Genomic DNA, 230,686 nt, shown 5'->3' on the forward strand with positions numbered 1-230,686 from the left:
GTGGCTGTTGCTCTTCGGCCGTGACGGAGTCCCGCTCTACCTCGGGCGCGGGCAGCGTTTGGCGTCGCGCTGGCAGCGGCTGGCGTGTGTGGCCCGTGACCGTGGCTGTACCTTCCCCGGTTGTGACGCGCCCGCGACGATGTGCGCGGTGCACCACCTGATCCCGTGGGCACACGGGGGTGACACCGATATCGACAACCTGACCCTGGTGTGCGACCGGCATCACGCCCAGGTCGCCGAGGACGCCGACGACCCCACCGGGTGGGCCACCGAACGAATGGGCGCGCACACCCGGTATCCCGGGCGGACCGGGTGGCGGCCCCCGACCCACCACGACCCGACACGCAGACACCGGGTCAATCACCGCCACCACGGCGACGAACTCCTCGGCCCCGCCATCCACCGCCTGCGCGTGAAACAAGACGCCGGGCTACCACCACCACCGTTACGGCAATAAGCCCACCACCACACCCTTTGTGGACGGGACACCAACCGTCCACCAGGGCACCTGGTATACAGGACCACCCGCACGGCCACCTGCCCGCGCGGGCCACACCCACGCCATCCGGCCACACCAACGCCCACGCCATCCCGCCACACCAACGCTCACGCCATCCGGCCACGCCCACGTCATCCGGGGAGACTCACGTCATCGGGCTCCGCCTATGGCGTCGGGCCGCGCCCACGCGTTGCGGCCACGCTCAGCGTCATCCGGCGACGCTCAGCATCATCTGGCCACGCCCAGCATCATTCGGCCACGCCTCCGCCGTCGGGCCGCGCCTACGCACATTGCGGCCACGCTCACGCCGTCCAGCCACATCCACGCGTTCCGGCCACACCCAGACCCTGCGGGCCGCACGCAAGCAACAACACGAACGGCCTGATTCACCAGGCCCAGCACGCACCCGACCTTCCAGCCAGCACCCAACCGCACCGCCGCGATCCCCAAAGCGCCCGACCCCCACCCGACCTCAACCGTCGAACAATCCCCAAACCATCAGATCTGTAAAACGCCACCACAGCCAGTCCGCAGGCCGGAATAGCAGCCAACGGCACCCAACCCGGCGTCAGCGAAAGTCAGGAAAGGCACCCAACGCCACCACATTTCATATCTCTTGCCACCTCAAAGCCCATACATTCCAGGAAAGCGCCAGCTCGATGAGCCCGCGTCGCGCCCCGCCCCCACGAGCGCAAGGAAGGCCACGGTCTCCTGCGCCACGCCCTGGCCACCATCTGCCCGAATGGCAAGTGCCCGAGACTGCCGGTGGGCAGACGCCGTGGGTGCGACTCTCCCCACGGTGACAGCATCGCCTTCGCCCAAGGTGCCCTGCGGTACGGCGGCGCGGTGCTGCCGGATTCCGGACTGGGCCCCACCGGCGGCAGTCTCTACATGATCCGAATCGGCTTCGTCGCCGGTCCGGGCGAACTGTGGGAGGCGGTGCGTCGGCTGGCGCGGGCCTGGCGTTCGTATGATCCACCCCGGCAGGCCGCCTCGGGCACCGCCTCCGTTGGCCGTGTGAACGGGGACGCTGCGCGACAGGGACCTACACGTGGGGCACCCGCTGAGTCGACAGCGCTGCGAGTTCGCGGGTGAGGTTGGCTCGTGCGGCGGACTCGTATCGGGTGCGGCCGATGTCGGTGTGGAACAGTCGCGGTAGCCGTGCCAGACCCTCCAGTACCGCGCGACGGCCGGTGCGGAACGCGTCGTCGGGGATCTGGGCGTATTCGGCGCGGACGGCGGATACGTAGGCGGCATAACCTGTTTCGTCCGCGGCGAGCACGGCCAGGTCGGCGTCGCAGAGTACCGCGCCATTGCGGTCGTCGGGTTGCGGGGCGTGCCCGGCGGTCAGGCGTACCAGCCGCGCCACCTCGGCCACCGTGCCCGTATCCACGCCGAGATCGGGCAGCGCCGCTTCCGCCAAACGCGCGCTGCGCTCCTCGTTGTCGGCGCGGTCGACCGCGTAGACGGCGTCGTGGAAGAACGCCGCGTAGCGGACGGCGTCCGGATCGTCGGCGGCGGCTGCCAGATCGTCGATGACGGCCAGCATGGCCGCCAGATGCTCGACCGTGTGGTACCGCCGGTGCGGCTCACGGTACCGCCGGACGAGATCCTCCCCCACCGCCCGCGCCCGCGGACCGGCCAGCGCCGTCCACCGTTCCATCAGCGTCGCGTCGGTACTCATGTACGCAGTGTGCCGAATCGTCGGCCCGCACAACACCCTTGGCGCACGGTGGTTTTCACCACCCGCGCTCAGGAGCGTTCGGCTTCCTCCTGATTGTGCTGGGCCTGCGCCAGCTGGGCGGGGGTGTAGCGCAGGGTCAGGGCGAGCAGGCCCATGATGGCGGTGCCGATGGCGCAGACCAGCAGGACGAGGGTGTAACCGCTGCCGAGCGCGGCGATTTCGGCGGTGCTCATATCGGCGGCCTTGCCGGTGTGCCCGCCCAGCGAGAGGGTGCGGGAGGCCGCGACCGGGCTGAGCAGGCCGACCGCGACCGGGGTGCCCATATTCATGAACATCTGGCCGACCGCCGACAGCGGGCCGATATTCCCCATATCCACGCCCACCAGCACACACAGCGGCAGGATCACGATGGTCGTGCCCACCGCGAAGCCGACCACGGACAGCAGGATCAGCAGGGTCGGGAAGTATTCGGCGGTTTGATCCAGTGTCGAGCCGAAGAAGAGCCCGGCGGCCAGCAGCAGCGCGGCGGCGAACAGCAGCCAGCGCGGCGGCACCAGCATGGCCAGTTTGGACGCGACTGCCGTGCCGACGCCCGCGCCGAGGGTGAACGGAATACTCGCCAGACCGGCCATCAGCGGGCTGTAGCCGAGCACGTTCTGCAGGAACTGCGCCACGAAGAAGGTTGTCGCGCCCAGCACACCCGAGGCCAGGAAGATGGCGGCGAAGGAGATGACCCGGTCGCGGCTGTCGAACAGCGACCACGGCAGCAGCGGATTGGCGACCGTGCGCTCGGCGAAGATGAAGACGAGCAGCAGCAGGAAGCCGCCGATGAGCGACCCGAGAATGACCGCGCTGTCCCACCCGTACACCGGCCCCTCGGTGGCGGCGAACACGATGGCCGCCACCGCCACCGTGCCCAGGATCGCGCCGCGCACATCCATGCTGATGCGGTGGTGCTCGGTATCGCGCAGCTGATAGATCGCGCCGATCACGATGAGGATGCCGATGGGGACATTGATCCAGAAGATCCAGCGCCAGTCGACCTGGGTGAGCGCGCCGCCGATCACCAGACCGCCGACCGAGCCGATACCCACCATGGAGCCGAAGATGGCGATGGCCTGATTGCGTGCGGGCCCCGGCGCGAAAGTGCTTGCCACGAGCGCGAATGCGGTGGGCGCGGCAATCGCGGCACCGGTGCCCTGCAAGGCGCGGGCGGCGATGAGCCAGGCTTCGTTGGTGGCGGTACCGCACAGCGCGGACGCCACCGTGAACAGCGCGACGCCGAGGATGAGCATGCGTTTGCGGCCGAACGAGTCGCCGAGCCGCCCGCCCAGCAGCATGAGTCCCGCGAACGGCAGGCCGTAGGCGGTGACGGTCCAGGCGCTGCCCGAACTGGACAGGCCCATCTCCTCCTGCAACCGCGGCAGCGCGAGAATCATGACGGTGCCGTCGAGCACCACCATCAGCTGCAGCCCGCTCAGGACGAGGATTGCGAGCCCGAACGCCCGCGTGGTCACCGGATACTGCATCGTCGCAGCGGGTTTATCGAGCACAGCAAGCCACTGTAATGGATGCCGGACACGGCCAACCGATCTCACCGCGCTGCCGGAGCCACGCAGCGGCCGCCCGGTAGCCTCCACACGCCCCCGACCTGAGGCGTGCAACCGGCGCGACCGACGCACGCCGACGATCGGTCCGACTGGGCGTCGCGTCGGGGACCTCAACCATCGCCCAGCCCCGGAGGCTCGCACACCGACCAAGCACAACCGGTCCGTACGCGCGAATGACCGGCCAGTCGGTTCTCGCCCGCGGGATGCATGCCTCCGATCGAACCCGACAAGACGCCGAAGAACTCGCACGACCAGCCCACGCCGACCGTCAACCTCACGCCGCCCGCCAACTCAGCCCACGCCACGCGCCAGCTCAGCCCGCGCCACGCGCCAGCTCAGCTCGCGCCACCCGCCAGCTCAGCCCGCGCCACCCGCCAACTCAGCCCGCGCCCTGGTCTATAGACACAGCCTCAGCGTCCGGCGTGCCCGCGGTGAATCCGGCGGTGGGGCCGATGACGATGATCGCGGGCGGGCGGATGCCCTCGGCGCGCACGCGCTCGGCCACGGTGGACAGGTGTGCGCGCAGGGTGCGCTGGGTGCGCAGGCTGCCCTCCTGGACGACGGTGACCGGGGTGTCGGCGGCGCGGCCGCCCGCGAGCAGGGCGGCGGCGAACTGTTCGATCCGCTCCACCGCCATGAGCAGCACAATGGTGCCGCGCAGCCGGGCCAGGGCGGGCCAGTCCACCAGCGAATCCGGATGGTCGGGGGCGACATGGCCGCTGACCACCACGAATTCGTGGGTGACGCCGCGATGCGTGACCGGTATCCCGGCCAGGGCGGGCACCGAGATGGCACTGGTGACACCCGGCACCACCGTCACCGGGACACCCGCCGCCACGCACGCCTCCAACTCCTCGAAGCCGCGCCCGAACACATACGGGTCGCCGCCCTTGAGCCGCACCACGAACTTGCCCGCCTTCGCCCCGTCGATGAGCGCGTCGTTGATGGCCTCCTGCGCCATGGCGCGGCCGTACGGGATCTTGGCGGCGTCGACCACCTCGACGTGCGGTCCGAGTTCGGCGAGCAGTTCCGGTGGGGCGAGCCGGTCAGCCACCACCAGATCGGCGCGCGCCAGCAGGCGGCGGCCGCGCACCGTGATGAGATCGGGATCGCCGGGGCCGCCGCCGATGAGCGCGACCCCCGGGGCGGTCGGTTCGGATTCGTCGGTGACCACCCCGGATTGCAGCGCCTCGAGCAGTGCGGTGCGCACGGCGGCCGAGCGGCGGTGCTGGCCGCTGGCGAGCACCCCCAGGGTGAGCCCGTCGTACCGGGCGGTGGCCGGGGTGACGGCGGTGCCGAGGCGGGCGGTGTCGGCGCGCACGCAGAAGATGCGGCGGCGGGTGGCCTCCGCCACCACGGCCGCGTTGGTATCCGGTTCGTCGGTGCACGCCATGGCGTACCAGGCACCGTCCAGATCCCCGTCGGCGTAGTCGCGCAGCGTGAGGGTGAGCTGCCCCGAGGTAGCCATTCCCTCGACCGCGGGCGTGGCGGCCCGGCTGATCACGTGCACGTCCGCGCCGGAGGCGATGAGCAGTCCGAGTCGCCGCTGCGCGACGGTCCCGCCGCCCACCACGACGACGCGGCGTCCGTTCAGATCCAGCCCGACCAGGTAGTTCGGGTCTCCCACCGGTTGGGGCGCGGTGTGGTCATCGGCTGCGGCTGACGTGTTCTGCACAAGGTTCGAGCCTACGGCCTGGACTCGCGGACCCGACATCCGACCGGCTTCCGTGTGGCAAACGATAGATACCTCACCGGGCGCGCGCCCCCGAAACCCAGGCCCGTGCCGATCCGGCACGGACGCACCGGGCTGTCGCTTCGGATTGTTCAGAAACGGCCCAGCACCTTGGTGGGGCTGATCCGCACCACCACGCGGTCGGCATCGTCGACCGAGGCCGGATTGAACTCGCGGTAGGGCTTGCCGGTGAACTTCAACGACATCTGGTCCGGCAGGGCGCGTTCCGGGTCCGGAACGGCCTTGGCCACGCCGCGGACCTGGGCGTAGACGTACGGCCGATCCGGCGGGTTGATCATCACCGTGACACGCGGGTCGCGGACGATGTTCCGGTACTGCTGGCGCGAGACCGTCGTGGAGTAGATGAGCTCGTCGCCGTCGCGGTCGAGCCACACCACGGTCAGGTGCGGCTGGCCGTCGGCTCCGATCGTGGCGACGGTGGCGTACACCTTCGCCTCGTCGATGTGGTTCTTCAGGCTCTCGGGCAGAGTGGCTGCGTTCACATTCGCTGCGAACGCCAACCCCTACGCCGAGCATTCCCGGCGGTCCCCGGCGATCTCGCCGGAGAGCGCCGGGATCACTCGTTCGGCCGTGCGTCCCTACCTCACTGCACACCGCCACTGAGGTGCGGATAATCCTGCACCAGATGGAATCCCGAACCGCGCAAGGCGAATTCGTTCTCGTCCTGCCGTATCAATGTCATGGTGACCGGCTGGCCGTCGATCATGCCGGTCAACACCAGCCGGCCGGGAGCGGGTCGCTCGTAGGTGAAGTCCGCCCAGGTGGGCCCCTCCGGGTCCGGCTTCATGACGATCGTGCCCGCCGCGGCGTCGACCGTGCCGAGCACGGGCACCAGCGTGTCGTCCATCCGCTGGTAGTGGATCACCTCGAGATCCTCGAACACCACCCGCCGCCAACGGTTCTCATCGGTGAGCACCGGCGGCTGCGGAATACCGTCGCGGGTGAACTCGTCCACATTCCAGATGCCGTACAGCTCGGAGGTCGGCCGACCACCGCCCCATTCGCGATAGCCCTCCAGATTGATCTGCGCGAAGCCGACGCACAGCCACGCGGCCAGCGCGATCTGGGCCACGGCGGCGATTCTGGCGGCGCGGCCGTGGAAGGGACGCGGAGCCGTGGACGGTCCGGCCGCGCCGCCGAGCAGCACCGCGGTCACGCGGCGTGCCTCCGGGGCCAGCAGCACCAGGCTCAGCAGCAGCAGGTGGAACGACAGCAGTTTCACCGGCACGTCGTAGGTCATGTTCAGCACCCACACCTGCGCCATGCTCACCAGGCTCAGCAGCGCACCTGCCAGCGCGGTGCGCGGCAGGAGCAGCAGCAGACCGCCCAGTATCTCGGCCGCGCCGAGCAGGATCTCGTAGGCCGGGGACGCGCCGACCTGGCTCCACAGCACCGACATGAGGGTGAAGTCGCCGTACGGCTGTAGCAGGGTCACCAGCGACGGTTCCGCCATCTGGGTGGGAATCGCCTTGGCGAAGCCGTAGAGCAGCATCTGGGTGGCCAGGCACAGGCGGAGGAAGAGCAGGAACCAGCCCGCCAGGCGACGGTATTCGGTGCGCCGGCGATCCAGCAGGGTCCAGACGACCGTGGCCGCGACCGCCAGCACCAGGATGCAGAACACCAGAACGAAGAAGTAGACCTGGTCGCCGCTGCCCGAATCGGTGCGCACGACCGCCTCGGCGTCGAAGACCGCGCGGCCCACCCATTCGATGACCGGGGCGGGCAGCTGCGCGTATCTGATGACCAGGTCGTCGGGCAGCCGCAGCGCGAGCGGCCCCAGAAACGACAGTATTATCTGCGGGAAGAGCACGCAGAACAGCCCGAAGTAAACGAAGCTGAAACGGAAGGCGATGCGGGTGAACGGATTCCACCGCGTCGCGGCCGCCGGAGGCTGATCGAGGTCGGTGTCGACGGCGACCGTCTCCACGCTCATGGTGTCCCCTCTCTTTGTCGAGAGTTCGACGCTACGAATTCCGGGCACGCGCGACCTCCAGGCTGACCCTGATTTCCACCCCGGTTCCGCCGGAGCCGACGTACCCCTCCGGGCTTACGTGCCATCCACACCGCGGCGTATTTCCCCAGTACAGCCGAGGAAGACAAGGGATCATCCCGGTGACCGGAACTACCGAATCCCATCCGCCGATTTCATGACGCACGGCAACTAGAACGCGTTACATTCCACTCACCGTCCCACTGTGTCAGGAGGATCCATGACATCGGCCGACGCCGATCCCAACCAGCGGCGGCAACTGACCACCACCGAACGCGACCTCGACGCGGTCGCCGCCACGCTGGCGCAGTGGCTCGCCACCAAGGTCGAGGCGGACCGCCCGCCCGAGGTCACGTCCATCACCCGTCCGACGGCGGGCGGCATGTCGAGCACCACCCTGCTCTTCGACGCCACCTGGACCGAGCGCGGCGCGGCGGCCGGTGGCGCGTTCGTGGCGCGGCTGCCACCGGAGGACAGCTCCTTCCCCGTTTTCGAAACCTACGATCTGGCAACCCAATTCGCGGTGATGGCCGGGGTGGCCGAGGCCACCGACGTGCCGGTGCCGCCACTGGCATGGCTGGAGCCGGATCCGAGCGTGCTGGGCGCGCCGTTCTTCGTCATGCGGCGGGTGGACGGGCGGGTGCCCGAGGACAATCCGCCCTACGTCTTCCTCGGCTGGCTGTTCGACGCCACGCCCGAGCAGCGGTATGCCGTGACCCGCAACACCATCGAGGTCATCGCCAAGATCCACGCCATCGAGGATCCCGCCGAGCGGTTTCCGACGCTGGCCGGGACCGGATCGTCGTTGCGGCGACACGTGGACGCCCAGAAGGCGTGGTACGACTGGGCGCTCGCACGCGACGGCTATCGCATCCCGATTCTGGAGCGGGCCTTCGACTGGCTGGAGGAACACTGGCCCGCCGATCCCGGACCGGATGTGCTCAGCTGGGGCGACGCCCGGCCCGGGAACATCATGTTCGGCGACTTCGATCCGGTCGCGGTGCTGGACTGGGAGATGGCGGCCATCGGCCCGCGCGAACTCGATGTGGCGTGGACAGTGCTCATCCACCGGTTCTTCCAGGACATCGCCACCCGATTCGACCAGCCCGGCCTGCCGGACTTCATGCGGCGCAGCGACGTCGAGCGGCTGTACGAGGAGTTCACCGGGCACCGGGTGCGCGACCTGGACTGGTACCTCATGTACGCGGCGCTGCGACACGGCATCGTCATGGCGCGCATCAAACGCCGCATGATCCATTTCGGCGAGGACACCGACACCGCCGACCGCGACGACTACGTCATGCACCGGCCACTGCTGCAGGCCCTGCTCGACGGCACCTACGCCTGGGATTGACCCCGCGAACCGAGGAAACGACATGATCGGTCCATTGGACGAATACCCCATCCACCAGACTCCGCTGCCCATGGCGCGGGTGGGTACCAGCGATCGGAACTTCTACGATCGCAGCTATTTCAACGCCTCCGACCGGGACGGCGGCACCTTCCTCGTCACCGGGTTCGGTGTGTACCCGAATCTCGGTGTGGTGGACGCCTTCGCGACCGTGCGACGCGGGAACGAGCAACGGGCGGTACGCTTCTCGGACGCATTGACCGAGCGCAGCCTGGATCTCGCCGTCGGCGGGTACCGGCTGGAGGTGATCGAGCCGCTGCACAAGATCCGCGCGGTGTGCGAACACGAGGATCTGTCCTTCGACATGACCTGGGAGGGCGCGTTTCCCGTGGTGCGGGAGGAGCCGCACACCATTATCACCGGGCTGAACCGGCCCATCATCGACGCGCAGCGGTTCGCGCAGGTGGGATCGTGGTCGGGGACGCTCACCGTGGACGGCACCGATTTCACGGTCGATCCGGCGGTGTGGACCGGGACCAGGGACCGGTCCTGGGGCATCCGGCCCGTCGGCGAATCCGATCCGCCGGGACGCGCGGCCGACGAACCGTCACAGGGATTCTGGTGGCTGTACGTGCCGCTGCGCTTCGACGACTTCTCCATCATCGTCATCGTGCAGGAGGAACCCAACGGATTCCGCACGCTCAACGACGCCACCCGCATCTGGCACGACGGGCGCATCGAACAGCTCGGCTGGCCGCGGGTGCACCTCACCTACAGGTCCGGCACGCGGATTCCGGTGTCGCTGCGCCTCGAACTGACCACCCCCGACGGCAAACCGCTGGAAGTGGAGGTCGAAGCCGGGACCTTCATCGCCCTGAACGTGGGCTGCGGCTACGGCGGCGACCCCGACTGGCTGCACGGCCAGTGGAAGGGCCGCCGCTGGGTCGACAGCCGCCGCTACGACCTCACCGACCCCGCCATCGCGGGCCGCATCCCGTTCGGCGTCATCGACCATGTGGGCAAGGCCCGCTGCGGTGATGCCGAGGGTTGGGGGCTGTTCGAGCACGGCAGCCTGGGCCGCCACGACCCGACCGGATTCGCGGACTGGACGTCGGTGGCACCCTGAGCAATCCGACGGGCCGGTGGTGACGAAGTACTTCATGCCACGGTTCGACGGGACCCCGCGCCCACACCCGGCGCGGGGCCTCCCTAATCACGCGGGGCGTCCCAAATCACGCGGGGCCCTCCCTGACCAAACGGCCGCCTCGCGATGCGATCGACGCGGCGGACCCGCTCGCGTCCGCCGAACACGGCCGTCGCCACCGTGATTCCGCCGACCACGCGCTTGTGCGCCACCAGCCGCCCGCCCGCCGCCGCGAGCACTGCGGCGGCCTCCGCCACACTCGGCGTGCCGAGCACGGCGGCGGTGCGCACCGAGGGGTTGGGCACCGCCACCGCCGCCAATTCGTTCGGTGTGAACGCAACGACCGGAACGCCGAGTTCGGCTGCCGCCGAGACCAATCCGGCCTCCTCGGCCCTGCGGTCCACGGTGGCCAGACAGGTGATCTCGACCTCGGCGGCCACCGCGCGCACCGCATCGAGAATGTCAGCGGCATCGGCCCCGGTCCGCATGCCCACGCCGACCACGAGAGCACCCGTCACGAGAACCCACTCCCCCCGGGCGCTACGGCACCAGCGGCCGGGGGTATGTCCACACGCACCAGGCCGCCGCGGCGATGGTCACCCACCCGGTGATCGGTCGGCTGAAGCCGATCGGGAGTGCGGTGCCGGTCGATGTCGATCGCGCCGCCGGGCACGTCAGGCACCTGTCCGGCTCCGGGCGAAATCCGCTGCGGCGGTGACGAAGCGGGCGATGGCGGCCGGATTTCCGGCGGGGTGGGTGTGCAGGTACGAGGCGTGGACGCGGTGCGGGAGAGCGCCTTCCCTGACCGTTTCGCCGGTGGGTGAGCGCCAGCCCCAGGCGGGGATGTCCGCGCCCGCGACGGTAAGCCGGGTGCGGTGGAACTCGTGGCCGCGCACCCGTTCGCCCGCCGACCACAGGGGGGAATCGTACAGCGCCACCGCATCCCGATAGCCGAGGGTGAGGCGGGGGCCGAATTCGGCTACGGCGTCGACGACTCCGGCCATCGGGTGGCCGTCGAGCGTGCGGGTCAGGTAGAGCAGACCGGCGCATTCGGCATGGATCGGCATACCCCGCCGCGCGTCCTCGGCCACGGCCTCGCGCAGTGCGATATTCGCCGACAGCTCCGCCGCATGCTCCTCGGGGAACCCGCCGGGCAACACCAGACCCGCTGTGCCGGACGGCAATTCGTCACGCAGCGGATCGAAAACCACCACCCGCGCCCCGGCCGCCTCGAGCAGTTCCCGATGCTCGGCGTAACCGAAGGTGAACGCAGCGCCCCCGGCGACCGCGACGACCACACCGGCTCGCACACCACCGAATCCGGCACCGCCCACTCCGCCACCGGTCACCCCGGCCGACGAGGCGGGCGCTTCGATTCCTCCGGCCGCGTCGCCACGTCGGGCGCCGTCCCCCATATCCGTCATGACGGCGGCAACACGATCGGCATGAGGCACCGCAGCCGCGCCGGGGGCGGCGACAGCGGGACCGGTCGCACCGTCACACCGCCGAGCACCGACGCCGATATCCCGCATGACGGATTCGCCGACGGGCTCGCGGCCCTCGCCGACAGCGGCAGCGGCATCCGCCGAGCGGATGCCGTGCGCCGCCATCGCGGTCCGCAGTTCCGCGGCGGGGTCCCAGGCGGGGCCGGTGACCCGGGAGGCGGCCAGGGACACCACGGCGGGCAGGTCGATGTGTGCGGCGATGAGGTCGGTCATGGCCGCCACCGCGGATTCGGCCGCGACACCGTGTTCGACGGCGGGGATGAGGCCGAGATGGCGGGAGGGGACGGCCAATTCGGCCATGCGGGGTAGTGCGCCGAGGACCGGGAGGCCGACGCGGGCGCAGGCGGCGCGCAACACGTGTTCGTGGCGTTCGCTGCCGACGCGGTTGAGGATGACGCCGCCGAGGCGGATACCGCTGTCGAAGGTGGCGAAACCGTGCAGCAGGGCGGCGAGGCTCTGGCTGTGTCCGCGAGCGTCGACCACGAGGACGACCGGTGCGCCCAGCATGGCGGCGATCTGGGCGGTGGAGCCCTCGGCCACCGGGGCGGTGTGGTGTTCGTCGATACGACCGTCGAACAGGCCCATGACGCCCTCGACCACCGCGATATCGCAGTCGCGGCTGCCGTGGCGATACAGCGGCGCGATCCGTTCCGCGCCCACCAGGACGGGGTCGAGGTTGCGGCCGGGGCGACCGGCGGCCAGTCCGTGATAGCCGGGGTCGATGTAGTCGGGGCCGACCTTGAAGGGGGCCACCCGGTGCCCGGCTCGCCGCAGCGCACCGATCAAACCCGTTGCGACCGTGGTCTTTCCACTGCCGGAGGCGGGCGCGGCGATCACCACCGCCGGTGTACTCACCATTCGATCCCCCGCTGGCCCTTGCGGCCCGCGTCCATCGGGTGTTTCACCTTGGTCATCTCGGTGACCAGGTCGGCGGCCTCGACGAGGGCCTGCGGGGCGTCGCGGCCGGTGATGACCACGTGCTGGTTGCCGGGACGGGAGCGGAGGGTGTCGACCACCTCGTCCACATCGACCCAGCCCCATTTCAGCGGGTAGGTGAATTCGTCGAGGACGTAGAAGCGGTGCTGCTCGGCGGCGAGGCGGCGCGCGATCTCCTGCCAGCCCGCCAGGGCGGCGGCGGCATGATCCTGCTCGGTGCCGTGCTTGCGGGTCCAGGACCAGCCCTCACCCATCTTGTGCCATTCCACGGCCCCGCCCGCACCGGTCTGCTCGTGCAGGCCGCCGAGGGTGCGGAAGGCCGCCTCCTCCCCCACCTTCCATTTGGCGCTCTTCACGAACTGGAACACCGCGATGTCGAAGCCCTGATTCCACGCCCGCAACGCCATCCCGAACGCCGCGGTCGACTTCCCCTTGCCGGGCCCGGTGTGCACCGCGAGCACCGGCTGATTGCGCCGCTGCCGCGTCGTCAGTCCGTCGTCGGGAATGCTCTCCGGCAGCGGGACACCTTTGGGCATGGAATGTGGCTCCTTTCGCGACGGCGACCCCCGGTCGCCGCCCCCAACGGTGCCACACCACGCCCCCGCGCCGACCGCCGGGCAGCGCGGCCACGCCGGTTGTCGCACCATCCGGAGAGGGTGAGCCGCCCCATCCGCGGCGGCGTCGGTGTCGAAGTCGCGGGCATCCGGCGCTGTCCGCTCAGCCGGATGTCCGGCGATCTATGGGCGCTCCTCACCCGCGCGACCGGCGGACCCGCTCCGGCTCGCCGCCCAGTCGCGGAACGCGGCGATGAACTCCTCGGGCGCGTCGGACTCCACATAGGTGCCAGCACCTTCGACGATCACGGTCCGGTGATCGGGGAAGGTCGCTTCCAGACGCTCACGTTCCCGCTGCCGGAAGGCGATATCGGCGTCACCCCACACGATCAGGGTCGGCAGCTGCGCGATATCGGCGAGACCCGCCTCGACCTCGGCGAAGAAGGTCCGGCTGGCGAGGACCCGGCCGGGCAGGACGGCCGAGGCCTGGCGGCGTTCCGGAGTGTCCAGCGCGCGGCGGTAGTGGTCCATTTCGGCCGCGGTAGGCGTGCGCCGGCGATGTCCGGTGGGGATGAAGGTGTTGACGAGCAGGTTGAACCGCCGCACCAGGAAGCGCCCCGGAAGTCCGCCGATGATGCGCGAGAACGCCTCGAAGTGCAGATCGCCGTTGGCCGGCCACGCCCAGGTATTGGCGAGTACCAGGCGCTCGAAGACGCCCGGCCGCCGCTGCGCCGCGGCCAGGCCGATCGTGCCGCCCCAGTCCTGCCCGATCAGGGTGACGTCCTCGAGGCCGAGCGCGTCGACGAATGCCGTGACCACGTCGGCGTGTTCCTCGGGCAGGTAGCGGTATCCGGGCTTCGGCGTCGACAGCCCGAAGCCCGGATAGTCGAGGGCGACGCACCGGAAGTCGTCGCGCAGCCCCCGGATCACGTCGCGCCAGAGAAACGACCAGGTCGGATTGCCGTGCAGCAGAAGCAATGTGGGCCCCGACCCCTCGTCGACGTAGTGCACGGTGTGCCCGTCGATATCGATGAATCGGCTCTCGAACGGAAACAGGGCGTCATCGACCCAGTCGGGCCGCACACTCCTGGTGATATCGGCCATGGCGGCCCCCTCTCGCCTCGGACTCCCGAGTAGCTTGAATATTTCCTACAGACTTTACTATTTCAAGCACGATTCCGGGCACAATCCAGCCAGCAGCCACCGGATTGGCAGCAGTCGGTCAGTTCAGGGCGTGCAGGACCGCCGAGAAGAGACGGCCGATACCGCTGGTGATCGCACGGAACAGGCCGGGTGCGGCGGCCTCGATCAGGGCCGGTGCGGCCTCCCCCATGAAATCGGCACCATTGTCGGCCACCTGGCCGCGCCGGTCGGCCCGCCGGTCACGACGACGAAAAATCCCCATACCTCTTCGACGTGCAAGCACAAGGTTTGGTTCCCGTGGGCGACTGGCGCCCTGCGGCCGCGCGGCGGCACCGAACGCCCGGCATCGCAGCGCAGGGGACGCACCGGCGACCCGGATCAGGCGACCCGGATCAGGCGACGCCGACTCCGGCGCGGACCACGCCCGCGACCGATTCGCCGGTGAGCTCACCCAGCCGCAGATATCCGGCGCGCAGGTCGCGGGCGATATCGCGGGCCAAGCCGAGGCGGATCATGCCGCGTTCGCAGTCCACCACCATGGCGGTGACCCCGTCACCGGCCAGCAGGCGGGCGGCGGTGCGGGCGCGCGGGACCGGATCGGTGCCGCCGGTGGCGCGACCGTCGGTGAGCAGCACGACCAGCGGGCGGCGCCGAGGGTCGCGGACGCGCTCGCGGACAAGCACCTCGCGGGCCTTCAGAAGTCCTTGCGCCAGTGGGGTTTTGCCGCCGGTCCGGATGCCCGCCAGGCGACGGACGGCGATGTCCACCGAGGAGGTCGGCGGCAGCACCAGGTCGGCGTCCTGACCGCGCACGGTGATGACGGCGACCTTGTCGCGGCGCTGGTAGGCATCGCGCAGCAGCGTCACCACCGCGCCGGTGACGGCGGACAGGCGGTCGCGGGCCGCCATGGAACCGGAGGCGTCGACCACGAAGACCACCAGATTCCCTTCGCGGCCTTCGCGATACGCGCCGCGCAGGTCGTCGACGGCCAGCGCGAGGGGGCCGGAGTCGCGGCCGCGGGCGCGCTGATGCGGCGCGGCGGCGAAGACGGTGCCGAGCAGGTGCAGGCCGCCGGTGGTGTCCGCGATGGCGCGCACCACCCGGCCCTGCCGGGTGCGGGCGCGGGAGCGGCGGCCGGGGGCACCCTCGCCGATACCCGGGACCTCCCAGCGCGGGGGCTTGGCCGGGGAGAGTGCGGGCAGGCCCGCATCGCCCTCCCGGGCGGGACGGCCGGAATTCGACTCGCCACCAGGAGAATCCGCGTCACCCGGTGGTCGGGTCGGTGAATCCGATTCGGCACCAGGGCGATCCGGTTCATCTCCGGCCGAATCCGGCTCCTGCTCGGACAGGTCCGAACGGCTGTCGCTACCGTCCGAACGGCCATCATCAAGTTCCGAACGGCCTTCGCGGCTCTCCGAATGGCCTTCCCTGCTGTCCGAACGGCCCTCGGCAGCGTCCGGACGGCTTCGCGAATCCTCGGGCTCGGGCGAATCAGCCGCTCCGCCTTCGGGTTCCGCGTCGTCGGTCAGCGGCCCCGCACCGTCGTCGGGCGAGACCCCATCGCTTTTCCCGGATCGTCCTCCTGCGCCCGCGCGGCTTCCTCCGCCGCCTGCCGCATGGCCTCGTCCAGCTGCTCCTCGCTGATACCGGGCTCGTCGAACGGGTCGCGCCGCCGTCGGTGCGGCAGTGCGAGTTCCGCCGCCACCCGCACATCCTCCTCGGTGACCGCGCCGCCGCCGCGCCAGGCGGCGTGTGCGGTGGCGGTGCGTGCCACCACCAGATCGGCGCGCATCCCGTCCACGTCGAAGCTCGCGCAGAGGGCGGCGATGCGGCGCAGTTCCACGGTGTCGAGGGTGATCTCGTCGAGGCGGTCGCGGGCGGACAGGATGCGCTCGGCCACCGCACGGTCGGCGGCGGTGTAGCGGGCCGCGAATCCGGCCGGGTCCGCCTCGTAGTCGAGGCGGCGGCGCACCACCGCCATGCGCACGTCCACCTCGCGCGAGGCGACCACGTCGACGGTGAGGCCGAACCGGTCCAGCAGCTGTGGCCGCAGCTCGCCCTCCTCCGGGTTCATGGTGCCCACCAGCACGAATCGGGCGGGATGCGAGGCCGAGACGCCATCACGTTCGATATGCACCCGCCCCATGGCGGCGGCGTCGAGCAACACGTCCACCAGATGGTCGTGCAGCAGGTTCACCTCGTCGACGTACAGCACGCCGTGGTGGGCGGCCGCCAGCAGACCGGGTTTGAACGCCTGCTCGCCGTCGCGCAGCACCCGCTCCAGATCCAGTGAGCCGACCACGCGGTCCTCGGTCGCGCCCACCGGCAACTCCACCAACCGCGCGGGCCGCGCCCCGCTCTCGTCCACGATGGGCGGCAGCAACTGCGCCAGCGCACGCACCACGGTCGATTTGGCGGTGCCCTTCTCCCCGCGCACCAGCACACCGCCGATACCGGGATGCACCGCGCACAGGATCAGCGCGAGCTGCAACCGCTCCTGACCGACCACGGCCGAGAAAGGGAACCCGGCATCGTCCCCGACGGACGAACCGCCCACTCGTACGGATTCGGGATGCGCAACACGGGAAGCCGACACGCCCCCACTGTATGCGCGCCACACACCGGCCCTCACCACGCCCCCGCCACAGCTGAGATCTGACCGTCGATGGCGGCAGCGTGACCGGTCGCCACCGCATCCGCTCGACGCCGCCGGCCACGGACGGACACGGTGAAACCCGAACCCCGTCGCAGGCCGGTTCCATCGCATCGGCATCACCAACGGCCGCCGCTGGGTGCACGCGACCGCCGTCCCGGGACAAAAGTTCGGCCCCGCACCGGGTTTCGGTGGGGGCCGAGGAAGGTGCGGCGGCTCAGCCGCGGCGCATCGGGATATGCGGTATGCCGTCCTCGATGTACTCGTCGCCGTCGGGCTTGAAGCCGTGCTTGGTGTACATGTCGACCAGGTAGGTCTGGGCGTTGAGGCGGACCGTGGCCGAACCCGCCTCGGCGAGGGCGGCCTGCAGCACGCGGGTGGTGTAGCCGTGTCCGCGGGCGGGAACGCTGGTGCAGAGGCGGCCGATGCGGAAGGACTTCACGCCGTCGTGGTGCTCCTCGAGCAGCCGCAGGGTGCAGATGACCTCACCCTCGTCGTCGAGCCAGAAGTGCCGGGTCTCCGGCAGCAGGTCGAGCCCGTCGAGTTCCGGGTAGGCGCATTTCTGCTCGACGACGAACACTTCGACGCGAAGTTTCAACAGCTTGTACAGGGTCTCGGTATCCAGGTCCTGGGCCCACGACCGTTTGAGAGCAACCGTTGACATCATCGCGTCTTGCTATCACACCGCGGCGTGCGGCGCGACCCCTTCGGTATCGGGCGTGTTCGATTCGAGACGCAGCGCCTTGTTGGACCAGTCCCACACCTCGCGGAACAGCGCCTGGTTCTCCGAGAGCTTCACGCCCAGCGAGGGCACCATTTCCTTGAGTTTCGGCTGCCACGAGGCGTATTCGTGCGGGAAGCACTTCTGCATGACGTCGAGCATGGCGCTCACGCAGGTGGACGCGCCCGGGGAGGCACCGAGCAGACCGGCGATGGTGCCGTCCTCGGCCGCCACCACGGCGGTGCCCAGTTCCAGCACGCCGCCCGCGCCCTTGCGCCGGATCATCTGCACGCGCTGGCCAGCGATGATCAGCTCCCAGTCGTGGCCGTCGGCGCGCGGAATGAACTCCTCCATCGCGTCGACCCGACCGGCCTGCGACTTCAGCAGCTCCGAGACCAGGTACTTGACCAGGCCGAGTTCGGTGACGCCGACGCCGAGCATGGAGAACAGGTTGTTGGGTTTCACCGACTTGAGCAGATCGGTGTAGCCGCCGTCCTTGAGGAACTTCGGCGTCCAGCCCGCGTAGGGGCCGAACAGCAGTCCACGGTCCCCGTCGATGACGCGGGTGTCCAAGTGCGGCACCGACATCGGCGGCGCGCCCACGGCGGCCTTGCCGTACACCTTGGCCTCGTGCTTGGCGATGAGTTCCGGATTGGTGCAGCGCAGGAACAGGCCCGACACCGGGAACCCGCCGAAGCCGGAGATCTCCTTGATGCCGGACTTCTGCAGCAGCGGCAGCGCGCCGCCGCCCGCGCCGACGAAGACGAACTTGGCGTTGACGACGCGCGCCTTGCCGGTACGGGTGTTGCGCACCTTCACCAGCCAGGAGCCGTCGGACTGCTTGGTGAGGTTGCGCACCTCGTGCCCGAAGGCGAGATCGGCACCGGACGCGCCCAGGTAGGCCAGCAGTTCGGTGGTCAGCTCGCCGAAGTCGATATCGGTGCCGGCGTCGGTCCAGTTCAGCGCGACCGGGTCGGAGAAGTCGCGGCCGCGGGCCATGAGCGGCAACCGGCGCGCGAATTCGTCGGGGCTGTCGATGAATTCCATCCCCTCGAACAGCGGATGCCGCGACAGCGCCTCGTAGCGCTTGCGCAGGTACCGCACATCCGCCTCGCCGTGGGTGAAGCTCACGTGCGGGATGGGGTTGATGAAGTTCGAGGGTTCGGCCAGGATGCCGGTCTCCACGGCGTACGACCAGAACTGGCGCGACACCTGGAAACGCTCGTTGATGTCGATGGCCTTGGTGATCTCGACGGAGCCGTCGGCGTTCTGCGGCGTGTAGTTGAGCTCGCACAGCGCCGAGTGGCCGGTGCCCGCGTTGTTCCACGGGTCGCTGCTCTCCGCGGCGGCGGCGTCGAGCCGCTCGAACACGGTGATCGACCAGTCCGGCTGCACCTGGCGAAGCAGTGCACCCAGGGTGGCACTCATGATGCCGGCACCGATGAGTACTACATCGGTCTTCTCAATCTTGGCAGCGTTCGGCACGGGTAGATCGACTTCCTTGTCCTAGATGCGGCAACCTAGCGGCGCTTAGGTTACCCGTCGTTCACCTAGTTTCGATTGTGCCCCTCAACACGTGGAATTCACGCAGCGACAGGGCCGATTGTGAGAGATCCCTCCCGGGTGTGATGCCGCGACGTCGGGGGATAGATTGGGACTGTGAGCTCCGATACGCCCACCGCGACCTCCACCGTCACCGATCCGACGGCTCCCGCCTGGCAACCGGATGTGCTGGGTGCGGGCTACGAACGACTGACCATCCCACTGGGTCCCGACCCGGACGGCGAGGGTGAGGTGGAGGCCGTCCTGGTCCGCCACACGCCCACCGAGGCGCCGGTCGCGACCAAGGCCGTGCTCTATGTGCACGGGTTCACCGACTACTTCTTCCAGAAGCATCTGGCCGAGCATTTCGCCGGGCGCGGATACCGCTTCTACGCGCTCGACCTGCGCAAGTGCGGCCGGGCCCGGAAGCCGGGGCAGACCGCGCACTATGTCAGCGACCTGACGCTCTACGACGCCGAGTTGAATCGCTCGCTGCGGACCATCCGTGCCGAGACCGGGCTGCCCACGCTGATCCTGGCGCATTCGACGGGTGGGCTCATCGCCTCGCTGTGGCTGAACCGGCTCAATCGCTCCGGCGGCGTGCGGGCGCAGGGCATTACCGGACTGGCGCTCAACAGCCCGTGGTTCGACCTGCAGGGACCTGCCTACTACCGGTCGGTCGGTACGGCGGTACTGCACGGCCTGGCCCGTTTCAGCGCCATGACCCGCCTGCCGCTGCCCGAGGGCAGCGCCTACGGCGACAGCCTGCACCACACCGTCGCCGGGGAATGGGATTACGACCTGGACTGGAAGCCGCTGACCGGTTTCCCGGTGCACGCGGGCTGGCTGCGCGCGATCCGCCGCGGGCATGCCCGCCTGCATCAGGGCCTGGATATCGGGGTGCCCGCGCTCATCATGCGGTCGAAGGTGACCAAGTTCATGCGCACGTACGGTCCGGCCGCGGATGTGTCGGATGTGGTGCTGGACGTCCGCCAGATCCAGCGCTGGTCGGGCTGCCTGGGCACGCGCACCAATATCGTGCCCATCGAGGGGGCCCGCCACGATGTGTTCCTGTCCGCGGAGACGCCGCGTAAACAGGCGTTCGCGGAGCTGGATTCGTGGCTGGACTGGCTCGACACCGCCTCGGCCGAGCCCGTCGCCACCTCACCAGAAGCTGGTGCGTAGCACGATCTCGGTGGCCAGTTCGTGGTCTGCCTCGGTGGCCACGTCGGTGACATCCATGGTGACCAGGCGGTATTCCCCGTAGACATGGCGGCCGGACGCCTCGGCCGCTTCCCGGGGCAGCGCCTTGGTGGCCAGCAGGGTGGTGGGGATCTCCACGGCGGGGCAGCTCGGATCCGGGGCCGTACCGCCGGTGACGGGCACCGCGGGGTGGGCGCGACCGGCCACGACCAGGCTCATGAACCGGCCGAACCCCCGGGCGGACAGCTGCCAGGCCAGCTCGGCCCCGGCGCCGCAGCCGACCAGGTTGGCCCACGGCACCCGCAGTTGGTCGAGCAGGGCGAGCACGGTGGCGGTGTCGAGGCCGTCGGCGTGCTCGACGACGAAGGTGCGCAGATCGGAGTTGTGCAAGCGGGCACAGACCTGGTCGTAGACGTCCGCGGGAGCGCCCGCATCGGGCAGCAGCAGAACACTGTGCCGGGATTCGGGGCCCCCGACTCGCACGGTCCACGTCTTGTCACCGACCGTGAGCTGCCGAGATTCCATGTGAATTCACGGTACACGTCACCGGGGAGACCGCATCGCGTGTCGGTGTGATTTCGATCGGGGCTCAGCGGGTGGTGCGCAGAATGGCGAGATCGGTCGGTGCGCCGCCGGTGATCAGCCCTTCCAGGGCCGCCTCGTCGAGGTGCTTCTCCATCAGGTCGGCGAGCAGGTCCAGCTGTGCGGCGCGCTCCCGCGCCACCGAAACATCGTCGGCCACAACGAAGCCCGTACGCCCGGCGCGCTCGGCGAGTTCGCGCAGCCAGGCTCGGCGGAACGCGTCGTTCTCCAGGAGGCCGTGCAGGTGGGTGCCCCAGACGCAGCCGCGCGCACTCCCTTCGGGAGCGCCGTCCAACTCCAGCCAGGGCCGGTCACCGCTGTGACGGACCCGACCGTGATGGATCTCGTATCCGTGCACGGGCAGGCCGCGGGCGTGGCCGGTGGCGCGGCGCAGCACCTTCGGGTCGGCGAATTCGATCTCGAGGTCCAGCAGCCCGAGGCCCGCGACCGTGCCCGCGTCCGATTCCACGCGGTCCTCGATGGCACGGGCCAGCATCTGGTATCCGCCGCAGATGCCCAGGATCGGCCCGCCCGCGGCGGCGCGGGCGCGCAGGGCATCGGCGATTCCGGTGCGGCGCAGCCATTCCAGATCGCTCACGGTGGCCTTGCTGCCGGGCAGGATCACCAGATCCGCGCCGGTCAGCCGGGAGGGATCGGTGACCCAGCGCACGGCCACACCCGGTTCGCAGGCCAGCGCCTCCACATCGGTGGAGTTGGAGATGCGCGGCAGCCGGACGGCGGCGACGGTCAGCCATTCCGGCCCGCGCGGCGGCAGGGAGCGGCCCACCGGGGCGTCGGCGACGGTGCCGAGCGAATCCTCGGCGTCGATCCACAGCTCCTCGGCGAAGGGGAGGACACCGAGCGTGGGGCGGCCGGTGAGCGCGGTGAGCTGGTCGATACCGGGTCGCAGCAGCTCTACGTCACCGCGGAACTTGTTGATGACGAATCCCGAGATCAGTTGCTGGTCTTCGGGTTCCAGAATGGCGACGGTGCCGAAGAGATGCGCCAGCACCCCGCCGCGGTCGATATCGCCGACAAGCAGCACCGGCAGCCCCGCCGCGCGGGCCAGGCCCATGTTCGCCAGATCGGTTGCGCGCAGGTTGATTTCGGCCGGTGACCCCGCGCCCTCGCAGATCACCACATCGAATTCTGCTCGCAGCGCGGCCAATTCGTCCGCCACCACCTGCCGCAGGTGCTGCCGGTGCCGGAAGTAGTCGCGCGCCCCCACGGTGTCGACGGCCCGCCCGCGCACCACCAGCTGGGAGCGCCGGTCACTGCCGGGTTTGAGCAGGATCGGATTGAAGCGCACGCTGGGCTCGAGTCCGCACGCCCGCGCCTGGAGGGCCTGCGCGCGGCCGATCTCCCCGCCGTCGGGGGTGACGACGGAGTTGTTGGACATGTTCTGCGCCTTGAACGGCGCGACGCGCACCCCGCGCCGCGCCAGCATGCGGCAGAGTCCCGCCACCACAACGCTTTTCCCGGCGTCGGAGGTGGTGCCCGCGACCAGCAGCGCGCCCTTCACCGGCTGGCCTTCGCGGCGGGCGGGCGGGCGCTCACGGCAGGGTGAGGATTTCCGCGCCGGTGTCGGTGACGACCAGGGTGTGCTCGAACTGTGCCGTCCATTTGCGGTCCTTGGTGACCACCGTCCAGCCGTCGTCCCAGATCTCGTAGTCGATGCCGCCCAGATTGATCATGGGCTCGATGGTGAAGGTCATGCCCGGCTCGATCTCGGCCTCCACGGCGGGCTGGTCGTAGTGCAGGATCACCAGGCCGCTGTGGAAGGTGGGTCCGACGCCATGCCCGGTGAAATCGCGCACCACGCCGTAGCCGAAGCGGTTGGCGTAGGACTCGATGACGCGGCCGATGACATTGAGGGCGCGGCCGGGGCGCACCGCCTTGATGGCGCGCATGGTGGCCTCCTCGGTGCGCTCCACCAGCAGGCGCACCTCCTCGTCCACGTCACCGGCGAGGAAGGTGGCGTTGGTGTCGCCGTGCACGCCGTGGATGTAGGCGGTGACGTCGATATTCACGATGTCGCCGTCCTCGATCACGGTGGAGTCGGGGATGCCGTGGCAGATGACCTCGTTGAGCGAGGTGCAGCAGGATTTGGGGAATCCCTTGTAGCCCAGTGTCGACGGGTACGCGCCGTGATCGCACAGGTACTCGTGTGCGATGGCGTCGAGTTGATCGGTGGTGACGCCGGGGGCGACGGCCTTGCCCGCCTCGGCGAGCGCCTGCGCCGCGATCTTGCTCGCGATGCGCATCTTCTCGATGGTCTCCGGTGTCTGCACCCAGGGCTCGTGTCCCTCGTTGACCGTCTTCTTCCAGACGTACTCAGGCCGCTCGATGGACTTCGGCACCTCTCGAATGGGCGACTGGGTGCCGGGAACGAGAGGTTTGCGGGTGCGCACTGACATGGAACAAGACTATCCGCCCGCGGGGAGTGGTTCTTACCCGGAATACTTCCGGACCATGGTCCGTTCAGCAGGTTGGTTGACGCGGTAACTACTTGCAGGAGGCACCCGCCGTGGAATTGGGATTGACCACATTCGCCGAGATGACCGCCGTCGGCGACCGCCCGGCGCCCGGTGCCGGACAGCGCTTGCGCGAGGTGGTGGCCGAGGCCGTCGCCACCGAGCGCGCCGGACTGGACGTCTACGGCGTCGGTGAACACCACCGCGCCGACTTCGCGGCCTCCGCCCCCACCGTGGTGCTGTCGGCCATCGCCGCCCGCACCGAACGCATCCAGCTCACCAGCGCGGTCACCGTGCTCAGCTCCGCGGACCCGGTGCGCGTGTACCAGGAGTTCGCCACCCTGGACCTGCTCTCCGGCGGGCGCGCCGAACTGATGGCGGGCCGTGGCTCGTTCATCGAATCCTTCCCGCTGTTCGGCTACGACCTGGGCGACTACGACGCACTCTTCGACGAGAAACTGGCGCTGCTGCTGAAGATTCGCGCGGACGAGCCGGTCACCTGGTCCGGGAAGTTCCGCGCCCCGCTCAGCGACACCGTGGTGTATCCGCGCACCGAACGTCCGCTGCCGGTGTGGATCGCGGTGGGCGGCACCCCGGAATCCGTCGCCCGCGCCGGGCTGCTGGGCCTGCCGCTGGCCATCGCCATCATCGGCGGACAACCCGCGCGCTTCAAACCGCTGGTGGACCTGTACCACCGGGCACTGGCGGAGGGCGGCCACGAGCCGCGGCCGGTGGCGGTGCACGCGCACGGCTATGTGGCGGAAACGGATTCGCAGGCCGTGAACGACTTCTACGCGCCCTACGCCGCCGCCATGAGCGCCCTCGGACGCGAACGTGGCTGGGCCCCCATGACCCGCGACCACTTCGACGCCCTGCGCTCCCGGAGCGGCTCGCTGTTCGTCGGCACCCCCGACCACGTGGCGGAGAAGATCGCCACCGTGCGCGACGATCTCGGCCTGGACCGCTTCATGCTGCACACCAGCGTGGGCACGCTGCCGCACGAAAAGGTGCTGCGCAACATCGAGTTGCTCGGCGACAAGGTGGCCCCGCAGGTGCGGTGAGCGCGACCGCGGCCGGGCCGCGCCGATCGCCGATCCGACCGTCCCGCCCGGCAAGACGCGGTGAGCAGGCCGACCAGAGGCCCGGCCGACCACGGGCTCGCGGCCGTTACCGGCGGTGCCGTGACCGACACCGATTCATGCGCACCTGGAGGCCCGGTTCCGGCGCGGTCGGCCCGCACGGTCACTGTCTACCGTTACGATCTCGGGGACACTCTCGGGTGGCGTCGACGCCGCGCGGGGCAGCACACAGCGGAGGATGCGCGCGTGGCCGAAATCAGCACCCTGACCTGGATTGTCACCATCGGTCTGATTCTGTCGCTGCTCGCGGTGGATCTGATCGTGGCGGCGGTGAAGCCGCATCGGGTGGGCTTCCGGGAGGCCACCCTCTGGTCGGTGTTCTACATTCTCGTGGCCGTCGCTTTCGGCGTGTGGTTCGCCTGGCAGTACGGCAGCGGGTTCGGGGCGGAGTTCTTCGCCGGATACGTGGTGGAGAAGAGTCTGTCGGTGGACAACCTCTTCGTCTTCGTGATCATCATGACCACCTTCGCGGTGCCGGAGGAGCATCAGCACAAGGTGCTCACCTTCGGCATCGTGCTGGCGTTGATCATGCGGGCCATCTTCATCGCCTTGGGCGCGACGCTGCTGTCGCTGTTCTCCTTCATGTTCCTGCTGTTCGGGCTGCTGCTCATCTACACCGCGGTGCAGCTGTTCCGGCACCGCGATCAGGATCCCGAGGTCGACGACAATGTGATGGTGCGGGCCGCGCGGCGGCTGCTGCCCATTACCGACGACTATGTGGGCGGCAAGCTGTCGACCCGCGTGGACGGGCGCTGGATGGTGACGCCGCTGTTCATCGTGCTGCTGGCCATCGGCAGTATCGATCTGCTGTTCGCGCTGGACTCGATTCCGGCGGTGTTCGGTGTCACCCGCGAGCCCTATATCGTCTTCGCCGCCAACGCTTTCGCGCTGCTGGGGCTGCGGGCGCTGTTCTTCCTCGTCAAGGGTCTGCTGGACCGGCTGGTGTACCTGTCGACCGGCCTGTCGCTGATCCTGGCGTTCATCGGCGCCAAGCTCATCCTGCACTGGGCGCACGTCGACATCGACGACCGCGTGCCGGAGATTCCGACCTCGGTCAGCCTGGGCGTGATCGTCGCCGTGCTCGTGGTCGTCACCGTGGCCAGCCTGATCAAGACGCGGCAGGATCCGACCGCGAAGGCGCATGCGGGCTCGCTGCGGGCGCATCCGGATCAGGAGCGCGACCGACAGGGGCAGCCGGGCTGATCTCGTCGCGGCGGGCGCGTTTGCCGCGGGCGATCTCGGTGGCGAGGGCGTCGAGCGGCTGGGCGAACGGCGTGAGCGAATCGTGCAGGGCCGCAAGCCAAAGCTGCGCCGCCTCGATACCGTCCGGGTCGAGGGCGTAGTGGCGGCGGGTGCCGTCGGCGCGGGTGCGCACCAGCCCGGCGTCGCGCAGCGCCTTGAGATGCTGGGAGACGCCGGGCTGGGAGATGGTCGCGTGGCGCTGCACCGCGGTCACGATCGCGCCCGCGGGCTGTTCGCCGGTGGCGGCCAACAGTTCGAGGATGTGGCGGCGGATCGGATCGCCCAGCGCCTCGAAGATCTTCGCCGGGGAGCGGTCCATCAGGAGTGCGCGCCGTCCTCGGGCGCACCGGTGTAGAACGCGATGGTGCGGCCCGCGGCCGCCCGGGCGGCGGCCCGGTCCTCGCCGTCGCCGATGGCGGCCTCGGCCCAGCCGCGTGCCGCGGCTTCGATGAAGGCACGGCCCTCCGGTGTCTCGTGGAAGGTCTGTGCCAGTGCCGGATCCATCGGCTGCCCGGTCGCCAGGTGCTCCCCCAGTCCCATCAGGGCGAGATCCCAGCCGACCCCGACCGCGCCCGGCCCGAACCGCTCCCAGAACTCCGGGTCGACGGGTGCCTCGTGCACCAGTTCCAGCCGCGTGCCGTCGCCGTCCGGGGTGAGGGTCACCTGCACCCACGAGGTCTGATCGTTGAACACCCAGGTGATGGCGAACCGTCGCGGTTCGTCGCATTCCTCGACGACTCCACCGGCATTGCCCTCGATCTGGTATTTCCCGCCGAGCTTCAGGTCACCCGAGACGGGTGCGAACCACCGTGGAATGCGCTCGATATCGGTCAGCGCGCTCCACAGATCGGCCTGCTCGGTCGCGTAGGTCCGGCGTGCGACAGCGATCCTGGTCGGCGCACCGGCGCGCTCGCCGCTGCGCAGTTCACGGGCCACGAGTCCGGCTACGGCGGCCGGGTCGGTCAGCAAGGGCATGACGAAACCTCCTCTATAAGTTGGTACTTATATTAACGCGCGCGAGCCCACCCCGCCACCCCGGCCGACCACAGGGATCAGCCGCGACCGGATCGTGCCGAAACCGTCGCGTTCGACTCCGGAGCACGCAGTCGCGTGGGCTCGACGACCAGGACCGGGAGGGCGGCGTGGTGGACCAGTTCGGTGGACACGCTGCCGAGCAGGCGGGTGGACAGGCCGCGGCCGCGGCGGCCGACGATCAGTACGTCCATGTCCTGGTCGGTGGCGAAGCGGCGGAGGGTCTCACCCGGGGGACCCGCCAGCACCTCGAAGCGCACGGGCATTCCGGCGGCGCGGGCCCGCTCCGCGGCGGCGGCCAAGCGGGCGTCGGCGGCGTCGATCGCGGCGTGGGTGGCGTCGTCGGTGGCGTCGTAGCAGACCACCTCGGCGAGCACGAGCATGCCGCACCCGGATCCGAACAGGGTGAGCGCCGTATCGAGCGCACGATCGGATTCCGGGGAGCCGTCCATGGCCACCAGCACCCGAGGCCCGCGAGTTTCGGCGCGCCCCAGAATGCCCTCGGGCCCCGACGCGGCCAGACGCGGGCGGCGCTCGACCCGCTCCCACGCGATCGGAACGAACAGCGGCCCCAGCGCGACCGCGATGACGAGCCACATCGGGTCGTGGCCGCGACGGATCATCCACAGGCCGGTCACCACGCCGATGAACGCCCAGGCGATGAGGAACAGTGCCAGTGTGAGAGACATGGCTCCACGGTCCCCCGGCGGACACCCGCACGTGTAGCGCACGAAGCCCCCGGTTGCGGGGACTTACGTCCCACGGCCCACCACCGAACGTACAGCCCCGACCATGCGGCCAACCCGCGCAGCGGCCGACCTGCCGCGCGCCCGAAAATCCTTGCCGCCCCAGCGCACGTGGATCGTCACGTCGGGCGAATGCCGCCTCCTGCGACGGGCAACCGCTGGAACCGACCACCGTGCGGACGCAGTCGACCTGGCCGCCTGTCCGAAGCGAACCGGATCGCCCATGCCGCTCGGGCCACCGCGCTGGCCGCGTCGACCCGAAGACGTTGCGCGCCTGAGCGGTTCCGCTACTCGCGCAGCTGCGCCTCGAAGGCGATGCGGTCGCCGCGGTAGAGGGAGCGGACGCGTTCGATGGGGGTGCCGTCGGGGTCGAGGCTGCGACGGTGGAGCAGGATCATGGGCAGTGCCGTGGTGCATTCCAGGAGGGCGGCCTCGCGGGGGGAGGCGAGCACGGTTTCGATGCGTTCGGTGGCGGCGGCGTAGGTGACGCCGAGAGCGCGGGTGGCGGCGTAGAGGGAGGTCTCCGGGTCGTAGCTGTCGCGCAGGGCGGCGAAGCGGGGCAGGGGCATGTAGGTGCTCTCCAGGCCGATGCGTTCGCCGTCGGCGAGCAGGATGCGTTCCAGATGCATGACGGGCGTTCCGGCGGGCAGGGCCAGATCGCGGGCGATGTCGTCGTCGGCGGGGATGTCGGCCCAGTCGACGAGCAGGCGGCCGGGGGCGCGGCCGAAGCTGATCGCCCCCTCGGTGTAGGAGCGCAGTGACAGCGGCTGCACCATCTTCGGGCGGGAAACCACGGTGCCGCGCCCCTTGCGCCGAATCCGGCCTTCCACCAACAGATCTCGCAGCGCCTGCCGCACCGTTTCGCGGGCGACGCCGAAGCGCAGGGCGAGTTCGCGTTCCGAGGGGACGGCATCGCCGACGGCCAGTTCGGCCAGCATGGCGTCGAGTTCGGTGCGGATTCGATACGCCTTCGGGATACGAGCGCCCGCCCCCGCCGCGTCGGATCTCTCCATGCCCCACAGCGTACAGCGAAATGGTCTATACCAATTTTTAACCTGCCGTTTGCGTACGAAACACCCTTAGGTCTAGACCAGTGACCACGATAGGGCGCATGCGATTGGTCATCATCGGCGGCGGCATCCTCGGCACCGCCCACGCCCTGGCCGCCGTCCGGCGCGGCCACGAAGTGATCCAGCTCGAGCGCGAGGTCGAGGCCCGCGGGGCCACCGTGCGCAACTTCGGCCTGGTGTGGGTGTCCGGACGCAGCGCCGGTGAACTGGAAATCACGCTGCGCTCCCGGCAGCTGTGGGAGGAGATCGGCGGCCGGGTGCCGGGCGTCGGCTTCCGCCCCGCGGGTTCGCTGACCCTGGTGCGCACCGAGGCCGAACTCGCGGTCGCCGAGGCCGCCGCGACCGCCGCGACCGCCGCCGAGCGCGGATTCGAACTGCTCGACCCCGATCGGGTGCGCGCGCTCGAGCCCGCGTTGCGCGGCAAATTCCTTGCCGGACTGCACTGCTCGACCGATGCGGCGGTGGAGTCCCGACAGGCGCTGCCCGCCCTGCGCCGGTACCTGGACGCCACCGGCCGCTATCGGTTCTTCGCCGGAACCGAGGCGCGCGCCGTCGCCGGCGGCACCGTGACCGACGACCGCGGCCGTCGCCACACGGGCGATCTCGTGGTGGTGTGCCCGGGTGCGTCGCACAGCGGACTCGCCCGGGAACTGGTGGGCGACATGCCCGTTCGCCGGGTGCGGTTGCAGATGATGCAGACCGCCCCGCTGGGCGAGGATCTCACCACCGCCATCGCCGACGGTGACAGTTTCCGCTACTACCCCGGCTACGCGAGCGATGCGCTCGATCGGCTCGAGGCCGAGGAGTCGCAGTCCTTCGTCGCCGCCCGGCACAGGATGCAGATGCTGTGCGTGCAGCGCCTGCACGGCGGCCTCACCATCGGCGACACCCACGAATACGAGGAGCCCTTCGCCTTCGACGTGGACGAGGCCCCCTACGAATACCTCACCGGGGTCGTGGAGGAACTGCTCGGCCGCAAACTCCCGCCGGTGGTGCGCCGCTGGGCGGGCGTGTACAGCCAGTCCATCGATCCGGCGGCCATCGTCACCCGGGTGCGGGCCGATGACGCCGTCTGGGTCGTCACCGGTCCGGGCGGACGCGGCATGACCCTCGGCCCGGCCCTCGGTGAAGAGACCGCCGACCTTCTGAACCTGTAGGAAATCCCATGTCCGACACACAGATCGATCTCGCCGTCCTCGATATGGCCGGGACCACCGTCGCCGACGGCGGGTTGGTGCTGCGCGCCTTCGAGGAGGCCGCCACCGCCGCCGGAATCACCGCCGAGGGTATCGAGCGCGAGGCCGCCCGCCGCTACGTCCTCGACACCATGGGGCAGTCCAAGATCACGGTCTTCCGCGCGCTGCTCGGCGACGAGGACCGCGCGCAGCGCGCCAATCAGGCATTCGAGACTGCCTACGACGAATTCGCCGCCACCGCGGCCGCACCCGTTCCCGGTGCGGCCGAGGCGATCACGGCACTGCGCGCGGCCGGTGTCAAGGTGGCGCTCACCACCGGATTCAGCCGCGCCACCCAGGATCGGCTGCTGGCGGCGCTGAGCTGGCAGGACATCGCCGACCTCACGCTGTGCCCCGCCGACGCCGGACGCGGCCGCCCCTATCCGGACCTGGTGCTCACCGCACTGCTGCGCCTGGGTATCGACGCCGTGGATCGCGTTGCGGTACTGGGTGATACGGCCAGCGATATCGCCACCGGCCGGGCCGCGGGCGCGCGCATCGTGGCGGGCACGCTGACCGGCGCGCACAACGCGGAGCAGTTGCGCGCCGCGGGCGCCACCCACGTGGTGGATTCCGTCACCGAGTTCGCCCGGCTGCTGCTGGCGCAGCGCTCCTGAGCCCCGCCGCCCGCTGTCCATGCGGACCGGGCGGCGGCCCTCCCCCGTCCCTTCGATTCAGCAGTTCCGACAAACCGAAAGTTGCTTCCCCCGTGCGCAATCCGAACAACCGCCTCGCACGCTCCCTCGCCAGGACGGCGTTGATCCTCACCTCCGCCACCGCCGTCGTCTTCGGCATGACCGCCTGCGGCGGCACCGGCACCGAATCCGCCGACGGCAAGACGGTGACCGTCTACTCCGCCGACGGCGTCGGCGAGTGGTACAGGACCCAGTTCGACAAGTTCAAGGAGCAGACCGGCATCGCGGTGAACCTGGTGGAAGCCGGTTCCGGTGAGGTCGTCAACCGGGTGGAGAAGGAGCAGTCCAACCCGCAGGCCGATGTGCTGGTCACGCTGCCGCCGTTCATGCAGAAGGCCGACAAGTCCGGTCTGCTCGAGCCCAGCGGCATCGACACCAGCGCCGTCGCCGACTCGGACAAGGACCCGAACGGCAAGTACGTCATGATGGCGGGCAACTACCTCTGCTTCATCGCCAACCCATCGGTCAATGTGGCCGGGATGACCTGGGACGACCTGCTGAAGCCGGAGTACCGGGGCAAGATCCAATACTCCACCCCGGGCCAGGCCGGTGACGGCACCGCGGTGCTGATCCTGCTGCAGCAGCTCTACGGCAAGCAGGGCGCGCTCGACTACCTGGCCAGGCTCCAGGAGAACAATGTCGGTCCCTCCTCCTCCACCGGCAAGCTCCAGGCCAAGGTCGACAAGGGCGAGATCCTCATCGCCAACGGCGACATCCAGATGAATATGGCCAATATCAAGGAGAAGGGCTCCAAGTTCACGGTGTTCTTCCCGGCGGACGCCGACGGCAAGGCCAGCACCGTACCGGTGCCGTACCTGATGGGCCTGGCCAAGGGCGCGCCGCACCAGGCCGAGGCCAAGCAGCTCATGGAGTTCCTGCTCTCCGCCGAGGCGCAGCAGGCGCTGCCCAACTCCTTCGCCATTCCGGCCCGCCAGGAACTGCGCGGCGTCATGTCCTCCGGCGGCGCGACCAATCCGGCGGTGCTGCTGCAGAACGTCCAGATCATCTACCCGGACTGGGCGCAGGTGCTGACCGATCTCGACGCCGACCTCGCCGCGTACCAGCAGGCCACCGGCCAGTAGGAATCCGCCCCACCCCGAGGAGCGCACTCATGACCACCGCGTTGACGACATCCAGGGCGACCGACGCCGCGACCGCCGAACCGGCCATCGTATTCGACCGGGTCGGCGTCACCTACGGCCGCGGCCGGAAGAGCACTGTCGCACTGGCCGATTTCACGCTCCGCGTCGCCGCGGGGGAAACGGTCGCGCTGCTCGGGCCCAGCGGTTCCGGCAAGTCCACCGCGCTCAAGGCGCTGGCCGGCTTCGTCCGGCCCACCTCGGGTGCGGTGCGCTTGTCGGGCCGCGACGTCACCCAGCTCTCCCCCGCCCGACGCGGCATCGGGGTGGTGGTGCAGTCCTACGCGCTGTTCCCGCATATGCGGGTGCGCGAGAACGTGGCCTTCGGACTGCGCTCACATCGGGTGCCGCGCAGGGAGATCGGCGCACGCGTCGCCGAGGCGCTGGCCATGGTGGGCATGGGCGGGTACGCCGAGCGCCTGCCGCGGGAACTGTCCGGCGGACAGCAGCAGCGGGTGGCCATCGCCCGCGCGCTCGCCATCCGACCCAAGGTGCTGTTGCTCGACGAACCGCTCGCCGCCCTGGACGCCCAGTTACGGCAGTCCATGCTCGGTGAGCTCCAGCAGTTGCGTAAAGCCCTGCCGGACACCGCCATGCTGTATGTCACCCACGACCAATCCGAGGCGCTGGCGCTGGCGGACCGGATCGCCGTCATGCGCGATGCCCGCCTGGTCGATATCGACAGCGCCCGGAAGCTGTGGCAGCGCCCGCCCACCGATTTCACCGCCGCCTTCCTGGGTGGCGCGAATCTGCTGCCCTGCACCGTCAATCACGTCACCGGCACCGCCGCGCTGGTCACCGTCGGCGAGCACACGCTGCGCGCGGAGGCTCCCGCGCCGGGGGTGGGGCGGCCCGACTGGGTGCCGAATGCCGATGCGCACCTGTGCGTCCGGCCGCACACCGTCTCGATTCGGCCGCTCACCGAGACCGACGTCCTGCGCGCCAGCGTGACCGGCACGGTGTGGCGGGGCGCGTCGACCCGGCTGCACCTGGATGTCACCGGTCTGCCCGGTGAGCTCACCGCCGATGTGCCCGGCCACGCGGAGTTGGAGATCGGCGATGTCGTCGGCGTGAAGTTCCCCGATCCGGCCGGGGTGCTGATTCCGCCCGGGATCGGAACCGCCGCCGCGGCGGACGAATCCGAGGTGCGGGCGTGACCGCGACCCGCACCGCACCCGCCGCCCCCGCCACCACCCCACCCGGCCCGCGCCGCTCGCTCGCGCCGCTGCTCTGGACACTGCCGCCGGTGCTGGTGGTGTTGTGCATCGCCGTCTATCCGATCGGCCGGGTGCTGCTGGAGTCGACCCGGACCGACGCGGGCCGCGGCACCGAGACCTGGACCACGGTGCTGGGCTCGGAGTCGTTCCGGAACGCGTTGTGGCGCACCGTATCCATCGCGGCGTGCTCCACCCTGGGCTGCCTGGTGCTGGGCACCTTCCTCGCCATCGTGCTGGCCTTCGTGCCGTTTCCGGGATCGGGTCTGGTGGGCCGCCTCATCGACACCGTGCTCACACTGCCCTCCTTCCTGGTGACGCTGGCCTTCACCTTCCTCTACGGCACGGCGGGCGCGGTGAACGCGCTCATCGGTGAACTCACCGGCCGCAGCGAACCGGCGCTGAACTTTCTCACCACTCCGCTGGGTGTGATCGCCGCCGAGGTCACCTTCTTCACCCCGTTCGTCGTGCGCCCGCTGCTGGCCGCCTTCGCCCAACTGCCGCGCGAGCAGCTGGATGTGGCTTCGAGCCTGGGGGCGTCGCCGTGGCGGGTGCTGTGGCGGGTGGTGCTGCCGGAGGCCTGGCCCGCCTTGGCCGCGGGCGGCAGCCTCGTTCTGCTGTTGACGCTCAACGAATTCGGCATCGTGCTCTTCACCGGGGCCAAGGGCGTCATCACACTGCCCGCGCTCATCTACACCCGGGGCATCGTCACCTTCGACCTGCCCGGCGCGGCGGTGCTGGCCAGCGTGCAGGTACTGCTGTCGCTGAGCCTCTACCTCGGCTATCGCCTGATCTTCGCCCGGCTCACCGGGACTCGGAAGGAGCGCTGACATGCTGGTGTGGACCCGGCGCGGGCGCGCCGCCGTACTCGCCGTCTTCGCGGCGGTGGTGACGGTGGTGTTCATCGCGCCCATCGCCACGGTGGTGGCGGCGGGGCTGGCGGGACGCTGGACCGGACCGCTGCCCTCGGATCTCGGCTTCGGCAATGTCGGTCGGGCACTGTCCGGAGAGCAGGCGGCCAGTCTGTCGGTGAGCCTGCAGACCGCGCTGTTGGCCGGTGCGGCCGCGCTGGTCCTGGGCACCTGGGCGGCACTGGCCGCCCGGGAAGCGCCGGAATGGTTGCGCCGCATCACCGATGCCGTCTTCCACGTGCCGGTGGCGGTGCCGTCGGTGGCCATCGGCCTCGGCGTCCTGATCGCCTTCAACGAACGTCCACTGCTGCTGGGCGGCACCAAATGGATTGTCGTCCTGGCACATACGGTGCTGGTGCTGGCCTACGCCTTCAGCGGCGTCAGCGCCGCCCTGGATCGGCTGGACCCCGGATACCGGCAGGCCGCCGAATCGTTGGGGGCGGGGCCGGTCCGGGTGCTGTTCCGGATCACCCTGCCGCTGCTGCTGCCCGCGCTCGGCGCGGCGGCGGGACTGTCGATCGCACTGTCCATGGGCGAACTCGGCGCGACGATCATGGTTTACCCCGCCACCTGGAAAACGCTGCCGGTCACCATCTTCGCGGCCACCGATCGCGGTGAGGTCTTCGACGCCGCCGCCAGCACCACGCTACTGGTACTGGTCACCTTGATCGCGCTGGTGGTGCTGGGCCGCCTGCGCGGCCGCGCCGCGCTGCGGTGAACGGGCCCCGCGTTCACCCGTCGATGCCCTCCGCGAGCGCGCGGAGGGCATCGACGGGCAAATGATCGGCTTCCTCGATGAGGCCGCCGGCGAGGAGATACACCTCCGCCATCCGTACCGCGGCATCGCGCAACTCCCCCAGCGAGCGACTCAGTTCGACGCCCTTGTGCTCGAATCCGCACCGCAACTGCCGGGCCGAATCGAAGCCGCCGAAGCCGGTGAGGCGGTGCGTGCGCGCCGCCCGGGACCGCTGCGGTTCCACCGCCGCCGCGAATCGCAGGAAGTTCGCGGCGCATCCCCGCGCCGCGTCCGTATCCATGCGAAACGCCCCGGCCGCGGCCTGCCCGCGGAATGCCGCAGCAGTCGAATCAGCTTCGTTCACCATCGAACTCCATTCGCGAGCACCGATGAATCCATTCATAAGAAACCGAATGGTGTGTAGTTATGCGGTGGGCAATTGCGGTAGCCGCCTTGCCGAAAAACACAGCGATATGGGGTATTGCAACGCAATATCGGGTACGGGCGTGCCGCGCCAGTCGACCACGCGGCACGCCGGGCGGGGCGCCCCGTTGCGCCCGCCGTCTTGTGGCGGGCGACGTCCAACGTTTCGAGCGAGCTATTGGTCGGATAGACCGCTCTATTGACGTCTCCGCTGACGACAATGGCTCTGTAGCAATGCAATCAATCGTGTCAACGCATTTCGGGAGTCACTGCTCAGGTAAACGGCGACGGCCTCCGGCCACGTCGATTACGAGATCAGTGTAGCCGTCAACGAGTTCGGCGAGGTGATACCAGTGTTTATGGGTATTGTCGCTGGCCGCACCCTCGTGGTCGATGACCTGGTTGGCCTCCACCCAGCTCCGGGCCATCCGGTCCACCACCGCGCCCAGACTCTCGGTGTGCAGGGCGGCCCCGTTGCGATGCTGCGGCAGTTCCCGTTCCACCCATTCGTTGATATCGTCAACGAGTTCGCCGCGCCGACAATCGATCTCGGCGGCAAGGAGCGGGTCGGCCACTTGCGCGCGGCGTTCGTGCAGTTCCGCGAGCGCGTGCGCCGACCGGAGCAGAACCCGGTCCTGGAAACGCCGGCCCTGGAAGGCGCAGAGCAATTGCGGGGCGGTCGGCAGCCCGCCGGCTATGGACATGGTCATCGCGACTCCCAGAACGTTCCCGACAACATCACTATTCGCACCAACATGATTGGTCTCCGGATTCAGCTGTACCGCTCATCGGATCGGTCGTACAAGAACTAGGCTAGCTGGATCATGCTCTTACAAATGCAAGAACGCAATACTGCGTTCTAACTCGTGCGCTAGGCGAAAGGGTTGGACATGGCAGGCAAGCGCACCGTGTTGACCGTCCGTTTGCGCAGACTCGCGGCGATGCTGGGCGAGCTGCGCGAGCACTCCGGACTCAGCAAGGAAGAGGTCAGCAGCCGTACCGGTATCAATGTCACCACCCTGTATCGGATCAAGACCGCCCAGGCGCGCCCGCAGCGCCGCACCCTGACGGCCATGCTCGATCTGTACGGCATCGGCGAGCCGCAGCGTTCAGATGCCTTGCAGTTGCTGACCGACGCACTGAAGCCGGGTATGGCACGGCCCTTCGAGGCCGCCGTCGGCGAGGTGTACGGCGCGTACATCAACTTCGAGGCGGAGGCCCTGTCCGCCCGCTTCTTCCAGGCCAGCTATATCCCCGGACTGCTACAGACCGAGGAGTACGCCGACGCCGTCATGCAGACCTCCTGGCCCAAGATCTCCGACGAGGTGCGCAGTCAGCGGGTGCGGGCCCGGGTGGAACGCGCCAAGGTGCTCACCAAGGAGGAGCCCCTCGAACTCTGGGTGGTGCTGGACGAGGCCGTGATTCGCCGCATGGTCGGCGGACCGGAGGTCATGATCGGGCAGTTGCAGCGACTGCTGGGCGACGCCGCGCAACGCAATGTCATCCTGCAACTGCTGCCCTTCGACGCGGGCGCGCATCCCGGCATGTCCGGATCCTTCGTGGTGCTGGACTTCCAGAACCCCGCCGACCCGGAACTGGTGTACGTGGAGGGCATCGCCAGCGACGAGATCATCGAGGGCCACAGCGAGGTGCGCCGCTACGGGGTGATGTTCGATCAGCTGCGCGCCATGGCGCTGAGCCCGCGCAACTCCGAGGAAGTGATCAACCAGGTCATCGAGGAGCTGCGCCAGTCCACGTAGACGCACCGATTCCCCCGGGTGATCAATACACCTTGGGTGAGGATTCCCGCACCCTCGGAGAGGTGATCCCCCGCACTGAGGTTGCTGTCGGATGAACTCGCCGGCCGCGAGTCTGAATACATCCCAACAGCGCCACAGATCACCACATCCGAGGGGATGATATTCATGTGCAAGCCGGTCGATTCGTCCGCAACACTGGTCGCTCTCCGCCCGGGCGCGACCGAGCCGGTCGCCGCCGCGCTCGACCCGGCTGCCATCGCGGTGACGGCGGCCGACTGCGCGCTCTCCTACGGCGAGCTGGAGCGCTGGTCCAACCGCCTGGCGCGGATGCTGCTGCGGCTCGGAGCCCGCCCCGGCACCCGGGTCGCCATCGCGGGAACCCCGCGACTCGAATCGGTGGTCGCACGTCTGGCCATTACCAAGACGGGCGCCACCCCGGTCCCGCTCGGCACCGAAACCTCCTCCGCCCGCGCCGATTTCGGCGTGACCACCAAGGAGGGCAAGCCGCGCACGGCCGACACCACCCGCTGGCTGGTGCTGGACGAGCGCTCCACGCTGGTGCAGTACCTGACCGGTTCCGACGCGCCGATCACCGACGCGGAACGACAGACGGCGAGGAAGGCGTCCTGAGCCGTCATATCTCACCAGCACGCAGGACTGTTCATGGTTTCGAGTTCCGCCCTGTCCCCCGCCCCGGTCGGCGCCGCCACCGGTCCGGCCGCGCCCTTCCCGCTGTCCGCCGCACAGCGCGGCATCTGGTTCGCCCAGCACCTCGCCGGTGACACGCCCGTCTCCATCGCCCAATACGTCGAGTTCGTCGGCGCGGTGGACGTGGCACTGCTGGCGGCGGCGGCCCGCCGGGCGGGTCAGGAGTTCGGCACCGGCTATCTGCGGTTGCTCGAACTCGACGACCTGCCCTACCAGGTCGTCGACACCACGCTCGACGACGCCATCGACACGGTCGACCTGCGCTCGGCGCCCGACCCGGAGGCGGCCGCGCACGCCTGGATGCGCGCGGAGTACACCGCGCCGCTGGACCCGCTGCGTGACCGGCTCTGCCAGGTCACCATGCTGCGGCTGAGCGAGGACCGCTGGTTCTGGTACTCGCGCTTCCACCACATCGCACTCGACGGCGTCGGCGCGCTCACCATGCTGCAGCGCACCGGCGAGATCTACAACGCCGCCGCGGCGGGGCGCGAGATCCCGCCGGGCCGGGCCGAGGATCTGCGCGGGATCGTGGACGCCGATGCGGCGTACCGGAATTCGGACCGCATCGCCGCCGACCGCGAGTACTGGCGGGAGCATCTGACGGGGCTGGCCGAACCGGTGCGGCTGGGTCGTCACAGCGATGCGGTGGACGCCCATCCGCGGCTGCTCAGCCGCGCCCTGCCCGCGGATACCGCCGCCCTGCTCGACGAGCTGGTGGCCCGGCTGTCCACCAGCGCCGCACCCGTCATCGTCGCCGCCTTCTCGGCCTTCCTGGGAGCGCTGACCGGTGCGCCGGAGGTCGTACTCAGCCTGCCGGTCTCCGGACGCACCACCGCCGCGCTGCGCCGCTCCGGCGGCATGATGGCCAATGTGGTGCCGCTGCGGCTGCGGCAGTCACCCACCCGCACCGTGGACGAGCTGATCCGCGCCACCCAGAGCGAGCTGACGGCGGCGCTGCGGCGGCAGCGGTACCGGCAGGAGGACATCGTCCGTGACCTCGGCTGGTCCATGGACGAGGTGGGCTCGTTCGGGCCGACGGTCAATCTCATGCTGGTGGACAGCCGCATCCGGCTCGGCGGTGTGACCGGGCGGCTGCACGTGCTCACCTCCGGACTCATCGAGGATCTGTTCGTCAACGTCTACCCCGGGGTGGGCGGCGAGAGCACCCACATCGACTTCCAGGCCAACCCGAACCGCTACGACGAGGCCGAGCTGGTGTCGCTGCACGGGCGGTTCCTGGCCTACCTGCGCTCGTTCCTGGCCGCCGGACCGGATACGCGGCTGGCGGGGCTCACCGTGCTGGCCGACGACGAGCGCGAACTCGTCCCCGCACGCGGACCGGCCGGGACCGCGGCCCGCACGCTGCCGGAACTGCTCGAGGCCGGGGTGGCGCTCGATCCCGCGGCCGTGGCATTGCGCGCCCACGACACCGTGCTCACCTATCGCGAGGTGAGCGAGTACACCCGTCGGCTGGCCCGGGTGCTCATCGCCGCCGGGGCGGAACCCGAACGCGCCGTGGCGGTGTCGATTCCGCGCTCGGCGGAGTCGGTGCTGGCCATGTGGGCGGTGGCGCTGACCGGGGCCGCGTTCGTGCCCGTCGACCCGGACTATCCCGTCGACCGCATCGAGCACATGCTCGCCGACAGCGGCGTGGTGGCCGGGGTGACCGTCGCCGCCGCGCGCGCGGGGCTGCCCGACCGGGTGCGCTGGCTGGTGCTGGACCACGCGGACACCGAATCCGCGCTCGCCGCAGCGGATTTCACGCCGGTGACCGATGCCGACCGGCGCTCGCCGCTGCACATCGACCAGCTGGCCTACCTCATCTACACCTCCGGCTCCACCGGGCTGCCCAAGGGCGTCGGCGTGACCCATCGCGGCCTGGCGAATCTGGCCACCGGCTCCGGCGCGGCCTTCGGTGTGGACGCGGGCGCGGTGATGGCGCACGCGGTGTCGCCGAGCTTCGACATCTCCGTGGAGGAGCTGCTCGTCGCCTTCGCGGCGGGCGCGACCGTGGCCGTGGTACCGCCCGCCGCCTACGCGGGTGAGGAGTTGGCGCGGGTGCTGCGCGCGCACGAGGTCACCCACCTGAATGTGACGCCGGTGGTGGCGGGTTCGCTCGAACCGGAGACGCTGCCCCGGGTGCGCACGGTGGTGGTCGGCGGTGAGGCGTGTCCGCCGGAACTGGTCGCGCGCTGGGTCGGACGTCGGGTGCTCAACGGGTACGGGCCGACCGAGACGACGGTGACCGCCACGCTGAGCGCGCCCCTGGCCCCGGGTGATCCGATCACCATCGGCGGACCCGCGCGCGGTGTCAGCGCGGTGGTACTGGATCCCTGGCTGCGGCCGGTGCCGCCCGGGTCGACCGGTGAGCTGTACCTCGGTGGCCCGGGACTGGCGCGTGGCTACCACCAGCGCATCGGCCTGACCGCGGAACGTTTCGTGGCCGATCCCTTCGCGGCGGGTGCGCGCATGTACCGCACCGGCGATCTGGTGCGCTGGCGGGCGGTCGCCGGAACGTGGCGCCTGGAGTACGCCGGGCGCGGCGACACCCAGGTGAAGGTGCGCGGATTCCGCATCGAACTGGGTGAGGTGGATGCGGCGGTGGCGCGGCATCCGGGCGTCGAGATGGTGGTGACGGTCGGCGCGAACACCCCGACCGGAGCCACAGCGCTGGTGTCCTACGTCCGCGCCGACCCCGCCGCGGCGGTCGATCCGGAGGCGGTGAAAGCCACCGTCGCGCAACACCTTCCCGGCTACATGGTGCCGACGGCGATCATGGTGCTGGACAGCCTGCCGCTCACCCCGGCGGGCAAGGTGGACCGGAAGGCGCTACCCGCACCCGATTTCGGCACCCGCGCCCGTGCCGGCCGCGCCCCGGACACGCCGCGCGAGCGCGCCCTCGCCGCCGTCTTCGCCGATGTGCTCGGACTGGACGAGGTCGGCGCGGACGACAACTTCTTCGCCCTCGGCGGCGACAGCATCGTCGCCATCCAGCTGGTGGCCCGCGCCAAGGCCGCTGGTCTGGGGCTGCGAGCCCGGGATGTGTTCGAGCACAAGACCGTCGCCGCCCTGGCCGCCGCCGCCACCGACGTCACCGCACTCCAGGTGCGCGAACTCCCCGGCGGCGGCACCGGCCCGATCCCTCTCACCCCGATCGTCCACGCCATGCTCGAGCAGGGCGACACCTGGCCGCGCTTCGCCCAGGCCGCCCTGATCGACCTGCCCGGAGACCTCGACCGCGCCCGCCTGGCCACGGCGATCCAAACCCTGGTGGACCACCACGACCTGTTGCGCAGCACCCTGATTCACCGCGCGAGCGACGACGCAGCGGCAACGGGCCGGGCGAACGGGTGGGAGTGGCTGGTGGAGCCGCCCGGGACGGTGGAGGCCGCGGCGCTCGTCGAGTACGTCACCGTCGCCGCCGACTCCGAGGCCGACGACGAGCAAGCCGCGTTGCGGCGGGCCGCCGATCTGCTCGATCCGGCGGCCGGGACGGTGGCGCGGTTCGTGGTCATGGAGCGTGCCGAGGACACGCCGCGGCTGTGGATGGTGCTGCATCATCTGGTGGTCGACGGGGTGTCCTGGCGGATTCTGCTACCGGATCTGGCGCTGGCGTACGCGGGGGTGCCGTTGCAGGCGGTCGGCACCTCGTTCCGGCGGTGGGCGCACGGGCAGGTGGAGCATGCCGCCGAGCGGGTCGGGGAACTGCCGCTGTGGCAGCGGATGGCGGCGACACCGCAGGGCGAGTTGGGGTTGCGGGCGCTCGATCCCGAATTCGACACGACCGCGACCATGGGGCAGGTCGTCACCGTCGTCGACACCGAAACTGCCTCCACCGCATTGGAACTCATACCGGAGCGCTTCCACTGCGGCGTGGACGACGCCCTGCTCACCGCGCTCGCGCTGGCCTGGGCGCGCTGGCGCGACCGCACCGATACGCTGCTCACCCTGGAGGGGCACGGGCGGGAGGATGTCATCCTGCCCGGCGCGGACATCTCCCGCACGGTGGGCTGGTTCACCAGCGTCTACCCGGTGGCGCTGGAGCTCGGCGAGATCGATATCGCCGAGGCGTTCGACGGCGGACCCGCGGCGGGTGCGGCGCTCAAGGCCGTGAAGGAGCGGCTGCGCACCGTTCCGGACAAGGGTGTCGGCTTCGGCATGCTGCGCTACCTCGTCCCGGAGACGGCGGCCGCGCTCGCGGACGCACCCACCCCGCACCTGAGCTTCAACTACCTGGGCCGCACCGGAGCCGGTGGTGAAGGTGCTTGGCTGCCACGGCGTTTCACCGCCACTCAGGACGATCGCGCACCGTTGGCCGCCGTGGTCGATGTCAATGCCCTGCACACCGCGGCCGGGCTGGAGGTCACCTGGGCCTACGCCGCGCGCATCCTCACCGACGCCCAGGTGCGCGAACTCGCGGACCTGTGGTCGCAGGCGCTGGCCGCGCTCACCGCGCACGCCCGCGGCACCGGGGCGGGCGGGCACAGTCCCTCGGACTTCCCGCTGGTCGAGGTACCCCAGGACCGGATCGACGCGTGGGATCGCGACTACCCCGCGCTCACCGATATCTGGCCGCTGTCACCGCTGCAGTACGGGCTGCTGTTCCACGCCCGCTACGACAACGACACCGCCGACGGCTACACGGTGCAGACCCGGCTGTCGCTGGCGGGCCGGGTGGACGCGCCCGCCCTGCGCGCCGCCGCCCAGACGCTGCTGGACCGGCACGACGTGCTGCGCGTCGCCTTCGTCGAAACCCCGGACGGGCCCCGGCAGCTGGTTCTCGGGTCCGCCGAGATCACCTGGCAGGAAATGGATCTCACCCAGCTTCCGGAGTCGACCGATCGCCCACGCGAACTCGAGCGCATCGTCGAGGTGGACGCGGGCACTCGTTTCGACCTGACCCGCCCGCCGCTGCTGCGCTTCACCCTGGTACGCACCGGCGCCGAGGCGTACACGCTACTCATGACCAACCACCACCTGATCCTGGACGGCTGGTCGACCCCGCTGCTGGTGCGCGAACTGCTCGCCGGATACCTCGCCACCGTCACCGGGCAGCAGGCCGGGCTGCCCGCACCGCACTCCTATCGCGACTTCCTGGGCTGGCTGGCCGAACAGGACGACGACGCCTCACTGGCCGCCTGGCGGGAGGCGCTCGCGGGAGTGGACGGGCCGACCCGCGCGGTGCCCACCCTCGCGGATATCGCCTCCACCGAGTCCGGCACGGTGTCGGCGGATATCGACGCGCGGGCGCTGACCCGGCTGGAGGACACCGTCCGCGCCACCGGGGCCACGGTGAACACCGCCGTCCAGGCCGCTTGGGCGCTGCTGCTCGCCATGCTCACCGGCCGCACCGACGTGGTGTTCGGCGGCACCGTCTCCGGGCGTCCCCCGCAGCTGAGCGGCGTCGAGGACATGATCGGACTGTTCATCAACACGCTGCCGGTGCGGGTGCGACTCGACCCGGCCGAACGGGTGGCCGATCTGCTGGCGCGCGTGCAGGACGAACAGGCGCGACTGCTGGACCACCAGCACATGGGGCTGGCCGCCCTGCACCAGGCGGTCGGGCTGCCCGAACTGTTCGACACCCTCACCGTCTTCGAGTCCTATCCCATCGACCGCGAAACCCTCTCGCGGGCACTGGATATCGCGGGCATGCGCATCCTGGACGTATCCGGCACCGATGCCACGCCGTATCCGCTGAACCTCATGGTGATTCCGCAGCGCGACCGCGACGGCTCCGAATCCCTGCGCGTCTGCGTGAAATACCTGGCCGACCAGCTGCCCGAGGCCGGGGCGCGGCGGCTGCTCGACCGCTTCGTCGCCCTGCTCGACCAGATCGCCACCCACCCGCACCGCCGCATCGCCCAGCTCCAGCACTGCGATGCCGCCGAACGCCGGGCGCTGCTGCCGGTGCGCGGCGGCGATCCGGTGCCCATGCGCACCCTGCCGGACATCCTCGCCGCGGGCGCACGCGTCGACCCGCGCGGCATCGCGGTGAGCGCGGGCAGCCTCACCATGACCTATCGCGACCTGGACGCGTGGTCCAACCGGTTCGCCCGGGTGCTGCTGCGCCGGGGCGTGGGCCGCGAGGTCTTCGTGGTGCTGGCGCTGACCCGCTCGGTGGAATCCGTGGTGGCGGTGTGGGCTCTGGCCAAGACCGGCGCGGCGTTCCTGCCGCTGGACCCCAACTATCCGGTGGAACGCATCGAGCACATCCTCACCGACTCCCGCGCTCCCATCGGCGTGACGGTGTGCGCGGTCGGCGAAACCCTGCCCGGGTCCATCGACTGGCTGCTGCTCGACGATCTCAACACAATCCGCCGCGCCATGACGGTCTCCGACGCGCCCGTCACCGACGCCGAACGCGGCGGACCCATCACCCTGGACCAGACCGCGTACCTCATCTACACCTCCGGCTCCACCGGCAAGCCCAAGGCGGTGCTGCTGAGCCACCGGGGTCTGGCGAATCTCGTCGCCACCCAGCGGCACTCCCTGGATCTCGACGAAACGGCGAGCGCCCTCCAGGTGGCCTCGCCCAGCTTCGACGCCTCCGTGCACGAACTGCTCATGGCGCACGGTATGGGCGGGCGGCTGGTGCTGTCGCCGCCGGAGGTGTACGGCGGCGGCGAACTGGAGCGGCTGCTGCGCACCGAGGGCGTCACCCACGCCGTCATCACCCCGTCGGTGCTGGCCACCATGGATCCGCGCGAGCTGCCCGCACTGCGCTGCCTGTCGGTGGCGGGCGAGGCGGTCGGCCCGGAGCTGGTGGCGGCCTGGTCGGCCGACCGGCGCATGGTGAACCTCTACGGCCCCACCGAATTCAGCGTGTGGGCGACCGGCCCGGGCGAGTTGCGGGCCGGGGAGCAGATCACCATCGGCGCGCCGGTGCTCGGGGCGGGGGCCATGGTGCTCGACAGCTGGCTGCGTCCGGTGCCCCTCGGTATCACCGGTGAACTGTATCTGTCGGGCCCGCAGCTGGCGCGCGGCTACTTCAACCGCTTCGCGCTCACCGCCTCGCGATTCGTGGCCAATCCGTACGGCGCCCCCGGGGTGCGCATGTACCGCACCGGCGATATGGTGCGCTGGATCGAGGTCAAGGGGCCGCAGGGTCCGACCCTGGAGCTGGAGTACCTGGGGCGCAGCGATTTCCAGGTGAAGATTCGCGGGCTGCGCATCGAACTCGGTGAGATCGACGCGGTGCTGGCCGCCGACGAGCAGGTGGAATACGCGGCCACCGTGGGACTTCCGGGGCCGACCGGTGACACCGTGCTGGTGTCGTACGTGGTGGCCGCGCCCGAGCTCGAGCGGGAGCTGGACACGGAGGGGCTGCGCACCCGCATCGCGGCGGCGCTGCCCGGCTACATGGTGCCGAGCTACCTCGTCGAACTCGACGACGTCCCGCTCACCCCGGTGGGCAAGCTGGACCGAAACGCCCTGCCGACACCGGATTTCGCGACCCTCGCACAGCGGTATCTGGCCCCGCGCACCCCGGTGGAGACCGCGGTGGCGGCCGTCTTCGCGGAGGTGCTGGGCGCCGACCGCGTGAGCATCGACCGTTCCTTCTTCGAACTCGGCGGCGATTCGCTCAGCGCCACCCGGGTGGTGGCGCGGGTCAACGCGGCGCTGGGATCCACGGTGGCGCTGCGGGATCTGTTCGACGCGCCGACGGTGGCGCGGCTGTCGGCGCGCGTCGTCCCGGCCGCGGGCACCGCACCCGACCGCCCCGCCCTGGCCCCGCGACTGCGGCCGGACCGGGTGCCGCTCTCCCCCGCCCAACAGCGCATGTGGGTGCTCAACCGCCTCGATCCCGACTCGGCGGCCTACAACATCGTCGCACCGCTGCGGCTGACCGGGGAACTGGACGTCTCGGCGCTGCGCGCGGCCGTGCACGATGTGATCGGACGGCACGAGACGCTGCGCACCATCTATCCGGCCGACGCCGACGGACCGCGTCAGGTGGTGGTGACCGTGGACAGCGCCGCACCCGAGCTGACCGTGGTCGAGACCGAAGACGGTGCGCCGCTGCGGGATCGGATCGCCGAACTCGCCGGGACCGGATTCGATCTGATCCGCGAGGCCCCCGTGCGGGTGGGCCTGTTCCGGGTGCCGACCGCCCACGTCGTCGTCCTGGTCGTACACCACATCAGCGCGGACGGCGCGTCCATGGCCCCGCTGGCCGCCGACCTGGTGACCGCCTACCTGTCCCGGATCTCCGGCGCGAACGCCGCGCTGCCCACCCCGCGCGTGCAGTACGCCGATTACGCGCTGTGGCAACGGGACCTGCTCGGCGCGGAGGACGATCCGCAGTCGCTGGCCAGCCGCCAGCTCGGCTACTGGCGTGAGCGGCTGGCCGGGATTCCGGATGTGCTGGAGTTGCCCGCCGACCGCCCGCGCCCGGCGGTGCAGAGCATGCGCAGCCGGGACCTGCCGTTCATCCTGGACACCGAAACGCACACCGCGCTCGCGGCGCTGGCGGGCACGACCGAGACCAGCCTGTTCATGGTGGTGCACGCCGCGTTGGCGGTGCTGCTGGCCCGACTGGCCGGAACCGCCGATGTGGTGATCGGCACCGCCGTCGCCGGTCGCGGGGAGGCGGCCCTCGACGAACTCGTCGGCATGTTCGTGAACACGGTCGCGCTGCGGACCCGGGTGGACGCGGACAGCGGCTTCCGGGATTTCCTCACCGGGGTGCGCGACACCGATCTCGATGCCTTCGCCCACGCCGACGTGCCGTTCGAACGCCTCGTTCAGGTGCTGGAGCCCGCGCGGTCCACGGCGCACGCACCGGTGTTCCAGGTATCGCTGTCGGTGCAGAACTTCACCGCGCCGGAACTGGAATTCCCCGGCCTCACCGTCGCCGTCGAACCGGTGCGGCGCGACGGCTCGCAGTTCGACCTCACCGTCGAGTTGCTGGAACGAAGGGCGGAGGGTGAACCGGCCGGAATCGACGGCACGCTGACCTACGCCACCGATCTGTTCGACGCGGCCACCGCCGCCCTGCTGGTGTCGCGCTGGCGGCGGGTGCTGGCCGCCGTCGTCGCCGACCCGGACATCCGGCTGTCGGACATCGATCTGCTCGACGACATCGAACGCGCGGCCCTGGTGCCGGTGCGCGGCCCGCGAACCGTCGGAATCACCTCCCTCGCACAGGTTCTCGTGGCGACCGCCACGGCGCACCCGGACCGACCGGCCGTCGTCGCCGACGGCCGCACGCTCACCTACGCGGAGCTGAACGCCGCCTCCGACGCCCTGGCCGCCCGGCTCGCCGAACGCGGAGCCGGGCCGGAAAAGGTTGTCGCACTGGCGCTGTCGCGCGGCGCGGCGCTGCTCACCGCGCTCTGGGCCACCGCGAAGACCGGGGCGGCGTTCCTGCCCGTCGATCCGCGCCACCCCGTGGACCGGATCGAGCACATGCTCGCCGACTCCGGGTGCGCGCTCGGCCTCACCACCACCGCGCACCGGCCGCTGTTGCCCGCCGCCACCACCTGGCTGCTGCTGGACGCGCCGACCGACGACCCCACCCCGAGCGGGGGCGAATACCTCGCGGCGACGCATCCCGACAATCCCGCCTGGCTCATCTACACCTCGGGCTCGACCGGCACCCCGAAGGGCGTCTCGGTCTCACACCGCGGGATCGCGGACCTGGTGGCCGCTCAGCGTGAACTGCTCGACCTGGACGAGCACGCCCGCGTGCTCCAGGTGGCCTCACCGAGTTTCGACGCCTCCGCCTTCGAGGCGCTGATGGCCTTCGGATTCGGCGGCGCCGCGGTGGTCGCCGCCCCGGAGACCTTCGGCGGGACGGCGCTGGCCGAACTCATCGCCGCCGAACGGGTGACCCACCTGGTGATCACGCCGTCCGCGCTGGCCACCATGGACCCGGAGGCGGTGACGACGGTGCGGGTGCTGGCCGTGGCCGGGGAGGCGATCAGCGCCGAACTGGTGGAGCGCTGGACGCCCGGACGCACCCTGGTGAACCTGTACGGTCCGACCGAATTCACCATCTGGGCAACGGCTTCCGAACCGCTGCGGGTGGACGCCCCGGTCACCATCGGCCGACCGATCCGCGGCGCGGGCACCCTGGTGCTCGACGACCGGCTGCGCCCGGTGCCGCTCGGGGTGGCCGGTGAGCTGTATCTCGCCGGGCCGGCCCTGGCGCGCGGCTATCACGCCCGGCCCGGGCTGACCGCGCAGCGGTTCGTGGCCGACCCGTACGGCGCGCCGGGTGACCGCCTGTACCGGACCGGCGATCTGGTGCGCTGGGTCGGCTCCGCCGCGGCGCCGCGGCTGGAGTATCTGGGCCGCACCGACTTCCAGGTGAAGGTGCGCGGCCAGCGCATCGAACTCGGCGAGATCGACACCGTACTGGGACGTGCCACGGATGTGGAATTCGCGGTGACACTGGGTGTTCCGGGTCCCGGCGGGGCCACCGCCCTGGCCGCCTACCTCCTGCCCACCCCGGGCGCGGACCTCGATGTGGCCGCGCTGCGCGCACACGCCGCCGACGCGCTGCCCGGCTACATGGTGCCCTCGGCCTTCGTCCTCCTCGACCACGTGCCGCTCACCGCCGTCGGCAAGCTCGACCGAAAAGCCCTGCCGCCCCCGGTGTTCGAGGCGGAGACGGAGTACCGAGCACCCGGCACGCCCACCGAGGCGGCCCTGGCCGGGATCATGGCCGAACTGCTGGGCCGGGAACGGGTGGGTGTGCACGATTCGTTCTTCGCCCTCGGCGGTGACAGCATCCTCGCCATCCAACTGGTGTCGCGGGCCCGGCTGCACGGACTGGAACTCACCCCGCTGCAGGTGTTCGAACACCGCACCGTGGCCGCGCTGGCCGAGATCGCCGACGCCACCGACACGGCGGTCGTGCTGGCCGAGCTGCCCGGCGGCGGGGTCGGCGATATGCCACTCACCCCGATCGTGCGGTGGATGACCGAACGCGGCGGCAGTTTCCACCGCTTCGCCCAGACCGCCGTGCTGGAACTGCCGGTCGGCATCACCCGGACACAGCTCGTCGCCACGGTATCGGCCGCGGTGGACCGCCACGACATGCTGCGGGCCCGACTGGAGCGCGACGGGGACGACTGGCGGCTGTCCACCCGCGCGCCGGGCGCGGTCGATGTCGACGCGCTGGTGCACCGCATCGAATTCGGTGCCGCCGCCGATTCCGTCGAGCTGCGCGAATACGCGGTCACCGAGGTGGAGGCCGCCCTCGACCGGCTCGATCCGGCGGCGGGCCGCGTGCTGCAACTGGTCTGGCTGGACCCCGACGCTCCGGAACGGGCGGGACGACTCATCGTGGTCGCCCACCACCTCGTGATCGACGGCGTGTCCTGGCGCATTCTGGTCCCCGACCTGATGGCGGCCTGGGCGCAGATATCGGGCGGGGCCACCCCCGTGCTGGCCGAACCGGGCACCTCCATGCGCCGCTGGGCGCACGCACTCGCCGAGGAGGCCCGCAGCGGCGACCGGGTCGCCGAACTCGACCACTGGCGCGCCGTCGCCGCCACCCCCGACCCGCCGCTGGGTGGACGTGAACTCGACCCGGCCGTCGATCGTGTGGACAGCGTGCGCACGGTCGAGATCGAACTACCGGAACCGACCACCACCGCCCTGCTCACCACCCTGCCCGGACTGTTCGACGGCGGCGTGGAGGACGCGCTGCTCGCCACCCTCACGCTGGCGGTGCTGCGGTGGCGTTCCAGCACGGAGAACTCCGTCCTGATCCGCATGGAAGGCCACGGGCGGCAGCAGGAGATCGTGCCAGGGGCGGATCTGTCCCGCACCGTCGGCTGGTTCACCAGCGTCTATCCGCTGCGGCTGGAGCTGCCGGGCATCGACATCGACGATGCCCGCACCGGTGGCCCCGCCCTGGGCACGGCCGTTCGCGCGGTCAAGCACCAGTTGCTGGCCGTCCCGGACAAGGGTGTGGGCTACGGCCTGCTGCGCTACCTGAATGTCGATACCGCACAACATCTTCCGCAGCGGGTGCCCGGGCGCATCGGTTTCAACTACCTGGGCCGCTACGCCGCCGCGGATATCCCGGCCGGGCTGGAGGGGCTCGGCTGGCTGCCCACCGACGAATTCGGGGACCTGCACGCCACCGAGGATCTGGGGGTCGCCGTCACGGCCGAGCTCGAGATCAATGCCGTGGTGGTCGGCGACCGGTTGCAGGCCAGCTTCTCCTATCCCGCAACCCTGCTGGGCAGCGATGCGGTGGCGGCGCTGGCCCGGCTGTGGAGCGACGCGCTCACCGCCGCCGCGGCCTTCGCCGACACCCCGGCGGCCCGGGAGGCAGCGGCGGACGAGGCGCGCTACCTCGCCGACCGCGCGGCCGAAGCCACTGCCGCTCGAGCCGATTCGACGCCGGGGCTGGGACTCGACGTGGTGCTGCCGATCCGGCCCGGCGGCACCGAACCGGCGCTGTTCTGCATCCATCCCTCCTCGGGTATCGCCTGGACCTACCTCGGGCTGGCCGACGCCCTGGCCCCCGGGCGGCCCATCTACGGACTCCAGGCCCCCGACCTGTCCGGGGAGCCCGCCGCCGCCGACATCGACGACTTCGCGCGCCGCTACGTGCGCGAGATCCGCCGCCTGCAACCGGAGGGTCCGTACCACCTGCTCGGCTGGTCCTTCGGCGGGCTCATCGCGCACGCCGTCGCCACCCGCCTCCAGCAGGAGGGCGCGGAACTCGGCGTACTGGCCCTGCTCGACGCCGACACCGCCGATATCGACGGCGACAGCATCGAGACACTCAGCGCCGGGGCGTTCATCGCCACCTTCGGCCATGTCTTCGGCATGACCGATATCCCGGCCGAGGCCAGCGCCGAACAGGCGGCGGAGCTGATCCGCGACCGCATGGGCGGGGTGAACCTGGTCGACGCCGCCACCCTGGAACGCATGGCGGCCTCCTACAATGCCTCCGCCCGCACCCGCACCGGCTACCGCCGACCCGTATTCCACGGCGACGCACTGTATTTCCACGCCACCGTGGACACCTCGGAGATCTTCGGACCCGACGGCTGGCGACCGCACATCACCGGCGACATCACCCGCGTGGACATCGAGGTCAGCCACGACGAACTCACCACCCCGGAAGCGTTGGCGACCGTCGCCCGCGTCCTCGACCGACATTTGGGAGGCAGGCTATGAGCAGCGGCGGAGTCGTCGTCGAAGGCGTCGAGAAATCGTTCGGCAGCGTCCGGGCCCTGCGCGGCATCGACTTCGAGGCCGCGCCCGGCGAGGTGCTCGGCATCCTCGGACCCAATGGCGCGGGCAAGACCACCACGGTGAACATTCTGTCCACCCTCATCGCCCCCGATGCCGGACGGGCCGTGGTCGCCGGGCACGATGTGGTGTCCGAGGCCGCGGCCGTGCGCCGGGGCATCATGCTCACCGGACAGTTCGCCGCCCTGGACGACGCCCTCACCGGCTACGAGAACCTGGTCATGTTCGGGCGGCTCATGGGCTTGCGCAAACGCGCCGCCCGCGCCCGCGCCGACGAACTGATCGGCGAATTCGACCTCACCGCGGCCGCCGGTCGCCGCGTCGGCACCTACTCCGGCGGTATGCGCCGGCGCATCGACATCGCCTGCGGGCTGGTGGTGCGGCCCGAGGTGGTCTTCCTCGACGAACCCACCACCGGACTGGATCCCCGCAGCCGCCAGGGGGTCTGGGATCTGGTCGGCGGCTTCCGCAAACACGGCATCACCACCCTGCTCACCACGCAGTACCTGGAGGAGGCCGACGCCCTCTGCGACCGCATCATCGTCATCGACCACGGCGTGGTCATCGCCGACGGCACCGCCGACGAACTCAAATCCCGCACCGGCGGCAGCTACTGCGAGATCGTGCCGCTGCGCATGGAGGACCTCGCGGCCATTGTCAACGCGCTCGACAGCCTGGTGCCCGCGTCGAGTCGCCAAGCCCTGACCGGTGATTCGGACCGACTGGCCATTCCGGCCCCGGACGGCGCGAAAACCCTCGCCGAGGCGCTGCGCCGACTCGACGGCGCGGGCATCGAACTGGTGGACATCGCGCTGCGCCGCCCCTCACTCGACGACGTATTCCTCAACCTCACCGGACATCTCGCCGAGGCCGACACCGCGGAGGCGCGATCGTGACCGCCGTCAGCAGCGTCCGCGCCACCCCCGCCACCCTCCAGCAGTGGTGGGTGCTGAGCGTGCGGCTCATCGTGCCCGCCGTCAAGAGCGGCGACATCCTGAACATGGTGTTCGCGCCGATCGTGTTCACCATCAGCTTCTATATTCCGCTCAACCGGCTGATGTCCTTCGCGGGCACCGGATTCAGCAGCTACGCGCAGTTCATGGCACCGATCGTGATCCTGCAGGCCGGATCCTTCGCCGCCATCTCGGCCGCCTTCCGCGCCGCCACCGACGCGGTCTCCGGACTCGACCGGCGCTTCGACGCCATGCCCATGCACCCGCTGGTGCCCACCGCGGCACGCATGTCCGGCAATATCTTCCGCCTGCTCGTCGCCCTGACCGCGGCGCTGATCGCGACCCATGCCATCGGCTTCCGTTTCCACGGCGGGCCGCTGCACACGGTCGGCTTCCTGGCGCTGGGCCTGCTCATCGGCATCGCCTTCTGCTTCGGCGCGGATGTCATCGGCACCGCCGCCAAGAGTCCCGAGGCCACCACCCAGCTGCTGGTGCTGCCACCGCTGATTCTCGGCATGCTCTCCACCGGTCTGGCCCCGGCCGACCAGTTCCCGGACTGGGTGGAGCCGTTCGTGCGCAATCAGCCGGTCTCGCAGTGGGCGTACGGGCTGCGCGCCCTCGGCGGCGACAGCCTGGGCAATGCCGGTGCGGTGACCTGGTCGCTCATGAGTCCGCCGCTGCTGTGGGCGCTGGCCATCATCGCGGTCTCGCTCGTCTGCACGATTCGGCTCAACACGCGGAGGTCGTGACATGGCCATCTCCATGCCGGAACCCACGACCATCGCCCCCGAAGCCGAGGGCTCCCCTGTCGCGCTGGTGCGCCACACGTGGATTCAGGTGCAGCGGCTGCTGCTGCGCTGGCTGCGCGATCCGGTGACACTGCTGGAAACGCTCATCATCCCGTGCCTGCTGCTGCTCATGCTCGACATCGTGGTGGGCAGCCAGATCGAGAAGTTCACCGGCAGCAGCGCCCTCTACGGCTCGGTGCCGATGGTCGCGCTGGTCGGTGCGCTGTCGGGCACCATCGCCAGCGGCGTCATGCTCGGGCGGGAACGCAATGCCGGGCTGCTCGCCCGCTTCTGGGTGCTGCCCGTGCACCGCGCCTCCGGCTTGGCCGCCCGCATCATCGCCGAGGGCTGCCGCATCTTCGGCGGCACCGTGGTGATCATCGGCTTCGGGATGGCGCTGGGCTTCCGGTTCCATCAGGGGCCGTTGGCGACGCTGGCGTTCTTCGCGCTGCCGGTGCTGTTCGGGCTGGCCTTCGCGACCCTGGTCATCGCCATCGCCGTCTTCACCGCCAAGGCCACGCTGGTGGAGAGCATCACCATCATCACCTCGCTGCTCATGTTCTTCAGCACCGGCTTCGTCCCGCTGCCCGCCTATCCGGAGTGGATTCAACCGGTGGTGCGCAACCAGCCCATGTCGGTCGCCGTCGACACCATGCGCGCCCTCGCCGAGGGCGGGGCGCTCGCCCGGCCGCTGACCCTCACCCTGATCTGGTCGATGAGCGCGATCGCGCTGTTCGCGGTGCCCGCCGCCATCGGCTACCGGCGGGCCAGTCGCCGCTGACCGTCGAACGCCGCCCCGCCCATCCAGTCCCCTTGCGCGAAAAACTTCCGCCGACGCGCGTCGAGATCACTCGGTCGCCGGTCGGGCGCACTATGCTGACCGCCGTGCTCGATCCCCAGACCCCCGTCGCACCCCATCCGGATATCGCCCATCTCGCCCCGCTGCTGGGCACCTGGCGCGGCGGCGGACACGGCGAGTACCCGACCATCGACTCGTTCGATTATCTGGAGGAAGTGCACTTCGGCCATGTCGGCCGCCCGTTCCTCACCTACCGGCAGCGCACCCGCGCCGCCGACGGCAGTCGGCCCCTGCACGCCGAAACCGGCTACCTGCGGCCCAACGGCCCCGATCGCATCGAACTCATCCTGGCCCACCCGACCGGGATCACCGAGATCTGCGAGGGCAGCCTGGTCGCCGACGGCGACGGCCTGCGCATGGAACTGGACTCGACCAGCATCGGCCGCAGCAGCACCGCCAAATCGGTGACGGCGCTCGGCCGCTCGCTGGCGCTGTCGGGCGACACCCTGGACTACACGCTGCGCATGGCGGCGGTCGGACAGCCGCTGCAACACCATCTCGCCGCGACGCTGCGTCGCGACAACTGAGACGCGACCCCTGAGACGCGAGTCGAGAGATCCTCGCGGTTCGGACAAAATTTTCCGAACCTACTTTTAGGTATGTGACCTGCATCACTGCATTTGGACGGGTGTGCGGGAGCGCACTCATGGGTTGTGCCGTCAATGAGAGCGATCTAACGTTTTGTTTCGGCGGCAAACAGTCAGCCAATCCTAAAGCAGTACCGGTTTACCGAAACGGACCGTTCGGGTCTCCTCACTCGCCCCACATCCAGGGAGTAGGACATGCAACGTTCGGCTTTTCTGCTCATCACCACGGTGGGGATCATCCTCGCCGGAACCGGAGCCAGCGAGCTACTCGGTGACGAATCCAGTCCCGCGCCCGCGGTGCGCAACCTGTCCCAGCACCAGCCCGTCGTACTCGAGGCCGACGGGGGCGTGGTGCGACCCGCCGCCTGCGTGAAGCTCGCCTCGGGCCGATATTCCATTCAGACGCAGTCCACCCGCTGATCGCTCCCGGGTCAATAACCCGGTGGCAGCGCTGTCAGCATCTCCCTGGTTACCGCCACGGCATTGTCCGAGCTGCCCGCTTTGACGAGCAGCGTCGCCCAGGCCATATCCCCGCGGTAACCGATGAACCACGAATGTGAGCCGCCCTCCACCTCGGCCTCACCCGTCTTCCCGTACACCTCACCCTGATCGGCGATGCGTTCCGCGGTACCGCCCGTGACGACCTGGCGCATCATCCGCCGCAATCCCGCCACCACCTCCGGATCGATGGGTGGCCGCTGCCCGTCGACGGTGGTCTTGTTCCCGGAGATCAGATACGGCACCGGGGCCGAACCGTGCGCGATGGTGGCGGCCGCGAGGGCCATGCCGAACGGGCTCACCACCACCTTGCCCTGGCCGATGCCGTCCTCCGCGCGCTGCACCATGTCCTGCGACTCCGGCACCTGACCGGAGATCGTCGGCAGGCCGACCACCGTGTAATCCGGTCCGATACCCAGCTGCGCCGCCGCCGACCGCAGGGCGTCTGCGGGCAGGCGGCTGGCCAGCTTGGCGAAGGAGGTGTTGCAGGAGCGCTCGTAGGCGGTGGCCATGGGTACATCACCGACGGTGAAGAGGTTGTAGTTCGGAATGGTGCGCTCGCCGATGATGATTCGGCTCGGACAGGGCAGCACGGTATCGGGCGTCGCCAGTCCGGTGTTCATGGCCGCGGCGGCGGTGACCGTCTTGAAGGTCGAACCGGGCGGATAGAAACCGGAGGTGGCCACCGGACCGTCCCGATCGGCCTCCCGGTTCTGCGCCACCGCGAGAATCGCACCGGTGGACGGCTGCAACACCACCATCATGGCCTGCTCCCGGCGCGCGTCCACGGCACGCTGCGCGGCGAGCTGCACGAAACGGTCCAGACTCAGCGAGAAGGACGGCGCGGGCTGCGGACGCACCTCGGTGAGCAGGCCGGTGTCCACGCCATTGCGATTGCGGGTGACCACACTCCAACCCGCCCGGCCGTTCACATCGTCGATAATGCTCTTGCGCACCTGAGAGAGCAGGTCGGGGGCGAAATCGCGATCGGTGGCGACCATATCCCACTGCCGGGACACCGTGACCCCGGGCAGACCGAGCAGATTCGCGCCCACCAGGTTGTACTCCCATTCGGTGAGCACCTCGACCGGATACACCCCGCCGTCGGCCTTGCGCGCCGCCTTCAGAATCCCGTCGCCGGTGAGTTTGGGCAGGATCGGATTCAGCGCGGCGGCAATGGCATCGGCGACATAGGCGGGATCGCGGGCCTGCGCCGGGGTGAAGACGATGCGGTGCACGGTGCCGGGGATCAGCACGTCGCTGCCGGAGCGTTCGTTCACGCGGGCCTGCGGAGCGGGGATGGAACGCAGTTCCAGGGTCTGGGTATCGCCCAGGCGCGGATGGATATTCGACGAGGTCCAGCGCACCGTCCAACGGCCCTCGCTGCGGCCCAGCTGCAACTGGCCGTCGTAGGTCCAGGTGCGGTCGCGGGGCAGCCGCCACGCGTAGGTGTAGTCGACGGTGGCGGTGTCACCGGAGACGCGGGTGTCGCCGGTGGTCACCTCGAGCCCCTCGGCCTGTAGCTTCTCCCAGGCGGAAGCCAATGCCGGGCCTGCCTTTTCGGGCAGGTTGGTGAGTTCGGCGGCGGCGGTCACTTCATGGCGGGCGAAGGCGTCGAAGAACGCCTCGGCGGTGGTCACCGGACGCTGTCGGGCGGTGGAGCATCCGACCGCGGCGAGCGTCACCGCCGCGGCGACGAGCAGGGTCAGCAGTCGCGTCGACATCGGCACCGAGGGTAGAGGTAACCACCCGCAAACCGGCGGTGACACACTGCACCCGAACGGATTTCGCCGGACACGTCACACCGCGGCGCGCGGTCAGTCCAGCAGCACTGTCGCGAATGTAGCGATTTGTCGGAATCCGACGGTGGCGTAGGCGCGCCGGGCGACCTCGTTGTAACAGTTCACGTACAGGCTCGCGGTCCGCCCCGAGGCCACCACCGCATTGGCCACCGCCGCCGTCCCCGCGGTGCCCACGCCCGCGCCCCGCCGCTCCGGATGCACCCAGACGCCCTGGATCTGGCCGGTGCGCCGGGACAGCGAACCCACCTCGGCCTTGTAGACCACCTCACCGTCCTCGAAACGCGCCCACGCCCGTCCGGATTCGATGAGACCGGCGACACGGCGGCGATAGCTGCGGCCGCCGTCCCCCGCGCGCGGATCGACCCCGATCTCCTCGGTGAACATGGCGATGGCGGCCACCAGGTAGCGGTCCAGCTCCTCGGGCCGCACCCGCCGCACCCGTAGATCCGGCGCGGCGCTCGCGGTGCGATCCAGGGCCAGCAGAGGCTGTTCGGCGCGCAGTTCCCGCGCTGGACCCCAGCGCTGCGCCAGCAACTCCCACAGCGGCAGCGCCAGCTCCCGGCGGCCCACGATGGACGAACAGATGCGGGGGCCGCGGACCGCACGGTCGGCGAAGGCCCGCAGATCATCGGGGGCGCCGCGCAGGGGCACCAGATTCGCCCCGGAGAAGCACAGCGAATTCCCCGGTCCGCCGCGGCTCCACAGCTCCCCGTAGCCGCCCCGGGTATCCAGGCCGTATTCCTGGAGCCGGGCAGCCACCATGCAGCTCGCCACCGGATCGGTGTCGAGCACGCGCAATACCTGCGTCAGATCGCGGTTTGCGAGTTGACGGACACCGGAGACCTTGGTCCGGCGAGTCGGCTCCAGCACACTCCGCACGTTCACAGCCTGCCACGAGTTGTGAAAATGCGCCCCACGTATGCCGAAAGCCTCAGCGTCTGCCCAGGTCCGCTCAGCTGACGCTGACCACCGGCTCGCCCGCACCGGCGGCATCGCCCATCTGTTCGGCCAACCGCATGGCCTCCTCGATGAGCGTTTCGACGATGAGGTGTTCGGGCACCGTCTTGATGACCTCGCCCTTGACGAAGATCTGCCCCTTGCCGTTGCCGGAGGCCACACCCAGGTCGGCCTCGCGGGCCTCACCCGGGCCGTTGACGACGCAGCCCATGACGGCGACGCGCAGCGGCACCTCCATGCCCTCGAGCCCGGCGGTGACCTCGTTGGCCAGGGTGTAGACGTCCACCTGCGCGCGACCGCAGGACGGACAGGACACGATCTCGAGCTTGCGGGGGCGCAGGTTCAGCGATTGCAGGATCTGGTTGCCGACCTTCACCTCCTCCACCGGTGGAGCGGACAGGGAGACGCGGATGGTGTCCCCGATGCCCTGGGATAGCAGTGCGCCGAAGGCGGTGGCGGACTTGATGGTGCCCTGGAAGGCGGGACCGGCCTCGGTCACGCCCAGATGCAGCGGGTAGTCGCACTGCGCGGCCAGCTGGCGGTACGCCTCCACCATGATCACCGGGTCGTTGTGCTTGACCGAGATCTTGATGTCGCCGAAGCCGTGTTCCTCGAACAGGCTCGCCTCCCACAGCGCCGACTCCACCAGCGCTTCCGGGGTGGCCTTGCCGTACTTGGCCATCATGCGCTTGTCGAGCGAGCCCGCGTTCACGCCGATGCGGATGGGGATGCCGGCGGCTCCGGCCGCCGCCGCGACCTCCTTGACGCGGCCGTCGAACTCCTTGATGTTGCCGGGGTTCACCCGCACCGCGGCACAGCCCGCGTCGATGGCGGCGAAAATGTACTTCGGCTGGAAGTGGATATCGGCGATAACCGGAATGGGGGACTTCTTCGCGATGGCGGCGAGGGCGTCGGCGTCCTCCTGCCGCGGGCATGCCACGCGCACGATATCGCAGCCGGACGCGGTCAGCTCCGCGATCTGCTGCAGGGTGGCATTGACGTCATGGGTCCGTGTGGTGGTCATGGACTGCACCGAGACGGGGAATTCGCTACCCACCCCCACTTTGCCCACCATCAGCTGGCGGGTCTTGCGCCGGGGCGCGAGGGTCGCCGCCGGTGCGGACGGCATCCCCAATGCGATGGCACTGCTCACGATCGGCTGCCTACTTTCGTGTTGCGATCTTGTCCTCACCCGTTCCGGTTCCGAGTCTAACGACGTCGGGTTACCGGCCGCCCTGTGACAGCGGCGACAAGCGTAGCCTGCGCCGACGCCTGCCCTGGAAGCGGTGTTGCCCTGCGGTCACTTGCAGCCGCATACAGTAAGTATTCGATTCTCGAGGGCGAAAGGTAACCCGGCGGAAGTGAAAGTGCAGATTCCTGATTCGTGGCCGGTCACCCCGGATGAGGCCATCGCCCTCCAAGACCGTCTCCGGCCGCTGGTGATCACGGAAAACCCTGCGCCACCGCACTTCCGGACGATCGCCGGACTCGACTCCGCCTACGACGACGACGGCAATGTGGTGGCCGTCGCGGTGGTCCTGGACGCCGCCACGCTGGAGACGGTCGACACCGCCACCGCCGTCGGGACCACCGATTTCCCCTATGTCCCGGGCCTGTTGGCCTTCCGCGAACTCCCCACCACCCTCGCTGCCCTCGAAAAGCTCTCCACCACACCGGATCTGATCGTCTGCGATAGCCAGGGCCTGGCCCACCCCCGCCGCTTCGGCCTGGCCTGCCACCTGGGCCTGATGGCGGACCTGCCCACCATCGGCGTGGCCAAGAACGCCTGGGGCGACTACGCCGAACCCGCCCCCGAACGCGGCGGCACCGGCGAGATCACCATCGACGGCGAACCGGTCGGCCGCGCCCTGCGCACCCGCACCGGCGTCAAACCGGTCTTCGTCTCGGTCGGCCATCGCATCGACCTGGACACCGCCTGCGCCCAGGTGCTGGCCCTCACCCCCGAATTCCGCCAGCCCGAGACCACCCGCCGTGCCGACCGGCTCTGCCGCCGCCTGCTGCGCGAGCTCTCGGCCACCGAAACAGCGTGAGCGCCCCGGCCCGGCCTACCGCGGCTTCAGCAGGTGCTCGAGATAGCGCTCCGGAGCGGCGAGAAAGTCCCTGGTCATGCGTACCGGCAGCGCGTCGTCGTAGCCGACGGTCTCGATGCCGTCGGCATCATCCAATTCGTAGATGGTGGCGCCCGGCAGCGCCAGCAGAATCGGCGAATGGGTCGCCACCACGATCTGACACCGCTGCGCGACCAGGTCCGACAGCAGCGCCAGCACGGCCAGGCAGCCACGGGGCGACAGCGCCGCCTCCGGCTCGTCCAGCAGATAGAGCCCGTCGGGGTGGAATCGGTGGGTGATGAGGTCGACGAACGATTCGCCGTGTGAGCGTTCGTGCGGTGATCTGCCGCCCATGACGGCGAGCTGTTCCGGCCCCAGCCGTTCGGTTTCGGTGGCCACGTTGTAATACGACTCGGCGCGCAGGAAGAACCTGCTGCGCGGCTTCCGGGTGCCCCACCGCAGCACCAGGTGGTCACCGAGTTCCGACTCCGACGCGCGAGTGGCGAACCGGTAGTTCTGGCTGCCGCCCTCCGCGTTCATCCCGGCCGCCACCGCGATGGCCTCGATGAGCGTCGACTTGCCACTGCCGTTCTCACCGACGAGAAAGGTCACGGTCGGTGAGAGCGCCAGCGCGCCGACCCGATCGAGATGCCGCACCACCGGCAGATCGAAGGGGTACCCCGCCGGACGCGGCGTCGGAGCCGGTACCACCTCGCGGATGAAACCGCCCGCTCCGAATCCGCTGCGCACACCCGATGGTAACCAGCCCGACCCGTCGGCTTCCGCTACGGGAACAGCGTGATCGGATTGACGATGTCGGCGGCCAGCGTGAGCAGCATGTACGCGCCGCCGAGCACCACCACCACATAGGTGGCGGGCATGAGCTTCAGGTAGTCGACCGGTGCGCCGTCGGGCAGGCCGCGACGATTGCGGAAGAGGTTGCGGATCTTCTCGTAGGCGACCACCGCCATGTGGCCGCCGTCGAGCGGCAGCAGCGGCAGCAGGTTGAAGACGCCGAGGAAGAAGTTCAGGCTGGCCAGAACCAGGATGAACATGCCCCAGTAGCCGCGTTCGGCGGTCTCACCGCCGATGCGGCTGGCGCCGTAGACGCTGACCGGGGTCTCCGGATCACGCTCGCCACCGCTGACGGCATCCACCAGGGCGCCGACCTTGGCGGGCAGTTTGGCCAGCGATTCCACGGTCTTCACACCGAGTTCGCCGGTGAAGGCCGCGGCGGCGGGGAAAGCACCGGGCAGGCTGTACTCGACCGGCGGACCCGCGGTGGCCTGGCCGACACCGATCTTCGAGACGGTCTCGGACCGGCCGTCCTTGTCGTAGACCGTCACCCGCTCCGGGGTGATGGGAATGGTGAGGGTCCGACCGTCCCGCTCGACCGTGTAGGTGAACTCACCGGTCTGCTTCTCGGTCAAGGCGCGGAAGTCGTTCCAGGTCTCGACGGGGGTGCCGTCGACCGCGGTGACCAGATCCCCGGGCTGCAATCCGGCGCGCTGGGCGGGGCCGTCGCCGGTGCACTCCTGACGGGTGCCGTCGGGTGCGTAGCTCGCCACGCAGCCCATCGCGCCCAACTGGGTTTCCGGCGGCTGCGTCAGATGCGGCAGGCCCCAGCCCACCGCCAGCACCACGATGAGCAGGTAGCCGAGCAGGAAGTTCATCATGATGCCGCCGGACATGACGAACAGGCGCTTCCAGGTGGCCTGCCGGTACATGGCCCGGTCCAGGTCCTCGGGCTCCAACTCGTCGAGGGCGGTCATGCCCGCGATATCGCAGAAGCCGCCCAGGGGCAGCGCCTTCAGGCCGTACTCGGTCTCGCCGCGGCGGAAGGAGAACACCTTGGGACCGAAGCCGATGAAGTAGCGCCGCACCTTCATCCCGGTGGCCTGCGCCGCCCACATGTGGCCGCATTCGTGCAGGGCAACCGAGAAGGTGATACCGAGCGCGAACAGTGCGAAGCCGATCGCGAACACCATGCGGTCTCGAATCCTCCTAGCTAGTTGCGCACGAAGGCGCGGGCACAGTCACGCGCCCACGTATCCGCCGCGAGCACCTCGTCCAAGGTACTGGGTTCCGCGGACCAGCGGTCGGCGGACTCGACGACCCGCGCCACCGTGCGCACGATGTCGGGAAATCGGATCACGCCGTCGAGGAACGCCTCGACCGCGATCTCGTTGGCGGCGTTGTAGACCGCGGTCACGCAGCCGCCCGCCTTACCCGCCCGGCGGGCGAGTTCGACCGCCGGGAACACCGTATTGTCCACCGGCTCGAAGGTCCAGGTCGCCGCCTGGGAGAAGTCGCAGGCCGTCGCCGCGCCCGGCACCCGGTCGGGCCAGCCCAGCGCCAACGCGATGGGCAGCCGCATATCCGGCGGGCTGGCCTGGGCCAGGGTGGAGCCGTCGGTGAAGGTGACCATGGAGTGCACGATGGACTGCGGGTGCACGGTCACGTCGATGCGGTCGTAGTCGATGCCGAACAGCAGATGCGTCTCGATGAGTTCGAGCCCCTTGTTGACCAGGCTCGCCGAATTCAGGGTGTTCATCAGCCCCATGGACCAGGTCGGATGCGCCTTGGCCGCGGCGGGGTCGACCGACTCCAGCATGTCGGTGGTCCAGCCGCGGAAGGGACCGCCCGATGCGGTGAGCACCAGTCGCTCGACCTCCTCGGCCCGGCCGCCGCGCAGGCACTGGGCCAGGGCGGAATGCTCCGAGTCGACCGGCACGATCTGTCCGGGCGCGGCCGCCCGGGTGACCAGCGAGCCACCCGCCACCAGGGATTCCTTATTCGCCAAGGCCAGCCGTCGACCCGATTCGAGGGTGGCGAGGGTCGGCTCCAGCCCGAGCGAGCCGACCAGCGCATTGAGCACCACATCGGCGTCGGTGTCGCGCACCAGCTGCGCCGCCGCGTGCGGACCGGCCAGCGGCACACCGAGTTTCGCGGCCGCGGCGGGATCGGCGACCGCCACGTTGCCGGTACCGGTGGCGGCGATCTGGCTGGCCAGCAGTTCGGTGTTGCCGCCGCGCGCGGCCAGGCCCACCACTTCGAATCGATCCGGATTGGCGGCGATCACCTCGAGCGCCTGTGTGCCAATGGAACCGGTGCTGCCCAGCAGCAGGACTTTCACAACGTCGGACACGCGTTCATTGTCTCCCGAATCGAATCCGGCCGATCCCCCGGCCGCGTCACCGCCACCCTGCTGGCTACGACGCATGGTCGTATGCCACCATATTGGCCAGCAATCAATCGAGCCATCAAGGAGCGAAAGTGGCCGCCACGGAACTGGAACCCACCCACAGCGCCGGTGTCGTCACCAAGGTCGATCCGGCCGAGGTTCCTTCCGCCGCCTGGGGTTGGAGCGGCGAGTCGAAGCGCACCTTCCGCATCGCGGGCTGGGTTGTCGTCGTCATTCTGCTCGGCATGCTGTTCGAGGGCCCGCAGGGCGCCTCGTCGGGTTCGGGCAATGTCGGTTACCTGTTCACCATCGGCTTCGCCGCGCTGCTCGCGTTCGTGCTGATTCGCGACTCGATCATTTCCCGCAAGCCGCGGTAACCGCCACGCACAGCGTGAATCGGGCCGGGTCGCCACGCGCGACCCGGCCCGATTCACGGTATTGCCCGGAAGAACTACTGGTTCTCGGGGGCGTTGATGCGGTTGTGGAAACCGATGCCCACGATGATGGCGGCGGGCACACCGGTCAGCACCAGCCCGGCGGCCGCACCCAGCGGAATGCCGATGGCCGCACCCGCGAGGCACCCGGCGATACCGGTCGCGCCGCCCAGGTCCAGCACCGGGATGCCCAGCACCAGGCCGCCGATGCCGCCGATGGCGCAGCCCGCGCCGCCGCCGACGATGGTGCCCACCAGGGTGCCGATCGAGGTGATGATGCCGAACTGGGTGGCGGCGGCGGAGACGGCGTCGTCGAACGCCTCCTGCTTGACGACCGGCTTGACCATACCCACCGGGCGGGCGTCGGCGGCGTCCTTGCTCGGGGTCAGGGTGGCGCGCAGGCCGTCGACCGCGGCGTCGATCGGGTACTGCAGATCGTCGAGCGTGTAGCTCAGCGGGAACGCGGTGACGATGTTGCCCGCGTTGTCGCGCACCGCGAACTGGCCGTTGTCGGTGGTCAGGGACCCGGCGGAGGTCTCCAGCACGATGGAGTCACCCTCCAGGTGGGTGCTCCAGTTGATGGCGGGCAGCACCGAATTCACACCCTGGTTGATGCCGTCCAGCAGCGAGGGGATGACGCCCGGGGCGGGCGCGGGGGCCGGGGCCGGCTCCGCGTAGGAGGTGCCGGTGGCGATGCCGAGTGCCGCGATGACCAGGGCCGAGGTTGCGGCGACCTTCGTGAACTTCATATGTGTGCGTCGCTTTCGAAACAGCGTTTCGCGCATCCAACTTCTGGAGCGCGGGTCCTCGGTGAGCACCCGTGGTCAAGTGTCCAGCAGATTGTTGCTGAAAAGTAACTTAGAAAGTGCTGAATGTTAGGAAAGTGTCAACGGAACCAGACCGCAGGTATGAAAAGTCCCGTAGTGGGCCAACTTTCGGCATTCAAGAGAAGGGGCATGATCTACGTCACAGAACCCTCGAAATCGGACAAAAGCGGTATAGCTCACAGGCTATAAGCGCAGCTAGCGGCCCCTGCGCCGACCGTTACGCCCACCCGCGGTACGCCCCCGTCCGGCTCCCGCGCGCTGCCCGGCAGCCGGGCGGCCACTCCCCTGCTTCTGCGGCTTCTGCGTCGACCGCTTCGACTGCTCCCCGGTTGCCTCACGTCCGGACGGCGATCGGGAGCTGCGCTCGGTCCGGCCGCGCACGATGCCGACGAATTCCTCGGTGGTGTCCGACGTCGCCTCGATCGGCCAGGCCAGCGCGATCTGGGTGTCGGGCGCGTCGGTGACCGTCCGGAACACCACATCCCGGCGGTGATGCAGACGGGCGATGGAATGCGGCACGATGGCGACCCCGACATTGGCGGCCACCAGTTCGATGGCACCGACGGCGGCATCCAGATCGGCGGTGTCCTGCACGCGCTCGTCGGCCAGGTCGGCGGTGCTCACCTCGTCGTAGACCGAGATGGGGTGATCCTTGGGCACCACCACGACCGGCACCTCACGGTAGAGCGGGATGGCGTGCATACCCTCCCGGTCGATGGGCAGCCGCACGAAGCACATGTCGACGCGTCCGGACCGCAGCGCCTCGTCCTGCTCCCCCTGGGCGACGACGACCAGTTCCAAGCGCTGTCCGGGAAACCGCTCGCCCCACTTGCGCTCCCATTTGGTGGGCGTGACACCGGGAACGAACCCGACCCGCAGCGCAGGGGCGTCGGCGGACGCGTCGTCGTTGGTCATTCCCGAAAGCGTACTGAACCGCCGGATCGGCCCCGCCGACCCGCCCGATAGGCTTGGTCGGTGAGCCCGGACCAGAATTCGCAACTGATGAAGCCGCTGACGGCGGCCGACAAACTCGGCGTCTACCTCCCCGCCACGCCGGAGGAGTTCCGCGGCACTCCGATCTCCCGCGCCCAACTCGACGAACTGCGCGAGAACCCGCCGCAGTGGCTGACCGACCTGCGCGCCAACGGCCCGTTCCCCCGCGACATCACCGCCCGCAAACTCGGCATCACCAACAGCGGCCTGAGCCGCGCCGAGGTCGCCGACGCGCTGACCGCCGCCGAGATAGCGGAACTGCTGGCGGATCCGCCGGACTGGCTGGTGCGCGAACGCGCGAACGCCGAGCAGGTGCGCGCCGAGGCGCAGCGGGTGAAGTCCCAGCGCGAGGAGCGCCGGGCCACCGGCAACCGACCCCGGCGCGACCGCGGAACAGGCTGGTAGACCGCCCGCTCCCGGTGCGGCCGATCAGGGTCCCGGTGCGGCCGATCAGGGTCCCGGTGCGGCCGATCAGGGTCCCGGTGCGGCCGATCAGGGTCCCGGTGCGGCCGATCAGGCTCCCGGCGGACCGGAGTACGGGCTACCCGCAGTGGGCGGGGTACCGGATCCGGCGTACGGTGTCCTCGGCTGTCCGGGATACGGCGCTCCCGGCTGGCCCGAATGCAGCGCTCCCGGCTGGCCCGGGTACGGCGCTCCCGATGGGCCGGGATACGGATTCGCCGGTTGCCCGGGGTACGGCCCTCCCGGCTGTCCGGGATACGGCATCCCCGCTGAACCGGCGTACGGTGCGTATCCGGCGGGGGCCGGACGGAAGTACGCCGTGGACTGCTTGTTCCACAGCAGGATCACCGCGGCGAGGCCGACGCACCACAGCACCACGCTGAACATGGTGGATACCACCGTGGTGCGCGCCTCCGGCATGAAGATGCCGATCAGGGCGAACAGCATCGACGCCGTGTAGAGGCCGAACAGGACCGTGGCCGTGACGCGGGCCCAGTTCTTCCCGGCCCGGTTGGCGAAGGCCATCCACACCCACAGCCCCACCGAGATCAGCGAGAACACCACGCCGACCCCGAACGAGACCGCCACCAGCGTGTCCAGCTCACTCTGGGTGAACACGCCCTCCGTGGTTTCGGCCATCTCCTCGCGCAGCGACGGCAGTTGCAGAAAGCCGACCAGCGTACTGAGAACGGTCAGCACCGCCCCGGCCAGCATGAGGTAGTAGGCGTTCTGCACCGGACGCGGCGGCCCCGGCGACGTGACCGCGGCGTCCGGATACGGCTGGTACGCGGCCGGATACGGCGGTGCGGCGGACTGGTGCGCGGGCGCGGCCGGGTACGACGATGGCATGCCGGGGTACTCCGCGTATCCCGCCGAGGAGGACGGCGGCGCGGCGGAGTAGGACGGTGGCGTCGCCAGGTGTTGAGTGGGGGCGTCGCCGGGCGGCGGGTACGCGCCGCCGGGCGGTGTGGACAGGTACTGCGTGGGCGGGTCGACGGGCAGCCGGTTCCCATCGGCCTGCGGACTCGCACTCGCCCACGGGTTCGCGGCGGCGTCCGGGCCCGCATCAGCGGACGGCGGTGCGGCGTGATCGTCCGCGGCCGCCGCCGAATTCCACGGCTGCTCCGGATACGGCGGGCGTAGGTCCGGGTGCTGGTTCGGCTGCGATTGTTCGCTGGTCACGGGCTCTCCCCCTGCGGTCGGTGTCCGCCGCAGCATATCCCGGGCCGGGTGGCGGAGCGGTCAGGCGTCGAGGCGGTGGGCCACGTGCTCGCGCAGCGTGAGCGGTGGTCGGCCGCCGATATCCGCGATGGCCTCGGTGACGCGGTAGAGCTGGTGGCCGGATCCGATGGCGGCGAACACGGTGGTGATCTCGCGGAGATCGCCCACGGCGACCTCCGCGCCCAGCTCCCGGAGTTCGGCGGCGCGAGCGTCGTCGGCGCGCACGAAGGCGCGGACCGGCCGATCGGCACGACGCAGTGCCGCGACGACCCGGCGACCGGTGGAGCCCTGGGTACCGCCGGCCGCGCCGGTGACGAGTATCGGTTCCATGCCGTCCTCCTCAGGATCCGGTCGGCAGGTCGACCGTGAACGCGTCCCGATCGGCCAGTGCGCCGAGGAATTCCGGCGCGTCGAAGGCTTCACCCGGGCTGACGACGCCACTCTTCACCGCGCCCCCGGTGACCCGGACAGCGGCCTCCACGGAGGCGAGCGCACCCGCCCGCCAGAGATCACGTCCTCGCAGCGTGCCGGACGCCGATCCCGACGCGCCGAGAACCTGTGCGGCAATGGTGAATTCGCTGTCGGCGCGGTCGGCGGAATCGAGGTGTTCGCTGGCGAACGCCTGTTCCTCCTCGAAGGTGCGGGCGGTGAGCTGCGCTTCCACCGAACGCACGGAGGTGTGCCGGGGCACGGTGAACGCCTCCGGGAACGGGACCGGCGCGATGACGGTGCGCGGTCCGACGGGTGGCGGGAAGGCGAAGACCGCATTGCGCGGTTCCACGAATCCGATGCGCAGTTCCCCGTTCTCGAATCCGACGCGCTCGGTGTCGGCGAACAGCAGCCGTGCCGTATTCACCGCTCCCGTGGTCATCTTCCAGTTGGTCACCGCGTACGCCACGGTGATGCGGTCGATGTCGGCGACCCCGCGCGCCACCGCACCGGCGAGCAGGTCGCCGAGGCCGCCGTAGAAGCTGAGACTCGGGATCATGGTGATCCCGGCGCGCTGCGCGGTCTCGGCGAGGGTGTCGTACAGCTGCCGCACCGGGTGCACCTCGACGGAATGGTCGATGTAGTGGCAGCCCGCCTCGGCCGCGGCCCGCGCGACCGGCATGCCGGTGACGGCGAACGGGCCCGCGCAGTTGATGATCACATCGGCGGTATCGGCAAGTGCGCGTAGCGATTCGGCGTCGTCCACGGCGGCGGTGTGCGTTGCGACCGAGCCCGGCGTTCCGATCGAATCCAGGGCGGCCAGTTTGTCGGGATCGCGGCCGGACGCGATGACGTCCTTGCCGCGGGAGAGGAGTTCGGCGGTGACCAGTCGGCCGCCGCACCCAAGCCGAACGGTCGGACACCACCACCGGCAAACTCGTCGCAGCCGCCCGAAACCTATTCGGGCACAATGGCTACGCCGCCACCTCCATTGCCGCCATCGCCACCGCGGCCGGTGTCACCAAGGGTGCGGCCTATCACCATTTCACCGATAAGCAGGCCCTCTTCCGCGCCGCGTTCATCGCCGAACAGGAATGGATGGCGGCCGAACTGGAGCAGGTCGCCGCCGCCGCTCCCGACTCCTGGACCGCCCTGCTGACCGGCTGCCGCACCTTCCTCGAACGCAGCCTGGAGCCACGCTTCCGCCGCATCGTGGTACTCGACGGCCCCGCCGTACTCGGCTGGGACACCGTGCGCGAGATCGAATCCGACCACACTCTGCGCGTACTCACCGGCGGACTGGCCCTGGCGACCGCCGAGGGCGAGCTATCCCCCGGCGACCTCCAGATCCGCCGCCATCTCGTCTTCGGCGCGCTCTGCGAGGGCGGAATGATGCTGGCGCGCACCGAGGACCCGACCGCGGCCCTGCCACTCGTCGTCGCCGAGGCGAGCCGACTGCTCGCGGGACTGCGGCACGACCAGCAGCCGTGACCAACGGCGCGTCGGCGTAATTTCAAGCAGACCAGTATGTTTCGACTCGGCCGACGATCCGACGAATGCGGGCAATTCGCGCGGAAACTTCTGCGCTCGACTCCTCGATGGCTACAGTGTGGTACTCGAAGGTGCGGGAGGCTCGTGGCGCGGGAGGGGTTCGATGCTCGATGCGCGGCCGACCCGCGTCCCGCCGAGCGGTCGGCGCGGCGGCCGGGCCACACCGAGGCCCGCACGGTTCCCGCACGCGCACAGTCGATTCGGTCCGCACTCGAATTCGGCACCGGTCGCCCACGCCTTCGCCACCGGTCACTCGCGCACCACGATCGGGTAATGAACCTAGAAGAACAGGATCGACCATGACCGATGACCGGTTGACACTGAGTGAGCGCTGCGTGCTGCTCGTGCTGATGGCCGAGGCGCGCGAGCTGACCAATGCCGAATTGTCGTCGGTCGCGGGCATCAAGCTCGACGGCCGCTACCGGCGCCACCTCAATGATCTCGGTCTGGTGAGCAGCGCCCTGGTCGGGCGGGCGTACGTGCACGAGCTGACCGACAAGGGCGCGGTGTGGTGCGCCGAGGAATTGGCGCGGCAGCGACCCGCCCGGTCCGGATGCGCCGGTGGGGCGCTCTATGCCGTACTGGCGGGACTGCGGCGGTATCTCGACGACAGCGGGCAGGTGCTCGCCGACGTCTTCCGCCCCGATGTGCCGGGTCGGGTGGAGTCGGCGTACGCCGATCTGAGCCGGGGCGGCGGCACGCCGGTGCGGCTGGCCGCGCTGCGGGAACGGCTCGCGGAACTGCCGCGCGGCGAGGTCGACCGGGCGCTGGAACTGCTGGCCCGGCGGCCACACGTGCACGTGCGCGCGGAAGCGGACCAGAAGACGCTGACCGCGGCCGATCACGCGGCCGCCGTGGTGCTGGGCGGTACCCCGCGACATCTGCTCACCATCGAGGCGGCACGGTGAACGAGGAACAGCGGCACGCCCTGGCCTCGATCCAGTTCAGCAGCGTACTCGGACCCGATCAGGTGTGGAGCCCGCTGAGCTACCACGTCGACGGCCTGCACTCCGCATCGGTCGAGGTGCTGACCCATGCGGTGCGCGCCGCCCGGAACCGGCCCCGCAGCATGCCCACCGGTCTGGTCCTCAGCGGTGAGAAGGGTGTCGGCAAGACCCATATGCTCGGCTGGCTGCGCCGCCACGTGCAGGATCAGGGCGGCGCGTTCTTCATGCCCAAGCTCATCGATGGCGAATCCTTCTGGGCGGGCGCGGTGCATGGGATCGTCACCCAGCTGCGCGGCTCCGACGGCGGCCAGCTGGGCCGGATGCTGACCGCACTGGCCGAATCGACCGGCTGCGGTCCCGAACTGGGCATGCGGCTGCGCGGCACCATGCCGGTGAGCCGTGGCGATCTGGACGAATTCCTCGACCGCGTCGAGGATCTCGACGCGCAGGTGGCTGCCCAGTGCCGCGATACCCTGCGCGCCCTGGTGCTCTACCAGGCCCGCAGGAATCTCGGTGAGATCGGCCTGAGCTTCCTCACCCTGCCGGAGGGCATCGACGAATCCGACCGGGCCACCTGGGGTTTCCGCCGCCGCGAGCGGGTGCCGCAGCTGGTGTTCGGCGATATGTGCCGGCTGTTCGCCCTCACCGGCCCGGTCGTGCTGGCCATCGATCAGATCGACAGCCTCATCGCCCAGTCCGGGCGGGGCGATGCGGACCAGCTCGCCAACCGGCTCGCCGACGGGCTGATGCGGATGCGTGAGGAAACCGTTCGGACCCTGATCGTCGCCGCCTGTATCCCCAAATCCTGGGAGCTGCTCACCGCCCGCGCGGTGAACTCCGCCGCGGACCGGTTCACGGTGCTCGAACTCTCCACGGCCATGCCCTCCGAGGCGGTTGCCACCGCCATCGTGGAACGCCATCTCGGCAGCCTGTACGCCGATATCGGATTCGAGCCGCCGTATCCGACCTGGCCGGTGCTGCCGGGTGCGTTCGATGATCCCGAGGTCGCCATGTACACCCCGCGCCGCCTGCTCCAGCGGGTGGAGGAACACGTGCGCGGCTGCCTGGCCGCGAATACCATCGGCGAACTCGCCTCGTTCGGGCTGGCCGTACCGGCGGCCGACCCCACCCGGGCGATTCCCGCGGCCGGCGGCTCGACGACGCTCGACGAACGCTTCGCCCGGCTGCGCGCCGGCGCGGACGTGGCGGGACCGTTGGATCCCACACGCGAGGACGACCTGATGTTCTCGCTGCTGAATTCGGCGCTGGCCTGCTACGTGCTGGAACAGCCGGGCGGGGGGCAGCAGCTGACGGTCGATCCGCCCACCCTGGTGCGGCCCGCCCTGCACGCGCGGCTGCGGCGCACCCTCGACGAGGCCAGCGAGGACGAGGAGCACTGGAGTTTCCGGGCCATCGCCCACGGGCACGCGCGCGCGGTCCTGACCCGACTGCGCTCGGCGTGTCTGGAGGCCGGTATCGGACCACGGGCCCGCAAGCGGCATCTCGTGATCGTGCGGAACACCCCGTACTCGTCCGGTCCGGCCACCCGGGCCGCCTTGGCCGAACTGGAAGCGGCACAGGGGCTCTCGTTGAACATCGACGAGGAGGACCTACGCACCTTCAGCGCGCTGCACACCATGTACGGCGAGGCCGGCCCGGAGTTCCACGGCTGGTTGACGACTCGGCGGCCGGCCAGCGAATCACGGTTGTTCAGGCGCGTTCTCGCCGATGCCGTCACGGAGGCCCTCGAACCGCCCGCCACCGTCGAACAGGCCGCCCCGCCACCGGCGGTCACCGAGCCGAATGCACCCCACGACGCCGAGCGGCCCATGCTCACCGTGGGCCGCCAGGTGGACACCGGTGCGGCCTTCCAGGTTCCGCTGCACCAATTGCGCAAGCACACCGCGGTTTTCGCGGGCAGCGGTTCGGGCAAGACCGTCCTGCTGCGACGGCTGGTGGAGGAGGCCGCGCTGCACGGCGTGTCCTCCATCCTGATCGACACCAACAACGATCTGGCCCGGCTGGGCGACAGCTGGCCCGCCGCACCGGATGCGTGGGGGCGTGCGGACGCGGAGCTGGCCGAGCGGTACTTCAGCGATACCGAGGTGATCGTCTGGACGCCCCGGCGGGAAGCGGGACGACCACTCGCCCTGAATCCGCTGCCCGACTTCGGCGATGTGCTGGACGACCCCGACGAGTTCCGCACCGCCATCGACGCCTCGGTCGCGGGGCTGCTCCCCCGCACCGGACTGACGGCGGCGAAGCTGCGCACCGGCACCGCGGTACTGACCGAGGCGCTGACCCATTTCGCGCGCGAGCGCGGCACCGAACTGAACGCGTTCGTGGAACTGCTCGCCGCTCTGCCGGAGGGCGTCAGTTCCATCCGGAACGCGGCCCGGCTGGCATCGGGAATGGCCGACGAACTCAACGCCGCCATGATCAACGATCCGGTGTTCGGCGGCGACGGTGAACGGCTCGATCCCGGCACCCTGCTCACCCCGGCCCCCGGACGGCGCGCCCGCATCTCCGTGATCAGCTGTATCGGCCTGCCCACCACCGAGCAGCGCCAGACCTTCGTCAACCAGTTGGAGTTGGCCCTGTTCGCCTGGATCAAACGGCATCCGGCGGGCGACCGTCCGCTCGGCGGCCTGCTGGTCCTCGACGAAGCCCAGACCTTCGCGCCGTCTCGCGGTACGACGGCCTCCACCGCCAGCACCCTCCAACTCGCCACGCAGGCACGCAAGTACGGCCTCGGCATGGTCTACGCCACCCAGGCCCCGAAGGCGCTGCACAACCTGGTCACCGGCAATGCCGCGACCCAGTTCATCGGCCTGCTCAACGCCTCGGTGCAGATCCAGGCAGCGCAGGAACTGGCCCGGGCCAAGGGCGGGCGCGTGGACGACATCGCCCGGCTGCCCGCGGGCCGCTTCTACGGCGCGGGCGAGGGCTCCGCCTTCCGCAAGATCACCACCCCGATGTGCCTGAGCCACCATCCGCCCAGCGCCCTCACCGAGGAGGAGGTCCTGGCCCGGGCCCGCCGCGAACCGCGCTGAGCCCCGCGCCGCACATGTGCGCCGATATCCGGCGCGGCACCGATTCCCGCGTATAAGTGCTCACTCGATGAGCACTTATACGCGGAGGATGGTTCTCGACACCGATCGAGAAGGAGGCGTGAAGATGACGACCGTCGTCGCGCGCAATGCGGCCGAATGGCGCGCCTGGCTGGCCGAACACAGCCACACGACCACCGAGGCGTGGCTGGTGATCCGGCACATCGGTTGCGGCATTCCCAGTGTGCGCATGCACGAGGCCATGGAGCAGGCGCTGTGTTTCGGCTGGATCGACAGCGTGCACCGCACCTACGACGCGGACAGTTCGATACTGCGATTCACCCCGAGGGGCCCGCGCAGCAGCTGGAGCAAGGTCAACCGGGACCGCGCCGCGCGCCTGATCGAGCAGGGGCTGATGACCGAGCGAGGTCGAGCGGTCATCGAGCGTGCGCGCACCGAAGGAACCTGGCAGCCGCTGCCGGATGCGGCCGCCACCGCCATCCCCACCGACCTGCGATGCCCGCTGGAGCGCAACGCCGTGGCCGACGAGAACTTCCGCCGCTTTCCACCGTCCTCGAAACGGCTGATCCTGGAATGGATCGCCAGCGCGAAACGCCCCGAGACCCGGGCTCGGCGCATTGCGCGCACGGTGGAACTCGCCGCCCGCAACCAACGCGCCAATCATCCCGGTGTGCGCATCGCCGACGACTGAGCGCGCTCACCGGTGGGCGGGGCCACGGGTCCCGGCCGTCCCGGGCGCCGCGCATCCCGCCGCGCCACCCTGAGACTCGAACGTTCGGGCTAGATCGTCTGTGCGGCTTCGGCTTCCACCAGCGACCGCAGGAATCCGTCCGGCACCTCGGGCCATTCCGGCCGCCATCGACCGGCGAGCCGATCCGCGTGCAGGGCGGCGAGCGTCGCCACCACATGCGGCCCGCCGTCGAGGATGTAGCGCACCGACCCGTGCTCCGCGCACTGCGCGCACACCGTCGCCAGCAATGCCTTCGCCGCCTCGGTGCGTCCGGTGGCGGCCAGGCAGGCGACGAGCATGCGCCGCGCCTTGAGCAGTTCCCGGGGCCGGTGCACGGATTCGAGGCGATCCACCCACTCCCGCGCCCAGACATGGGCGAGTTCGGCACGGGCGGGCGAGGATTCGGACAGGAGCAGTCGAATCGCGGTGAATTCCTCGTAGAGCACCGTGAATTCGTCGATCTCGTCGACTGGTTGGCGACGGTGCTCGTAGTCGACCACCGGCAGCGCCCCGAAGTCGGGATGCGCGGGCAGGCCGAGCCGCAGCCGCTCGTTCTCCACCTCCGCGCGTAGTCGCGGCAGCGACATCGAATGCGCTACGCGCGCACCGTCGTTCAACCGGCGAACGGCGGCGGCGCGGTCACCGCGCAGTGCCTTGATCCGGGCCCCGACCACGTAGCGGGCCAGTTTGAAGTCGACGACCCCCGCGTCCGGCCCCAGTTTGTAGCCCTCGTCCAGCAGCCGTTCCGCCTCGCCGATCTCCCCGCGCTCGTACAGCAGTTCACCGAGCAGCGATCCGGCCAGCCGGGCACCGTAGGAGTGGCTCCCACCGGACTGCTTCGCCACCTGCAGCGCGGCCCGGAAATAGTGTTCGGCCCGTTCGATATCGAGTTGCAGACTGGCCGCCAGACCGAGGAAGCACAGGCCGTGCACCTTGTTGTAGAACCCCTTGTTGCGGCGCATGTACGGTGCCGCCCAGTCCTGGATGCGCACCGCCTCGTCGAAGTCGTAGCGGTAGGCCGCCGCGAAACAGGCCACATTGGCACCGATCGCCACCACATAGGGCGATAGTTCGTCGGCGCGCGCGAAGCACGGTGCCAGCAATTCCTCCACCCCGGTCAGCACATCCCCGCGCACGGTCACGACCGCGTGCACCACCCCGGCCTCGGCGCGCAGCAGTGCGGTGGCGTCGGGGTCCAGGCCGTCGCGGTCGAAGGTCGATTCCGCCAGACGCAGTGCGCGTTCCGCGGCGTCGGCGCGGTGCAGCAGGATATTCGCCCACGCCAGATCGAGTTGCAGCCGGGGATGCGATTCGATGACCGCGGGGGGCAGTTTGTTCACCAGGCCGATGAGGCTGGCCATCTGCCCGTACTCGAGCAGTGACATGCCGTCGCGTTCCACGATGTCGACGGCGCCGGTCTCGTCCCCGGCCAGCAGCGCGTGATCCACCGCCTCGCTGACGTGCCGGTACTCGGCGAACCAGCGCGAGGCCGTCCGATGCAGCCGGTCGATGCGTTCGGGCAGATCATGTTCGAGCCGCTGCCGCAGAAAATCCCGGAACAGATGGTGGTATTGGAACCAGCGCCCGCCGTCGAGACGGCGCAGGAACAGGTCCTGCTGTTCGATCCGCTCCAGCAGCGCGTGCCCGTCGGTAACCCCGGTGAGCGCGGTCGCCAGATCGCCACAGACGCGTTCGGTGATCGAGGTCGCCACCATGAAGTCCAGCGTCTCGGGTTCCAGCGTGTCGAGCACGTTCTCGGCCAGGAACGCGCCGATGGCGTGGTGGCGGCCGGTCAGCTGGGCGATGAGGCGTCCCGGTTCGTCGCTGCCGCGCAGCGACAGTGCCGCCAGTTGCAGGGCCGCGACCCAGCCGCCGGTGGATTCGGTGAGATCCTCCACATCGCCGCGCTCCAGGTCCAGCCCACCCAGCCGCACCAGCAGGTCGTAGGCTTCATCGGAGTCGAAACGCAGGGCGGCGGGGCCGATTTCGACCAGTTCGTGACGGGCCCGCATGGTGCTCATGGGCAGCCCGGTCTGGCTGCGGCTGGTCACCACGAGGTGCAGGACGGGGCTGGAGCCTTCGATCAGGAAGCGCAGTGCGGCAACGGTGTCGGGGTCGGCGACGCGGTGCCAGTCGTCGATCACCACGGTCAGCTGCTCACCGCGCCGGTCGATATCGTTGATGAGCTCGGTCAGCACGAAACGTCCGGCCTCGTCGCCGTGTTCCTCGAGCAGTTCGCCGAGTTCGCGCGCCAGCGCGGGCCGGACCGCGCGCACGGCCTCGATGAGGTGCGAGAGGAACCACACCACATTGTCGTCGTCACTGTCGACGGTCAGCCATGCCACCGACCCGCCCTCGGCACGCACGGCCGCGCACCACTGCGCGGCCACGGTGGTCTTGCCGAAGCCGGTGGGGCCGTGGATCACCGCGAGCCTGCGGTCGCATCCGTGCCGGAGCGGTGCGAGCAGACGGGGGCGTTCGACCAGCGGCCGGGTGCGTTCCGGCGGACGCAGCCGGGTGGCGGGTACCGGCGGGGTGGTGCGGGTGGTGGTGCGGCGGCGGCCGGTCGGGGTGGTGGCGGGGCGCGGAGCGATCGAGTCCGCGGCGGGGATGGGCAGCGGCATCTCGTCGGGTGCGAGCCCGAGCCGGAGCTGAACCTCGCGCAGCGCCGCCCCGAAATCCGCTGCGCTGGGGTAGCGCTCACCGCGATCGCGGGCCATGGCGGTTTCGATCACGCCGATCAGGTCGGGCGGAAGGCCGGCGTCACCGAGGTCCGGCAGCGGCTGCCGGGTGATCCGCACGAACTGAGCGACCAACTGTTCACCGTTGCGGCGTTCGAACACCGCGTGCCCGGTACCCGCGCAGAACAGGGTCGAGGCCAGGCTGTACACGTCGGCCGTGGCATCCGGCACCTGCCCCTGTAGCACCTCGGGCGCGGTGTAGGCGGGCGATCCCGTGATGGTGCCCGCCGTCGTCTCGAAACCGCCTGTCAGCCGGGCGATTCCGAAATCGGCCAGTTGCGGCTCGCCGTATTCGGTGAGCAGGATATTGCCGGGCTTCACATCCCGGTGCAGCAGACCGCGCCGGTGCGCGGTCTCCAGCGCACCCGCGATCTTCACCCCGATACGCAGCACATCCGGCCATTCGAGCGGTCCGTGCTGGTGGATCCGCGCATCCAGCGACCCGTGCCCGTGGTACGGCATCACGATGTAGGGCCGCCCCGTCGCGGTGGACCCCACCTCGAACACGGTGACGATATTCGGATGCCCCGACAGCTTCCCCATGGCGAGCTGTTCCCGCACGAACCGTTCGAGCGCCTCGGAGTCCAGATCCGCCGTCAACACCTTGATCGCGACGGTCCGATCCAACGCGGCCTGAAAACACCGATACACCACCCCGAACCCGCCCCGCCCGATCTCCCGAGCCGCACTGAACCCGCCCGCCTCGAGCTCCGCCGCGAACCCTGCGCTCAGGTCGCGTTGCGTGGTGTGCGGATCGATATGCGCCACGACGACCTCGATACGAAACGTGCCAGTTACCACGAGCATATGCCTGTCGAGGTATTCGCGCGGCACCTCACGCGGCATGGCGGCCGAGGTGCGCGCCGAACAGCCGGTCGAGCCCACGAACGATCGCGGACGCTGGCCATCGCTGGTGTCGGTGCGGTAGGGGCCCTATTGACCGGCGGTGCGCAGCCGGGAGAACCACCACAGGTCCCGGCAACCCTTCAGCAGGTGGTCACGGACGGTCCGACCCATGGCCGGACGTCGGCCGTACTTGGTGAAGTACTCGCCGTCTTGCAGGAGATCCCGGACACAACCGTCGGCGATGTCGATGCCGTAGAACGTCGTGCTGGACACCGCGAACGGGATGATCGGGAGATATCCGACCCGTTCGACCAGCGGGGCCGGCTTGTCTCGCTGTTGCCCGGAGGCCCGGAGCTGGGCGGCCTCGGCGGTCCAAGCGGGCGGATCATACCGGTAATCCTCGTCGCTTTGCTTGCGCACCAACTCTTCTCGCCACCGAACCCCGTCACAGATGTCCTGCACCGACAGGACGTCCCCGAGGCCCCAATACGGGGTGGCAAGTCCATTCGACTCCGACAGCAGCTCCCGATGTTCGGGGTGCAGCCTGCCGCCCAGTTCACGGTCGAGCGCGTCCAGCTCCGCTACCGTCGCACCGGCCCGCAACGGCGCGGGGCGGTCAGGATTCCTGCTCTGGATCAACTCGCCGATCTTCGCGACGATCTCGGCCATTGTCGGCGGGGCGGTACGGAGGTTGCGGCCCTGCCAGGGTTCCGAATACTCGCCCAACGTGGCCTGATCGGCGTCGACGGTCATGCTGTCGAGCTGGGCGCGGACGTAGCTGTACAGATCGGGGTAGGTCATCTCCGGTGGCAGCGGAACCGCCGCACCGGTCGGCAGATCCGACGCCGGGCCGACGAACAGGAATACGTTGCCGCTGTAGCCGTTGTCCTCGGTGCCCAGCAGGCTGTAGCTGATCCAGAAGTGGTCCCACCCATTGGCCACCGAAAGCAGCTCTCGATACTGCGGGTCGAGCCGACGCCCCAGCCTGGATTCCGCCGCTCGCAGCTGCTCCTCGCTCGCCCCCGGCTTCGGCATCGTGTCCGACTCATGGTCTCCGAACGTCACAAGTCGCCGCTTCTGCTCGACGAGCCCGTCGACCAGCTCTCGCCACGCCTTCCGATCGACCGGTGCGCCCATATCAGCTCCTTGTTCGCGACGCATGCGATCAGCGGCGTGCTTGCCGATCGCGTTCGGGCCACATTCCACACTGCGATAGGATACTATCGCACACGATAGTATCGCGATTGGTAGTATCCACTCGGAGGTGTGGCTTGGTCGACTTCATCGGGCGGCAACGTGAGCTGGACACACTCGCTGCAGCACTCGCCGGGGTGCAGGCAGAGATCGGAACAGCGAGACCGGGACGTTGCCTGATCCTGCGCGGACGACGCAGGATCGGCAAGTCCGCACTGGTCGAGGAGTTCGTGGACCGGAACCGAGTACCGAACGTCTTTCACACCAGCGAGATCGGCTTCGGCACCGATCCGCTCACCGAGTTCGTCGACGCCGTGCGCAGTTCGTCGCTGCCGGACGCCGACATCTTCGCCGAGGCTCTCCCCGGTAACTGGACAGCGGCGCTGCGCCAGCTCGCGGGCATCCTGCCGGAAGACCAGCCGACTGTGGTGGTACTCGACGAACTGCCGTACCTCATGGACCCGGCAGGTGCGTTCGAGAGCATCTTGCAGCGGGCCTGGGATCGTGAGCTCTCACGCAAACCCGTGCTGCTGATCCTCATCGGTTCCGATCTCGCCATGATGCAGGCACTCACCTCCTACGGACGGCCGTTCCACCAACGCGGCACCGAAATGCGCCTGGGGCCACTCAACCCCGCCGATGTGGCGACGATGACCGGCCTGGAACCAGCCGCCGCCTTCGACGCGGCCCTGGTGACCGGAGGACTACCTGTCATCGCAGTGCGCTGGCGGGCAGGCGAGGATGTCTGGGCATTCCTCGCCCGAGAACTGGCAGACCCGGTGAGCCCTCTGGTCGTTTCCGCACAACTGTCGCTGGCAGCCGAATTCCCGGACCAAACCCAGGCCCGACAGGTGTTGGCGGCAATCGGCAGCGGCGAACGCACCTTCACGAACATCGCCAGAGCGGCCGGCGGCATCGCGCATTCGACGCTGACGCGAGCCACGGAACTATTGACCCGCAAGGGCATCGTCGCGGCGGAGTTGCCCATCAGCCTCACCCCATCCAAGGAACGCCGCTACCGGATCACCGACCCATACCTGCGCTTCTGGCTGACCTTCCTCGGCCCCCACCTCACCGAACTGGACCGCATGCGCCCCGACCTCACCCTCGAACGAATCCACCGCGGATGGACGAGCTGGCGAGGCCGCGCCATCGAGCCACTGCTCCGCGAATCACTCGCACGTCTGCTCCCCACACACGGCATCCCGGCGGTCCCCGCGATCGGCGGCTACTGGACCCGCAGCAACGACGTGGAAATCGACATCGTCGGCGCCGACCGCGAACCCGTCGCACACGAACTCGCCTTCCTCGGGTCCATCAAGTGGCTGGAGAACGCACCCTTCGACAACCACGATCTGGCCGCGCTCCAACGTCACCGTCACCGCGTTACCGACGAACCGATCCCACTCATCGCCGTCACCCGATCCGGTACGACAACCGAACACCTCGACGCCGCATTCTCCCCAGCAGACCTCCTCGACGCCTGGCGACCTCGCAATGACCAGTCCTGAGTCGACGAACGCCGCCGTTCCTCTCTCCCAGCCTACCGGTGTACAGGTACCGTGATACCGGCCAGGTGAAGGGGGAATCAAATGGTCGGACCGATCGCTCGGGAGCTGCCATGACGGATCCCGCAGAACCTTTCCCCGCCGGGTCGACCTGGCGCGAGCGCCGCGCCGCTCGCAAGGCTTCGCGGCAACGTGAGCGTGAGTCGGCACGCCTCGAGCAACAGCGCCGACAAACCCAAGCCCTCGCGGCTCAGCAGTACGCCGATCAGTTCGCTCGGTGGCAGTTCGAGCACGATGAGTTGTCGTCACTCCTGCTCGCGGCCGAGTCCGCCATCCGGCACACCGGGGGCGCCGAATACGGTGTACTCCTGAAGAAGGGCGAATCGGCGCTCTGGGCCGCCGAGGCGGTTGCGTTGATCGAACCGCGTCGACATCCCGGCACCTATAGCCGCGGGTACTCGGGGGTCAGCGTCCGCATCGCCAGAGGTGTTCGCTACCACGTCGGAGGCTCCCGCGGACGCTATCTCCCCGGACCGGAACTACAGACACCCATCGACAGCGGCCAAGCAGTGCTCACCACCTCTCGCGTCGTCTTCAAGGGCTTCAAGATGACCCGCGAATGGCGTTTCGACAAGCTCCTCGGTATCGACACCAGCCCGGACGGGGACGCGGTGCTACTCCATGTCTCGAACCGCCAGAAGGTCTCCGGCCTCATCCTCGGCAGTCTCGTACCGGCATTCGAGTCCTTCCTCGGCACCGCGATAGCCATCTCCCAGAACGGCGCCGAAACCGTTGCGCGAGAACTCGAGTCAAGCTTGTCGGAACACCTGCGACACCGTCCGTCCCTCCCGCCCGGTTCGAATCTCACACAGGAGATACGACCTTGGTGACTTCGCCGCCGATGTTCAGTCCGGTTTCCGAAACCCGATCGCGGAATTCGGCTTCGCATTCGGTGCCGATGTCGTAGTTACGGACATGCAGTCCGGAACATGCTCTGCCGGTTTCGACCAGCCGCCCCGACAGCATCACGCGTCTTCCCGCGACCTAGCACCGCTATTGCAACGATTAATGGGGTCGGCTTCGGCCAATCGTCGATCTAGGCATGCTATCGTTGCGATAATAATGATAGCGATCGAGTACTAACCACAGCATCGAAACTTCGGTCGGCGAGGTCCTGGTCAGTACGCTGGGCCCGTTCTATCTGTATCACCACCTCGATTCAGACGATCTGGTACGTGCCTTTGCCCTGTTGATATTTGTCGCCAGCCGACACCGGCTCGGCCGGTGCCAATCCTGCCGCGGTCAGGGCGGACATCGCCCGGCCGAGTAGCTCATGATCGTCCGGTCCTTCGAAGGGCGGCAACAGGCCAGCCTCTGCAATCCATCGCGGGCAGACCATGGGCAACGATCAAGCGCTGGATAGCGTGGTCGGCGGGGCCACCGAGATGGCCCCACGGACTCGACGCCAATTCGACCAGCGCGTCCGCCACCTCCATATCACCCAGCATCCCCCGCGCGGTCAGAATCGCGACGCGAGACGCCACATATCGAACGGATTCCGGATCCACACTTCGCAACCACGCAAGCAGCGCGTCAGCGTGCGGCCCGCCAACGCGCGAACACAGTTTCGCCGCTGATGCCAGGAATTCCTGGCGTCCACGATGAACTCGACCAGATCGTCGGTCGAAACGAATGCCAGCCGTCGCGCGAGTTCGTCGGGCGAGACCCGTTTCGACGGCCAGTCCTTCGTGGAACTGAATACCTCAGGGCCGAGTCCGCTCATCCTTCCGCGGCGAGCTGCCCGCAGGCAGCGGCGATCTCCTGACCACGGGTATCGCGCACCGTGCAGGGCACGCCCTGCGCCTCGACGCGGCGGACGAACTCACGCTCAACAGGTTTCGGGGAGGCGTCCCACTTCGAACCCGGCGTCGGGTTCAGGGGGATGACATTGACATGGACGCGGGAGCCCAGGGCCTTGTGCAGCTTCTTACCGAGCATATCGGCGCGCCACGGCTGATCATTGATGTCACGGATCAATGCGTACTCGATCGACACGCGGCGGCCGGACTTGTCGGCGTAATAGCGTGCCGCGTCGAGGACTTCGGCGACCGGCCAGCGGTTGTTCACCGGGACCAGGGTGTCGCGCAGTTCGTCGTCGGGGGTGTGCAGGGAGACCGCGAGGGTCACCGACAGGTCCTCGTCGGCGAGTTTGCGGATGGCGGGGGCCAGCCCGACCGTGGAGACCACCACATTGCGCTGGGAGATGCCCAGACCGTCCGGAGCCGGAGACGTGATGCGGCGAACGGCGTTGACCACGCGTTTGTAGTTGGCCAGGGGCTCGCCCATACCCATGAAGACGATATTGGACAGGCGGCCGGGCCCACCGGCGACCTCACCGTCGCGCAGCGCCGCGGCGGCGGCGCGCACCTGGTCGACGATCTCGGCGGTGGAGAGGTTGCGGTTCAGGCCGCCCTGGCCGGTGGCGCAGAAGGGGCAGGCCATACCGCAGCCGGCCTGGCTGGAGATGCACAGCGTGGCCCGGTCGGGGTAGCGCATGAGCACCGACTCGAGCAGGGTGCCGTCGCCCGCCTTCCACAGTGTCTTGCGGGTGCTGCCGTCATCGCAGGCGATATGCCGGACGGGGGTGAGCAGCGGCGGGAACAGCGCCTCACCCACCTTGGCGCGCATATCGGCGGGCAGATCGGTCATCTGCTCGGGATCGGCCTGCAGCCGCCCGTAGTACTGGCGCGCGATCTGGTCGGCGCGGAACTTCGGCAGCCCCAGGTCCGCCATGACGGCGCGCCGCTCCTCGGCATCGAGGTCGGCGAGGTGCCGCGGCGGCATGCCACGGCGGGGGGCGTCGAAGACGAGCGGCAGGGGGGCAGTCATAACCTCTCCAGTGTCCCATCCGAGCGCGGTCGCGCGGGTGCCGGGGCGGGCGGCGCTGATCACACCACCCATGAATCTCCGGCAAGTCCGACATACCTGCGACAACGGGCAATATCCGTGCACTGGTCATAGCTATCCGCAATGATCGAGTTATGACAGCCGACGCCGCACACCCCGGGGACGCTGAACACCCGGAGCCCGAGAAACTGATCGACAAGCCGACCGACACGAGAAAACCCGATCCGACCATCGACCGGGCGCTGAAAACCCGCACCGGCTACACCTGGCTGGCCCTGATCATCGCGGCGCTGCTGGGCATCGTGCTGCTGGTCTTCATCCTGCAGAATCTGGAGACGGCCCACGTCGAGTTCTTCGCCTGGCGGTTCCAGATGCCGATCGGCGTACTGGTACTGCTGTCGGTGATCATCGGGGCGCTGGTGATGGCGCTGGTCGGCGGCTGGCGCATCTTCCAGCTACGGCGCGCCGCGAAGAAAGTGGGCTGACGGGCGGGGGCTCCACCGTCGGAGCCCCCGGCCTCACAGCAGCGCCGTCAGCACCAGCCAGGACACGAATGCGGACGGCAACATGGAGTCCAGCCGGTCCATGATGCCGCCGTGTCCGGGCAGCAGGGTGCCCATATCCTTGATGCCCAGTTCCCGCTTGATCTGGGATTCGATCAGATCGCCGGTGGTGGCCACCAGCACCAGGCCCACACCCAGCAGCACGCCGATCATGGAATTCGCCTGCAAGAGCAAAGTGACCGTGAGCAGGCCGCCGATCACCGAGAACAGCAGCGAACCGCCGAAGCCCTCCCAGGACTTCTTCGGACTGATGGCGGGAACCATGGGATGGCGGCCGAAGAGCACCCCGGCGACATAGCCGCCCACATCGGAGCAGACCACCAGGATCATGAAGGTCAGCACCCGCAGATTGCCGTCGTCGTCGAGCAGCATGAGGACGGCGAAGGAGGCCAGCAGCGGCACCCAGGCGAGGACGAAGATGCTGATCGCGGTGTCGCGCAGGTAGTTTCGCGGCGTGGCGCGCAGCCCGTGGTCGAACAGCCGCCACACCATGAGGGCGAGCACGGTCGCCGCGAAGGCCCCCGCCACCCCCTCCGGACCGAACGGCCAGGCCAGCCAGATGACGGCCTGACCGCCTAGCAGCAGCGGAATGCGCGGCACCAGCACATCGGCCTCACGCAGCCGCTTGGCGACCTCCCAGGTGGCCACCGCCATAGCGACCGCGATCACGCCGACGAGAACCTTCGGCACGAACAGCAGGATCGCGATGAGCGACAGCCCCAACCCGAAACCGACCACCAGGGCGGCGGGCAGGTTGCGGCCCGCCTTGGACTTGCCGCCCTTGTCGCCGTCGGACGCCGGGACCGGATCCGGTATGGCGGCCGACGAACCCGCGCGCGCCGGATCGCCGGATGTGCCCGGGGTCGCGGGCTGCTGCGCCGCCCCCGTCACCTCCGACGGCGTCGCATTGTCTGCGGCGGCAGTATCTTCGGCCACGATTGTCCTGTCGCTCACTTGTCGTCCGTTCGTCCCTACCCCCGGCCGGCGCCGCCGACCGGCTCAGACCTCGAGCAGTTCCGATTCCTTGTGCTTGACCAGTTCGTCGATCTGCGCGACGTACTTGTGGGTGGTCTTGTCCAGTTCCTTCTCGGCGCGGCCGACCTCGTCCTCGCCCGCCTCGCCGTCCTTCTGGATGCGGCCCAGCTCCTCCATGGCCTTGCGGCGCACATTGCGGATGGAGATCTTGGCGTCCTCGCCCTTGGACTTGGCCTGCTTCACCATCTCGCGGCGCCGCTCCTCGGTGAGCTGCGGCACGCTCACCCGGATGATGTGGCCGTCATTGGTCGGGTTCACCCCCAGATCCGAGTTGCGGATGGCGGTTTCGATGGCGCCCAGCTGCGCGGCCTCGTAGGGCTTGATCACGACCATGCGCGGTTCGGGCACATTGATGCTCGACACCTGGGTGATCGGGGTGGGCGACCCGTAGTAGTCGATGACGATCCGGGAGAACATGCCCGGATTCGCGCGACCGGTCCGAATGGACCCCAGGTCGTCCTTCGCCACCGAGACGGCTTTCTCCATCTTTTCCTCGGCGTCGAAGAGCGCTTCTTCAATCACGGCGTTTCCTCCACAGCGTCATCGTTCGTTTCGGTCGGCGCGGTCCGTGCGGTTCACGTCCGCACCAACGTGCCGATCTTCTCACCGGCCACGGCACGGGCGATATTGCCCTTGGTCAACAGATTGAACACCAGGATGGGCATCTGGTTGTCCATACAGAGGCTGAACGCGGTGGCATCGGCCACCTTGAGACCACGCTCCAGGACTTCCTTGTGCGTGATCTCGGTGAACATGGTGGCGGCGGCGTCCTCGCGCGGATCCGCGGTGAAGACACCGTCGACGGCCTTGGCCATGAGCACCACCTCCGCACCGATCTCCAGGGCGCGCTGCGCGGCGGTGGTATCGGTGCTGAAGTACGGCATACCCATACCGGCGCCGAAGATGACGACGCGGCCCTTCTCCAGATGCCGTTTGGCGCGCAGCGGCAGGTACGGCTCGGCGACCTGCCCCATGGTGATGGCGGTCTGCACCCGGGTGTCGATCCCCTGCTTCTGCAGGAAGTCCTGCAACGCAAGGGAATTCATGACGGTGCCGAGCATGCCCATGTAGTCGGAGCGGGCCCGCTCCATCCCGCGCTCCTCGAGTTCGGCGCCGCGGAAGAAGTTGCCGCCGCCGATCACGACCGCGACCTGCACACCGGTGGAGACGACCTCGGCGATCTGTTCGGCGACCGTCTGCACGACATCCGGGTCGAGCCCCACCTTGCCGCCGCCGAACATCTCACCACCCAATTTGAGAAGTACTCGGCGATAGCCCTTGCGGTCGGGCGCCGTTTCCGGGTCCGTCATCGGTCTCCTTCTCCCTCGGCAGCGAGCCTGCGCACGCACATGAAAAGACCATCCCGATATGCGTATTGCACGGGACGGCGACGAGCTTTATCTATCCTGCCTCACGCGCGGGCGCGAGGGTGACCCGACCCTCGTTCCCGGTGAGAATTTCGGGGCAGTTTATCCGGTTTCCGCGCGGGCCGACAGCGCGGCCAGACGCGCCGCGGCGGTCGCGGTGGTGGGCACCTGCACGACCAGCAGCGATGCTGGATTCTCCACCGGTCGCGACTGGAACAGCTCGACCTCCACCTCGCCGACCTCCGGATGACACACCACGATGGTGGCCGGGCGGAATCGACGCACCGGATACTCCGCCCACCACTGCCGGAACTCCGGGCTGGCCTCGCGCAAACCGGCCACCAGCGCGGTCAGCCGCGGGTCGTCGGGACGGCGGCCCACCGCGTCGCGCAACTGGCCCAGCACCGCCCGCGCCGCCGCTTCCCACCGCGGCATGCGCGTCCGATTCTCGGTGTCGGTGAATATCATCCAGAGCAGATTGCGGCGCTCGGGCGGCAGGGCCAGCGGGTCGTGGCGCAGCAGCGCGTAGGCACGGTTCCACGCCAGGTAGTCGAAGGCGGCGTCGTAGACCGAGGCCGGGTTCGGGAGGACGGCGTCGACCAGGCGCTGCATCCGGGCGCGGTCGTCGGCGGCCCACTCCGTGTCCGGTTCGGTGAATCCGGCCAGGTGACGCAGGTGGCGATGCTGGTCGTGATCGAGCATCAGAGTGCGGGCGAGGGCATCGATCACCTGACGGCTGGCGGTCACGTCGCGGCCCTGCTCGAGCCAGGTGTACCAGGTCAGGCCCACACCGGAGAGCTCGGCCACCTCCTCGCGGCGCAGACCCGGGGTGCGGCGGCGCGCGGGGTCACCGTAGGCCCGCAGCCCCACGTCGGCCGGTTGCAGTTGCGCACGCCGGGCCCGCAGGAATTCGGCCAGCCGTGCCCGCCTGCCGCGCTCGGACCCGTGATCGCCCTTGGCGTCTACCATGTCGCAGCCCTCCCCGCGCGAAACCTGGGTAGCAGTATCGCTACCAGGACAGGAATCTGCCCGGCTTCGTAGCGTGATTCTCATCGGAGAGCCGAAACGGCAAGAGAATCAAGGGAGTACGACATGTCCCGACCGAACGGACCGGTACTGGTCATCGGCGCCACCGGACGCCAGGGCACCGCCACCGCCACCGCCCTGCTGGACCGCGGTCGCCCGGTGCGGGCATTCGTCCGCGACCCGCACGCGCCCGCCGCGGTCGCGCTGCGCGACGCGGGAGCCGAACTGGCCGTGGGCGATCTCGACGACGAGGATTCGCTGCGCAAGGCCATGGACGGCGCACACGGCGTCTTCCTCATGCTGACCATGATGTCCGGGGCGAATATCAGCCTCGCGGGCGTGGCCGAGGAACAGCGGCGCGGCCGCCGCATCGCCGAACTCGTGGGCGAACTCGGCATCCCGCATCTGGTCTACAGCTCGCTCAGCGGGGCGGGTGCGGGCTCCGGCATCGAGTACTACGCGTCGAAGGAGCGCATCGAGGACCGCATCCGCGAGTTGGAGCTACCCGCCACCATCCTGCGGCCGGTGCTGTTCATGGACAATTTCGCCACCTACAACCGGCCCACCCGGGATGGTGACCACCTGGTGCTGGCGCTGGCCGTCGCGCCCGAGGTGCCGATGCCGCTCATCGCCATCGCCGATATCGGGCGATTCGCGGCCGTGGTCTTCGACCGGCCCGAGGAGTTCATCGGCCGCACCATCGAGTTGGCGGGCGATGTACTGACGCCCCCGCAGATCGCCGAAAAACTCGCCCGCACAGCCGGATTGCGCCCGCGCACGGTGCAGATCCCGATCGAGCAGATCCAGGCCTTCGACGAGCAGGTGGCGAAGATGTTCGCCTTCTTCAACACCCACCCGCACGCCGACATCGACCTGGACGGGCTCCGCGCCGCCCATCCCGACCTGCACGACCTGGATACCTGGCTGCGCGCCACCGACTGGCAGCCGTGAGGCGCACGCCACCGCACCGGCACGAAGGCTGACAGCTTCCCCGGCGTAGCATCGGCCCATGTCCGTCGACGTCGCGACCACCATCGAGATAGCTCGGCCGCGGGCGGAGGTCGCGGCCTTCGCGGGCGATCCGGACAATGCCACGCGCTGGTACACGAATATCCGGTCCGTGCAGTGGCTCACCGCGAAACCGGTGGGCGTGGGCTCGCGGATGGCGTTCGTGGCGCGGTTCCTCGGACGCGAACTCGCCTACACCTACGAGGTGCGGGAACTGGTGCCCGGCGAACGATTCGTCATGAGCACCGCGGCGGGGCCGTTTCCGATGGAGACGACCTACACGTGGGAGGACACGGCGGACGGCGGAACGCGTATGACGCTGCGCAATCGGGGGGAGCCCACCGGATTCGCGAAGATCGCCGCACCGGTTCTGGTCGCGGCGATGCGTTCGGCCAATCGGAAGGATCTCGAGCGGCTGAAGGAACTGCTGGAGGCGCGATGAGGCGGTAGAGCGATCGAGGGCGCGTCATACCGCGACTCACGCCCGGCCGACCTCGCCGCCAGCTGTCGACCGGCCTCGCGGCATCCCACCCCGCCGCCTCCGCCGTTCCTGACAAATGAAACAGTCCCTCGCGCAATCTCGTTGCGCGAGGGACTGTTTCGCTGTGTCAGGCGATTACGCCTGGCCGACCTCGAAGCGGGCGAAGCGGGTGATGGTGACACCGGCCTCGTCCAGCAGCTGCTTCACGGTCTTCTTGTTGTCGGTGACCGACAGCTGCTCCAGCAGGACGACGTCCTTGTAGAAGCCGTTCACGCGACCCTCGGTGATCTTCGGCAGCGCGGCCTCGGGCTTGCCCTCCTCGCGGGCGGTGGCCTCGGCGATGGAGCGCTCCTTCTCGACCACGTCGGCCGGAACCTCGTCGCGGCTCACGTACTTGGCCTTGAGCGCGGCGACCTGCATGGCGGCGGCACGCGCGACCTCGGCGGCGGCGTCGCCCTCGCCCTGGTACTCGACCAGGACGCCCACGGCGGGCGGCAGGTCGGTGGCACGCTTGTGCAGGTAGACGGTGGTGGTGCCGTCGAAGGCGGCCACCCGGCGCAGCTCGAGCTTCTCGCCGATCTTGGCGGCCAGCTCCTGCACGGCCTGGTCGGCGGTCTTGCCACCCAGGTCGACGGCCTTGAGGGCGTCCAGGTCGGCCGGACGGGCCTTGGCGGCCGCGGTCACGACCGCGTTCGCCAGATCCTGGAACTCCTGGTTCTTGGCGACGAAGTCGGTCTCGGAGTTGATCTCGATCATGACGCCGTCCTGCGCGGCGACCAGGCCCTCGGCGGTGGCGCGCTCGGCGCGCTTGCCGACATCCTTGGCGCCCTTGATGCGCAGGAACTCGACGGCCTTGTCGAAGTCGCCGCCGTTCTCCTCGAGAGCCTTCTTGCAGTCCATCATGCCGGAGCCGGTGAGCTCGCGGAGCCGCTTCACATCGGCGGCGGTGTAGTTCGCCATCTGGGGCGAGCCTCCTGTTGTGAGTAAGTCTGTGGTGGTCACACCTTGCCGACCGCTACCCAACGGAAACGGTCGGCAAGGTGAACAAAGCCTCGCGGCTGAGAATCAGAAGTCGGCCGGGGTCTTGGTGGCCGGGTTCTCCTTCAGCTCCGCCTCGGCGGCGGTTTCGGCGGCCGGGGCTTCCGCGGGAGCCTCGGCGGTGGCGCCCGCCAGCAGCTCCTGCTCCCACTCGGCGAGCGGCTCGCCGGCGCCGGCCTCGGGCTTGGCATCACCGGTGGCGCGCGCGGCACGGGCCTGCACACCCTCGGCGACGGCGGAGGCGACGACCTTGGTCAGCAGCGCGGCCGAGCGGATGGCGTCGTCGTTGCCCGGGATCGGGTAGTCGACCAGGTCGGGATCGCAGTTGGTGTCCAGGATCGCGATGACCGGGATGTTCAGCTTGCGCGCCTCGCCGACGGCGATGTGCTCCTTGTTGGTGTCGACGACCCAGATGGCCGAGGGCACCTTGGCCATATCGCGGATGCCGCCGAGGGTGCGCTCCAGCTTGTTCTTCTCACGCGTCAGCATGAGGATTTCCTTCTTGGTGCGACCCTCGAAACCGCCGGTCTGCTCCATCGCCTCGAGCTCCTTGAGGCGCTGCAGCCGCTTGTGCACGGTCTGGAAGTTGGTGAGCATGCCGCCCAGCCAGCGCTGGTTCACGTAGGGCATGCCGACGCGGGTCGCCTCGGAGGCGATCGACTCCTGGGCCTGCTTCTTGGTGCCGACGAAGAGGACGGTGCCGCCGTGCGCCACGGTCTCCTTGACGAACTCGTAGGCCTTGTCGATGTAGGTCAGCGTCTGCTGCAGATCGATGATGTAGATGCCGTTGCGGTCGGTGAAGATGAACCGCTTCATCTTCGGGTTCCACCGACGGGTCTGGTGACCGAAGTGCGCGCCGCTGTCGAGCAGCTGCTTCATTGTTACGACAGCCATGGCTCCCGTATCTCCTCTTATCGCTGGTTGACGCAGAAATCGGCGATCTCTGCCCTGGCGCCCGCGGCCACCGGAACCCACGACGCACCTGCTGAACAATCGATGTTCAGCGGAACGCGATGGGACCAGCCGGCGACCCTCGATGCGGGCGCGCGAAGTCGGTCTGCGTACGCAAACCGCTGGACCAGTCTACGGGGGTGACGGGTCAGACAGAAATCGGGTCTCGCGAGGGAAGAGACGGGTATTCACATCGGCGCGTGTCATCCACACTCGCCGATACCGGGATTCCATCGCCGACCTGCCGATACGACGCTGGATACATGTATCGGATCACAACGCCCAGCCAGGACCGGGTCGCCCGCGACCGGCTCGCGCTGGGCGGGGTCGCTGTCCACCGGCTCGCGCTGGGCCGGGCCGTCCTCGGCTGGCTCGTGCTGACCGCCGCGGTATCGCCCACCGGATCGGCCGCGCCGAAGGACGCGTTCGACTGGCCGCTGCGTCCGCGTCCGGCGGTCGTGCGGGTCTTCGACAATCCGGAGCACGACTGGCTACCCGGACATCGCGGGGTGGACCTGGCCGGTGCCGCCGGACAACCGGTGCTCGCCGCGGCCGACGGGGTGGTGGCTTTCGCCGGAACGGTGGCGGGCAAATCCGTGGTGTCGGTGGACCACGCGGGCGCACTACGCACGACCTACGAGCCGGTGCGGGCCACCACGGCGGCGGGGCGGCGAGTGACACGCGGGACCGTGCTCGGCGTACTGGAGCGCGGCGACCACGGCTGCCCCGGAGTGTGCCTGCACTGGGGGCTGCGACGCGGACGGACGTACCTGGACCCGCTGCCCCTGGTCAGGCCCACGCCGCTGCGCTTGAAGCCACTGGCTGACATCACCGGCACCCCCGCAATCCCCACAGCCGGGCACAACCCACGATTCCCGCAGGCGGGCGCGCACCGCGATCCCCGGCGGCCACGCGTGCACCGCGACGCGGGTCACGGTTCGAGCCGCGACAGTCCGAGGGTGAACACCGCCACCACGCAGGTGACCGCGATGATGGCGAGGGATACCACGACCACCGCGAATCGACCGTCGCTCCAGTTCGCCCGGGGGCGGGTGTGCAGGGTGCGCGCACGGCGCACCCCGACCGCCACCACCAGGACGAGCGCGAGGGCCGCCGCCACCGGGGCGACGGCCGCCGGCCGCCAACCGCTGACCGCGGCCGCGTGCAGCAGCAGAACCGCATTCGCCATCGCGGCCACGGCGGTGCGCCACCACGCCAGTGCGGTCCGCTCCGCCTGAAGGCCCTGTTCGGTCGTCGGAACTCCGCTCACGACAACAGCATTCCGATACCCGACAGCACCGAGATGACGGCGATGCCCGCCGACAGGATGGGCACCATGACCGTGCGCGGCAGCGGATCGCCGCGCCGCATGGCGGCCGTCACCTGCCGCCAGCGCCCGTACGCGCCCACCGCGATGGCGATCGCGAGCACTATGCAGCTCATTCCCACCGCCGTGCGCAGCCCGTGATGCCGGAACGGTCGCACCAACTCGTGCACCGCCACACCGCCCGCCAGCAATCCCAAAGCCGTCCGCATCCAAGCCAGAAAGGTGCGCTCATTGGCGAGTGTGAAGCGGTAGTCCACCTCTTGTTCGTCGTCGTCCACGGGGGTGGGGTGACTCATGGCACCAGTCTCCCCCGGCCGCCGAGCCGATGTCGGAGCACCCGTCGGCGAGTCCGCTGCGAGCAGGCGTCTGTTCGTGCTCCCGCAGCGAGCGACCTACAGCTGCCGGTGTACGGGTCCGGGGCGGCCGACGAGGGCAGTGGCGGCCAGCGAGGTGGCGGCCAGCGATCCGTCTCGGCACCGGAGCGCCGCGCGGCAGGTACGGAATTCGGCCACGGTGGCGAGTGACATAGCTTCCCTGCCGCATTGGCCCGCCGCCATTGCCGACAGCAGGATGGAGCCATGTCGATCCGTCCCGTCCCCACCCCGTTCACCTATCCCGAGGTCGGTGCGACCAAGGGTGAGTTCCCGTCCGGCTACCATCATTTCCGGATTCGCAGCCGGATCGGGTCCGGGCGGGAGCTGTTCGAGCGGGCGGGTGCGGACATTCGGGCGTATCGCATGCAGCGGGGTACCGGGATCTTCCGGGAGGCGAGTACGCCGGTCGCCGAGGTGGGGACGCGGCTCACGGTCCGGCTCGGGGCCGGCCCGGTCGCCATCGTCGCGCCGTGCCAGGTCGTCTATGTGCTGGCGGAACCGAACCGGCTCGGCTTCGCCTACGGCACCCTGCCCGGCCATCCGGAGTGCGGGGAGGAGCTGTTCGCCGTCGAGTACGACCCGGCCGACGAGTCGGTGTACGGCGTGGTCGCGGCGTTCTCCCGGCCCGACACCTGGTACACCCGGCTGGGTGGCCCGGCGGTGCGAATCATCCAGCGCTACATAGCGGGTCGGTACATCGATGCCGTCCGCCCCGGTCAGGCCTGACCGGTCTCGAATCGGCTGATCTTGTCACCGTCCACCTCGAACCGCCAGGCGGTACGCATGGCGCCCCAGCGGCTGTTGGAGTAGTCGGCGACCAGCGCCCGCCCGCCTTCGCTCACCGACTGGATGTCCATCCGTCCGGCGGTATCGAAGATCTCGCTCGCGGTCCACTGCCGTAGATCGCGGTCGGACCCGTCGTCGGACATGGTCGCGTCGGCGGTCAGCACCCCGTAGAAGGCATCGCGGTCGCCCGCATTGAGCGCGTCGACGAACCGCCGCACCACGGGATCGAGTTGGTCGGCCATCGCAAACCCTTTCGACTCGGTGTTCACACATTCCGGTCAGGTACGACTGCACTACCTTCAGCTAACGTACCGCAACCGACGCGAGCGTTCCTATCGAGCCGCGGCGGCCTCGGCCTGTTCGCGCTCGGCCAGATCGGACTTCCACTGACGGAAGCCCTCTTCGGTGCGGCCGCGCCGCCAGTAGCCGGAGATGGAGGATGCCCACTCCGCGGAGATGCCGCGTTCCTTGCGGATATAGGGCCGCAGCTGGTGCATGACCGCCTGGGCCTCGCCGTGGATGAACACCTGCACCTGCCCGTCGAGCCACGGCTCCGCGCGCACGGCCGCCACCAGCTTCTCCCCGGGTGCGGCCGTCCCTCGGTGGATCCAGGTGAGGCGGACGCCGTCGGGGCGTTCGAAGTCGAGTTCGTCGGTGGGACCGGCGATTTCAACGAAGACCCGGCCCACGGCCGAGGCGGGCATGGCCGCGCAGGCCGCCGCGATGGCGGGCAGGGCGGATTCGTCACCGGCCAGCAGATGCCAGTCGGCGTCGGGGCGCGGGGCGTACGCGCCGCCGGGACCGAACATCTCGATGACGTCGCCGGGGCGGGCGGTCGCCGCCCAGGGTCCGGCCACACCCTCATTGCCGTGGTAGACGAAGTCGATGGCGATCTGCTGGGCCTGGGGGTCGACCGAGCGCACGGTATAGGTGCGCATGGTTTCGCCGTCCTCGCCCGGAAACAGCAGTTTGACGTAGGCGTCGGTGAAATCGTTGGGCTGGAACGTGGCGAATTCGGGACCGCCGAGGTGTACGCGAATCAGGTGGTCGGTGAGCCGGTTGGTGCTCTGGACGACGAGTTTCGTCCGAGGACGTGCGGGACGAGCCAAGTGAATCACCTCCGTATTAGGATTACCTAACAAACTGTACGCCTGGCTGACGATAGTTCGCCGATACAGTCGCGATACGACGGTGAGGGATGGATCACAGCGCCCTCAGGCGCGCGGGTGAGCTTGGTCGTGCACCTTCTTCAGACGGTCGATGGAGACGTGGGTGTAGAGCTGCGTGGTGGCCATACTCGCGTGGCCGAGGAGTTCCTGGACGACACGCAGATCCGCGCCGCCCTCCAGCAGATGGGTGGCGGCGGTGTGCCGCAGGCCGTGCGGCCCCATGTCGGGAGCCCCGGGGATGGCCGAGATCACCTCGTGCACAACGGTTCTGGCCTGGCGCTGGTCGATGCGGCGGCCACGGCGGCCGAGCAGCAGGGCACGGCCGGAATCGGCGGTGGCCAGGGCGGGGCGCCCCCGCCGCAACCAGTTCTCCAGGGCGGTGTCCGCCGGGCCGCCGAAGGGCACCGACCGCTCCTTGTTGCCCTTGCCCAGCACCCGCACCAGTCGACGCTCCCGATCGACGTCGTCGACGTCCAGCCCGCACAGCTCACCCACCCGAATTCCGGTGGCGTACAGCAACTCCACGATCAGCCGGTCCCGCAGTGCGAGCGGATCCTCCTGCGCCGCACCGGATTCCGCCGCATCCATGGCCGACCGCGCCTGCTCGCGCCCCAGGACGGCGGGCAGCACCCGATGTGCGCGCGCCGACCCCAGCCGCGGCCCCGGATCGACCGCCAATCGCCCCGTATGCGTCAGCCAGGCGGTGAACGTCCGCGCCGAGGACGCCCGCCGCGCCATGGTGGTCCGCGCCGCCCCCTTGGCCGCCTGCGCGCTCAACCACGACCGCAACAGCGCCACGTCCACCTCCCCCACCCCGGAGTCGGCCGACCGCTGCACCAAATGCTCCAGCAGCGACCGCGCATCCCCCACATAGGCTCGCGCCGTATGCTCCGACCGGTTCCGCCCCAACCGCAGATGCCGCCCGTATTCCACCAGCAACGCATCCAAATCCTCGGGCAGACCACTCATACCCCCATGATTCCCCCTCCCCCGGCCACTCCCGCAAGCGACGCGCCACCGGACCACGCGGCGGCGCGAAGCAGCACAGCGCTACGCCGACCACCAGCCGCGAAGCCAGCGGCCTTCGGCCGTGCGACGCTGCGAGTGCCGTGGCACCCCGTCGGCCGACCGTGACGCGGCCGATTCTCAACTGTCCGGTTCCTGTCGGGCCGCTCCGGCACCACGTTCGGCGGCATCATGCACCACGAGCACGACGGGCGCGACGGCCGGTCCCGACGCCGTCGGCTTCCGGCTCCGCACTCCGCCAAACATCCGGCCCACCGCGCGATCAATACACCGTAGACGGCGTCGCGCAAGTCCTCCGGGGTGAACCCGTCCGGCTCGAGGGTGTCCTGCCAGGCTTCGTATTCGCCGGTAGCACAGCAGACTAACGAGGGGATCATCGGCGACTGGTACGTCACTGCGGTGGAGCACGCGTACGCGGCGGGCACGCGCACGCGGGCGACACGACCGTGGGCGACACGGGCGACACGACCGTGGACGACACGGGCGTAGTTGATCGGATCAGCCGCGACGGCAGGGACAGTGGACCGCCGAACCACGGCGTGACCGGTATGTTCACGGCCGCGCGGCGGCGGCGAGTCGGTACCAGCCGTTCCCGTCGCAGGACACCAGACCGGCGAGTTCCAGGGCGCACAGGGCGGCGCGGACGGCGGGCACGGATAGTCCGGCGTGCTCGGCCAGCAGGCGGGGCAGGCGGGATCCGGTTGTCGGCAGGGCCGTGTAGACGGCGGCTTCGTCGCCGGCCAGGTTGTCCTCCGGGTTCGGCGGGACACTGCCCGGCAGGGAGAGCCGGAATGTGCCCACCTCGTCGACGATGTCCTCCGCGCCGGTGGTGAGCAGGGCCTCGCCCTCGCGGATCATGCGATGGCAGCCGACCGAGGCCGCCGAGGTCACCGGACCGGGGACTGCGAGGGCGGGGCGGCTCAGGCGGCGCGCCCACTTCACGGTGTTGCGGGCGCCGCTGCGCAGCCCGGCCTCGACCACCACCACACCGTCTGCGAGGGCGGCTATCAGCCGGTTTCGGGCGAGGAAGTAGTGCTTGCGGGCGGTGACGCCCGGCGGGTACTCGCTGATCACCAGCCCGGTGTCGGCGATCTCGGCGAGCAGCCGGTCGTGCTGTACGGGGTACGGGCGGTCGACCCCGCATGCCAGGACCGCGACCGTGACGCCCCCGGCCGCGAGCGCCGCCCGATGCGCCATGCCGTCGATGCCGAAGGCGGCACCGGAGACGATCGTCCACCCACGAGCGGCCAGCTCACCGGCGATCTCGCCCGTGACCTGGTTCCCGTATCCGGTGCTGCACCGCGCGCCGACCACTGCCACCGCCTGCTCCGTGCACTCCGCCAACGACCGCGGCCCGCGCACCCACAGCACCAGCGGCACCGCGCCGCCCTCGTCCGCACCCGGATCGAGCTGGCTCAATCCCAGCACCCGCCACGCGGGCCATTCGGCGTCATCGGGCGTCACTACCCGTCCACCGATCCGCTCCATGAGCTCCAGATCCCGTTCGGCCCTGTCGATTCCCCTCCGCGACTCGGTCGGGCCCCGCAGCGTGTCCGGTAACGCGCACTCCCGCACCGCCCGCGCGGCCTCCACCACTCCGACCGATTCGATCAGCGCCGAGAGCGGCGCACACGGCCCTTCGACAACCCGAGACAGGTACACCCACGCCAACCGACGGGCCTCCGAATCAACGTAAGGTACAACGGTTTCGGTGCTCAACGGCACGCCAGCAACGTCGGTTCCACCCACCGCAGCGCTTGCGCTCACCGCACCGGACACCCCCGCCTCCCGCGCCGCGCCCAACCCACCCTGCACTCCCGTGGCACCCGCCACGCCGTTCGTGCTCACCACGCCACTCGCACCCGCCACGCCGCTCATGCTCACCACGCCACTCGCACCCGCCACACCGCTCGTGCTCGCTGTGACTCTCGTGCGCAACTCGCTTGCCGCACTGGCCACGTCGGTATCGGAGGTGTCCCGCTGGCGGCGGAGCGCGGTATCCCGACCATCCGGCGCGCGAGTCTGCCACGCACCCGTATCGGTGCCCGGGTCGGCCGTACCCGAACCGGAAGCGGCTGACCCTGTATCTGGTTCGGTCGGACCCGCATCCGTGCCACCCGCGCACGCCCCTACCCCAGCGGCCGCACATCCAGACGCAGAGGCAGACGCACACGCATCCGAATCCGGCATCGGTACAGACATCGGCGTCGGCGTCGAACACGGTGTGGGAGGCGGTCCAGGCAGCGGCAACGCACACGGCGTGGGACGTGATGCAGGCTGCGGCTCGCTCATGATGTCCCCCGCTGCCGAAAGGTCAATGCCTGCAATACATCCTGCGCGGTGGGCACCTCGCCGCCGCGCAGGTCGCAGATGGTCCAGGCGACGCGGATGGCGCGGTCCGCACCGCGTGCGGACATTCGGCCGTGTTTGAGCGCGTTCTCCACCGGTGCCAGCGCCTCGCGTGGCAACCGGAAGCGTTGCCGCAGCACATGTCCCGGCACTTCGGCATTGAGCGACCAGCCGACCGCCTTCCAGCGGTTGGCCGCGACCTCGCGGGCGGCGGTGACGCGGGCGCGCACGGTTTCACTGCTCTCGGCCTTCTCGCCGCTGAACGCACCCGCCGCCTGCGCGTGCATCTGCACCCAGAGATCGATGCGGTCCATCAGCGGGCCGGACAGTTTGCCCAGGTAGCGGCGACGGGCCAAGGGGGCGCAGATGCAGTCGATATCGCGGGCCGGTGCGCACGGACACGGGTTGGCGGCCAGGATCAGCTGGAACCGCGCGGGGAAGCGCGCGACCCCGTCGCGTCGCGCGATGCGCACCTCGCCTTCTTCCAAAGGCGTTCGGAGAGCTTCCAATACAGCCTTGGAAACCTCCGCGCACTCATCGAGGAAGAGAATGCCGCGGTGCGCCCGGCTGACCGCCCCGGGCCGGGCCGAGGGTGAGCCGCCACCCACCATGGCGCTCACCGATGACGAATGATGCGGCGCGACGAAGGGGGCGACCGTGATCAGTGGGTGGTTGCCGGACAGTGTGCCCGCCACCGAGTGAATGGCCGTCACCTCGAGCGACTCACGTTCGCTCAGCGGCGGCAGCAGCCCCGGAAGTCGCTGGGCCAGCATGGTTTTGCCAATGCCGGGCGGGCCGGTGAGCAGCAGATGGTGCCCGCCCGCGGCGGCCACCTCCAGCGCCCACCGCGCCTCGTCCTGACCGACCACCTCGGTGAGATCACCACCGGTCCAGGTCGGTGCGGGCTGCACGCGGTCGGGGGCGAACAGATCGCCGTCGCCTCGCAGCCAGTCCAGCAGCGCGCGCAGGGTGGGTGCACCCAAGACCTCGATGCCGTCCACCAGTCCGGCCTCGGGCAGGGCCGCCATGGGCACCACCACCGTGGACCGTCCGGCCGTGCGCGCGGCCAGTACGGCGGGCAGTACGCCCCGCACCCGGCGCACCCGACCGTCGAGGGCCAACTCACCCAGCAGCACTGCCTTGGCGAGCCGGTCGACCGGCACCGCGCCCGCCGCATCGAGCACCGCCGTGGCCAGCGCCAGGTCGTACACGCTGCCGACCTTGGGCAGCGTCGCCGGTGACAGCGCGAGCACCACGCGCCCGTCGGGCCACCGCTCCCCCGAGTTGGTGACCGCCGCCCGCACCCGATCCCGTGACTCCTGCAAGGTGGTGTCCGGCCGCCCCACGAGGTGCAGGGACGGCAGCCCCTGCCCGATATCGGCCTCGATCTCGACCAGCTGCCCGTCCACCCCCGCCACCGCCACCGAATACGCCCGCCCCAGCGGCATCAGAACACCCCCGGCAGATGTGTGATCTCCGGTTCCCCGCCGGGCGGCAGCAGCACGGAGACCACGTCGAAACGGATGCGCAGCCACGGCCCGGTCTGCTCCCGCAACCACAGCAGCGCCAGCTGCCGGATGCGCCGCTGCTTGGTGAAGGTCACCGCCTCGGCAGGCAGCCCGAACCCGACACCGCTCCGCGTCTTCACCTCGACGAAGGCCGTGACCTCCGCATCGCGCACGATGAGGTCGAGTTCGCCGTAACGGCACCGCCAGTTGCGAGCGAGCACCTCCATACCCGCGGCCCGCAGATACCGCGCCGCCAGCTCCTCCCCGCGCGCACCCAGCACCTGATTGTGCGGCCCACCGCCTGAACCCTGACCGCACGCTCCACCGCCCGGCGGAATGCCACCCGGCAAACCACCCTCTGGCAGCCCGCCACCCGGCGGGACCGCACCCGGCAGACCGGCGGTCGGCGGACCGGCAGTCGGCGGACCACCGTCCGGGAGCAGTACCGGTGTATGTGCGCCCTCGAGCGCTGGATGCTGTGCCAGCGGATTCTGTGCCATACGACCAGCGTGGGCGGGACCGCGATGGTCCCGCCCACGCTGAGCTGGGAGAACAGAAAGTCTGGGGATATCCGGCCGGGTTGTGGACAACCGGGCCTCCGGACCGCCTACTCAGGCAGCCGCAGGTCGGGTTTCTCCAGCTCTTCGATATTCACGTCCTTGAAGGTGATGACTCGAACATGCTTCACGAAGCGGGCGGGCCGGTACATATCCCAGACCCACGCATCGGACATCCGCACCTCGAAGTACACCTCGCCGTCCGCGTTCTGCGGCCGCAACTCGACCGAGTTGGCGAGGTAGAAGCGGCGCTCGGTCTCCACCACGTACGAGAACTGGCCGACGATGTCCTTGTACTCGCGGTACAGCGAGAGTTCCATCTCGGTTTCGTACTTCTCGAGATCCTCGGCGCTCATCGGGTGGAAAATCCTCCTTCTCGCCACACTGGCCACACTGGCTTATCAGAACATCATCCCGCATACGCGGTATCGGTAGCCACCCGGCCGGTCTCTCGTACGTTTCGCCACGATCGACGGTGCTCGGACGTGGGGCCGAGCCGGTTCAGCGCCTCGGTGTGCTCGGTGGTGTTGTAGCCCTTGTGGGCGGCGAAACCGTACCCCGGGAACTGCCCGTCCAATTCCACCATCATGCGGTCGCGCGTGACCTTGGCCAGCACACTCGCCGCCGCGATACAGGCCGCCGAGGCGTCGCCGCCGATCACCGGCAGCGAGGGTACGGGCAGGCCGGGGACCCGGAACCCGTCGGAGAGCACGTACCCGGGCGCGGGATCCAATCCGGCCACCGCGCGCCGCATGCCCTCGATATTCGCCACGTGGATGCCGATGGCGTCGATCTCCCAGGCCGGGATCACCACCACCCGCCATGCCAGCGCCACCCGCTGGATGACCGGGAACAGCTCCTCCCGCACCGCTTCGGTGAGCTTCTTCGAGTCGTCGAGTCCGGCCAACGCGGGCAGCGGTTTGGGCGGGAGCAGGCAGGCGGCGACCACCAGCGGTCCGGCGGAGGGGCCGCGCCCGGCCTCGTCCACCCCGGCGACCGGACCCAGGCCACCGCGGATCAACGCCGATTCGAGGGTGCGTAGCCCACCGGCCCGGCGCATCACCACCCGCGGCGGCCAGTCACCGCCCTCCCAGCGAATCTTCTTGCCGCTCTGCGCCTTCGCGTTCTTGGAAGTCGCCCCGCCACCGGCCCGTGCAGCGGCGGACCTGCGCACACCGTCGCGCGCGGCGCCCTGGGCCGCGCCATTGCCCGAAGTCCCCACCGGTCGATTATCTCTCCGTGTTCAGTTGGTCTGGGGGTTCTGCGACCGGATCAGTCCGATATGGCTCAGGGGCCAGATCTTGACCACCGCCTTGCCGCGCACATCGTCGATCGGCACGGTGCCGTCCAGTTCGTCGTCCATATGGGCGCGGGAGTCGGCCGACTCGTTGCGGTTGTCGCCCATGACCCACAGGTTGCCCTCCGGCACGGTGACGGGTCCGAATTCCCGCCCCTGGGGGTTCTGGCGGCCGTACGGCAGACCGGGCACATACGGGTACAGGTACTGCGCGTACGGCTCGTCCAGCGGCTTGCCGTCCACGATCACCCGGCCCTGGTCGTCACAGCACTGCACGGTCTGCCCGCCGACCGCGATCACCCGCTTGACCAGGTCGTTCTCATCCGGCGGCACCAGGCCGAAGATGGAGAAGAAGTTCTGCACCCCGCGCACCACGGTGTTCTCGGAGCGGATCGACCGATAGTGCTGGTTCCACGAGTCGGTCGGCCCGACGAAGACCACTACGTCACCGGGCTGGGGATCGCTCCAGTAGTAGCTCAGCTTCTGCACGTAGATGCGGTCGCCGGTGCCGTTGCGGCCGTGCAGGGTCGGCTCCATGGACTGCGAGGGAATGACGTAGGGGCGACCGATGAAGGTCACGACCACGGCGGCGATGATGGCCGCGATACCGATGAGCAGCGGCAGTTCCTGCCAGAACGGCCGCTGCTTCTTCTCCTTCTTTCCCTTCCGCGACGACCGGCTCCTGGGCTGGCCGTCGTCGGAGGAAAGGTTCACCGAGTCGCTCTCGTCTGCCACGCGGAACAGAGTAGCCCGGCACCGCGACTAACCGTGCGGTGCCGGGCTACTCGGCAGTTCCGGTGAGCGCCGTTGCGGCTGCTCGGGAAAGCTACTTCAGCGCTTTTCCTTGATCTTGGCGGCCTTGCCGCGCAGGTCGCGCAGGTAGTACAGCTTGGCGCGACGCACGTCACCGCGGGTCACGACCTCGATCTTGTCGAGGTTGGGGCTGTGCACCGGGAAGGTGCGCTCCACGCCGACACCGAACGACACCTTGCGCACGGTGAAGGTCTCGCGGATGCCGCCGTTCTGACGCCGGATGACGACGCCCTTGAAGACCTGGATGCGCTCCTTGTTGCCTTCGATGACCTTCACGTGCACATTCACGGTGTCACCCGGGCGGAACTCGGGGATATCGCTGCGCAGCGACTTTTCGTCGACGAAGTCGAGGGTGTTCATGTCCGTCCTTTGGGAAGTTCGCGCGAGCAGAGGAACCTGGCGGCACTGGTTGCGCTCGACCGGTTCGTACTCCGGATAATTGGGCGGTGCGTCGGGCGCGATGCGCCCAAGGCAACCTGAGCATTGTGCCAGATGGTCGGGCCGCCCCGGTAATCGGGTCGCCTTCGTCACCGATATCGGCGCGCTGCACCGGCCGCGGTCCGGCAGCTCAGTCGGCGACCTTCCGGCTACCGAGCCGATGCGTCGGCGGCGGCGCGGACGGGGCCGGGAGCACCGTGTGCTCCAACTCCTCCTCGGTGGCCTGCCGCACATGGACGAGATCCGGCTTCCCGGCGATGAGATCCTGCACGAAGATCTTGGCCTGGATGACCGGCCGCCGGTATCGCCGCTCGCGAATGATGGCGCGCCGCATGGTCCTCGGACGGGACCCGTAGCGCCAGCGCGCCCACGGTGATCCGGGGCGGGCCAGGCGCAGCCAGCCGATGACCAGCAGCGGCGGGAAGAACATGCCGAACAGACCGGTCCAGATCTTCCCCTTGGCAATGACGATGGCCGCGAGCAGCAGATTCGTGATGGCGAACACGCCGACCAGCACCCGCGCCGCCGTATCCGGCTCGTGCCGGACATCGTTGAGATCCAGCAGCCACAGCGGATGGAAGCCGAGCAGCAGCAGCCCGGTCACCGCCACGGCCACGAAGACCGCGTCCACGGAGGTGCGCCCCTGCTCCTCCCAGTACACGTCGCGCAGGTAGTAGATGAGCGCGAACTCGTCCAGCACCAGCGCCGCCCCCACGCCGAACACCGCCGCCAGCGCGCTGATGGTGCCGACACCGCTCTCGTACATGGTGACCAGGCCGACCCCGGAGGCCAGCACCATGATCACGCCGAACACCATGTGGTGGATATGGGTGTCCCCCGCCCGCACGTTCCCCGGCCACCACCGCACCTTCGCCCGGATCAACCGGACGCTGACGCGGATCAGCACGAATCCGAGAATGAAGCCGAACAGCAGGCACAGCAGCGGCAATCGTCCGTTCGGGATCACGACATCATCGAGCCACCGCCGCATTTCGTCCATCAGCCCGCTGACTCTCCGCTCCGTGCCCGCCTGTGCGGCCGCCGACGGTACGCGCCGTCGTCACGATCCGTTCGGCCGCCGAGCACCGGACCGCCCTGCCCATTGTGCAGCGGTCGCGAGCCACCGGCCAGCAACGCGGATGCGGCCGACGACGCGGGCGCGATCCGCTCAGCCACCGCCGCGGTAGCCGGGATGCTGCGGTGATCCCGTGTGGCCGTAGGGCGGTACTGCGGACCCGGCTGCCCATACGGATGCGACGGATGGTGGCCGCGCGAGCGCCACTCGCGGCGGTCGCCGCTCCCGTGTGCCGTTCGACACCCGGAGCGGCGACCGCGGCCCTCGGTCCGCCGACCGTCTACCCCGGTGTCTCCTACTTGCCGAATCCCGCGCGGCGCAGGGCATCCGCCATGGCGCCGCTCGGCGCGGGCTGGTTGCGGCGGTCCTGACCGCCGCGCCCCTGACCACCGCGATTGCCGCCCTGGCCGCCGCGCTGCTGCGGACGTCCGCCGCCGTTCGAGCCGCGCTGGCCCTGGCCGCGCGGACGGCCGCCGTCGGCCTGCTTGGCCTGACCCGGCTCGTCGTCGAGGCGCAGCGACAGGCCGATGCGCTGGCGCTGCACATCCACCTCGAGCACCTTGACCTTCACCACGTCACCGGATTTGACGACCTCGCGCGGATCCTTGACGAAATTGTGCGACATGGCCGAGACGTGCACCAGACCGTCCTGATGCACGCCGACGTCGACGAACGCGCCGAAGGCGGCGACATTGGTGACGACGCCCTCGAGCACCATGCCCGGCTTCAGATCGGCGACCTTCTCGATACCGGCGGCGAATTCGGCGGTCTTGAACTCCGGGCGCGGATCGCGGCCGGGCTTCTCGAGTTCGGCGATGATGTCGGTGACGGTGGGGACACCGAACTTCTCATCGGTGAACTCGGCGGGCCGCAGTGCGCGCAGCACCGTGGTGTTGCCGATCAGCTCGGCCATACCGCGACCGGTGGAGTCGAGGATGCGCCGCACCACCGGGTACGCCTCCGGGTGCACCGCGGAGGTGTCGAGCGGATCCTCGCCGCCGCGGATGCGCAGGAAGCCCGCGCACTGCTCGAACGCCTTGGGGCCCAGGCGCGGCACGTCCTTGAGCGCGGCCCGGCTGCGGAACGGGCCGTTCTGATCGCGGTGGGCCACAATGCTTTCCGCCAGCGAGCCGGCGATACCGGAGACCCGCGACAGCAGCGGCACCGACGCCGTGTTGACATCCACGCCGACCGCGTTCACCGCGTCCTCGACCACCGCGCCGAGCGACCGGGCCAGCAGGGTTTCGGACACGTCGTGCTGGTACTGACCGACGCCGATGGATTTGGGGTCGATCTTCACCAGCTCGGCCAGCGGATCCTGGAGACGGCGGGCGATGGAGACCGCACCGCGCAGCGACACATCCAGATCCGGCAGCTCCTGGGTGGCGTACGCCGACGCCGAGTACACCGACGCGCCCGCCTCGGACACCACGATCTTGGTGGGCTTGTTCTCCGGAATGCGCGAGATCAGTTCGGCGGCAAGCGCATCGGTCTCCCGGGAGGCGGTGCCGTTGCCGATGGCGATGAGCTCCACCCCGAAGCGGGCGACCAGTGCGCCCAGCACCGCCAGGGACTTCTCGGTCTGCCCCTGCGGCTTGTGCGGGTAGATGACCTCGGTGGCGACCACCTTGCCGGTGCCGTCCACCACGGCCACCTTGACGCCGGTGCGGTAGCCCGGATCCAGACCCATGGTGGTGCGGGTGCCCGCGGGCGCGGCCAGCAGCAGATCGCGCAGGTTGGCGGCGAACACGTCCACGGCGTCGCGTTCGGCGGACTGCCGCAACCGCATCCGGGTGTCGATGCCCAGGCTCACCTGGAGCTTGGTGCGCCACGCCCACCGCACGGTGTCCAGCAGCCAGGAGTCGGCGGCGCGGCCCTGATCGGCGATGCCGAACTCGAGCGCGATCCGGCCCTCGTAGATGGTGCGTTCGCCGGGGGCGGGCTCTTCCGCATCGGGTTCGAGATGCAGGGTGAGCACCTCTTCCTTCTCCCCGCGCAGCAGCGCCAGGATCCGGTGCGAGGGCAGCTTCTCGAACGGCTCGCTGAAGTCGAAGTAATCGGCGAACTTCGCGCCCGCCTCCTCCTTGCCCGCGCGCACGGTGGAGGTGATCTGTCCCCGGCTCCACATGAGTTCACGCAGTTCACCGACCAGGTCGGCATCCTCGGCGAAGCGTTCCACCAGGATGGCGCGGGCGCCGTCGAGCTGTTCGGCGGTGTACTGGGCGGGGTCGGTGGTCGGGTCGGTCAGCAGCGCGTCGGCCACCGGCTCGTGCCCGGCCTCGCGGGCGATCTGCGCCTTGGTGCGCCGCTTGGGCTTGTACGGCAGGTAGATGTCCTCGAGCCGCGCCTTGGTCTCGGCGAGCATGAGCTGCGCGTGCAGCTCGGCGTCCAATTTGCCCTGGCCGCGAATGGATTCGATGATCGACGCCCGGCGCTCGTCGAGTTCGCGCAGGTAGTGCAGGCGTTCGTCGAGCTGCCGCAGCTGGGCGTCGTCGAGTCCGCCGGTGACCTCCTTGCGGTAGCGCGCGACGAACGGCACGGTCGATCCGCCGTCGAGTAGTTCGACTGCGGCACGCACCTGCTCGTCCCGCACCCCTAGCTCATCGGCGATCCGGCGGCTCACGCTCGCCAGCCCGACGGTGCTCGGAGTTCCGGTGCTGTCTGCGTTGACGGTTTCGGAGGCTGTCGTCACGCCCGCAGACACTACCCGCGGCGGGTGACGCCGCGTCGAGGTGCCACTCCCGAAGCGCCGTGGCGGCACGCGAAACCGGTGGGCCGAATCCGCGAGCCGACGGCACGGCGCGGCGACGAGTCAGTCCGGCGGCAGCAGATCGGGGCGGCGTTCCCGGGTGCGCCGCAACGATTGTTCGCGACGCCAGGCGTCGATCTTGGCGTGATTGCCCGAGAGCAGGACGTCCGGGACGTCCAGACCGCGCCAGGAGACCGGGCGGGTGTAGCTGGGCCCTTCGAGCAGGCCGTCGGAGAACGAATCCTGTTCGTGGGACTGCTGATTGCCCAGGACGCCCGGAACGAGGCGGACGACGGCCTCGGTCATCACGAGAACCGCGGCCTCGCCGCCGATCAGCACGTAGTCGCCGATGCTCACCTCTTCGACCCGCACCCGGCGGGCGGCGTCGTCGAACACACGCTGGTCGATGCCCTCGTAGCGGCCGCAGGCGAAGACGAGATGCTTTTCGGCGGACCATCTTCGGGCGGTCGCCTGGGTGAACGGCACCCCGGCCGGGGTGGGGACCACGAGCAGCGCGTCGTCCGGGCACACCGCGTCCAGCGCGTCACCCCACACCACGGGTTTCATGACCATGCCGGGGCCGCCGCCGTAGGGCGAATCGTCCACGGCCTTGTGCACGTCGTGCGTCCAGTCGCGCAGATCGTGCACGCCGACCTCGAGGATGCCCTTCTCGACCGCCTTGCCCAGCAAGGCCGTTCGCAGGGGCTCCAGATATTCGGGGAAGATGGTGACGACGTCGATACGCATGGCGCTCACTCCGCGTCCAGCAGCCCTTCGGGCGGGTCGAGGACGATCCGGCCCTCGGCCACCGACACCGTCGGCACGATGGCGGTGACGAACGGCACCAGGATCTCCCGGCCCGCGGGCGGGAACGCCTCGGACGCCTTGATCGACAGCAGTTCTCCGGCGGCGGAGTGCAGCACCTCGGCCACGGTGCCGACGACGGTGCCGTCGGTGAGGGTCGCGGTGAGCCCCTCGAGTTCGTGATCGTAGAACTCGTCCGGATCCGCCGAGGGCGGCAGATCGGCGGTGTCCACCACGAACAGCGTGCCGCGCAACGCATCCGACGCCGTGCGGTCGTCCACGCCCACCAGACGCAGCAGGAGCCGGCCCGAGTGCTCCCGGGCCGACTCCACCACGTACTCCTGGGTCGCCGTCGCCCGCGGCAGCCGGCCTTTCAACACATTGCCGGGCGCGAACCGCAGCTCCGGTTCGTCGGTGCGGACTTCCACGACGAGTTCGCCACGCACCCCGTGCGATTTGGCGACCCGCCCGACGACCAGTTCCATCTACTGATCCGTGTCGACAACGTCGACGCGGATGCCCTTACCGCCGATCCCGGCGACCAGGGTGCGCAGCGCGGTCGCGGTGCGTCCGCCGCGGCCGATCACCTTGCCCAGATCGTCCGGATGCACGTGCACCTCGACGGTCCGGCCACGTCGGCTGGTGATCAGCTCGACGTGGACGTCGTCGGGATTGGCGACGATGCCGCGCACCAGGTGCTCGACGGCATCGGCGACAACGGCACTCATTACTCGGCAGCCTCGGTGGCGGCCTCGGCCTCGGCGGCCTCGTCCTTCTTGGCGGCCTTCTTCTTCGGGGTGACGGCCTCGGTGACCGGCTCGTTGTCGGCGGCGGCCAGCGCGGCGTTGAACAGGTCCAGCTTGGACGGCTTGGCGGCCTTCACCTTGAGGGTGCCCTCGGCACCCGGCAGGCCCTTGAACTTCTGCCAGTCACCGGTGATCTCCAGCAGCCGCTTCACCGGCTCGGTCGGCTGCGCGCCGACGCTCAGCCAGTACTGCACGCGCTCGGAATCGATCTCGATGAGCGAGGGCTCTTCCTTCGGGTGGTACTTGCCGACGTTCTCGATGGCCCGGCCGTCACGGCGGGTACGCGCGTCGGCGATGACGACGCGGTACTGCGGGTTGCGGATCTTGCCCAGACGGGTCAGCTTGATGCGAACAGCCATGTGCTGCGCCTTTCGTTTTTCGGCAGCCCCGAAGGACAGCCTGAAGTGGTCACGGCCGCAATTCAGCAGCCCACCCGAGGGTGGACCCGGTTTTGCGTTGAGTGTTGTGACCGCCGCGCGGTACGTAACCGGAGACGGGCTGACACTGTCCTCGATGAGGACGGTCGTCCATTCTGCCAGACACCGCGGACGCCGCGGAAATCGGCCTCGCCGGCGCCCCGCGCATCACTCTACGATCCGCGCGGCCGCCCGCCGTCGACTACGGAGGTGACCACGGGCAGCCCACCGGGTCGGCGACCGCGATGGGCTGCGGGTGCGGCATCGTCAGTCGGCGCTGCCGGTCAGGAATTTCACTATCAAACCGGCCAGTACGGCCGTGAGCAGGCCTTCCACGGAACCCACGGTGTTCACCTCATCAGGTTGGAGCTACACAAACATGTGAAGCATGAATGATTCACTTCTGGTTCGTGGCGGATTCCGGAGATTTCCGGCTCAGCGGTGGCCGGTGACCGGCGTGTGACGGGCGTAGACCCGGCCGCGCAGGACCACCCAGGTCGGGTGGGCGAGGACTTCCGGATTGGTACGCGGGTCCCGCTCGTAGACGACGAGGTCGGCCGGGGCTCCGGGTTCGATACCGGGACGACCGAGCCAGGCACGGGCATTCCAGGAGGACGCGCCCAGGGCGTCGTGCGGTGACAGGCCCGCGTGCATGAGGGCGGTGATCTCGTCGGCGATGCGGCCGTGCCGAATGGAACCGCCCGCGTCGGTGCCGGTGTAGATGGGGATTCCGGCGTCGTGCGCCTTGGCCACGGTGTCGCGGGAGCGGCGGTGCAGGTCGCGCATATGGGCGGCGTAGGTGGGGAATTTGGTTGCGCTGTCGGCGATTCCGGGGAAGGTGTCGATATTGACGAGGGTCGGCACCAGTGCGGTGCCGTGGGCCGCCATCGACGCGATGGTGTCGTCGGTGAGCCCGGTGCCGTGTTCGATGCAGTCGATTCCGGCGTCCAGCAAGCCGTAGAGGGCGTCCTCGCCGAACACATGCGCGGTGACCCGGGCCCCCTCCCGATGCGCGGCGTCGATGGCCGCCTTCAGGATGGCGTCGCTCCACAGCGGCCGCAGGTCACCGACGGAACGGTCGATCCAGTCACCCACGATCTTGACCCACCCGTCGCCGCGCCGGGCCTGCTCGGCGACGATCTCGGGCAGGTCGCGCTCGTCGTCGAGTTCGATGCCGAGTTCGCGGATATAGCGCTTGGGCCGGGCGATATGGCGGCCCGCGCGAATGATCTCCGGCAGATCCGCGCGCTCGTCCAGGAAGCGGGTGTCGATCGGGGATCCCGCGTCGCGGAGCAGCAGCGCCCCCGCATCGCGTTCGATCTCGGCCTGGGCCACGGCCCCGTCGTGATCCTCGTGGCCGCCGCCGTAGCGGATGCCCACATGGCAGTGCGCATCCACCAGTCCGGGCACGATCCAGCCGCTCTCACACAGGGTTTCGACCCCGGGCACCGGTTCGGCCGCGATGCGCCCGTCGCGCACCCACAGCTCACGAACCTCCCCGTCCGGCAGCACCACGCCCCGCAGCCGCATGCCGACCTCCTGTCGAGAGCCCTCAGTTCTTCGGGAACTTCAGCTTCGACAGATCGAAACCCTCCAGCCCCGGCGGCAATTCGTTCAGCCCGGCGGGCATGTTCGACACATCGGGCATACCCGCGGGCATACCGCCGGGCAGGCCCGGCATGCCGGGGAAGCCGCCCTTGACCTTCGGCGGAGTCGGTCCGCGGCCGCCCTTCTTGCCCTTCTTCCCCTTCTTGCCCTTGCCGCCGCCACCGCGGGAGCCGGGCAGGCCGAACTGGCGGCTCATCATGCCCATCATCTTCTTGGCCTCGAAGAAGCGGTCGACGAGCTGATTGACCTCGGAGACCGAGACGCCGGAGCCGTTGGCGATGCGCAGGCGGCGGGAAGCGTTGATGATCTTGGGGTTATCGCGTTCGGCGGGCGTCATACCGCGGATGATGGCTTGGACGCGGTCGAGCTGCTTGTCGTCGACCTGGGCCAGGACGTCCTTCATCTGACCCGCGCCCGGCAGCATGCCGAGCAGGTTGCCGATCGGCCCCATCTTGCGGATGGCGAGCATCTGGTCGAGGAAGTCCTCGAGGGTGAGCTCACCGGAGCCGATCTTGCGGGCGGCCTCCTCGGCCTGCTTCTGGTCGTAGACCTGTTCGGCCTGCTCGATCAGGGTGAGCAGATCGCCCATGCCGAGAATGCGGCTGGACATGCGGTCCGGATGGAAGACGTCGAAGTCCTCGAGCTTCTCACCGGTGGAGGCGAAAAGGATGGGCTGGCCGGTGATCTCGCGCACCGACAGCGCCGCACCGCCGCGGGCGTCGCCGTCGAGCTTGGTGAGCACCACGCCGGTGAATCCGACGCCGTCGCGGAACGCCTCGGCGGTGGTGACCGCGTCCTGACCGATCATGGCGTCGAGCACGAACAGGGTCTCGTCGGGCTGCACCGCGTCGCGGATGCCCGCGGCCTGCGCCATGAGTTCGGCGTCGATGCCGAGGCGGCCCGCGGTGTCGACGATGACCACGTCGTACTGCTTCTGCTTCGCCTCGGTGATACCGGCCTGCGCCACCTGCACCGGATCGGCGGCGGTGATCCCGAGCGGGTTGTCGCCACCGCCGATGGAGGTGCCCGGATGCGGTGCGAAGACCGGCACACCGGCCCGCTCGCCGACGACCTGGAGCTGGGTGACGGCGCCCGGACGCTGGAGGTCGCAGGCCACCAGCAGCGGCTGATGCCCCTGACCCTTCAGCCATTTGGCGAGCTTGCCCGCGAGCGTGGTCTTACCGGCGCCCTGGAGACCGGCCAGCATGATGACGGTCGGCGGGTTCTTGGCGAACCGCAGCCGCCGGGTCTCGCCGCCGAGGATATTGACCAGTTCCTCGTTGACGATCTTGACGACCTGCTGGGCCGGGTTCAGCGCCGCGGAGACCTCCGCGCCCTTGGCGCGTTCCTTGACCTTGGCGATGAAACCGCGCACCACGGGCAGCGCGACGTCGGCCTCGAGCAGTGCCAGCCGGATCTCGCGCGCGGTCGCGTCGATATCGGCCGGTGACAGTCGCCCTTTGCCACGAAGGTCCTTGAGGGCACCGGCCAACCGGTCGGACAGGGATTCGAACACCGATCGCGCTCCTGATCTCGAGGGACGTCACTCGGGTACCAGGGTAGTGGGACCGGCGGAGAAGGGTTATTCCAGGTTGCGGCGCGCGGCCGTGGCGGGGCGGCACAGGTCGTGGTTCTCCTGCACCACCATGCCCACCGCCTCGCGCGCGGTGAGGCCGAGTTCGAGGGCGAGTCCGTCCAGCAGCGCCCATTCGGCCTCGGTGGGCGGCTGGACGGCGACGGTCGAGGCGATGGTCATGGCGGTCACCGCCTGCTGTCCGGTGAGGGTGCGTCCGGGCAACCAGGAAACGACCCAGCGGTCGCCGCCGACACAGCGCGCGATGTGCTGGGTCAAGTCCGACGTCATCATTGACGCCGACACCACTTCAATTGCCACCGACTGCTCCCCTCATGCTCGCGATAGCTTTCTCTAGAGGGGGATATTAAGGTGCGGAACGGGGTACCCATACCTATTCCAGCAAATTGCACGCAACGATCGGATTAACTGGCAAACGCAGGGTTTGCCAGTTAATCCAACTACATGGCGACTGGTCAGAAAACTCTGCCGGAACCCATTTCCGTGTCCGATTCGGGCGATTTCTTCGGTTGCTGCGGCGGCACCACCGCGAGCAGCGCCGCCGCGATCTCCGCCCGCCGCTGCGGCGTGTCCCCCGGGCCCAGATCCAGGCAGAATACGTCCACCACGGCCGCGCCGAGGGTCACCGCTTTCGCCCAGAGCACATTAGCGCCCACCCGGGCCAGCGCACCCGCCAATCGGCTGAGCAATCCGATTCTGTCCTCGGCGCGCAATTCCAGCAGCACCCGTCCCGGATCGGCCGTTTCGGACCAGATGATCCGCGGCTCGGCCTGCGCGTAGGGACTGCGCTGCACCCCGCCCGCCTCGCGTTCCTTGCGCGCCAGCACGCCCGCCAGATCCAAATCGCCGTTGCGGGCCCGGATCAATTCCTGGCGCAGCAGACCGGGATCCGGCGGATCCCCGAATCGGGGCGCCACCACGAAGGTGTCGATGGCCGATTCCCCGGCCCCGCCCAGCGAGGCCGACAGCACCCGCAGTGAATGCACGGCCAGCACGCCCGCCGCGTCCGACAGCAGCCCGGGCGTATCGGGGGCCACGACCGTGACCACATGGGTGTAGCGCCCGTCCCCCGCGCGCAGGTCCACGTGCACCCCGCCCGCCTCGGCCTTGGCGACCAGCTCCGCCGGAATCGGATCCGGTTCCGGCAGCTCCTCCCCCGCCATGGACAGGCGGCAGCGGCGCACCAGCTCCGCGATGAGCGACGCCTTCCAGTCGCTCCATACACCCGGTCCGGTGGCCAGCGCGTCCGCCTCGGCGAGCGCGTGCAGCAGTTCCAGCAGCTGCGCGTCACCGTCGAGTGCTTTCACCACCGTGAGCACCGTGTTCGGATCGTCGAGATCGCGGCGGGTGGCGGTCTCGGGCAGCAGCAGGTGGTGACGCACGATGGCCGACAGCGTCCGCACATCGGAGGGCCACAGCCCCAGCCGCCGACCGATCTGGGTGGCCAGTTCCGCGCCCACCACGCTGTGGTCCTCGGGACGGCCCTTGCCCAGGTCATGCAGCAGCGCGCCGAGCAGCAGCAGGTCCGGACGGGACACCCGCGTCGACAGCGCGCTGGCCCGCACCACCACCTCCACCAGGTGCCGGTCCACGGTCCAGGTGTGGATGGCGTCGCGCGGCGGCAGATCCCGCACCACACCCCACTCCGGAAACAACCTGCCCCACAGGCCCGTTCGATCCAGCGCCTCGATGGCGTCCACCGCGTTGCGCCCCGAGCCCAACAGCACCAGCAGATCGTTGAGCGCTTCCTTGGGCCACGGTTCCCGTAGTTCCGGCGCGTCCTCGGACAACCGGTTGAGCGTGGTGGCCGACATGGGCAGCCCGGTCTGCGCGGCGGCCGCCGCCACCCGCAGGATCAGTCCGGGATCGCGTTGCGGACGGGCATCGCGGGCCAGCACCACCTCACCGGCGTGTTCGACCACCCCCTCATCGAGTGGTCGCCGTACCGGCATGCGGCGCAGCCGGGCGAGTCCGCGCCGCGGCAGGGCGTTGGCCGCGGTGCGCAGCCCGACATCGACGGAGTAGCTCACCGTGCGCGCCGCGTCCGACAGGGTGCGGGCCAGATCGAAGCGGTCGCCGATGCGCAACGCCGCGCCGATCTCGTCGGCGTCCTGGGCGCGCAGCTGATCACGCCCGCGCCCGGCCACCCGATGCAATTCGGTGCGCACGTCCAGCAGCCGCCGGTGCGCGAGTTCGAGCCCGCCGCCCGGTACGTCCGGACCGAGCCCCGGCATGGCGTCGGTCAGCTGGGCGATGGCGAGGGCGTCGAGCAGTTGGATATCGCGCAGTCCGCCGCGGCCGTTCTTGAGATCGGGTTCGGCGCGGTGCGCGATCTCCCCGCTGCGGCGCCAGCGGGTTTCGGCCTGCTCGAGCAGACCGTCGAAGCGGGAGCGGATACCGCTGCGCCAATCTCGGCGCACCCCGTTGACGAGCAGATCGCTCAGCGCCTGGTCGCCGACGATATGCCGCGCCTCCAGCATGCCGAGCGCGGCGGTCAGATCGTCGGCGGCCACCCGCAGCGCCTGCGGGACGGTGCGCACGCTGTGGTCGAGTTTGATGTGGGCGTCCCACAGCGGATACCAGAGCTGATCGGCCACCTCGGCGACGCGCTGCGGATCGACGTCGTCATAGAGCAGCACCAGATCCAGATCCGAGTACGGCAGCATCTCGCGGCGACCCAGGCCGCCCACCGCCACCACCGCCAGGCCGCTGTCGGGAGTGATGCCGACCTCGGAACCCTTGGTGGTCAACCACAATTCGAACAGGTCGACCAGCGCCTGGCGCAGCGCCTCGGAGTCCAGGCGCGGGGTGCGCGCACCGCCGCCCGCGTTCCTGCCCGCCTCCCCGAGCAGTTGATCGCGGGCACGGACCAGATCCGACGCCCCGTTGGCGACCACACCACCCGCGACCTGTTCGTTTCGCGCTCGCTCGAAACCCACGACCACACCACCCATCTCAGTTGTCCTGCCGCCGCGCGTCGGCGTGCCGACCCGCCACATGAGTGCGGCCCCGTTCCCACCGGTCCGGCGGGAGCGGGGCCGCCGCTCGAGCTGCTGTCCGCTTACAGCGCGTCGGAGCCGCGCTCGCCGGTGCGAACCCGGATGACCGACTCGACGGGGGTCACCCAGACCTTGCCGTCACCGATCTTGCCGGTGCGCGCGGCCTCCACGATGACCTCGACGACTTTCTCCACGGAGGCGTCGTCCACGACCACCTCGACCCGAACCTTCGGGACGAAATCCACGGAGTACTCCGCACCGCGGTAGACCTCGGTGTGGCCCTTCTGTCGCCCGTAACCCTGGACCTCGCTGACCGTCATGCCCAGCACGCCGGCCTGCTCGAGCCCGGACTTGACGTCCTCGAGGGTGAACGGTTTGACGATTGCGGTGATCAGTTTCATGCGTCATGCCTCCTTGACGGCGGTGGTACGTGTCGTGCCACCCACAGCAGCGAAATCGTATGCCGTTTCCGCGTGCTCCGACTCGTCCATGCCCGCGGACTCGGCTTCCGCGTCGGCCCGCAGGCCGATGGTGGCCTTGATCGCGAAGGCGATGACGGCGGCGACCACGAAGGAGTAGGCCAGCACCGCGACCGCACCCACGATCTGCCGCCACAGCTGGTCGACACCACCACCGTAGAACAGGCCGTCGACAGCGGTGGGCGCATCGGCGGTGCCGACGAAGCCGACCAGCACGGTGCCGATCACACCGCCGACCAGGTGGATGCCCACCACGTCGAGGGAGTCGTCATAGCCGAACTTGAACTTGAGGCTGACGGCCAGCGCGCAGATCGCGCCCGCCACCGCGCCGACCACCAGCGCACCGACGATGTTCACCGAGGCACAGGCCGGGGTGATGGCCACCAGGCCCGCGACGATGCCGGAGGCCGCGCCCAGCGAGGTGGGCTTGCCGTCGCGGATCTTCTCCACCAGCAACCAGGCCAGCATGGCCGCGGCGGTGGCGACGACCGTTGTGACGAAGGTTACACCGGCGACTCCGTTGGCCCCGACCGCAGAACCGGCGTTGAAGCCGAACCAGCCGAACCACAGCAGACCGGCGCCGAGCATGACGAAGGGCAGGTTGTGCGGGCGGAACGGCGTCTGCGGCCAGCCCTTGCGCTTGCCGAGGATGATCGCCAGCGCCAGCGCCGCGGCACCGGAGTTGATGTGCACGGCGGTACCACCGGCGAAGTCGATGGCCTTGACCTTCTCCATGATCCAGCCGCCACCCCAGACCCAGTGCGCGACCGGGAAGTAGACGACGGTCACCCAGACCGCGGCGAACAGGATCCAGGCGCCGAACTTCATCCGGTCGGCGACCGCACCCGAGATCAGGGCCACGGTGATGATCGCGAACATGAGCTGGAACGCCACGAACACGGTCGCGGGCACGGTGCCGACCAGCGGCACCCCGGCCGATTCCTCACCGAAGCCGGACATCAGGGTCCGTAGGCCGAAGTATTCGGCGGGGTCGCCGAGCAGGCTGCCCTTGTCCGTGCCGAATGCGGCCGAGTAGCCGTACAGCACCCACAGCACCGTGACGATGCCCATGGCGCTGATACTCATCATGATCATGTTGAGCACGTTCTTGCTACGGACCATGCCGCCGTAGAAGAACGCGAGCCCGGGGGTCATCAACAGCACGAGGGCCGCGCTTGTCAGCATCCAGGCCGTGTCACCTGTGTCGGGCGCGCCGATTTCAGCGCCCGCCAGGATTACGGGATCCACCACCTTGTCCTCCTCATCTCGGGCCTCGCCGGTGTACTGCTAACGAAGCCTGCAACGAGGGTCCTCAGTCGGTGTTTCATCCGTGATCCTTCGGCGTTTCGCCTAGGTGAACGGATGAGATTGCACTGTTGCCAGCGTGTTTCCCGATCCGCACGGCTGTTACGAACACATTGTGAGGATGATGTTGGTTCCCGGCGTCACGCCAGGTCGGGGCGGGTTTACCCGAGGAGCGCGTCGACGAAGGCGCCGGGCTCGAACGGAGCGAGATCATCGGCCCCCTCGCCCAAACCAACCAGTTTCACCGGCACGCCCAATTCGTGCTGCACCTGGAAGACGATGCCGCCCTTGGCGGTGCCGTCCAGCTTGGTGAGCACCACGCCCGTGATATCGACGACCTCGCGGAAGACCCGGGCCTGGGTCAGCCCGTTCTGGCCGACCGTGGCGTCGAGCACCAGCAGCACCTCGTCGACCGGGGCCTTCTTCTCGACCACGCGCTTGACCTTGCCCAGCTCGTCCATCAGACCGGTCTTGGTATGCAGCCGGCCCGCGGTGTCGACCAGGACGGCGTCCACCCCGCCCGCGATACCGGCGCTCACGGCGTCGAAGGCGACGGCGGCGGGATCCGCGCCCTCCTTGCCGCGCACGGTCTCGGCACCGACCCGCTCACCCCAGGTCTGGAGCTGGTCGGCGGCGGCGGCGCGGAAGGTGTCGGCCGCGCCGAGCAGTACCCGGCGGCCGTCGGCGACCAGCACCCGCGCCAACTTGCCGGTGGTGGTGGTCTTTCCGGTGCCGTTCACGCCGACCACCAGCAGTACCGACGGACGGTCGTCGTGCGGCAGCGCACGGATGGACCGGTCCAGTTCGGGACGCAGGGCCTCGATGAGGACATCACGCAGCACGGCGCGGGCCTGCTCGGTGGTGCGCACGCTGCGGGCGGCCATCTCCTCGCGCAGCCGCTCCACCACCGCGACGGTGGAGGCGGTGCCCAGATCGGCCATCACCAGGGTGTCCTCGATCTCCTCCCAGGAGTCCTCGTCGAGGTCGCCGCCGCCGAGCAGCCCGAGTAGGGACTTGCCCATGGCGTTCTGCGAGCGGGAGAGGCGCCCGCGCAGGCGGGTCAGCCGGCCCGCGGTGGGCTCGATCTCGGGGACGACCGGGGCCTCGGCCACGGAGGGGGCGGAGTCGGGGACGTCCACGGGGACCGGGGCGGACTGCACCGGGGCCTCGGGAACGGGGGTGGCGGTCGGGGATTCCACGGCCGCGGCCGGTGCGGAGATGACGTCGGAAGCGCTGGTCGCGGCCTCGGCGGCGGTATCGGGCGCACCGGCCCGCTCGGGCGCGGTGGCCTGATCCGGCGCGGCCTCCTTCTCAGCCACGTCAGACGTCTCAGGTGCGACAGTCCCGGCCGCCTCGGGCGTGTCGAGCTCGGACTCGGGCGCGGGGGGAGCCTGCGGACCCTGCTCGGGCTCCGGCAGACGCACGTCGGTGATGCCGCGCCGGGCCGCGTCCCGGGGGACCGCCGCGTCGTCGCCGATATGCGGCTGGCCCTCGTCGTCGGTGCGCTCGACCGGCGGCGTCGGTGGCCGCACCGGTTCCGGGGTGGGTTTCGGCAGTGTGGACGTGCCGCCGCCCTGGCTGAAACTGAAGCCGCCCGCTGCCGTGTAACCGCCCGACTTGTCCGTGACCTCCTTGGTCTCGGTGGTGTCGGGGGTCAGCGAGATACGCCGACGCTTGTACAGCACGAAGCCGGCGACGAAGGCCACCAGCAGCACCGCGGCGATTGCGGCAATCAGAATCCAGGCGTCTGCAGTCACGGCACCATCCTTTCAGAGAGTTCACCGCCGCCCGATTCGCCCACCTGTCCGTCGAGGGCACTCCGACCGGCCCGTAAGCCCTGCCGACATGCCGAATCGGACGACGGCGTGTGCAATAACACACAGGCCGGTCCACGAACCGGAGGACACGCCGGAACGAGTGTGCGCGGAGGCTCCATCTACCGACCGGTTTGGACGACAACGTGCCGAGCCCGCGAAGCAGCGGCGAATCCGACACCAAGACAATAGGATCGGCCACGTGACCGATCGAAATGTGCTTGGGGGACCGCTGGAGGAGTGTGGCACCGATCCTCTCACCGGCTTCTACCGGGACGGCTGCTGTAGCACCGGCCCCGAGGATCTGGGCAGTCATACGGTGTGCACCGTCGTGACCGCCGAATTCCTGGACCACCAGAAGTCGATCGGCAACGACCTGCTGACCCCGCGTCCCGAGAACAACTTCCCCGGCCTGCAACCCGGCGACCGCTGGTGTGTGGTGGCCGTCCGCTGGCTGCACGCCCACGAGGACGGCGTCGCCGCCCCCGTGATCCTGGCCGCCACCCACGAGAACGCCCTGGAGGTGATCCCCATGGACACCTTGCGAAAATACGCGGTCGACGTCCCCGACGACGTCAGCGATTTACTGTGAACACCGGAGTCACCACGCACGCCACCCCGAGCCGGGATGCCGCCGCGGACACCGCGACCCGGTGATCGCCCGTCAGCGCGAGGGCAGCAGGCGGATGGCGGTATCGCGGAGCAGGATCGCGGGGCGGGAGCCGGGAACGAGGAGGGCGGCGGCCAGCCGCAAACCGCGCTGTTCACCACTGGTGACGGCACGGTGACGATATTCGTAGCGAGACAGCGCCGCTCGGGGCAGTTCGGGAGTGCGGGCCAGTTCCTCGGCGAGGGTGTGCGCGCCGATGATGGCCGAACTGGAGCCGTTGCCGAACAGTGAGACACAGGAGGCCGCGTCGCCGAGCAGCGCGACCCGGCCGTTCGACCAGCTCGGCAGCCGCACCTGGCCGACCGAGTCGAAGTAGAGGTCGGAACCGGTGCGCACCTGGTCGAGCAGATCGGCGAAAATACCGGTGCGGTGGGTGAATTCGCCGATGATTATGCGCTTGTGCGCCGCCGTCTCGCGATAGTCCAGGCCCGGGATCTCCCCGCGTCGGAACATGAACGCCGCCAAGGGCCGTCCACCCGCCGGATGTACGGAGACCGACCGGCCGGGCGTGTTGTACACGAGCACTTCACGATCGTCACCGACCAAGCGTTCCACGGGCAGGGTGGCGATATAGATCCCCCTGTGCCGCAGGAAGTTCCGCTCCGGGCCGAAGATCAGCCGCCGCACCGTGGAGTGCAGGCCGTCCGCGCCGACGACACAGTCGAAGCGCTCCGGCGGGGCCTGCTCGAAGGTCACCCGCACCCCGGAGACATCCTGAACCAGCCCGGTGATCGTATCGCCCCAGCGGATCTCGGCCCGATCGCCCGCGGCGGCGAGCAGTACTCCCGCCAGATCGGCTCGGGCCACTTCGATTTCGTCTTCACCCTCTCCGAATGCCGATGTGCGCACCGTGGCTCGCCGCCGCCCGGTGCCGTCCACGAAGGTGACCCGCTCGACATGGGTCGCGCCCGCCCGCAGCTCGGGCAGCACCCCCATCTCGGTGACCACGTCCACGGCGGCCCCGCGCACGTCCACCGGACTGCCGCTGGTCCGCGCGCTCGCCGCCCGCTCGACCACGGTCACCGCGAAACCGTACCTGCCGAGCCAGTAGGCCAGCGTCGACCCCGCGATGCCGGCACCGGAGATCAGCACCTTGGCGCTCATGACATCCACCTCACCCGCGTCGGGGCGGTCCCACCTGTCCCGCCCTTTACGAGGATGCGACGAAAAGCCGCTCGGCGCACGAACTTCGGCGATCACGGATTTCTGTCGGCGCCCCGTGCGATGATGCGCCCACAACCGATCGGTCCGGGGAGGCGCGATGACGACGTTCGACACCATCAGGGATGAGTTCTTCCGATTCACCGGTGAGATCGTGTGGTGCACCATCACCACGGTCGATGCCGACGGTCGCCCGCGCTCGCGCATTCTGCACCCGATCTGGGAGATGCAGGGTGACCGTCCGGTCGGCTGGATCTTCACCAGTCCCTCGCCGATCAAGGCGCGCCATCTGGCCGCCAATCCGACTGTGGCGTTCAGCTATTGGAGCCCGGCGCACAACACCGTCTCCGGTGAGGCCGTCACCTCCTGGGTGACGGACGACGCGGTGAAGAAGCACGTCTGGGATCTGTTCACGACAGCGCCGGAACCCCTGGGCTACGACCTCACCACCTTCGGTGTGAGCGGCCCGGACGATCCGAAGTTCACCCTGCTACGCCTGGACCCCGACCGCGTGCAGGTGCTCGATGTCGCCACGTCGTCCGGGACCTTCACCCCGACCGTGGTCCGGCTGGGCAGCCCTGACTGACGCGACCGACCGGCCCGGCTCGAACCGAATCGTAGGGGCGGCGACACGGCCGGACCTAACCCGGTGCGGTCGGCGGCCCCGTGGACCACGTCGCCGCCGATCCCCCCCGGACACGCGGCGATGCCGCCCGGCCCGGGCGGCATCGCTTCTTCGCGTCGCGGTCGGTTCAGCGATCCGCGCGCAGCGTGTAGGCCTGCACGGCGGCCATGGCCGCGGTGAAGGCGGCGATCACCAGGATGGCGGCCACCCCGAGGGCGGTGGGGTCGAGCCATCCGGCGGCCAGCACCACCAGGCTGTCGACCGCCCACAGCGCGTTCACCGCGATGATCACGGCGGCGGCGCGGCGCGAAATCACCGGGCGGGTGGCCACGATCAGGACGTCGATCGCGTAGAGGATGAAGAAGGCCCCGACACCGAGCAGCAGCGGAGTGGACAGGCCCAGGGCCGAATCGAGCACTCCGGCGAGCGCCGCGACGAGGATTCCGGAGGCCAGGGTGGCGACGCCGTCGAAGGTGTAGGCCAGGCGCAGCGGGCTCATGCCGGCGATGGTGCGGGTACCGGTGGCGGTGGTGGCGGTCATGGGATTCGGAACCTTTCCGTTGGGTTTCGTGACTGCCGATACCGTCGCCCGAAATCCACTGCCGACCCCACCACATCCGCTGCCGAATACTGCCAGCCGCAGGTCGGAGCCTTATTTCGACATGCTGCCGAATCCGGATCGCAGTTGTGCGGCGATCATGCGCGCTGCCGAGTTCTGCCAGTTGTGCAGGGTCCGCTCCGGCACCTGGTCCACGAACCAGGCGAGCGCCTTGCGCGACACCGGGTCCAGATCGGTGCGTTTGGTGCGCACGCTGTAGGGCCGAATGCCGACCACGTAGTAGAAGTACACGGCGTTGTAGTGCCGCCACTCCTCGCTGGTGCCGAATTCCTCGCCGGTGCGCGGCTTCAGCGCCGCGATGGCATCGGTGAGCAGTGTCTTGAGTTCGGCCGCACGATCGAGCGGTCCGGGGGCGCTGTCGCGTCCGGCGAGGCGGCTGTCGATGGCGGGCAGGTCGATGAGCGGACTCGACACCAGCTTGCCGAGATCGGCGTAGTGACTGAGGGCGCGCCGGGTCAGACGCGCGAACTCGTCCTCGCCGAGCGCCGCCAGACCGGACGCGTCGGCGTCGTCCGATGGCTCCGGAGTCCGCTTCCGCGGCAGGGCCTCCGCGGCGGTGCGCAATTCGTCGCGCGCCTCGCGCAGCTCCGGCGCGGATGCGAAGACCAGTCGGTCGACCGCGGCCTGCAACGGTACGTACAGCACCTGCAGCGCGATGGCGGCGGCGATGGTGCCGAAGAACAGCACCTCCAGAGCGAGACGCGGCCCGGTCAGCACGATGGCGACGGCGGCCTGCCCGCCGAACACGATGGCCGTCGCTTCGGCGACCATGAGGGAGCGCAGCATATCCGCGCGCAGCGCCTCCCCCTCCTCGAAGGCGTCCAGTACGGCGATGCCCACGCCCAGCAGCACCAGGTCCACGACCACGAGCGCCAGCACCAGGGTGGCGGGCACCAGGTCGAGACCGAGCAGGACGAGTGCGGCGCTGAGCCCGAACATGACCGCGCCCACGGTGAACAATCCCGCGACTGTCCCGCGCGCCGATCCCGCGACGAGCGCGGCGCGATGGCGCAGCAACACGACCAGCGAGCCGAACAGCGCGAGGACCGCGCAGATGCCGAGGGCGTAGGCCGCCGCGCCGACTCCGGCGGCCGCGGGCAGGGCCACAACCGCGCACACCGGCACCAGTCCGAGCCGCCACCACCGATCGACCCGCTCCCCCGGCGGCTCGGGCAGCAGCCGCACGAACACTCCGCTCCAGGCGACCGCGGGCACGCACACCAGCACGGCCCGCACCCCGTCGAACCGTTCGTCACCGCCGAACAGACAGCCGAGGGCCACCGCGACCGCGTAGCCGAGCAGTCCGGCTCCGGCCCTGCGCAGCACCGGCTTTCCCGCATCCCGCGCCAGCAGATACAACCCCAGCCACCACGCGACTCCGAAGGCGGCCGCCGACACCCACAACACGGTGTGAGCCTACTGCGCCGCGTACGACGGGCCGCCCGGGTTCCGGGCGGCCCGTCGACGTTCATGCTTGCGACCGGCTGTCAGGAGAGCGCACCGTCGTAATCGGGCAGTTTGAAGGTCTGCTGGGCATGCCCGCCCGCCAGATCCGAGGCGCTGTTGCCGATATTGGCGACAATCGTGTAGCCGTCGCCCTCGATATCGATGCGGGCGTTGGTCTTGTACTCCTGCAATCCGGCCGACCCCGCCGACAGCGTGGTGAACGGGCTGCCGTACAGGCCGTCGACGGGATAGCCCACCGCCGACAGGTTGATCTGCGTGTAGATGTTCATCAGTGCCGGTCGACCGGTGACGAAGATGATCGCCGCCCCCTGCCCCTTCGCCCACTGTGCCAGCGCCAGCATGGGGGCCATCGCCGGGGTGATCACGCTCGGGTTGTACTGCGTCTCCAGCACGGTGTTGTCGATGTCGAACACGATGGCCGGTTTGGTCGACCCGGGCAACGCCCCGGTCAGATAGTCCCGAGCCTGTGCGGCGACCGTCTGCACCTCGGAGATCCACTGGGAGTACGGCGGCAGTTCACCGCCACCGGACAATGACGACGAGCCGGAACCGCCGGAGAGCGAGGACGATCCGGACCCGCCCGACAGGGAGGACGATCCGGTATCGCCCAGCGCCGACGGCAGCGGGGCGGCCAGGGTGACGGTGATTCCGAGTGCTATACCTGCAATAGAGCGCTTCATGACCACGGGACGCTAACCGGCACAGATCGGACGCGCAGGCGTTTCACATTGCCACACCGGCGAATTCCCGCTCAGCGGGACACCTTTCGCACCGCCCTTGACGCGCGCGGTCGACGACCGGTATCAGGTCGTCGCGCCCACCAGATTCTCCCCGCGCATGCGCTGGGAGATCACCTGGGTGATGCCGTCGCCGCGCATGCTCACGCCGTAGAGGGCGTCGGCGATCTCCATGGTGGGCTTCTGGTGGGTGATGACGATGAGCTGGGACTTCTCGCGGAGCTGTTCGAACAGGCCGATGAGGCGGCGCAGGTTGGTGTCGTCGAGCGCCGCTTCGACCTCGTCCATGACGTAGAACGGGGAGGGGCGGGCGCGGAAGATGGCGACCAGCAGGGCAACGGCGGTGAGGGATTTCTCGCCACCGGAGAGCAGGGACAGCCGCTTGACCTTCTTGCCCGGCGGGCGAGCCTCCACCTCGACGCCGGTGGCGAGCATGTCGGAGGGGTCGGTGAGCAGCAGGCGGCCCTCGCCGCCGGGGAACAGGCGGCTGAAGACGCCGACGAATTCGCGCGCCACGTCCTCGTAGGCTTCGGTGAAGACCTGCAGGATGCGGGCATCCACCTCGGCGACCACGTCGAGCAGGTCCTGGCGGGCCTTCTTGACATCCTCGAGCTGGGTGGCGAGGAAGTTGTAGCGCTCCTCCAGGGCCGCGAACTCCTCCAGCGCAAGGGGATTCACCTTGCCGAGGGTGGTGAGGTCCTTCTCGGCGCGCTTGGCGCGGCGCTCCTGGGTGGCCCGGTCGTAGGGCATGGGCTGCGGCGGGCTGACCGCCTCCCCGCGCTCCTTGGCCTGCTCGTACTCCATCATCTCCAGTGCGGTCGGCGGCATGGGCACATCAGGGCCGTACTCGTCGATGAGGTCGTCGAGGGCGATGCCGAACTGCTCGGAGATGGTGGTCTCCAACTGTTCGATGCGCAGCGCCGCCTGGGCGCGCGCCACCTCGTCGCGGTGTACGGCATCGGTGAGCTGGGCGAGCTGGGTGGTGAGGGCGCGGGCGCGCTCCTTGGTCTGATCCACCTGCGCGGCACATTCGGTGCGACGACGCACCAGGTCGTCGCGGCGGGCACCGGCCTGGGCGACGACCTGTTCCAGTTCGGCGGCCACGCGTTCGGCCGAGTCGGCGACCACGGCGGCCACCGCGGCGGCCTGGCGGCGGGCGGCCTGGGCGCGTTCGGCGCGGGCCCGGTTCTCCCGTTCGGCGCGGGCGGCGCGGCGCAGCGAATCCGCTTTGCCGCGTACGGATTCGGCGCGTTCCTCGGCGGTGCGCACGGCGAGGCGGGCCTCCACCTCCATGGAGCGGGCCTCGGCCAGCGCGGCGGCGGCCTCCTCGCGGGCGTAACCGGCGGTCTCGGTGCCCGCGGCCTCGGGATCCATATCGGACTGCTCGAGTTCGGCGTGGCGCAGCCGATCCTCGAGTTCGGCCAGCTTCTCCAGGGTTTCCGCGCGGCCCGCCTCGGTGTCGTCACGTTGGGCGAGCAGGCGTTCGCAGTCCTTCTGGGCGGCGCGGGCGGTCTGGCCGAGGCGGCCGAGCCGATCGTAGATGGAGACCAGCGCCTGATCGGATTCGTGCAGGGCGAGCAGGGCGTGGTCGACGGCCTCCTTGCGGTCAGCCTGCTCGGCCAGCGCTCCCGCCAGGGCCGCCTCGAACTCCTCGGACTGTCGCTGCCAGGACGCCAATTCCTGCTGGGCGGCGTCGATCTCGGCCTGCACCTCGAGCTGGCTGGGGGCACGGTCGGAGCCGCCGAGCACCCAGCCGGAGCCGGTGAGATCGCCGTCGCGGGTCACGACCCGCAGCTCGGGCCGAACCGCGACGAGTTCCCTTGCGGCGGAGAGGTTCTCGACAACGGCGACGCCCGTGGTGAGGGCGGCGACCGCAGCGCGCAGGGATGCGGGGCAGTCGATCACGTCCAGCAACCAGCGCGCGCCACCGGGCAGTTCCCCGCTCGGCCCCGAATTCGCCTGTGCGGCATCGGAGTAGACCACGGCGGCGCGTCCGCCGTCGGCCTCCTTGAGCGCTCGCACCGCACCGTGGGCGGAGGATCCGGTGTCGGCGGTGACGGCGTCGGCGAGGGGTCCGAGCGCGGCGGCCACGGCCGCTTCGAAACCGCTGTCCACCCGCAACTGCCCGGACAGCGGCCCGAGCAGTCCCTCGGCACGGTGTTCGAGCAGCCAGGCGGCACCGTCGCGGCGCTGCAAACCCATGGTCAGCGCCTCGACGCGGGCAGCGAGCGAGGCGACCCGCTTGCCCGCCTCGCGGTCGCGCTCACGCAGTTCGGTGACCCGCTGGTCGGCCAGCTCGAGGGCCTGCGCGGCATGCTCGTACTGTGCGTCGAGCCCTTCCTCGCCCGCATCGAGTTCGCTCAATTCGGCTTGGACGGACTCGAATTCGGCGTCGGCGGCCTCGCCGCGCTGCCGCGCCTCGGCGATGGCGGTCGAGAGGCGCTGGATCTCGCCGTCCACCGACTGGGCGCGAATCCGCAGCGAGTCCACCTGCCCGGACAGGCGGGCGAGACCCTCGCGCCGGTCGGCGATGGCGCGCACGGCGGCCAGATGCGCCTGCTCGGCGGCCTTGGCGGCCTGCTCCCGTTCGTGCAGCTGTTCCCGGGCGGCTTCCAGCGTTTCCGCGGCCATTTCGACGGCCGCGACCAGCTCGGCCTCTTCGGCCTCTACCCGATCCGCTTCGCGCTCCAGCTGTTCGGGGTCGCGCCCGCTGCCGGTGGGCTGTTCGATGGTGAGGTTGCGGGCCCGGTCGCGGGCGATGCGGATGGTGGCGTTGACCCGCTCGGTCAGCGCCGAGAGCTGGAACCAGCTCTGCGCCGCCGCCTCCGCGCCCGGGGTGAGCTTGGACAGCTCGAACTCCTGCTGCGCGAGCGCCGCATTGGCGGCGTCGAGTTCGGCTTGCACGTTGATCTGCTGTTCGCGCGCGTACGCTTCCTTGCTCTGCTGCCCGTCCAGGTCGCGGCGGCGCGACACCAGATCGTCGGCGGCCAGTCGCAGCCGCGCGTCCCGCAGCTCGGATTGCACGGTCGCCGCCCGCCGCGCGACCTCGGCCTGCCGCCCGAGCGGTTTGAGCTGGCGGCGCAGTTCGGTGGTGAGGTCGGTGAGGCGGGCCAGATTGGCCTGCATGGCATCGAGCTTGCGCACCGCCTTCTCCTTGCGGCGGCGATGCTTCAGCACGCCCGCGGCCTCCTCGATGAAGGCGCGCCGATCCTCCGGCCGCGATTCCAGGATGGCCGACAGCTGTCCCTGCCCGACGATGACGTGCATTTCGCGGCCGATGCCGGAGTCGCTGAGCAGTTCCTGCACATCCATGAGGCGGCAGGAGTTGCCGTTGATCTCGTACTCGCCCGCGCCGTCGCGGAACATGCGGCGGGTGATGGAGACCTCGGAGTATTCGATGGGCAGCGCCCCGTCGGAGTTGTCGATGGTGAGCGTGACCTCGGCGCGACCCAGCGGGGCGCGACCCGCCGTACCGGCGAAGATGACGTCCTGCATCTTCCCGCCGCGCAGCGCCTTCGCCCCCTGCTCACCCATCACCCAGGTGAGCGCATCGACGACATTCGACTTCCCCGACCCGTTCGGCCCCACCACGCAGGTGATACCCGGTTCGAACCGGAGCGTCGTCGCGGACGCGAAGGATTTGAAGCCCTTCAGCGTCAGACTCTTCAGGTGCACAGTCGGCCAGGTTACCCGGTCGGCTCGGGTAGCCATGCGTATGCCGGTGCCCGAGTCCGGCGGCGGGTTCGGTGCAGCGCGGCCGGGTCGATGCCGAGCCGGTCGGTCAGCAGCACCATTCCGGATTCGGTGAGCGCGAATCCGGTGGTGGTCTCCAGGTGTCCGCGCGCACCGAGCGCATCGGTGACGGCCACGCCGAGCCGACCCGCGAGGGGTCGTAGCAGGTGCGTCCCCGAGCCAGCGTGGCCGCGACCGTACCGGCCCGCGGCCCGGTCACCGGCTCATCCGGCGCGTCGACCGCCGCCGCCACACTTCCAGCAAGACAACTCCGATCACGCTCGGCCCCACCCACGCCACGACTTGCGCGCCGCCGTACAGCGGTCCGTCGACGGCGAAGCTGACCACCACCGTCGCCGTGACCAGCGCGATGTAGGAGCCCCCGAGGCCGTGCACGTAGGCATGGGTCCACACTCCTGCTCGCCCGGCCGAATAACGCCCCAGCAGTGCGAGGGCGAAGGTCAGTACCGAGAGCGGGATCAGCCACCACAGTTCGGGCCGCCACCACAGCACGAGGGCGGTGGCCGAAAGGCAGACGGCGGCAACGGCTCCCAGGTAGACGATGCCGATATCCCGCGATCGCGGCCGATGCGAGTCGGCCCACATGAGAATGGGTCCGAGTAGCAGTCCGGCGGCTCCGACGAGGATGTGGAAGGTCAGCAGGGTCGCGTACACGGGTCTGCCCTACCTCGGGCGCGGATGCCTTCCGCAGCTGGACGATTCCCAGCCGGTGAGCATGCGGAACACCAGTACTCCGCCCCACGGCACGATGACCCAGAAGGGCCAGAAGTAGGTGGGTTCGCCTGCGGCGATGGAGATCATGGCCCAGATGGCCAGGCACAGCAGGCCGACGCCGAACCAGGCGCTGCCCTCGATGCGCTGCCAGACGGGGATGCGCGGGGTGCGCTGCCGCACGGTGGTTGTCGTGAGTTCGGGCAGGTCGGCGAGGACCACGTGCAGCCCTTCTCGGGTGGGAGTGGCGTAGACCTGGGCCGCGCGCTCGTCGTATTCGGTGGTGGTGATGCGGCCTTCGGCCATGTGGCGACCGAGCTGTTCGATGACGGCCGCGCGCTCGGCGTCCGAGGCGCGGGTGCCGGAGGCGATGTCCATGTCCAGATCCTCCCGAGTTTCTTCCATTGTGGAAGGTGAGACCCATATTAATACTCCACAGTGGAATGTCAAGGCGTTGCCGACGGCGCAAGTGATGGCAGGTGCCAGCACATTTGCCAGCAGGGCATTCGCGATGAGATGGTTATGGGCAGTTCTCAGGCAAGGAGTCATCGTGGATCTGGACTGGTCGCCCGCCGATCTGGCGTTTCGTGATGAGGTGCGAAGTTTCCTCGACGAAAAGTTAACCCCTGATCTTCGTCGGGCCGGGCAGTTGGCGACGAGTGTCTACCCGGATCACGAAGCCAGCATGCGGTGGCAGCACATCCTGCACGAACGCGGCTGGGCGGCGCCCGCGTGGCCGGTGCGGCACGGTGGCTGTGACTGGAGTCTGACGCAGCACTACATCTTCAGCCGGGAGTGCACGCTCGCCGGTGCGCCCAACCTGTCCCCCATGGGCATCCGCATGGTCGCGCACGCCATCATGGCGTTCGGCACCGAGGAACAGCAGAACTACTTCCTGCCGGGCATCCTGACCGGCGAGGTGTTCTTCTGCCAGGGCTATTCGGAGCCCGAGTCGGGGTCGGATCTGGCCTCGCTGTCCATGGCCGCGGTCGACGACGGCGACGATTTCATCGTCACCGGCTCGAAGATCTGGACCACCCACGCCACCGAGGCCAACTGGATCTTCGCCCTGGTGCGCACCTCCAAGCAGGCCAAGAAGCAGCAGGGCATCACCTTCCTGCTCATCGATATGCGCACCCCCGGCATCGAGATCCGGCCGCTGGTCATGACTTCCGGTGAGCAGGTGCAGAATCAGGTCTTCTTCGACCAGGTGCGGGTGCCCAAGAAGAATGTGCTCGGCCAGATCGACGACGGCTGGACCGTGGCCAAATATCTGCTGGTTTTCGAACGCGGCGGCGGGGCGGCCGCGCCCGCGCTCCAGGTGATGGCCGAGGAACTCGCGCAGGCCGCCGCCACCCAGCCCGGCCCGGACGGCACGCCGCTCATCGACGATCCCGGATTCGCCCGCCGGCTCGCCGACGCGCGGATCCGCGCCGATGTGCTCGAAGTGCTGGAGTACCGCACCCTGTCGGCCATATCGCGCGGCAAGGATCCGGGTTCGGCGGCGTCGACCATCAAGATCCTCGGCACCGAGCTGAGTCAGGTGCTCACCGAACTCGCCCTGGAGGCGGCGGGCCCGCGCGGCCGCGCCTATCAACCGCACGCCACCATGCCCGGCGGCCCGGTCGTCGATTTCACCGCTCCCGCAGACGGTTTCGTCAGCGGCGAGGAATGGCAGGCGGTCGCGCCGCTGCGGTACTTCAACGACCGCGCCGGTTCGATCTACGCCGGTAGCAACGAGATTCAACGCAACATCATCGCCAAAGCCACCCTGGGACTGTAGTCATGGACTTCGAATTCACACCCGAGCAGAAGATGCTCCGCGACGCCGTCACCGGGTTCCTCGCGGCCCGCTACGACCTCGAAACCAGCCGTGCCGCAGCCCGTCTGGGCGCGGGTTGGCAGCCCGAGATCTGGCGTGGACTGGCCGAGGAGGTCGGCGTGCTCGGCGCCAGCCTGCCGGAATCGGTTGGCGGTATCGGCGGCGGGCCGGTCGAGACGATGATCGTCGCCGAAGCGCTCGGCGGCGCACTCGTGGTGGAACCGTATGTCGACACCGTGGTGGTCGGCGGCGGCCTGCTGCGGCGGTCGGACGGCAAACGCGCCGAGGATCTGCTCGCCGGCATCGCCGCGGGCGAGGTGGTCACCGCCTTCGCCGCGCTGGAACCCCAGGCCGGATATGACCTCCGGCAGGTGCGCACCACCGCGCGCCGCGAGGGTGACGACTGGGTGCTGGACGGCACCAAGATCGTGGTCACCACCGCTCCCCTGGCCACCCACCTGCTGGTCACCGCCACCGTCGACGATGGCATCGCCCTGTTCGTCCTCGATTTCGATGCCGCCGCCCCACCCGCCGGGCTCACCGTCGACAGCTACCGCACCATCGACGAGCGGCGCGCCGCCGACCTCACCTTCACCGGCGTACGCCTGCCCGCCGACGCGCTGCTGCTGACCGACGCCGCCGACGCGGTGACCGCCACCCGGGACGAGGCCATCGCCGCGGTCTGCGCCGAGGCCGTCGGGGCCATGCGCAAGGTGCTCACCGACACCGTCGAGTACACCAAGCAGCGCCAGCAGTTCGGGGTGCCGATCGCCAGCTTCCAGGCCCTGCAACACCGGATGGTCGATATGCATCTGGAGTTCGAACAGGCCGTCGCCGCAACCTATCTGGTGACCATGAAGCTCACCGCCGAGCCCGCCGAACGGGCCCGGGCGGTCGCCGCCGCCAAGGCCACCGTCGCCCGCGCCGCCCGCACCATCGGGCAGGAGGGCGTGCAGCTGCACGGCGCCATGGGTATGACCGAGGAACTGGCCATCGGCCACTTCTTCAAACGGCTCACCGCGATTCAGCACGAGTACGGCAGCGCCGATCACCACATCGCCCGCTATGCGGCATTGACCCGTCCCTGACGCCACCCGTGCGGTCCGCTCCGGGGCGGGCCGCACGGTCGGTGACGGACACCACGTTCGAACCCGTCACGCGCCGTGCCCCTGCCTCGTCCAAGAGTTGTGCCGAACCGTTCGGCATCGACGAAAGGATGAGCACATGTCGCGTCTGAATCTGCCGAAGCTGGCTCCCGAGGTCTACCAGGCTTGGGCGGCCGCGGAGATGGCGATCCAGCGGGGGCCCCTCGACCCGGTGGTGCGCGAGCTGGTGAAGATTCGCGTCTCGCAGATCAACGGCTGCCTGTTCTGCATCGACATGCACACCACGCAGGCCCGGAAGGAGGGCGAGAGCGAGCAGCGGATCTTCCACCTGAACGCCTGGCGGGAATCGACCCTGTTCACCGACACCGAGCAGGCCGCCCTCGACTATGCCGAGGCGGCAACCGAACTCGGCCCGCACGGCGTGAGCGACGAGATCTGGGCCGCCGTCGAAAAGCACTTCGACGAGGGCCAGCGCGGCGGCCTGGTCGCCATCACCGCGCAGATCAACCTGTGGAACCGGCTCGGCGTGCCACTGCGTCTCCAGCCCGGCGGCTACTGATCGCACCGGGCGGAACCACGACCACGGCGGCCGACGACCGCACCGAACACCGACGCCGGGTTGCCATCGGCACCCGGCAGCGGTCGGCGATCAGGACAGATCCGCCAGTGCGGCCTCGATGGCGCGGTGGAACGTGGGATACGCCAAAATCATTCGGCGCAGGGTGGTGACGGGTACCTCCGCGTGCACCGCGACCGACAGCGCGCTGAGCACCTCACCACCCCACGGGCCGACCGAGGTGGCGCCCACCAGCACGCCGCGCCCGGCATCCTCGATGACCTTGACGAAGCCCGCGTTGCCGACCTTGTGAATCCACCCGCGCGTCGAGGCCGGTACCTCGACGCTGCCGACGCGCACCGACAGTCCGGCATCGCGCGCCTGCGCCTCGGTCAGACCGACCGCACCGATCTCCGGATCGGTGAAGGTGACCCGGGGCACCGCCCGGTAGTCGCCGGATTCGCCACCGCCGCCGAGGATGTCCTGCACCGCGATCCGCGCCTGGTACATGGACATGTGGGTGAACTCGCCCTTGCCGGTGACATCGCCGATGGCCCACACCCCGTCGGCGGCCCGCATCCGCTCGTCCACCTCGATGTGCTTCGCGCTCTCGTCCAGGCCGACCGCGCCGATGCCGAGCCGGGACAGGTCGGTGTGGCGGCCGGTCGCGACCAGCATCCGCTGCGCGTAGTGCACATCGCCGTCGTCGGTGTGCACGACGAACCGGTACCCGTCGTGGTCCACCTGTTTCGGCGTGGTGCCCGTGCGCACCCGAATCCCTTCGGCGGCAAAGGCTTCGGCCAGCACCGCAGCGGCCTCCGGTTCGTCCTTCGGCACCAGCCGGCTGCGCACCAGCATGGTCACCGCGCTGCCGAAGCGCGCGAAGATCTGTGCGAACTCGCAGGCCACGGGTCCGCCGCCGAGCACGATCACCGATTCGGGGGCCGCGGTGACGGTCACCGCGTCCCGGTTCGTCCAGAACGGCGTGCGGTCGAGGCCGGGAATGGATGGAATCGTCGGTGCCGTACCAGGATTGAGCACGATCGCGCGTTCGGCCCGGAACACCCGCGCCCCGTCGGCGGTGTCGACGGTCACCTCCCCCGGCGCGCTGATCCGACCCCATCCGCGCACGAACCGGCCACCGGACTTCTCGAACCGTTGCACGGCCGCGGCGTCGTTCCAGTCGTCGGTTGCCTCGTCACGAATGCGGCGCGCGACAGGAGTCCAATCGTGCCGCACGGTGGCCGACCCGGCCAGCGTGTCCACCCGCCGCCCCTCGGCCACGGCGGCGGCCGCACGCACCATCATCTTGGTGGGAATGCACGCGTAGTAGGGGCATTCGCCGCCGACGAGCCGCCCCTCCACCCCGACCACCGACAGCCCGGCCTCGGCCAGCCGGGTCGCGGCATCCTCACCGCCGGGCCCCATTCCGACCACCACCGCATCGACCGTCTCGACCGCCATGCCCCGCTCCCTCTCACTGGATTCCGGCCACCCGCACGCCGTGCCGACGATACGCGGCGGCCCAACTCAATCCGAGGAACCGCCGCCGGACCCGCTGTCGCTGGAACCTCCGCCGGAACTGTCGGAGGCACCGCCGCTGTAGCCGCTGTAGCCGCTGTCGCCGACACCGCCGCCCGATCCGCCGTCGCCGGAACCGCCGTTCCACCAGCCGGAGTCGCCGTGGACGTAGCCGTGATTCGCGTGCCCGTGATACCCGGTGTGGTGCTGGCCGTGATGACCACCCGGGTGGTGGCCGTCGTGGTATCGGTCCGAACCGCCCCCCGGAAGGTCGGGATGCCATGCCGGGCTCCCGTCGTACCCGGGAGGCCGGTATCCCGGCGGTGGTCCGCCCCAGCCGCGCTGGCCCGGCCCCTGCGGGGTGAAGGCCAGGGGGTCGAAGCGTTCGACGCCCCGCCGCGTACTCCGGGCGATCAGCACGATCAGCAGCGCCGCCAACGCGAGCAGTGCGAGAACCGCGCCGATGATCATCAGCAGTGACATCATGCCCGGATTATCTGTTTCGACACGCCTTTACGCATCAGTTGCGCGACCACGACCGCCGCGACTCCGCTCACAGCCCCGGGACCAGTGAGTTTCGGTCACACTCGCTAATTCGATCTTGACGTATTCTCTTCGCGTGATGGCCGGGCGGAGCGTCGTATCCTGCACCTATGCATGCCGCACAGTTGGCCGAGGAGTTCCCGGTGGTGTCGCTGGACACCGATGCGCTGGAGGCGGCCGGACTCATGGCGGAGCATCGGCTGCCGGGCATCATGGTGATGGGACCGGATGGCTGTCCGGCGGCCGTGCTGGCCGCCTGGCAGGTGGTGCGCTTCATCATCCCGAAGTACGTGCAGGACGATCCGTCGCTGGCCGGGGTGTTGGACGAGCCCATGTGCGACAAGACCGTGAAACGCCTGCGGGGCAAGAAGGTCCGCGACGTGATGCCGGACAAGCCCGGCGGCATTCCGACCGCCCGACCCGACGACACCATTGTCGAGGTGGCGGCGACCATGGCCCGGCACCGCTCGCCGATCGTCGCGGTGCTGGACGGCAGGCGACTGCTCGGCGTGGTCACCTCGTCGCGGCTGCTGGCCGCCGCACTCCAGTCCTGACGGCCGTCCGCACCCGCGGAGGTGCCCGATGACCGCGGTGGCCGTGGCGGTCTTCCTCATCGCCTACGCCCTCATCGCCTCCGAGCGGGTGCACAAGACCACCGCGGCGCTGGGCGGCGCGGCCGTCGTGCTGGCGCTGGGCGTGCTCGATGCCGACGACGTCTTCTACTCGCACGAGACCGGCGTCGACTGGAATGTCATCTTCCTGCTGCTCGGCATGATGATCATCGTCGGTGTGCTGCGCCAGACCGGGGTCTTCGAGTACACGGCGGTATGGGCGGCCAAACGCGCGCGCGGCTCCGCGCTGCGGGTCATGATCCTGCTGACCCTCATCACCGCCTTCGCGTCGGCCTTCCTCGACAATGTGACCACGGTGCTGCTCATCGCCCCGGTCACGCTGCTGGTGTGCGAACGCCTGGAGGTGCCGCCCGCGCCCTTCCTGATCGCCGAGGTGCTGGCGTCGAATATCGGCGGCGCGGCCACCCTCATCGGCGATCCGCCCAATATCATCATCGGCAGTCGGGCCGATCTGTCGTTCAACGACTTCCTGTGGAATATGGCCCCCATCGTGCTGCTGGTGCTGCTGGTGCTCATCGCGCTGCTGCCCCGGCTGTTCCGGGGTTCGTTCGAGGTGGATCCGGAGCGGGCGGCCGATGGATGGCGCTGAACGAGCGCGAGGCGATTCGCGATCCGCGGCTGCTGGTGAAGTGTGGCATCGTACTCGCCGCCGTATTCGCCGGATTTGTCGGGCATTCCGTCTTCCAGATCGAACCGTCGGTGGTGGCCCTGCTCGGCGCGGGCGTCCTGGTCCTGATCTCCGGCCTGCCGCAACGCGATTACCTCGCCTCCGTGGAATGGGAGACGCTGCTGTTCTTCGTCGGCCTGTTCATCATGGTCGGCGCCCTGGTGAAGACCGGTGTCATCGAGCGGCTCGCCGCCCGCGCCACCGAGGTCACCGGCGGCGATGCCCTGCTGGCCACCATGCTCATCCTGGTGATCTCGGCCGTGCTCTCGGGCATCATCGACAACATCCCCTATGTCGCCACCATGAGTCCGCTGGTGGCGGATCTGGCGGGCGGTATGGACCAGCATGCGGAGGCGCTGTGGTGGTCGCTGGCCCTGGGCGCGGACTTCGGCGGCAATCTCACCGCCGTCGGCGCGAGCGCGAACGTGGTCATGCTGGGCATCGCCCGACGAGCCGACACGCCGATCTCGTTCTGGGAATTCACCCGCAAGGGCATGGTGGTGACGGCGGTGAGCGTCGCGGTGGCGGCACCGTACCTCTGGCTGCGCTATTTCGTTCTCGCCTGACCCGCCCACCGGTGAGAATCCGCACATTACCGTCACGATCTGCGTGGCGATTTCGTGCTGAGGCGTGCGATACTCCAGAATTGCCGCGCCATGTCTGTCTCCTCCACGTCATCGTCGACCACGCCGGGCACCGGGTCCGGCGACGCCGCCCCGCGCCGCCGCGAATACCGTCTCGACCTTGATGGTCTACGCGGAATAGCCATCGCCCTGGTGGTGGTGTTCCACATCTGGTTCGGCCGGGTGTCCGGCGGCGTGGACGTCTTCCTGGTGCTGTCGGGCTTCTTCTTCACCGGGATGCTGCTGCGGCAGGCCGAGACGGGTTCGGTGGGTATCCGCCAGACGCTGCGGCGCACCGGACGGCGGCTGCTGCCGGCCATGGTGGTGGTGCTGACCGCCGTGGCCGTCGCGACGGTCGTCTTCCAGCCCTACACCCGCTGGTCCGATATGGCCGCGCAGACGCTGGCCTCGCTGTTCTACTACCAGAACTGGTACCTGGCGGCGGCGTGGACCGACTACCTGGCGGCCGATCCCGCCGTGAGCCCGCTCCAGCATCTGTGGTCGATGTCGGTGCAGGGACAGATGTACGTGGCGCTGCTGGCCCTGGTCGCCCTGGTGACCCTCGTCTGTCGCCGCAACGACCGAACCGGGTCGGTGACCGCCTGGGTGGCCGCGTTGTTCGGCGTGCTGGCCGTCGCCTCGCTCCTGCATGCCACGCAAGGGGTTACCGATCAGCAGGGCTGGAACTACTACGACACCTTCGCGCGCGCCTGGGAGCCGCTGGTGGGTGCGCTGCTGGCGCTGGCCGCACCGCACATCACACTGCCTCGCCTGGCCCGCGCGGTGCTGGCGGTCGCGGGCCTGTCCGCCATCGTGGCCTGCGGCTGGCTGATCGACGGCGCCGCCCGCTTCCCCGGTCCGGCGGCGTTGCTGCCGGTGGGCGCGACCGTGGCCCTCATCGCGGCGGGCGCGAATCTCGGTGGGGCGCAGCAGCCGTGGGTGAACCGGATGCTGGCCAGCGCTCCGGCGGTGCGGCTGGGATCGCTCGCGTACTCGCTGTACCTGTGGCACTGGCCGATTCTCATCTTCATGCTCGGCGAAACGCAGTCGCGCACCGCGGGATTGGTCGGCGGTTCAGCGGTAATCGCCGCCTCCCTGCTGCTCGCCTACGCCACCAACCGCTTCATCGAGGAACCGCTGCGGGTGCGCGGTGAACCCACCGCCGACCGCGACTACCGGCTGCGCACCGGCTTCGCCACCGCGACCGTCGGCATTCTGCTGGTCGGATGCGCGTTCACCTGGCAGGTGATCAACGGCTCGAAGCTGCAACCGGTGGGTGAGCTCGATCCGGTGCGCTACCCGGGGGCGGAGGCGCTCATCGCGCACGCGCCGGTGCCCAATGCCGAGATGCGCCCGACCATCGCGGAGGCGCCCGCCGACAACGCCTATCCCACCCGGGACGGCTGCATCTCCGACTTCGACACCCGTGCCGTCATCACCTGCGAGTACGGCGACACCTCCGCGACCCGCACCATCGCCGTGGTCGGCAATTCCCATGCCGAGCACTGGATTCCGGCCCTGCACCTGCTGGGTGAGGAGCACGGTTTCCGGCTGGTCGTCTTCCTGAAGATGGGCTGTCCGCTGACCGTGGCCGCGGAGCCCATGTACAAGGGCCTGCCCATCGCCGACTGCCGCGACTGGTCCGCGGAGGTCATCGACCGGCTCGGCGAGGACAAGCCGGACTGGGTGTTCACCACCGGTACCCGCCCCGCCGACGCGGGCGGCGACGAGACGCCGACGGACTACCTGGATGTGTGGACCGCCCTGGAGGATCGCGGCCTGCACGTGCTCGCGATGCGCGACACCCCGTGGTTGCGCCGCGACAAGGTGCGCTACCGCGCCATCGACTGCCTGGCCACCGGTGGCGATCGGGTGAGCTGCGGTATGAAGCGGGAGGATGCGCTGTCCAACGTCAATCCGGCCGCCGCGCCCGCCGAGGACTTCCCGAATGTCTTCCCGCTGGATCTCTCCGACGCGGTGTGCCGTCCGGACGTGTGCTCGGTGATCGAGGGCAATATCCTCGTCTACCACGACGAGCACCACCTCACCGCGAGCTACTCGCGTTCGCTGGCACCGGAACTGGGCCGCCAGCTGCAACCGCTGCTGGGTTGGTGGTGAGCTAGCGCGGCAGCAGCGGCACCAGCTGTTCCCGCACCTCGTCCAGCGGCCGGGTCGTTTTCAACGCCCGCGCCTGGATGATGGCCCCCTCGATGGCGCTGAGCATGAATCCGGCCAGTGACCGCGCCCGCTCCTCGGGGAGACCCTGACGGGTGAGCGCGGCGGCGAGCCGTTCGGTCCAGTCGCCGAAGGCGAGTGCCGCGACGGCCTGCACGCGTGGCTCGTCCTCGGCCAGGGCGGCGCTGACAACCGGGCAGCCCGCGCCGAAGGCGCTGCGTTCCAGATTGCGCTTCCACCAGTCGAGCAGGGATACCAGCCAGTCCTCCGCGGTGCCGGTGGACATGAACGTGTCGATGAGCGCGGACATGCGGTCGGCCGCCACCCGGGTGGCGGCCTCCACGAGTTCCCCCTTGCCCTCGGGGAAGTGCTGGTAGAGCGAGTTGCGGGAGGCGCGGCTGCGATCCAGCAGGGCGGACAGTCCCGCACCGTGCACACCCTGCTCCCGCACCAGTTCGATGGCGCTCTCGATCAACCGGTCGCGGGGTCCGGCGCTCATGCGATCTCCTGACGGTCGTGCGGCACGGGTCTTGCGTGAACCGATCGGTCCATGGTCCAATCATGACAGATGTGAACCGATCGGTTCACCGAAAGGATGCCATTCATGACCGCCCCCGAGATCGACTTCGCCGCACTGTCGGGCCTGGAGCTGCTGCGGACCGCCATGACCATGTCGGAGCGCCCGCCCTACATCGGCGATCTGCTCGGTATCGAGGTCGATTCGCTGGAGGAGGGCGAGGTCGTGTTCAGCCTGCGCACCCGCCCGGACTTCGCCAACCCGCTCGGCACCACCCACGGCGGCATCTGCGCCACCCTGCTGGATTCGGTCATGGGCTGCGCGGTGCACACCACCCTCCCGGCGGGCGTCGGCTACACCACGCTCGGGCTGGAGATCAAATACATTCGCGCGGTGCCCACCGACGGCCGCACGCTCACCGCCACCGGCACCACCGTCCACGTCGGCCGCACCACCGCCACCGCCGAGGGCCGCGTCACCGACGACCAGGGCCGCCTGGTCGCGCACGCCACCACCACCTGCGTCATCTTCCGCTGACGCCCCAACCCCGTGCGCGGCCCCACATGTCGCGCACGACAGAGCCGCCCCGATCGCTCGCCCTGCGCGATCGGGGCGGCTCGCCCTCCACGGCCGGTGCCACACGACACCGATGCCGAAAGACTCAGCCGCGCAGCGGGAATCGACTGTCCAGGTCCAGATTCAGTTCGAGCACGTTCACCCTCGGCTCGCCCAGGAAGCCGAGGTCCCGCCCGCTGGTGTGGGCCGCCACCAGTGCGCGGACCTCGTCGGCGGGAACACCGCGCGCCCTGGCCACCCGCGCGACCTGAATCGCGGCGTACGCCGGGGAGATGTGCGGGTCCAGCCCGCTGCCACCGGCGGTGACCGCGTCGGCGGGCACGGCCGGAACGGCCGGGACGTCACCCGCGATCGGCACGAGACGGCCGATCGAGTAGTCCTCCCCCGCCACCGCGCACTCCACCGTCACGCCCCGATACGTGGTGAGAAACGGTGTGGCCGGGCAGAGTTCGTTGACACTGACCACTGCGGTGGGATGCTCGACCGTACCGTAGGCCGAGCGCGGGCCGATGACCGACAGCACCGCGCCGACCCCGCCCGGGGTGCAGTAGGCGCGTCGCCCGTCCACACCCTCGCGCTCGCCGACTTCCTTACTGCGCGTGCACACCTCGGTGAGCAGGCTGGTGGTGTCGGCGGTGTCGACGATGTCTTCCGGGCCGAGATTGCTCGCCGAGGTCGACAGCGGATCGTAGCCGTCACCGGCCACCGACGGGCGGCTCTGGAAGTACTGTGCCAGAGCGTTGCCGTCGGGATCGGTGAAGGACTGCCCGATCAGGCTGGAGCCCACCACGTCTCCGTCTCGCTCGAGCAGCGAGCCGTCGGCCTTGTCGCGCAGGCCGGGCAGCTGCGCCACCGCGAAAACCACGACGGGATAAACGATTCCGGTGATCGCGGTGAGCACCAGCAGCGCGCGCAGCGCCGCGAGATGTTGCCGAATCCAGGTTGACGTACGCATATCAGGACATCCCGGGGAGGTATCGGACCACGAGGTCGATGAGTTTGATGCCGAGGAACGGCGCGATGATGCCGCCGACGCCGTACACCGCGAGGTTGCGGCTCAACAGCTTCGACGCCGCGGCCGGTCGATAGGCCACACCTCGGAGCGCCAGCGGGATCAACGCCACGATGACGACGGCGTTGAACACGACCGCGGACAGGATCGCCGACTGCGGGCTGGCCAGGCGCATGATGTTCAGCGCGTCCAGGCCGGGGTACAGCACCACGAACAGCGCCGGAATGATGGCGAAGTACTTGGCGATGTCATTGGCGATGGAGAACGTGGTGAGCGCACCGCGGGTGATGAGCAACTGTTTGCCGATCTCCACGATCTCGATGAGCTTGGTCGGATCCGAATCCAGATCGACCATGTTCCCGGCCTCCTTGGCCGCGGAGGTGCCGGTGTTCATGGCGACGCCCACATCGGCCTGGGCCAGGGCGGGCGCGTCATTGGTGCCGTCACCGGTCATGGCGACCAGGCGGCCACCGGCCTGCTCGGATTTGATGAGCGCGAGCTTGTCCTCGGGGGTGGCCTCGGCGAGGAAATCGTCCACACCCGCCTCCTCGGCGATGGCCTTGGCGGTCAAGGGGTTGTCGCCGGTGATCATGACGGTGCGGATGCCCATGCGGCGCATCTCGTCGAAGCGCTCGCGCATACCCTGCTTCACGACGTCCTTGAGGTGGATCACGCCGAGCAGCCGCGCCTCTCCGTCCACGTGCTCCGCGACCACCAGCGGCGTTCCGCCGGAGGCCGAGATGCCGTCGACCGTCGCGCCGACCTCGTTCGGCACCGCGCCGCCGTGCGAACGCACCCACTCGGTGACGGCGCTGGCCGCGCCCTTGCGCAGCCGATGGCCGTCGTGCAGGTCCACGCCCGACATGCGGGTCTGCGCCGTGAACTCCACCCAGTGCGCGCCGGTCAACTCGCCGGGTGTGCGCTCCCGCTTGCCGTACGCCTGTTTCGCGTACACCACGATGGAGCGGCCCTCGGGCGTCTCGTCGGCGAGGCTGGAAAGCTGTGCGGCGTCGGCCATCTCGTCGGGTGTCACGCCCGGCATCGGGACGAATCCCGACGCCTGCCGATTGCCCAGCGTAATGGTGCCGGTCTTGTCCAGCAGCAGCGTGTTCACATCCCCGGCCGCCTCGACGGCACGACCCGACATGGCGAGCACATTGCGCTGCACGAGCCGATCCATTCCCGCGATGCCGATGGCAGACAGCAGCGCACCGATGGTGGTGGGAATCAGGCACACCAGCAGCGACACCAGGACGATGCCGGTGACGCCGTCGCCGTTCAACGCCAGGCTGTCGGGCACACCCGGATTGTCGGCCTTGGCGTAGATCGCCAACGGCTGCAACGTCACCACCGCGAAGACGAAGATGACGGTCAGCGCGGCGAGCAGGATGTTCAGCGCGATCTCGTTCGGCGTCCTCTGCCGACTCGCGCCCTCGACCAGCGCGATCATCTTGTCGATGAACGAGCCGCCGGGCTCCTGGGTGATCCGCACCACGATGCGGTCGGACAGCACCGTGGTGCCGCCGGTCACCGCCGAGCGGTCGCCACCGGATTCCCGGATCACCGGCGCGGATTCCCCGGTGATGGCCGATTCGTCCACCGATGCGATGCCTTCCACCACATCCCCGTCACCGGGAATCACCTGACCGGCCTCGACCACCACGTGGTCACCGCGCTGGAGTTCGGGAGCGGCCACCCGCTCCTCCACGACCCGCGCCCCGGGCGACCAGTCGACCAGCCGCCGGGCCACGGTATCGGTCTTGGCCCGGCGCAGCGTATCGGCCTGCGCCTTGCCGCGCCCTTCGGCGACGGCCTCGGCCAGATTGGCGAAAAGCACCGTGGCCCAGAGCCACCCGACGATGGCCCAGCCGAAGAAGGAGGGTTCGGTCAGCGCCAGCACGGTGGCCCAGACCGCGCCGATCTCGACGATCAGCATGACGGGATTGCGCCACAGGGTGCGCGGATCCAGCTTGCGGAAGGCGTCCGGCAACGACTTCAGCAGTAGCTCGGCGTCGAACAGCCCGCGCCGCGCCCGCCCCCTGCTCGGCTGCTCGGCCGAGGTGTGTTCGATGGTAGGAGCAGTCATGTCAGTGGATTCCTTCGGCGAGCGGCCCGAGCGCCAGCGCGGGCAGGAAGGTCAGGGCGACCAGGATGACGGTCACGCCGACGACCATGCCGACGAACTGCGGCCGATGGGTCGGGAGCGTGCCGATCGACTCCGGGGTGTGGCCCTGCCGGGCCAGCGAACCGGCCAGTGCGAGAACGAGAATCATGGGCAGGAAGCGACCGAAGGCCATCGCCAGGCCGAGGGCGGTGTTGAACCATGCGGTATTGCCGCTCAGTCCGGCGAAGGCCGAACCGTTGTTGTTGGCCGCGGAGGTGAAGGCGTACAGCACCTCCGACAGCCCGTGCGGTCCGGTATTCGCCATACGCTCGCGTTGGCCCGACATGGTCATCGCCGTTCCCGTGCCGACGAGCACGAGCAACGGGGTGACCAGGAAATAGGCCGCGGCCAGCTTGATCTCGCGCGGCGTGATCTTCTTCCCCAGGTATTCCGGTGTCCGCCCGACCATGAGTCCGGCCACGAACACCGTGATCACCGCGAGCACCAGCATGCCGTACAGGCCCGAGCCGACACCGCCGGGCGCGACCTCGCCGAGCTGCATGTTGAACAGCAGCATGAGACCGCCGAGGCTGGTGTAGGAGTCGTGGAAGGAGTCCACCGACCCGGTCGAGGTCAATGTGGTCGATGCCGCGAACACGGCCGAATTCGCCACGCCGAAGCGCTGTTCCACGCCCTCCAGGGACGCGCCGACGGCCGATGGCACCGTACCGTGGTGTCGCAGCTGGAAGAACAGCGTCAGCGACCAGCTGACCATGGCGATGGTGCTCATGACGCCCGCGATGGCGAGGCCCTGCTTCCGGCTGCCGACCATGCGCCCGAAGGTGCGCGGCAGCGAGAAGCTGATCACCAGCAGCAGGAAGATCTCCACCCAGTTGGTCCAGGTCGTCGGATTCTCGAAGGGGTGGGCCGAGTTGACGTTGTAGAAGCCGCCGCCATTGGTGCCCAGGTTCTTGATGGCCTCCTGGCTGGCGACCGGGCCGCCGGGCAGCGTCTGCCGCCCTCCCGCAACGGTATTCGCCACCTGGTCGTGCACGTGGAAGTTCTGCACGGCTCCGCCGATCACCAGGACCAGCGCCGCCACGAACGAGATAGGCAGCAGAATCCGGATGGTTCCCCTCACCAGATCCACCCAGAAGTTGCCCAGCTCGCCGGTGTGCCGGCGGGCGAATCCGCGCACCACGGCCATGGCCACCGACATGCCCACGGCGGCGGAGACGAAGTTCTGCACCGCCAGTCCGGACATCTGCACCACATGTCCGTAGGTGGATTCACCGCCGTAGTTCTGCCAGTTGGTATTGGTGACGAAGCTGACGGCGGTATTCCACGCCAGCGCCGCCGTCACCTCGGTGCCCTGCTCGTTCAGGTGCAGCGGCAGCCTGCCCTGCGCGAGCTGGAGGAAGAACAGCAGCAGGACGCTCACCGCGGAGAAGGCCAGCACGCTGCGGGCGTACACGCCCCAGGTGTGCTCGACGCCGGGTTTCACCCCTATCAGCCGGTAGACGCCCCGCTCGACGCGCGAGTGCCCGGTGGCGCTGTACACCCGGTACATGTAGTCGCCCAGCGGCACATGGACGAGGGCCAGCGCGATGACGAGGGATGCCAGGAAGACGATCCCCGCTGTAGTCGTGCTCACTCAGAACCTCTCCGGAAACAACAGCGCCGCAATGAGATAGACGGCGATGCCGAAGGCCAGGACCAGACCGACGACGTTCTGGGTCACAGCCGCTCCACTCCCCGCTGGATCAGGCCGAGCAGGGCGAAGACCGCCACGGTCAGCACGGTGAACACCACGATGGACATCCTGAAGAACCTCTCTCTACTCATGAGCGGGCCGAAGCCGCGCCGCAGTGAGTCAAGCGCCCAGTCGGGCCGATTTCGAGACTCTTGACGGATCCTTAGCGCCCCGGGCCGCCGCCCTGACGAATCGCTAACAGCAAACCCCCGGCGTGTCGTCGAAATTCGTCAACGCACCCGCACTTCCCGTCAAGAAACCGCTAATCTCCGGCCGATCGATATTCGCGGCGGTAAACAGTGTGAGATCCGAACGCGCGAGACCCGCGCACCTACACAAGGAGAAGTCAGTGCCCGAAATGGCGTGCACCCTGCTGGTGGTCTTCGGCTTCCTCACCGCGGCCCTGTGCCTGCGTGTCCTGGCCGGAGCCACGGCGACGCGGCGCGTGCGGGTGGCGCGTGTCCCGCGCCGTGACTCGCGCGCGATGATGAGGCAGTGAAACGCGGGCAACTGCGGATTTACCTGGGGGCGGCCCCGGGGGTCGGCAAGACGTATTCGATGCTGGCGGAGGCGCATCGGCGGCTCGAGCGGGGGCGCGATGTGGTCGCGGCCGTGGTCGAGACGCACGGGCGCGACAAGACCGCCGAACTGCTGGCGGGGATCGAGCGGGTACCGCCCCGGCTGGTCGAGTACCGGGGCACCACGTTGCCGGAGCTCGATGTGGCGGCGGTGCTGCGGCGAGCCCCGGCGGTGGTGCTGGTGGATGAGCTGGCGCACACCAACGTGCCGGGCAGTGAGCACGAGAAGCGTTGGCAGGACGTACACGAACTGCTCGACGCCGGAATCGATGTGATCTCCACGGTCAATGTGCAACACCTGGAGAGCCTCAACGATGTGGTCGAGCAGATCACCGGAGTGGTGCAGCGAGAAACCGTGCCGGACTGGGTGGTTCGCGGAGCCGACCAGGTGGAGCTGGTGGACATCACCCCGGAAGCGCTGCGGCGCAGACTGTCCCACGGGAATGTGTATGCGGCCGACAAGGTGGATGCCGCGCTGCGGAACTACTTCCGGCCCGGAAACCTGACCGCACTACGCGAGTTGGCGCTGCTGTGGCTGGCCGATCAGGTCGACGCGGCGCTCGCCAAGTATCGGGAGGACCACCGGATCACGGCCACCTGGGAAGCGCGCGAACGCGTCGTGGTCGCCGTGACCGGCGGACCGGAGTCGGAAACCATCGTGCGACGGGCGAGCCGTATCGCCGCCAAATCCAGTGCCGAACTCATCGTCGTGCACGTGGTGCGCGGCGACGGCCTGGCGGGGGTCTCGACCCAGCGGTTGCGACGACTGCGCGACCTGGCCACCGGTCTCGGCGCGTCGCTGCACACCGTCACCGGCGACGACGTGCCCACGGCCCTGCTGGACTTCGCCCGCCAGGTCAATGCGACCCAACTGGTGCTGGGCACGTCCCGGCGCTCGCGCTGGGCGCGCATGCTGGACGAGGGCATCGGAGCGACCGTGGTGCAGCGGTCCGGAAAAATCGACGTCCACATGGTGACCCACGAGGAATCCCACCGTGGGTTCCGGTGGCGGCCGCTCGCACCCCGGGAGCGCACACTCACCTCCTGGCTGGCCGCGGTCGGGGTGCCGTGGCTCATCTGCGCGGTGAGCGCGCTCTGGCTGGATCAGTTCATGGATCTCGGTGGCGAGAGCGCCTTGTTCTTCATCGGTGTCATCGCGGTCTCACTGCTCGGCGGCGTGGCACCCGCGACACTGTCGGCGCTGCTGTCGGGACTGCTGCTGAACTGGTTCTTCACCGACCCCCGCTACAGCTGGACGATCGCCGAGATCGACAACGCCCTCACCATCGTGGTGTTGCTGCTGGTAGCGGTGGCGGTGGCGGCGCTGGTGGACGTGGCGGCCGAACGCACCAGGGAAGCGCGCCGGGCTTCCCGGCAGGCCGAGCTGCTCACCCTGTTCGCCGGGGCGATCCTGCACGGCGCGAACCTGCGGGATCTGCTGGAGCGGGCGCGGGAGACCTACAACCTCAGAGCGGTCAGCTTCGTCACCGACACCGAGGTGGTCGCCGCTGTCGGCGAGCACGCCCCCCAGCGCGTGGACGACGCCGACGCCGCCATCGAGGCCGATGACAAAACGCACCGATTGCTGCTCTCGGGCCGCCGCCTCGCCTCCGCCGACCGGCTGGTACTCGGCGCGGTCGCGAATCAGGCCGCCGGACTGGTGAATCAACGACAGCTGCGGGAGGAGGCCAGCGCCGCACAGGCGCTGCTGGCGGCCGACAAGCTGCGTCGCGCGCTGCTGTCGGCGGTGAGCCACGATCTGCGCACCCCCCTGGCCGCCGCCAAGGCGTCGGTGTCGAGTCTGCGCAGCGACGATGTGGAGTTCTCCCCCGAGGACACCGCCGAACTGCTGGAGACCATCGAGGAATCCGTGGATCAGCTCACCGCGCTGGTCGGCAATCTGCTGGATTCGTCGCGGCTCATGGTGGGTGTCGTGCGACCGCGGATGCGGCGGGTATACCTGGATGAGGTGGTGCACCGGGCGCTGCTCGGCATGGGCACCCGGGGTCTGCGGCGGACCGCCCGCGACCGGGTGCGGGTGGCGGTCGACAGTGTCTCGGTCCGCGCCGACAGCGGGCTGTTGGAACGGGTGCTGGCGAATCTGATCGACAATGCGGTGCGGTACTCCCCCGCCGACGCGCCCGTGCGGGTGACCGCCGAGCAGACCGGTGACCGGGTGTCGCTCACCGTGGTCGATACCGGGCCGGGCGTGCCCACCGGGCTGGAGGACCAGCTGTTCGAACCGTTCCAGCGGCTCGGCGACCGGGACAATTCCACCGGCGTGGGGCTGGGACTGTCGGTGGTGCGCGGTTTCGTGGACGCCATGGGCGGCACCGTGCACGCCGAACCGACCCCGGGCGGCGGACTGACAATGGTGATCGACCTACCCGCGGGTGGTGGTGACTCCGAAGACTCCACCGAGACGGAATCCCCGGCAGGTACGGCTACAGAACAGGAGATCGGGTGACGACATCGGCGACTGCGCCGACCAAGGTCCTCGTGGTCGACGACGAACCGCAGATTCTGCGGGCGCTGCGCATCAACCTGTCGGTGCGCGGCTACGAGGTGATCACCGCCGCGAACGGGGCGGCCGCGCTGCGCGCGGCCGCGGAGAAACATCCCGACGTGGTGGTGCTGGATCTGGGGTTGCCGGATATGGACGGCATCGAGGTGCTCGGCGGGCTGCGCGGCTGGTCCACCGCGCCCGTGATCGTGCTGTCGGCGCGCACGGATTCCTCCGACAAGGTGGAGGCGCTGGACGCGGGCGCGGACGACTACGTCACCAAACCGTTCGGCATGGACGAACTGCTGGCCCGGCTGCGCGCGGCCGTGCGCCGGGCCGCGACCTCCGGTGACAATGCCGAGCCGGTGGTGGAAACCGCCTCCTTCACGGTCGATCTGGCCATGAAGAAGGTGACCCGGCACGGCAAGGATGTGCATCTCACCCCCACCGAGTGGGGAATGCTGGAGATGCTGGTGCGCAATCGCGGCAAGCTGGTGGGGCGGCGGGAGCTGCTGCGCGAGGTGTGGGGTCCCTCGTACGCGACCGAAACCCATTATCTGCGGGTCTATCTCGCGCAGCTGCGGCGCAAACTCGAGGACGACCCGTCGCAGCCCAAACATCTGCTGACCGAGGCGGGCATGGGGTACCGGTTCCAGGCGTGAGCCCGGGATGGCGCACGATGGGGCCATGTCATTCCAGGCGATCGTGTTCGACATGGACGGCGTACTGCTCGACACCGAGCCCATCTGGGAGGAGGTCCGGCGCGGCTATATCGACGAGCTGGGCGGCCGCTGGCTGTCCGACACCCAGGACCGGCTCATGGGCATGAGCACCGCCGAGTGGGCCGAATACCTGAGCACCGACCTGCTGGACGGGCGGCGCACGCCCGAACAGGTGGCCGGGGACGTCATCGACCGCATGAGCGACCGCTACGCCGACCACCTGCCGCTCATGCCGCATGCGGTGGAGACGGTGCGCGGCATGGGCGAGCATTTCACCCTCGGCCTGGCCAGTTCGTCGCCGCGACGGCTCATCGACGTCGCCCTCGACCACATGGGGGTGACCCGGCTGTTCCGGGCCACCGTCTCCACCGAGGAGGTCTCGCGCGGCAAGCCCGCCCCGGACGGCTATCTGGCGGCGGTAGCCCGGCTCGGCATCACCCCCGAATCCGGTGCGGCCATCGAGGATTCCAGCAACGGCCTGCGCTCGGCGCACGCCGCCGGTCTCACGGTGATCGCCGTGCCGCACCCGCGCTACCCACCGGCCGCGGACGCCCTGGGGCTGGCCGCCTACGTCGCCGACGGACTGAAAGAGCTGACACCCGAACTGGTTTCGTCGCTGGCGAGCTAGTCCAAGCCCAGCCCGGCGGCGATCGGCGCACCGGGTGCCACGCCGGGCGGCACGGCGAAGAGGGCGCTACCGGTGTGCTGGATGACCGCGTTCATCCGATCGGATGCGGCGAGTGCTCGCTGCGCCCGGATGAACTGTGCCGGTGGGTTGTTCATGTAGGCCACGAACAGCAGTCCCGCATCCAGGGAGCCGTGCCCGCCGTGAGTGTGGTTCGGATCGGTGCCCGCGGGGTGACTGTGCGGAGCGACCGGTTCCGGTTCGCCGCCCGCGTTCGCGACGAGGGTGCCGTAGTCGTAGTTGTAGCCGCGGCGGAACATCGGGATGTCGTGGACCAGGCGGATATGGGAGTCGGCCGGGATGATCAGCTCGCCGTCGGCGGAGCGGGCGTCGAGGTCCACCGGATCGAATTCCCCGGTGCCGCCGAGCGGCGCGCCGTCACCGCGCCGACGTCCCACGATGCGGTCCTGTTCGGCCAGCGGCAGCATGTCCCAGTCGGCGGTCTTCATGCGGATCTTGCGGAACACCAGATAGCTGCCGCCGTGGAACCACGCGGGTTCGGCGGAGCCGTCCACCCGGACCGTGCGCGCGAACTCCGGGGTGCCGGGGCGGGGGTTGGCGGTGCCGTCCTTGTGGCCGAACATATTTCGCGGGGTGCCGCCGTCCTTCGGGCGGCTCAGGAAGCCGTGCTGGGTCCAGCGCATCCGTCCCAGACCAGGCAGCCGCGCCCGCAGCGACCGGAAGGCATGGCTCACCACCTGGGCGTCGTCGGCGCAGATCTGCACCAGGACGTCGCCGCCGCACCAGGCGGGATTCAGTGCGTCGCCGGGAAATTCGGGCAGCTGCCGGAGGTGTTCGGGGCGGCGGTCGGCCAGACCGAAACGGTCGTCGAAGAGCGACGGGCCGAGGCCGAAGGTCACGGTCAGGCGGGCGGGATCGAGCCCACTGGCGAAATCGGTGTGATTGCTGAAGCCCGGATCGGTGTCGGCGGTATCCGGCACCCGCTCACCCGCGGTGAGCGCGACCGCGGTCTCCGTACAGGCGGCCAGCAGCTCGCGCAACACCCCACGATCCGGGCGCGCGACATCGCAGGCCAGGAAGAGCGCGTGCGACTGTACGACGGTCTCGATGCCGGCCTGATGCGGCCCGTGGAACGGTTCGACGGATAGGTCCGGCGAGCGCTCCGGCGCGCTCACCCGACCCGCCACGATCCCGGCGCTCGCCGCACCCGCCGCCGTGAGTGCCGAGCCGAAGAGCGTGCGCCGCGACAAACGGCCGGAGCCGCCAGAATTACTACGTGCAGTAGTAGATTCGTCCATGGGATCGCAGCGTAACCGCGCATGGGCCAACCTTCAACCAGACTGAAAGCTATCGCGACCTGCCAGCGCGCCCCGGCAACCACCCCCGCACCGGAGCGTGCGCGAAAATATCCCGGTGACCACCCAGCACGGCCCACCCGAACCGCCACCCGCCAGCACCTCGATCATCGTGCTGACCTTGGCGCATCGCATCGAGGCCGAACTCGGCGCGGCACTGGCCCCACTGAGCCTCACCGTCGCCCGCTTGGCGGTCCTCGGCCATATCGCCGCCATTCCAGGGGCGTCGTTCAGCGAGTTGGCGCGCATGGGCGGCATCAGCGTGCAGAGCGTGCACACCGCGGTGAAATCCATGGTCGCCGCGGGACTGGTGCGCGATCGCACCGCCCGCGCCGGATCGGCGTCGACCATCGAACTCACCGCGAAGGGCAGACGCCTGCTGCGCGCGGCCCAGCAGGTGGTCGACGAGGTGGACGAGCGCCTGTTCGGAGCCGAGGCGGACCCCGACCGCCGCCGGATCGGCGAGGCGGTGATGGCGGCCTTCCGGGCCGGAAGCGGTTCCTGACAACCACTTTCCCCGCTCGCGGTGACGTTTCCCACAACCTTCAGCCTAACTGAAGCCTACTGCTACGCTTCAGCCACCCTGAAGGTTGGAGTGATGCCATGCAGAAGGCACTGCTGTCGATACACGTGCTGGCCGGAATCATCTTCGTCGGCGGCTCGGCCGTCGCCGCGAGCCTGTTCCCGCGCTACGCACCCGTCGCCGCCACCGCGGCCGGACCACCCGCGCCCGAACGAAACCCTGCCGTCGCCAAGGCTTTTCATCGGATCACCGGCACCTACGCGCTACTGGCCCTCAGCGTGCCGATCGTCGGCATCATCCTGGCCACCGTGCAGGGCCGGATGAGCGAGATCTGGATAACCCTCGCCATGGCCCTCACCTTCACCGCGGGCGGCCTGCTCGCCGTCGTCATCCACCCCATGCAGCGCCAGGCCCTCGACGCCCCGGACGACGGGAAGCGCCTGCGCACCCTCGGCATGCTCGCCGGAATCTACAACCTGCTGTGGACGGTCGTGGTCGTCCTCATGATCGTGCGCCCCGGCGCGGAATAGGAGTAGCTCATGTCACTCGCCCTCCCCGCGACCCCGCTGGCCGAGGCCGCCAACCAGCTGATGTTCGAGGCGCTGGAGCCACATCTGTGCCACCACAGCCTGCGCGGCTTCTTCTTCGGCCGGGCGCTCGCCGCCGCCCAGGGACTCACCCCCGGCCGGGACTACGACGAGGAGACCTTGTTCCTCATCTGCGTCCTGCACGATATCGGGCTGGCCGAACGCGCCAATGGCACACAGCGATTCGAGATGGACGGCGCGGACTACGCGGCGCAGTGGCTGGAAGGCCACGGCGTCACCGATGAGCGCGTCGACATCATCTGGGACGCCATCGCCGCGCACACCACGGGACTGAGTTCGTCGCCCGTCTACCGTCGCCGCCGCCCGGCCGAGATCTGGATCTCGGTCAGCGGTATCGGCATCGACGTGGGCGGCGGCCCGAATGATCTGCCGCCGGGCCTGGCCGACGCCGTGCACGCCGCCTACCCGCGCCTCGGCGGCACCCGCGCCCTCACCGAGTCCATCGCGAAACAGGTGATCGCGAATCCGCGCAAGGCCCCGCCGGGCAGTCTGCCGGGCGAGATCCTGCGGCTGCGGCATCCGGAACTGGTGCCGTTCACCTGGGACACCGTGCTCGACGCCAGCGGCTGGCGGGACTGAGCCGACCGGTGCGGCGGAATGCGGCCGACCCGATCGACGTTCGGCATATCCGGACGGGTCCCGCCGGGCCCGCCACCGAGCAATGGGAGGATCGTGTCATGTCCGAACAGACCGCCGCACCGCAGACCGCCGCTCCCACCCTGGCCGCCGAACCGGTCGAACTGTGGGTGGAGCGCACCGGCACCCGCGCCTACACCGGCCGCAACAACCGCGGCGGCGAGGTGCTCATCGCCTCCCAGGGCGTACCCGGCGCGTTCACGCCCGGTGAACTGCTGAAGATCGCGCTGGCGGGCTGCACCGGACTCAGCGCCGACTTCACCCTGTCGCGCCGTCTCGGCGACAACTTCGACGCCACCGTGCGCGTCTCCGGCGACGCCGACCGCGAGAACGAGCTCTACCCCGAGCTGAACGAATCCTTCGAACTGGATATGAGCGAACTCGACGAGGAGTCCCGGCAGCGGCTGCTGGTCGCCGCGCAGCGCGCCATCGACAAGGTGTGCACCGTGGGCCGCACCCTGAAGGCGGGCACCGTGGTCAACCTGTCCTTCACCATCGACGAATGAGCGCCGACCCCGTCCGGCTCAGCGCCTGGGTGCACGGACTCGTCCAGGGGGTGGGCTTCCGGTGGTGGACGCGGTCGCGGGCGCTCGAGCTCGGGCTCACCGGTTACGCCCGCAACCACCGCGACGGCCGGGTGCACGTGATCGCCGAGGGGCCGCGCCAGCATTGTGAGACACTTCTGGCGCTGCTGCGCGCCGGTGACACACCTGGCCGAGTCGATCTCGTTGTGGAAGACTGGGGCGCCGCACAGGGCGGAATGAACGGATTCGAGGAGCGGTAGTGCGCGGGGTGGCCAGGGAGTCGAGCGGTGACTGACGAACATCCCGGCGGACCACCGAACCCCGCCGACGACGACCGCCCCGTCGCCCTGCCGACCCCGCCGCGCGGCAGCATGCAGCGCCAGGAACCCGGAGTCACCCAGCCGCGCCCGCCCACGGTGGCCGAGGCGCGGGCGCGCGAGAAGGCCCGGCGGCGAGCCGAGGAGCAGGCCCGGGCCGCGGCCGATGCCGAGGCGGCCAAGCAGAAGAAGCGCAAGAAGCTGCTCATCGGCGGTGTCGCCGTGGTGGGCGTGGCTGGCCTGGTCGGCGGCGGCTACCTCGCCTACAGCGCGCTCACCGGACCCGATATCACCGCCTACTGCACCGTCATCGTCGACAAGGGCGAGACGGTCGTCGTCGGCAACAACGGCGAGACCTACACCGCCACCAGGAACAACGAGGAGATCGTGGTCCCCGACCGGTACTGCGAGGAAGCCTCCCGTTCCAGCGGCGGCAACAGCACCGGCGTCTTCATTCTCGCGGGCAACCAATACCGCTACTACTACGGCGGCACGAACACCATCGGCAAAGCGCCGTCGGGCGGCACCACCGTGAAGCCCAAGGGTGCGGAGATCAAGACCAAGAGCGGCACCACCATTCAGCGCGGCGGGCTGGGCACCCGGATCGGCGGCGGGTCGTAATGCGGCGACTGCGCGGCACCCCGCGCCCGGGCTGGAAGGACATCACCGCGGCGCAGGGGCTGGTATACGGCTCCCCGGGGCGCGACGCCAGCGGGCAGCCCCGCCCGTACTGGGACGAGTCCGTGCACTACACCTTCGACATGGACGAGATCCTGGCCCTCGAGGCGCAGGTCGAGGTGCTGCACACCATGTGCCTGCACGCCGTCGAACAGGTCGTGCTCACCGAGCGGTTCGCCGATTTCGGTCTGCCGCAGTGGAGTTGGGAACCCATCGCCAATTCCTGGAAGCGTGCCGACCCGCACGTCTACGGCCGCTTCGACCTGCGCTACGACGGTCGCGGTCCGGCGAAACTGTTGGAGTACAACGCCGATACGCCCACCTCGCTGCTGGAGGCGGCGATCGTGCAGTGGCACTGGCTCACCGACACCCATCCCGACGACGACCAGTGGAACTCCTTGCACGAGAAGCTCGTCGAGCGCTGGGGCGAACTGCGTGACGCCCTGCCCGGCGGCGAACTGCACTTCACCTGGTCCAGCGCCGACGCCACCGGTGAGGACAATGTCACCACCGCGTACATGCAGGAGACGGCCGCCGAGGCCGGATTCGACACCATCGCACTGCCCATCGAAGAGGTCGGCTGGGACACCGAACTGGAGCGCTTCGTCGATCTGGCGGAAGCGCCCATCGGTTCCGTCTTCAAGCTCTACCCGTGGGAGTGGGTGCTCGACGACGACTTCGGGCAGCGCGTGGTGGGCTCCCTGCCGCAGACCATGTGGCTGGAACCGCTGTGGAAGACGTTGCTGTCCAACAAGGCCATTCTCGCGGTGCTGTGGGAGATGTACCCCGGACACCCGAATCTGCTGCCCACCTACCTCGACGACCCGCACGAACTCACCGAATACATCCGCAAGCCGAAACTCGGCCGCGAGGGCGCGAATATGACCATCGTCGGCGCGGGCCTGGAAACCGCCACCGGCGGCGTCTACGGCGCGGAGGGCTTCGTGTACCAGTTGCTGGACCCGCTGCCGGAATTCGACGGTATGCGGCCGGTGCTGGGCGCCTGGATCGTCGGCGACACCTCGGCCGGCCTCGGCATCCGGGAAACCGCCGGGCTCATCACCGATGATGGGGCGGCCTTCGTACCGCACCGGATTCCGCAGTGACCGCACCGGTGACCGAGCCCGTCGGTGCGCAAGCTTTGACCAACCCCCTAACTGGAGGACATCGATGACAGCCACACTCGCGCTGGAAGCGAGCACGCTCGGCCGTGGCGTGGGGGCCATCCTCTGCTACGCCGTACTCGGCCTGGTGCTCATGGTGCTCGGCTTCCTCGCCGTGGATCTGACCACCCCGGGCCCGCTGCGCGCCATGGTCGCCGAGGGGCGGCCCAATGCGGTGCTGGTGAGCGCCAGCGGGATGATCAGCATGGCGCTCATCGTGGTGCTGGCGATCTACGCCTCGGCGGGCAAGCTCTCCGACGGCCTCGTCACCGCCGGCGTGTACGGCTTGGTCGGCATTGTGGCGCAGGTGGTTTCGGTACGGCTGCTGGAGTTGGCGGTCGGCATCGACATCGGTGCGATGCTGAAGAACACCGACTACACGGCGGCCGCCTGGATAGTGGCCGCCGCCCACCTGTCGCTCGGCCTCGTGGTCGCCGTCGCGATTCTCTGATATATCCGCACCGGGGCGATATCGCCCTGGTGCGCTAGCGAATCCGGCTGTACTTGAGGAACGCCACGCCGTCCTCGAACACGCGGCTGGTCAGCACCCGGAAGCGGGCCGCGTCGGGAAGCCGTGCGCTGGAACCGAACAGCGGACGGCCCCGCCCCAGCACGATCGGGTACAGCTTCAGGAAGATCTGGTCGATCTCCGGCAGCAACGCCTGGGCGAGTTCCCCACCGCCGCACAGCCAGATGCCGAGTCCCTTCTCCCGCTTGAGCTCTCGCACCCGGCCCAGCGGATCCGCGGAGATGAGCTCCACATCCGGGTCCGGACTCTCCGGCAGCGCACCCGACACCACGAACTGGCGCAGATGCGCGTACGGGCTCGAGGTGCCCGTCCGGACGCCGAAATCATGTGTCTTGCGGCCCATTACGACGGTGTCGAAGGTGGTGCCGGACTTGTCGATGCCCAGCGCCTCCCGCACCTTGGTCGGCAATGTCTCCGGATAGTGCGCGGCGATCGCCGAACCGTGGTCACCGCCCACGGGGAAGAAATCGACCGAGCCGTCCTCGGTGGCAATGAACCCGTCGATGGTCGACGCGACGTAGTAGGTCAGTTTGCGCATTCGTCCTCCATGGCCGCGCAGTGCGGCCGATAGAAAAACGGTAGCGCCTGAAAGTGATCGCGGCGAGGCCGTCGGGTGGCCGGAGGGCAAGCCCCCAGTTCAGGGGCGGGGTCGGCGCTGGCAGCGCGGGCAGGAGAACGAGGACCGGTTCATGAACTTCTCGCGCACCATGAGCGCACCGCAGCGGCGGCACGGTTCGTCCTCGCGGCCGTAGGCGTTGAGCGAGCGCTCGAAGTAGCCGGACTGGCCGTTGACGTTCACATAGAGCGCGTCGAAGGAGGTGCCGCCCGCGAGCAGCGCCTCGCCCATCACCGCCCGCACCTCGGTGAGCAGACCGTGCAGGGCGGGCTTGGAGAGCTTGGCGGCAATGCGCTCGCCGTGGATCCCGGCTCGCCACAGCGCCTCGTCGGCGTAGATGTTGCCGATGCCCGAGACCACGGTCTGATCGAGCAGTACCCGCTTGATCTCGGAATGTTTGCGTCGCAACACCGTCACGACCGCGTCCGGATCGAAGTGCGGGTCGACCGGATCGCGCGCGATATGCGCCACCGCGTCCGGCAGCGGCGTGCCGTCCACCTCGACGAGCGGGGCGAGCATCCAGCCGCCGAAGGTGCGTTGATCCACGAAGCGCAGCTCACTGCCGGAATCGAGGGCGGCGATGATGTGGGCGTGCTTCTCCAGGGGCGCGTCGGCGGGCTGCACCAGCATCTGCCCGCTCATGCCCAGATGCACGACCAGCGCGGTATCGGGCTCGTCGAAGGTGAGCCACAGGAATTTGCCGCGGCGCTGCGCCGCCTCGACGCGGAGGCCGGCCAGCCGCGCGGCCAGATCGTCGCCGCCGGGCACATGCCTGCGCACCGAGCGTGGATGTTTGACGGTGACGGACTCGACGACGCGGCCCGCCACATGCTCGGCGAGGCCGCGTCGTACGACTTCGACTTCGGGAAGTTCGGGCATCAGGCCCCTGGGTTCTCCACGGTCTCGGCGTGCAGCGACTGATAGGCGGCCCCGGCCGCCTTCTGCTCCGCTTCCTTCTTGGAGCGGCCCACACCCTGACCGTAGGCACGACCACCGATCACCGCCGTGGCGGTGAACTCCTTGTCGTGGTCGGGCCCGGTCGAGGTGATCTCGTAACTGGGCACGCCGATACCGCGTTCCGCGGTCAGCTCCTGCAGACTGGTCTTCCAGTCCAGCCCGGCGCCCATGCGGGGGCCGCGCTCGAGCAGGTCCGCGAACAGACGCAGCACCACGCTGCGCGCGACATCGATGCCGTGCTGCAGGTGCACCGCACCCAGCAGCGACTCCATACCGTCGGCGAGAATGCTCGGCTTGTCCCGGCCGCCGGTGAGCTCTTCGCCCTTGCCCAGCAGCAGGTGACGGCCGAGGCCGCCCTCGCCCAGCCCGCGCGCCACCTCGGCGAGCGCGTGCATATTGACCACGCTCGCGCGCAGCTTCGCCAGCTCACCCTCGGACTTGTCCGGGTGTTCCAGATACAGGCGTTCGGTGATGCTCAGCCCGAGCACCGAATCGCCCAGGAACTCCAGTCGCTCGTTGGTCGGCAGTCCGCCGTTCTCGTACGCGTACGAGCGATGGGTGAGCGCGAGGCGCAGCAGGTCCGGTCGCACATCGACGCCGAGCGCCTCGAGCAGGCTGGTGTGGTCGGCTGAGTCGCCTACGGCGGGTACGTCCGCCGCGTCCTTGCTGGCGGTCACGGTTGCGCTACCGGAGGTCCGAGAATCAGACGGCAGCGGTGACCTGGCGGCCCTTGTAGGTGCCGCAGCTGGGGCACGCGATGTGCGGCAGGGTCTTCTCGCCGCAGGCCCGGTTCGGGCAGGTGATCAGGGTCGGCGCGGTGGCCTTCCACTGGCTCCGGCGCGAGTGGGTGTTGGCACGAGACATCCGGCGCTTCGGAACGGCCACGACTACTTCTCCTCTGAATCTGAATCGGCTGACTGGTTTGCCCCGGTGCCGTCGGCACCGTTCTGCACAGCAAGGCTCGCGAGCTTGGCCCAGCGAGGGTCAAGTATCTCATGGCCGTGTTCGGAACCCGCAATCGCCATCCGTACCCCGCATTCCGGGCACAGTCCCGGGCAGTCGGGTTCGCACAGCGGCTGCAACGGCAGTTCCAGGCCGACGGCGTCGATGACCACCGGTTCCAGGTCGATCAGGTCGTCGACCAGGCGGTGGATCTCGTCTTCCTCGGTGGTCTGCTCGGTCGCGCTGTCCGGGTAGGCGAACAGCTCGGTGAGCCGCAACTCGATCTCGTCGGTGAACGGTTCGAGGCAGCGCGAGCATTCGCCCTCGATCGGCGCGGAGACCGTGCCGGTGACCAGGACGCCTTCGGATACCGCCTGCAGGGTCAGATCCAGCTCGACCTGCGCACCGGCGGGAATGCCGACCATTTCGAGGCCGATCTTCGCGTCGGTGGTGACGGTACGGCGCACCTGCTTCATCGATCCGGGTGCACGTCCGAGACTGCGCACGTCCAGCACGAAACCCGCGTCGGTCGCCTGACGACGGTGACGCGGATTGGAACCGGATTGGGCGGACATCACGAACTCACTCACGCTCGGTGTGGAATGGGCAACCACTCAACAATACGGGACGAGCCGGTCCGCGCCCAAATCCCATCCGGTGCCCACATCCCGGTCAGGCCCGAATCCCAGTCACGGCCCAGATCTCGTTCAGCGCCGGAAGTCCGCCGCGTAATCCGGGACGCTCGGTGCGGTACGCACCTGGGTGCGCCCCCTGCCGACCACGCGCAGCGCGTTGTTCAGCGTGTCCTCGAAGTCCGCGAGCTTGCCGTCGACGTATTGGTCGCATTCCTCGCGCAGGCGGTCCGCCTCCGCCTGGGCGGTGTCGATGAGCCGCGCGGATTCCGCGTGCGCGGCGCGCACCACCTCGGTCTGCGAGACCAGGCGTTCCTGTTCGGCCTTGCCGTCGGCGACCGAGCGGTCGTAGGAAGCCTGTCCGGCCGCGGTCATCCGCTCGGCCTCGACGCGGGCGCGGCCGGTGACCGCCTCGAACTCGGCCTTGCCCTCGGCCACCGTGCGTTCGGCCTCCTGCTCCGCCGAGCTGACCAGGTGGTCGGCGTGCGCGCGGGCCTCGGCGACCATGCGGTCGGCGTGCGCCTTGGCGTCGGCCAGGATGCGGTCGGCCTCCTCGCGCGCGGAGGTGACCGTGTGATCGGCCTGCTGATTGGCGGTGGTGACGGTGGTGTCGGCGGCCGTGCGGGCATCGGTGACGATCTTGTCGCGGTGATCGAGCACGTCCTGGGCGTCATCGAGTTCGCCGGGCAGGGCCTCGCGCACATCGTCGAGCAGTTCCAGTACTTCGCCTCTGGGCACGATGCAGTTGCGGGTGGGCGGAATCCCACGCGCCTCTTCGACGATGGCGACGAGCTCGTCGAGTGCTTCGAATACCCGGTACATACTGCTACCCCACTTCTCCTGCCGGACTCACGGCGACACTCTCCGCTTCTGGCCAGTGTGCCCCGAGGGGCGGCTGTCAACTGTGTGCGACTCCGGCGTGTCGGCCACTGTTTCCTAGCGCACAGAGTGTCTCGCAGGCCACAGATTAAAGTGGAGGAAAACCCTCCGGTTGATGCTACATTTATCTCCGACAGCGCAGTCGTACCTGGCCCACCGGCCCCGGGTTCGGCGAGTTCGATCGGAAGAGACAATGACCGTCCTGGATCTACCGCAGCGGGCCATCATCCCCGCCGGAGAAGTCCTCACCGTCTACACCGACGGCTATCTCACGCTGCGACGCGCGTGGGCGCACTGGATCGGACAGCTCGGCTCCTTCCTGCGCGGTGAGCACGCCTTCGCCCAGTTGATCCGATTCGCCCTGGTCGGCGGTCTCAGCAATATCGGCTACCTGCTGCTGTTCGTGACCCTCTACGGCAGTGGGGCGCAACTGGCCAATCTGGCCGGGTCGGTGGTGAGCACGGCGATGGCCAACGAACTGCACCGGCGCCTCACCTTCCACGCCTCCGAACGCGTGCGCTGGCACACCGCGCAGCTCGAGGGCGGCGCGCTGGCCCTGACCGGCCTGGCCATCACCGCCGGAGCCATCGCCCTGCTCGAGTGGACGGCGCCGCAACTGGGCGGCCCCGCCCAGGCCGCCGCGGTCCTCGGCATCACCGCCGGCGTCGGCACCCTGCGCTTCCTGACCCTGCGCCTCTGGGTGTTCTAGCGAACCGGCTGAGCCCGCGACCCGCTGCGATGCACGTACCTCGCGCGGGCCGCGAACGTCCCGGCACTGCGTACTGATCGGTGCTACAGCCGAGTATCCGTATGCCGCGATACCCCGGTCGCGTACACGGTCGGTGGCGGTAGCGGCAGCTTGCTCGCGGTGCGGGAAAGAACTGGTCCGGAATCGGGGGAACCTCGGCGCGGTGTGGCGCGTCCAAGGAAGGCATAGCGGTTCGGAGCCGGTGCGGGCCGCTGCGGTTCCGCATCGCGTCGGTGTGTTGCCGGTTCGGTTCAGCGCCATGGTGGTTCGGCGGTGGTGCGGTGCGGAATCAATCGGTTCAGTGCGATTCCTCGGGAGGTTCGAGCCATGAAGCGTTATGTGGGAAGCCGGGTCGGGCGGCGCGGCGGTGGGGTGTCGGGAGCGCCTGCGCACCAGCGGGTTCCGGGGCGGCCTCGCGTGCACCCCGCGATCGTCCGTACTCTCCGTCGGCGTGGCGCATGAGCGCCGCGCCGGTGCATCGGCGGCCCGAGGTGCTGCTGGCGGGGGTCGATGACGACGAGATCCGGCGGCGGTGCGCGGGTGGAACGTGGCGGCGGGTGCGGCGCGGGGTGTACGCCGAGCAGGCGACGTACGCGGATCTCGGTGCGGCCGAACGACATCGGCTGCTGATCGAGGCGGCCGTGCCGGGACTGTCGGTGGCGGCGATCGTGAGCCACCAGTCGGCGGCGGTGCTGTACGGGGCCCCGATTCCGACGGCGGAGCTGGGTCGGGTGTGCGTGACGCGCAATCGGCGCGGCGGCGGGCGGGTGCGGACCGACGTGCGGGTGCACTGCGCGCGGGTGGACCGGGTGGTGGAGTGGGGCGGGCTGGTGGTGACCACGCCCGCGCGCACCATCGTCGATCTCGCGCGCACGCTGCCATTCGAGGCCGCGGTGGTGGCCGGAGACGCCATCGCCCGCCGGTTCGGGGTCAGCGCCCTCGATCTGGAGGAAGAACTCGGGACGGCCAAGCGCCGCCACGGCTGCACCCAGGCGCACCGGGTGGCGGAGTTCCTGGACCCGCACAGCGCCAGCATCGGCGAATCCCGCAGCCGCGTCCTGTTCCGACGCCTCGGCCTCCCGGTCCCGTACTCCCGCGGCGAGGTCTTCACCACCGGCGGACGCCTGGTCGACCACGTCGACTTCTACTTCCCCGATACCGGCGTCATCGGCCTCTTCGACCAGCACTACCCGCCCCGACGCGCACCCACATCCGCCGCTACGAACACGGGTATGACGCGCACGGGGACGACCGACGCGGCAGCGAGCCGAGCGGCCATGCGCCGCGAAGAGTCCTTGCGCGCCTTGGGCTTCCACGTCGTCCGCTGGTCCGCCGCCGAACTCCCCTCCCCCGAGATCGGCGCCCGGGTCCGCGCCGCTCTCACGCGCGCCCGCCGCCTCAACCGCGCGGGCTACATCCACCAGGCAGCCCTCCCCACCCCACAACCCCTCACCTTCCGCGCGCTATAGCGCTACGTCGCCGCGCCCGCCCGGCGACGTAGAGCGGGCGCGTCCGAGCTGCCACAATGCGCGGGTGGGCAACACATTGACGGAGTGGAAGTGCCCGGTATGCGGCCAGCGCTCACTGCGGAACGTCGGCCGGCTGGGCGAGTCTTGTTCACGCTGCGAGGCGAGCGCATTTCTCGCCGACCTGCCGGAATCGGTGCGCTCCGAAGTTGTGTGTCTGCTGCGTCAGCAGAAGAGAACTCATGGCGGTCGTGAAGTTGCGGAAGGGCTTCGATCCTCCGCCGTCCTTGCCATTGGCCCTCGACGTGACTGTCCTCCTCGAAGCGGAATCCGCCGACTAGCGGTCCACGCGGGTGAATCCACCGCGCCCGTGCCGTGGGGCACGGGCGCGGGGCTCACTTGCGGCGTTCGGCGATGCGGGCCAAGAGGCGCTTGTGGACCGGTTCGGGGAGGAGGTCGGAGATGTCGCCGCCGAGGGTGGCGACCTCCTTGGTGAGGGAGCTGGAGATGAAGCCGTGCTGGGGGTTGGTGGCGATGAAGTAGGTGTCGACGCCGGTGAGTTTGCGGTTCATCTGGGCCATCTGCATTTCGTAGCCGAAGTCGGTGGCGTCGCGCAGGCCCTTCACGATGGCGGTGATGCCCTGCTGCTTGGCGAAGTCGACGAGCAGACCCTGCCAGCGCTCCACCCGCACGTTCGGCAGGTGGGCGGTGACCTCGCGGATCATCTCGATGCGCTCGTCGACGGTGAACATCCCCTTCTTGTTCGGATTCACCACCACCGTCACCACGACCTCGTCGAACTGCGCGGCCGCGCGGGTGATCACATCGAGATGTCCGTTGTGCACCGGGTCGAAGGATCCCGGGCAGATTGCTCCAGCCATGGGCCGACGCTAGCAGGCGCTGCTCACGGCCCTGCCTCGTACTCCGCCAGGTCGATCCGGGTCTCTCCGTAGGTGCGCGACTTCAGCGGGTAATACCCTGCGGGCCAAGCGAGTTCCGGTGAGCGGCTGGAACGTTCCACCACCACGAGCGCACCGTCGACCAGCCATCCGTTGGCGGCGAGCAGACCGAGATCGGCGATCACCCCGGTGACGTCCAGGGCGTACGGCGGATCCGAGAACACCAGGTCGTACGGCCCGTCGGCGGGCGGCGACGCCAGCACGGCGGCCACACTGCCCTGCCGCAGTTCGGCCCCGGGCAGTCCGAGATCGCCGATATTGCCTCGAATCACCGTGGCGGCCTTGCGATCCGATTCCACCAGCAGCGCCCGCGCGGCTCCGCGCGACAGCGCCTCCAATCCCAGCGCCCCGGAGCCCGCGTACAGGTCCGCGACGCGTATCCCGTCGAAGTCAAGCCGCGCGGCGAGCACGCTGAACAGCGCCTCGCGTACTCGATCGGAGGTGGGCCGGGTCCCGGCGGGCGGCACCCGCAGCCGCCGCCCGCCCGCACTGCCCGCGACGATGCGCGTCACTCCGCCGCGGCCTCGTTGAGGCTCAGCTCGATCAGCAGATCGCCGCCCTCCACCTGCTGCACCTTGCCGATGGCGACGCGCTTGACCGTGCCGCCGCGCGGCGCGGTGATGGCCGCCTCCATCTTCATGGCCTCGATGGTGCCGATGGTGTCGCCGGGGCCGACGGTGTCGCCGTCGCCGACCGACAGCGTGACCACACCCGCGAACGGGGCCGCGATATGTCCGGCATTGGTCTTGTCGGCCTTCTCGGCGGCGGGGACCTCACTGGCGATCGAGCGGTCGCGCACCATGATCGGCCGCAGCTGACCGTTGAGAATGCACATCACGGTGCGCATCCCGCGCTCGTCGGGTTCGGAGATGGCCTCCAGGCCGATGAGCAGGGTGACGCCCTTCTCCAACTGGACACGGTGTTCCTCGTCGTGGCGCAGACCGTAGAAGAACTGGTTGGCCGACAGCCCCGAGGTATCGCCGTACTTCTCGCGGTGGGCCAGGAATTCGGCGGTGGGCCCGGGGAACAGCAGCCGGTTCAGGGTGGCGCGCCGCTGCTCCGAGGTCCCGTTCAACCCGGCCTCGTCCTCGGCGGTGAGCTGGGTTTCCGGCTTGGCCGGGCCGCGTCCGGCCAGCGCGCGCGAGCGGAACGGCTCCGGCCAGCCACCAGCCGGTGTGCCCAATTCCCCACGCAGGAAACCGATCACCGAATCGGGAATGTCGTAGCGGCCGGGGTCGGCGGCGAATTCGTCCACGTCCACGCCGGTGCCGACCAGCGCCAGCGCCAGGTCGCCGACCACCTTGGACGACGGGGTGACCTTGACCAGGCGGCCCAGCATCCGGTCGGCGGCAGCGTATTTGGCCTCCACCTCCTCGAACTGGTCGCCCAGCCCCAAGGCGATGGCCTGCTGGCGCAGATTCGACAGCTGCCCGCCCGGGATCTCGTGGTGGTACACGCGCCCGGTCGGCCCCGGCAGCCCGGATTCGAAGGGCGCGTACACCTTTCGCAGCGCCTCCCAGTACGGCTCCAGATCGCACACGTGCTGGAGGTTCAGCCCGGTGTCGTGCGGTGAGTTCGCCGCCGCCGCGACGATGGCCGACAGCGCGGGCTGGGAGGTGGTGCCCGCCATGGGGGCCGAGGCGCCGTCGACGGCGTCCGCACCCGCCTGCCAGGCGGCCAGATAGGTGGCCAGCTGACCGCCCGGGGTGTCGTGGGTGTGCACGTGCACGGGCAGCTCGAACTCCCGGCGCAATGCCGTGACCAGCGTCGCCGCCGCCGGAGCCCGCAGCAGACCGGCCATGTCCTTGATGGCGATGACATGCGCCCCGGCGTCGACGATCTCCTCGGCGAGCTTGAGGTAGTAGTCGAGCGTGTAGAGGTTCTCGTCCGGATTCGACAGGTCGCCGGTGTAGCTCATGGCGACTTCGGCGATGGCCGTTCCGGTTTCGCGCACGGCGTCGATGGCGGGCCGCATCTGGTCCACGTTGTTGAGCGCGTCGAAGATGCGGAAGATGTCGATGCCGGTCGCGGTGGCCTCGGAAACGAAAGCGCGCGTGACCTTTTCCGGGTACGGGGTGTAGCCGACGGTATTGCGCCCGCGCAACAGCATCTGCAGGTTGATATTCGGAATCGCCTCGCGCAGCGCGGCCAGGCGCTCCCACGGGTCCTCGTAGAGGAACCGCAGCGCGACGTCGTAGGTCGCACCGCCCCAGCATTCGATGGACAGCAACTCGGGCGTCATCCGCGCCACATGCCCGGCCACGTCCAGCAACCCGTTGGTGCGCACCCGGGTGGCCAGCAGCGACTGGTGCGCGTCGCGGAAGGTGGTGTCGGTGACCGCGACGCCGGGCCGCTCCCGCAGCCAGCGCGCGAACCCCTCCGGCCCGAGTTCCAGCAGCCGCTGTCGGGACCCCGAGGGCGGCGGCACCGTCGTATCCAATGCGGGCAGCTTGTCGTGCGGATACACCGTGGTCGTGCGCTGCCCGTGCGGCTTGTTCACGGTGACGTCGGCCAGATACCGCAGGATCTTGGTGCCGCGGTCGGCCGAGGAACGCTGGGTGAGCAGTTCCGGCCGCTGGTCGATGAACGAGGTGGTGACCCGTCCGGCCCGGAACTCCGGATCGTCGAGCACCGCCATCAGGAACGGGATATTGGTCGTGACGCCGCGAATGCGGAACTCGGCCACCGCCCGGCGGGCGCGCGCGACCGCGGTGGCGAAGTCACGGCCGCGGCAGGTGAGTTTGACCAGCATGGAGTCGAAGTACGCGCCGACCTCGGCGCCCACGTTCGCGCCGCCGTCCAGCCGCACGCCCGCCCCGCCCGGCGACCGGTAGCCGGTGATGCGGCCGGTGTCGGGCCGGAACCCGTTGGCCGGATCCTCGGTGGTGATGCGGCACTGCAGCGCCGCGCCCCGGATCGTGATCGACTCCTGCCGCAGCCCCAGATCCGCCAGGGACTCCCCGGCGGCGATGCGCATCTGCGCCTGCACCAGGTCCACATCGGTGATCTCCTCGGTCACCGTGTGCTCGACCTGGATGCGCGGGTTCATCTCGATGAACACGTGTCGGCCGCGCTCGTCGAGCAGGAACTCCACCGTGCCCGCGCAGCTGTAGCCGATCTGGCGAGCGAAGGCCACCGCGTCGGCGCAGATCCGGTCACGCACGGCCGGATCCAGGTTCGGGGCGGGCGCGAGTTCGATCACCTTCTGATGCCGCCGCTGCAGCGAGCAGTCGCGTTCGTAGAGGTGGATCACGTCGCCGTGCGAGTCTGCGAGGATCTGCACCTCGATGTGGCGGGGGTTGACCACCGCCTGCTCCAGGAACACCGTCGCGTCACCGAAGGCGGATTCGGCCTCGCGCATGGCCGCCTCCACCGCCTCGCGCAGTTGGGCGCGGTCGTCGACCTTGCGCATACCGCGGCCGCCGCCACCGGCCACGGCCTTGACGAATACGGGGAAGTCCATGGTCTCGGCGGCCGCCAGCAACTCGTCCACGTCGGCGGAGGGTGCGCTGGAGGTCAGCACCGGCAGCCCGGCGGCCTTGGCCGCGGCGATCGCGCGGGCCTTGTTCCCGGTCAGCTCCAACACCTGTGCGGACGGGCCGATGAAGGTGATCCCCTCGCGGGCGCACGCCGCCGCGAGGTCGGGATTCTCGGAAAGAAAACCGTAACCGGGGTAAACCGCGTCGGCCCCCGAGGTCTTCGCAGCCTCGAGAATCTCCTCGATCGACAGGTACGCGCGCACCGGATGTCCGGGCGTGCCGATCTGATACGCCTCGTCCGCCTTCAACCGGTGGACCGAATTGCGGTCCTCATGGGGAAAGACGGCGACCGTGCCGATGCCGAGTTCGTATGCCGCGCGGAAGGCGCGAATGGCGATCTCGCCGCGGTTGGCGACCAGGACTTTGGAGAACATCCGCCTAAGGTACCTGCTCCCCGGACACCCTTCGGTCACGATGTCGGGTTCGCAGGAATCTTCACAACCGACGTTAGCCAGGTTGCGAAGATGTGTTCATCCGGACGATACACACCGGCCCGGCTCCGGCCCCGTCGCCGGAGCCGTCGGCGCGGCGATATGCTCGGCAGCGCAATCGGTTCGCCGGACGGGAGCCCCCAGTCGGCGTCGAAACCGGAAGCTCACCACGGGTGAGTTCTTCCGGTGAGAGGGAACCCGGTGAGAATCCGGGACTGTCCCGCAGCGGTAAACGGGAACGACCGCCGTACCACGCACTGGGTGCCACACCTGGGAAGCGACGGCCAGTAGGTCGGCCATTCGGCCGGAGCCCGTGAGTCCGAAGACCTGCCGACTGTGCCGGGTACGCCGTACCCGGCGGCCTCCGCCTCGTGGATTGGGCGATGGACCGCATGTGCGTATTCGCATGCCGTTCGGTGTGCGCGTGGCACGGCTGTTCGCGCCCGCGGTGGTGGCCAGTGGCTCTGGAACACTGGAGAAATATCCGTGACCAATACACCGACCTCCTTCACCGCCACGGTGCTCGGCATTCCGCGCATCGGGCCGAATCGGGAGTTGAAGAAGGCGACCGAGTCCTACTGGGCCGGGCGCATCGACGCCGACGCGCTGCACGCTGTCGGGCGGAAGCTGCGGGACTCGCAGCTGACCGCGCTGCACGCCGCGGGACTGGATTCGATCCCGGTCGGCACCTTCTCCTACTACGACCAGATGTTGGACACCGCGGTCCTGCTCGGCGCGCTGCCGCCGCGGGTGGCCGAGATCGCCGATCCGCTGGACCGCTACTTCGCGGCGGCGCGCGGCACCGACGCGGTCGCGCCGTTGGAGATGACCAAGTGGTTCGACACCAACTACCACTACCTGGTCCCGGAGATCGGCCCGGAGACCCGGTTCGCCCTGAACTCGGACAAACTGCTGGGTGAGCTGGCCGAGGCACAGGAACTCGGCGTTCCCGCGCGGCCGGTGGTCATCGGTCCGCTGACCTTCCTGAAACTGGCCAAGGGCGTGGGCGCGGAGCCGCTGTCGCGCCTGGCCGAACTGCTGCCGCTGTACCGCGACCTGCTGAGTCGCCTGGCCGCCGCGGGTGCGGAGTGGGTGCAGATCGACGAACCGGTGCTGGTGACCGATCTCACCGCCGACGAACTCGCACTGGTCGGCACCGTCTACAGCGACCTCGCGTCCGCGACCGACCGCCCGGCCGTCCTGGTCGCCACCTACTTCGGGCATCCGGACGCCGCACTGCCGGTGCTGGCCTCCACCCCGGTCGAGGCGATCGCCCTGGACTTCACCGCCGGAACCACCGTCGAGGACGTGGCCGCGGTCCGGCCCCTGCGCGACAAGCTCGTGGTGGCCGGTGTGGTCGACGGCCGCAATATCTGGCGCACCGATCCCGACCGGGCGCTGTCCACCCTCGCCACCCTGCTCGGCAGTACCGGCGCGCTGGTGGTGTCGTCCTCCTGCTCGCTGCTGCACGTGCCGTACACGCTGACGGCGGAGCCCGGACTCGACGAGGCGCTGCGTTCCTGGCTCGCGTTCGGTGACGAGAAGGTCGCCGAGGTGCGGATGCTGGCCACCGCCCTGCACCGGGGCACCGACGAGGTCGCCGCCGAATTGGCTTCCGCCCGTGCGGCGCTGGCGAATCGGGCCACCGACCCGCGGCTGCGCAACGACACCGTGCGGGCGCGGCTGGCGGCGCTGGGGTCCGCCGCGACCCGGCGCGCACCGGCGGCGGATCGGGCCGCGCTGCAACGGGATCGGCTGAACCTGCCGCTGCTGCCGACCACCACCATCGGCTCGTTCCCGCAGACGCCGGAGATCCGCAAGGCACGCGCCGCGTACACCAGGGGCGATCTCACCGCCGAGCAGTACACCGAGCGGATGCGCGCCGAGGTCGCGGACGTCATCGCGCTGCAGGAGCGGCTGGGCCTGGATGTGCTGGTGCACGGCGAGCCCGAGCGCAACGATATGGTGCAGTACTTCGCCGAGCAGCTCGACGGCTTCGCCGCCACCGCCAACGGCTGGGTGCAGTCCTACGGCACCCGCTGCGTGCGGCCGCCCATCCTGTTCGGCGATGTGGCCCGGCCCGCGCCCATGACGGTGGAATGGATCGAGTACGCGCAATCGCTCACCGACAAGCCGGTGAAGGGCATGCTCACCGGTCCGGTGACCATTCTGGCGTGGTCGTTCGTGCGCGACGACCAGCCGCTGGCCGATTCGGCGCGGCAGGTGGCGCTGGCGATCCGCGAGGAGACGGTGGACCTGCAGGCGGCGGGCATCCGCGTCATCCAGGTGGACGAACCGGCGCTGCGAGAGCTGCTGCCGCTGCGGGCCGAGGCCAAGCCGGAGTACCTGGAATGGTCGGTGGCCGCGTTCCGGCTGGCCACCTCCGGGGTCTCCGACGCGACCCAGATCCACACGCATCTGTGCTATTCGGAATTCGGTGAGGTGATCGACGCGATCGCCGCCCTGGACGCCGACGTCACCTCCATCGAGGCGGCCCGCTCGCACATGGAGGTGCTCGACGATCTCAATGCGGCCGGCTTCGCGCTGGGCATCGGTCCCGGCGTGTACGACATCCACTCCCCGCGCGTACCCAGCGTGGCGGAGATCGAGCGTTCGCTGCGGGCCGCGCTGAAAGCCGTACCCGCCGAACGGCTCTGGGTGAATCCGGACTGCGGGCTGAAGACCCGCGGTCCGGTCGAGGTGGAGGCCGCGCTGCGCAATATGCGCGCGGCCGCGGATGCCGTGCGCTGAGCCCGCGTGGCCCGGGCACCACCGCGCCCGGAGTAGCGGAGGTCCGCGGCCGATGGCCGCGGACCTTCCCGCCTCAGTCCGTGAGGAAGTCCACCACGTCGGCGACCAGCCGCGGGTCCTTGATCGCGCCCATGTGCGAGGCGCCGGGATACACCCGCGCGCGAGCGCCCGGAATGCCCGCGGCGGTGAACTCCAGGTTCCGCACCGGGTAGGCCGCGTCCTTGTCACCGCCGAGGACGAGGGTGGGCGCGCTGATCTCACCCAGCCGGTCGGTGAGGTCGAAGGCGTCCTCGGCGCGGATGAACGCCGCGGTGGCGGCGGGGTCGTGCGGCCGCGCCAGCGGGTCGAGCAGCCACGCCGCCGCGGCCACCAGGCGCGCGGCCACGGGGTTCTGGATGGTTTCGCCCGCGATGTGGTGCATCCCGCGCCGTCCGGACTCGACGGCCCGCGCGTAGTTCAGCTGCGCCTCCCGCACGTGCGGTTCCAGCCGATAGCCGGAGGAGACGACCACCAGTCGGCGCACCGCCTCCGGATGGTCGGCGGCCAGTTGTAGTGCGACCGAACCGCCGGAGCTCACGCCGATCACATCCACGGGTTCACCGAATTCCTTGTGCAGCGCCTCGGCATGCTGGTCGGCGATATCGGCCATGGTGGTGCCCGCCGGGGTGCCGGGCGCCCGGTTCACCGCGTAGACGCGGAAGTGCCGGGCGAGCGGACTCAACGTCTTGATCTCCGAGGTCCGCATCCAGCCGGTGGGATTGGCATGGTCGGGGGTGAACCAGCGCAGGAATACCAGCGGCCGACCGGAACCCAGCGCGAGATAGGGCAGGTTGTGCGCCAGCGCCCCCTCGGTGACGTCTAGTCGCGCCGATGGGCCGGGTTTCGCCATGGTGTCCTCCGTATGCCGAGCCGGACCCTATTGTCCGTCGGATCCCAGCCTGCCGCAGCACAAACGCGACCGTCCAATACGTATCACTGCTGGCGGCCAGAACTGCGCCTGCTGCGCTCGACCACGCGACCCGGATGCACACGAGCACCGCCACCCTTCGGCCGCACCGCGCAGCGACCCGTCGCCCCCATCGCGCCTACGGTGGGTCGATGCACCCCCGCAGAGTCCTGGCGCTGGCGCTGACGTTCGCGATTCTCTTGGCCGTCAACACGTATTCGGGTCTGGCGCTGTACGCGTTCACGGCGGGACCACGGGCGGAGGCCGTCGTGGTGGGCTGTTCCGGCGGGAAGAACATCCGCTGCTGGGGGCGGTGGACACGGCCGGACGGCAGCACCGGCGGCGGCACGATCAGTGGCGCCAACACCTTCGACCGAGGCGGCACGGTCGGCGTCCGCATCGCACCGGTCACCGGTGCGTACAAGGACACCGCCGCGGTGCTGTGGATCCGGCTGAGCTGGGCGGTTCTGGCCGACCTGGCGACCCTGGCGGCGTGGACCGTGGTCGCGGTCGTCGCCGCGCGCAGTCGCCGAAAGGCGGTGGCGCTGACGGCCGCGGCCGGGTCGGACGCGGACGCCTGGCGGGCCCGCGGGCTCGACATCGTCGACCGCGCCGGGAATCCGGTGTGGCTGGGCCACCGGTCCGGGCGCACCCTGCACACCCTGGCGACTCCGGACGGCGCGGTGAGGTTCGGCGTGCGCGGCGGCGACGGTGTCCTCGGCGTCGACGATCACCGCGGCACCCCGGTGGGATGGATCGACGCCGACCGGAGCGACCCCGCGCGGCTGGCCTACCTCGTCCGCGACGGTGCGGCCGCACCGCTGGCCGCCATCACCTGCACCCGCAGGCGTGATTCGGCCTGGGCGGTCTCGCGTGCCGACGGGACCGCGTACGCCCGATTCGTCGTCACCGTCGGGGAGCGCCGCCTGGTGTTCGAGCCGGGTGCGCCCGCGACGCTGCGGCCGCTGCTGGCGGCGTTCCTGCTCGACTGCGACCGAATGCTCCACACGGGCGGGTCCGGGCCGGTGTCCGTGTCCGACCTGCGCCGCCGCCGTGCCACCGAGCTGTCCCGGAAGTCCCGGAACGCCTAGGGATTTCCCACCCCGGCGGGCACACCGGCGGCGGGCGACGGCTGTTCCGGCGCGGCGCTGTCCGGATCACGGAAGCCCGGCAGCCAGTCGTCCACGAACGGGATCATCAGTTGGATGAGCGGGCCGATTCCGAAGGCGTAGACCAGGGTTCCGATGCCCACGCTGCCGCCGAGCAGCCAGCCGGTGGCCAGCACGGTGGCCTCGATGCCGGTGCGGATCATCCAGACCGGTCGACCGGTGCGGCGTACCAGTCCCGTCATCAGGCCGTCCCGCGGTCCAGGGCCCATGCCCGCACCGATGTAGAGCACCGTCGCGACGGCGTTGACCACGACCGCGATCCCCATGGCGGCGATCCGCCAGCCCAGCCCGTGTACCTGCGGCAACAGCCACAACCCGGCATCCACGGCCACCGCGATGACCACCACATTGCTCACCGTGCCCAGACCTGGCCGCTGCCGCAGGGGAATCCAGGCCAGCAGCACCGCCACCCCGGTCACGGCGACCACCGCACCGAAGCTGATCGGCACCCGCAGGTCCACGCCCTGATGGAACACATCCCACGGATCCAAACCCAGCCCGGCTCGAATCATGACGGCCATCGACAGCCCGTAGAGCACCAATCCGACATAGAGCGCGATCAACCGTCGAAGCAACATTCGACCAATATGTCGACAACTGGTCTGCGAATACAGAGCCAGTCGGCAACAACTGGCCCGAACGCACTCGATCATGCCTGGGCGACCGGCCTCCTAGGATCGGTGTCATGACCGCGAATCCGCCGCTGCGCTACCGACTCATCACCGGTCCCGACGACGCGACCTTCTGCGCACGGGTGAGCGCGCTGCTGGACGAGGGCTACCGGCTGCACGGCTCGCCGTCGGTGACCCACGACGGCGCCACGGTGATCGCCGCGCAGGCGCTCGTACTCGACCGCTGAGCGGGTCGGTGCCGCGGGCCGGCAGCGACCTCGGCAAACGTTCCCGCTCGAGATTCCTGCCGCGGAAACGCCTCGGCGACGGCGAGAACACGTACTATATGGGTCTTCATATGTTTTGCTCATAAATGGAGCGACGGTTCTTTCTTCGCACGCTACGCACTCTCCGCGTGGCGCGAAAATACCTTGCAGTAGCAGATTTCCGGCTACGAACCCGCGCGAAATTGCGATGATTGCGAAGTCATCTGGGTAGAGTTCCACGCGTGCGCAAGATGTATGCGGGTGCCCGACTACGGCGGTTGCGCGAGGAACGGCGGATGACCCAGGCCGCGCTGGCGAAGTCTCTGGATCTGTCCCCCAGCTACCTCAACCAGCTGGAGCGCGATCAGCGACCCCTCACGATTCCCGTGCTGCTGAAACTGAATTCGACCTTCGACCTCGATGTGCAGTTCTTCGCCGCGGACTCCGACGCCCGGCTGGTCTCGGATCTGCACGAGGTGCTCGTCGAGGCCAGCGGCGGCAACTCCGCGCCGGTCGCCGAGGTCGAAGACCTGGCCACCCGATTACCCGAGGTCGCCAAGATCATCGTCGCCATGCACCGGCGGCTACGGGCCGCAACCGACCAACTGGATCTGCTGTCTTCCAAGGTGGCCGCGCCCACCGGCGCGCCCGGCGTGCCCATGCCCTACGAGGATGTGCGGGACTTCTTCTACGACCACCACAATCACATCGCCCACCTGGATCTGGCCGCCGAGCGGCTGTTCGAGGAATGCGGGCTCACCATCGGCTCACTGGACCGGCAGCTGGCGCGGGTGGCCGAGGAACGCGCGGGTGTGACCGTCCTGGTGCGCGGCGACGGCGCCGACCCGAATATCCCGAAGCGCCACTACGACACGGAAACCCGAACTCTCACCCTGGCGCGGCGGCTACGCCCCGGACAGCGCGCCTTCCAGATCGCCACCACCCTCGCCTTCCTGCTCTACGGCCAGCTCCTCGACGAGGTGCTCGACGAAACCCCGTCGCTGGCGGGCGAATCCCGCGCGCTGGCCCGCATCGGACTGGCCAACTACTTCGCCGGGGCGCTCGTTCTCCCGTACGGGAAGTTCCTGCGCAGCGCCGAGGAACTGCGCTACGACATCGACCTGCTCGCCCTGCGCTTCGAGGTCGGCTTCGAGACGGTCTGTCATCGGCTGAGCACGCTGCAGCGGCAGGGACATCGCGGGGTGCCGTTCTTCCTGATCCGCACCGACCGCGCCGGGAACATCTCGAAACGCCAGTCCGCCACCGCATTCCACTTCTCCCGGGTGGGCGGCAGCTGTCCGCTGTGGGTGGTCTACGAGGCGTTCGCCAATCCGGGCCGCACCCTCACCCAGGTGGCGTCCATGCCCGACGGCCGCCGCTACCTGTGGATCGCGCGCACCACCAATCCCGCCCCGCACGGATTCGGCACCGGCCCCAAGGAATTCGCCATCGGCCTCGGCTGCGATCTGGAGTACGCGGACCGCCTGGTGTACTCCCAGGGACTGCAACTCGACGACCCCGCCGCCGCGGTGCCCATCGGCGCGGGCTGCAAGGTCTGTGAGCGCCCCGACTGCCCGCAACGCGCCTTCCCGCAGATCGGACGCCCCCTGGCGGTCAGTGAAACCACCTGCACCGACCTGCCCTACCCGCGCCTGCCGCGCTGAGCGCAGACCGAGCGACCGAACCGCCCGCGAGAACCGTCGAATCGTGGGCAATGCGCCGCCGGGGCGTGCGGTCCGGTTCTACACTGTGGAGGCTGCTCGATTCGCCCGAGCGGTGGTCGGGTCGACCCTGCGAGGGGGTACAGCCGAATGATCACCAGCAGAATCGTCGCCGCATTCGCCGTCGTGCTCGCGCTCACCGGCGCGCTGCTCACGGCGGGCGGCGGTACCGCCGAGGCGTACGGCCCGTGGTCGTGCGCGCCCGACGACCCGTTGCGGCCCACCGCGGAGCTGGTCGGCACGTGGAATACCGCCACCATCACCGACCCGGCCGATCCCCGGCTGGATGATCCACTCACCCAGTTCGAGTTGGAAGTGAATCTCACGGCGGCCATGGAGCTCGGGCTCACGGTGTACTCCGAACCCGTCGACGGCGTCTACTGGTCGGAGCAGTCCCGCCAGCTCACCTATGAGCCCGCCCGTCGTTTCGAACTGGCCTGCACCGGGCGCGACAATCTGTGCTGGATCGCCGACGACCTGCGGGTGCGCTACAACCAGGAAGCCGTGGTGGGCATCGAATTCCTCCCGGCCGACGACGAGCGCGCCGACGGGTTCCTCGTGCGGGTGCCCGGCGTCGAGCTGTCGCGCGTGCACGATGCCCTGCTGGCGGATCCGGTGGCGCGGGAACGACTCGGCGGCGGCTCGGTCACCGAGGACGGCACACTCGTCCTGATCGCCGATCGCGCCGATCTCGAGGTGGCGCGGACCTTCGTCCGCGATCTGGGCGCGCGGTGGGACGCGGCGACCGTCCGCTACGGCGACCGCCAGTTGGTCACGGGCTACTGCGTACCGGGCGTCTACTTCTGATATCCGCACAGCGGCCAGCGCGACCCGACCGCATCGCTACGATCGAGTCGCGCTGACCGCCGCAGCCGTCAGGCCGGTGTGTAGGTCAGGCAGTTCGCCGTATGGTCGGACGAACCGAGGCCGACCCGGATCTCCGGCGCGGTGCATTCGAGATCCTTGTTGTGGGTGCAGTCGGCGCGCTGGCAGGCGCCGACCATGGAGGTGACGCGATCCAGCCCGCCCTTGCTCGAGAGCGGAATGAAGGTGGTGCAGTCGGCGTGGCCGTTCTCCCCGGCCACATTGATCGCGTAGGCGTGGCAGCCATCGTGGTTGTACGAGCAGTCGCTGACCGTACATTCGCTGACGTGAGGCATTTCCAATGTGGTCATGAATTCCTCCGTGCCGTTGGGCCCGTGGGTGGGCTGACCCACGGGGGATCCGTCAGTGATCCTATATCGGTCTCGTCCCGATAAACAGCAAGGTCAGCCTTGCCTGTGCACGCCGGACACTATTCAGGCGTGCGCCGTTTTCCCGCCGTCGATCACCAGTTGCGCACCCGTGAGATAGGTGTGTTCGGGTGAGGCGAGGGTGAGTGCGAAAGTGGCGATCTCCTCCGGGGTGGCGAGGCGACCGAGGCCCGGAACATTCGAACTGGCCCACTGTTTCAGGAAGACCTGCCGCGCATCGGCGGGCATCGACTCCAGACCACCCGCCCGCCAGACCAGTTCGGTGTCCGTGGTGCCCGGGACCAGGGTGTTCACCCGGATTCCGGCAGCCGCGTAGTCCAGGGCCGCCGACTGCACCAGACCGACCAGCGCCCGCTTGCTCGCGGTATAGGCGGCGCGACCGGCATCGGTGGCCAACGCATTGCTCGAGGATGTCACCACAATGGTGCCGCCACCGCCGCGGAGCATATGCGGCACTTGGTATTTCATCGCCAGGAAAACTCCGCGCAGATTGGTGCCGACCACGCGATCGAAATCCTCGGCACTGTATTCGTGCAGCTTCTTCTGAATGGTGATACCCGCATTGTTGAACGCCACGTCCAGCCCGTTGTAGATCCGCACGGCGGTATCGACGAATTCGCGCACCTCGTTCTCGACGAGCACATCGGCGCGAATATAGGTGGCCTCCCCGCCCGCCGCGCGAATCTCCCGCTCCACCGCCTGACCGCGGTCGACCCGGCGACCGCAGAAAGCGACCCGCGCCCCCTCGGCGGCGAACTGCCGGGCCGCCGCCGCGCCGATGCCGGAGGTCGCGCCGGTGATGAGCACCACCTGGTTCTCGAAGCGCCGGATCCCGATCGACGGCACAGGGGGCGGGTTGGAGTCCGCCCCCAGCGCCACTCCCCCGGCCAATCCGGCCGCCGCGCCGACCGCCAGGCCGGAGGCGGTGAGGCCGAGCAGCTTGCGGCGGTTGGGTTTCGAGGGGTCGTCTGCGGTGGGCGGAGTGTCGGTCGCATCGTTCATGACGTCCACCGTGCCCCGCTGCGCCCCGCCGCGGATCCGACCGGCGGCTCCTCCCGGCGGCCGCGGGGAGGAGCCGTCTCCTCCCTCGGGAGGAGACGCGGGGCGGGTGTGAGCGGGCATGATGTGAAAGGTGGTGGAGTCGACCGGAATGCGGCGCGGTATCGAGTGGATGCTCGATGCCCGGTCGATTCCGATCCGACTGCTGGTGCTGACCGCGCTGGCGGCCGGGTGCCTGCTGCTGCTCACCCGAACCACCGACCCGCTCGACTGGACCATCGCCCTTGCCTCGGTGCTGCTCACCGCCGGTGGGGTGCGCTGGCCGCTGGCCACGGCGCTGACCACCACCGGCGTGCTCATGCTCGGCTTCGAATACGGGCACACCGGCCCGGTCGTCGCCAAGGTGGCCGCCGCCATCGCGCTCACCGAACTCGCCGCGCGGCACCGGGGTTGGCGGCCGCTGCTCGGCGCGGCGGTACTCGCCGGTGCGTACCTGCAGCATCCGGGTGAGAGCGCGGCCGCCACCGCGTACCGTGCCGCGGTCATGGCCGGACTGCCACTGCTCATCGGCTCCCTGCTGCGCACCGCGCGCGACAGCGCCGCACGCGCGCGACGCCAAGCCCACGAACTGGCCCAGCGCCGCGAATCCGAGGTGGCTGCCGCGCGGGCGCTGGAACGCACCGCCATAGCACGGGAATTGCACGACCTCATCGCACACCACGTGTCCTCCACCGTGCTGCGGGTCGGCATCGCGCGCCACGCGCTGCCCGACGCCCCGCCCGCCGTCCTCGAGGTGCTCGACGATATTCATGCCAGCGGCAGGGAAACGCTGGCGGATCTGCGCAAGCTGGTGACCGTCCTGCGTGATCCGAACGGCGATGACGAATCCTTCCTCGCGCCCGCGGATCTGCCCGACGCCATCGCCGCCGCCGTGGAACGTGCGCGGCGGCTGGGCATTCGGACGCACGCGGAGGTGGACGCAGCGATCACCGACGTGGACGCCCTCACCGGACTGACACTGCTGCGCCTCACCCAGGAGGGATTGGCGAACACCGTGCGGCATGCGGGGCCCGGGGCACGGGCCGCCCTGACGATCGTCCGCCATGATGAGAAGGTGGATTTCACACTGCGCGACCAGGGTTCGGCGGCGCGCACCGGCGACGGCCCGCCCGGCGTCGGCCTGATCGGCCTGCGCGAACGCGTGGAACTGCTCGGCGGGGCGTTCACCGCGGCTTCCGTCACCGGCGGCTGGCAGGTCACCGCGCAGCTGCCCACCCGGTCGCGAGTCGCGCCGTGACCGTCCGGGTACTCGTCGTCGACGATCAGCAGCTGGTCCGCGCCGGACTGCGGATGCTCTGCCAGACCGCCGACGACCTCGAGGTGGTCGCCGAGGCCGCCACCGGAGCCGAGGCCGTGCGGTTGGCCGCGCGGCTCACCCCCGATGTGGTGCTGATGGATCTGCGCATGCCCGGTATGGACGGCATCCGCGCCACCGCGCGCATTCTCGCCGACCGACCAACCGCCCGCGTGGTCGTGCTGACCACCTTCGACGACGACGATCACCTGTACCCCGCACTCGCCGCCGGAGCCTGCGGTTTCCTGGTGAAGGACGCCTCCCCGGCGGACCTCTTGGCGGGCATCCGCCGCGCCGCCGCGGGCGACCATCCCTTCACACCGGAAGTGCTACGGCGCGTGCTGGATTCGGCCTTGACGGCGCGCACGGAAGCCGATCCCGCCGCACCCGTCGCCGATCTCACCGCCCGCGAGCGGGAGGTGCTGGACCTGGTGGCCGAGGGCCTGTCGAACACCGAGATCGCGAACCGGTTGCACGTCGGCATCACCACCGTCAAAACCCACGTCACCAACCTGATGGCCAAAACCGGCGCCGACAACCGCGTCCGGCTCGCTCTGCTCGGACACGGTCGGCGCTGACACGCACCTGCCTACTGGTGCAAGGCTTTCGCGGTCGGCGAATTGGGGGTCGCACCGGGATCCGGGTAGGTGCGCAGCATTCGATCGGCGGTGCCGGAGGTGGTGACCGTGAACCAGTAGTGCTCGTTCTTGAAGTGGTGCAGGCGGTGGTTGCGGCGGACGGCACGGTAGAGCCGGCCGCTGGGCTGGTAGTCGGTGTGCACCAGGTAGTGGGTCCACTCGTAGTTGAGGCCGAGCAGAGCGAGCACCACCAGGAAGGTCAGGCCCAGGCCGGGACGTGGAAAGACCAGGGCGGCAATGGTGACCAGCGCCGGGATGAGCCACAGGAAGGTCTGCCAGGGGATGAAGATCAGCGGGATATCACGCGGATCGCGGTGGTGTTCCCGGTGTTTGCGCGCCAGCAGCGAATCGACGGTGAGACGGCCGATCCGGCGGGGTCGCCAGTGCAGCACGCAGACGTGAATGAGCCATTCGACGAGCGGGAACAGCGCCAGCATCACCACCGGCACCAGGGCGTCGGTGATCCGCCAGTCCCCCACCGCGATCCGGGCCGCGAGCGCCGTCACGAACAGGGCCGCGATGATCCACGGCGAGGGCTGCCGCACGAATACCCGGAAGGCGTCGGGCAGGGAGAGTTTGGCGCGGCGAGCGGACGCCGCCTCATCGGCGGCCAGCCGGGCTCGGGCGGTGCGGTCAGGATCGTTCGGGTTCATGGGGCGCCTCCTGTAGACGGCGAATAAGTGTGGCGAATTCCGTTGTCGCCGTGGACAGTAGGTCGGTGGCGGCGGTGCGAGCGGCGGCGCTGTCGCGCGCCGCGACGGCATCGGCGATGGCGCGATAGCGATCGACGCGGGTGACCTCGGCGGCCATGAGCACCGCGAGCGCCTCGAGGGCGGGCTCGTAGACGGCGCGCAGATTGTTGTAGAGCAGCCGGTAGACGATGGAGTCGGCGGCATCCACCAGGTGGTCCCAGAAGGCCAGCGCCGCCCGCTGCTGGGCGACCGGATCCCGGTGGGCCGCCAGCTCGTCCACACCGGCACGCAGTGCGGGCAGCGCGTCCGCGCCGCCGCGCTCGGCCGCCAGCCCGGCCACTTCGCGGCCCAGGGCGGCGCGCGCCTCCAGAATGCTGCGCAATACCGCATGGTCGAGTTCACCGCGTCGGAAAAGCAAGCGCGGCAGCATATCCAGGCCGCCGAAGCGGCGGAAGTCGCGCACCGTGGTACCACCGCCCTGCCGCACCTCGACGAGTCCGGTGTGCGCGAGCCGCTGCAACGCCTCCCGCACGGTGGGCCGGGAGACGCCGAGCGCCTCGGCGAGCTGCCGCTCGGCGGGCAGCGTCTCCCCCGGTGCGAGCTCGCCGTCGAGCACGGTGTCGACGAGCTGTTCGAAGACCTCGTCGGGAACGGTTCTGCGATCGATGCGCTGCAACGCCATGCCCACGACGCTACGACGATAATTGGTCAGAGGTCAAGTGGTCAGACCAATATTGTCTGATCAATCAATATCGTCGGATTGATGCGAGCCGTACCGCTCCCGGACGCACCGGGAGCCAGCACTCAGACCTCGGGTTCGGCAGCCGTTCGCGTAGCCCCCGCCGAGGCGGCCACCACACAGACCACCCCCGCCCACTGCCCGAAATTCAGCACCTGCCCCAACACCAGCAGACCCGCCAGCGCCGCCACCGCTGGTTCGAGGCTCATGAGCACTCCGAACACTCGCGCCGGAATCTTGCGCAACGCCTCCAACTCCACCGAATACGGCACCACCGACGACAGCATCGCCACCGCGAAACCCGCCGCGAGCACGGCGGGCTGCAACAGCGCCGCCCCCGCGTCCAGAATGCCGACCGGGGCCATGACGATCCCGCCGAAGGCCATGGCGAGCGCCAAACCGCCACCGCCGCTGGTACGTTCGCCGAGTTTGGCCGACAGCAGGATGTAGCCCGCCCAGCACGCCCCCGCCGCCAGCGCCAGCAGCACCCCCGACCACACCACCGCACCGTCGGACCGGGTGAGCAGGAAGACGCCGCCACCGGCGAGCAGCGCCCACACCGGGTCGATCCAGCGCCGCGATCCGGCCAGCGCGATCGCCAGCGGCCCCAGGAACTCCAGCGTCACCGCCATGCCGAGCGGAATCCGGTCGATGGCCTCGTAGAAGCACAGATTCATCAGGGCGAGCACGCCCCCGTACGCCAGCACCACCGGAATCGCGCGGCGCTCGATCCGCAGCGCCGAACGCCACAGCACCAGCAGCACGATTCCGGCGAACCCCAGGCGCAGGCTGACCGCGCCCGCGGGACCGGTGGAGGCGAACAGCTGCTTGGCGAAGGCCGCGCCGATCTGCACGCTCACGATCCCGGCCAGCACCAGGGCGGTGGGCGGCACCCCGCCCAACCCCTGCCAGGCCACCCGCTGCCGGAACGGCCGACGCTCCGGTGACTTCCACGTCCGATCGACGTCGATGGCTACCACGCTGTCTCCTCCACTCCCCGCGCGCGGCCTCAGGATTTGGCCAGATACTCCAGCCGCTCGGCGTCCACGGCGGCGTGCATCATGCCCGCCAACCCCGGATGTCGGCTCAGCCCCGGATCCGACTCGACCACCTCACGCGCCAATTGCTGTGCGGCGGTGATGACTTCGAGATCGTCCAGTAGCGACAACAGCCGCAGCGAACGCGCCGTGCCGGACTGGGCCGAACCGAGCACATCACCCTCCCGCCGCTGCCGCAGATCCAGTACGGCCAGTTCGAAACCGTCGGTGGTGGCGGCGACCGCCTCCAACCGGGCCATGGCCGAGCCGACCGGATTGGTCTCGGTGATGAGCAGACACAGACCGGCGTGCCGGCCGCGCCCGACGCGCCCGCGCAGCTGATGCAGCTGGCTCACCCCGAAGCGGTCGGCGTCGACAATGGCCATGATGGTGGCGTTCGGGACGTCCACGCCGACCTCGACGACCGTCGTGCACACCAGCACGTCGATCTGCGCGTCGTTGAAGGCCCGCATGACGCTGTCCTTCTCATCGGCGGGCAGGCGGCCGTGCAGCAGGCCGACACGCAGATCCGCGAGGGGGCCACCGCGAAGCATGTCGTAGACATCCACCACCGCGTGCGTGGTCGGCCCCTCCTTCTCGGCCGCGGCCTTACCCTTCTTCTTGCCGTTCTCCTCCTCGTCGCCGCCGATGCGCGAACACACCACGTACGCCTGGCGGCCCGCCCGTACCTCCTCGTGGATGCGCTCCCACGCGCGATCCACCCAGGACGGTTTCACCTTGGCGGGAACGACTTTGGTGGTGATGGGCGAGCGGCCGCGCGGCAGCTGAGTGAGGGTGGAGGTCTCCAGGTCGCCGAGGGTGGTCATGGCGATGGTGCGCGGAATCGGAGTGGCGGTCATGACCAGCAGATGCGGGCTCACACCGTCCTTGGCCTTGGCGCGCAGCGCATCCCGCTGCTCGACGCCGAAGCGGTGCTGTTCGTCGACCACCACCATGCCCAGATCGTGGAACTCCACAGTGTCCTGGATGAGCGCGTGCGTGCCGATCACGATGCCGGCCTCACCGGTCATGGCGTCGAGCAGGGCCGCCTTCTTCTCCTTGGTGGACATGGAGCCGGTCACCAGCACGATCTTGGTGGCCTGGTCGGCCGCACCCAGTTCACCGGCGGTGCCGAGTTCGCCGAGCATCTTCCGCAGCGACCGATAATGCTGGGCGGCAAGCACTTCGGTCGGCGCGAGCATGGCGCACTGGCGGCCGTTGTCCACCACCTGGAGCATGGCCTCCAGGGCCACGATGGTCTTGCCCGAGCCGACCTCGCCCTGGAGCAGCCGGTGCATGGGGTGGGTGCGCGACAGGTCGTCGGAGATCTCCCCGATGACGGCGCGCTGCCCCTCGGTCAGCTCGAAGGGCAGCTGCTTGTCGAAGGCGGCGGCGATACCGTCGGTGCGGGGCGGGCAGGCGCGGGCGGTACGGCCCTCGACATCGTGGCGGCGCTGTGCCAGCACGAGTTGCAGCGCCAGCGCCTCGTCGAAACGCAAACGGCCCCTCGCCTGTTCGATATCGGATTTGTGCTCGGGCAGATGAATGAGGCGCAGCGCGTCCGACACCGCGATCAGGGCGTGCTCGGTGCGCAGTTCCTCCGGCAGCGGGTCGTCGATCGGGTCCAGCTGGTCGAGCACCTGGCGGATACAGCGCAGCAGGTCCCAACTCTGCACCTTGGCGGTGGCGGGGTAGACCGGGATGAACTCGCGTTCGAAGAACGAGACATCCATGCCCCCTTTACCTTTGGCGGTCTGCGCCAGACCGCGCAGCGCACCGCCGCCGCGCACCGAGGTCAGACTCTCCACGGTGCCGTCGCCCTTGTCCGGCAGGATGAGGTAGTCGGGGTGGGAGAGGTTCCAGCGGTCGGGCCGCCACCAGTGCACGGTGCCCGACATCATGGCCTTGACGCCGTCCTTGACCAGGTACCGCACCTTGTCGCCATTGAAGAAGGTGATGTCCACCGGGCGCGCGCCACCCACGTCCAGTGCCACCTTGAGCAGACTGCCGCGGCGGTTCTTCATCGGCCGCAGTTCGGTTTTGGTGACGCGGCCCATCACGGTGATGTGCGCGCCCTCCTCCGGCGCCTCCTCGGTGAGCGGCTGGCCCTGGGTGGCGTAGCGCAGCGGATAGTGGCGCAACAGATCCTCGACGGTGTGCATATCGAACGCGTCCGCCAACGGCTCGGCGGCTTTCACGCCCAGCACGTGGTCGAGCCGGTCGGCCAGTGTCGCCATCTATTCCACCCCGATCTGCACCAGATCCCCGGCCTGACCGCCGGGGTACACCACCACCTCCACGCCCGGGAATCCGGCCGTGATGTGCTCGGTCAATTCCTCCGCCAGCCCGGCGGGCGTCGACGCGCCGAGCAGTATGGTGACCAATTCCCCACCGAGACCGAGCATGCGGTCCAGCAGGGTGCGCGCGGCGGTGCGCACATCCGGATCGATCACCACCACATCGTGGCCGACCAGCCCCAGCCCGTCCCCGGCTTCGCAGGTGCCGACGATGGTGAGGGCGCGCTCGGCGGCCACCCGCAGTGCGCCCCAGCGGGTTCCGGCGGCCGCCTCGGACATGGCGAAGACATCGTCGGCGGCGGAGCGGCCCGCATCGTGCATGGCCAGCGCCGCCAGCCCCTGCACGGTGGACGCGCACGGCAGCATGAGCACATCCCGATTGCCGTCGCGGGCGGCCACACTCACCGCGACCAGTTCGTGCGCGGGCAGCGCGCCGTTGGGCAGCACCAGCACCTCACGGTGCGGGAGCGCGCGAATCGCGGCCAGCAGCTCCTCCGCGGTGACCTCCCCCTCCAATACCGTCGCCCCCGCGTCCTCGAACAGCCGCACCGCACCCGAACCCGAAGTCACGGCCAGGATGCCGCGATCCGCGGGCCCCGCCGACGCATGCGCCGACACCGCCAGCGTCTCGATCCGGATCCGGCTCAGCGCCCCCGCCGCCAGCCCGGCCTCCACCGCTGCCCCCGCATCGGCACAGTGCACGTGCGCCGACCACGCCCCGTCCCCATCCCCCACCACGACCACCGAATCCCCCAATCCGGCAAGCACTTCCCGCAACCGCCCCGCCCGCCGCTCGTCGGTCCGCGTCAGCAGGTACATGACCTCGTACTGCGGCGCGGGTACCCCGGCCGTCGACATTCCGCCGCGCCCGCCCGATTCGGCGCGTACGTCGTCATCGCCCCGGCCGGTGTGGTCACCGCGTCCGGCGGCCGGTGTGCGGCGGACGTACGCCGGACGGGCCGGCATACGCCCACCGGTGGCCGCGACGAGTTCGTCCAGCAGCACCAGCAACCCCCGCGCGCCCGCGTCCACCACGCCCGCTTCGCGTAAGACGCCCAGCAGCGTGGGGGTCTCGCCGAGCGCCTTGGCAGCGCCGTCCGCGGCGGCCAGTGCCACCGCGGACAGCGATTCGTCGGCACAGTCGGCGGCGTGTTCGGCGGCGCGGTCGAGGATGGTCAGCATCGTGCCCTCGACCGGAGAGCTCAATGCCTCGCGCACCAGCACGGCGGCGCGGCGCAGCGCATGCCGCAGCGATCCGGCGGTGAGCGGCCCCGCGGTCACGCCCTCGGCCATACCGCGTAGCACCTGGGAAAGAATAATGCCGGAATTCCCCCGCGCCCCGACCGTCGCCGCCCGTGCCATGACGACGGCGACCGTATGGGCGCTCGGCCCGGCGGCGGGAACCACTCCGGTCGTCGGCTGTCCGCACCCGGTCTCCGCCTCCGCCGCCCGCACCGCGGCCCGCATGGTGGTCAGCAGATTGTTCCCGGTATCGGCGTCGGCCACCGGGAAGACATTCAGCGCATTGATCTCGTCACGATGCCGTTCGAGTCCTTCGAGGCAGCGCTGCCCCCAGCGCGTGAGCGCGGCACCGTCGAACACGTCCCCTTCCCCGGGCACCGTCACCGTCCTTCCACCACGCCATCGCCTGCGAAACCCCCGGCCGCCAGCCTAGTCGCCCACTCCGACAACTCGCCGCCACCCGATGTCGGCACCCTCGTCGATCGCCGGTCCGAGTAGCGGCCGGGGGCTATCGTGCGATGTGGGTCATATCACCAAGGTCAGTCGCTCGGAGGCGATCATGCGCTCGAATCGATCAGCACTGCTCTGCTCGGCCGTGGCCACCGCGACCACCGCCACCGCCGTCGCTCTGGCGGCCCCGGCGGCCGCCGCGCCCGGCGGGCCCTTCAATACGCTCTACTCCCTCACCAACGGCCCATGCGTCGCCGTCGTCGATTCTTCGGTGAAGGGTGACGCCTACCCCGGTTCGGCCGCCTTCACCGTGGCGGCCGATCTGTACGGCGTCGGCTCCTGCCAGCTCACCGTCACCCTGCACTGGCGCAATGAGACCACCGGGCAGACCGGAACCAAATCCATCACCCCGCACGGCCCCGGCTTCTGGATGAACGACGGCAAATCGGCCATCTTCTCCCCGGGCTACGGTGAGATCGTCGGCTGGGTGACCGTCGATCAACCCCATCTCGGACAATCCGGTGAGGTCCCGTTCACGGTGACCCCGCTGTAGCGGACGATCCGGGGGGCAATTGGACATCGCCGTCGCCGGGTGGTTACTCTTGCAGGGTTGCCTCACGCGGGGCACCGGTCCTGCCCTCTCAGGTATCGGCCCGCGTTCGCCAGCCACCTGCTGGCGGGCACGTCCACGACATTAAGTTTTCGGACACGTCGCCCTGGGCGGCGCGTCCCCACATGACATGAAGGAGCTCGCGACTATGGCTGCCGTCTGCGACGTCTGCGCCAAGGGCCCCGGCTTCGGTAAGTCGGTTTCGCACTCGCACCGGCGCACCAACCGTCGCTGGAACCCGAACATCCAGACCGTGCGCGCGCAGGTTGCCCCCGGCAACACCCGCCGCATGAACGTGTGCACCTCCTGCCTGAAGGCCGGCAAGGTCGTCCGCGGCTGATTTTTCAGCACCACCGCTTTTCAGCACCACCGCGTCCACGCCCCGGAACCCGTCACAGGGTGATCCGGGGCGTTGTCGTCGGTAGGGTGGGGTCGCGCACACGAAGGGGGCGGAAGTGAAGCGCTGGCAGGTGCTCCCGCTGGGGGCCGAGCACGTCCACAGCCTGGCCGAATGCCATATCGCCTGTTGGCGTGAGGCGTACGCGAATCTGGTTCCCGCGCAGGTGCTCGACGCCTTCGACGTCGACCGGCGCGCCGAACAGTTGGAGAAGCAGCGCCTGCGCTATCCGGGCCGCACCGTGGTGGCCGTGGCCGACGACGCCGTCATCGGCTTCGGCAGCGGTGGCCCGTCCCTCGACGATGCCGCGCCCACCCCGCACGAGATCAATGCCATGTACGTGCGCGCCGCCTGGTACGGCACCGGACTGGCCCACGATCTGATGCGCGCCGTCCTGGTCCCCGATGTCGACACCTCGCTGTGGGTGTTCGAGGAGAATCCGCGCGCCCGGGCGTTCTACCGCAAATACGGCTTCGCACTCGACGGCGGCCGCCGCGTGGAAGCCTTCAGCCCGGCCCTGGAAGTGCGAATGGTGCGGCACGCCGCAGCGTTACCGCACCATTCCTAGTCCTCGACTACGCAATCCTCGACTACGCAATCCTCGATGACGCGCCGACGGCTACTGCGCGCCGCCGATGCACTGCACCTGCTGGCTGATCGACTGCACGAAGCACGCGAGCGTCGAGGTCGTTCCGGACGACAGCGACGAGGCGCTGTTGGTGTCGAAGATGCTGCCGACCGGAGTGGCCTCCGACGGCGTGGCGGCCGGGGCGGTATAGGGCTCCAGCGTCAGCGGCGCGGCCTGGGCGGCGGGGACGGCTGCGAACGCGGCACCCACGGCGAGGGCGGCGACGACACCGCGGGCGGTCTTTCTCTGCATGCATTTGCTCCTGAATAGGCTCTGGCGGGTTGTACACCCCTCACGGCAGACGCCAGTCCACCGGGGCGGCCCCTAGGGTACCGAGCAATTCGTTCGTACGGGAGAACGGACGAGATCCGAAGAAACCGCGCGAAGCGGACAGCGGTGAGGGGTGGGCGGATTCGATGTACGGCGTGGACCCCAGCATGGGCTTGAGCGTGGCGGCGTCGCGACCCCACAGAATCGCCACCAGCGGCTGGTCCCGGGCCACCAGCGCGCGAATCGCCTGCTCGGTCACCGCCTCCCAGCCCTTGCCGCGATGCGAGGCGGGCTGTCCCGGCGTCACGGTGAGCACGCGGTTCAGCATCAGCACGCCCTGATCCGACCACGGCGACAGATCACCACAGGACGGCGTCGGGTGGCCGAGGTCCTTGGAGTACTCGGAGAAGATATTGGCGAGGCTGCGCGGCACCGGCGAAACATCCGGGGCCACCGAGAAACTCAGGCCCATGGGATGGCCGGGCGTGGGATAGGGATCCTGCCCGACGATCAGCACCCGCACCTTGTCGAACGGACGCTGGAAGGCTCGTAGCACGTTCTCGCCCTTGGGCAGATAGCCGCGCCCGGCGGCGAGTTCGGCACGCAGGAATTCGCCCATGGCGGCGATGCGGTCGGCGACCGGCTCGAGGGCCTCGGCCCAGCCCGAATCGACGACCTCCGACAGTGGTTTGGCACCCATGTCCGGATAACATACGGCGCGCGAATTCACGGCGAAACCTCACCCACCCGAAGCGAACGACTCCCACCCGGCGGGTCCGGGCCGAGACGTGCCGTCGACGGTCACGCCCGCACCCGCGCCGACGCGGCCGATAACGCTCCAACCTGCGGGAATCCCCTCGGGATCGCGGAAGGTGGCCGCGAAGGCGTGATCCTCGCCGCCGGTGAGGATCCAGTCGAGCGGATCGGTGTCCAGGGCGGTGGACACCGGATCGAGGGCCGGATCGCGCAGCACGGCGGCATCGAGATCGATGGCGACACTGGAAGATTGGGCGATATGCCCGAGATCGGCGAGCAGTCCGTCGGAGACGTCGGTGAGCGCCGAGACCGGCGCGGCAGCGGGCAGCTCCAGTACCGCACCGTAGGGCGGATGCGGAACGCGATGGGCGGCAACCACATTCGCGAAGGGCTCCGGGTCGATACCGGCACTCAGCACCGCCAGCCCCGCCGCCGACCAGCCCAGCCGCCCGGCCACCGCCACCACATCGCCGGGACGGGCGGTCGACCGCAGGATCGGGGCACGGCGCGGATCGCCGAAGGCGGTCACCGAGATCACCAGTTGGGCGCTGCGGACCATATCGCCCCCGGCGATGGAACCGCCGGAACGTGCGACCTCCGCCCACATGCCGTCGGCGAGTTCACGCACGAAATCCACCCGGGTGCCGCCCGGACAGCCCAGCGCCACCACGAACGCGCTCGGTGCCGCACCCATGGCCACCACATCGGCGGCATTCTGGGCGATCGCCTTGCGCCCGATCTCGTATGCGCTCGACCAGTCCAAACGGAAGTGCCGATCCTGCACCAGCATGTCGGTGGTCACCACGAACCTGCCGGTCGGTGCGGCCACCACGGCGGCATCGTCACCCGGCCCCAGCAGCACACCCGGAGCCTGCTCCCGCCCGGCGTTCACCGCCGCGATCAACGCGAACTCCCCGAACTCGGCCACCGTCACCGGTGTGGCGCGCTCCGCTCCGCTTCCAGGCCCGGCAGGCCCGCCGACATCTCGATTGCTCCTGCCGGTGATGGCGGTCTCCTTACGGCCGAGTGCGCTGCGAACGGTGGACCAACCGACGGTACCCTCGTCCCTGCACTCGCAGACCACCAGCCGGACGCCACCGCCCGGCCGAGCAGATCGAGGATGTCGGACCGGATGAGCAAGGACACGCACGGGAACGAGACGGAACCCACGTCCACCGGGCAGCCAGCGGAATCCGGCGATCCCGGTAAGCCGGAAGCGGACGAGCCATCGACGACCGCGTCCGGGACGCCCGGTTCCTCGGACGCCCCCGGCACACCGGATATGCAGGCCCCGAACACCGAGACGCCCGGCGGCGACACCGCTGCCCGAGGCGAGGCGACGGCCGCCACCGCCACCCCGGCGCGAGGCGAGCAAGCCGACGACACGGGCGCGTCCGAATCCGGCGCGGTCTCGACCCGAATCACCGTCAGCGAATCCGACGACGCGACCGCGGGACGTTCACCCGCGCTCATCGCCACGGCCGTCGCGCTGCCCATCGCACTGCTGGTGGGCGTGATCGTGATGGCGGTGGTGGCGCGGCAGAACGTGACCCGGGAGCCCCTGGCGCTCGGTTCGGTGCCCGCGCCCGGTGCCGACGGCCCGGCGTGCACGGCGCTGCTGCCCGCATTGCCCGGCGAACTCGGCGACTACACCACCTCGGAACTGGTCGAGCCCGCACCGCCCGCCACCAAGGCGTGGCAGCTGCCCGAGGGCGGGGAGCCGATCGTGCTGCGCTGCGGGCTGGATCGGCCGTTGGAGTTCCATCGGGCGTCGCCGTTGCAGGTTGTCAACGGGGTGAACTGGTTCGCGGTGCGGGACGAGACCAGCGGGGTGACGTCGGGGACGTGGATCGCGGTCGACCGGGGCACGTATATCGCGGTCACCATGCCCGACAGCGCGGGCCCGACTCCGTTGCAGGAGATCTCGGACGCGATCACCGCAACGATCCCGGCACAGCCGCTCGACCCGGGCGAGTTGCCGAACTAGACCCGCTCAGGACTTGGCGAGGCGGGCGGTCCCGGAGCGGAGGTCGATGTCGAAACCGCCGGGAGCGCCGTCGCCGGGATTCTCGCGGTGCATGAGCACCGACTGCCGCTGTTCGAATTCGACGCGCTTGCCGGAGGAGAACACGGTGTCGAGCTGTTCGAAGCCGATGGCGCTCGCGGTGCGCTGCTCGTCACCGCGCATCCACGGCAGCGCGGTTCGTCCGGTGGTCCTGCGGTAGGCCACATCGGCGAAGGCCACCGCGATGAGCAGCAGGGCCAAGCCGGGAAGGGTCATCGCGACGATCACCATGTCGACGATACCCGTGTGGCCCGGCGCGATTCAGGGGACGAATCGCGCCGAACCGAAGCGGCACCACGCCGCTCGGGCCGTCAGCGCAGCCCGGTACCCCGCGCCAGCGCGGTCTCGATGAGCGTGCTCACCAGGGTCGAATTGTCGATGCCGCTGGCCTCCCACATGCGCGGATACATGGAGATGGCGGTGAACCCGGGCATGGTGTTGATCTCGTTGATGACCGGACCGTCCGCGGTGACGAAGAAGTCGACGCGGGCCAGACCCTGGCAGTCCAGCGCCCGGAACGCCTCGACCGCCATCTCGCGGACCTGCGTCGCCACATCGTCGTCGAGTTTGGCCGGAACATCGAATTCGCAGACGTCGTCGATGTATTTGGTGTCGAAGTCGTAGAATCCGGGCCCCTCGGCGGCGGGGTCGGTCTCCGGCATCCGGATCTCCGCCACCACACTGGCTTCCACCCGGCCGTCCGGGAATTCCAGTACGCCGCACTCGACTTCACGCCCCACGATCGCCGCCTCCACGATCACCTTCGGATCGTGTTCGCGGGCGGTGGCGATGGCGGCGTCGAGATCGTCCCAGGAGACCACCTTGGTGATGCCGATGGAGGAGCCGCCGCGTGCGGGCTTGACGAAGACCGGCAGGCCGAGCCGCCGCTGGTCGGCCTCGCTCAGGGTGGGCGCACCGGGTCGCAGCACCACCTGGGTGCCGATGGGAAGTCCTTCGGCGGCAAGGAGTTTCTTGGTGAACTCCTTGTCCATACCGGCCGCGCTGGCCAACACGCCCGGGCCCACGTACGGGACCCCGGCCAGTTCCAACAGTCCCTGCAGCGTGCCGTCCTCACCCCAGGCGCCGTGCAGCACCGGGAACACCACGTCCACACTGCCCAGCACCTCACCCCCGCCGACCGGCACCAGATGCCCGGACCGGCTGGGGTCGACGGCCAGCGTGAGCGCGGTCCCCGCGGACGCCTCGACCGCTAGTTCCCGGGCCTTGCCGCTCAGCTCCCGCGGATCCCGACCGCCCAGCACCCAGGTGCCCTCGCGCGTGATCCCGATCGGAACCGGCTCGTACCGTTCGGGATCGAGGCTGCCCAGCACGGTGCGGGCCGATACGCACGATACGCCGTGCTCATTGCTCCGCCCGCCGAATACCACCGCCACCCGGATCCTGTTGGTCATGCCCGGAACCGTACCCGGTCACCGATGACGCTTCGGTTACACGGGTGACTCGCCCCGCTCTCGAACCGGACGACAGCGGCGTCACTCCGACTTGAGCCGCCGCCCCAGCAGCTGCCCCACCGCCTCGGCGGCCGACAGCCCTTCGTGGCAGACGCGGTGCACGGCATCGGTGAGCGGCATCTCCACGCCGGTCCGCTCCGCCAGCGCGCGGACCGAGGTGCAGGACTTCACGCCCTCGGCGACCTGGCCGTGGGTGGCCTCCTGGGCGGTCTCCATGGTGCCGCCGGAGCCGAGCACATGACCGAAGGAGCGGTTGCGTGACAGCGGGGAGGTGCAGGTGGCGACCAGGTCGCCGACTCCGGCCAGACCGGCGAGGGTCACCGGTTCCGCGCCGAGGGCGACGCCGAGCCGGATGATCTCGGCGAGCCCGCGGGTGATCAGGCTGGCGATCGAGTTGTCACCCAACCCCATGCCGGAGGCGATACCGCAGGCCAGGGCGATGACGTTCTTGCACGCACCGCCGATCTCGCAGCCCACCACATCGGTATTGGTGTAGGGCCGGAAGTAGCCGGTGGCGCAGGCCCGCTGCACCGCCTCGGCGCGCGCGGCGTCGCTGCACGCGACCACGGTGGCGGCGGGTTGGCGGGCGGCGATCTCCTTGGCCAGGTTCGGCCCGGACAGCACCGCCACCCGGCTCGGGTCGGCGCCGCTCACCTCGGCGATCACCTGGCTCATGCGCAGCAGCGTGCCGGTCTCGATGCCCTTGGCCAGGCTCAGCAGCGTGGCGTCGGCCGGAATATCGGCCTTCCACGCCGCGAGATTGGCCCGCAGCGACTGCGACGGCACCGCCAGCACCACGATGTCCGCGCCGTCCAGGGCGATTCGGTGGTCGTCGGTGGCGGCGATGGGCGGCAACTCCACATCGGGCAGATACCAGGGGTTGCGATGTTCACCGGCGATCGCCTTCGCCACCTCCGGTCGCCGGGCCCACATGGTGACCTCGGTTCCCGCCTCCGCCAACACCTTCGCGAACGCGGTCCCCCACGACCCCGCTCCCAGCACCGCTGCCCTCGTCATCAGACCAATATATGCACCCGTCGCGCCCGGCCGGGCCGCACTGCCACACCCGGGAACATTCCCGCGTGCTCGACCGCTTGGCATTTCAGAGCGGTGGTCGCGGACGGGCGTTCACGCGGCGTTTACTGCCACCGCCGCGCGCCGGGTAACCATCGAGTGGGAGGATTCGGGCATGCGCTCGTCCGTGCACGCCGTCATCGCGGTGAAGAGTCTCGCGCTCGCCAAGAGCCGACTCGCCGACCGGCTGCATCCACGCGACCGGCCCCGGTTGGTGCTGGCCATGCTCGCCGACACCGTGGACGCGGCCACCGCGACGCCGGAAATCGGCTCGGTCACGGTGGTGACGCCCGATCCGCGGGTGGCCGATCTGGTGCGTGGGCTGGGCGCGTACGTCCACCCGGAAGCGATGCGATCACAGTCGCGGGCCGATAGCCATAGCGGATTGAACGCGGCCCTGTCCGCCGCCGCCGAGGCGGTGCGCCGCCACCACGGCCCGGTGGAACTGCTCGCGCTGCAAGCGGATCTGCCCGCCCTGCGGCCGGTCGAACTGTCCGGGATGCTCACCGCCGCACCCGAGAACCGGCGCGCGGTGGTGGCCGACCACGCCGGGACCGGCACCGTCGCCCTGCTGGTTCGCGACGGATCCGCCCCCCTCGCGCCGCTTTTCGGCACCGACTCGGCCCGCCGCCACATCGCCGCCGGTGCGGTGGAGTTGCTCGGTGACTGGCCCGGGTTGCGGCAGGACGTGGACACCGCCGACGATCTGGGCCGAGCGATGACACTCGGCGTGGGCGTGAACACCCGCGCCCTGCTGAGTGAACTCGGTGTGTCGCGACGGAGAGATGGCAAACATTCAGTGGACCGCACGGGTCCGCCGGTGCGACGACCGGCGTGATCTGCGCTGCAATGGGCGGTGTCGGACAGGCGAGCCCCTCGGCAGATAGGGAATGATCGTGAGTGTGAGCGATACGGACACCGTCAAGCAACCGCCGCAGCTACCCGCGGCCCCGCCCGCGGCGACCCCACCGCCCACCCAGTCGAAGTTGCCGCAGAATCGCTACCTCAATCGGGAACTGAGCTGGCTGGATTTCAACGCCCGCGTGCTGGCCCTGGCCGAGGACCACTCGCAGCCGCTGCTCGAGCGCGCCAAATTCCTCGCCATCTTCGCCTCGAATCTCGACGAGTTCTACATGGTTCGCGTGGCCGGGCTGAAGCGCCGCGCCGAGACCGGTCTCTCGGTCCGCTCCGCCGACGGCCTGTCCCCCACCGAACAGCTCGATCTGATCGCCGCCCGCGCCCAGGAACTCGCCGACCGGCACGCCCGCGTCTTCCTCGATTCGGTGCTGCCCTCCCTGATCGAGGAGGGCATCGCCATCATCGGCTGGGCCGACCTCGACGACGCCGAGCGTCAACGCCTCTCCGGCTACTTCACCGACCAGGTCTTCCCGGTCCTCACCCCGCTCGCGGTGGATCCGGCCCACCCCTTCCCCTACATCTCCGGCCTCAGTCTCAATCTGGCCGTGACGGTGAAGGATTCGGAGACCGGCGGCGAGCACTTCGCCCGGGTGAAGGTGCCGGACAATGTGGACCGCTTCGTGCGGGTGCGCCGCTCCAACCCGGCGCGGGACGCCAACTCCCCCAGTGGATCCGCCATGGCGGCCTTCCTGCCCATGGAGGAGCTGATCGCGGCGCACCTGCCGCTGCTGTTCCCGGGAATGGAAGTGGTGGAACACCATTCGTTCCGCATCACCCGCAACGCCGACTTCGAGGTGGACGAGGACCGCGACGAGGACCTGCTGCAGGCCCTGGAACGCGAACTCGCCCGCCGCCGCTTCGGATCCCCGGTGCGGCTGGAGGTCTCCGACGATATGACCGAGCACATGCTCGATCTGCTGCTGCGCGAGCTCGACGTCGATCCCGGCGATGTCATCCAGGTGCCCGGCCTGCTCGACCTGTCCTGCCTGTGGCAGGTGTACGGGGTGGACCGCCCGCACCTCAAGGACGCGCCCTACGTGCCCGCCACGCCCCCGGCCTTCGGTGAACGGGAAACTCCGCGAAACGTTTTCGCCGCCCTGCGCGAGGGCGACGTACTCGTGCACCACCCCTACGACTCCTTCTCCACCAGCGTGCAGCGCTTCATCGAGCAGGCCGCCGCCGATCCGCAGGTGCTGGCCATCAAGCAGACCCTGTACCGCACCTCCGGTGACTCCCCCATCGTCAACGCCCTCATCGACGCCGCCGAGGCCGGTAAGCAGGTGGTGGCGCTGGTGGAGATCAAGGCCCGCTTCGACGAGCAGGCCAACATCAAGTGGGCCCGTGCCCTGGAGCAGGCGGGTGTGCACGTGGTCTACGGCCTCATCGGCCTCAAGACGCACTGCAAGACCTGCCTGGTGGTGCGCCGCGAGGGCGCGACCATCCGCCGCTACTGCCATATCGGCACCGGCAACTACAACCCCAAGACCGCGCGCCTCTACGAGGACGTCGGATTGCTCACGGCCGCACCGGAGATCGGTGCGGACCTCACCGATCTGTTCAATTCGCTGACCGGTTACTCGCGCAAGGCCAACTACCGCAATCTGCTGGTGGCTCCGATCGGGGTGCGCGCCGGGATCATCGAGCGCATCGAACGCGAGATCGAACTCGCCGAGCAGGGTGAGCAGGCGCGAATCCGGCTGAAGGCCAACGCCATCGTCGACGAGCAGGTGATCGACGCCCTCTACCGCGCCTCCCAGGCGGGGGTGCCGGTGCAGATCGTGGTGCGCGGCATCTGCGGCCTGCGCCCCGGCGTGCCCGGGATGAGCGAGAACATCGAGGTGCGTTCGATTCTCGGCCGGTACCTGGAGCACTCCCGGGTGCTGCACTTCCAGGCGCAGAACGAGTACTGGATCGGCAGCGCCGATATGATGCACCGCAATCTGGACCGGCGCGTGGAGGTCATGGCGCAGGTGAAGGATCCGCGCCTGGCCAAGCAGCTGGGCGAGGTCTTCGATTCCGCGCTGCATCCCGACACCCGCTGCTGGGTGCTGCAATCCGACAGCAGTTGGCTGGCACGGCCGGATACCTCGGTGGCGGGTGAGCAGGTGCGCGACCACCAGGAGCACCTGATGCGGCTGCGTCGTCCGGATCGCCGGTGAGCGGCGCGCGCACCGATATGACCGAGGGCACCGCGACCGCTGAGAACGGCAACGGGATCAACGATCCCCGCGTGACACCCAATATCCTCGCCGCCGGCGCCGTGCTGTGGCGTCACGACCGCTCGGGCGGGCTGGAGATCGCCGTCGTGCACCGGCCCAAGTACAACGACTGGTCACTGCCCAAGGGCAAGCTGGATCCCGGTGAGACGCCGATGGTCACCGCCGTGCGCGAGGTGGCCGAGGAGACCGGTCTCCAGTGTCGGCTGGGCCGCTATCTGGGGCATGTGACCTACCCGATCCCGGGGCATCGCAAGCTCAAGCGGGTGTACTACTGGGCGGCCGAGGTGGTCGACGGGGCGTTCTCGGCCAATTCCGAGGTGGACGAGCTGCAGTGGCAGCGCATCGACGGTCTGATGGATCAGCTGTCCTATCCGATGGATCGCACCGTCGTGCGCAGCTTCCTGCGGTTACCGGCCGATACCGCCACCCTGCTGGTGGTGCGGCACGCCAAGGCCGGGCGCAAGGAGCGCTTCTCCGGCCCGGACGACGAGCGGCCGCTCGAGAAGGCGGGGCGCGCCCAGGCCGCGGCGCTGGTGCCGAATCTGCTCGCCTTCGGCGCCGACGAAATCCACTCGGCCCCACCGCTGCGCTGCGTGCAGACCGTGGCCCCGCTGGCCGAGAAACTGGGCGTCGATATCGTCCGGGAGCCGTTGTTCTCCGAGGCCGGGTACGCACAGGCGCCCGATGCGGCGCTGCGGCGGGCAGTGGAACTGGTTTCCGAGGACAGCGTTCCGGTCATCTGCAGCCAGGGCAAGGTGATTCCGGATCTGCTCGACCGCTGGGCTGCCCGCGACGGCGTGGGTTTGCCGCCCGCCCGCAATCGCAAGGGCAGCGTATGGGTGTTGTCACTGCGCCGGGGTCGCCTGGTGGCCGCCGACCACCTCGACCGCGCCCTCACGATCGATATCGGACGTTAGACCAAATTTGGTGTGCCGCTGGCGGATGCAGCGCCGTCAGCGGCGTATTCGACGGGCGGAGATACGATCTCCATTTATACGGTCATCCGACCATTCCAACCGAGATCATTTCCGCCGTCACAACCGTTCCATTCCGGCACACCGGCACCATTTCGCACCGTCACAGGCCCATTTCGCATCAGCGCTAGCGCATTTCACCGCGCAGGCGGCGTACCGGTCCAAAACCCCGCTCCGACAGGCCGATCCGGCCTCTGACGGGGAGATCTGCCCCCCGACCGGCCCGATTCCCCGCCCCGGCAGGCGAATCCGGCCCCTGACATGCGAAACGGCCCGGGCCGATGGCCGGGCCGTTTCGCATATGTCGTCCCACTGCGTAGCGCAGTGCCTCCGCTGGACGCTACCCCCGTCAGCGACGGGCGGTGCGCTTGGCGGCGGTCTTCTTCGCGGGCGCCTTCTTCGCGGCCGTCTTCTTGGCCGTGGTCTTCTTCGCCGCAGTTGCCTTGGCAGTGGTCTTCTTTGCCGTCGTCTTCTTGGCGGCCGGGGCCTTCTTCGCGGCCGTCTTCTTGGCCGTGGTCTTCTTGGCCACGGTCTTCTTGGCCGCCGTCTTCTTGGCCGGGGCCTTCGACGCGGCCTTCTTCGCCGTGGTCTTGGCCGGGGCCTTGGTGGCGGTGGTCTTCTTCGCGGCGGCCTTCTTGGCCGTCTTCTTGGCGGTCGTCTTCTTGGCGCCCGCCGCCTTGCCCGACACCGGGGCGGCCACACCGCGTTTCACGGCCGGGCCGCTCGCCGCGATCTTCTGCTTACCCGCGATGATCGCCTTGAACTGCGCGCCCGGACGGAACGCGGGAACCGAAGTCGGCTTCACCTTGACGGTTTCGCCGGTGCGCGGGTTACGGGCGACGCGAGCGGCCCGCTTACGCTGTTCGAAGACACCGAATCCGGTGATGGTGACGCTCTGGCCTTTGTTCACAGCGCGCACGATGGTGTCGACCATCTGCTCCACTGCCGCAGTAGCCGTGCGCCTGTCAGTACCCAACTTCTCGGTCAGAACATCGATCAGTTCCGCCTTGTTCATTGAATCCTCCGCAGACTAAATGGCCCGTCGTCGGACCGACTAGGTACCACGTTAAACCTTCATTGGGCAAGAGTCTATGTGCCACGCCAAAATTCATGTGGCGTGGCACACGCCCAGCAACCTGGTTTGGGAGGGTTCAGCTAACGGTTCCCAATGATTACGTCTGCGAAATATGGGCCGGAATCGTCGTCGGTTTCCAAGCTGGCCTTGCCTTTTCGTAGGCGTCGATCTCGTCGCAGCGACGCAGAGTGAGACCGATGTCGTCCAGCCCTTCGAGCAGGCGCCACCTGGTGTAGTCATCAATATCGAACGGCAACACAACGGTTCCCGCCGACACCGTGCGCGCCTCGAGGTCGGTCACCAATTCCAGACCGGGCTGTTCCTCGAGCAACTTCCAGAGCAATTCGACATCGTTCTGTGACATTCGAGCGGCCACCAGACCGCCCTTGCCGGCGTTGCCCCGGAAGATGTCGGCGAAGCGCGAGGAGATCACGACCCGGAAGCCGTAGTCCATGAGCGCCCAAACCGCGTGCTCTCGTGAGGATCCGGTACCGAAATCCGGACCGGCGACCAGGACACTACCCCGCTTGTAAGGCTCGGTGTTCAGAATGAAGTGCGGATCCGTTCGCCAGGCCGCGAACAGACCGTCCTCGAATCCCGTTCGGGTGACGCGCTTCAGATACACGGCCGGGATGATCTGGTCGGTGTCGACGTTGGACCGGCGCAGCGGAACACCGATCCCCTTGTGAACCTTGAACGCTTCCATCGTTTACTCCTGAAGTCTGGTGAGAAAGGGCCGAATCGATGCCGGATCAGTTCAGATCGGCCGGTGAGGACAGGGTTCCGCGCACCGCGGTGGCCGCCGCGACCAGCGGCGAGACCAGATGCGTGCGGCCGCCCTTGCCCTGGCGGCCCTCGAAATTGCGGTTCGAGGTGGAGGCACAGCGCTGACCGGGCGACAGCTGGTCGGGATTCATGCCCAGGCACATCGAACACCCGGCCTGGCGCCATTCCGCGCCGGCGGCGGTGAAAATCTCGCCCAGCCCCTCCTTTTCCGCCTGCGCCCGCACCCGCATGGAACCCGGGACGATCAGCATCCGCACACCCGCCGCGACCGTGCGGCCCTTCAGAACTTCTGCGACCGCGCGCAGATCCTCGATGCGGCCATTGGTGCACGAACCCACGAAAACGGTGTCGACGCTGACCTCGCGCAGCGGCATCCCCGGGGTCAGATCCATGTAGCGCAGCGCCTTCTCGGCCGCCTCACGCTCGGTCTCGTCGGCGATCTCGGCCGGAACCGGCACGGTGGCACCCAACGGCGCGCCCTGACCCGGATTGGTGCCCCACGTGACGAAAGGCGTCAGCGCCGACGCGTCGATATGCACCTCGGCGTCGAAAACCGCGCCCTCGTCGGTCTTCAGGGCCTCCCAGGCCGCCACGGCGGCGTCCCAGTCCGCACCCTGCGGGGCGTGCGGGCGGCCCTTCAGGAATTCGTAGGTCACCTCGTCGGGCGCGACCATACCCGCCCGGGCACCGGCCTCGATCGACATGTTGCACATGGTCATCCGGGCCTCCATGGACATGGAGCGCACCGCCTCGCCGCGGTACTCCAGCACATAGCCCTGACCGCCGCCGGTGCCGATCTGCGCGATGACCGCGAGGATCACGTCCTTGGAGGTCACGCCCGGCGGCAGCTGACCGTCGATATTGATGGCCATGGTCTTGAACGGCCGCAGCGACAATGTCTGGGTCGCCAGCACATGTTCCACCTCGGAGGTGCCGATACCCATGGCCAGCGCGCCGAACGCGCCGTGCGTGGAGGTGTGCGAATCACCGCACACCACGGTCGTTCCCGGCTGGGTCAGTCCCAGCTGCGGGCCGACCACGTGCACGATGCCCTGGTCCAGATCGCCCATCGGGTGCAGCCGGATGCCGAATTCCTCGCAGTTGCGGCGCAGCGTCTCCACCTGGGTGCGCGACACCGGATCGGCGATCGGCTTGTCGATGTCGATGGTCGGGACGTTGTGGTCCTCGGTGGCGATGGTGAGATCCGGGCGGCGCACCGGGCGGCCCGCCTGCCGGAGGCCGTCGAACGCCTGCGGGCTGGTCACCTCGTGGACCAGGTGCAGGTCGATGTAGATGAGGTCGGGTTCGCGCTGGTCGCCCTCGCCCGCGCCGCGGACGACGACGTGCTGCTCCCAGACCTTCTCCGCCAGAGTGCGTGGCCGGTGGGCCATATCTCCATCACCTTTCGATAGACAGCGCCGCGCCCGGGCTGGTGGCGCGGTCGTAGCGGCTCGCGGGCCGTCGGGGAGTCGAGTTGCAATTCCCAACATACGAGACGCTAATATCGTTCTATGAGACAGCATAGCGGTATCGGGGTGCTCGACAAAGCCATGGCGGTGCTGGCCGCCGTCGCCGAGCAACCCTGCGGCCTCAACGAGCTGTGCACCCGCACCGGCCTGCCCCGCGCCACCGCGCACCGGCTGGCCGTGGGCCTGGAGGTGCACCGGATGCTGGCCCGAGACAACCAGGGCCTGTGGCGACCCGGACCCGCGCTGTCGGAGCTGGCCACCACCGCCAGCGACCCCCTGCTCGACGCGGCCGCCACCATCCTGCCGCGCCTGCGCGAGATCACCGGCGAGAGTGTGCAGCTCTATCGCCGCGACGGTAATGCCCGCGTCTGCGTGGCGGCCATGGAACCGGCCGCGGGCCTGCGCGACACCGTGCCGATCGGGGCGCGCATGCCGCTCACCGCGGGTTCGGCCGCCAAGGTGCTGCTCGCCTGGGCCGACACCGACCTGCAGCGCACCGTGCTGGCCGACGCCGTCTTCGGTGAGCGCGCGCTGGCCGAGGTCCGCCGCCGCGGCTGGGCGCAGAGCGCCGCCGAACGCGCGGCCGGGGTGGCGAGCGTGTCGGCCCCCGTGCGCGACGCCGCCGGCGCGGTGGTCGCCGCCGTCTCGGTATCCGGACCCATCGACCGGATGGGCCGCCGCCCGGGGGCGCGCTGGGCCGCCGATCTGGTGGCCGCCGCCGAGGCCCTCCACAAGCGCCTCTGACGGGCGTTCCGGTGGCCGATGGGATCGCGGACCGTCCGCGGCCCCACAGCCGCCACAACGCCCACAGCCGCCCCTCGGAGATCACGGGTCGCAGCGCTCGCTTCCGGCGAGCGGTGTGACCTGCCTCATACGCCGTAAAGTACAGTCTCCACATGGGAGTTAATCAACGCGCCGCGATCGTGATGACCGACCAGGAGATCACCGATTTCCTCGAACGCAGCCGCATCGCCACCCTGGCCACGCTCGGCCCCACGGGCACGCCGCACCTCACCGCCATGTGGTACGGCCTGATCGACGGCCACCTGTGGTTCGAAACCAAGGCGAAGTCGCAGAAGGCCGTCAATCTGCGCCGCGATCCGCGCGTCACCGTGCTGGTCGAGGCCGGCGACACCTATGACCAGCTACGCGGTGTGTCCATCGAGGGGCGGGCCGAAATCGTCGACGATCCCGAGGCGCTGTTCCGGGTCGGCGTCAGCGTGTGGGAGCGCTACACCGGCCCCTACAGCGAGGATATGAAGCCGTTCGTGGAGCAGATGCTGAACAAGCGCGTGGCCGTGCGCGTGGTGCCCGAACGGGTGCGCAGCTGGGATCACCGCAAACTCGGCATGCCCGCGATGCCGTTGGGCGGTTCAACCGCGAAAGCCTTGGACTGAGAATCTCGTTCGGCACGCCTCGCGCGAACCCGGCGAAAACAGTGAAAGGCCCCCAACCCGAGGTTAGGGGCCTTTCCTTGTAGTCCCGACGGGATTTGAACCCGCGCTACCGCCTTGAGAGGGCGGCGTCCTAGGCCGCTAGACGACGGGACCAGGATTGGTTGCGAGCAACCGAGAGCTCCGGAAAGCTCCGCTGGGGTACCAGGACTCGAACCTAGAATGGCTGAACCAGAATCAGCTGTGTTGCCAATTACACCATACCCCAATGACCTGGGCGTTCGGTCGCTCCCTTGTGGGGCTCTCGACCTCGCTTCCGGCCGAGAAAGAGATTACCAAACGCCACCCGGTCAACTACAAATCGGCTGGTCAGACCCCCTGTTTCCGGTCATTTCGGGCCGCTGGCGCCCAGCGCGGCACGCAACCGGGCCATGGCGGTCTCCCGACCGAGCAGCTCCAGGGACTCGTACAGCGGCGGACTGATGTGCGATCCGGTGACCGCCACCCGCACGGGTGCGAACGCCTTGCGCGGCTTGAGGCCGAGCCCGTCGATGAGCGCCCCCTTGAGCGCCTCCTCGATCGGCGCCGCCGTCCACTCCGAAACACCGTCCAGCGCGGAAATGGCCGCTTCCAGCACCGGAACGGCGTCGGGGCCGAGATTCTTTTGCGCGGCGGCCTCGTCGACGGTGAACTCGTCGGCCGGGACGAAAAGGAACTTCAATAGATCCCACGCATCGCCGAGCACCACGATCCGGGTCTGCACGAGATCGGCCGCTATGGCGAACAGCTTGTCGTCCACCTCCGCGCCGATATGCCCGTGTTCGGTGAGGTAAGCGCGCAGCCGGTGAGCAAAGTCACCCGGTTCCAGCAAACGAATATGTTCGGCGTTGATCGCATCGGCCTTCTTCTGGTCGAAACGCGCCGGATTCGAATTCACTTTCGAAATATCGAACGCCGCCACCATCTCCGCCATGGAGAAGACGTCATGATCATCGGCGATGCTCCAGCCGAGCAGCGCCAGATAATTCAGCAAACCCTCCGGAATGAACCCGCGGTCGCGGTGATGGAAGAGATTCGACTCCGGATCACGCTTCGACAGCTTCTTGTTCCCCTGCCCCATCACGAAGGGCAGATGGCCGAACTCCGGGGTGAACTCGGCGACCCCGATCCGCCGCAGCGCCGCGTACAGCGCCAACTGCCGCGGCGTGGACGACAGCAGATCCTCGCCGCGCAGGACGTGGGTGATCCGCATCATGGCGTCGTCGACCGGGTTCACCAGCGTGTAGAGCGGATCGCCGGTGCCGCGGGTGAGGGCGAAGTCCGGGACCACACCCGCCTTGAAGGTGGTCTCCCCGCGCACCAGATCGGTCCAGGTGAGGTCGTGGTCGGGCATCCGCAGCCGGATGACGGCGGGGCGGCCCTCGGCCTTGTAGGCGGCGATCTGCTCGGGGGTCAGATCGCGGTCGTAGTTGTCGTAGCCCAGTTTCGGGTCGCGACCGGCGGCCCTGTGCCGGGCTTCCACTTCCTCAGGGGTGGAGAAGGATTCGTACGCCTCCCCCGCCTCCAGCAACCGGCCCACCACGTCCAGGTGGATGTCCCTGCGCTGCGACTGCCGATACGGACCGTAGGGCCCGCCGACCTCCGGTCCCTCGTCCCAGGTGAGGCCGAGCCAGCGCAGGGCGTCGAGAATCGCCTGGTAGCTCTCCTCGGAATCGCGTGCGGCATCGGTGTCTTCGATGCGGAAGACGAAGGTGCCGCCGGTGTGCCGGGCATAGGCCCAGTTGAACAGGGCGGTGCGGACCAGGCCGACGTGCGGCGTGCCGGTGGGCGACGGGCAGAACCGGACCCGGACGTCGGACCCGGCGGGCGGGGAGTGGGGGTGTGACATCAGCTCTTCTCTCGATCAGCGTTTGGTGGCAACGGGATTGGTGAGGGTGCCGATGCCCTCGACGGTCACGGACACGCTCTGCCCCTCCCGCATCGGCCCCACGCCCTCCGGCGTGCCGGTGAGGATGACATCGCCGGGCAGCAGCGTCATCACGGTGGACACCCATTCGATCAGCTTCGGGATGTCGTGCAGCAGTAGCGAAGTACGGCTGCGCTGCTTCACCTCGCCGTCGAGTTCGGTGACGATCTCCAGATCCGATGGGTCCACCGAGGTTTCGATCCACGGCCCCAGCGGGCAGAAGGTGTCGTAGCCCTTGGCCCGGGTCCACTGGCCGTCGTGACGCTGCTGGTCGCGGGCGGTGACGTCATTGGCGACGGTGTAGCCCAGAATCGCCGAGTGAGCCTTGGCGGCCGGGACGTTCTTGAAGGCACCGCCGATGACGATGGCCAGTTCACCCTCGTAATCCACCTGAGAAGAGCTGGGCGGCAGGATGATCGGCAGGTTGGGGCCGATCACCGAGGTATTCGGCTTCATGAAGATGACCGGATCGGCCGGGGCCGGGCCGCCCATCTCCTCGGCGTGGGCCGCGTAGTTCTTGCCGATGCAGATCACCTTGCTCGGCAGGATGGGCGCGAGCAGCCGCACGTCGGCCAGCGGCCAGCTGCGGCCGGTGAACGTCGGTGTACCGAACGGGTGTTCGGCGATTTCGCGGGCGACGGTGTCGCCGTCGTCTCCTTCGATGCTGACGAAAGCGACCCCATCGGGGCTGGCAACTCGACCTAGGCGCATGGGTCGCAGTCTATCGACCGGCTTCCACCTGCCCGAACGTGCCCGGCCAAGGGCGGCCACGAACCTCGGACGCCCGGAATACGACGGCCGCGCAGCGGCCGAGCCACCCTCCCCCGCACCCGTCGCCGCGAATGTGAAAACGACCGTAACGCAACGCAACTCGACGGAAAGCGACAAGGCCGTCGAGCCGTCGCACCGGTGTGAGCAAACAGACAGCTCGCCACTGGAATCGACTTGCGCCACGGGTGTACCGTGAGCAACGATGTCCACACAGTAAGACATCGATCCCATATATTGAGACGCGAGGTGATGGCCATGGCCACCGTGACCCAGATCGGCACGTCGAAACGGTGGTCCATGCTCGCGCTCGGCGTCTTCGCGCAGGCCGCCAGCGCGGTCTTCGTCCACGGCACCCCGTTCCTGCTGCCCGCCCTGACCGACCGCGGACTGTCGCTGGCCACGGCCGGTCTGCTGGTAGCCATGCCCACGGTGGGCCTGGTGTGCACGCTGATCGCCTGGGGCTACGTGGTGGACCGCATCGGCGAACACCGGGTCCTGGTGGCCGGACCGGCGTTGATGCTGGTCGCGGGTGTGGCGGCGGCCACGGTCACCGACTACGCCGCGCTCGGCGCGCTGCTGTTCCTGGGCGGCATGGGCGCGGCCAGCACCAATGGCGCGAGCGGGCGGGTGATCGTAGGTTGGTTCCCGCCGCGGCGCCGCGGCCTGGCCATGGGCATCCGGCAGACGGCCCAGCCGCTGGGGGTGGGCATCGGCGCGTTGAGCATCCCCACCGTCGCTGCGGCGCACGGGTTCTCGACCGCCATCCTGGTTCCGGCCGTGATGGCGGGCTTGGCCGCGATCGGCTGCCTCTTCGGCATCATCGACCCGCCGCGCCCGGAACCCGCAGGCGCACACGGCCGCCCGGCCAATCCGTACCGCGGTGACGCCACCCTGTGGCGGATCCATATCGTCTCGGTGCTGCTGGTCATCCCGCAGGCGGCGCTGTGGACCTTCGCCCTGCTGTGGCTGCACCGCGATATCGGCTGGTCAGTGCCGGTGGCCGGGGCGGTGGTCACCGCCACCCAACTGCTGGGCGCGGGCGGCCGCATCGGCGCGGGCATCTGGTCCGACCGGGTCGGCAGCCGCCTGCGGCCGCTGCGCACGGTGGCCGTCGCGGCGGTGATCTCCATGGCCGCCCTGGCCGTCACGGCCTGGCTGGAATGGTGGTGGCTGGCCATCCCCATCATGTTCGCCGCCTCGGTCATCACCGTCTCGGACAATGGCCTCGCCTTCACCGCCGTGGCCGAGATCGCCGGACCGTATTGGAGCGGACGCGGTTTGGGCATCCAGAACACCGGCCAGAACCTGGCCTCGGCGGCCCTGGCCCCCACCTTCGGCGCCCTCATCACCGTCGCGGGCTTCCCCGCCGCCTACCTGCTGGCCGCCGTAATCGCCGTAGCGGCGGTCCCATTGGTCCCCACCGACCCGAAACCCGGAGCCCCACAGTGACTCCCGTGACGTCAGTACACGAAAGCGGCTGATGTGACCAGAGGTCGACCACATCCACGATGGTGACACGCGCCGCGCACATCACCCCCGGACAACCGAAACGCCCGCGCCGGAAAGGTCTTCCAGCACGGGCGTTTCGGGTTTACGGCTCAACCTACACCGAGGCGGCGATGCGGTCACCGATCTCGACCGTGGAGGCCGGGGCGGTGCGGGCGGCGAGGTCCTTGGCGACGGCGGCCTCGATGCGAGCGGACGCCTCGGCGTCGCCGAGGTGGGCGAGCAGCAGGGATACCGAGAGGATGGCGGCGGTGGGGTCGGCCTTGGACTGGCCCGCGATATCGGGGGCGCTGCCGTGCACCGGCTCGAACATGGACGGGTTGGCGCCGGAGGCGTCGATATTGCCGGAGGCGGCCAGGCCGATACCGCCGGAGACGGCGGCGGCCAGGTCGGTGATGATGTCGCCGAACAGGTTGTCGGTGACGATCACGTCGAAGCGGCCCGGATCGGTGACCATGTGGATGGTCGCGGCGTCGATGTGCTGGTAGGCCAGTTGGATATCGGGGTATTCGAGGGCGACCTCGTCGACGGTGCGCTGCCACAGCGAACCGGCGTAGGTGAGCACATTGTTCTTGTGCACCAGGGTGAGATGCTGGCGGCGCTGCTTGGCCTTCTCGAAGGCGTAGCGCACCACGCGCTCGATGCCGAAGCGGGTGTTGGTGGAGACCTCGGTGGCCACCTCGTGCGGGGTGTTCACCCGGATCGCGCCGCCGGTGCCGGTGTACGGGCCCTCGGTGCCCTCCCGCACGACGACGAAGTCGATCTCCGGGTTGGCCGACAGCGGCGAGGTGACGCCGGGGTAGAGCTTGGACGGGCGCAGGTTCACGTGGTGATCGAGTTCGAACCGGGTGCGCAGCAGTAGTCCGCGCTCGAGCACGCCGCTGGGCACCGACGGGTCGCCGATCGCACCGAGCAGAATGGCGTCGTGCTGCTTCAGCTCGGGCAGCACGGAGTCCGGCAGGATCTCGCCGGTCGCATGGAACCGCTTGGCTCCCAGGTCGTATGCGGTCTTCTCGACACCGGGCACCACCACGTCGAGCACCTTGAGGGCCTCGGCGATGACCTCGGGACCGATACCGTCGCCCGGGATGACAGCGAGTTTCATGAACTTTGCTCCGTTCGGATATGACGCCCGTGAGTTACGGGCCACGATAGCGGGCACCCGCTCGCCCACCCACACCAGGGCAACCGCATCTCAATCAGTGGGATAAGGCCACAGCAGGTGAGGTAGCCAACTTCCCAATCTATGAGATTTGGAGGCCATGACGGCACCCGGAACGCGCCGAGCCCCCTCCAGACTCGCGGAAGGGGGCTCGGCGGCAAGGACTTTCGGGCGTCTCGGCTACCCGGCGCTCAGCTCAGGTCGACCTGCGCGACCTTGGCCGCGCCGACGGCCTCGGCGATGGACGCCTGCACCTCGGCCGGAACCTCCTGGTTGACGCGCAGCACGACGGTCGCGCCCTCCTTGTCGAGGTCCTGGGTGAGCTGCGCGGCGAGGATGTCGATCCCGGCCTCGCCCAGCTTGCCGGCCAGGCGGCCCAGCTGACCCGGACGGTCCTCGTAGTTGAGGACGGCCAGGTTGAGGCCCTCGGCGCGCATGTCGTAGTTGCGGCCGTTGATGTTGACGATCTTCTGCACCTGCTGCGGCTCGGTCAGGGTGCCCGCCACATTCAGGGTGCGGCCGTCGCCGAAGACGGCGCGCAGATCGACCAGGCTGCGGTGGGTCGGGCTCTCGGTGTGGGTGGTGACCGAGGCCTCCAGGCCGCGGTCCTTGGCCAGCGACGGCGCGTTGACGAAGGTGACCGCGTCTTCGATGAGCGCCGAGAACACCCCGCGCAGGGCCGAGAGCTCCAGCACCGCAACGTCATCGGCGGCCAGCTCGCCGCGCACCTGCACCTCCAGGCTGACCGGCAGCTCGTCGGCGAGCGCGCCGAGCAGCGCACCCTGCTTGCGCACGATCTCCAGCCACGGGGCGACATTGTCGGTCACCGAGCCGCCGGTGACATTGACCGCGCCCGGCACGAACTCCCCGGCGAGGGCGAGCTGCACGGACTTGGCGACATCGGTGCCGGCGCGATCCTGCGCCTCGGCGGTGGAGGCGCCCAGGTGCGGGGTCACGACGACCTGCGGCAGGTTGAACAGCGGGCTGTCGGTGCACGGCTCGGTCTCGAACACGTCGATACCGGCGGCGCGCACGTGGCCGGAGGTGATGGCGTCGGCCAGGGCCTGCTCGTCGATCAGACCGCCGCGGGCGGCGTTGACGATGATGACGCCCTTCTTGGTCTTGGCGATCGTCTCGGCATTCAGCATGCCCTTGGTCTCGGGCGTCTTGGGCAGGTGGATGGAGATGAAGTCGGCGCGCTCGAGCACCTCGTCCAGGCTCACCAGTTCGATGCCGAGCTGCGCGGCCCGGGCCGGGGAGGTGTAGGGGTCGTACGCGATGATCTTGGTCTCGAAGGCCGCGAGGCGCTGCGCGAACAGCTGCCCGATCCGGCCCAGGCCGATGACGCCGACGGTCTTGCCGAGAATCTCGACACCGTTGAACTTGCTGCGCTGCCAGGTGTGCTCACGCAGGGTGGCGTCGGCGGCCGGGATCTGGCGGGCGGCGGCCAGCAGCAGGGTGACCGCGTGCTCGGCGGCGGTGTGGATATTGGAGGTCGGCGCGTTGACCACCATGACACCGCGCTCGGTGGCGGCCGGGACGTCGACATTGTCGAGGCCCACGCCCGCGCGGGCGACGACCTGCAGCTTCTTGCCGGCCTCGAGCACCTCGGCGTCGACGGTGGTGGCGGAGCGCACCAGCAGCGCGTCGGCCTCGGGCACGGCGGCGAGCAGCTCGGCCCGGTTGGGTCCGTCGACCCAGCGAACCTCGACGCCGTCACCGAGCGCGTCGACGGTCGACTGGGCGAGCTTGTCGGCGATCAGAACTACAGGACGGCCTGCTTGGCTCACTGGGGGTACTCCTGGAGGAATGGGGTCGGCATTTTCGCGGCCCAGCTTAATGGGCGCGATTTCGGGTGGCCTTACCGCCTGGTAGGCGGGTGCCTTCACTACGGCGAGCGGGGACTTCCCACTGAGCGGGACTTTCTAGGTCAATTGTCCAGATTCAATGCGCGCCGGACGCTCTGCGCGGCTACGGTGCCGCGCATGTCTCGCAGATTGCTGGCGGCGGCCGCACTGGCCGCCCTCCCCCTCGCCGCGGCGGCACCGGCCACGGCCGCCCCGACCGCGAACAAGGTCGTCGTCATCGGCATCGACGGCACGCTGTGGAGTGAGGTGCGCGCCGCGAACGCCCCGAATCTGGGCCGCCTGGCCGCCGAGGGCACCCTCGCCCGCACCTCCATCGCCCCGCACACCACCATGTCGTGCGTGTCCTGGGCGACCGCGCTGACCGGCGTGTGGGATACCAAACACGGCATCCAGGACAATGGGTCCACCTGCAACCCAACACCTTTCGCGTCGTACCCGACGGTGTTCACCCAGGTGGAGCGGACCCGGCCGCAGCTGTCCACGGCATCCATCGGAACCTGGGACACGATCGGCATGATCGCGCGCACCGGCGACCCGAGGGCCGACCGGGTGGAGGTCACGCAGTTGGATCCGACCGGTGCGGGCATCTGCGAGACGACGGCCGACGCGAACGCGACCGCGGGCGTGGTCTCCGCCGTCGAGGACGGCACGGATCTGGTGTTCACCCACCTGGATCAGGTGGACATCGTGGGCCATACGCTGCGCGGCATCTGGCCGCGGGCGTACCGCGACGCCATCGGCCGGGCGGACGCTCTGGTCGGCACGATCACGGCGGCGGTGGACGCCCGCGCCGCGGCACATCCCGACGAACGGTGGACGATCCTGGTCACCACCGACCACGGCCACACACCGGACGGCGGGCACGGCGGGCAGAGTGCGTACGAGACGGCCAGTTTCGTCATCGCGCGCGGCGCGGGCTTCGCGGCCGGCGCCGAGTACAACGGCTACACGCTGGCCGACATCACGCCGACCGTGCTGGACCTGCTCGACATCCCCGCGCCCGGGAACCTGGACGGCGCGTCGATGCTGTCGGGCGGTTCGGGCGACCCGTCCGCCCCGGTGCCCGATACGCCGCCGGTCGACGCCGGAATCACCGGCTCGTCCTCCGGTTCGGCGCAGGCCGCGATGGTGAACAATCCGCTCTGCATCCTGGGCAGCGGCTCGGCCAGCGGCTCCGCGAGTGGATCGTTCGACAAATAGCCGGAAACGCGAAAAGCCGACCTCGGGGCTACGGATCCCGAGGTCGGCTTTCGAAGTCGACTAATTCGACGTCAGATTCAGCCGCCGAACGAGCCGGTCCACAGGGTGTCCAGGATGCCGTGCAGCGCGGCGCTGCCGGTGGCGAGCAGACCGTTCAGGGCAGCGGAACCGGTGTCGATAATAACGGGGATCATGGGATACCTCTCCTTGCGAATTCCCAATTGAACTTCTGACGCCGAGCATATCGGGCGGATTTTCGGACCCGTTACCGAGGTTTACGACTATGTGATGTGTGCAACAAAAAGTAACAATGTGTGGGCGCAGTCATATAGCCCCTATCGGTCATTCATATCACGGAACTATCACACACAGTCGACACAAGTCTTCAAGCCCCGAAAACCAGTGGCACCGCGCCACCGCCCGGGACTAGCCTCACCGGCCATGCCCCTGCGCGCGATCCCCGCCTCCATGGACCCCGCGGTGGTCGCCACGATCGACGGCGAACTGGACCGGATCGAGCGCGACCACCGGGTCGGCGTGCGCCTGGCCATCGAAAGCGGCAGCCGGGCATGGGGTTTCCCGTCGCCCGACTCCGACTACGACTGCCGGTTCGTCTACGTCGCCCATCTGGACGACTACCTGACGCCGTGGCGCGGCCGCGATGTCATCGAGACACCGCTGGTCGGCCTGCTCGACGTGAACGGCTGGGAGCTGGCCAAGGCGCTGCGCCTGCTCGTGGCGGGCAATGCGGTGCTCGTCGAATGGCTGATGTCGCCGATCGTGTATCGCGGCGATGCCGAATTCCGGGACGAACTCCGCGAATTGGCCCATGCGGTGGCGGATCGGAACCGGATCGCCATGCATTATCTGCACCTGGGCAGGCGGCAGTGGCGGCTGTTCGATTCGAATCGCTCGCTGAAGAAGGTGTTCTATTCGCTGCGTCCGGCGATGGCATTGCGCTGGCTGCACGAACACCCGAATTCGGCGGTCGCGCCCATGCACTTGCCGACATTGCTCGAACAATGCGAACTGCCCGCCGATCTCACCGGTGCGGTACACGAATTGACCGAGTTGAAGTCACGGACGCGAGAAATGGGAGCAGGAGCGGTGCCCACCCCCATCAGCGATTTCATCACGGCCGAATTCGACCGGGCGGCGGACGCGTTCACCCGTGAGCGCGGCCACGACCGGAGCCGGGCGCACGCCCTGACCGCCGACTTCTTCAGACGTCAGGCGCTGCGCTGACGTGGGTGGCCTCCGGGCCGGGTTTGGCGCGCCGCCATTCGAACTCGACCCGCTGACCCTCCTCCAGCCAGCGGAAACCCTCCCCGGCGATGGCGGTGTACTCGACGTAGACGTCCGGACCGCTGTCGTCGGGGGTGATGAAACCGAAACCCTTCAAGCTGTCGAACCACTTCACCGTGCCGCGAGCCATTCCCGTTCTTTCTCGACCATCGCAGGGATTCGAAGGGCACGGCCCCCACCCGCGCCCGCCTAAGCGTGGCATGCGACCTCGCGGCGAACAACCGGCGGGCCGGGCACCACTTCGAGAAGACCCGCTGACACGGCCGACCGCGGCGGCGACAATGGTGGGGCCGCGCGATCCCGTTCCGGGGAAGGAGTCCCATTGGTGAGCAAGAGCCGACTGCTGAACAGGCTGGCGGGACGGTTCGCCGGGCTGACCGATTCCGGCCTGCCCATCCCGACTCCGGCCGAGACCGTTGCCGCGCGACGGCATTTCTTCGGCGAGGCGGTCGACCCCGCCACCGGTGAGGTGAGCCCGGATCGGGTGCTGGCGGCCTGGTTCGGCTGCGCGGGATTCGCGATCGCCATGGGCGGCACCGTGTTTCTGCTCGACGCCTGGGTGCCGCGCGGGTTGACCTCGCATTACGTTCCCACCACCCCGGCCCAGCTGGCGGCGCTGCGCCCCGAGGCCATCTTCATCGGCCACGGGCATTTCGATCACGCGGCCGACGCCGGGCCGATCGCGCAGGCCAGCGGTGCGACGGTGTACGGCACGGCCGAGCACTGCGCGGCCATTCGCAAGCAGGTCGCGTTCAAGGCCGAATTCGCCTGTGTGGAATTGGGTTCCGCCGACTCCGGGCCGGGTGACCGCTACGATTTCCCGCTGCTGCCCGGATTGGAGGTGACCGCCGTGCGCCACCTGCACTCCGCGCCCACCCGCCGTGGCCCGACCTCCTCGGCCCGCGTCTCCCCCGCCCCGTGCCTCGGCGATATCCGCACCCACCGCCCGACCCTGGCCGATGCCACCCACCTGGTCCGCCATCTCTCCGCGCCGGAGGGCGGCACCCTGCTGTACCAGTTCCGTACCGCCGATTTCACGCTCACCTGGCACGATTCATCCGGCCCGCTGCTGGACCGCGCGCCCGAGGTGCTCGAGATCCTGCGCGCCCTGCCCGCCTCGGACGTGCACATCGGCGCGATCCAGGGCTTCAACCAGTTCACCAACGGCCTACGCGATCCCCGCAGCTACGTGGAGGCGTTGCGCCCCACGATCTTCGTACCGAACCACCACGACAACTGGCTTCCGCTCATCACCGCACGCGGCGAGGCGTTCCGCACTCCGCTGCACGCGGAACTGGCGAAACTGCCGGAGGCCACCCGCCCCGAAGTCCGCATGCTGGTCGACCCCGACGACTATGTTTCCTGCGCGCGAATGACTTTCAAATAATCCATCCCCGCACAGCAATTCGGTCACATACCGACCGCCGAGCACGTAGCCTGCACGGCTATGTGGAGTATCGTCGCCATTTCCATCGTCGCCGTCATCATCATCGGACTGGGTTTCGCCGTGGGCCTACCGCGCGATTGATTCCTGTCTCGGCCGCACCAGTACGTTGACGCCATGTCCTCCCCCGCCCACGACGCCCGCACCCAGGTCGCCGCGGCCGCCCGCCGCCTCGCCGAAGCCGGACTCCTGATCGGCACCGCGGGCAATGTGAGCACGCGCGTCGACGACCGCATCGCCATCACCGCCACCGGCACCGTCCTCGCCGACATCACCCCCGACCAGATCACCGTCGTCGACCCGCACGGCACCGTGGTCTCCGGAACCTTCGCCCCCACCTCCGAACTCCACCTCCACCTGGGCATCTACCGCGACTTCGACGCCGGCGCGATCGTCCACACCCACGCCCCCAAATCCACCGCCGTCGGCCTGGTCCTCCCCGAACTCCCCGTCCTCCACTACCAGCAACTGCCGCTGGGTGGCCCCACCCCGGTAGTCCCCTTCCACCCGTTCGGTACTCCCGAACTCGCCGACGCCGTCCGCGCAGCCCTCCCCGGCAAACAGGCGGCTCTACTGGCCAACCACGGCGCTGTCACTCACGCGGCAACCCTCGACGACGCGGTGGAACACGCCCTTCTCCTGGAGTGGGCCTGCACTCTATTTCTCGACGCGGCAATCATCGGCACGCCCCGCGCGCTGACCACTGAGGAGCAGGCAGCGGTCACGGAGGTAGTCCAGCGCACAGGGTATGGCAGACCCATGGCGCTCGACCAACATAGGTGAGGATGCACAATGCCCAATCACACTGTGCCAGAACATGTCTGCGTGCCATCCTGAAGCAGCGAACATGTCGGTGCCGCATGGCAAACTGCCGCCATGGCAAGCAGCGCTGAAGAAGCCCTCAGACAGGAGATCTTCCACCACCTCGATCAGCTGGTTGCGGATACGGGTGTCGTGACCCGGTCGCAGTTGTGGGATTTCACGGTCGACGGCGAGGTCCACCGGTTGATCGACCGGAACCGTGGCATCAGAAATCCGCGCTACTTGGAAGCGACGCTCTCGATCCTGTCGGATCCGGACAGCTCCTATGCCGACGAACAAGTCGACGACTCGCTGTTTGCTTACGACTACCGGGAAGGGAGTGTCGACGGCGACAATCGAAAGCTCCGCCGCGCGTACGAGCTCGGTCTGCCGCTGATTCTGCTACGTAAGATTGCCGACGGAGTCTTCCACCCGGTGTTTCCGGTATGGGTCGTTGCCGACGACAAGCAGAACCGGCGTTTTCTGATCGCATTGGATGCGAACCTGCGCGCGGTGGCCGACCCAGAGCACCTGGCACCGATTGAGCGTCGGTACGCGGAGCAGATCACCGCGCAGCGACTGCATCAACCAGAGTTTCGAGCCCGAGTTCTGCGGGCGTACGAATACCGCTGTGCCGTTTGCGCTCTGGGGCAACCAAGACTACTCGATGCTGCCCATATCATCGCGGATGGTGAAGCTCACAGCAGCGCCACTGTGGATAACGGCCTCGCGCTGTGCAAGTTGCACCACGCAGCGTATGACGCCAACTATCTCGGGATCGCACCGGACTACACAATCCACGTATGCAAATCGCTCCTCGAGCAGACCGATGGCCCACCCATGCTCCAGCACGGACTGCAGGATATGCACAAGCGCCGGATCACCGTGCCAAGGAAACGCAGCGAGCGGCCCGCATCCGATCGCCTCGCTGAGCGATTCGACAAGTTCTCCAGCGACGGCGAGACCGAAAGTCAGATATCGGGCGTCGGCTGAGCTAGCGCTACGCCCAAGGGAGGTGAAGCGACACTGTTTGGCGGTGCTGCCCCGCTGGTACAGCACTCCGTTCCTCGTTCGATTGCTACGGCATGTCGCGTGAACTGGGGTTTCGTGTCGCAATGCAGCCAGGTAGATTCGAACACATGAGCGATACCGCCGAGGTCGAGCTCACCAGCTACGAGTTGGTGGAGCGACTGCAAGCGGTCCATACGCAGATCGCCGCCGCCCAAGCCGAGGAAGTCGCTCTGATGACGCGGCTGTATCGACTGCGCCGCGCGCAGCAGCTCGAGGCCGGGGTCGCGGCGCGGTACGCGGGTGAATCGGCGGCCACCGAAATCGGTGTGGCGGTGCGGGTCTCGCAACGCACCGCCGACGGCTTGATCGCCCTCGGTATGGGATTGGCGCGACTGCCACGCACCCGGCGCGCCTTCGCGGAGGGCCGCATCGACCTGGCACGGGCACGCGCCATCCACGACACGCTGGTCAACGCACCGGACGAAGCGGTGACCGAACTGGAAGATCTGGTCGTCGCACGAGCCGAACGCTGCGACCCCGCCCGCTTGCGGAACACGATCCGCAAGAAGCTGCTCGAGATCGACCCGGCCGGACAGACCCGCCGCCGCCAGGAGGCCGAACGGGAACGATACGTCGCGGTGCGCGCCGCCGACGACGGCACCGCGCTACTCGACGGCGTCCTCCCCGCCGCCGGAGGCTGGAGCCTGTTCGAACGACTGCGGGAGATGGCGATCACTCAGTGCTGCGCGGCGGACCCGCGCACCATGAACCAGCGCCGCGCCGACGCACTGGTCGCGCTCGCCGACGGCAGCGGACAACTCACCTGCGGCTGCGACCTGTCCGACTGTCCCCGCCGCGACCCCGACGCTCCCGTTCCGAACAGGCGGCGCGCGCTGGTGCAGGTCGGTGTCAGCGCGGCCACACTGCTCGGGGTGCAGGACAACCCCGGGCTGCTGGCCGGATTCGGAGCCATCGACGCCGACCTCGCCCGGCAGATCGCCCGCCACGCCCGCTTCCAGGTCATCACCGAAACCACCGGCCCCGAAGGCGAACTCGACACATCGGCACACTCGGCCGAGCCGACTACGACGGCACCGGAGAGTACCGAGAATACCGACACCACCTGTCCCCCAGCGCCCTCAACGGATCCACGGGAGTTGCGATACCGCCCGAGCGCTACCCTCGCCGCACAGGTGCGAGCCCGCGACGGTAGCTGCCGAGCCCCCGGCTGCGGGGTACCATCCACGGCCGCCGACCTCGATCACCAGCTGCCCTTCAACCACCGTTCCCCCGCTTCCGGTGGCCGCACAACGGAGCACAACCTCTCCTGCCACTGCCGCCGCCACCACCGCTTGAAAACCCTGGCCGACCACGGACTGAACGGCTGGACCGTCACCCACCACCAAGACCGGCGCATCGAATGGCGCACCCCCACCGGCGGTGTGATCACCACCCACCCCGAGGGCGCAAAGTTCCTGTTCCCCCGCTTCCCGGTACCCGCGACCCGGGTGAAACCGATTGAGCCACAATCCGATCCACCGCTGTTGGACCCCGGGCCAGTGGTCAACGCACTAACCGAACTACTGCACGTCTACGTCCCACCGGGCCGCCGCAGCCTGTGCATCCGCCGCGACGGCCAGCCAGTCCGAGTGGGGGCTGCCTTGTGCGACCTCGGCGACACCGACGAGGATGCGGATCGCCCGCCGTTCTGACCTCGAACCCGGACATCCACCCGAGGCTCACATGGCTGGGTACGGGCTTGGCGCACAGGGAATCTCGCTCACCGTGCCGGGTGCGAAGGTGTTCAGCATCAACGCCGCCACGGTCGGGTCGACGGAGATCGCGTTGTGGCCCGCCAGGTTCACCGGGCACACGTCCTGGAGCACGATGTTCGTGGCGTTGGGTGCCTCCCGATATCCGCTGGTGTATGGGATGACCTCGGTGTCGGCTCGGGTGAGGAGGTTGGTGTAGTGGACTTCCGGGGCGTAGACCCCGGCGGCTTGGAGGTCGATGATGAAATCCGAGATGGGGAGCATGTCCACGCAGCCTTGGCAGGTGGGGCGGAGGGCGGCGAAGACCGGGTCCTGGGCATTCAGGCCGTAGACGGTGTTCACCACCGGGTCGGCGGCGTGGGTGCCCGCGTAGATGGGGGCGAGGTTGAAGATCTGGTCGACCACCTGGGAGCCGCCCTCGAACAGCAGATAGTGGGCGGCTACCAGGGTGCCTTCGGACCAGGCGAGGAGGTTGACCCTGTCGGCTCCGGTGGTGGCGCGGACGCGGGTGACGAAATCGCGGAGTTCCCTGCTGGAATCGGGGATCGGGGCCAGGCCGCCCACTCCGGCGAGGGCGGCGGGCTGGTCGGGGTACCTGCCGTAGGTGACGGAGAAGACGCAGAAGCCGTGGTTGTGCAGGAGCGGGGACATGGCGGGCCAGCCCGCGCCGTTGCCGAGGACGCCGTGCACCAGGACGATCGGTTCCGGGTGTTCGGGAGTGGGGGTGCAGGTCCAGTCGTTCGCGCCGGGCGGGTCGAAGGGGGTCTTCGCGCCGGTCATATCGGCGACCAGGATCGGGATGGAGTAGTGCACGGGGAGTTGCTCGGGGTGCGCTGCCGCGGTCCCTGGGACGGCCAGGGAGGCGGTGAGGGACAGCAGGATACTGAGCCAGATCCGACGCAACGGGAAGACCTCCGCGAATCGACGCCAACGGTGCGGTTGCCGAAAAGTCGCTGAGCGACCGGTCGTTACCTTAACGGCGACGCGAGAGCGGACGGCGTACGAAACGCGGAGGTGCTCGGAGTGTCGGTCAGCGGGGTGTGACGACCGTGGGCAACGACGCGAAGCCGCGGTTGTTCGACGAGTGGATGCGGCGCGTCTTCTCGGCGTCGATGTCGTAATCGGCGATCGCGGCGGCGAATTCCTGGAGGGCGGTGCGCAGTTCGAGGACCGCGAGATTGGAGCCCAGGCAGTGGTGGCGGCCGCTGCCGAAGACCAGGGAGGCGCTGGTGTCGCGGCCCAGGTCGAAGCGGTCCGCGGCGGGGAAGACCGCCGGGTCGCGGTTGGCGGAGCCGGTGAGGAGCAGGATGCGGGCGTCGGCGGGGATGGTCACGCCGTGCAGGTCCACGGGGGTCGTGGTGGTGCGTAGGTGGACCTGGGTGGCCGGATCCCAGCGCATGGATTCGGCGATCCAGGCGTCGATGCCGCCGGCCAGGGCGGTGCGGCGCTGGTCGGGGTGCAGCCAGCCGGCGTGCCAGATATTGCCGAGGGTCAGCATGGTGGTCTCGATGCCCGCGCCGATCAGCAGGATCAGGACGCCGACGATCTCCTCCGGGGTGAGCCGGTCGTCACCGTCGGCGGCGTCCAGCAGGCCGGAGAGCAGGTCGTCGGTGCGGTGGCGGGCGCGTTCGATGGTGAGGTCGGTGTAGTAGGCGACGAGCGCGCCGATGGCCTGCATGGCCTCGGGGCGCAGATCGGTGGACTCCTCCTCGGTGTACATGATCTCCATACCGAGTTTGCGCACCATATCGCGGTCGGACTGCGGCACGCCGACGAGTTCGGAGATCACCTCGGTCGGGTACGGCCCGGCGAAGTCGGCCATGAGGTCGAAGGATCCGCCCTCCACCAGCGGTGTCAGCAGGGAGCGGGTGATCTCCCGCAGCCGGGGTTCCAGCCCCTGCACGCGGCGTTGGGTGAAGGCGCTGGTGACCAGCCCGCGCAGCCGGGTGTGCTTGGGTGGGTCCATGGCCACGAAGGAGAAGAATCGTTCGGCCTGCGGTCCCCAGAAGGCCGGTTCCATGCGGATACCGTTCACGCTGGAGAAACGGTCGGAGTCGCGCAGGGCGGCGAGCACGTCGGCGTGCCGGGACAGCGCCCAGAAATCGTCCACCTCGTTGCGGTAGACGGGGGCCTGCTCGCGCAGGGCGGCATAGTACGGGTAAGGATCACTGTGGACCGCGAAATCGTAGGGGCTGTACTGCAACTGCACGAGTAGACCTTCCGGGGCGTAGCGTCGCTAGGATCGCCAGCGGTTCGTATTGAGCCGACGAAACTGAACACTAGTCGAGATGCATTGGGGGCGTAATGAACTCGGACTCGGCAGCGGACCGGATCGACGTGACGAAGCCGCATCCGGCCCGCCGGTACGACTACTGGCTGGGCGGATCGGCCAATTATCCCGCCGATCGGGAGTCCGCCGAGATGGTGGCCGAGGCATTCCCGACGGTACAGATCTCGGCGCTGGAGAACCGGAAATTCCTGCGCCGCGCCGTCGGCCACCTCGCCGAACGGGGCATCCGACAGTTCCTGGACATCGGCACCGGCCTGCCCACCGCGGGCAATGTGCACGAGATCGCGCAGACCGTGGTGCCCGAATCGCGCATCGTGTACGTGGACAACGACCCGATCGTGCTGGTGCACGCCAACGAACTGCTCAACAGCTCCCCCGAGGGCAAGACCGCCTACCTGGAGGCCGACGTCCGGGAGCCGCAGCGCATTCTCACCCACCCGGATCTGCTCGACACGATCGATCTGAGCCAGCCGGTGGCGCTCATCCTGGTCGCCATCCTGCATTTCATCGGCGATGAGGAAAAGCCCCACGACCTGGTGCGGCAGCTGCGCGAGGCGCTCGCCCCCGGCAGTTATCTGGTGATCTCCCACGCCACCGGCGACTACCTGGCTCCGGAGGATCGGCCCGCGACCCTCGAAGCCAACAAGCGCAGCAGGGTGCCGTTCTACCTACGCTCGCGCGAGGAGATCTCGCGCTTCTTCACGGGTCTGGAATTGGTGGCCCCCGGCATCACCTCGGTGACCAACTGGCGTCCGGAGGAGTGGCGGCCGCATCCGCGCGCCGAAGCCGTGTCCATGCTGGGCGGGGTCGCCCATATCGGCTGACGGTCAGATACCGCCCGCCAGCGCCCGCATACACCGCACGGCGAGCGAGGCCGGATTCGAGCCGCGCCCCTGCGCCGAGGTATCGAGCGCCCATTCCTCCAGCGCGATGCGGATGGCCCCGGCCGCGGCGGCGGCGAGCAGGCGCACCCGGAGCGGGTCCGCGTCCGGTCCGGCCAACTCGGTCAGCACCCGGGTCAGGTCGCGTTCGCTCTCCATATTGATGCGATGCCAGATGCCGCGCAGTGCCACGTCGTTGTCCATGGCACGCAGCAGGCCGCGGGTGAGTTCGAGATCGGCGTCGTCCTCGAGGGTCATCGACCGCACGGCCGCCGCCTGTAACTCGTTGAGCTTGGGTAGTCGCCGCGGGCCGGAGGAGATGATGGCCAACCAGCGTTGCGCGCCGGTGGCCAGCATGGGTTCGACGGCATCCTCTTTGGTGCGCGCGTAGCGGTAGAAGGTCCGCAGGGCGACCCCGGCGGCGGCGGCGATCTCCTCGGCGGTGACCTCCGCGGTCCCGCGTTCGGCGAACAGCCGCGCCGCGGTGCGGGCGATCTCCAGGCGGGTTTCCTGCTTGCGGCGCTCGGCCAGGGTCAGGCGGTCGGGTGCTGCCACGGGGCGTCCTTCCAGGTCGAATAGGTCCATCCTAATCACCGGATGCCATAGTGGCACGTTGTGCCAGCACGGCGTACCGTGTCAAGCGGGTGGGGTCGAAGAATCATAGAGGAGTTGCCGCAATGGAGCGTTTCACCGACCGCCGTGTCCTGATCACCGGCGCGGGTTCGGGCATCGGCCGGGCCACCGTGCACCGCATTCTGCGCGAGGGCGGGCAGGTCGTGGCCGCCGATATCAGCGAGGCCGGACTCGCCGAGACCGCCAAGCAGGCCGCCGAGCACGGGCATGCGGACCGGCTCGCCACCGTCACCGTCGATATCGGCGACGAGGAATCGGTGCGCGCGGGCGTCGCCAAGGCCGTCGACACCCTGGGCGGGCTGGACGTTCTCGTCAACGCCGCGGGCGTCCTGCGGTCGGCGCACACCCACGAGATGCCCCTCGCCGACTGGAACCGGATCATCACCACCAACCTCACCGGCACCTTCCTCATGATCCGCGAGGCGCTGCCGACGCTGCTGGCCTCCGATTACAAGGTGATCGTGAACTTCGCGTCCACCTCGACGTTCTTCGCGCACCCCTACATGTCGGCGTACGCCGCGTCCAAGGGCGGCATCATGTCCATGACCCACGCGCTGGCCGCAGAGTACAGCAAGCAGGGGTTGCGCGTGGTGGCCGTCGCACCGGGCTCCATATCCAGCGATATGACCGACGGCCGCGGACCTGGCCTGCCCGAGGACGCCGACCTGAGCCTGTTCATGAAGCTCATCCCCGGCATCGGCCAGGGCTTCGCCTCCCCCGACACCGTCGCGGGCGTGGTCGCCATGCTGGCCTCCGACGACGGCGCGTTCATCACCGGCACCGAGATCCGCATCGACGGCGGCACCCACTACTGAGCCGGGCCTCGGGGGCGGGTCATACCTGAGACGTAGTCCGTCCCTGATCTTCTCCGAGATGGGGGTAGCCCCATACCGTTTCGGGCCGAAGTGCGGCACAGTGTCTGACCATGAGGTCGACGTCATCCGATTCCGCCCGACGAAAGCTGGCCCGCCTGGCCGTGGCCGGTGCGATCACCGCGATTCCCCTTACCGCGCTTGCTGTTCCGGCCGCGGCCGAGGTCACGCTCGAGCCCGAGGTCACCGAGGTCTCCCGCCCGCACTGGCAGGACCGTAACCCCTGGGATCCCCGGTACCCGTGGGAGAACCGTAATCCGTGGGACAACCCGCACGACCACGGCCGCTGGCACGATCACGACCGCTGGCGCGACCACGATCGTTGGGACCGCGACTGCGATCACAACGACTGGAACCGCGGTCACGACCCCTTCCGCAACCCCTTCCGGCACGCACTCCCTCGTGGCGTGTTCGGAAGCAGCTAGGAAGGTACGAGAAGGCCCGGCACCCGCGAGCGGGGCCGGGCCTTCTCCGTGTCGCGAAAACCTTACGCGGTCTCGGTGATCGGGCGATCGACCCAGCTCATCAGGCCGCGCAGCTTGGCGCCGGTGACCTCGATCGGGTGCTCGGCGTTCTGCTTGCGCAGACCCTCGAGCTCCTTGTTGCCGCCCTCGACATTGGCGACCAGGCGCTTGACGAAGGTGCCGTCCTGGATATCCTTCAGGATCTCCTTCATGCGCTCCTTGGTGCCCGCGTCGATGACCCGCGGACCCGACAGGTAGCCACCGAACTCGGCGGTGTCGGAGACCGAGTAGTTCATGCGCGCGATGCCGCCCTCGTACATGAGGTCGACGATCAGCTTCAGCTCGTGCAGCACCTCGAAGTAGGCCATCTCCGGCGCGTAGCCGGCCTCGACCATGACCTCGAAACCGGTCTTGACCAGTTCCTCGGTACCACCGCAGAGCACGGCCTGCTCACCGAACAGGTCGGTCTCGGTCTCTTCCTTGAAGGTGGTCTTGATGACGCCCGCGCGGGTGCCGCCGATGCCCTTGGCGTAGGACAGCGCGAGGGCCTGGCCCTGACCGGTCGGGTCCTGGTCGACCGCGATCAGGGCCGGAACGCCCTTGCCGTCGACGAACTGGCGGCGCACCAGGTGGCCCGGGCCCTTCGGGGCGACCATGGCGACGGTGACGTTGGCCGGAGCCTTGATCAGGCCGAAGTGGATGTTGAGGCCGTGGCCGAAGAACAGCGCGTCGCCGTCCTTCAGGTTGGGCTCGATGTCATTGGTGAAGATCGACGCCTGCGCGGTGTCGGGGGCCAGCACCATGATGACGTCGGCCCAGGCGGCGACCTCGGCCGGAGTGCCGACGGTCAGACCGGCCTCCTCGGCCTTCGGCCGCGACTTCGAACCCTCGGCGAGGCCGACGCGGACGTCGACGCCGGAGTCGCGCAGGCTCAGCGAGTGGGCGTGGCCCTGGCTGCCGTAGCCGATGACCGCGACCTTCTTGCCCTGGATGATCGACAGGTCCGCGTCATCGTCGTAGAACATCTCGACTGCCACTTTTGGTTCCCTTCAGGATCACCCCCGCTTGCGCGGGGAAACGTTGTGCGCGTGGGGGCGCGCGGTGTGGATTTCAAAGGATCGGCCCCGCGGTGGCGGGGACAAGCGGAACGCCGACCGTCGATCGGCGACCACTCTAGCGAGTCGCCGTGATGGACTTGGGTCCACGTCCGACGGCGACCACGCCCGACTGCACGATCTCGCGGATGCCGTAGGGCTCCATCATGCGCAGCAGCGCGTCCAGCTTGGAGCGCGTGCCGGTGGCCTCGATGGTCAGCGCGTCCGGTGACACGTCGATCACCTTGGCGCGGAACAGGTTCACGGCCTCGATCACCTGGGTGCGCACGCTGGCGTCGGCGCGCACCTTGACCAGGATGAGTTCGCGGGCGACGGAACTCTCCTGATCCTGCTCGACGATCTTGATGACGTTGACCAGCTTGTTGAGCTGCTTGGTGACCTGCTCGAGCGGCAGATCCTCCACCGTCACAACGATTGTCATGCGCGAGATCTCGGGGATCTCGGTCCCGCCGACCGCGAGCGACTGGATATTGAAGCCGCGGCGCGAGAACAGACTCGCCACGCGCGCGAGCACGCCCGGCTTGTCCTCCACCAGCACGGAGAGGGTGTGGGTGGTGGTGGTCATCGCTCGGTCTCCTTCTTCGCCCGCTCATGCGCCGCGAGCGTGGCCTTCTCGTGCGACATGGCCTCGTGGATGACCGCGGGCTCGGCGGCGGATTCGTCGTCGTCGAACAGCGGGCGGATGCCACGGGCGGCCATGATCTCGTCATTGGACGTGCCGGCGGCCACCATCGGCCACACCTGGGCGTCCTTGCCGACGATGAAGTCGATCACCACGGGGCGGTCGTTGATGGACTGCGCCTCGCGGATGGCGGCCTCCACGTCCTCTTCCCGCTCCACGCGAATGCCGTAGCAGCCCAACGCTTCCGCCAGCTTCACGAAGTCGGGGATGCGCAGGGTGTGGGTGCCCAGGTCGGTGTTGGAGTAGCGCTGTTCGTAGAACAGGGTCTGCCACTGCCGGACCATGCCCAGGTTGCCGTTGTTGATGAGCGCGACCTTGATCGGCACGCCCTCCACGGCGCAGGTGGCCAGTTCCTGATTGGTCATCTGGAAGCAGCCGTCACCGTCGATGGCCCACACCTCGCGGTCGGGTGCGCCCATCTTCGCGCCCATGGCGGCGGGCACGGCGTAGCCCATGGTGCCCAGGCCGCCGGAGTTCAGCCAGGTGCGCGGCTTCTCGTACTTGATGAACTGGGCGGCCCACATCTGGTGCTGGCCGACGCCCGCGCAGTAGATGGCGTCCGGTCCAGCGAGTGCGCCCAGCTTCTCGATGACGTACTCCGGCGACAGCGAGCCGTCGCTGGGCGGGGTCCAGCCCAGCGGGTACTGCTTGCGCACGCCGTCCAGGTAGGTCCACCAGTCCGACAGGTCCAGCAGCGGATTCGCGCTCGCGGCGGGATCGGCCTTCAGGGTGTCGATGAGTTCGGTGATGACCTCGCGGCAGTCGCCCACGATCGGCACGTCCGCGTGGCGGTTCTTGCCGATCTCGGCCGGGTCGATATCGGCGTGGATGACCTTGGCGCCGGGTGCGAAGGAGTCCAGCTGGCCGGTGACGCGGTCGTCGAAGCGCGCGCCCAGGGTGATGAGCAGGTCGGAGCGCTGCAGCGCCGCCACCGCGCCGACGGTGCCGTGCATACCCGGCATGCCCATGTTGAGCTGGTGCGAGTCGGGGAACGCGCCGCGCGCCATCAGGGTGGTGACCACCGGGATGCCGGTCAGCTCGGCCAGTTCCAGCAGCTCGGCCGACGCCTCGGCCTTGATCACGCCGCCGCCGACGTAGAGTACGGGGGCCTTGGCCTCCATGATCATGCGGGCGGCCTCGCGCACCTGCTTGCCGTGCGGCTTGGTGACCGGACGGTAGCCGGGCAGCCGCATCTCCGGCGGCCAGCTGAAGGTGGTCTGCGCCTGCAGCACGTCCTTGGGGATGTCCACCAGCACCGCGCCGGGGCGGCCGCTGGCGGCCAGGTGGAACGCCTCGGCGATGATGCGCGGGATGTCGATGGGATCGGTGACCAGGAAGTTGTGCTTGGTGACCGGCATGGTGATGCCGGAGATATCGGCTTCCTGGAAGGCGTCGGTGCCGATCAGGCCGCGGCCGACCTGGCCGGTGATGGCGACCAGCGGCACCGAGTCCATCTGCGCGTCGGCGATCGGGGTGACCAGGTTGGTCGCGCCCGGACCGGATGTGGCCATACACACACCGACCTTGCCGGTGGCCTGCGCGTAGCCGGTGGCGGCGTGACCCGCGCCCTGCTCGTGCCGGACCAGGACGTGGCGGACCTTGGTGCTGTCGAACAGCGGGTCGTAGACGGGAAGGATCGCACCGCCCGGAATACCGAATACCGTGTCCGCGCCGAGCTCCTCGAGCGATCGGACGACCGACTGCGCGCCGGTGACCCGCTCGGGCGGGACCTGGCGGCGATTCGATGTCGCGGCGGTAGCCGCGGTCGGCTGATTAGCCGAGGGCGCGGGCCTGCGGGCCGAGGGCCCGGGCCGGGCGGTAGGTGCGCTCACCGTCTTGGTTCCTTACTGCTTGTCGTAACCACACTTGCCTGAACACAAAAAAGCCCCCGACAGCCTATGGCTGTTCGAGGGTGGCGCGTCGCAGCTGCGAGCTGACGTATGGGAGCTACATCGTCGGCTCAGCGCTGGACGCGCCGGCCGATTACGAGCAACTCGATTCGTTTCACGCGCACGACGGTAAGTGCGCGTGGTCCGTTCAGTCAAACTTCTGACCAATGGTGTCCCATTATGTGAGACAGAGCGGTTGTTCGGGTTCAATCACCACAATGCGAGGATGGGGGTGTGTCATCACCGCATCAGTCCGTGCCACCAGGTCGATCGTCCCATACGCCCGCCGCGGGATCGGACACGGGTGGCTACCCGAGCATCCGGTTCCGCACCGACTGGCTGTGGATCCCGGCCGTCGCCATCGTGCCCCTCGTGGTCACCTTCCCGCTCTGGTTGACGCGGCTGCAAACCGTGGTCAGCGGGAACGGGCTGGAGGTGCGCGGGCTCTTCCGGACCCGCCGGGTGCCGTGGCAGCAAATCTCCGGCGTCCGCATTCCGGGATTCAATCGCGTGTACGCCACCCTCGCCGACGGGAGTGAGATCCCGCTGCCCGGAGTGGACTTCGGGCGCATCCGCACCTTCGTGCGCGCCACGCGCGGCGAGTTGGCGGATCCCGGCGTGCGGGTGATCGCGATACCGCGCCTGGCCCATCTCGCGGTGTTCGTGGTGGCGCTGGGCGCGCTGTTCCCGTTCGCGGGCTGGCCCCAGGTGCTGTGGATCCTGTTCGCGATTCCGCTGGCGCTGGCCGTGTGGGTGGAGCGCACCCGAACCAAGATCTCCCCGGACGGACTCGACCTGCGCACCGTGCGCGGCCGACGTCACATCGACTGGGATCAGGTCAAGGGTCTGAGCATCCCCCAGCGCGGCTACCTGCGGCTGCACCTCGCCGATGACTCCGAGGTGAAGCTGCCCGCGGTCGGCTACGACCGGCTGCGCGATCTGGTGGAGGCGTCCGGCGGTCGCATTCCGGACCCGTTCGTGGAACCGGAGGACGAGGACGAGACCGCGGACGCCGCGGACGCCGAGACGACCGGTGGGCGCGGCGGGGCGGTAACGCCGGAGTAACGTGGGCTGGCCGCCGAAGCAGATTCGGCGCAGTCGCCACAGCCCCCGCGACGAGACCCGAGGACCCATCAATGCCACCGCTTCGCTCACGCACCACCACCGCCGGACGCAATGCCGCGGGCGCGCGCGCCCTCTGGCGCGCCACCGGTCTCACCGACTCCGACTTCGGCAAGCCGATCGTCGCCATCGCGAACTCCTACACCCAGTTCGTACCGGGCCACGTGCACCTCAAGGACGTCGGCGAGATCGTGGCCGAGGCGGTCCGCGCGGCGGGCGGCGTGCCCCGCGAGTTCCACACCATCGCCGTGGACGACGGCATCGCCATGGGCCACGGCGGCATGCTGTACTCGCTGCCCTCGCGCGAGATCATCGCCGATTCGGTGGAGTACATGGCCAATGCCCACACCGCCGACGCGCTGGTGTGTATCTCCAACTGCGACAAGATCACTCCGGGCATGCTGAACGCCGCCATGCGGCTCAACATCCCGGCCGTCTTCGTCTCCGGCGGACCCATGGAGGCCGGTAAGGCCGTCGTGGTCGGCGGCGTGGCACAGGCCCCCACCGACCTCATCACCGCCATCGCGGCCAGCGCCTCCAGCGCCGTCAGCGACGAGGGCCTGTCCGAGGTCGAGCGCAGCGCCTGCCCGACCTGCGGCTCCTGCTCCGGCATGTTCACCGCCAACTCCATGAACTGCCTCACCGAGGCACTGGGTCTGGCGCTGCCCGGCAATGGCTCCACCCTGGCCACCCACGCGGCCCGCCGGGCGCTGTTCGAGCGGGCCGGACGCGTCATCGTCGATATCGCCAATCGCTGGTACCGCGACGACGACGCCTCGGTGCTGCCGCGAAACGTGGCAGGCGAGAAGGCGTTCCGCAATGCCATGGCCCTGGACGTGGCCATGGGCGGCTCCACCAACACCGTGCTGCACACCCTCGCCGCCGCGCAGGAGGGTGAGATCGACTTCGATCTGCAGACCATCGACGAGATCTCGCGGCGGGTGCCGTGCCTGTCCAAGGTGTCGCCGAACTCCGACTACCACATGGAGGATGTGCACCGCGCCGGCGGCATTCCGGCCATCCTGGGCGAACTGCGCCGCGGCGGCCTGCTCGAGACCGACGTGACCACCGTGCACACCGCCTCGTTCGACGAATGGCTCGACACCTGGGACATCCGCTCCGGCAAGGCATCCGAGGAGGCCGTGGAGCTGTTCCACGCCGCACCGGGCGGGGTGCGCACCACCGAGCCGTTCTCCACCGAGAACCGCTGGTCGTCACTGGACACCGATCAGGAGCAGGGCTGCATCCGCGATATCGCCCACGCCTACACCGTGGAGGGCGGGCTGTGCGTGCTGCGCGGCAATATCGCCCCGGACGGCGCGATCCTCAAGACCGCGGGCATCGACGAGGACCTGTTCACCTTCGAGGGTCCGGCCGTGGTGGTCGAATCCCAGGAGGAGGCCGTATCGGTCATTCTGAACAAGCGGATCAAGGCCGGTGACGTGGTCGTGGTGCGCTACGAGGGTCCGGCGGGCGGCCCGGGCATGCAGGAGATGCTGCACCCCACCGCATTCCTGAAGGGCGCGGGGCTGGGCAAGTCCTGCGCGCTCATCACCGACGGCCGGTTCTCCGGCGGCACCTCGGGTCTGTCCATCGGACATATTTCGCCCGAGGCGGCCAGCGGCGGAGCGATCGGCCTGATCGAGAACGGTGACCGGATTCGTATCGACGTGCACACCCGCGCGCTCGAATTACTCGTTTCCGAGGACGAACTGGCCCGGCGGCGCGCGAAAATGGAGGCGTCCGAACGGCCGTGGCAGCCCGCCGACCGCGATCGTCCGGTCACCACCGCCCTGCGCGCCTACGCCGCTCTGGCGACGTCGGCGGACAAGGGTGCAGTCCGGCGGGTGCCGTAGTCAGCAAGGGGGAAGTGTGACAATCGAATACACCGGCAAGGTCGACGCCATGCTGGCCGAATACACCGCGATGCTCGATCGCTGCGACGAGCGCAACGCGCAGGCGAAGGAACTGCTCGCCGAGGCCGAGGCACTCGCCGCCGAGACCAGGGAGCTGTTCGGAGCCGAATACTCCGCCGCCCCCGGCGACGCCGAGGACATCCGCGCCCAGCGTGCGGCCCTGGAGGAACAGGTGGACGCCAAGTCCCAGCAGGTGCTACGCCTGCACTCGGAGAATTTCGAGGAGTGGCAGCGGTTCACCCACGCCGAGTGGTGACCTGATACGGCACGGCCCCGGAACCGGAAGGTTCCGGGGGCCGTGCCGTATTCGCCGATGGCTCGCCGCGTCAGTCGAACGGGCCGACGCCGGTGAGCGGATTGCCGCCGTGCAGCCACAGCCAGGTGCCGATGGCGGCGGCGATCGCGGCGACCAGTGCCGCGACCGAGCCGAGGAACGGGCGGGTGGCCCAGCCGCGGTTGCGGTCCAGCGACAGTCGTCCGGGGCCGGTGAGGATGATGACGGCGGCCGCGCCCGCGAGCACGGTTTCCAGTTCCACCGCGCTGGCGGCGGCCTTGTACTGGAAACCGGGGATCATGCCCTGCTTCCACAGCCAGGCGTCCAGGATCACCGCGAGCACCGCGCCCGCGGCAAGCGGGGTGCCGAGCCCGAGGACCAGCAGGATGCCGCCGCCGAGTTCGCCGACGATGAGGAAGGCAGCGCCGATGTCGGCCTGGTCCCAGCCGCCCTGTTCGAGCATGTCGCGGGTGCCCTCCAGGCCGGGCCCGTGGAACCAGCCGGTCAGCTTCTGCAGGCCGTGGTAGATGAAGGTGCCGCCGACCACCAGGCGCAACAGCAGCAGACCGAGGTCCAGGGTGCCGCGGCGATCGTCGCGGCGACGCAGCCGACCGTTCTCCGGCGAGGTCGGGGCCGGGGGGATGCTCGCGAACGCGTAGGAGGGTGCGTCCGCCCCGGGGGCGGGGACTCCGGGAGCGGGCGCGTCGGCGGCGATCGGGGTGGTGTCGCCGCTCTCCACCTGCGCGCGCGTCGGCACGTCGGGGTCGAGACCCAGGTCCTCGTCGGTGCGGGGAATCTCCTTGGTGAGATTCGGCCCGGCCGTATCGATCTGCTCGGTCGGACTGTCGAAGGGGCTGCGCACCGGCGTCCCCGGCCGCTGCGCGGGCTCGGGTTCGGGCTGCCCCGCCGCGGTGGACGGATCGTTCGGCTTGTCGGTCACGCGGGTCAGGGTATGCGCCCCGAGCCCCCGACGCGCGGTGGATCGCGGGCGTGTCCTGCGGATGTTTCACATACAGACCACCCCCGTACGAGCGTGCGCGGCGGTATTTCCGTAACGTCTGCACCATGAGTTTGGTTGCCGGAGGGCGAGTCAGGGGCCGCGCGGGGAGGCTCGCGGTCGGTCTCGTGGTCGGCGTGACGCTGCTGGCCGGGTGCGCCCGCTTCGACGAGTCCGCGTCGAGCCCGTTCACTCCCGAACCGTCCTGGCAGGACGCCGATCTCGGCCCGACCGACAAGCAGGCGCCCACCTCGGCGCAGCGCCCCGCCGGGCCGTGTGTCGATCCCGACCCGAATGTGGTGATCTCCTGCCTCGGGGTCACGGGCGGGATTGTCGTCCTGGGTGACGGCACCTCGATCGTGTTGGACCGCACGGATCTCGAGGTGCTGACCCTGTTGCCGCCGGTGGGTCCCAGCGAGGTTCCGCCGCCTCCGGCGAAGGAGCAGCGGATCGACCAGGAGATCGACACCGGCACCGCGGACGGCGGGCTCATGGATATCGCGCTCTCACCGTCCTACTACGAGGACGGGCTGTACTACCTGTACGTCACCGGCCCCAGTGACAATCGGGTGATCCGGGTGTCCGAGGACGGTTCGGTGAAGCCGATCCTCACCGGTATCCCCAAGGGCGCGACCGGCAATCGGGGCGCCATCGATTTCGCGGGCGGGGACCTGATGGTGCTCACCGGCAACGCGGGCAACCCCGCCGCCGCCGACGATCCGAATTCGCTCGCGGGCAAACTGCTGCGGGTGCCGAATCCGTCCCCGAACAGCAGCGTCCCCGAGGTGGTCGTCTCCGGTATCGGCATCGCGGGTGATGTGTGCGTCGGCCCGCAGAGCATCTGGGTCACCGACCGCACCGCCGTCGAGGACCGCCTCCAGCACGTCACTCCCGAGGGTGACGTGACCAGGGCGTGGTCGTGGCCCGACCGTCCGGGCGTGGCGGGCTGCGCGGCCGCCGCCGACGGCGTCGCCATCGCCATGACCGACGCCAAGGCGGTGGCCTTCGCCAAGGCCGATCCGGCCACCCACGCCATCACCGAGGCCCCCACGCTGACCATGCAGGACCGCTACGGCCGCCTCAACGGCGCGGCGCTGGGCCCCGACGGTGCGGTCTGGGTCGGCACCGTCAACAAGGGTGAGGGCGGTAGCCCCGGCGAATTCGACGACCGCGTGGTCCGGGTGCCGCCCCCGGCCGGTGGACCGGGCAGCGGACCGGACTGATCTTCGGTATTCGGCGGCTACCCGGCGACGCCGCAGGCGGCCAGGACCAGCTCGCGGACGCGGGCGGCGTCGGCCTGGCCGCGGGTGGCCTTCATGACGTCGCCGACCACCTTGCCCGCCGCCTGGACCTTGCCGGAGCGGATCTTGTCGGCGATGTCGGGGTTGGCGGCGAGGGCCTTGTCGACCTCGGCCTGGAGGGCGGAGTCGTCGCTGACCATGCCGAGGCCCTTGGATTCGACGATCTGGGCGGGTTCGCCCTCGCCGTCGAGGACGAAGTCGACGACCTGCTTGGCGACCTTGTTGTTGATGGTCTTGGCCTCGACCAGCCCAGCCACCTCCGCGACCTGCTTCGGGGTGATGGGCAGATCCTCGAGGGCGACGCCGCGGTCCTTGGCCTTCTCGGTGAGGTAGGCGACCCACCAGGAGCGCGCGGCGTCCACCGAGGAGCCGGCGTCGACGGTGGCGATGATGAGATCCAGCGCGCCCGCGTTGATCAGGTCGCGGAACACCTCGTCGGACAGCCCCCAGTCGGCCTGGATGCGGGCGCGCCGCAGCCACGGGTACTCGGGGATGGTTCCGCGCAGCTCCTCCACCCAGGCGGCGTCGGGCGCGATGGGCTCCAGGTCCGGCTCCGGGAAGTAGCGGTAGTCCTCGGCGGTCTCCTTCACCCGGCCCGACGAGGTGGAACCGTCGGTCTCGTGGAAGTGCCGGGTCTCCTGGATGATGGTGCCGCCGCCGGCGAGCACGGCCGCCTGCCGCCGCATCTCGTAGCGCACCGCCACCTCGACGCTGCGCAGCGAGTTCACGTTCTTGGTCTCGGTGCGGGTGCCGAACTCCTGCGCGCCCTTGGGCATGAGCGACACATTGGCGTCACAGCGCAGCGAGCCCTGCTCCATCTTCACGTCGGAGACGTCCAGTGCCTTCAGCAGATCCCGCAGCGCGGTGACGTAGGCGCGCGCCACCTCGGGCGCCCGCTCCCCCGCCCCGGTGATGGGCTTGGTGACGATCTCGATGAGCGGCACGCCCGCGCGGTTGTAGTCCAGCAGCGAGTGCGAGGCGCCGTGGATGCGGCCGGTGGCGCCGCCGACGTGCACCGACTTGCCGGTGTCCTCCTCCATGTGCGCCCGCTCGATGTCCACCCGGAAGGTGGAGCCGTCGTCGAGCACCACGTCGAGGTAGCCGTCGGTGGCGATGGGTTCGTCGTACTGGCTGATCTGGTAGTTCTTCGGCTGGTCCGGGTAGAAGTAGTTCTTGCGCGCGAACCGCCCCCACGGCGTGATGGAGCAGTTCAGCGCCAACCCGATCCGGATCGCCGATTCCACCGCCTTCTGATTGACGACGGGCAGCGAACCGGGCAGTCCGAGGCACACCGGGCACACCTGGGTATTCGGCTCCGCACCGAATTCGGTCGGGCAACCGCAGAACATCTTGGTCGCGGTGCCCAGCTCGACGTGCACCTCCATGCCCAGCACCGGCTCGTACCGGTCGATGACATCGGCGTAGTCCATCAAGTCCACCGTGGGTGCGCTCATGACGATCAGTCTATGTAAGGCCGGTCGGCGGTATTCACGCACCGTGGGCGGGTGGATTCAGTCGGCCGCGATGGCCTCCACGATGGGCAGCCGGGCGGCCCGCACCGCGGGCGGGATGGAGCCCAGCAGCGCCAGCAGCAGCGCGACCACCGCGTAGACGAGCAGCAGCGGGCTGGGCTGATACTCCACGTCCAGGGAGAGGCTGCTGGACATGGTGATGGTGGCGAGGTAGTGCACGGCCGCACCCACCGCCAGCCCGATGGCCGCGCCCACCACCCCGATGCCCGCCGCCTCGGTGAGGACGGTGCGGAGCAGGAAGCGGCGGCTGGTGCCCATGGCGCGCAGCACCCCGAGTTCGCGGCGGCGTTCCAGCACCGAGAGCATGAGGGTGTTGAGCAGGGCGATGGTGGAGACGGCCACCACGATCCAGAGGATGGAGGTGCTCAGCGAGGTGCCCTGGCTGACGCTGGCGGAGATGGCGGCCACCGCCTCGGGACCGGTGTCGACGTGGATCTCCGGGGGCACCGCGGCGCGGATGGCGGCGAAGACCCGGTCCGGATCGGCGTCGGGAAGGAAGTCGACGCCGATGATGGTTTCGCCGGGCCGCTGATACCACTGGCGCAGGATGTCCAGATCCAGGATGACCACACCGGCGATGGCGGAGAAGTACGGCACCACCTCCAGCACCTCGACCCGGTGTATCCCGCTGGGCGTCGGCAGTTCGAGGGTGGACCCGCGCTGCACCGCCAATGTCCGTGCCACATCCCGGGATACGACGATGCCCTCACCGGCGGCCATGCGCCGCAGGGTGTCCGCGCTCAGCGCGGCCGTCGCGGCCTGGCGACCCTGTCCTTCCTCGAAGGCCTGCAACATCACTCGGCCGCCGCCGAGGGTGGCGAACGCCATCTGCGCCGATCCCGCACCCGCCACCCCGGGAACGGCGGCGATCTTCTCCTTCAGGTCCGCGGGCAGGATCGGCCCGGTCGGGAACTGTTCCATGGCGGTGGGGCTGATGAACACATCGGTGGTGCCGAGCCCTGCGAAACTCTCGGACGCCGAATCGGCCATATTGCGGGTGGCATTGCCGATGGCAACCACCGCGGTGACGCCGATCATGACGGTCATGGCGGTCGCCCACACCCGGCGCGGCGCCCGTTCCACGGTGGTGGCCCCCAACGCGCCCGGCGCACCGAAAAGCCGTGCGACGGCGGCGGTGCCGCGCACGATGGGTCCGGTGGCGGCGAAGCAGAACATGACCGCACCGGCGATGGCCATCGAGACCGCCGCCATGGAGATCCGGCCCAGATCGGCGTTGGCGATGACGATGGCGCCGACCACCAGCGCGGCGCCCAGCGCCACAGCGCCCCAGCGCAATATCGGGTTCGTCGTGTCGGCGCTGGATGTTCCCACCGGGGCCAGGGCCTCGATCGGTGCCACCTTGTACACCTGGCGCGCGGCCAGCGCGGCGGCGGCGACGCT

General features: G+C 69.3%; 211 protein-coding genes, 2 tRNA genes, 4 pseudogenes and 1 riboswitch (1 of these 218 cut by a window edge). Of the genes and pseudogenes, 88 read left to right on the top strand and 129 right to left on the bottom strand.

Features of this window, described 5'->3' with window-relative positions; genetic code table 11:
- The coding region (locus tag ON31_RS20750) for an HNH endonuclease signature motif containing protein (RefSeq protein ID WP_039816018.1) at positions 1 to 457 on the top strand (457 nt) is incomplete at its 5' end.
- Between the two features lie 1,087 nt (positions 458 to 1,544).
- Here ON31_RS20750 and ON31_RS20755 read toward each other — a convergent pair.
- From ON31_RS20755 to ON31_RS20775, 5 genes are all read right to left on the bottom strand, one after another.
- Complete coding sequence (locus tag ON31_RS20755) at positions 1,545 to 2,183, bottom strand: HD domain-containing protein (protein ID WP_039816019.1); 639 nt, start codon at positions 2,181 to 2,183, stop codon at positions 1,545 to 1,547.
- A 68-nt stretch (positions 2,184 to 2,251) separates the two neighbouring features.
- Entirely contained in the window at positions 2,252 to 3,736 is a 1,485-nt protein-coding gene (locus ON31_RS20760; protein ID WP_370450419.1) for an MFS transporter, read from the bottom strand.
- A gap of 436 nt (positions 3,737 to 4,172) precedes the next feature.
- Entirely contained in the window at positions 4,173 to 5,468 is a 1,296-nt protein-coding gene (gene cobA / locus ON31_RS20765; protein WP_039816020.1) for a uroporphyrinogen-III C-methyltransferase, read from the bottom strand.
- A 149-nt stretch (positions 5,469 to 5,617) separates the two neighbouring features.
- The gene (locus tag ON31_RS20770) at positions 5,618 to 6,028 is read right to left on the bottom strand and encodes a PPOX class F420-dependent oxidoreductase (protein WP_255222189.1); all 411 of its coding nucleotides are present in this window, start codon (positions 6,026 to 6,028) and stop codon (positions 5,618 to 5,620) included.
- A gap of 101 nt (positions 6,029 to 6,129) precedes the next feature.
- A complete protein-coding gene (locus ON31_RS20775; protein ID WP_039816021.1) occupies positions 6,130 to 7,479 on the bottom strand; it encodes a hypothetical protein in 1,350 nt (449 codons plus the stop codon).
- A 277-nt stretch (positions 7,480 to 7,756) separates the two neighbouring features.
- Here ON31_RS20775 and ON31_RS20780 point away from each other — a divergent pair, with 277 nt between their 5' ends.
- A complete protein-coding gene (locus ON31_RS20780; RefSeq protein WP_039816022.1) occupies positions 7,757 to 8,890 on the top strand; it encodes a phosphotransferase family protein in 1,134 nt (377 codons plus the stop codon).
- Positions 8,891 to 8,912: 22 nt separating this feature from the next.
- Positions 8,913 to 10,013, top strand: a complete 1,101-nt coding sequence (locus tag ON31_RS20785; RefSeq protein WP_039816024.1) for an Rv3169 family protein — start codon at positions 8,913 to 8,915, stop codon at positions 10,011 to 10,013.
- An 83-nt stretch (positions 10,014 to 10,096) separates the two neighbouring features.
- Here ON31_RS20785 and ON31_RS20790 read toward each other — a convergent pair whose 3' ends face one another.
- The 8 genes and pseudogenes from ON31_RS20790 to mqo form a co-directional block, all read right to left on the bottom strand.
- Entirely contained in the window at positions 10,097 to 10,549 is a 453-nt protein-coding gene (locus tag ON31_RS20790) for a cobalamin biosynthesis protein (protein ID WP_081592612.1), read from the bottom strand.
- 156 nt (positions 10,550 to 10,705) lie between these two features.
- Positions 10,706 to 12,394, bottom strand: a complete 1,689-nt coding sequence (locus ON31_RS35735) for a cobyrinic acid a,c-diamide synthase CobB (protein ID WP_039816026.1) — start codon at positions 12,392 to 12,394, stop codon at positions 10,706 to 10,708.
- Complete coding sequence (gene cobO, locus ON31_RS20800) at positions 12,388 to 13,008, bottom strand: cob(I)yrinic acid a,c-diamide adenosyltransferase (protein ID WP_039816028.1); 621 nt, start codon at positions 13,006 to 13,008, stop codon at positions 12,388 to 12,390. The genes ON31_RS35735 and cobO overlap by 7 nt, the downstream gene beginning before the upstream one ends.
- Positions 13,009 to 13,209: 201 nt before the next feature.
- Positions 13,210 to 14,130 (bottom strand): alpha/beta fold hydrolase, encoded by a 921-nt coding sequence (locus ON31_RS20805; RefSeq protein ID WP_039816029.1) that lies wholly within the window; start codon positions 14,128 to 14,130, stop codon positions 13,210 to 13,212.
- A gap of 118 nt (positions 14,131 to 14,248) precedes the next feature.
- Positions 14,249 to 14,431, bottom strand: a complete 183-nt coding sequence (locus ON31_RS36830; RefSeq protein ID WP_115061543.1) for a hypothetical protein — start codon at positions 14,429 to 14,431, stop codon at positions 14,249 to 14,251.
- Positions 14,432 to 14,561: 130 nt separating this feature from the next.
- Positions 14,562 to 16,726, bottom strand: a pseudogene (locus ON31_RS37320) (magnesium chelatase subunit D family protein).
- Positions 16,727 to 17,039: 313 nt separating this feature from the next.
- Complete coding sequence (locus ON31_RS20820; protein WP_029929906.1) at positions 17,040 to 17,489, bottom strand: GNAT family N-acetyltransferase; 450 nt, start codon at positions 17,487 to 17,489, stop codon at positions 17,040 to 17,042.
- A gap of 12 nt (positions 17,490 to 17,501) precedes the next feature.
- On the bottom strand, positions 17,502 to 19,028 hold the full coding sequence (gene mqo / locus ON31_RS20825; RefSeq protein WP_039816032.1) for a malate dehydrogenase (quinone): 1,527 nt from the start codon (positions 19,026 to 19,028) through the stop codon (positions 17,502 to 17,504).
- A gap of 174 nt (positions 19,029 to 19,202) precedes the next feature.
- Here mqo and ON31_RS20830 point away from each other — a divergent pair, with 174 nt between their 5' ends.
- Positions 19,203 to 20,270, top strand: a complete 1,068-nt coding sequence (locus tag ON31_RS20830; protein WP_051037543.1) for an alpha/beta hydrolase — start codon at positions 19,203 to 19,205, stop codon at positions 20,268 to 20,270.
- Here ON31_RS20830 and ON31_RS20835 read toward each other — a convergent pair.
- From ON31_RS20835 to map, 3 genes are all read right to left on the bottom strand, one after another.
- Entirely contained in the window at positions 20,250 to 20,813 is a 564-nt protein-coding gene (locus tag ON31_RS20835) for a hypothetical protein (protein WP_039816034.1), read from the bottom strand. The genes ON31_RS20830 and ON31_RS20835 overlap by 21 nt on opposite strands.
- A gap of 64 nt (positions 20,814 to 20,877) precedes the next feature.
- Complete coding sequence (locus tag ON31_RS20840) at positions 20,878 to 22,392, bottom strand: cobyric acid synthase (RefSeq protein WP_039816036.1); 1,515 nt, start codon at positions 22,390 to 22,392, stop codon at positions 20,878 to 20,880.
- Positions 22,393 to 22,423: 31 nt separating this feature from the next.
- Positions 22,424 to 23,287 (bottom strand): type I methionyl aminopeptidase, encoded by an 864-nt coding sequence (map, locus tag ON31_RS20845; RefSeq protein WP_029929917.1) that lies wholly within the window; start codon positions 23,285 to 23,287, stop codon positions 22,424 to 22,426.
- A gap of 110 nt (positions 23,288 to 23,397) precedes the next feature.
- Here map and ON31_RS20850 point away from each other — a divergent pair, with 110 nt between their 5' ends.
- Positions 23,398 to 24,405 (top strand): LLM class flavin-dependent oxidoreductase, encoded by a 1,008-nt coding sequence (locus ON31_RS20850; RefSeq protein WP_039816299.1) that lies wholly within the window; start codon positions 23,398 to 23,400, stop codon positions 24,403 to 24,405.
- A gap of 264 nt (positions 24,406 to 24,669) precedes the next feature.
- Positions 24,670 to 25,686 carry a TerC family protein gene (locus ON31_RS20855; protein ID WP_039816038.1) on the top strand — a complete coding sequence of 339 codons (1,017 nt, stop codon included), beginning with the start codon at positions 24,670 to 24,672 and terminating at the stop codon, positions 25,684 to 25,686.
- On the opposite strand, the gene ON31_RS20860 is transcribed toward ON31_RS20855, so the two are convergent.
- From ON31_RS20860 to ON31_RS20875, 4 genes are all read right to left on the bottom strand, one after another.
- Complete coding sequence (locus tag ON31_RS20860) at positions 25,592 to 26,044, bottom strand: ArsR/SmtB family transcription factor (protein WP_051037544.1); 453 nt, start codon at positions 26,042 to 26,044, stop codon at positions 25,592 to 25,594. The genes ON31_RS20855 and ON31_RS20860 overlap by 95 nt on opposite strands.
- Positions 26,044 to 26,700 (bottom strand): SRPBCC family protein, encoded by a 657-nt coding sequence (locus tag ON31_RS20865; RefSeq protein ID WP_039816040.1) that lies wholly within the window; start codon positions 26,698 to 26,700, stop codon positions 26,044 to 26,046. Before ON31_RS20865 ends, ON31_RS20860 begins: the two co-directional genes overlap by 1 nt.
- 77 nt (positions 26,701 to 26,777) lie before the next feature.
- Positions 26,778 to 27,446 (bottom strand): universal stress protein, encoded by a 669-nt coding sequence (locus tag ON31_RS20870; RefSeq protein ID WP_039816042.1) that lies wholly within the window; start codon positions 27,444 to 27,446, stop codon positions 26,778 to 26,780.
- A 344-nt stretch (positions 27,447 to 27,790) separates the two neighbouring features.
- Positions 27,791 to 28,516 (bottom strand): GntR family transcriptional regulator, encoded by a 726-nt coding sequence (locus tag ON31_RS20875; protein ID WP_039816043.1) that lies wholly within the window; start codon positions 28,514 to 28,516, stop codon positions 27,791 to 27,793.
- Between the two features lie 98 nt (positions 28,517 to 28,614).
- Between ON31_RS20875 and ON31_RS20880 the strand changes: the two genes are divergently transcribed.
- From ON31_RS20880 to ON31_RS20905, 6 genes are all read left to right on the top strand, one after another.
- Positions 28,615 to 29,730 carry a TIGR03364 family FAD-dependent oxidoreductase gene (locus ON31_RS20880; RefSeq protein WP_039816045.1) on the top strand — a complete coding sequence of 372 codons (1,116 nt, stop codon included), beginning with the start codon at positions 28,615 to 28,617 and terminating at the stop codon, positions 29,728 to 29,730.
- 8 nt (positions 29,731 to 29,738) lie between these two features.
- Positions 29,739 to 30,425, top strand: a complete 687-nt coding sequence (locus tag ON31_RS20885; protein ID WP_039816047.1) for a phosphonatase-like hydrolase — start codon at positions 29,739 to 29,741, stop codon at positions 30,423 to 30,425.
- Between the two features lie 176 nt (positions 30,426 to 30,601).
- Positions 30,602 to 31,585: a 2-aminoethylphosphonate ABC transporter substrate-binding protein gene (locus ON31_RS20890; RefSeq protein WP_085996465.1), complete on the top strand. Its 984-nt coding sequence runs from the start codon at positions 30,602 to 30,604 to the stop codon at positions 31,583 to 31,585.
- Between the two features lie 29 nt (positions 31,586 to 31,614).
- On the top strand, positions 31,615 to 32,799 hold the full coding sequence (locus ON31_RS20895) for an ABC transporter ATP-binding protein (RefSeq protein ID WP_039816049.1): 1,185 nt from the start codon (positions 31,615 to 31,617) through the stop codon (positions 32,797 to 32,799).
- Positions 32,796 to 33,686: a 2-aminoethylphosphonate ABC transporter permease subunit gene (locus ON31_RS20900; RefSeq protein ID WP_039816050.1), complete on the top strand. Its 891-nt coding sequence runs from the start codon at positions 32,796 to 32,798 to the stop codon at positions 33,684 to 33,686. The genes ON31_RS20895 and ON31_RS20900 overlap by 4 nt, the downstream gene beginning before the upstream one ends.
- Position 33,687: 1 nt before the next feature.
- Entirely contained in the window at positions 33,688 to 34,485 is a 798-nt protein-coding gene (locus tag ON31_RS20905) for an ABC transporter permease (RefSeq protein WP_029929938.1), read from the top strand.
- 13 nt (positions 34,486 to 34,498) lie between these two features.
- On the opposite strand, the gene ON31_RS20910 is transcribed toward ON31_RS20905, so the two are convergent.
- Both ON31_RS20910 and ON31_RS20915 read right to left on the bottom strand, forming a co-directional pair.
- Positions 34,499 to 34,870, bottom strand: coding sequence for a hypothetical protein (locus ON31_RS20910; RefSeq protein WP_039816302.1), 372 nt, complete (start codon positions 34,868 to 34,870; stop codon positions 34,499 to 34,501).
- Between the two features lie 322 nt (positions 34,871 to 35,192).
- A complete protein-coding gene (locus tag ON31_RS20915) occupies positions 35,193 to 35,552 on the bottom strand; it encodes a DUF4254 domain-containing protein (RefSeq protein WP_039816306.1) in 360 nt (119 codons plus the stop codon).
- Between the two features lie 264 nt (positions 35,553 to 35,816).
- Between ON31_RS20915 and ON31_RS20920 the strand changes: the two genes are divergently transcribed.
- The 8 genes from ON31_RS20920 to ON31_RS20955 all read left to right on the top strand — a co-directional run bounded on the left by ON31_RS20920 (position 35,817) and on the right by ON31_RS20955 (position 54,225).
- Entirely contained in the window at positions 35,817 to 36,686 is an 870-nt protein-coding gene (locus ON31_RS20920; protein WP_051037547.1) for a helix-turn-helix domain-containing protein, read from the top strand.
- Between the two features lie 165 nt (positions 36,687 to 36,851).
- Positions 36,852 to 37,316 carry an AMP-binding protein gene (locus ON31_RS20925; protein WP_039816308.1) on the top strand — a complete coding sequence of 155 codons (465 nt, stop codon included), beginning with the start codon at positions 36,852 to 36,854 and terminating at the stop codon, positions 37,314 to 37,316.
- Positions 37,317 to 37,349: 33 nt separating this feature from the next.
- Positions 37,350 to 50,543: a non-ribosomal peptide synthetase gene (locus tag ON31_RS20930; protein WP_039816053.1), complete on the top strand. Its 13,194-nt coding sequence runs from the start codon at positions 37,350 to 37,352 to the stop codon at positions 50,541 to 50,543.
- Complete coding sequence (locus tag ON31_RS20935) at positions 50,540 to 51,514, top strand: ATP-binding cassette domain-containing protein (protein WP_039816054.1); 975 nt, start codon at positions 50,540 to 50,542, stop codon at positions 51,512 to 51,514. Before ON31_RS20930 ends, ON31_RS20935 begins: the two co-directional genes overlap by 4 nt.
- A complete protein-coding gene (locus ON31_RS20940; RefSeq protein ID WP_039816056.1) occupies positions 51,511 to 52,320 on the top strand; it encodes an ABC-2 transporter permease in 810 nt (269 codons plus the stop codon). The genes ON31_RS20935 and ON31_RS20940 overlap by 4 nt, the downstream gene beginning before the upstream one ends.
- A 1-nt stretch (position 52,321) precedes the next feature.
- Complete coding sequence (locus tag ON31_RS20945; protein ID WP_081592616.1) at positions 52,322 to 53,140, top strand: ABC transporter permease; 819 nt, start codon at positions 52,322 to 52,324, stop codon at positions 53,138 to 53,140.
- A gap of 92 nt (positions 53,141 to 53,232) precedes the next feature.
- Positions 53,233 to 53,745 carry a peroxynitrite isomerase gene (locus tag ON31_RS20950; RefSeq protein WP_051037548.1) on the top strand — a complete coding sequence of 171 codons (513 nt, stop codon included), beginning with the start codon at positions 53,233 to 53,235 and terminating at the stop codon, positions 53,743 to 53,745.
- 255 nt (positions 53,746 to 54,000) lie between these two features.
- Complete coding sequence (locus ON31_RS20955) at positions 54,001 to 54,225, top strand: hypothetical protein (RefSeq protein WP_029929955.1); 225 nt, start codon at positions 54,001 to 54,003, stop codon at positions 54,223 to 54,225.
- Between the two features lie 11 nt (positions 54,226 to 54,236).
- On the opposite strand, the gene ON31_RS20960 is transcribed toward ON31_RS20955, so the two are convergent.
- The 3 genes from ON31_RS20960 to ispG form a co-directional block, all read right to left on the bottom strand.
- Positions 54,237 to 56,027, bottom strand: coding sequence for a penicillin-binding transpeptidase domain-containing protein (locus ON31_RS20960; protein WP_039816058.1), 1,791 nt, complete (start codon positions 56,025 to 56,027; stop codon positions 54,237 to 54,239).
- A 93-nt stretch (positions 56,028 to 56,120) separates the two neighbouring features.
- The gene (locus ON31_RS20965) at positions 56,121 to 56,984 is read right to left on the bottom strand and encodes a GNAT family N-acetyltransferase (RefSeq protein WP_244961307.1); all 864 of its coding nucleotides are present in this window, start codon (positions 56,982 to 56,984) and stop codon (positions 56,121 to 56,123) included.
- Between the two features lie 73 nt (positions 56,985 to 57,057).
- Positions 57,058 to 58,191, bottom strand: a complete 1,134-nt coding sequence (gene ispG / locus ON31_RS20970) for a flavodoxin-dependent (E)-4-hydroxy-3-methylbut-2-enyl-diphosphate synthase (RefSeq protein WP_228808073.1) — start codon at positions 58,189 to 58,191, stop codon at positions 57,058 to 57,060.
- A gap of 238 nt (positions 58,192 to 58,429) precedes the next feature.
- Here ispG and ON31_RS20975 point away from each other — a divergent pair, with 238 nt between their 5' ends.
- Positions 58,430 to 59,113 (top strand): endonuclease V, encoded by a 684-nt coding sequence (locus ON31_RS20975; RefSeq protein ID WP_255222190.1) that lies wholly within the window; start codon positions 58,430 to 58,432, stop codon positions 59,111 to 59,113.
- Positions 59,114 to 59,128: 15 nt separating this feature from the next.
- Here ON31_RS20975 and ON31_RS20980 read toward each other — a convergent pair whose 3' ends face one another.
- From ON31_RS20980 to dxr, 3 genes are read right to left on the bottom strand one after another with little or no spacing between them, the layout of a single operon-like run.
- Positions 59,129 to 59,881: an AAA family ATPase gene (locus ON31_RS20980; protein ID WP_039816061.1), complete on the bottom strand. Its 753-nt coding sequence runs from the start codon at positions 59,879 to 59,881 to the stop codon at positions 59,129 to 59,131.
- Between the two features lie 35 nt (positions 59,882 to 59,916).
- The gene (locus ON31_RS20985) at positions 59,917 to 61,119 is read right to left on the bottom strand and encodes a M50 family metallopeptidase (protein WP_039816063.1); all 1,203 of its coding nucleotides are present in this window, start codon (positions 61,117 to 61,119) and stop codon (positions 59,917 to 59,919) included.
- Between the two features lie 20 nt (positions 61,120 to 61,139).
- On the bottom strand, positions 61,140 to 62,279 hold the full coding sequence (gene dxr, locus ON31_RS20990) for a 1-deoxy-D-xylulose-5-phosphate reductoisomerase (RefSeq protein ID WP_039816065.1): 1,140 nt from the start codon (positions 62,277 to 62,279) through the stop codon (positions 61,140 to 61,142).
- A 128-nt stretch (positions 62,280 to 62,407) separates the two neighbouring features.
- Between dxr and ON31_RS20995 the strand changes: the two genes are divergently transcribed.
- The gene (locus ON31_RS20995) at positions 62,408 to 62,692 is read left to right on the top strand and encodes a DUF2631 domain-containing protein (RefSeq protein ID WP_039816066.1); all 285 of its coding nucleotides are present in this window, start codon (positions 62,408 to 62,410) and stop codon (positions 62,690 to 62,692) included.
- A 74-nt stretch (positions 62,693 to 62,766) separates the two neighbouring features.
- Here ON31_RS20995 and ON31_RS21000 read toward each other — a convergent pair whose 3' ends face one another.
- Together ON31_RS21000 and ON31_RS21005 are read right to left on the bottom strand one after the other, a co-directional pair.
- A complete protein-coding gene (locus tag ON31_RS21000; RefSeq protein ID WP_051037549.1) occupies positions 62,767 to 63,498 on the bottom strand; it encodes a DUF8020 domain-containing protein in 732 nt (243 codons plus the stop codon).
- A gap of 273 nt (positions 63,499 to 63,771) precedes the next feature.
- Positions 63,772 to 64,491 carry a LysR family substrate-binding domain-containing protein gene (locus ON31_RS21005; RefSeq protein ID WP_039816068.1) on the bottom strand — a complete coding sequence of 240 codons (720 nt, stop codon included), beginning with the start codon at positions 64,489 to 64,491 and terminating at the stop codon, positions 63,772 to 63,774.
- 60 nt (positions 64,492 to 64,551) lie between these two features.
- On the opposite strand from ON31_RS21005, the gene ON31_RS21010 reads away from it, so the two are divergent.
- Positions 64,552 to 64,974, top strand: a complete 423-nt coding sequence (locus ON31_RS21010; RefSeq protein ID WP_063821545.1) for a DUF5997 family protein — start codon at positions 64,552 to 64,554, stop codon at positions 64,972 to 64,974.
- 108 nt (positions 64,975 to 65,082) lie between these two features.
- Here ON31_RS21010 and ON31_RS36835 read toward each other — a convergent pair whose 3' ends face one another.
- Genes ON31_RS36835 through ON31_RS21025 form a run of 3 tightly spaced genes read right to left on the bottom strand, consistent with a single transcriptional unit; the run spans position 65,083 to position 67,642 of the window.
- Positions 65,083 to 66,213, bottom strand: coding sequence for a hypothetical protein (locus tag ON31_RS36835; protein ID WP_039816070.1), 1,131 nt, complete (start codon positions 66,211 to 66,213; stop codon positions 65,083 to 65,085).
- A 60-nt stretch (positions 66,214 to 66,273) separates the two neighbouring features.
- The gene (locus tag ON31_RS21020) at positions 66,274 to 66,582 is read right to left on the bottom strand and encodes an NmrA family NAD(P)-binding protein (protein WP_039816072.1); all 309 of its coding nucleotides are present in this window, start codon (positions 66,580 to 66,582) and stop codon (positions 66,274 to 66,276) included.
- Between the two features lie 10 nt (positions 66,583 to 66,592).
- Positions 66,593 to 67,642 carry a saccharopine dehydrogenase NADP-binding domain-containing protein gene (locus ON31_RS21025; protein ID WP_373283004.1) on the bottom strand — a complete coding sequence of 350 codons (1,050 nt, stop codon included), beginning with the start codon at positions 67,640 to 67,642 and terminating at the stop codon, positions 66,593 to 66,595.
- Here ON31_RS21025 and ON31_RS38590 point away from each other — a divergent pair.
- The 5 genes and pseudogenes from ON31_RS38590 to ON31_RS21045 form a co-directional block, all read left to right on the top strand.
- A pseudogene (locus ON31_RS38590) lies at positions 67,630 to 67,746 on the top strand (TetR family transcriptional regulator); the annotation flags it as partial. The gene ON31_RS21025 and the pseudogene ON31_RS38590 sit on opposite strands and share 13 nt — an antisense overlap.
- Before the next feature lie 33 nt (positions 67,747 to 67,779).
- Entirely contained in the window at positions 67,780 to 68,172 is a 393-nt protein-coding gene (locus ON31_RS21030) for a TetR family C-terminal domain-containing protein (RefSeq protein WP_051037551.1), read from the top strand.
- Between the two features lie 359 nt (positions 68,173 to 68,531).
- A complete protein-coding gene (locus ON31_RS21035) occupies positions 68,532 to 69,140 on the top strand; it encodes a hypothetical protein (RefSeq protein WP_039816073.1) in 609 nt (202 codons plus the stop codon).
- Entirely contained in the window at positions 69,137 to 72,232 is a 3,096-nt protein-coding gene (locus ON31_RS21040) for an ATP-binding protein (protein WP_039816074.1), read from the top strand. The genes ON31_RS21035 and ON31_RS21040 overlap by 4 nt, the downstream gene beginning before the upstream one ends.
- A 124-nt stretch (positions 72,233 to 72,356) precedes the next feature.
- The gene (locus tag ON31_RS21045) at positions 72,357 to 72,941 is read left to right on the top strand and encodes a YdeI/OmpD-associated family protein (protein ID WP_039816322.1); all 585 of its coding nucleotides are present in this window, start codon (positions 72,357 to 72,359) and stop codon (positions 72,939 to 72,941) included.
- A gap of 89 nt (positions 72,942 to 73,030) precedes the next feature.
- Here the strand turns inward: ON31_RS21045 and ON31_RS21050 are convergent, their stop codons facing one another.
- On the bottom strand, positions 73,031 to 76,489 hold the full coding sequence (locus tag ON31_RS21050) for a serine/threonine-protein kinase (RefSeq protein ID WP_039816324.1): 3,459 nt from the start codon (positions 76,487 to 76,489) through the stop codon (positions 73,031 to 73,033).
- A 165-nt stretch (positions 76,490 to 76,654) separates the two neighbouring features.
- Positions 76,655 to 77,704 (bottom strand): SMI1/KNR4 family protein, encoded by a 1,050-nt coding sequence (locus ON31_RS21055; RefSeq protein ID WP_039816075.1) that lies wholly within the window; start codon positions 77,702 to 77,704, stop codon positions 76,655 to 76,657.
- 134 nt (positions 77,705 to 77,838) lie between these two features.
- On the opposite strand from ON31_RS21055, the gene ON31_RS21060 reads away from it, so the two are divergent.
- Positions 77,839 to 79,272, top strand: coding sequence for an ATP-binding protein (locus ON31_RS21060; protein ID WP_039816076.1), 1,434 nt, complete (start codon positions 77,839 to 77,841; stop codon positions 79,270 to 79,272).
- 110 nt (positions 79,273 to 79,382) lie between these two features.
- Positions 79,383 to 80,159, top strand: coding sequence for a hypothetical protein (locus ON31_RS34780; RefSeq protein ID WP_051037552.1), 777 nt, complete (start codon positions 79,383 to 79,385; stop codon positions 80,157 to 80,159).
- Here the strand turns inward: ON31_RS34780 and ON31_RS36840 are convergent.
- Both ON31_RS36840 and rlmN read right to left on the bottom strand, forming a co-directional pair.
- Positions 80,134 to 80,298 (bottom strand): hypothetical protein, encoded by a 165-nt coding sequence (locus ON31_RS36840; RefSeq protein ID WP_157533741.1) that lies wholly within the window; start codon positions 80,296 to 80,298, stop codon positions 80,134 to 80,136. The genes ON31_RS34780 and ON31_RS36840 overlap by 26 nt on opposite strands.
- 750 nt (positions 80,299 to 81,048) lie before the next feature.
- Positions 81,049 to 82,158, bottom strand: coding sequence for a dual-specificity RNA methyltransferase RlmN (gene rlmN, locus ON31_RS21075; protein WP_039816328.1), 1,110 nt, complete (start codon positions 82,156 to 82,158; stop codon positions 81,049 to 81,051).
- 152 nt (positions 82,159 to 82,310) lie between these two features.
- On the opposite strand from rlmN, the gene ON31_RS21080 reads away from it, so the two are divergent.
- Positions 82,311 to 82,661, top strand: coding sequence for a LapA family protein (locus ON31_RS21080; RefSeq protein WP_051037553.1), 351 nt, complete (start codon positions 82,311 to 82,313; stop codon positions 82,659 to 82,661).
- Between the two features lie 33 nt (positions 82,662 to 82,694).
- Here ON31_RS21080 and ON31_RS21085 read toward each other — a convergent pair whose 3' ends face one another.
- The 4 genes from ON31_RS21085 to ON31_RS21100 form a co-directional block, all read right to left on the bottom strand.
- Complete coding sequence (locus ON31_RS21085) at positions 82,695 to 83,555, bottom strand: phosphatidate cytidylyltransferase (RefSeq protein WP_051037587.1); 861 nt, start codon at positions 83,553 to 83,555, stop codon at positions 82,695 to 82,697.
- A gap of 183 nt (positions 83,556 to 83,738) precedes the next feature.
- Positions 83,739 to 84,296, bottom strand: coding sequence for a ribosome recycling factor (gene frr / locus ON31_RS21090; RefSeq protein WP_029929992.1), 558 nt, complete (start codon positions 84,294 to 84,296; stop codon positions 83,739 to 83,741).
- A 53-nt stretch (positions 84,297 to 84,349) separates the two neighbouring features.
- The gene (gene pyrH, locus ON31_RS21095; RefSeq protein ID WP_039816082.1) at positions 84,350 to 85,084 is read right to left on the bottom strand and encodes a UMP kinase; all 735 of its coding nucleotides are present in this window, start codon (positions 85,082 to 85,084) and stop codon (positions 84,350 to 84,352) included.
- Between the two features lie 159 nt (positions 85,085 to 85,243).
- Entirely contained in the window at positions 85,244 to 86,110 is an 867-nt protein-coding gene (locus tag ON31_RS21100; protein WP_051037554.1) for a helix-turn-helix transcriptional regulator, read from the bottom strand.
- A 123-nt stretch (positions 86,111 to 86,233) separates the two neighbouring features.
- Here ON31_RS21100 and ON31_RS21105 point away from each other — a divergent pair, with 123 nt between their 5' ends.
- Positions 86,234 to 87,118 (top strand): NmrA/HSCARG family protein, encoded by an 885-nt coding sequence (locus ON31_RS21105; RefSeq protein WP_039816085.1) that lies wholly within the window; start codon positions 86,234 to 86,236, stop codon positions 87,116 to 87,118.
- A 58-nt stretch (positions 87,119 to 87,176) separates the two neighbouring features.
- A complete protein-coding gene (locus tag ON31_RS21110; RefSeq protein WP_039816087.1) occupies positions 87,177 to 87,617 on the top strand; it encodes an SRPBCC family protein in 441 nt (146 codons plus the stop codon).
- A 174-nt stretch (positions 87,618 to 87,791) separates the two neighbouring features.
- On the opposite strand, the gene tsf is transcribed toward ON31_RS21110, so the two are convergent.
- Positions 87,792 to 88,616 carry a translation elongation factor Ts gene (gene tsf / locus ON31_RS21115; protein ID WP_039816088.1) on the bottom strand — a complete coding sequence of 275 codons (825 nt, stop codon included), beginning with the start codon at positions 88,614 to 88,616 and terminating at the stop codon, positions 87,792 to 87,794.
- 105 nt (positions 88,617 to 88,721) lie between these two features.
- Positions 88,722 to 89,588 (bottom strand): 30S ribosomal protein S2, encoded by an 867-nt coding sequence (gene rpsB / locus ON31_RS21120; RefSeq protein WP_029929999.1) that lies wholly within the window; start codon positions 89,586 to 89,588, stop codon positions 88,722 to 88,724.
- Positions 89,589 to 89,908: 320 nt separating this feature from the next.
- Between rpsB and ON31_RS37605 the strand changes: the two are divergent.
- Positions 89,909 to 90,466, top strand: a pseudogene (locus ON31_RS37605) (M23 family metallopeptidase); the annotation flags it as partial.
- Positions 90,467 to 90,576: 110 nt separating this feature from the next.
- Here the strand turns inward: ON31_RS37605 and ON31_RS38595 are convergent.
- From ON31_RS38595 to ON31_RS38085, 3 genes are all read right to left on the bottom strand, one after another.
- Positions 90,577 to 90,834, bottom strand: a complete 258-nt coding sequence (locus ON31_RS38595; protein ID WP_370450456.1) for a hypothetical protein — start codon at positions 90,832 to 90,834, stop codon at positions 90,577 to 90,579.
- Positions 90,835 to 90,911: 77 nt separating this feature from the next.
- On the bottom strand, positions 90,912 to 91,268 hold the full coding sequence (locus ON31_RS21130; protein WP_029930006.1) for a YidH family protein: 357 nt from the start codon (positions 91,266 to 91,268) through the stop codon (positions 90,912 to 90,914).
- Positions 91,269 to 91,364: 96 nt separating this feature from the next.
- Positions 91,365 to 91,499, bottom strand: coding sequence for a hypothetical protein (locus ON31_RS38085; protein ID WP_255222191.1), 135 nt, complete (start codon positions 91,497 to 91,499; stop codon positions 91,365 to 91,367).
- A 51-nt stretch (positions 91,500 to 91,550) separates the two neighbouring features.
- Between ON31_RS38085 and ON31_RS21135 the strand changes: the two genes are divergently transcribed.
- Positions 91,551 to 92,072, top strand: coding sequence for a DUF1990 domain-containing protein (locus ON31_RS21135; RefSeq protein WP_039816090.1), 522 nt, complete (start codon positions 91,551 to 91,553; stop codon positions 92,070 to 92,072).
- Here ON31_RS21135 and ON31_RS21140 read toward each other — a convergent pair.
- From ON31_RS21140 to ftsY, 23 genes are all read right to left on the bottom strand, one after another.
- Positions 92,063 to 92,374 carry a nuclear transport factor 2 family protein gene (locus tag ON31_RS21140; RefSeq protein WP_029930010.1) on the bottom strand — a complete coding sequence of 104 codons (312 nt, stop codon included), beginning with the start codon at positions 92,372 to 92,374 and terminating at the stop codon, positions 92,063 to 92,065. The two genes, ON31_RS21135 and ON31_RS21140, sit on opposite strands and share 10 nt — an antisense overlap.
- A gap of 90 nt (positions 92,375 to 92,464) precedes the next feature.
- Positions 92,465 to 93,241: a siderophore-interacting protein gene (locus ON31_RS21145; protein ID WP_039816336.1), complete on the bottom strand. Its 777-nt coding sequence runs from the start codon at positions 93,239 to 93,241 to the stop codon at positions 92,465 to 92,467.
- A 105-nt stretch (positions 93,242 to 93,346) separates the two neighbouring features.
- Entirely contained in the window at positions 93,347 to 94,270 is a 924-nt protein-coding gene (locus ON31_RS21150) for a tyrosine recombinase XerC (protein ID WP_029930013.1), read from the bottom strand.
- Between the two features lie 609 nt (positions 94,271 to 94,879).
- A complete protein-coding gene (gene dprA / locus ON31_RS21155) occupies positions 94,880 to 95,998 on the bottom strand; it encodes a DNA-processing protein DprA (protein WP_039816092.1) in 1,119 nt (372 codons plus the stop codon).
- Between the two features lie 617 nt (positions 95,999 to 96,615).
- Positions 96,616 to 98,124: a YifB family Mg chelatase-like AAA ATPase gene (locus tag ON31_RS21160; protein ID WP_029930017.1), complete on the bottom strand. Its 1,509-nt coding sequence runs from the start codon at positions 98,122 to 98,124 to the stop codon at positions 96,616 to 96,618.
- Positions 98,124 to 98,522, bottom strand: a complete 399-nt coding sequence (locus tag ON31_RS35745; protein WP_085996466.1) for a YraN family protein — start codon at positions 98,520 to 98,522, stop codon at positions 98,124 to 98,126. Before ON31_RS35745 ends, ON31_RS21160 begins: the two co-directional genes overlap by 1 nt.
- Before the next feature lie 269 nt (positions 98,523 to 98,791).
- Positions 98,792 to 99,097: a DUF2469 domain-containing protein gene (locus tag ON31_RS21170; RefSeq protein ID WP_011210678.1), complete on the bottom strand. Its 306-nt coding sequence runs from the start codon at positions 99,095 to 99,097 to the stop codon at positions 98,792 to 98,794.
- 53 nt (positions 99,098 to 99,150) lie between these two features.
- Positions 99,151 to 99,840: a ribonuclease HII gene (locus ON31_RS21175; RefSeq protein ID WP_255222201.1), complete on the bottom strand. Its 690-nt coding sequence runs from the start codon at positions 99,838 to 99,840 to the stop codon at positions 99,151 to 99,153.
- A 144-nt stretch (positions 99,841 to 99,984) separates the two neighbouring features.
- The gene (gene lepB / locus ON31_RS21180) at positions 99,985 to 100,773 is read right to left on the bottom strand and encodes a signal peptidase I (protein ID WP_039816093.1); all 789 of its coding nucleotides are present in this window, start codon (positions 100,771 to 100,773) and stop codon (positions 99,985 to 99,987) included.
- A gap of 96 nt (positions 100,774 to 100,869) precedes the next feature.
- Positions 100,870 to 101,211, bottom strand: coding sequence for a 50S ribosomal protein L19 (gene rplS, locus ON31_RS21185; RefSeq protein WP_029930025.1), 342 nt, complete (start codon positions 101,209 to 101,211; stop codon positions 100,870 to 100,872).
- A gap of 208 nt (positions 101,212 to 101,419) precedes the next feature.
- Positions 101,420 to 102,280 (bottom strand): hypothetical protein, encoded by an 861-nt coding sequence (locus ON31_RS21190; protein WP_039816343.1) that lies wholly within the window; start codon positions 102,278 to 102,280, stop codon positions 101,420 to 101,422.
- A 379-nt stretch (positions 102,281 to 102,659) separates the two neighbouring features.
- Positions 102,660 to 105,056 (bottom strand): Tex family protein, encoded by a 2,397-nt coding sequence (locus ON31_RS21195; RefSeq protein WP_051037556.1) that lies wholly within the window; start codon positions 105,054 to 105,056, stop codon positions 102,660 to 102,662.
- Positions 105,057 to 105,176: 120 nt separating this feature from the next.
- Positions 105,177 to 105,860, bottom strand: a complete 684-nt coding sequence (gene trmD, locus ON31_RS21200) for a tRNA (guanosine(37)-N1)-methyltransferase TrmD (protein WP_039816346.1) — start codon at positions 105,858 to 105,860, stop codon at positions 105,177 to 105,179.
- 5 nt (positions 105,861 to 105,865) lie between these two features.
- Complete coding sequence (rimM, locus tag ON31_RS21205) at positions 105,866 to 106,402, bottom strand: ribosome maturation factor RimM (RefSeq protein WP_039816094.1); 537 nt, start codon at positions 106,400 to 106,402, stop codon at positions 105,866 to 105,868.
- Complete coding sequence (locus ON31_RS21210; RefSeq protein WP_029930032.1) at positions 106,403 to 106,645, bottom strand: RNA-binding protein; 243 nt, start codon at positions 106,643 to 106,645, stop codon at positions 106,403 to 106,405. It abuts the gene before it with no gap.
- Entirely contained in the window at positions 106,645 to 107,082 is a 438-nt protein-coding gene (rpsP, locus tag ON31_RS21215; RefSeq protein ID WP_029930033.1) for a 30S ribosomal protein S16, read from the bottom strand. Before rpsP ends, ON31_RS21210 begins: the two co-directional genes overlap by 1 nt.
- A gap of 492 nt (positions 107,083 to 107,574) precedes the next feature.
- The gene (locus ON31_RS21220; RefSeq protein ID WP_039816097.1) at positions 107,575 to 108,669 is read right to left on the bottom strand and encodes an amidohydrolase family protein; all 1,095 of its coding nucleotides are present in this window, start codon (positions 108,667 to 108,669) and stop codon (positions 107,575 to 107,577) included.
- 22 nt (positions 108,670 to 108,691) lie between these two features.
- On the bottom strand, positions 108,692 to 110,263 hold the full coding sequence (gene ffh, locus ON31_RS21225; RefSeq protein WP_039816099.1) for a signal recognition particle protein: 1,572 nt from the start codon (positions 110,261 to 110,263) through the stop codon (positions 108,692 to 108,694).
- Positions 110,264 to 110,329: 66 nt separating this feature from the next.
- Positions 110,330 to 110,599 carry a hypothetical protein gene (locus tag ON31_RS21230; RefSeq protein WP_425326096.1) on the bottom strand — a complete coding sequence of 90 codons (270 nt, stop codon included), beginning with the start codon at positions 110,597 to 110,599 and terminating at the stop codon, positions 110,330 to 110,332.
- A 197-nt stretch (positions 110,600 to 110,796) separates the two neighbouring features.
- Positions 110,797 to 113,295 carry a [protein-PII] uridylyltransferase gene (locus ON31_RS21235; protein ID WP_051037558.1) on the bottom strand — a complete coding sequence of 833 codons (2,499 nt, stop codon included), beginning with the start codon at positions 113,293 to 113,295 and terminating at the stop codon, positions 110,797 to 110,799.
- 107 nt (positions 113,296 to 113,402) lie between these two features.
- Positions 113,403 to 113,741, bottom strand: a complete 339-nt coding sequence (locus ON31_RS21240) for a P-II family nitrogen regulator (protein WP_029930039.1) — start codon at positions 113,739 to 113,741, stop codon at positions 113,403 to 113,405.
- Between the two features lie 3 nt (positions 113,742 to 113,744).
- Positions 113,745 to 115,004, bottom strand: a complete 1,260-nt coding sequence (locus ON31_RS21245) for an ammonium transporter (protein ID WP_051037559.1) — start codon at positions 115,002 to 115,004, stop codon at positions 113,745 to 113,747.
- A 281-nt stretch (positions 115,005 to 115,285) separates the two neighbouring features.
- Entirely contained in the window at positions 115,286 to 116,881 is a 1,596-nt protein-coding gene (ftsY, locus tag ON31_RS21250; protein WP_039816103.1) for a signal recognition particle-docking protein FtsY, read from the bottom strand.
- A 259-nt stretch (positions 116,882 to 117,140) separates the two neighbouring features.
- Here ftsY and ON31_RS21255 point away from each other — a divergent pair, with 259 nt between their 5' ends.
- Positions 117,141 to 117,530, top strand: coding sequence for a DUF2237 family protein (locus ON31_RS21255; RefSeq protein WP_029930042.1), 390 nt, complete (start codon positions 117,141 to 117,143; stop codon positions 117,528 to 117,530).
- A gap of 72 nt (positions 117,531 to 117,602) precedes the next feature.
- Here ON31_RS21255 and ON31_RS21260 read toward each other — a convergent pair whose 3' ends face one another.
- Complete coding sequence (locus tag ON31_RS21260) at positions 117,603 to 118,712, bottom strand: FAD-dependent monooxygenase (RefSeq protein ID WP_039816349.1); 1,110 nt, start codon at positions 118,710 to 118,712, stop codon at positions 117,603 to 117,605.
- A 157-nt stretch (positions 118,713 to 118,869) separates the two neighbouring features.
- Between ON31_RS21260 and ON31_RS21265 the strand changes: the two genes are divergently transcribed.
- Positions 118,870 to 119,355 carry a pyridoxamine 5'-phosphate oxidase family protein gene (locus ON31_RS21265; protein WP_039816105.1) on the top strand — a complete coding sequence of 162 codons (486 nt, stop codon included), beginning with the start codon at positions 118,870 to 118,872 and terminating at the stop codon, positions 119,353 to 119,355.
- Positions 119,356 to 119,521: 166 nt separating this feature from the next.
- On the opposite strand, the gene ON31_RS21270 is transcribed toward ON31_RS21265, so the two are convergent.
- The 7 genes from ON31_RS21270 to ON31_RS21300 form a co-directional block, all read right to left on the bottom strand.
- Positions 119,522 to 119,935 carry a hypothetical protein gene (locus tag ON31_RS21270; RefSeq protein ID WP_051037560.1) on the bottom strand — a complete coding sequence of 138 codons (414 nt, stop codon included), beginning with the start codon at positions 119,933 to 119,935 and terminating at the stop codon, positions 119,522 to 119,524.
- Between the two features lie 111 nt (positions 119,936 to 120,046).
- Positions 120,047 to 121,420, bottom strand: coding sequence for a proline dehydrogenase family protein (locus ON31_RS21275; RefSeq protein ID WP_039816107.1), 1,374 nt, complete (start codon positions 121,418 to 121,420; stop codon positions 120,047 to 120,049).
- Between the two features lie 80 nt (positions 121,421 to 121,500).
- Positions 121,501 to 122,160: an HAD family acid phosphatase gene (locus ON31_RS21280; protein WP_051037561.1), complete on the bottom strand. Its 660-nt coding sequence runs from the start codon at positions 122,158 to 122,160 to the stop codon at positions 121,501 to 121,503.
- A gap of 123 nt (positions 122,161 to 122,283) precedes the next feature.
- Positions 122,284 to 125,892 carry a chromosome segregation protein SMC gene (gene smc / locus ON31_RS21285; RefSeq protein WP_039816109.1) on the bottom strand — a complete coding sequence of 1,203 codons (3,609 nt, stop codon included), beginning with the start codon at positions 125,890 to 125,892 and terminating at the stop codon, positions 122,284 to 122,286.
- Positions 125,893 to 125,903: 11 nt separating this feature from the next.
- Positions 125,904 to 126,086 carry a hypothetical protein gene (locus ON31_RS37445; RefSeq protein WP_051037562.1) on the bottom strand — a complete coding sequence of 61 codons (183 nt, stop codon included), beginning with the start codon at positions 126,084 to 126,086 and terminating at the stop codon, positions 125,904 to 125,906.
- A 79-nt stretch (positions 126,087 to 126,165) separates the two neighbouring features.
- Positions 126,166 to 126,624, bottom strand: coding sequence for a hypothetical protein (locus tag ON31_RS21295; RefSeq protein ID WP_051037563.1), 459 nt, complete (start codon positions 126,622 to 126,624; stop codon positions 126,166 to 126,168).
- 9 nt (positions 126,625 to 126,633) lie between these two features.
- Positions 126,634 to 127,086 (bottom strand): DUF1707 SHOCT-like domain-containing protein, encoded by a 453-nt coding sequence (locus ON31_RS21300; protein ID WP_255222193.1) that lies wholly within the window; start codon positions 127,084 to 127,086, stop codon positions 126,634 to 126,636.
- Positions 127,087 to 127,231: 145 nt separating this feature from the next.
- Between ON31_RS21300 and ON31_RS21305 the strand changes: the two genes are divergently transcribed.
- The 3 genes from ON31_RS21305 (at position 127,232) to ON31_RS21315 (ending at position 130,168) form a co-directional block, all read left to right on the top strand.
- On the top strand, positions 127,232 to 128,464 hold the full coding sequence (locus ON31_RS21305; RefSeq protein ID WP_039816112.1) for an acyl-CoA dehydrogenase family protein: 1,233 nt from the start codon (positions 127,232 to 127,234) through the stop codon (positions 128,462 to 128,464).
- 2 nt (positions 128,465 to 128,466) lie between these two features.
- Positions 128,467 to 129,591 (top strand): acyl-CoA dehydrogenase family protein, encoded by a 1,125-nt coding sequence (locus tag ON31_RS21310; RefSeq protein ID WP_039816114.1) that lies wholly within the window; start codon positions 128,467 to 128,469, stop codon positions 129,589 to 129,591.
- 136 nt (positions 129,592 to 129,727) lie between these two features.
- Positions 129,728 to 130,168, top strand: a complete 441-nt coding sequence (locus ON31_RS21315; protein WP_039816115.1) for a carboxymuconolactone decarboxylase family protein — start codon at positions 129,728 to 129,730, stop codon at positions 130,166 to 130,168.
- 90 nt (positions 130,169 to 130,258) lie between these two features.
- Here the strand turns inward: ON31_RS21315 and ON31_RS21320 are convergent, their stop codons facing one another.
- Positions 130,259 to 131,629, bottom strand: coding sequence for a dihydrolipoyl dehydrogenase family protein (locus ON31_RS21320; protein WP_039816116.1), 1,371 nt, complete (start codon positions 131,627 to 131,629; stop codon positions 130,259 to 130,261).
- Between the two features lie 66 nt (positions 131,630 to 131,695).
- On the bottom strand, positions 131,696 to 132,172 hold the full coding sequence (locus tag ON31_RS21325) for a hypothetical protein (RefSeq protein WP_039816117.1): 477 nt from the start codon (positions 132,170 to 132,172) through the stop codon (positions 131,696 to 131,698).
- Positions 132,173 to 132,339: 167 nt separating this feature from the next.
- Between ON31_RS21325 and ON31_RS21330 the strand changes: the two genes are divergently transcribed.
- From ON31_RS21330 to ON31_RS21340, 3 genes and pseudogenes are all read left to right on the top strand, one after another.
- The gene (locus ON31_RS21330; protein WP_039816119.1) at positions 132,340 to 132,783 is read left to right on the top strand and encodes a CBS domain-containing protein; all 444 of its coding nucleotides are present in this window, start codon (positions 132,340 to 132,342) and stop codon (positions 132,781 to 132,783) included.
- Between the two features lie 28 nt (positions 132,784 to 132,811).
- Positions 132,812 to 134,094: pseudogene (locus tag ON31_RS21335) on the top strand (ArsB/NhaD family transporter).
- Between the two features lie 90 nt (positions 134,095 to 134,184).
- Complete coding sequence (locus tag ON31_RS21340) at positions 134,185 to 136,269, top strand: acyltransferase family protein (RefSeq protein ID WP_039816121.1); 2,085 nt, start codon at positions 134,185 to 134,187, stop codon at positions 136,267 to 136,269.
- A gap of 1 nt (position 136,270) precedes the next feature.
- Here the strand turns inward: ON31_RS21340 and ON31_RS21345 are convergent, their stop codons facing one another.
- Positions 136,271 to 136,825: a TetR/AcrR family transcriptional regulator gene (locus ON31_RS21345; RefSeq protein WP_039816123.1), complete on the bottom strand. Its 555-nt coding sequence runs from the start codon at positions 136,823 to 136,825 to the stop codon at positions 136,271 to 136,273.
- Positions 136,826 to 136,930: 105 nt separating this feature from the next.
- Here ON31_RS21345 and ON31_RS21350 point away from each other — a divergent pair, with 105 nt between their 5' ends.
- The gene (locus ON31_RS21350; protein WP_039816126.1) at positions 136,931 to 137,380 is read left to right on the top strand and encodes a PaaI family thioesterase; all 450 of its coding nucleotides are present in this window, start codon (positions 136,931 to 136,933) and stop codon (positions 137,378 to 137,380) included.
- A 124-nt stretch (positions 137,381 to 137,504) separates the two neighbouring features.
- On the opposite strand, the gene ON31_RS21355 is transcribed toward ON31_RS21350, so the two are convergent.
- The 5 genes from ON31_RS21355 to ON31_RS36305 are packed head-to-tail and all read right to left on the bottom strand — an operon-like array spanning position 137,505 to position 142,380.
- Positions 137,505 to 138,374: a potassium-transporting ATPase subunit C gene (locus ON31_RS21355; protein ID WP_039816129.1), complete on the bottom strand. Its 870-nt coding sequence runs from the start codon at positions 138,372 to 138,374 to the stop codon at positions 137,505 to 137,507.
- A gap of 1 nt (position 138,375) precedes the next feature.
- Complete coding sequence (gene kdpB / locus ON31_RS21360) at positions 138,376 to 140,517, bottom strand: potassium-transporting ATPase subunit KdpB (protein ID WP_039816131.1); 2,142 nt, start codon at positions 140,515 to 140,517, stop codon at positions 138,376 to 138,378.
- Between the two features lies 1 nt (position 140,518).
- A complete protein-coding gene (kdpA, locus tag ON31_RS21365; RefSeq protein WP_039816133.1) occupies positions 140,519 to 142,189 on the bottom strand; it encodes a potassium-transporting ATPase subunit KdpA in 1,671 nt (556 codons plus the stop codon).
- Complete coding sequence (gene kdpF / locus ON31_RS36300) at positions 142,190 to 142,276, bottom strand: K(+)-transporting ATPase subunit F (protein WP_085996459.1); 87 nt, start codon at positions 142,274 to 142,276, stop codon at positions 142,190 to 142,192.
- Positions 142,273 to 142,380, bottom strand: coding sequence for a potassium-transporting ATPase (locus ON31_RS36305; RefSeq protein ID WP_115061542.1), 108 nt, complete (start codon positions 142,378 to 142,380; stop codon positions 142,273 to 142,275). Before ON31_RS36305 ends, kdpF begins: the two co-directional genes overlap by 4 nt.
- A 257-nt stretch (positions 142,381 to 142,637) precedes the next feature.
- On the opposite strand from ON31_RS36305, the gene ON31_RS36855 reads away from it, so the two are divergent.
- The 4 genes from ON31_RS36855 to ON31_RS21385 are packed head-to-tail and all read left to right on the top strand — an operon-like array spanning position 142,638 to position 146,719.
- Positions 142,638 to 142,787, top strand: a complete 150-nt coding sequence (locus tag ON31_RS36855; RefSeq protein ID WP_157533743.1) for a hypothetical protein — start codon at positions 142,638 to 142,640, stop codon at positions 142,785 to 142,787.
- Entirely contained in the window at positions 142,784 to 145,333 is a 2,550-nt protein-coding gene (locus ON31_RS21375) for an ATP-binding protein (RefSeq protein ID WP_051037564.1), read from the top strand. The genes ON31_RS36855 and ON31_RS21375 overlap by 4 nt, the downstream gene beginning before the upstream one ends.
- Positions 145,330 to 146,031, top strand: a complete 702-nt coding sequence (locus ON31_RS21380) for a response regulator (protein WP_029930066.1) — start codon at positions 145,330 to 145,332, stop codon at positions 146,029 to 146,031. Before ON31_RS21375 ends, ON31_RS21380 begins: the two co-directional genes overlap by 4 nt.
- A 25-nt stretch (positions 146,032 to 146,056) precedes the next feature.
- A complete protein-coding gene (locus ON31_RS21385; protein ID WP_172544798.1) occupies positions 146,057 to 146,719 on the top strand; it encodes an HAD family hydrolase in 663 nt (220 codons plus the stop codon).
- Here ON31_RS21385 and ON31_RS21390 read toward each other — a convergent pair.
- Positions 146,716 to 148,035, bottom strand: coding sequence for a Dyp-type peroxidase (locus tag ON31_RS21390; RefSeq protein ID WP_051037565.1), 1,320 nt, complete (start codon positions 148,033 to 148,035; stop codon positions 146,716 to 146,718). The two genes, ON31_RS21385 and ON31_RS21390, sit on opposite strands and share 4 nt — an antisense overlap.
- A gap of 115 nt (positions 148,036 to 148,150) precedes the next feature.
- On the opposite strand from ON31_RS21390, the gene ON31_RS21395 reads away from it, so the two are divergent.
- The 8 genes from ON31_RS21395 to ON31_RS21430 all read left to right on the top strand — a co-directional run bounded on the left by ON31_RS21395 (position 148,151) and on the right by ON31_RS21430 (position 152,992).
- On the top strand, positions 148,151 to 148,597 hold the full coding sequence (locus ON31_RS21395; protein ID WP_029930069.1) for a MarR family winged helix-turn-helix transcriptional regulator: 447 nt from the start codon (positions 148,151 to 148,153) through the stop codon (positions 148,595 to 148,597).
- A 98-nt stretch (positions 148,598 to 148,695) separates the two neighbouring features.
- The gene (locus ON31_RS21400) at positions 148,696 to 149,145 is read left to right on the top strand and encodes a membrane protein (protein WP_039816137.1); all 450 of its coding nucleotides are present in this window, start codon (positions 148,696 to 148,698) and stop codon (positions 149,143 to 149,145) included.
- Between the two features lie 9 nt (positions 149,146 to 149,154).
- The gene (locus ON31_RS21405; RefSeq protein ID WP_039816139.1) at positions 149,155 to 149,802 is read left to right on the top strand and encodes an HD domain-containing protein; all 648 of its coding nucleotides are present in this window, start codon (positions 149,155 to 149,157) and stop codon (positions 149,800 to 149,802) included.
- 98 nt (positions 149,803 to 149,900) lie between these two features.
- Positions 149,901 to 150,365: an OsmC family protein gene (locus ON31_RS21410; protein ID WP_039816362.1), complete on the top strand. Its 465-nt coding sequence runs from the start codon at positions 149,901 to 149,903 to the stop codon at positions 150,363 to 150,365.
- Positions 150,362 to 150,643 carry an acylphosphatase gene (locus tag ON31_RS21415; RefSeq protein WP_039816141.1) on the top strand — a complete coding sequence of 94 codons (282 nt, stop codon included), beginning with the start codon at positions 150,362 to 150,364 and terminating at the stop codon, positions 150,641 to 150,643. Before ON31_RS21410 ends, ON31_RS21415 begins: the two co-directional genes overlap by 4 nt.
- 27 nt (positions 150,644 to 150,670) lie before the next feature.
- Positions 150,671 to 151,321 (top strand): hypothetical protein, encoded by a 651-nt coding sequence (locus ON31_RS21420; RefSeq protein ID WP_255222194.1) that lies wholly within the window; start codon positions 150,671 to 150,673, stop codon positions 151,319 to 151,321.
- Positions 151,321 to 152,484: a glutathionylspermidine synthase family protein gene (locus tag ON31_RS21425; protein WP_039816142.1), complete on the top strand. Its 1,164-nt coding sequence runs from the start codon at positions 151,321 to 151,323 to the stop codon at positions 152,482 to 152,484. Before ON31_RS21420 ends, ON31_RS21425 begins: the two co-directional genes overlap by 1 nt.
- Positions 152,485 to 152,548: 64 nt before the next feature.
- On the top strand, positions 152,549 to 152,992 hold the full coding sequence (locus ON31_RS21430; RefSeq protein ID WP_039816144.1) for a DUF350 domain-containing protein: 444 nt from the start codon (positions 152,549 to 152,551) through the stop codon (positions 152,990 to 152,992).
- A 34-nt stretch (positions 152,993 to 153,026) separates the two neighbouring features.
- Here ON31_RS21430 and ON31_RS21435 read toward each other — a convergent pair whose 3' ends face one another.
- The 6 genes from ON31_RS21435 to ON31_RS21460 form a co-directional block, all read right to left on the bottom strand.
- A complete protein-coding gene (locus ON31_RS21435) occupies positions 153,027 to 153,608 on the bottom strand; it encodes a dihydrofolate reductase family protein (RefSeq protein ID WP_029930077.1) in 582 nt (193 codons plus the stop codon).
- A 99-nt stretch (positions 153,609 to 153,707) separates the two neighbouring features.
- Positions 153,708 to 154,565, bottom strand: coding sequence for a bifunctional DNA-formamidopyrimidine glycosylase/DNA-(apurinic or apyrimidinic site) lyase (mutM, locus tag ON31_RS21440; protein WP_039816146.1), 858 nt, complete (start codon positions 154,563 to 154,565; stop codon positions 153,708 to 153,710).
- Positions 154,565 to 155,320: a ribonuclease III gene (gene rnc, locus ON31_RS21445; RefSeq protein ID WP_029930079.1), complete on the bottom strand. Its 756-nt coding sequence runs from the start codon at positions 155,318 to 155,320 to the stop codon at positions 154,565 to 154,567. Before rnc ends, mutM begins: the two co-directional genes overlap by 1 nt.
- 25 nt (positions 155,321 to 155,345) lie before the next feature.
- Positions 155,346 to 155,528, bottom strand: coding sequence for a 50S ribosomal protein L32 (gene rpmF / locus ON31_RS21450; protein WP_029930080.1), 183 nt, complete (start codon positions 155,526 to 155,528; stop codon positions 155,346 to 155,348).
- Positions 155,529 to 155,530: 2 nt separating this feature from the next.
- Complete coding sequence (locus ON31_RS21455) at positions 155,531 to 156,160, bottom strand: YceD family protein (protein ID WP_029930081.1); 630 nt, start codon at positions 156,158 to 156,160, stop codon at positions 155,531 to 155,533.
- 132 nt (positions 156,161 to 156,292) lie between these two features.
- Positions 156,293 to 157,039 carry a polarized growth protein Scy-related protein gene (locus ON31_RS21460; protein ID WP_029930082.1) on the bottom strand — a complete coding sequence of 249 codons (747 nt, stop codon included), beginning with the start codon at positions 157,037 to 157,039 and terminating at the stop codon, positions 156,293 to 156,295.
- Between the two features lie 250 nt (positions 157,040 to 157,289).
- On the opposite strand from ON31_RS21460, the gene ON31_RS21465 reads away from it, so the two are divergent.
- On the top strand, positions 157,290 to 157,805 hold the full coding sequence (locus ON31_RS21465) for a GtrA family protein (protein ID WP_029930083.1): 516 nt from the start codon (positions 157,290 to 157,292) through the stop codon (positions 157,803 to 157,805).
- Positions 157,806 to 158,302: 497 nt separating this feature from the next.
- Positions 158,303 to 159,313 (top strand): hypothetical protein, encoded by a 1,011-nt coding sequence (locus tag ON31_RS21470; protein ID WP_039816148.1) that lies wholly within the window; start codon positions 158,303 to 158,305, stop codon positions 159,311 to 159,313.
- Positions 159,314 to 159,705: 392 nt separating this feature from the next.
- Here the strand turns inward: ON31_RS21470 and coaD are convergent, their stop codons facing one another.
- The 3 genes from coaD to ON31_RS21485 are packed head-to-tail and all read right to left on the bottom strand — an operon-like array spanning position 159,706 to position 164,182.
- Positions 159,706 to 160,191, bottom strand: a complete 486-nt coding sequence (gene coaD / locus ON31_RS21475; RefSeq protein ID WP_039816150.1) for a pantetheine-phosphate adenylyltransferase — start codon at positions 160,189 to 160,191, stop codon at positions 159,706 to 159,708.
- A 23-nt stretch (positions 160,192 to 160,214) separates the two neighbouring features.
- Positions 160,215 to 160,781 (bottom strand): 16S rRNA (guanine(966)-N(2))-methyltransferase RsmD, encoded by a 567-nt coding sequence (rsmD, locus tag ON31_RS21480; RefSeq protein WP_039816152.1) that lies wholly within the window; start codon positions 160,779 to 160,781, stop codon positions 160,215 to 160,217.
- On the bottom strand, positions 160,778 to 164,182 hold the full coding sequence (locus ON31_RS21485) for a pyruvate carboxylase (RefSeq protein ID WP_039816154.1): 3,405 nt from the start codon (positions 164,180 to 164,182) through the stop codon (positions 160,778 to 160,780). Before ON31_RS21485 ends, rsmD begins: the two co-directional genes overlap by 4 nt.
- 197 nt (positions 164,183 to 164,379) lie before the next feature.
- Positions 164,380 to 164,588, top strand: a riboswitch (cobalamin riboswitch).
- Positions 164,589 to 164,725: 137 nt separating this feature from the next.
- On the opposite strand from ON31_RS21485, the gene metE reads away from it, so the two are divergent.
- A complete protein-coding gene (gene metE / locus ON31_RS21495; RefSeq protein WP_039816157.1) occupies positions 164,726 to 166,990 on the top strand; it encodes a 5-methyltetrahydropteroyltriglutamate--homocysteine S-methyltransferase in 2,265 nt (754 codons plus the stop codon).
- 73 nt (positions 166,991 to 167,063) lie between these two features.
- Here metE and ON31_RS21500 read toward each other — a convergent pair whose 3' ends face one another.
- Positions 167,064 to 167,879, bottom strand: coding sequence for an alpha/beta fold hydrolase (locus tag ON31_RS21500; protein WP_039816158.1), 816 nt, complete (start codon positions 167,877 to 167,879; stop codon positions 167,064 to 167,066).
- 209 nt (positions 167,880 to 168,088) lie between these two features.
- Here ON31_RS21500 and ON31_RS21505 point away from each other — a divergent pair, with 209 nt between their 5' ends.
- Complete coding sequence (locus ON31_RS21505; protein WP_039816159.1) at positions 168,089 to 169,027, top strand: hypothetical protein; 939 nt, start codon at positions 168,089 to 168,091, stop codon at positions 169,025 to 169,027.
- Here the strand turns inward: ON31_RS21505 and yczE are convergent.
- The gene (gene yczE, locus ON31_RS21510) at positions 169,024 to 169,683 is read right to left on the bottom strand and encodes a membrane protein YczE (RefSeq protein WP_039816160.1); all 660 of its coding nucleotides are present in this window, start codon (positions 169,681 to 169,683) and stop codon (positions 169,024 to 169,026) included. The two genes, ON31_RS21505 and yczE, sit on opposite strands and share 4 nt — an antisense overlap.
- A 107-nt stretch (positions 169,684 to 169,790) precedes the next feature.
- Here yczE and ON31_RS35750 point away from each other — a divergent pair, with 107 nt between their 5' ends.
- The 3 genes from ON31_RS35750 (at position 169,791) to ON31_RS21520 (ending at position 172,510) form a co-directional block, all read left to right on the top strand.
- On the top strand, positions 169,791 to 169,964 hold the full coding sequence (locus ON31_RS35750) for a DUF1737 domain-containing protein (protein WP_081592622.1): 174 nt from the start codon (positions 169,791 to 169,793) through the stop codon (positions 169,962 to 169,964).
- Between the two features lie 260 nt (positions 169,965 to 170,224).
- Positions 170,225 to 171,646, top strand: coding sequence for a short-chain fatty acyl-CoA regulator family protein (locus ON31_RS21515; protein WP_039816161.1), 1,422 nt, complete (start codon positions 170,225 to 170,227; stop codon positions 171,644 to 171,646).
- 147 nt (positions 171,647 to 171,793) lie between these two features.
- Entirely contained in the window at positions 171,794 to 172,510 is a 717-nt protein-coding gene (locus ON31_RS21520) for a hypothetical protein (protein ID WP_085996461.1), read from the top strand.
- Between the two features lie 68 nt (positions 172,511 to 172,578).
- On the opposite strand, the gene ON31_RS21525 is transcribed toward ON31_RS21520, so the two are convergent.
- Both ON31_RS21525 and ON31_RS21530 read right to left on the bottom strand, forming a co-directional pair.
- A complete protein-coding gene (locus tag ON31_RS21525; protein ID WP_039816370.1) occupies positions 172,579 to 172,878 on the bottom strand; it encodes a DUF1540 domain-containing protein in 300 nt (99 codons plus the stop codon).
- 123 nt (positions 172,879 to 173,001) lie between these two features.
- Positions 173,002 to 173,958: an SDR family NAD(P)-dependent oxidoreductase gene (locus ON31_RS21530; protein WP_051037589.1), complete on the bottom strand. Its 957-nt coding sequence runs from the start codon at positions 173,956 to 173,958 to the stop codon at positions 173,002 to 173,004.
- A 130-nt stretch (positions 173,959 to 174,088) separates the two neighbouring features.
- Here ON31_RS21530 and ON31_RS21535 point away from each other — a divergent pair, with 130 nt between their 5' ends.
- The gene (locus ON31_RS21535; RefSeq protein WP_255222195.1) at positions 174,089 to 175,252 is read left to right on the top strand and encodes a sensor histidine kinase; all 1,164 of its coding nucleotides are present in this window, start codon (positions 174,089 to 174,091) and stop codon (positions 175,250 to 175,252) included.
- Positions 175,249 to 175,887 carry a response regulator gene (locus tag ON31_RS21540; protein WP_039816162.1) on the top strand — a complete coding sequence of 213 codons (639 nt, stop codon included), beginning with the start codon at positions 175,249 to 175,251 and terminating at the stop codon, positions 175,885 to 175,887. The genes ON31_RS21535 and ON31_RS21540 overlap by 4 nt, the downstream gene beginning before the upstream one ends.
- An 11-nt stretch (positions 175,888 to 175,898) precedes the next feature.
- Here ON31_RS21540 and ON31_RS21545 read toward each other — a convergent pair whose 3' ends face one another.
- The 5 genes from ON31_RS21545 to fakA all read right to left on the bottom strand — a co-directional run bounded on the left by ON31_RS21545 (position 175,899) and on the right by fakA (position 182,332).
- Positions 175,899 to 176,600: a sterol desaturase family protein gene (locus ON31_RS21545; RefSeq protein WP_081592623.1), complete on the bottom strand. Its 702-nt coding sequence runs from the start codon at positions 176,598 to 176,600 to the stop codon at positions 175,899 to 175,901.
- Positions 176,581 to 177,321 carry a FadR/GntR family transcriptional regulator gene (locus tag ON31_RS21550; RefSeq protein ID WP_039816164.1) on the bottom strand — a complete coding sequence of 247 codons (741 nt, stop codon included), beginning with the start codon at positions 177,319 to 177,321 and terminating at the stop codon, positions 176,581 to 176,583. The genes ON31_RS21545 and ON31_RS21550 overlap by 20 nt, the downstream gene beginning before the upstream one ends.
- Before the next feature lie 122 nt (positions 177,322 to 177,443).
- A complete protein-coding gene (locus ON31_RS21555) occupies positions 177,444 to 178,358 on the bottom strand; it encodes an EamA family transporter (RefSeq protein ID WP_029930100.1) in 915 nt (304 codons plus the stop codon).
- 29 nt (positions 178,359 to 178,387) lie between these two features.
- Positions 178,388 to 180,652 carry an ATP-dependent DNA helicase RecG gene (gene recG, locus ON31_RS21560; RefSeq protein ID WP_039816166.1) on the bottom strand — a complete coding sequence of 755 codons (2,265 nt, stop codon included), beginning with the start codon at positions 180,650 to 180,652 and terminating at the stop codon, positions 178,388 to 178,390.
- A complete protein-coding gene (fakA, locus tag ON31_RS21565) occupies positions 180,653 to 182,332 on the bottom strand; it encodes a DAK2 domain-containing protein (RefSeq protein ID WP_039816376.1) in 1,680 nt (559 codons plus the stop codon).
- Between the two features lie 181 nt (positions 182,333 to 182,513).
- Here fakA and ON31_RS21570 point away from each other — a divergent pair, with 181 nt between their 5' ends.
- The 3 genes from ON31_RS21570 (at position 182,514) to ON31_RS21580 (ending at position 183,979) form a co-directional block, all read left to right on the top strand.
- Positions 182,514 to 182,957 (top strand): hypothetical protein, encoded by a 444-nt coding sequence (locus tag ON31_RS21570; protein ID WP_039816378.1) that lies wholly within the window; start codon positions 182,514 to 182,516, stop codon positions 182,955 to 182,957.
- Between the two features lie 205 nt (positions 182,958 to 183,162).
- Positions 183,163 to 183,354: a 50S ribosomal protein L28 gene (rpmB, locus tag ON31_RS21575; RefSeq protein WP_011210730.1), complete on the top strand. Its 192-nt coding sequence runs from the start codon at positions 183,163 to 183,165 to the stop codon at positions 183,352 to 183,354.
- A 115-nt stretch (positions 183,355 to 183,469) separates the two neighbouring features.
- Entirely contained in the window at positions 183,470 to 183,979 is a 510-nt protein-coding gene (locus ON31_RS21580; protein ID WP_051037567.1) for a GNAT family N-acetyltransferase, read from the top strand.
- A gap of 51 nt (positions 183,980 to 184,030) precedes the next feature.
- On the opposite strand, the gene ON31_RS21585 is transcribed toward ON31_RS21580, so the two are convergent.
- From ON31_RS21585 to ON31_RS21595, 3 genes are read right to left on the bottom strand one after another with little or no spacing between them, the layout of a single operon-like run.
- Positions 184,031 to 184,291 (bottom strand): hypothetical protein, encoded by a 261-nt coding sequence (locus ON31_RS21585; RefSeq protein WP_029930105.1) that lies wholly within the window; start codon positions 184,289 to 184,291, stop codon positions 184,031 to 184,033.
- Positions 184,292 to 184,331: 40 nt separating this feature from the next.
- A complete protein-coding gene (locus tag ON31_RS21590; RefSeq protein WP_029930106.1) occupies positions 184,332 to 185,009 on the bottom strand; it encodes a uracil-DNA glycosylase in 678 nt (225 codons plus the stop codon).
- Positions 185,010 to 185,048: 39 nt separating this feature from the next.
- Entirely contained in the window at positions 185,049 to 185,993 is a 945-nt protein-coding gene (locus tag ON31_RS21595) for a thiamine-phosphate kinase (protein WP_039816383.1), read from the bottom strand.
- A 204-nt stretch (positions 185,994 to 186,197) separates the two neighbouring features.
- Between ON31_RS21595 and ON31_RS21600 the strand changes: the two genes are divergently transcribed.
- Positions 186,198 to 187,052 (top strand): DUF3515 domain-containing protein, encoded by an 855-nt coding sequence (locus ON31_RS21600; RefSeq protein WP_081592624.1) that lies wholly within the window; start codon positions 186,198 to 186,200, stop codon positions 187,050 to 187,052.
- A gap of 6 nt (positions 187,053 to 187,058) precedes the next feature.
- Here the strand turns inward: ON31_RS21600 and ON31_RS21605 are convergent, their stop codons facing one another.
- The 3 genes from ON31_RS21605 to ON31_RS21615 form a co-directional block, all read right to left on the bottom strand.
- A complete protein-coding gene (locus ON31_RS21605) occupies positions 187,059 to 187,346 on the bottom strand; it encodes a DUF6191 domain-containing protein (protein WP_081592640.1) in 288 nt (95 codons plus the stop codon).
- Between the two features lie 95 nt (positions 187,347 to 187,441).
- Complete coding sequence (locus ON31_RS21610) at positions 187,442 to 188,542, bottom strand: D-alanine--D-alanine ligase family protein (protein WP_039816170.1); 1,101 nt, start codon at positions 188,540 to 188,542, stop codon at positions 187,442 to 187,444.
- A gap of 81 nt (positions 188,543 to 188,623) precedes the next feature.
- A complete protein-coding gene (locus ON31_RS21615) occupies positions 188,624 to 189,619 on the bottom strand; it encodes an NAD(P)H-dependent glycerol-3-phosphate dehydrogenase (protein ID WP_039816172.1) in 996 nt (331 codons plus the stop codon).
- Positions 189,620 to 189,791: 172 nt separating this feature from the next.
- Between ON31_RS21615 and cofC the strand changes: the two genes are divergently transcribed.
- From cofC to ON31_RS21630, 3 genes are read left to right on the top strand one after another with little or no spacing between them, the layout of a single operon-like run.
- Positions 189,792 to 190,514 (top strand): 2-phospho-L-lactate guanylyltransferase, encoded by a 723-nt coding sequence (gene cofC / locus ON31_RS21620; RefSeq protein ID WP_063821546.1) that lies wholly within the window; start codon positions 189,792 to 189,794, stop codon positions 190,512 to 190,514.
- Positions 190,515 to 190,566: 52 nt separating this feature from the next.
- Positions 190,567 to 192,753: an RNA degradosome polyphosphate kinase gene (locus tag ON31_RS21625; RefSeq protein ID WP_039816174.1), complete on the top strand. Its 2,187-nt coding sequence runs from the start codon at positions 190,567 to 190,569 to the stop codon at positions 192,751 to 192,753.
- Positions 192,754 to 192,770: 17 nt separating this feature from the next.
- Positions 192,771 to 193,730 carry an NUDIX hydrolase gene (locus ON31_RS21630; protein WP_051037591.1) on the top strand — a complete coding sequence of 320 codons (960 nt, stop codon included), beginning with the start codon at positions 192,771 to 192,773 and terminating at the stop codon, positions 193,728 to 193,730.
- A gap of 406 nt (positions 193,731 to 194,136) precedes the next feature.
- On the opposite strand, the gene ON31_RS21635 is transcribed toward ON31_RS21630, so the two are convergent.
- The 3 genes from ON31_RS21635 to leuC form a co-directional block, all read right to left on the bottom strand.
- A complete protein-coding gene (locus ON31_RS21635; RefSeq protein ID WP_039816175.1) occupies positions 194,137 to 194,802 on the bottom strand; it encodes an HU family DNA-binding protein in 666 nt (221 codons plus the stop codon).
- A 157-nt stretch (positions 194,803 to 194,959) separates the two neighbouring features.
- The gene (gene leuD, locus ON31_RS21640; RefSeq protein ID WP_029930116.1) at positions 194,960 to 195,568 is read right to left on the bottom strand and encodes a 3-isopropylmalate dehydratase small subunit; all 609 of its coding nucleotides are present in this window, start codon (positions 195,566 to 195,568) and stop codon (positions 194,960 to 194,962) included.
- A gap of 46 nt (positions 195,569 to 195,614) precedes the next feature.
- The gene (gene leuC, locus ON31_RS21645; protein WP_029930117.1) at positions 195,615 to 197,039 is read right to left on the bottom strand and encodes a 3-isopropylmalate dehydratase large subunit; all 1,425 of its coding nucleotides are present in this window, start codon (positions 197,037 to 197,039) and stop codon (positions 195,615 to 195,617) included.
- 120 nt (positions 197,040 to 197,159) lie between these two features.
- Here leuC and ON31_RS21650 point away from each other — a divergent pair, with 120 nt between their 5' ends.
- The gene (locus ON31_RS21650) at positions 197,160 to 197,861 is read left to right on the top strand and encodes an IclR family transcriptional regulator (RefSeq protein WP_029930118.1); all 702 of its coding nucleotides are present in this window, start codon (positions 197,160 to 197,162) and stop codon (positions 197,859 to 197,861) included.
- A 152-nt stretch (positions 197,862 to 198,013) separates the two neighbouring features.
- Entirely contained in the window at positions 198,014 to 198,514 is a 501-nt protein-coding gene (locus tag ON31_RS21655) for a pyridoxamine 5'-phosphate oxidase family protein (RefSeq protein WP_039816176.1), read from the top strand.
- An 80-nt stretch (positions 198,515 to 198,594) separates the two neighbouring features.
- On the opposite strand, the gene ON31_RS21660 is transcribed toward ON31_RS21655, so the two are convergent.
- The 4 genes from ON31_RS21660 to ON31_RS21675 form a co-directional block, all read right to left on the bottom strand.
- Positions 198,595 to 198,667: transfer RNA gene (locus tag ON31_RS21660), tRNA-Glu, on the bottom strand.
- Positions 198,668 to 198,707: 40 nt separating this feature from the next.
- A tRNA-Gln gene (locus ON31_RS21665) sits at positions 198,708 to 198,779 on the bottom strand.
- Positions 198,780 to 198,899: 120 nt separating this feature from the next.
- Positions 198,900 to 200,399, bottom strand: a complete 1,500-nt coding sequence (gltX, locus tag ON31_RS21670) for a glutamate--tRNA ligase (protein WP_039816177.1) — start codon at positions 200,397 to 200,399, stop codon at positions 198,900 to 198,902.
- Between the two features lie 15 nt (positions 200,400 to 200,414).
- Positions 200,415 to 201,188 carry a fumarylacetoacetate hydrolase family protein gene (locus ON31_RS21675; protein ID WP_029930121.1) on the bottom strand — a complete coding sequence of 258 codons (774 nt, stop codon included), beginning with the start codon at positions 201,186 to 201,188 and terminating at the stop codon, positions 200,415 to 200,417.
- A 315-nt stretch (positions 201,189 to 201,503) separates the two neighbouring features.
- On the opposite strand from ON31_RS21675, the gene ON31_RS21680 reads away from it, so the two are divergent.
- Positions 201,504 to 202,697, top strand: coding sequence for an MFS transporter (locus ON31_RS21680; protein WP_039816389.1), 1,194 nt, complete (start codon positions 201,504 to 201,506; stop codon positions 202,695 to 202,697).
- 154 nt (positions 202,698 to 202,851) lie between these two features.
- Here the strand turns inward: ON31_RS21680 and ON31_RS21685 are convergent, their stop codons facing one another.
- Positions 202,852 to 203,859 (bottom strand): 3-isopropylmalate dehydrogenase, encoded by a 1,008-nt coding sequence (locus ON31_RS21685; RefSeq protein WP_039816179.1) that lies wholly within the window; start codon positions 203,857 to 203,859, stop codon positions 202,852 to 202,854.
- Positions 203,860 to 204,107: 248 nt separating this feature from the next.
- Positions 204,108 to 205,706 carry a phosphoglycerate dehydrogenase gene (serA, locus tag ON31_RS21690; protein WP_039816181.1) on the bottom strand — a complete coding sequence of 533 codons (1,599 nt, stop codon included), beginning with the start codon at positions 205,704 to 205,706 and terminating at the stop codon, positions 204,108 to 204,110.
- Positions 205,707 to 205,901: 195 nt separating this feature from the next.
- Here serA and ON31_RS21695 point away from each other — a divergent pair, with 195 nt between their 5' ends.
- Both ON31_RS21695 and ON31_RS21700 read left to right on the top strand, forming a co-directional pair.
- A complete protein-coding gene (locus tag ON31_RS21695) occupies positions 205,902 to 206,984 on the top strand; it encodes an alkaline phosphatase family protein (RefSeq protein WP_081592641.1) in 1,083 nt (360 codons plus the stop codon).
- 441 nt (positions 206,985 to 207,425) lie between these two features.
- Complete coding sequence (locus ON31_RS21700; protein ID WP_085996462.1) at positions 207,426 to 208,229, top strand: nucleotidyltransferase domain-containing protein; 804 nt, start codon at positions 207,426 to 207,428, stop codon at positions 208,227 to 208,229.
- On the opposite strand, the gene ON31_RS21705 is transcribed toward ON31_RS21700, so the two are convergent.
- Positions 208,207 to 208,419, bottom strand: coding sequence for a cold-shock protein (locus tag ON31_RS21705; RefSeq protein ID WP_039816183.1), 213 nt, complete (start codon positions 208,417 to 208,419; stop codon positions 208,207 to 208,209). The two genes, ON31_RS21700 and ON31_RS21705, sit on opposite strands and share 23 nt — an antisense overlap.
- 195 nt (positions 208,420 to 208,614) lie before the next feature.
- Between ON31_RS21705 and ON31_RS21710 the strand changes: the two genes are divergently transcribed.
- The 4 genes from ON31_RS21710 to ON31_RS34790 all read left to right on the top strand — a co-directional run bounded on the left by ON31_RS21710 (position 208,615) and on the right by ON31_RS34790 (position 213,257).
- Complete coding sequence (locus ON31_RS21710; RefSeq protein ID WP_039816395.1) at positions 208,615 to 209,676, top strand: MBL fold metallo-hydrolase; 1,062 nt, start codon at positions 208,615 to 208,617, stop codon at positions 209,674 to 209,676.
- 174 nt (positions 209,677 to 209,850) lie between these two features.
- Positions 209,851 to 210,516 carry a class II aldolase/adducin family protein gene (locus tag ON31_RS21715; protein ID WP_039816185.1) on the top strand — a complete coding sequence of 222 codons (666 nt, stop codon included), beginning with the start codon at positions 209,851 to 209,853 and terminating at the stop codon, positions 210,514 to 210,516.
- A 93-nt stretch (positions 210,517 to 210,609) separates the two neighbouring features.
- Positions 210,610 to 211,527, top strand: a complete 918-nt coding sequence (locus tag ON31_RS21720; RefSeq protein ID WP_051037568.1) for an HNH endonuclease — start codon at positions 210,610 to 210,612, stop codon at positions 211,525 to 211,527.
- A 146-nt stretch (positions 211,528 to 211,673) separates the two neighbouring features.
- On the top strand, positions 211,674 to 213,257 hold the full coding sequence (locus ON31_RS34790) for an HNH endonuclease signature motif containing protein (RefSeq protein WP_051037569.1): 1,584 nt from the start codon (positions 211,674 to 211,676) through the stop codon (positions 213,255 to 213,257).
- Between the two features lie 27 nt (positions 213,258 to 213,284).
- Here ON31_RS34790 and ON31_RS21730 read toward each other — a convergent pair whose 3' ends face one another.
- Positions 213,285 to 214,220: an esterase/lipase family protein gene (locus ON31_RS21730; protein WP_051037570.1), complete on the bottom strand. Its 936-nt coding sequence runs from the start codon at positions 214,218 to 214,220 to the stop codon at positions 213,285 to 213,287.
- A gap of 127 nt (positions 214,221 to 214,347) precedes the next feature.
- Positions 214,348 to 215,526 carry a cytochrome P450 gene (locus ON31_RS21735; RefSeq protein ID WP_051037571.1) on the bottom strand — a complete coding sequence of 393 codons (1,179 nt, stop codon included), beginning with the start codon at positions 215,524 to 215,526 and terminating at the stop codon, positions 214,348 to 214,350.
- Between the two features lie 95 nt (positions 215,527 to 215,621).
- Here ON31_RS21735 and ON31_RS21740 point away from each other — a divergent pair, with 95 nt between their 5' ends.
- Positions 215,622 to 216,431: an SAM-dependent methyltransferase gene (locus ON31_RS21740; RefSeq protein WP_039816186.1), complete on the top strand. Its 810-nt coding sequence runs from the start codon at positions 215,622 to 215,624 to the stop codon at positions 216,429 to 216,431.
- Positions 216,432 to 216,434: 3 nt separating this feature from the next.
- On the opposite strand, the gene ON31_RS21745 is transcribed toward ON31_RS21740, so the two are convergent.
- Positions 216,435 to 217,043, bottom strand: coding sequence for a TetR/AcrR family transcriptional regulator (locus ON31_RS21745; RefSeq protein WP_255222196.1), 609 nt, complete (start codon positions 217,041 to 217,043; stop codon positions 216,435 to 216,437).
- A 122-nt stretch (positions 217,044 to 217,165) separates the two neighbouring features.
- Between ON31_RS21745 and ON31_RS21750 the strand changes: the two genes are divergently transcribed.
- On the top strand, positions 217,166 to 217,936 hold the full coding sequence (locus ON31_RS21750) for an SDR family NAD(P)-dependent oxidoreductase (protein ID WP_039816190.1): 771 nt from the start codon (positions 217,166 to 217,168) through the stop codon (positions 217,934 to 217,936).
- Positions 217,937 to 218,046: 110 nt separating this feature from the next.
- Entirely contained in the window at positions 218,047 to 218,418 is a 372-nt protein-coding gene (locus tag ON31_RS21755) for a hypothetical protein (protein ID WP_174385112.1), read from the top strand.
- A 62-nt stretch (positions 218,419 to 218,480) separates the two neighbouring features.
- On the opposite strand, the gene ilvC is transcribed toward ON31_RS21755, so the two are convergent.
- The 3 genes from ilvC to ON31_RS21770 all read right to left on the bottom strand — a co-directional run bounded on the left by ilvC (position 218,481) and on the right by ON31_RS21770 (position 222,086).
- The gene (ilvC, locus tag ON31_RS21760; RefSeq protein ID WP_029930139.1) at positions 218,481 to 219,482 is read right to left on the bottom strand and encodes a ketol-acid reductoisomerase; all 1,002 of its coding nucleotides are present in this window, start codon (positions 219,480 to 219,482) and stop codon (positions 218,481 to 218,483) included.
- A 148-nt stretch (positions 219,483 to 219,630) separates the two neighbouring features.
- A complete protein-coding gene (gene ilvN / locus ON31_RS21765) occupies positions 219,631 to 220,137 on the bottom strand; it encodes an acetolactate synthase small subunit (protein ID WP_029930140.1) in 507 nt (168 codons plus the stop codon).
- Complete coding sequence (locus ON31_RS21770; protein WP_039816195.1) at positions 220,134 to 222,086, bottom strand: acetolactate synthase large subunit; 1,953 nt, start codon at positions 222,084 to 222,086, stop codon at positions 220,134 to 220,136. Before ON31_RS21770 ends, ilvN begins: the two co-directional genes overlap by 4 nt.
- 291 nt (positions 222,087 to 222,377) lie before the next feature.
- On the opposite strand from ON31_RS21770, the gene ON31_RS35755 reads away from it, so the two are divergent.
- The 3 genes from ON31_RS35755 (at position 222,378) to ON31_RS21785 (ending at position 225,437) form a co-directional block, all read left to right on the top strand.
- Positions 222,378 to 223,208 (top strand): PH domain-containing protein, encoded by an 831-nt coding sequence (locus ON31_RS35755; protein ID WP_081592627.1) that lies wholly within the window; start codon positions 222,378 to 222,380, stop codon positions 223,206 to 223,208.
- 71 nt (positions 223,209 to 223,279) lie between these two features.
- A complete protein-coding gene (gene ilvD, locus ON31_RS21780) occupies positions 223,280 to 225,121 on the top strand; it encodes a dihydroxy-acid dehydratase (RefSeq protein WP_039816196.1) in 1,842 nt (613 codons plus the stop codon).
- 16 nt (positions 225,122 to 225,137) lie between these two features.
- Positions 225,138 to 225,437: a hypothetical protein gene (locus tag ON31_RS21785; protein WP_039816198.1), complete on the top strand. Its 300-nt coding sequence runs from the start codon at positions 225,138 to 225,140 to the stop codon at positions 225,435 to 225,437.
- Between the two features lie 70 nt (positions 225,438 to 225,507).
- On the opposite strand, the gene ON31_RS21790 is transcribed toward ON31_RS21785, so the two are convergent.
- Positions 225,508 to 226,395 (bottom strand): DoxX family protein, encoded by an 888-nt coding sequence (locus ON31_RS21790; protein WP_039816200.1) that lies wholly within the window; start codon positions 226,393 to 226,395, stop codon positions 225,508 to 225,510.
- 131 nt (positions 226,396 to 226,526) lie between these two features.
- Here ON31_RS21790 and ON31_RS21795 point away from each other — a divergent pair, with 131 nt between their 5' ends.
- Positions 226,527 to 227,675, top strand: coding sequence for a PQQ-dependent sugar dehydrogenase (locus ON31_RS21795; RefSeq protein WP_039816407.1), 1,149 nt, complete (start codon positions 226,527 to 226,529; stop codon positions 227,673 to 227,675).
- Between the two features lie 17 nt (positions 227,676 to 227,692).
- Here ON31_RS21795 and gatB read toward each other — a convergent pair whose 3' ends face one another.
- Both gatB and ON31_RS21805 read right to left on the bottom strand, forming a co-directional pair.
- Positions 227,693 to 229,207: an Asp-tRNA(Asn)/Glu-tRNA(Gln) amidotransferase subunit GatB gene (gene gatB / locus ON31_RS21800; protein WP_039816201.1), complete on the bottom strand. Its 1,515-nt coding sequence runs from the start codon at positions 229,205 to 229,207 to the stop codon at positions 227,693 to 227,695.
- Between the two features lie 57 nt (positions 229,208 to 229,264).
- Positions 229,265 to 230,686 carry the 3' portion of an ABC transporter permease gene (locus ON31_RS21805; protein WP_039816203.1) on the bottom strand. 1,074 nt of this gene lie beyond the right edge of the window, so 1,422 of the gene's 2,496 nt are visible here — the last part of the coding sequence; its start codon lies off the right edge, out of view; the stop codon is at positions 229,265 to 229,267.

It is taken from the genome of Nocardia otitidiscaviarum NBRC 14405 (assembly GCF_000308635.1).
Taxonomy (GTDB): Bacteria; Actinomycetota; Actinomycetes; order Mycobacteriales; family Mycobacteriaceae; genus Nocardia; species Nocardia otitidiscaviarum.

Excerpts from the sequence above, each read along its gene's own strand:
- mutM (WP_039816146.1), bottom strand. The coding sequence starts at position 154,565 with ATGCCCGAACTTCCCGAAGTCGAAGTCGTACGACGCGGCCTCGCCGAG.
- ON31_RS21505 (WP_039816159.1), top strand. The coding sequence starts at position 168,089 with ATGCACCCCCGCAGAGTCCTGGCGCTGGCGCTGACGTTCGCGATTCTC.
- cofC (WP_063821546.1), top strand. The coding sequence starts at position 189,792 with ATGCGCTCGTCCGTGCACGCCGTCATCGCGGTGAAGAGTCTCGCGCTC.
- ON31_RS21110 (WP_039816087.1), top strand. The coding sequence starts at position 87,177 with ATGTCCGTCGACGTCGCGACCACCATCGAGATAGCTCGGCCGCGGGCG.
- rimM (WP_039816094.1), bottom strand. The coding sequence starts at position 106,402 with ATGGAACTGGTCGTCGGGCGGGTCGCCAAATCGCACGGGGTGCGTGGC.
- rpsP (WP_029930033.1), bottom strand. The coding sequence starts at position 107,082 with ATGGCTGTTCGCATCAAGCTGACCCGTCTGGGCAAGATCCGCAACCCG.
- ON31_RS21615 (WP_039816172.1), bottom strand. The coding sequence starts at position 189,619 with ATGACGAGGGCAGCGGTGCTGGGAGCGGGGTCGTGGGGGACCGCGTTC.
- rpsB (WP_029929999.1), bottom strand. The coding sequence starts at position 89,588 with ATGGCTGTCGTAACAATGAAGCAGCTGCTCGACAGCGGCGCGCACTTC.
- ON31_RS21330 (WP_039816119.1), top strand. The coding sequence starts at position 132,340 with ATGCATGCCGCACAGTTGGCCGAGGAGTTCCCGGTGGTGTCGCTGGAC.
- tsf (WP_039816088.1), bottom strand. The coding sequence starts at position 88,616 with ATGGCGAACTACACCGCCGCCGATGTGAAGCGGCTCCGCGAGCTCACC.
- ON31_RS20860 (WP_051037544.1), bottom strand. The coding sequence starts at position 26,044 with ATGGACCGCTCCCCGGCGAAGATCTTCGAGGCGCTGGGCGATCCGATC.
- ON31_RS20835 (WP_039816034.1), bottom strand. The coding sequence starts at position 20,813 with ATGGAATCTCGGCAGCTCACGGTCGGTGACAAGACGTGGACCGTGCGA.
- ON31_RS21625 (WP_039816174.1), top strand. The coding sequence starts at position 190,567 with ATGATCGTGAGTGTGAGCGATACGGACACCGTCAAGCAACCGCCGCAG.
- ilvN (WP_029930140.1), bottom strand. The coding sequence starts at position 220,137 with ATGACCACCACCACCCACACCCTCTCCGTGCTGGTGGAGGACAAGCCG.
- ON31_RS20865 (WP_039816040.1), bottom strand. The coding sequence starts at position 26,700 with ATGCCCTTGCTGACCGACCCGGCCGCCGTAGCCGGACTCGTGGCCCGT.
- ON31_RS20985 (WP_039816063.1), bottom strand. The coding sequence starts at position 61,119 with ATGGTGTTCGCGATCGGCTTCGCACTGTTCGCGCTCGGTATCACCTTC.
- ON31_RS21530 (WP_051037589.1), bottom strand. The coding sequence starts at position 173,958 with ATGAACGATGCGACCGACACTCCGCCCACCGCAGACGACCCCTCGAAA.
- ON31_RS36830 (WP_115061543.1), bottom strand. The coding sequence starts at position 14,431 with ATGGGGATTTTTCGTCGTCGTGACCGGCGGGCCGACCGGCGCGGCCAG.
- ON31_RS21240 (WP_029930039.1), bottom strand. The coding sequence starts at position 113,741 with ATGAAACTGATCACCGCAATCGTCAAACCGTTCACCCTCGAGGACGTC.
- ON31_RS20910 (WP_039816302.1), bottom strand. The coding sequence starts at position 34,870 with ATGGTGAACGAAGCTGATTCGACTGCTGCGGCATTCCGCGGGCAGGCC.
- ON31_RS21300 (WP_255222193.1), bottom strand. The coding sequence starts at position 127,086 with ATGGAAGAAACTCGGGAGGATCTGGACATGGACATCGCCTCCGGCACC.
- ON31_RS21750 (WP_039816190.1), top strand. The coding sequence starts at position 217,166 with ATGGAGCGTTTCACCGACCGCCGTGTCCTGATCACCGGCGCGGGTTCG.
- ON31_RS21325 (WP_039816117.1), bottom strand. The coding sequence starts at position 132,172 with ATGATGTCACTGCTGATGATCATCGGCGCGGTTCTCGCACTGCTCGCG.
- ON31_RS20780 (WP_039816022.1), top strand. The coding sequence starts at position 7,757 with ATGACATCGGCCGACGCCGATCCCAACCAGCGGCGGCAACTGACCACC.
- ON31_RS21005 (WP_039816068.1), bottom strand. The coding sequence starts at position 64,491 with ATGACCAACGACGACGCGTCCGCCGACGCCCCTGCGCTGCGGGTCGGG.
- ON31_RS21220 (WP_039816097.1), bottom strand. The coding sequence starts at position 108,669 with ATGCGGCTGCGGGGCGTGGTGCTGCCGGACGGGGAGGTTCGTGAGCTG.
- ON31_RS20820 (WP_029929906.1), bottom strand. The coding sequence starts at position 17,489 with ATGATGTCAACGGTTGCTCTCAAACGGTCGTGGGCCCAGGACCTGGAT.
- ON31_RS21280 (WP_051037561.1), bottom strand. The coding sequence starts at position 122,160 with ATGAAGCGCTCTATTGCAGGTATAGCACTCGGAATCACCGTCACCCTG.
- ON31_RS21410 (WP_039816362.1), top strand. The coding sequence starts at position 149,901 with ATGTCCGAACAGACCGCCGCACCGCAGACCGCCGCTCCCACCCTGGCC.
- ON31_RS20960 (WP_039816058.1), bottom strand. The coding sequence starts at position 56,027 with ATGTCGACGCGACTGCTGACCCTGCTCGTCGCCGCGGCGGTGACGCTC.
- ON31_RS21590 (WP_029930106.1), bottom strand. The coding sequence starts at position 185,009 with ATGGGTGCCAAACCACTGTCGGAGGTCGTCGATTCGGGCTGGGCCGAG.
- ON31_RS35750 (WP_081592622.1), top strand. The coding sequence starts at position 169,791 with ATGACCGCGAATCCGCCGCTGCGCTACCGACTCATCACCGGTCCCGAC.
- ON31_RS36305 (WP_115061542.1), bottom strand. The coding sequence starts at position 142,380 with ATGAGTAGAGAGAGGTTCTTCAGGATGTCCATCGTGGTGTTCACCGTG.
- ON31_RS21430 (WP_039816144.1), top strand. The coding sequence starts at position 152,549 with ATGACAGCCACACTCGCGCTGGAAGCGAGCACGCTCGGCCGTGGCGTG.
- ON31_RS20890 (WP_085996465.1), top strand. The coding sequence starts at position 30,602 with ATGACCGCCTGCGGCGGCACCGGCACCGAATCCGCCGACGGCAAGACG.
- ON31_RS21405 (WP_039816139.1), top strand. The coding sequence starts at position 149,155 with ATGTCACTCGCCCTCCCCGCGACCCCGCTGGCCGAGGCCGCCAACCAG.
- ON31_RS20785 (WP_039816024.1), top strand. The coding sequence starts at position 8,913 with ATGATCGGTCCATTGGACGAATACCCCATCCACCAGACTCCGCTGCCC.
- gltX (WP_039816177.1), bottom strand. The coding sequence starts at position 200,399 with ATGTCACACCCCCACTCCCCGCCCGCCGGGTCCGACGTCCGGGTCCGG.
- ON31_RS21715 (WP_039816185.1), top strand. The coding sequence starts at position 209,851 with ATGTCCTCCCCCGCCCACGACGCCCGCACCCAGGTCGCCGCGGCCGCC.
- ON31_RS20945 (WP_081592616.1), top strand. The coding sequence starts at position 52,322 with ATGGCCATCTCCATGCCGGAACCCACGACCATCGCCCCCGAAGCCGAG.
- ilvD (WP_039816196.1), top strand. The coding sequence starts at position 223,280 with ATGCCACCGCTTCGCTCACGCACCACCACCGCCGGACGCAATGCCGCG.
- ON31_RS21610 (WP_039816170.1), bottom strand. The coding sequence starts at position 188,542 with ATGACCAACAGGATCCGGGTGGCGGTGGTATTCGGCGGGCGGAGCAAT.
- ON31_RS21105 (WP_039816085.1), top strand. The coding sequence starts at position 86,234 with ATGTCCCGACCGAACGGACCGGTACTGGTCATCGGCGCCACCGGACGC.
- yczE (WP_039816160.1), bottom strand. The coding sequence starts at position 169,683 with ATGTTGCTTCGACGGTTGATCGCGCTCTATGTCGGATTGGTGCTCTAC.
- ON31_RS21455 (WP_029930081.1), bottom strand. The coding sequence starts at position 156,160 with ATGTCCGCCCAATCCGGTTCCAATCCGCGTCACCGTCGTCAGGCGACC.
- pyrH (WP_039816082.1), bottom strand. The coding sequence starts at position 85,084 with ATGACGGACCCGGAAACGGCGCCCGACCGCAAGGGCTATCGCCGAGTA.
- ON31_RS21100 (WP_051037554.1), bottom strand. The coding sequence starts at position 86,110 with ATGGTAGACGCCAAGGGCGATCACGGGTCCGAGCGCGGCAGGCGGGCA.
- ON31_RS21685 (WP_039816179.1), bottom strand. The coding sequence starts at position 203,859 with ATGAAACTCGCTGTCATCCCGGGCGACGGTATCGGTCCCGAGGTCATC.
- ON31_RS21705 (WP_039816183.1), bottom strand. The coding sequence starts at position 208,419 with ATGGCTCGCGGCACGGTGAAGTGGTTCGACAGCTTGAAGGGTTTCGGT.
- ON31_RS35735 (WP_039816026.1), bottom strand. The coding sequence starts at position 12,394 with ATGGTGAGTACACCGGCGGTGGTGATCGCCGCGCCCGCCTCCGGCAGT.
- ON31_RS21485 (WP_039816154.1), bottom strand. The coding sequence starts at position 164,182 with ATGTTCTCCAAAGTCCTGGTCGCCAACCGCGGCGAGATCGCCATTCGC.
- ON31_RS20955 (WP_029929955.1), top strand. The coding sequence starts at position 54,001 with ATGCAACGTTCGGCTTTTCTGCTCATCACCACGGTGGGGATCATCCTC.
- ON31_RS21570 (WP_039816378.1), top strand. The coding sequence starts at position 182,514 with ATGCGCTCGAATCGATCAGCACTGCTCTGCTCGGCCGTGGCCACCGCG.
- ON31_RS20755 (WP_039816019.1), bottom strand. The coding sequence starts at position 2,183 with ATGAGTACCGACGCGACGCTGATGGAACGGTGGACGGCGCTGGCCGGT.
- ON31_RS21740 (WP_039816186.1), top strand. The coding sequence starts at position 215,622 with ATGAACTCGGACTCGGCAGCGGACCGGATCGACGTGACGAAGCCGCAT.
- ON31_RS21135 (WP_039816090.1), top strand. The coding sequence starts at position 91,551 with ATGTCGATCCGTCCCGTCCCCACCCCGTTCACCTATCCCGAGGTCGGT.
- ON31_RS21700 (WP_085996462.1), top strand. The coding sequence starts at position 207,426 with ATGCCCCTGCGCGCGATCCCCGCCTCCATGGACCCCGCGGTGGTCGCC.
- ON31_RS21130 (WP_029930006.1), bottom strand. The coding sequence starts at position 91,268 with ATGAGTCACCCCACCCCCGTGGACGACGACGAACAAGAGGTGGACTAC.
- ON31_RS34780 (WP_051037552.1), top strand. The coding sequence starts at position 79,383 with ATGACGGATCCCGCAGAACCTTTCCCCGCCGGGTCGACCTGGCGCGAG.
- ON31_RS21600 (WP_081592624.1), top strand. The coding sequence starts at position 186,198 with ATGAGCAAGGACACGCACGGGAACGAGACGGAACCCACGTCCACCGGG.
- ON31_RS20920 (WP_051037547.1), top strand. The coding sequence starts at position 35,817 with ATGGCAGGCAAGCGCACCGTGTTGACCGTCCGTTTGCGCAGACTCGCG.
- ON31_RS20870 (WP_039816042.1), bottom strand. The coding sequence starts at position 27,446 with ATGTCTCTCACACTGGCACTGTTCCTCATCGCCTGGGCGTTCATCGGC.
- ON31_RS21675 (WP_029930121.1), bottom strand. The coding sequence starts at position 201,188 with ATGCGCCTAGGTCGAGTTGCCAGCCCCGATGGGGTCGCTTTCGTCAGC.
- ON31_RS21650 (WP_029930118.1), top strand. The coding sequence starts at position 197,160 with ATGAGACAGCATAGCGGTATCGGGGTGCTCGACAAAGCCATGGCGGTG.
- rplS (WP_029930025.1), bottom strand. The coding sequence starts at position 101,211 with ATGAACACCCTCGACTTCGTCGACGAAAAGTCGCTGCGCAGCGATATC.
- ON31_RS21030 (WP_051037551.1), top strand. The coding sequence starts at position 67,780 with ATGGCGGCCGAACTGGAGCAGGTCGCCGCCGCCGCTCCCGACTCCTGG.
- ON31_RS21500 (WP_039816158.1), bottom strand. The coding sequence starts at position 167,879 with ATGGCGAAACCCGGCCCATCGGCGCGACTAGACGTCACCGAGGGGGCG.
- ON31_RS21020 (WP_039816072.1), bottom strand. The coding sequence starts at position 66,582 with ATGGAACCGATACTCGTCACCGGCGCGGCCGGCGGTACCCAGGGCTCC.
- ON31_RS21720 (WP_051037568.1), top strand. The coding sequence starts at position 210,610 with ATGGCAAGCAGCGCTGAAGAAGCCCTCAGACAGGAGATCTTCCACCAC.
- ON31_RS21470 (WP_039816148.1), top strand. The coding sequence starts at position 158,303 with ATGAGCGCCGCGCCGGTGCATCGGCGGCCCGAGGTGCTGCTGGCGGGG.
- ON31_RS21435 (WP_029930077.1), bottom strand. The coding sequence starts at position 153,608 with ATGCGCAAACTGACCTACTACGTCGCGTCGACCATCGACGGGTTCATT.
- ON31_RS21460 (WP_029930082.1), bottom strand. The coding sequence starts at position 157,039 with ATGTACCGGGTATTCGAAGCACTCGACGAGCTCGTCGCCATCGTCGAA.
- ON31_RS21465 (WP_029930083.1), top strand. The coding sequence starts at position 157,290 with ATGACCGTCCTGGATCTACCGCAGCGGGCCATCATCCCCGCCGGAGAA.
- ON31_RS21520 (WP_085996461.1), top strand. The coding sequence starts at position 171,794 with ATGATCACCAGCAGAATCGTCGCCGCATTCGCCGTCGTGCTCGCGCTC.
- ON31_RS21310 (WP_039816114.1), top strand. The coding sequence starts at position 128,467 with ATGGACTTCGAATTCACACCCGAGCAGAAGATGCTCCGCGACGCCGTC.
- ON31_RS20935 (WP_039816054.1), top strand. The coding sequence starts at position 50,540 with ATGAGCAGCGGCGGAGTCGTCGTCGAAGGCGTCGAGAAATCGTTCGGC.
- map (WP_029929917.1), bottom strand. The coding sequence starts at position 23,287 with ATGTCAGTGCGCACCCGCAAACCTCTCGTTCCCGGCACCCAGTCGCCC.
- ON31_RS21630 (WP_051037591.1), top strand. The coding sequence starts at position 192,771 with ATGACCGAGGGCACCGCGACCGCTGAGAACGGCAACGGGATCAACGAT.
- ON31_RS20895 (WP_039816049.1), top strand. The coding sequence starts at position 31,615 with ATGACCACCGCGTTGACGACATCCAGGGCGACCGACGCCGCGACCGCC.
- ON31_RS21045 (WP_039816322.1), top strand. The coding sequence starts at position 72,357 with ATGACGACCGTCGTCGCGCGCAATGCGGCCGAATGGCGCGCCTGGCTG.
- ON31_RS21415 (WP_039816141.1), top strand. The coding sequence starts at position 150,362 with ATGAGCGCCGACCCCGTCCGGCTCAGCGCCTGGGTGCACGGACTCGTC.
- rpmB (WP_011210730.1), top strand. The coding sequence starts at position 183,163 with ATGGCTGCCGTCTGCGACGTCTGCGCCAAGGGCCCCGGCTTCGGTAAG.
- ON31_RS21635 (WP_039816175.1), bottom strand. The coding sequence starts at position 194,802 with ATGAACAAGGCGGAACTGATCGATGTTCTGACCGAGAAGTTGGGTACT.
- ON31_RS21245 (WP_051037559.1), bottom strand. The coding sequence starts at position 115,004 with ATGCTGACAAGCGCGGCCCTCGTGCTGTTGATGACCCCCGGGCTCGCG.
- ON31_RS21210 (WP_029930032.1), bottom strand. The coding sequence starts at position 106,645 with ATGAGTGCCGTTGTCGCCGATGCCGTCGAGCACCTGGTGCGCGGCATC.
- ON31_RS20930 (WP_039816053.1), top strand. The coding sequence starts at position 37,350 with ATGGTTTCGAGTTCCGCCCTGTCCCCCGCCCCGGTCGGCGCCGCCACC.
- ON31_RS21270 (WP_051037560.1), bottom strand. The coding sequence starts at position 119,935 with ATGACCGCCACCACCGCCACCGGTACCCGCACCATCGCCGGCATGAGC.
- ilvC (WP_029930139.1), bottom strand. The coding sequence starts at position 219,482 with ATGTTCTACGACGATGACGCGGACCTGTCGATCATCCAGGGCAAGAAG.
- ON31_RS21340 (WP_039816121.1), top strand. The coding sequence starts at position 134,185 with ATGTCTGTCTCCTCCACGTCATCGTCGACCACGCCGGGCACCGGGTCC.
- ON31_RS21585 (WP_029930105.1), bottom strand. The coding sequence starts at position 184,291 with ATGCAGAGAAAGACCGCCCGCGGTGTCGTCGCCGCCCTCGCCGTGGGT.
- ON31_RS38595 (WP_370450456.1), bottom strand. The coding sequence starts at position 90,834 with ATGGCGAATGCGGTTCTGCTGCTGCACGCGGCCGCGGTCAGCGGTTGG.
- ON31_RS21260 (WP_039816349.1), bottom strand. The coding sequence starts at position 118,712 with ATGAGCGCCAAGGTGCTGATCTCCGGTGCCGGCATCGCGGGGTCGACG.
- cobO (WP_039816028.1), bottom strand. The coding sequence starts at position 13,008 with ATGCCCAAAGGTGTCCCGCTGCCGGAGAGCATTCCCGACGACGGACTG.
- ON31_RS20950 (WP_051037548.1), top strand. The coding sequence starts at position 53,233 with ATGCTGACCGCCGTGCTCGATCCCCAGACCCCCGTCGCACCCCATCCG.
- ON31_RS20905 (WP_029929938.1), top strand. The coding sequence starts at position 33,688 with ATGCTGGTGTGGACCCGGCGCGGGCGCGCCGCCGTACTCGCCGTCTTC.
- ON31_RS20925 (WP_039816308.1), top strand. The coding sequence starts at position 36,852 with ATGTGCAAGCCGGTCGATTCGTCCGCAACACTGGTCGCTCTCCGCCCG.
- ON31_RS20775 (WP_039816021.1), bottom strand. The coding sequence starts at position 7,479 with ATGAGCGTGGAGACGGTCGCCGTCGACACCGACCTCGATCAGCCTCCG.
- coaD (WP_039816150.1), bottom strand. The coding sequence starts at position 160,191 with ATGGCTGGAGCAATCTGCCCGGGATCCTTCGACCCGGTGCACAACGGA.
- ON31_RS20875 (WP_039816043.1), bottom strand. The coding sequence starts at position 28,516 with ATGGAGAGATCCGACGCGGCGGGGGCGGGCGCTCGTATCCCGAAGGCG.
- ON31_RS38085 (WP_255222191.1), bottom strand. The coding sequence starts at position 91,499 with ATGTCACTCGCCACCGTGGCCGAATTCCGTACCTGCCGCGCGGCGCTC.
- ON31_RS21605 (WP_081592640.1), bottom strand. The coding sequence starts at position 187,346 with ATGACCCTTCCCGGCTTGGCCCTGCTGCTCATCGCGGTGGCCTTCGCC.
- ON31_RS21170 (WP_011210678.1), bottom strand. The coding sequence starts at position 99,097 with ATGAGCGCCGAGGATCTCGAGAAGTACGAAACCGAGATGGAACTCTCG.
- ON31_RS21755 (WP_174385112.1), top strand. The coding sequence starts at position 218,047 with ATGAGGTCGACGTCATCCGATTCCGCCCGACGAAAGCTGGCCCGCCTG.
- ON31_RS21350 (WP_039816126.1), top strand. The coding sequence starts at position 136,931 with ATGACCGCCCCCGAGATCGACTTCGCCGCACTGTCGGGCCTGGAGCTG.
- ON31_RS21320 (WP_039816116.1), bottom strand. The coding sequence starts at position 131,629 with ATGGCGGTCGAGACGGTCGATGCGGTGGTGGTCGGAATGGGGCCCGGC.
- leuC (WP_029930117.1), bottom strand. The coding sequence starts at position 197,039 with ATGGCCCACCGGCCACGCACTCTGGCGGAGAAGGTCTGGGAGCAGCAC.
- ispG (WP_228808073.1), bottom strand. The coding sequence starts at position 58,191 with ATGCCGTCCGCACCGGCGGCGACCCTCGCGCCCCGGCGCAAGACCCGC.
- trmD (WP_039816346.1), bottom strand. The coding sequence starts at position 105,860 with ATGCGTATCGACGTCGTCACCATCTTCCCCGAATATCTGGAGCCCCTG.
- ON31_RS21235 (WP_051037558.1), bottom strand. The coding sequence starts at position 113,295 with ATGGGTGGTGTGGTCGTGGGTTTCGAGCGAGCGCGAAACGAACAGGTC.
- ON31_RS21550 (WP_039816164.1), bottom strand. The coding sequence starts at position 177,321 with ATGGCGTTGCAGCGCATCGATCGCAGAACCGTTCCCGACGAGGTCTTC.
- ON31_RS21000 (WP_051037549.1), bottom strand. The coding sequence starts at position 63,498 with ATGAAGTTCACGAAGGTCGCCGCAACCTCGGCCCTGGTCATCGCGGCA.
- ON31_RS21400 (WP_039816137.1), top strand. The coding sequence starts at position 148,696 with ATGCAGAAGGCACTGCTGTCGATACACGTGCTGGCCGGAATCATCTTC.
- recG (WP_039816166.1), bottom strand. The coding sequence starts at position 180,652 with ATGGCGACACTGGCCGACCGGCTCGACCACGTGCTGGGCGTGAAAGCC.
- ON31_RS20885 (WP_039816047.1), top strand. The coding sequence starts at position 29,739 with ATGTCCGACACACAGATCGATCTCGCCGTCCTCGATATGGCCGGGACC.
- ON31_RS21655 (WP_039816176.1), top strand. The coding sequence starts at position 198,014 with ATGGGAGTTAATCAACGCGCCGCGATCGTGATGACCGACCAGGAGATC.
- ON31_RS21190 (WP_039816343.1), bottom strand. The coding sequence starts at position 102,280 with ATGCGGCGGTGGCTCGATGATGTCGTGATCCCGAACGGACGATTGCCG.
- ON31_RS20805 (WP_039816029.1), bottom strand. The coding sequence starts at position 14,130 with ATGGCCGATATCACCAGGAGTGTGCGGCCCGACTGGGTCGATGACGCC.
- kdpB (WP_039816131.1), bottom strand. The coding sequence starts at position 140,517 with ATGACTGCTCCTACCATCGAACACACCTCGGCCGAGCAGCCGAGCAGG.
- ON31_RS21355 (WP_039816129.1), bottom strand. The coding sequence starts at position 138,374 with ATGCGTACGTCAACCTGGATTCGGCAACATCTCGCGGCGCTGCGCGCG.
- ON31_RS20880 (WP_039816045.1), top strand. The coding sequence starts at position 28,615 with ATGCGATTGGTCATCATCGGCGGCGGCATCCTCGGCACCGCCCACGCC.
- ON31_RS21035 (WP_039816073.1), top strand. The coding sequence starts at position 68,532 with ATGACCGATGACCGGTTGACACTGAGTGAGCGCTGCGTGCTGCTCGTG.
- ON31_RS21695 (WP_081592641.1), top strand. The coding sequence starts at position 205,902 with ATGTCTCGCAGATTGCTGGCGGCGGCCGCACTGGCCGCCCTCCCCCTC.
- ON31_RS21385 (WP_172544798.1), top strand. The coding sequence starts at position 146,057 with ATGTCATTCCAGGCGATCGTGTTCGACATGGACGGCGTACTGCTCGAC.
- ON31_RS21680 (WP_039816389.1), top strand. The coding sequence starts at position 201,504 with ATGGCCACCGTGACCCAGATCGGCACGTCGAAACGGTGGTCCATGCTC.
- gatB (WP_039816201.1), bottom strand. The coding sequence starts at position 229,207 with ATGAGCGCACCCACGGTGGACTTGATGGACTACGCCGATGTCATCGAC.
- ON31_RS21265 (WP_039816105.1), top strand. The coding sequence starts at position 118,870 with ATGACGACGTTCGACACCATCAGGGATGAGTTCTTCCGATTCACCGGT.
- ON31_RS21160 (WP_029930017.1), bottom strand. The coding sequence starts at position 98,124 with ATGCCGCTGGGGCGGGCGTATTCGGTGGCGGTGGCGGGGGTGGACGGG.
- rlmN (WP_039816328.1), bottom strand. The coding sequence starts at position 82,158 with ATGACTGCCCCCCTGCCGCTCGTCTTCGACGCCCCCCGCCGTGGCATG.
- ON31_RS21345 (WP_039816123.1), bottom strand. The coding sequence starts at position 136,825 with ATGAGCGCCGGACCCCGCGACCGGTTGATCGAGAGCGCCATCGAACTG.
- ON31_RS21390 (WP_051037565.1), bottom strand. The coding sequence starts at position 148,035 with ATGGACGAATCTACTACTGCACGTAGTAATTCTGGCGGCTCCGGCCGT.
- ON31_RS21425 (WP_039816142.1), top strand. The coding sequence starts at position 151,321 with ATGCGGCGACTGCGCGGCACCCCGCGCCCGGGCTGGAAGGACATCACC.
- ON31_RS21150 (WP_029930013.1), bottom strand. The coding sequence starts at position 94,270 with ATGAGTGGTCTGCCCGAGGATTTGGATGCGTTGCTGGTGGAATACGGG.
- ON31_RS21545 (WP_081592623.1), bottom strand. The coding sequence starts at position 176,600 with ATGAACCCGAACGATCCTGACCGCACCGCCCGAGCCCGGCTGGCCGCC.
- leuD (WP_029930116.1), bottom strand. The coding sequence starts at position 195,568 with ATGGAAGCGTTCAAGGTTCACAAGGGGATCGGTGTTCCGCTGCGCCGG.
- ON31_RS34790 (WP_051037569.1), top strand. The coding sequence starts at position 211,674 with ATGAGCGATACCGCCGAGGTCGAGCTCACCAGCTACGAGTTGGTGGAG.
- ON31_RS21140 (WP_029930010.1), bottom strand. The coding sequence starts at position 92,374 with ATGGCCGACCAACTCGATCCCGTGGTGCGGCGGTTCGTCGACGCGCTC.
- ON31_RS21080 (WP_051037553.1), top strand. The coding sequence starts at position 82,311 with ATGACAGCCGACGCCGCACACCCCGGGGACGCTGAACACCCGGAGCCC.
- ON31_RS21055 (WP_039816075.1), bottom strand. The coding sequence starts at position 77,704 with ATGGGCGCACCGGTCGATCGGAAGGCGTGGCGAGAGCTGGTCGACGGG.
- ON31_RS21525 (WP_039816370.1), bottom strand. The coding sequence starts at position 172,878 with ATGACCACATTGGAAATGCCTCACGTCAGCGAATGTACGGTCAGCGAC.
- ON31_RS21315 (WP_039816115.1), top strand. The coding sequence starts at position 129,728 with ATGTCGCGTCTGAATCTGCCGAAGCTGGCTCCCGAGGTCTACCAGGCT.